This window comes from Curtobacterium sp. MCBD17_008, from assembly GCF_003234475.1.
Classification (GTDB): Bacteria; Actinomycetota; Actinomycetes; order Actinomycetales; family Microbacteriaceae; genus Curtobacterium.
This window is the reverse complement of sequence record NZ_QKTK01000003.1, coordinates 57,672-283,068: the sequence shown is the minus strand read 5'-3', so window position 1 is coordinate 283,068 and position 225,397 is coordinate 57,672. Positions and strand designations below refer to the sequence as shown.

Annotated in this window: 224 protein-coding genes (2 of these 224 only partly in view); 157 read left to right on the top strand and 67 right to left on the bottom strand. The window is 71.7% G+C overall.

What is annotated here, in order from left to right; translation table 11 throughout:
* The 6 genes from DEI95_RS04820 to DEI95_RS04795 all read right to left on the bottom strand — a co-directional run.
* Positions 1–2,453: the 5' portion of an ABC transporter permease gene (locus DEI95_RS04820; protein ID WP_111059533.1), read on the bottom strand. The gene continues 355 nt to the left of window position 1, outside the view; the window shows 2,453 of its 2,808 coding nt (coding positions 1–2,453); its start codon is at positions 2,451–2,453; the stop codon falls past the left edge of the window.
* Positions 2,450–3,181, bottom strand: coding sequence for an ABC transporter ATP-binding protein (locus tag DEI95_RS04815; RefSeq protein WP_110824375.1), 732 nt, complete (start codon positions 3,179–3,181; stop codon positions 2,450–2,452). Before DEI95_RS04815 ends, DEI95_RS04820 begins: the two co-directional genes overlap by 4 nt.
* Positions 3,178–3,768, bottom strand: coding sequence for a PadR family transcriptional regulator (locus tag DEI95_RS04810; RefSeq protein WP_111059532.1), 591 nt, complete (start codon positions 3,766–3,768; stop codon positions 3,178–3,180). Before DEI95_RS04810 ends, DEI95_RS04815 begins: the two co-directional genes overlap by 4 nt.
* A 171-nt stretch (positions 3,769–3,939) precedes the next feature.
* Positions 3,940–4,821, bottom strand: a complete 882-nt coding sequence (locus DEI95_RS04805; RefSeq protein ID WP_111059531.1) for an aldo/keto reductase — start codon at positions 4,819–4,821, stop codon at positions 3,940–3,942.
* A 10-nt stretch (positions 4,822–4,831) separates the two neighbouring features.
* Positions 4,832–5,446 (bottom strand): YdeI family protein, encoded by a 615-nt coding sequence (locus DEI95_RS04800; protein ID WP_220036618.1) that lies wholly within the window; start codon positions 5,444–5,446, stop codon positions 4,832–4,834.
* A 5-nt stretch (positions 5,447–5,451) separates the two neighbouring features.
* Entirely contained in the window at positions 5,452–5,997 is a 546-nt protein-coding gene (locus tag DEI95_RS04795; RefSeq protein WP_110900325.1) for a thioesterase family protein, read from the bottom strand.
* Between the two features lie 225 nt (positions 5,998–6,222).
* Between DEI95_RS04795 and DEI95_RS04790 the strand changes: the two genes are divergently transcribed.
* Positions 6,223–7,209 (top strand): aldo/keto reductase, encoded by a 987-nt coding sequence (locus DEI95_RS04790; RefSeq protein ID WP_111059529.1) that lies wholly within the window; start codon positions 6,223–6,225, stop codon positions 7,207–7,209.
* Positions 7,210–7,303: 94 nt separating this feature from the next.
* Here DEI95_RS04790 and DEI95_RS04785 read toward each other — a convergent pair whose 3' ends face one another.
* The 5 genes from DEI95_RS04785 to DEI95_RS04765 form a co-directional block, all read right to left on the bottom strand.
* Entirely contained in the window at positions 7,304–7,783 is a 480-nt protein-coding gene (locus tag DEI95_RS04785; protein WP_110900328.1) for an FBP domain-containing protein, read from the bottom strand.
* A gap of 166 nt (positions 7,784–7,949) precedes the next feature.
* Positions 7,950–8,723 (bottom strand): class I SAM-dependent methyltransferase, encoded by a 774-nt coding sequence (locus DEI95_RS04780; RefSeq protein WP_111059528.1) that lies wholly within the window; start codon positions 8,721–8,723, stop codon positions 7,950–7,952.
* Between the two features lie 52 nt (positions 8,724–8,775).
* A complete protein-coding gene (locus DEI95_RS04775; RefSeq protein ID WP_111059527.1) occupies positions 8,776–9,675 on the bottom strand; it encodes a helix-turn-helix transcriptional regulator in 900 nt (299 codons plus the stop codon).
* Between the two features lie 130 nt (positions 9,676–9,805).
* Positions 9,806–11,089 carry a hemolysin family protein gene (locus tag DEI95_RS04770; protein WP_111059526.1) on the bottom strand — a complete coding sequence of 428 codons (1,284 nt, stop codon included), beginning with the start codon at positions 11,087–11,089 and terminating at the stop codon, positions 9,806–9,808.
* Positions 11,090–11,260: 171 nt separating this feature from the next.
* Entirely contained in the window at positions 11,261–12,286 is a 1,026-nt protein-coding gene (locus DEI95_RS04765; protein ID WP_111059525.1) for a M23 family metallopeptidase, read from the bottom strand.
* A 195-nt stretch (positions 12,287–12,481) separates the two neighbouring features.
* Here DEI95_RS04765 and DEI95_RS04760 point away from each other — a divergent pair, with 195 nt between their 5' ends.
* Together DEI95_RS04760 and DEI95_RS04755 are read left to right on the top strand one after the other, a co-directional pair.
* On the top strand, positions 12,482–12,970 hold the full coding sequence (locus DEI95_RS04760) for a hypothetical protein (protein ID WP_110824365.1): 489 nt from the start codon (positions 12,482–12,484) through the stop codon (positions 12,968–12,970).
* Positions 12,971–13,130: 160 nt separating this feature from the next.
* Positions 13,131–15,341, top strand: a complete 2,211-nt coding sequence (locus DEI95_RS04755; protein ID WP_110824364.1) for an NADP-dependent isocitrate dehydrogenase — start codon at positions 13,131–13,133, stop codon at positions 15,339–15,341.
* A gap of 230 nt (positions 15,342–15,571) precedes the next feature.
* On the opposite strand, the gene DEI95_RS04750 is transcribed toward DEI95_RS04755, so the two are convergent.
* Positions 15,572–16,030, bottom strand: coding sequence for a DUF3817 domain-containing protein (locus DEI95_RS04750; RefSeq protein WP_110824363.1), 459 nt, complete (start codon positions 16,028–16,030; stop codon positions 15,572–15,574).
* An 80-nt stretch (positions 16,031–16,110) separates the two neighbouring features.
* Positions 16,111–17,550, bottom strand: coding sequence for a DUF4832 domain-containing protein (locus DEI95_RS04745; protein WP_111059524.1), 1,440 nt, complete (start codon positions 17,548–17,550; stop codon positions 16,111–16,113).
* Positions 17,551–17,702: 152 nt separating this feature from the next.
* Here DEI95_RS04745 and DEI95_RS04740 point away from each other — a divergent pair, with 152 nt between their 5' ends.
* From DEI95_RS04740 to DEI95_RS04730, 3 genes are read left to right on the top strand one after another with little or no spacing between them, the layout of a single operon-like run.
* A complete protein-coding gene (locus DEI95_RS04740) occupies positions 17,703–18,866 on the top strand; it encodes a Gfo/Idh/MocA family protein (protein ID WP_111059523.1) in 1,164 nt (387 codons plus the stop codon).
* Positions 18,863–19,666 (top strand): ThuA domain-containing protein, encoded by an 804-nt coding sequence (locus DEI95_RS04735; RefSeq protein WP_111059522.1) that lies wholly within the window; start codon positions 18,863–18,865, stop codon positions 19,664–19,666. Before DEI95_RS04740 ends, DEI95_RS04735 begins: the two co-directional genes overlap by 4 nt.
* On the top strand, positions 19,663–20,841 hold the full coding sequence (locus DEI95_RS04730) for a GAF domain-containing protein (protein WP_111059521.1): 1,179 nt from the start codon (positions 19,663–19,665) through the stop codon (positions 20,839–20,841). The genes DEI95_RS04735 and DEI95_RS04730 overlap by 4 nt, the downstream gene beginning before the upstream one ends.
* A gap of 65 nt (positions 20,842–20,906) precedes the next feature.
* Here DEI95_RS04730 and DEI95_RS04725 read toward each other — a convergent pair whose 3' ends face one another.
* Entirely contained in the window at positions 20,907–21,338 is a 432-nt protein-coding gene (locus DEI95_RS04725) for a hypothetical protein (protein ID WP_146232822.1), read from the bottom strand.
* A gap of 51 nt (positions 21,339–21,389) precedes the next feature.
* Between DEI95_RS04725 and DEI95_RS04720 the strand changes: the two genes are divergently transcribed.
* The 6 genes from DEI95_RS04720 (at position 21,390) to DEI95_RS04695 (ending at position 26,984) form a co-directional block, all read left to right on the top strand.
* Entirely contained in the window at positions 21,390–22,280 is an 891-nt protein-coding gene (locus tag DEI95_RS04720) for an aminoglycoside phosphotransferase family protein (RefSeq protein WP_111059520.1), read from the top strand.
* A gap of 92 nt (positions 22,281–22,372) precedes the next feature.
* Positions 22,373–23,035, top strand: a complete 663-nt coding sequence (locus tag DEI95_RS04715) for a hypothetical protein (RefSeq protein ID WP_146243590.1) — start codon at positions 22,373–22,375, stop codon at positions 23,033–23,035.
* A 206-nt stretch (positions 23,036–23,241) separates the two neighbouring features.
* On the top strand, positions 23,242–23,889 hold the full coding sequence (locus tag DEI95_RS04710) for an ABC transporter permease (protein WP_110824355.1): 648 nt from the start codon (positions 23,242–23,244) through the stop codon (positions 23,887–23,889).
* Positions 23,876–25,201: an ABC transporter ATP-binding protein gene (locus DEI95_RS04705; RefSeq protein ID WP_110889355.1), complete on the top strand. Its 1,326-nt coding sequence runs from the start codon at positions 23,876–23,878 to the stop codon at positions 25,199–25,201. The genes DEI95_RS04710 and DEI95_RS04705 overlap by 14 nt, the downstream gene beginning before the upstream one ends.
* Positions 25,198–25,962 carry an ABC transporter permease gene (locus tag DEI95_RS04700; protein ID WP_110824353.1) on the top strand — a complete coding sequence of 255 codons (765 nt, stop codon included), beginning with the start codon at positions 25,198–25,200 and terminating at the stop codon, positions 25,960–25,962. The genes DEI95_RS04705 and DEI95_RS04700 overlap by 4 nt, the downstream gene beginning before the upstream one ends.
* Entirely contained in the window at positions 25,959–26,984 is a 1,026-nt protein-coding gene (locus tag DEI95_RS04695; RefSeq protein ID WP_110889353.1) for a glycine betaine ABC transporter substrate-binding protein, read from the top strand. The genes DEI95_RS04700 and DEI95_RS04695 overlap by 4 nt, the downstream gene beginning before the upstream one ends.
* Before the next feature lie 63 nt (positions 26,985–27,047).
* Here DEI95_RS04695 and DEI95_RS04690 read toward each other — a convergent pair whose 3' ends face one another.
* Entirely contained in the window at positions 27,048–27,323 is a 276-nt protein-coding gene (locus DEI95_RS04690; RefSeq protein WP_111059518.1) for a hypothetical protein, read from the bottom strand.
* A 102-nt stretch (positions 27,324–27,425) separates the two neighbouring features.
* On the opposite strand from DEI95_RS04690, the gene DEI95_RS04685 reads away from it, so the two are divergent.
* From DEI95_RS04685 to DEI95_RS04675, 3 genes are read left to right on the top strand one after another with little or no spacing between them, the layout of a single operon-like run.
* Complete coding sequence (locus DEI95_RS04685; RefSeq protein WP_111059517.1) at positions 27,426–28,097, top strand: hypothetical protein; 672 nt, start codon at positions 27,426–27,428, stop codon at positions 28,095–28,097.
* Between the two features lie 47 nt (positions 28,098–28,144).
* On the top strand, positions 28,145–29,590 hold the full coding sequence (locus DEI95_RS04680) for an NAD(P)/FAD-dependent oxidoreductase (protein WP_111059516.1): 1,446 nt from the start codon (positions 28,145–28,147) through the stop codon (positions 29,588–29,590).
* Position 29,591: 1 nt separating this feature from the next.
* Positions 29,592–30,035, top strand: a complete 444-nt coding sequence (locus DEI95_RS04675) for an SRPBCC family protein (protein ID WP_110824348.1) — start codon at positions 29,592–29,594, stop codon at positions 30,033–30,035.
* Positions 30,036–30,156: 121 nt separating this feature from the next.
* Here DEI95_RS04675 and DEI95_RS04670 read toward each other — a convergent pair whose 3' ends face one another.
* A complete protein-coding gene (locus DEI95_RS04670; protein WP_111059515.1) occupies positions 30,157–30,975 on the bottom strand; it encodes a shikimate 5-dehydrogenase in 819 nt (272 codons plus the stop codon).
* A 90-nt stretch (positions 30,976–31,065) separates the two neighbouring features.
* Between DEI95_RS04670 and DEI95_RS04665 the strand changes: the two genes are divergently transcribed.
* The 4 genes from DEI95_RS04665 to DEI95_RS04650 all read left to right on the top strand — a co-directional run bounded on the left by DEI95_RS04665 (position 31,066) and on the right by DEI95_RS04650 (position 36,252).
* A complete protein-coding gene (locus tag DEI95_RS04665; RefSeq protein ID WP_110824346.1) occupies positions 31,066–32,004 on the top strand; it encodes an NADP-dependent oxidoreductase in 939 nt (312 codons plus the stop codon).
* 105 nt (positions 32,005–32,109) lie between these two features.
* Positions 32,110–32,304: a PspC domain-containing protein gene (locus DEI95_RS04660; RefSeq protein ID WP_110824345.1), complete on the top strand. Its 195-nt coding sequence runs from the start codon at positions 32,110–32,112 to the stop codon at positions 32,302–32,304.
* A 74-nt stretch (positions 32,305–32,378) separates the two neighbouring features.
* Positions 32,379–33,776 carry an L-serine ammonia-lyase gene (locus tag DEI95_RS04655; protein ID WP_111059514.1) on the top strand — a complete coding sequence of 466 codons (1,398 nt, stop codon included), beginning with the start codon at positions 32,379–32,381 and terminating at the stop codon, positions 33,774–33,776.
* A 130-nt stretch (positions 33,777–33,906) separates the two neighbouring features.
* The gene (locus DEI95_RS04650) at positions 33,907–36,252 is read left to right on the top strand and encodes a S8 family serine peptidase (protein WP_111059513.1); all 2,346 of its coding nucleotides are present in this window, start codon (positions 33,907–33,909) and stop codon (positions 36,250–36,252) included.
* A gap of 66 nt (positions 36,253–36,318) precedes the next feature.
* On the opposite strand, the gene DEI95_RS04645 is transcribed toward DEI95_RS04650, so the two are convergent.
* The 5 genes from DEI95_RS04645 to DEI95_RS04625 are packed head-to-tail and all read right to left on the bottom strand — an operon-like array spanning position 36,319 to position 41,105.
* Entirely contained in the window at positions 36,319–37,155 is an 837-nt protein-coding gene (locus tag DEI95_RS04645) for a class II fructose-bisphosphate aldolase (RefSeq protein ID WP_111059512.1), read from the bottom strand.
* Positions 37,152–38,132 (bottom strand): 1-phosphofructokinase family hexose kinase, encoded by a 981-nt coding sequence (locus tag DEI95_RS04640; protein WP_111059511.1) that lies wholly within the window; start codon positions 38,130–38,132, stop codon positions 37,152–37,154. Before DEI95_RS04640 ends, DEI95_RS04645 begins: the two co-directional genes overlap by 4 nt.
* A complete protein-coding gene (nagA, locus tag DEI95_RS04635) occupies positions 38,129–39,253 on the bottom strand; it encodes an N-acetylglucosamine-6-phosphate deacetylase (protein ID WP_111059510.1) in 1,125 nt (374 codons plus the stop codon). Before nagA ends, DEI95_RS04640 begins: the two co-directional genes overlap by 4 nt.
* Positions 39,250–40,227, bottom strand: a complete 978-nt coding sequence (locus DEI95_RS04630; RefSeq protein ID WP_110824339.1) for an ROK family protein — start codon at positions 40,225–40,227, stop codon at positions 39,250–39,252. The genes nagA and DEI95_RS04630 overlap by 4 nt, the downstream gene beginning before the upstream one ends.
* Entirely contained in the window at positions 40,227–41,105 is an 879-nt protein-coding gene (locus DEI95_RS04625) for an SIS domain-containing protein (protein ID WP_110889342.1), read from the bottom strand. Before DEI95_RS04625 ends, DEI95_RS04630 begins: the two co-directional genes overlap by 1 nt.
* A 131-nt stretch (positions 41,106–41,236) precedes the next feature.
* On the opposite strand from DEI95_RS04625, the gene DEI95_RS04620 reads away from it, so the two are divergent.
* The 12 genes from DEI95_RS04620 (at position 41,237) to DEI95_RS04565 (ending at position 52,571) form a co-directional block, all read left to right on the top strand.
* On the top strand, positions 41,237–42,025 hold the full coding sequence (locus tag DEI95_RS04620; RefSeq protein WP_110824337.1) for a DeoR/GlpR family DNA-binding transcription regulator: 789 nt from the start codon (positions 41,237–41,239) through the stop codon (positions 42,023–42,025).
* 155 nt (positions 42,026–42,180) lie between these two features.
* Positions 42,181–43,422, top strand: a complete 1,242-nt coding sequence (locus tag DEI95_RS04615) for a Gfo/Idh/MocA family protein (protein ID WP_110889341.1) — start codon at positions 42,181–42,183, stop codon at positions 43,420–43,422.
* Positions 43,419–44,735, top strand: coding sequence for a sugar ABC transporter substrate-binding protein (locus DEI95_RS04610; protein ID WP_111059509.1), 1,317 nt, complete (start codon positions 43,419–43,421; stop codon positions 44,733–44,735). The genes DEI95_RS04615 and DEI95_RS04610 overlap by 4 nt, the downstream gene beginning before the upstream one ends.
* A gap of 121 nt (positions 44,736–44,856) precedes the next feature.
* On the top strand, positions 44,857–45,816 hold the full coding sequence (locus DEI95_RS04605; protein WP_110824334.1) for a carbohydrate ABC transporter permease: 960 nt from the start codon (positions 44,857–44,859) through the stop codon (positions 45,814–45,816).
* Positions 45,813–46,721, top strand: a complete 909-nt coding sequence (locus DEI95_RS04600; protein WP_181436192.1) for a carbohydrate ABC transporter permease — start codon at positions 45,813–45,815, stop codon at positions 46,719–46,721. The genes DEI95_RS04605 and DEI95_RS04600 overlap by 4 nt, the downstream gene beginning before the upstream one ends.
* Positions 46,718–47,506, top strand: a complete 789-nt coding sequence (locus tag DEI95_RS04595) for a hypothetical protein (protein ID WP_111059508.1) — start codon at positions 46,718–46,720, stop codon at positions 47,504–47,506. Before DEI95_RS04600 ends, DEI95_RS04595 begins: the two co-directional genes overlap by 4 nt.
* Positions 47,503–47,697, top strand: coding sequence for a multidrug transporter (locus DEI95_RS04590; RefSeq protein WP_110824332.1), 195 nt, complete (start codon positions 47,503–47,505; stop codon positions 47,695–47,697). Before DEI95_RS04595 ends, DEI95_RS04590 begins: the two co-directional genes overlap by 4 nt.
* Before the next feature lie 49 nt (positions 47,698–47,746).
* Complete coding sequence (locus DEI95_RS04585; protein ID WP_111059507.1) at positions 47,747–49,429, top strand: bifunctional 3'-5' exonuclease/DNA polymerase; 1,683 nt, start codon at positions 47,747–47,749, stop codon at positions 49,427–49,429.
* Positions 49,430–49,478: 49 nt separating this feature from the next.
* A complete protein-coding gene (locus DEI95_RS04580) occupies positions 49,479–50,318 on the top strand; it encodes a phosphatase PAP2 family protein (protein WP_111059506.1) in 840 nt (279 codons plus the stop codon).
* A gap of 45 nt (positions 50,319–50,363) precedes the next feature.
* The gene (locus DEI95_RS04575; protein ID WP_111059505.1) at positions 50,364–51,986 is read left to right on the top strand and encodes a serine/threonine-protein kinase; all 1,623 of its coding nucleotides are present in this window, start codon (positions 50,364–50,366) and stop codon (positions 51,984–51,986) included.
* A gap of 54 nt (positions 51,987–52,040) precedes the next feature.
* Positions 52,041–52,325, top strand: a complete 285-nt coding sequence (locus tag DEI95_RS04570) for a hypothetical protein (RefSeq protein ID WP_111059504.1) — start codon at positions 52,041–52,043, stop codon at positions 52,323–52,325.
* A gap of 48 nt (positions 52,326–52,373) precedes the next feature.
* Positions 52,374–52,571, top strand: coding sequence for a hypothetical protein (locus DEI95_RS04565; RefSeq protein WP_110824327.1), 198 nt, complete (start codon positions 52,374–52,376; stop codon positions 52,569–52,571).
* A gap of 78 nt (positions 52,572–52,649) precedes the next feature.
* Here DEI95_RS04565 and DEI95_RS04560 read toward each other — a convergent pair whose 3' ends face one another.
* On the bottom strand, positions 52,650–53,588 hold the full coding sequence (locus DEI95_RS04560) for an aldo/keto reductase family oxidoreductase (RefSeq protein WP_110900356.1): 939 nt from the start codon (positions 53,586–53,588) through the stop codon (positions 52,650–52,652).
* Positions 53,589–53,647: 59 nt separating this feature from the next.
* Positions 53,648–54,262 (bottom strand): hypothetical protein, encoded by a 615-nt coding sequence (locus DEI95_RS04555; protein ID WP_111059503.1) that lies wholly within the window; start codon positions 54,260–54,262, stop codon positions 53,648–53,650.
* A gap of 36 nt (positions 54,263–54,298) precedes the next feature.
* Here DEI95_RS04555 and DEI95_RS04550 point away from each other — a divergent pair, with 36 nt between their 5' ends.
* On the top strand, positions 54,299–55,144 hold the full coding sequence (locus tag DEI95_RS04550) for a putative RNA methyltransferase (RefSeq protein WP_111059502.1): 846 nt from the start codon (positions 54,299–54,301) through the stop codon (positions 55,142–55,144).
* 40 nt (positions 55,145–55,184) lie between these two features.
* Here DEI95_RS04550 and DEI95_RS04545 read toward each other — a convergent pair whose 3' ends face one another.
* Positions 55,185–55,604 (bottom strand): VOC family protein, encoded by a 420-nt coding sequence (locus tag DEI95_RS04545; protein WP_111059501.1) that lies wholly within the window; start codon positions 55,602–55,604, stop codon positions 55,185–55,187.
* 102 nt (positions 55,605–55,706) lie between these two features.
* Between DEI95_RS04545 and DEI95_RS04540 the strand changes: the two genes are divergently transcribed.
* From DEI95_RS04540 to DEI95_RS04510, 7 genes are all read left to right on the top strand, one after another.
* Entirely contained in the window at positions 55,707–56,726 is a 1,020-nt protein-coding gene (locus DEI95_RS04540) for a YafY family protein (protein WP_111059500.1), read from the top strand.
* Positions 56,727–56,909: 183 nt separating this feature from the next.
* A complete protein-coding gene (locus DEI95_RS04535) occupies positions 56,910–56,999 on the top strand; it encodes a potassium-transporting ATPase subunit F (RefSeq protein WP_017887940.1) in 90 nt (29 codons plus the stop codon).
* Positions 56,999–58,681: a potassium-transporting ATPase subunit KdpA gene (gene kdpA / locus DEI95_RS04530; protein WP_111059499.1), complete on the top strand. Its 1,683-nt coding sequence runs from the start codon at positions 56,999–57,001 to the stop codon at positions 58,679–58,681. The genes DEI95_RS04535 and kdpA overlap by 1 nt, the downstream gene beginning before the upstream one ends.
* On the top strand, positions 58,681–60,828 hold the full coding sequence (gene kdpB, locus DEI95_RS04525; protein ID WP_111059498.1) for a potassium-transporting ATPase subunit KdpB: 2,148 nt from the start codon (positions 58,681–58,683) through the stop codon (positions 60,826–60,828). The genes kdpA and kdpB overlap by 1 nt, the downstream gene beginning before the upstream one ends.
* Positions 60,825–61,424 (top strand): potassium-transporting ATPase subunit KdpC, encoded by a 600-nt coding sequence (gene kdpC / locus DEI95_RS04520; protein WP_111059497.1) that lies wholly within the window; start codon positions 60,825–60,827, stop codon positions 61,422–61,424. Before kdpB ends, kdpC begins: the two co-directional genes overlap by 4 nt.
* A gap of 123 nt (positions 61,425–61,547) precedes the next feature.
* A complete protein-coding gene (locus tag DEI95_RS04515) occupies positions 61,548–64,040 on the top strand; it encodes an ATP-binding protein (protein ID WP_110900364.1) in 2,493 nt (830 codons plus the stop codon).
* Complete coding sequence (locus DEI95_RS04510) at positions 64,037–64,723, top strand: response regulator (protein ID WP_110889327.1); 687 nt, start codon at positions 64,037–64,039, stop codon at positions 64,721–64,723. The genes DEI95_RS04515 and DEI95_RS04510 overlap by 4 nt, the downstream gene beginning before the upstream one ends.
* Here the strand turns inward: DEI95_RS04510 and DEI95_RS04505 are convergent.
* From DEI95_RS04505 to DEI95_RS04500, 3 genes are all read right to left on the bottom strand, one after another.
* Positions 64,699–65,379, bottom strand: a complete 681-nt coding sequence (locus DEI95_RS04505) for a nucleotidyl transferase AbiEii/AbiGii toxin family protein (RefSeq protein ID WP_181436191.1) — start codon at positions 65,377–65,379, stop codon at positions 64,699–64,701. The two genes, DEI95_RS04510 and DEI95_RS04505, sit on opposite strands and share 25 nt — an antisense overlap.
* Positions 65,376–65,687 carry a transcriptional regulator gene (locus DEI95_RS16415; RefSeq protein ID WP_110900366.1) on the bottom strand — a complete coding sequence of 104 codons (312 nt, stop codon included), beginning with the start codon at positions 65,685–65,687 and terminating at the stop codon, positions 65,376–65,378. The genes DEI95_RS04505 and DEI95_RS16415 overlap by 4 nt, the downstream gene beginning before the upstream one ends.
* Before the next feature lie 88 nt (positions 65,688–65,775).
* A complete protein-coding gene (locus DEI95_RS04500) occupies positions 65,776–66,714 on the bottom strand; it encodes a LuxR C-terminal-related transcriptional regulator (protein ID WP_258367457.1) in 939 nt (312 codons plus the stop codon).
* A gap of 113 nt (positions 66,715–66,827) precedes the next feature.
* Between DEI95_RS04500 and hxlB the strand changes: the two genes are divergently transcribed.
* Positions 66,828–67,400: a 6-phospho-3-hexuloisomerase gene (gene hxlB / locus DEI95_RS04495; RefSeq protein ID WP_111059495.1), complete on the top strand. Its 573-nt coding sequence runs from the start codon at positions 66,828–66,830 to the stop codon at positions 67,398–67,400.
* Positions 67,401–67,426: 26 nt separating this feature from the next.
* The gene (gene hxlA / locus DEI95_RS04490; RefSeq protein ID WP_110824313.1) at positions 67,427–68,056 is read left to right on the top strand and encodes a 3-hexulose-6-phosphate synthase; all 630 of its coding nucleotides are present in this window, start codon (positions 67,427–67,429) and stop codon (positions 68,054–68,056) included.
* 201 nt (positions 68,057–68,257) lie between these two features.
* Here the strand turns inward: hxlA and DEI95_RS04485 are convergent, their stop codons facing one another.
* The gene (locus DEI95_RS04485; RefSeq protein ID WP_111059494.1) at positions 68,258–68,623 is read right to left on the bottom strand and encodes an SHOCT domain-containing protein; all 366 of its coding nucleotides are present in this window, start codon (positions 68,621–68,623) and stop codon (positions 68,258–68,260) included.
* A gap of 123 nt (positions 68,624–68,746) precedes the next feature.
* On the opposite strand from DEI95_RS04485, the gene DEI95_RS04480 reads away from it, so the two are divergent.
* From DEI95_RS04480 to DEI95_RS04465, 4 genes are all read left to right on the top strand, one after another.
* Complete coding sequence (locus DEI95_RS04480; RefSeq protein WP_110824311.1) at positions 68,747–69,424, top strand: response regulator transcription factor; 678 nt, start codon at positions 68,747–68,749, stop codon at positions 69,422–69,424.
* The gene (locus DEI95_RS04475; protein WP_258367456.1) at positions 69,417–70,748 is read left to right on the top strand and encodes a HAMP domain-containing sensor histidine kinase; all 1,332 of its coding nucleotides are present in this window, start codon (positions 69,417–69,419) and stop codon (positions 70,746–70,748) included. Before DEI95_RS04480 ends, DEI95_RS04475 begins: the two co-directional genes overlap by 8 nt.
* A gap of 87 nt (positions 70,749–70,835) precedes the next feature.
* Positions 70,836–71,480, top strand: a complete 645-nt coding sequence (locus tag DEI95_RS04470; protein ID WP_146243588.1) for a PepSY domain-containing protein — start codon at positions 70,836–70,838, stop codon at positions 71,478–71,480.
* Positions 71,481–71,557: 77 nt separating this feature from the next.
* Positions 71,558–72,328, top strand: coding sequence for an alpha/beta hydrolase (locus DEI95_RS04465; RefSeq protein WP_111059492.1), 771 nt, complete (start codon positions 71,558–71,560; stop codon positions 72,326–72,328).
* 99 nt (positions 72,329–72,427) lie between these two features.
* On the opposite strand, the gene DEI95_RS04460 is transcribed toward DEI95_RS04465, so the two are convergent.
* On the bottom strand, positions 72,428–73,780 hold the full coding sequence (locus tag DEI95_RS04460; RefSeq protein WP_110910555.1) for an APC family permease: 1,353 nt from the start codon (positions 73,778–73,780) through the stop codon (positions 72,428–72,430).
* Positions 73,781–73,949: 169 nt separating this feature from the next.
* Here DEI95_RS04460 and DEI95_RS04455 point away from each other — a divergent pair, with 169 nt between their 5' ends.
* From DEI95_RS04455 to DEI95_RS04445, 3 genes are all read left to right on the top strand, one after another.
* Positions 73,950–74,792: an HAD family phosphatase gene (locus tag DEI95_RS04455; RefSeq protein WP_111059599.1), complete on the top strand. Its 843-nt coding sequence runs from the start codon at positions 73,950–73,952 to the stop codon at positions 74,790–74,792.
* Positions 74,789–77,293 (top strand): glycoside hydrolase family 65 protein, encoded by a 2,505-nt coding sequence (locus DEI95_RS04450; RefSeq protein ID WP_111059491.1) that lies wholly within the window; start codon positions 74,789–74,791, stop codon positions 77,291–77,293. Before DEI95_RS04455 ends, DEI95_RS04450 begins: the two co-directional genes overlap by 4 nt.
* 147 nt (positions 77,294–77,440) lie before the next feature.
* A complete protein-coding gene (locus DEI95_RS04445) occupies positions 77,441–78,208 on the top strand; it encodes an SDR family NAD(P)-dependent oxidoreductase (RefSeq protein WP_111059490.1) in 768 nt (255 codons plus the stop codon).
* 7 nt (positions 78,209–78,215) lie between these two features.
* Here DEI95_RS04445 and DEI95_RS04440 read toward each other — a convergent pair whose 3' ends face one another.
* Together DEI95_RS04440 and DEI95_RS04435 are read right to left on the bottom strand one after the other, a co-directional pair.
* Complete coding sequence (locus tag DEI95_RS04440; RefSeq protein WP_111059598.1) at positions 78,216–78,734, bottom strand: DUF1697 domain-containing protein; 519 nt, start codon at positions 78,732–78,734, stop codon at positions 78,216–78,218.
* 38 nt (positions 78,735–78,772) lie between these two features.
* The gene (locus DEI95_RS04435) at positions 78,773–79,036 is read right to left on the bottom strand and encodes a hypothetical protein (protein ID WP_110824305.1); all 264 of its coding nucleotides are present in this window, start codon (positions 79,034–79,036) and stop codon (positions 78,773–78,775) included.
* 135 nt (positions 79,037–79,171) lie between these two features.
* Between DEI95_RS04435 and DEI95_RS04430 the strand changes: the two genes are divergently transcribed.
* On the top strand, positions 79,172–79,627 hold the full coding sequence (locus DEI95_RS04430; RefSeq protein ID WP_110824304.1) for a hypothetical protein: 456 nt from the start codon (positions 79,172–79,174) through the stop codon (positions 79,625–79,627).
* A gap of 144 nt (positions 79,628–79,771) precedes the next feature.
* Here DEI95_RS04430 and DEI95_RS04425 read toward each other — a convergent pair whose 3' ends face one another.
* Entirely contained in the window at positions 79,772–81,241 is a 1,470-nt protein-coding gene (locus DEI95_RS04425) for an NCS2 family permease (protein WP_110824303.1), read from the bottom strand.
* A gap of 156 nt (positions 81,242–81,397) precedes the next feature.
* On the opposite strand from DEI95_RS04425, the gene folE reads away from it, so the two are divergent.
* From folE to DEI95_RS04390, 7 genes are all read left to right on the top strand, one after another.
* The gene (gene folE / locus DEI95_RS04420) at positions 81,398–82,015 is read left to right on the top strand and encodes a GTP cyclohydrolase I FolE (RefSeq protein WP_110824449.1); all 618 of its coding nucleotides are present in this window, start codon (positions 81,398–81,400) and stop codon (positions 82,013–82,015) included.
* Positions 82,015–82,941 carry a dihydropteroate synthase gene (folP, locus tag DEI95_RS04415; protein ID WP_111059489.1) on the top strand — a complete coding sequence of 309 codons (927 nt, stop codon included), beginning with the start codon at positions 82,015–82,017 and terminating at the stop codon, positions 82,939–82,941. Before folE ends, folP begins: the two co-directional genes overlap by 1 nt.
* Entirely contained in the window at positions 82,938–83,684 is a 747-nt protein-coding gene (locus DEI95_RS04410; protein WP_111059488.1) for a pyrimidine reductase family protein, read from the top strand. The genes folP and DEI95_RS04410 overlap by 4 nt, the downstream gene beginning before the upstream one ends.
* Positions 83,685–83,751: 67 nt before the next feature.
* The gene (locus DEI95_RS04405; RefSeq protein ID WP_146243587.1) at positions 83,752–84,477 is read left to right on the top strand and encodes a hypothetical protein; all 726 of its coding nucleotides are present in this window, start codon (positions 83,752–83,754) and stop codon (positions 84,475–84,477) included.
* Complete coding sequence (locus DEI95_RS04400; RefSeq protein ID WP_110910547.1) at positions 84,474–84,674, top strand: hypothetical protein; 201 nt, start codon at positions 84,474–84,476, stop codon at positions 84,672–84,674. The genes DEI95_RS04405 and DEI95_RS04400 overlap by 4 nt, the downstream gene beginning before the upstream one ends.
* Positions 84,675–84,683: 9 nt before the next feature.
* Entirely contained in the window at positions 84,684–85,337 is a 654-nt protein-coding gene (locus DEI95_RS04395) for an HAD-IA family hydrolase (RefSeq protein WP_111059486.1), read from the top strand.
* A gap of 118 nt (positions 85,338–85,455) precedes the next feature.
* Positions 85,456–86,004, top strand: a complete 549-nt coding sequence (locus DEI95_RS04390) for a type 1 glutamine amidotransferase domain-containing protein (protein ID WP_110824298.1) — start codon at positions 85,456–85,458, stop codon at positions 86,002–86,004.
* A 91-nt stretch (positions 86,005–86,095) separates the two neighbouring features.
* On the opposite strand, the gene DEI95_RS04385 is transcribed toward DEI95_RS04390, so the two are convergent.
* Positions 86,096–86,662: a molybdenum cofactor biosysynthesis protein gene (locus tag DEI95_RS04385; RefSeq protein WP_111059485.1), complete on the bottom strand. Its 567-nt coding sequence runs from the start codon at positions 86,660–86,662 to the stop codon at positions 86,096–86,098.
* Between the two features lie 117 nt (positions 86,663–86,779).
* On the opposite strand from DEI95_RS04385, the gene DEI95_RS04380 reads away from it, so the two are divergent.
* The 5 genes from DEI95_RS04380 (at position 86,780) to DEI95_RS04360 (ending at position 92,486) form a co-directional block, all read left to right on the top strand.
* Positions 86,780–88,381: a DNA-3-methyladenine glycosylase 2 family protein gene (locus tag DEI95_RS04380; RefSeq protein ID WP_111059484.1), complete on the top strand. Its 1,602-nt coding sequence runs from the start codon at positions 86,780–86,782 to the stop codon at positions 88,379–88,381.
* Entirely contained in the window at positions 88,378–88,890 is a 513-nt protein-coding gene (locus tag DEI95_RS04375; RefSeq protein WP_111059483.1) for a methylated-DNA--[protein]-cysteine S-methyltransferase, read from the top strand. The genes DEI95_RS04380 and DEI95_RS04375 overlap by 4 nt, the downstream gene beginning before the upstream one ends.
* A 258-nt stretch (positions 88,891–89,148) precedes the next feature.
* A complete protein-coding gene (locus tag DEI95_RS04370; protein ID WP_110900382.1) occupies positions 89,149–89,991 on the top strand; it encodes an alpha/beta fold hydrolase in 843 nt (280 codons plus the stop codon).
* 76 nt (positions 89,992–90,067) lie between these two features.
* Positions 90,068–90,937, top strand: coding sequence for a hypothetical protein (locus DEI95_RS04365; protein ID WP_111059482.1), 870 nt, complete (start codon positions 90,068–90,070; stop codon positions 90,935–90,937).
* A 79-nt stretch (positions 90,938–91,016) separates the two neighbouring features.
* Positions 91,017–92,486, top strand: a complete 1,470-nt coding sequence (locus DEI95_RS04360; RefSeq protein ID WP_110910541.1) for an APC family permease — start codon at positions 91,017–91,019, stop codon at positions 92,484–92,486.
* 251 nt (positions 92,487–92,737) lie between these two features.
* On the opposite strand, the gene DEI95_RS04355 is transcribed toward DEI95_RS04360, so the two are convergent.
* Complete coding sequence (locus tag DEI95_RS04355; RefSeq protein ID WP_111059481.1) at positions 92,738–93,409, bottom strand: LysE/ArgO family amino acid transporter; 672 nt, start codon at positions 93,407–93,409, stop codon at positions 92,738–92,740.
* A 68-nt stretch (positions 93,410–93,477) separates the two neighbouring features.
* On the opposite strand from DEI95_RS04355, the gene DEI95_RS04350 reads away from it, so the two are divergent.
* The 5 genes from DEI95_RS04350 to DEI95_RS04330 all read left to right on the top strand — a co-directional run bounded on the left by DEI95_RS04350 (position 93,478) and on the right by DEI95_RS04330 (position 100,179).
* Positions 93,478–94,398 carry a LysR family transcriptional regulator ArgP gene (locus tag DEI95_RS04350; protein ID WP_220036617.1) on the top strand — a complete coding sequence of 307 codons (921 nt, stop codon included), beginning with the start codon at positions 93,478–93,480 and terminating at the stop codon, positions 94,396–94,398.
* 395 nt (positions 94,399–94,793) lie between these two features.
* The gene (locus DEI95_RS04345; RefSeq protein WP_258367454.1) at positions 94,794–96,752 is read left to right on the top strand and encodes a cellulose synthase catalytic subunit; all 1,959 of its coding nucleotides are present in this window, start codon (positions 94,794–94,796) and stop codon (positions 96,750–96,752) included.
* Positions 96,749–97,489, top strand: coding sequence for an HlyD family secretion protein (locus tag DEI95_RS04340; RefSeq protein ID WP_110900387.1), 741 nt, complete (start codon positions 96,749–96,751; stop codon positions 97,487–97,489). The genes DEI95_RS04345 and DEI95_RS04340 overlap by 4 nt, the downstream gene beginning before the upstream one ends.
* Positions 97,490–97,491: 2 nt before the next feature.
* Positions 97,492–99,576 (top strand): glycosyl hydrolase, encoded by a 2,085-nt coding sequence (locus DEI95_RS04335; protein WP_111059480.1) that lies wholly within the window; start codon positions 97,492–97,494, stop codon positions 99,574–99,576.
* Positions 99,577–99,654: 78 nt separating this feature from the next.
* Positions 99,655–100,179: a hypothetical protein gene (locus tag DEI95_RS04330; protein ID WP_111059479.1), complete on the top strand. Its 525-nt coding sequence runs from the start codon at positions 99,655–99,657 to the stop codon at positions 100,177–100,179.
* Position 100,180: 1 nt separating this feature from the next.
* Here the strand turns inward: DEI95_RS04330 and DEI95_RS04325 are convergent, their stop codons facing one another.
* Both DEI95_RS04325 and DEI95_RS04320 read right to left on the bottom strand, forming a co-directional pair.
* Positions 100,181–100,960 carry a DNA-formamidopyrimidine glycosylase family protein gene (locus DEI95_RS04325; RefSeq protein ID WP_111059478.1) on the bottom strand — a complete coding sequence of 260 codons (780 nt, stop codon included), beginning with the start codon at positions 100,958–100,960 and terminating at the stop codon, positions 100,181–100,183.
* Positions 100,961–100,968: 8 nt separating this feature from the next.
* A complete protein-coding gene (locus tag DEI95_RS04320) occupies positions 100,969–105,705 on the bottom strand; it encodes an ATP-dependent helicase (RefSeq protein WP_111059595.1) in 4,737 nt (1,578 codons plus the stop codon).
* A gap of 142 nt (positions 105,706–105,847) precedes the next feature.
* Here DEI95_RS04320 and DEI95_RS04315 point away from each other — a divergent pair, with 142 nt between their 5' ends.
* Positions 105,848–106,522 (top strand): PadR family transcriptional regulator, encoded by a 675-nt coding sequence (locus tag DEI95_RS04315; RefSeq protein ID WP_258367453.1) that lies wholly within the window; start codon positions 105,848–105,850, stop codon positions 106,520–106,522.
* Between the two features lie 14 nt (positions 106,523–106,536).
* On the opposite strand, the gene DEI95_RS04310 is transcribed toward DEI95_RS04315, so the two are convergent.
* Positions 106,537–107,154, bottom strand: a complete 618-nt coding sequence (locus DEI95_RS04310) for an alpha/beta hydrolase (protein ID WP_110889303.1) — start codon at positions 107,152–107,154, stop codon at positions 106,537–106,539.
* A gap of 74 nt (positions 107,155–107,228) precedes the next feature.
* Between DEI95_RS04310 and DEI95_RS04305 the strand changes: the two genes are divergently transcribed.
* Complete coding sequence (locus DEI95_RS04305; RefSeq protein ID WP_111059477.1) at positions 107,229–107,783, top strand: NUDIX hydrolase family protein; 555 nt, start codon at positions 107,229–107,231, stop codon at positions 107,781–107,783.
* Positions 107,784–107,862: 79 nt separating this feature from the next.
* Here DEI95_RS04305 and DEI95_RS04300 read toward each other — a convergent pair whose 3' ends face one another.
* Positions 107,863–108,063: a CsbD family protein gene (locus DEI95_RS04300; RefSeq protein WP_110824283.1), complete on the bottom strand. Its 201-nt coding sequence runs from the start codon at positions 108,061–108,063 to the stop codon at positions 107,863–107,865.
* 134 nt (positions 108,064–108,197) lie between these two features.
* Entirely contained in the window at positions 108,198–109,844 is a 1,647-nt protein-coding gene (locus tag DEI95_RS04295) for a DEAD/DEAH box helicase (protein WP_111059476.1), read from the bottom strand.
* A 361-nt stretch (positions 109,845–110,205) separates the two neighbouring features.
* On the opposite strand from DEI95_RS04295, the gene DEI95_RS04290 reads away from it, so the two are divergent.
* Entirely contained in the window at positions 110,206–111,078 is an 873-nt protein-coding gene (locus DEI95_RS04290) for an endo alpha-1,4 polygalactosaminidase (RefSeq protein WP_258367452.1), read from the top strand.
* Positions 111,079–111,175: 97 nt separating this feature from the next.
* Here DEI95_RS04290 and DEI95_RS04285 read toward each other — a convergent pair whose 3' ends face one another.
* The 4 genes from DEI95_RS04285 to DEI95_RS04270 form a co-directional block, all read right to left on the bottom strand.
* On the bottom strand, positions 111,176–111,535 hold the full coding sequence (locus tag DEI95_RS04285; protein ID WP_111059592.1) for a GntR family transcriptional regulator: 360 nt from the start codon (positions 111,533–111,535) through the stop codon (positions 111,176–111,178).
* Between the two features lie 10 nt (positions 111,536–111,545).
* Entirely contained in the window at positions 111,546–112,178 is a 633-nt protein-coding gene (locus tag DEI95_RS04280; protein ID WP_110824281.1) for a DUF1684 domain-containing protein, read from the bottom strand.
* 70 nt (positions 112,179–112,248) lie between these two features.
* Positions 112,249–112,722 carry a hypothetical protein gene (locus tag DEI95_RS04275; protein WP_111059475.1) on the bottom strand — a complete coding sequence of 158 codons (474 nt, stop codon included), beginning with the start codon at positions 112,720–112,722 and terminating at the stop codon, positions 112,249–112,251.
* A gap of 115 nt (positions 112,723–112,837) precedes the next feature.
* On the bottom strand, positions 112,838–113,470 hold the full coding sequence (locus DEI95_RS04270; protein ID WP_111059474.1) for a GNAT family N-acetyltransferase: 633 nt from the start codon (positions 113,468–113,470) through the stop codon (positions 112,838–112,840).
* 95 nt (positions 113,471–113,565) lie between these two features.
* Between DEI95_RS04270 and DEI95_RS04265 the strand changes: the two genes are divergently transcribed.
* Both DEI95_RS04265 and DEI95_RS04260 read left to right on the top strand, forming a co-directional pair.
* A complete protein-coding gene (locus DEI95_RS04265) occupies positions 113,566–114,210 on the top strand; it encodes a hypothetical protein (protein WP_110824278.1) in 645 nt (214 codons plus the stop codon).
* A gap of 49 nt (positions 114,211–114,259) precedes the next feature.
* Positions 114,260–114,559, top strand: coding sequence for a DUF427 domain-containing protein (locus DEI95_RS04260; protein ID WP_110889296.1), 300 nt, complete (start codon positions 114,260–114,262; stop codon positions 114,557–114,559).
* A 12-nt stretch (positions 114,560–114,571) separates the two neighbouring features.
* Here the strand turns inward: DEI95_RS04260 and DEI95_RS04255 are convergent, their stop codons facing one another.
* From DEI95_RS04255 to DEI95_RS04225, 7 genes are all read right to left on the bottom strand, one after another.
* Positions 114,572–115,822, bottom strand: coding sequence for an Nramp family divalent metal transporter (locus tag DEI95_RS04255; protein WP_111059473.1), 1,251 nt, complete (start codon positions 115,820–115,822; stop codon positions 114,572–114,574).
* A gap of 135 nt (positions 115,823–115,957) precedes the next feature.
* Positions 115,958–116,653: a CGNR zinc finger domain-containing protein gene (locus DEI95_RS04250; RefSeq protein ID WP_111059472.1), complete on the bottom strand. Its 696-nt coding sequence runs from the start codon at positions 116,651–116,653 to the stop codon at positions 115,958–115,960.
* Positions 116,654–116,662: 9 nt separating this feature from the next.
* Positions 116,663–117,181, bottom strand: a complete 519-nt coding sequence (locus tag DEI95_RS04245; RefSeq protein ID WP_258367450.1) for a SprT-like domain-containing protein — start codon at positions 117,179–117,181, stop codon at positions 116,663–116,665.
* Positions 117,178–118,011 (bottom strand): hypothetical protein, encoded by an 834-nt coding sequence (locus tag DEI95_RS04240; protein ID WP_111059471.1) that lies wholly within the window; start codon positions 118,009–118,011, stop codon positions 117,178–117,180. The genes DEI95_RS04245 and DEI95_RS04240 overlap by 4 nt, the downstream gene beginning before the upstream one ends.
* A gap of 112 nt (positions 118,012–118,123) precedes the next feature.
* Positions 118,124–118,834 carry a DUF4064 domain-containing protein gene (locus DEI95_RS04235; RefSeq protein WP_111059470.1) on the bottom strand — a complete coding sequence of 237 codons (711 nt, stop codon included), beginning with the start codon at positions 118,832–118,834 and terminating at the stop codon, positions 118,124–118,126.
* 96 nt (positions 118,835–118,930) lie between these two features.
* The gene (locus tag DEI95_RS04230; protein WP_111059469.1) at positions 118,931–119,773 is read right to left on the bottom strand and encodes a spermidine synthase; all 843 of its coding nucleotides are present in this window, start codon (positions 119,771–119,773) and stop codon (positions 118,931–118,933) included.
* Positions 119,766–120,140: a hypothetical protein gene (locus tag DEI95_RS04225; protein ID WP_110824271.1), complete on the bottom strand. Its 375-nt coding sequence runs from the start codon at positions 120,138–120,140 to the stop codon at positions 119,766–119,768. The genes DEI95_RS04230 and DEI95_RS04225 overlap by 8 nt, the downstream gene beginning before the upstream one ends.
* Before the next feature lie 366 nt (positions 120,141–120,506).
* Between DEI95_RS04225 and DEI95_RS04215 the strand changes: the two genes are divergently transcribed.
* The 3 genes from DEI95_RS04215 to DEI95_RS04205 all read left to right on the top strand — a co-directional run bounded on the left by DEI95_RS04215 (position 120,507) and on the right by DEI95_RS04205 (position 128,853).
* Positions 120,507–121,076 (top strand): hypothetical protein, encoded by a 570-nt coding sequence (locus DEI95_RS04215; RefSeq protein ID WP_111059467.1) that lies wholly within the window; start codon positions 120,507–120,509, stop codon positions 121,074–121,076.
* A gap of 359 nt (positions 121,077–121,435) precedes the next feature.
* Positions 121,436–124,924 (top strand): DNA-directed RNA polymerase subunit beta, encoded by a 3,489-nt coding sequence (gene rpoB, locus DEI95_RS04210; RefSeq protein WP_110824269.1) that lies wholly within the window; start codon positions 121,436–121,438, stop codon positions 124,922–124,924.
* A gap of 47 nt (positions 124,925–124,971) precedes the next feature.
* Complete coding sequence (locus tag DEI95_RS04205) at positions 124,972–128,853, top strand: DNA-directed RNA polymerase subunit beta' (RefSeq protein WP_110824268.1); 3,882 nt, start codon at positions 124,972–124,974, stop codon at positions 128,851–128,853.
* A 158-nt stretch (positions 128,854–129,011) separates the two neighbouring features.
* Here the strand turns inward: DEI95_RS04205 and DEI95_RS04200 are convergent, their stop codons facing one another.
* Entirely contained in the window at positions 129,012–129,410 is a 399-nt protein-coding gene (locus DEI95_RS04200; protein ID WP_111059466.1) for a VOC family protein, read from the bottom strand.
* 329 nt (positions 129,411–129,739) lie between these two features.
* Between DEI95_RS04200 and DEI95_RS04195 the strand changes: the two genes are divergently transcribed.
* The 20 genes from DEI95_RS04195 to DEI95_RS04100 all read left to right on the top strand — a co-directional run bounded on the left by DEI95_RS04195 (position 129,740) and on the right by DEI95_RS04100 (position 151,658).
* Positions 129,740–131,410, top strand: a complete 1,671-nt coding sequence (locus DEI95_RS04195; protein ID WP_111059465.1) for a GspE/PulE family protein — start codon at positions 129,740–129,742, stop codon at positions 131,408–131,410.
* Between the two features lie 17 nt (positions 131,411–131,427).
* Positions 131,428–133,041, top strand: coding sequence for a type IV pilus twitching motility protein PilT (locus DEI95_RS04190; RefSeq protein ID WP_309146520.1), 1,614 nt, complete (start codon positions 131,428–131,430; stop codon positions 133,039–133,041).
* A complete protein-coding gene (locus tag DEI95_RS04185) occupies positions 133,041–134,264 on the top strand; it encodes a type II secretion system F family protein (RefSeq protein ID WP_111059464.1) in 1,224 nt (407 codons plus the stop codon). Before DEI95_RS04190 ends, DEI95_RS04185 begins: the two co-directional genes overlap by 1 nt.
* A 186-nt stretch (positions 134,265–134,450) precedes the next feature.
* Positions 134,451–134,900 (top strand): prepilin-type N-terminal cleavage/methylation domain-containing protein, encoded by a 450-nt coding sequence (locus DEI95_RS17045; protein WP_309146519.1) that lies wholly within the window; start codon positions 134,451–134,453, stop codon positions 134,898–134,900.
* Positions 134,901–134,976: 76 nt separating this feature from the next.
* Complete coding sequence (locus DEI95_RS04175) at positions 134,977–136,341, top strand: prepilin-type N-terminal cleavage/methylation domain-containing protein (protein ID WP_111059463.1); 1,365 nt, start codon at positions 134,977–134,979, stop codon at positions 136,339–136,341.
* On the top strand, positions 136,338–137,027 hold the full coding sequence (locus tag DEI95_RS04170; protein WP_146243586.1) for a hypothetical protein: 690 nt from the start codon (positions 136,338–136,340) through the stop codon (positions 137,025–137,027). Before DEI95_RS04175 ends, DEI95_RS04170 begins: the two co-directional genes overlap by 4 nt.
* 13 nt (positions 137,028–137,040) lie before the next feature.
* On the top strand, positions 137,041–138,876 hold the full coding sequence (locus tag DEI95_RS04165; RefSeq protein WP_111059461.1) for a hypothetical protein: 1,836 nt from the start codon (positions 137,041–137,043) through the stop codon (positions 138,874–138,876).
* The gene (locus tag DEI95_RS04160; protein ID WP_258367449.1) at positions 138,873–139,730 is read left to right on the top strand and encodes an A24 family peptidase; all 858 of its coding nucleotides are present in this window, start codon (positions 138,873–138,875) and stop codon (positions 139,728–139,730) included. Before DEI95_RS04165 ends, DEI95_RS04160 begins: the two co-directional genes overlap by 4 nt.
* Positions 139,731–139,831: 101 nt before the next feature.
* Positions 139,832–140,884, top strand: coding sequence for a type IV pilus assembly protein PilM (pilM, locus tag DEI95_RS04155; RefSeq protein WP_110824260.1), 1,053 nt, complete (start codon positions 139,832–139,834; stop codon positions 140,882–140,884).
* Positions 140,881–141,660, top strand: coding sequence for a hypothetical protein (locus DEI95_RS04150; RefSeq protein ID WP_110824259.1), 780 nt, complete (start codon positions 140,881–140,883; stop codon positions 141,658–141,660). Before pilM ends, DEI95_RS04150 begins: the two co-directional genes overlap by 4 nt.
* Position 141,661: 1 nt before the next feature.
* Positions 141,662–142,393: a hypothetical protein gene (locus DEI95_RS04145; RefSeq protein ID WP_111059460.1), complete on the top strand. Its 732-nt coding sequence runs from the start codon at positions 141,662–141,664 to the stop codon at positions 142,391–142,393.
* A gap of 171 nt (positions 142,394–142,564) precedes the next feature.
* On the top strand, positions 142,565–143,272 hold the full coding sequence (locus tag DEI95_RS04140; protein ID WP_111059459.1) for a hypothetical protein: 708 nt from the start codon (positions 142,565–142,567) through the stop codon (positions 143,270–143,272).
* A 40-nt stretch (positions 143,273–143,312) separates the two neighbouring features.
* Positions 143,313–143,768, top strand: coding sequence for a DUF6121 family protein (locus DEI95_RS04135; RefSeq protein ID WP_110824256.1), 456 nt, complete (start codon positions 143,313–143,315; stop codon positions 143,766–143,768).
* A 75-nt stretch (positions 143,769–143,843) separates the two neighbouring features.
* Positions 143,844–145,004: a hypothetical protein gene (locus tag DEI95_RS04130; RefSeq protein WP_111059458.1), complete on the top strand. Its 1,161-nt coding sequence runs from the start codon at positions 143,844–143,846 to the stop codon at positions 145,002–145,004.
* Between the two features lie 263 nt (positions 145,005–145,267).
* Entirely contained in the window at positions 145,268–145,636 is a 369-nt protein-coding gene (gene rpsL / locus DEI95_RS04125; RefSeq protein ID WP_058728453.1) for a 30S ribosomal protein S12, read from the top strand.
* 5 nt (positions 145,637–145,641) lie between these two features.
* A complete protein-coding gene (rpsG, locus tag DEI95_RS04120) occupies positions 145,642–146,112 on the top strand; it encodes a 30S ribosomal protein S7 (RefSeq protein ID WP_110824254.1) in 471 nt (156 codons plus the stop codon).
* An 88-nt stretch (positions 146,113–146,200) separates the two neighbouring features.
* Positions 146,201–148,315 carry an elongation factor G gene (gene fusA, locus DEI95_RS04115; RefSeq protein ID WP_110824253.1) on the top strand — a complete coding sequence of 705 codons (2,115 nt, stop codon included), beginning with the start codon at positions 146,201–146,203 and terminating at the stop codon, positions 148,313–148,315.
* Between the two features lie 149 nt (positions 148,316–148,464).
* On the top strand, positions 148,465–149,652 hold the full coding sequence (gene tuf, locus DEI95_RS04110) for an elongation factor Tu (protein WP_110824252.1): 1,188 nt from the start codon (positions 148,465–148,467) through the stop codon (positions 149,650–149,652).
* 143 nt (positions 149,653–149,795) lie between these two features.
* Positions 149,796–150,773 carry a DNA topoisomerase IB gene (locus DEI95_RS04105; RefSeq protein WP_258367448.1) on the top strand — a complete coding sequence of 326 codons (978 nt, stop codon included), beginning with the start codon at positions 149,796–149,798 and terminating at the stop codon, positions 150,771–150,773.
* Between the two features lie 87 nt (positions 150,774–150,860).
* Positions 150,861–151,658, top strand: a complete 798-nt coding sequence (locus DEI95_RS04100) for a DarT ssDNA thymidine ADP-ribosyltransferase family protein (protein ID WP_110889276.1) — start codon at positions 150,861–150,863, stop codon at positions 151,656–151,658.
* Between the two features lie 78 nt (positions 151,659–151,736).
* Here the strand turns inward: DEI95_RS04100 and DEI95_RS04095 are convergent, their stop codons facing one another.
* Entirely contained in the window at positions 151,737–152,534 is a 798-nt protein-coding gene (locus DEI95_RS04095; RefSeq protein WP_110889275.1) for a TrmH family RNA methyltransferase, read from the bottom strand.
* Between the two features lie 549 nt (positions 152,535–153,083).
* Here DEI95_RS04095 and rpsJ point away from each other — a divergent pair.
* From rpsJ to map, 23 genes are all read left to right on the top strand, one after another.
* Complete coding sequence (gene rpsJ, locus DEI95_RS04090; RefSeq protein ID WP_110824248.1) at positions 153,084–153,392, top strand: 30S ribosomal protein S10; 309 nt, start codon at positions 153,084–153,086, stop codon at positions 153,390–153,392.
* A 14-nt stretch (positions 153,393–153,406) separates the two neighbouring features.
* Positions 153,407–154,060 carry a 50S ribosomal protein L3 gene (gene rplC, locus DEI95_RS04085; protein WP_110824247.1) on the top strand — a complete coding sequence of 218 codons (654 nt, stop codon included), beginning with the start codon at positions 153,407–153,409 and terminating at the stop codon, positions 154,058–154,060.
* Between the two features lie 2 nt (positions 154,061–154,062).
* Positions 154,063–154,722 carry a 50S ribosomal protein L4 gene (rplD, locus tag DEI95_RS04080; protein WP_110824246.1) on the top strand — a complete coding sequence of 220 codons (660 nt, stop codon included), beginning with the start codon at positions 154,063–154,065 and terminating at the stop codon, positions 154,720–154,722.
* Positions 154,719–155,018, top strand: coding sequence for a 50S ribosomal protein L23 (gene rplW / locus DEI95_RS04075; RefSeq protein WP_110824245.1), 300 nt, complete (start codon positions 154,719–154,721; stop codon positions 155,016–155,018). Before rplD ends, rplW begins: the two co-directional genes overlap by 4 nt.
* A gap of 18 nt (positions 155,019–155,036) precedes the next feature.
* A complete protein-coding gene (rplB, locus tag DEI95_RS04070; RefSeq protein ID WP_110824244.1) occupies positions 155,037–155,876 on the top strand; it encodes a 50S ribosomal protein L2 in 840 nt (279 codons plus the stop codon).
* A gap of 11 nt (positions 155,877–155,887) precedes the next feature.
* The gene (gene rpsS, locus DEI95_RS04065; RefSeq protein ID WP_017885529.1) at positions 155,888–156,169 is read left to right on the top strand and encodes a 30S ribosomal protein S19; all 282 of its coding nucleotides are present in this window, start codon (positions 155,888–155,890) and stop codon (positions 156,167–156,169) included.
* Between the two features lie 26 nt (positions 156,170–156,195).
* A complete protein-coding gene (gene rplV, locus DEI95_RS04060) occupies positions 156,196–156,588 on the top strand; it encodes a 50S ribosomal protein L22 (RefSeq protein ID WP_110824243.1) in 393 nt (130 codons plus the stop codon).
* Complete coding sequence (gene rpsC, locus DEI95_RS04055) at positions 156,588–157,394, top strand: 30S ribosomal protein S3 (RefSeq protein ID WP_110824242.1); 807 nt, start codon at positions 156,588–156,590, stop codon at positions 157,392–157,394. The genes rplV and rpsC overlap by 1 nt, the downstream gene beginning before the upstream one ends.
* A 2-nt stretch (positions 157,395–157,396) precedes the next feature.
* Positions 157,397–157,816: a 50S ribosomal protein L16 gene (rplP, locus tag DEI95_RS04050; RefSeq protein ID WP_110824241.1), complete on the top strand. Its 420-nt coding sequence runs from the start codon at positions 157,397–157,399 to the stop codon at positions 157,814–157,816.
* Positions 157,816–158,136, top strand: coding sequence for a 50S ribosomal protein L29 (gene rpmC, locus DEI95_RS04045; protein WP_110824240.1), 321 nt, complete (start codon positions 157,816–157,818; stop codon positions 158,134–158,136). The genes rplP and rpmC overlap by 1 nt, the downstream gene beginning before the upstream one ends.
* Positions 158,136–158,420, top strand: coding sequence for a 30S ribosomal protein S17 (gene rpsQ / locus DEI95_RS04040; protein ID WP_110824239.1), 285 nt, complete (start codon positions 158,136–158,138; stop codon positions 158,418–158,420). The genes rpmC and rpsQ overlap by 1 nt, the downstream gene beginning before the upstream one ends.
* A gap of 31 nt (positions 158,421–158,451) precedes the next feature.
* Positions 158,452–158,820, top strand: coding sequence for a 50S ribosomal protein L14 (gene rplN / locus DEI95_RS04035; RefSeq protein WP_110824238.1), 369 nt, complete (start codon positions 158,452–158,454; stop codon positions 158,818–158,820).
* A 3-nt stretch (positions 158,821–158,823) separates the two neighbouring features.
* Positions 158,824–159,177 carry a 50S ribosomal protein L24 gene (rplX, locus tag DEI95_RS04030; protein ID WP_110824237.1) on the top strand — a complete coding sequence of 118 codons (354 nt, stop codon included), beginning with the start codon at positions 158,824–158,826 and terminating at the stop codon, positions 159,175–159,177.
* Entirely contained in the window at positions 159,177–159,767 is a 591-nt protein-coding gene (gene rplE / locus DEI95_RS04025; RefSeq protein ID WP_110824236.1) for a 50S ribosomal protein L5, read from the top strand. Before rplX ends, rplE begins: the two co-directional genes overlap by 1 nt.
* A 155-nt stretch (positions 159,768–159,922) precedes the next feature.
* Positions 159,923–160,321 (top strand): 30S ribosomal protein S8, encoded by a 399-nt coding sequence (rpsH, locus tag DEI95_RS04020; protein ID WP_110824235.1) that lies wholly within the window; start codon positions 159,923–159,925, stop codon positions 160,319–160,321.
* Positions 160,322–160,327: 6 nt separating this feature from the next.
* Positions 160,328–160,864, top strand: a complete 537-nt coding sequence (gene rplF, locus DEI95_RS04015) for a 50S ribosomal protein L6 (protein ID WP_110824234.1) — start codon at positions 160,328–160,330, stop codon at positions 160,862–160,864.
* 2 nt (positions 160,865–160,866) lie between these two features.
* Positions 160,867–161,244 carry a 50S ribosomal protein L18 gene (gene rplR / locus DEI95_RS04010; RefSeq protein ID WP_110824233.1) on the top strand — a complete coding sequence of 126 codons (378 nt, stop codon included), beginning with the start codon at positions 160,867–160,869 and terminating at the stop codon, positions 161,242–161,244.
* Complete coding sequence (gene rpsE / locus DEI95_RS04005; protein ID WP_181419464.1) at positions 161,241–162,053, top strand: 30S ribosomal protein S5; 813 nt, start codon at positions 161,241–161,243, stop codon at positions 162,051–162,053. The genes rplR and rpsE overlap by 4 nt, the downstream gene beginning before the upstream one ends.
* Entirely contained in the window at positions 162,053–162,238 is a 186-nt protein-coding gene (rpmD, locus tag DEI95_RS04000) for a 50S ribosomal protein L30 (RefSeq protein WP_082517835.1), read from the top strand. Before rpsE ends, rpmD begins: the two co-directional genes overlap by 1 nt.
* Positions 162,235–162,699: a 50S ribosomal protein L15 gene (rplO, locus tag DEI95_RS03995; protein WP_110824232.1), complete on the top strand. Its 465-nt coding sequence runs from the start codon at positions 162,235–162,237 to the stop codon at positions 162,697–162,699. Before rpmD ends, rplO begins: the two co-directional genes overlap by 4 nt.
* Before the next feature lie 178 nt (positions 162,700–162,877).
* Positions 162,878–164,200: a preprotein translocase subunit SecY gene (gene secY / locus DEI95_RS03990; RefSeq protein WP_110824231.1), complete on the top strand. Its 1,323-nt coding sequence runs from the start codon at positions 162,878–162,880 to the stop codon at positions 164,198–164,200.
* Positions 164,197–164,787 carry an adenylate kinase gene (locus DEI95_RS03985; protein WP_110824230.1) on the top strand — a complete coding sequence of 197 codons (591 nt, stop codon included), beginning with the start codon at positions 164,197–164,199 and terminating at the stop codon, positions 164,785–164,787. Before secY ends, DEI95_RS03985 begins: the two co-directional genes overlap by 4 nt.
* 14 nt (positions 164,788–164,801) lie before the next feature.
* Positions 164,802–165,632, top strand: a complete 831-nt coding sequence (gene map / locus DEI95_RS03980) for a type I methionyl aminopeptidase (protein WP_258367447.1) — start codon at positions 164,802–164,804, stop codon at positions 165,630–165,632.
* A gap of 311 nt (positions 165,633–165,943) precedes the next feature.
* Here map and DEI95_RS03975 read toward each other — a convergent pair whose 3' ends face one another.
* Positions 165,944–167,224 carry an LCP family protein gene (locus DEI95_RS03975; protein ID WP_258367445.1) on the bottom strand — a complete coding sequence of 427 codons (1,281 nt, stop codon included), beginning with the start codon at positions 167,222–167,224 and terminating at the stop codon, positions 165,944–165,946.
* 287 nt (positions 167,225–167,511) lie between these two features.
* On the opposite strand from DEI95_RS03975, the gene infA reads away from it, so the two are divergent.
* The 7 genes from infA to DEI95_RS03940 all read left to right on the top strand — a co-directional run bounded on the left by infA (position 167,512) and on the right by DEI95_RS03940 (position 172,084).
* Positions 167,512–167,733: a translation initiation factor IF-1 gene (gene infA / locus DEI95_RS03970; RefSeq protein ID WP_017885509.1), complete on the top strand. Its 222-nt coding sequence runs from the start codon at positions 167,512–167,514 to the stop codon at positions 167,731–167,733.
* A 70-nt stretch (positions 167,734–167,803) separates the two neighbouring features.
* Complete coding sequence (rpmJ, locus tag DEI95_RS03965) at positions 167,804–167,920, top strand: 50S ribosomal protein L36 (RefSeq protein WP_022903266.1); 117 nt, start codon at positions 167,804–167,806, stop codon at positions 167,918–167,920.
* 206 nt (positions 167,921–168,126) lie between these two features.
* A complete protein-coding gene (gene rpsM, locus DEI95_RS03960) occupies positions 168,127–168,501 on the top strand; it encodes a 30S ribosomal protein S13 (RefSeq protein ID WP_110824228.1) in 375 nt (124 codons plus the stop codon).
* Between the two features lie 9 nt (positions 168,502–168,510).
* Positions 168,511–168,909, top strand: a complete 399-nt coding sequence (gene rpsK / locus DEI95_RS03955) for a 30S ribosomal protein S11 (RefSeq protein WP_110824227.1) — start codon at positions 168,511–168,513, stop codon at positions 168,907–168,909.
* Between the two features lie 188 nt (positions 168,910–169,097).
* The gene (locus tag DEI95_RS03950; RefSeq protein WP_110824226.1) at positions 169,098–170,093 is read left to right on the top strand and encodes a DNA-directed RNA polymerase subunit alpha; all 996 of its coding nucleotides are present in this window, start codon (positions 169,098–169,100) and stop codon (positions 170,091–170,093) included.
* Positions 170,094–170,157: 64 nt separating this feature from the next.
* Positions 170,158–170,739 carry a 50S ribosomal protein L17 gene (rplQ, locus tag DEI95_RS03945; protein ID WP_111059455.1) on the top strand — a complete coding sequence of 194 codons (582 nt, stop codon included), beginning with the start codon at positions 170,158–170,160 and terminating at the stop codon, positions 170,737–170,739.
* A 187-nt stretch (positions 170,740–170,926) separates the two neighbouring features.
* Positions 170,927–172,084 (top strand): aromatic acid exporter family protein, encoded by a 1,158-nt coding sequence (locus DEI95_RS03940; protein ID WP_111059454.1) that lies wholly within the window; start codon positions 170,927–170,929, stop codon positions 172,082–172,084.
* 10 nt (positions 172,085–172,094) lie between these two features.
* Here DEI95_RS03940 and DEI95_RS03935 read toward each other — a convergent pair whose 3' ends face one another.
* A complete protein-coding gene (locus DEI95_RS03935; protein WP_146243585.1) occupies positions 172,095–173,231 on the bottom strand; it encodes a hypothetical protein in 1,137 nt (378 codons plus the stop codon).
* Between the two features lie 95 nt (positions 173,232–173,326).
* Between DEI95_RS03935 and DEI95_RS03930 the strand changes: the two genes are divergently transcribed.
* On the top strand, positions 173,327–176,605 hold the full coding sequence (locus DEI95_RS03930; RefSeq protein WP_111059452.1) for a BTAD domain-containing putative transcriptional regulator: 3,279 nt from the start codon (positions 173,327–173,329) through the stop codon (positions 176,603–176,605).
* Here the strand turns inward: DEI95_RS03930 and DEI95_RS03925 are convergent.
* Complete coding sequence (locus tag DEI95_RS03925; protein ID WP_111059451.1) at positions 176,574–177,410, bottom strand: ABC transporter permease; 837 nt, start codon at positions 177,408–177,410, stop codon at positions 176,574–176,576. The genes DEI95_RS03930 and DEI95_RS03925 overlap by 32 nt on opposite strands.
* Positions 177,407–178,402, bottom strand: a complete 996-nt coding sequence (locus DEI95_RS03920) for an ATP-binding cassette domain-containing protein (RefSeq protein WP_111059450.1) — start codon at positions 178,400–178,402, stop codon at positions 177,407–177,409. Before DEI95_RS03920 ends, DEI95_RS03925 begins: the two co-directional genes overlap by 4 nt.
* 96 nt (positions 178,403–178,498) lie before the next feature.
* Here DEI95_RS03920 and DEI95_RS03915 point away from each other — a divergent pair, with 96 nt between their 5' ends.
* The 6 genes from DEI95_RS03915 to glmM all read left to right on the top strand — a co-directional run bounded on the left by DEI95_RS03915 (position 178,499) and on the right by glmM (position 185,886).
* The gene (locus tag DEI95_RS03915) at positions 178,499–179,416 is read left to right on the top strand and encodes a tRNA pseudouridine(38-40) synthase TruA (protein WP_258367444.1); all 918 of its coding nucleotides are present in this window, start codon (positions 178,499–178,501) and stop codon (positions 179,414–179,416) included.
* Between the two features lie 49 nt (positions 179,417–179,465).
* Positions 179,466–180,212, top strand: coding sequence for an MBL fold metallo-hydrolase (locus tag DEI95_RS03910; RefSeq protein WP_110900417.1), 747 nt, complete (start codon positions 179,466–179,468; stop codon positions 180,210–180,212).
* A 133-nt stretch (positions 180,213–180,345) separates the two neighbouring features.
* Positions 180,346–183,255: an ExeM/NucH family extracellular endonuclease gene (locus DEI95_RS03905; RefSeq protein WP_111059449.1), complete on the top strand. Its 2,910-nt coding sequence runs from the start codon at positions 180,346–180,348 to the stop codon at positions 183,253–183,255.
* A gap of 264 nt (positions 183,256–183,519) precedes the next feature.
* Positions 183,520–183,966: a 50S ribosomal protein L13 gene (rplM, locus tag DEI95_RS03900; RefSeq protein ID WP_110824221.1), complete on the top strand. Its 447-nt coding sequence runs from the start codon at positions 183,520–183,522 to the stop codon at positions 183,964–183,966.
* A gap of 38 nt (positions 183,967–184,004) precedes the next feature.
* Entirely contained in the window at positions 184,005–184,490 is a 486-nt protein-coding gene (gene rpsI, locus DEI95_RS03895; protein ID WP_110824220.1) for a 30S ribosomal protein S9, read from the top strand.
* Positions 184,491–184,512: 22 nt separating this feature from the next.
* Entirely contained in the window at positions 184,513–185,886 is a 1,374-nt protein-coding gene (glmM, locus tag DEI95_RS03890; RefSeq protein ID WP_111059448.1) for a phosphoglucosamine mutase, read from the top strand.
* Between the two features lie 214 nt (positions 185,887–186,100).
* Here the strand turns inward: glmM and coaA are convergent, their stop codons facing one another.
* Positions 186,101–187,045, bottom strand: coding sequence for a type I pantothenate kinase (coaA, locus tag DEI95_RS03885; RefSeq protein WP_110824218.1), 945 nt, complete (start codon positions 187,043–187,045; stop codon positions 186,101–186,103).
* Between the two features lie 86 nt (positions 187,046–187,131).
* Complete coding sequence (locus tag DEI95_RS03880) at positions 187,132–187,617, bottom strand: glutathione peroxidase (protein WP_111059447.1); 486 nt, start codon at positions 187,615–187,617, stop codon at positions 187,132–187,134.
* A 70-nt stretch (positions 187,618–187,687) separates the two neighbouring features.
* On the opposite strand from DEI95_RS03880, the gene glmS reads away from it, so the two are divergent.
* The 5 genes from glmS to tsaE are packed head-to-tail and all read left to right on the top strand — an operon-like array spanning position 187,688 to position 192,694.
* Positions 187,688–189,535: a glutamine--fructose-6-phosphate transaminase (isomerizing) gene (glmS, locus tag DEI95_RS03875; protein ID WP_110889265.1), complete on the top strand. Its 1,848-nt coding sequence runs from the start codon at positions 187,688–187,690 to the stop codon at positions 189,533–189,535.
* A gap of 6 nt (positions 189,536–189,541) precedes the next feature.
* Positions 189,542–189,940: a holo-ACP synthase gene (locus DEI95_RS03870; protein WP_111059446.1), complete on the top strand. Its 399-nt coding sequence runs from the start codon at positions 189,542–189,544 to the stop codon at positions 189,938–189,940.
* The gene (alr, locus tag DEI95_RS03865) at positions 189,937–191,040 is read left to right on the top strand and encodes an alanine racemase (protein ID WP_111059445.1); all 1,104 of its coding nucleotides are present in this window, start codon (positions 189,937–189,939) and stop codon (positions 191,038–191,040) included. The genes DEI95_RS03870 and alr (DEI95_RS03865) overlap by 4 nt, the downstream gene beginning before the upstream one ends.
* Positions 191,037–192,200 carry an alanine racemase gene (gene alr / locus DEI95_RS03860; protein WP_181420293.1) on the top strand — a complete coding sequence of 388 codons (1,164 nt, stop codon included), beginning with the start codon at positions 191,037–191,039 and terminating at the stop codon, positions 192,198–192,200. Before alr (DEI95_RS03865) ends, alr (DEI95_RS03860) begins: the two co-directional genes overlap by 4 nt.
* A 38-nt stretch (positions 192,201–192,238) precedes the next feature.
* Entirely contained in the window at positions 192,239–192,694 is a 456-nt protein-coding gene (tsaE, locus tag DEI95_RS03855) for a tRNA (adenosine(37)-N6)-threonylcarbamoyltransferase complex ATPase subunit type 1 TsaE (RefSeq protein WP_111059587.1), read from the top strand.
* A gap of 386 nt (positions 192,695–193,080) precedes the next feature.
* On the opposite strand, the gene DEI95_RS16595 is transcribed toward tsaE, so the two are convergent.
* The 3 genes from DEI95_RS16595 to DEI95_RS03845 all read right to left on the bottom strand — a co-directional run bounded on the left by DEI95_RS16595 (position 193,081) and on the right by DEI95_RS03845 (position 194,515).
* Positions 193,081–193,245, bottom strand: a complete 165-nt coding sequence (locus DEI95_RS16595; protein ID WP_181419461.1) for a hypothetical protein — start codon at positions 193,243–193,245, stop codon at positions 193,081–193,083.
* Entirely contained in the window at positions 193,242–193,841 is a 600-nt protein-coding gene (locus DEI95_RS03850) for a dihydrofolate reductase family protein (RefSeq protein ID WP_110824212.1), read from the bottom strand. The genes DEI95_RS16595 and DEI95_RS03850 overlap by 4 nt, the downstream gene beginning before the upstream one ends.
* Positions 193,842–193,906: 65 nt before the next feature.
* Complete coding sequence (locus tag DEI95_RS03845) at positions 193,907–194,515, bottom strand: hypothetical protein (RefSeq protein ID WP_111059443.1); 609 nt, start codon at positions 194,513–194,515, stop codon at positions 193,907–193,909.
* A 172-nt stretch (positions 194,516–194,687) separates the two neighbouring features.
* Between DEI95_RS03845 and DEI95_RS03840 the strand changes: the two genes are divergently transcribed.
* From DEI95_RS03840 to DEI95_RS03815, 6 genes are all read left to right on the top strand, one after another.
* On the top strand, positions 194,688–196,175 hold the full coding sequence (locus tag DEI95_RS03840) for a 3' terminal RNA ribose 2'-O-methyltransferase Hen1 (protein ID WP_111059442.1): 1,488 nt from the start codon (positions 194,688–194,690) through the stop codon (positions 196,173–196,175).
* The gene (locus DEI95_RS03835; protein ID WP_111059441.1) at positions 196,172–198,781 is read left to right on the top strand and encodes a polynucleotide kinase-phosphatase; all 2,610 of its coding nucleotides are present in this window, start codon (positions 196,172–196,174) and stop codon (positions 198,779–198,781) included. Before DEI95_RS03840 ends, DEI95_RS03835 begins: the two co-directional genes overlap by 4 nt.
* A gap of 111 nt (positions 198,782–198,892) precedes the next feature.
* A complete protein-coding gene (tsaB, locus tag DEI95_RS03830) occupies positions 198,893–199,513 on the top strand; it encodes a tRNA (adenosine(37)-N6)-threonylcarbamoyltransferase complex dimerization subunit type 1 TsaB (protein ID WP_111059440.1) in 621 nt (206 codons plus the stop codon).
* A complete protein-coding gene (gene rimI, locus DEI95_RS03825) occupies positions 199,510–200,049 on the top strand; it encodes a ribosomal protein S18-alanine N-acetyltransferase (RefSeq protein ID WP_258367442.1) in 540 nt (179 codons plus the stop codon). Before tsaB ends, rimI begins: the two co-directional genes overlap by 4 nt.
* Complete coding sequence (tsaD, locus tag DEI95_RS03820) at positions 200,036–201,091, top strand: tRNA (adenosine(37)-N6)-threonylcarbamoyltransferase complex transferase subunit TsaD (protein ID WP_110889258.1); 1,056 nt, start codon at positions 200,036–200,038, stop codon at positions 201,089–201,091. The genes rimI and tsaD overlap by 14 nt, the downstream gene beginning before the upstream one ends.
* Positions 201,092–201,189: 98 nt before the next feature.
* The gene (locus tag DEI95_RS03815) at positions 201,190–202,137 is read left to right on the top strand and encodes a DUF4190 domain-containing protein (protein ID WP_111059439.1); all 948 of its coding nucleotides are present in this window, start codon (positions 201,190–201,192) and stop codon (positions 202,135–202,137) included.
* A gap of 112 nt (positions 202,138–202,249) precedes the next feature.
* Here DEI95_RS03815 and DEI95_RS03810 read toward each other — a convergent pair whose 3' ends face one another.
* The gene (locus DEI95_RS03810) at positions 202,250–203,452 is read right to left on the bottom strand and encodes a class I SAM-dependent methyltransferase (RefSeq protein ID WP_110889256.1); all 1,203 of its coding nucleotides are present in this window, start codon (positions 203,450–203,452) and stop codon (positions 202,250–202,252) included.
* Positions 203,453–203,609: 157 nt separating this feature from the next.
* Here DEI95_RS03810 and groES point away from each other — a divergent pair, with 157 nt between their 5' ends.
* Positions 203,610–203,906, top strand: a complete 297-nt coding sequence (groES, locus tag DEI95_RS03805) for a co-chaperone GroES (protein ID WP_110824204.1) — start codon at positions 203,610–203,612, stop codon at positions 203,904–203,906.
* A 122-nt stretch (positions 203,907–204,028) separates the two neighbouring features.
* The gene (rarD, locus tag DEI95_RS03800) at positions 204,029–204,982 is read left to right on the top strand and encodes an EamA family transporter RarD (protein ID WP_111059438.1); all 954 of its coding nucleotides are present in this window, start codon (positions 204,029–204,031) and stop codon (positions 204,980–204,982) included.
* A 249-nt stretch (positions 204,983–205,231) separates the two neighbouring features.
* Here the strand turns inward: rarD and DEI95_RS03795 are convergent, their stop codons facing one another.
* Complete coding sequence (locus DEI95_RS03795; protein WP_110824202.1) at positions 205,232–206,569, bottom strand: ABC transporter substrate-binding protein; 1,338 nt, start codon at positions 206,567–206,569, stop codon at positions 205,232–205,234.
* Between the two features lie 249 nt (positions 206,570–206,818).
* On the opposite strand from DEI95_RS03795, the gene DEI95_RS03790 reads away from it, so the two are divergent.
* Positions 206,819–207,637, top strand: coding sequence for an SDR family oxidoreductase (locus DEI95_RS03790; protein WP_110824201.1), 819 nt, complete (start codon positions 206,819–206,821; stop codon positions 207,635–207,637).
* A 157-nt stretch (positions 207,638–207,794) separates the two neighbouring features.
* Here DEI95_RS03790 and DEI95_RS03785 read toward each other — a convergent pair whose 3' ends face one another.
* Positions 207,795–208,676 carry a hypothetical protein gene (locus tag DEI95_RS03785; RefSeq protein WP_111059437.1) on the bottom strand — a complete coding sequence of 294 codons (882 nt, stop codon included), beginning with the start codon at positions 208,674–208,676 and terminating at the stop codon, positions 207,795–207,797.
* A 194-nt stretch (positions 208,677–208,870) separates the two neighbouring features.
* Entirely contained in the window at positions 208,871–210,373 is a 1,503-nt protein-coding gene (gene guaB, locus DEI95_RS03780; RefSeq protein ID WP_110824200.1) for an IMP dehydrogenase, read from the bottom strand.
* A 363-nt stretch (positions 210,374–210,736) separates the two neighbouring features.
* On the opposite strand from guaB, the gene DEI95_RS03775 reads away from it, so the two are divergent.
* From DEI95_RS03775 to DEI95_RS03750, 7 genes are all read left to right on the top strand, one after another.
* A complete protein-coding gene (locus tag DEI95_RS03775) occupies positions 210,737–212,065 on the top strand; it encodes a branched-chain amino acid ABC transporter permease (RefSeq protein ID WP_110889252.1) in 1,329 nt (442 codons plus the stop codon).
* A gap of 12 nt (positions 212,066–212,077) precedes the next feature.
* A complete protein-coding gene (locus tag DEI95_RS03770; protein ID WP_110824198.1) occupies positions 212,078–213,064 on the top strand; it encodes a branched-chain amino acid ABC transporter permease in 987 nt (328 codons plus the stop codon).
* Positions 213,057–214,019 carry an ABC transporter ATP-binding protein gene (locus DEI95_RS03765; RefSeq protein WP_111059436.1) on the top strand — a complete coding sequence of 321 codons (963 nt, stop codon included), beginning with the start codon at positions 213,057–213,059 and terminating at the stop codon, positions 214,017–214,019. Before DEI95_RS03770 ends, DEI95_RS03765 begins: the two co-directional genes overlap by 8 nt.
* Positions 214,016–214,879, top strand: a complete 864-nt coding sequence (locus tag DEI95_RS03760; protein ID WP_110824196.1) for an ABC transporter ATP-binding protein — start codon at positions 214,016–214,018, stop codon at positions 214,877–214,879. The genes DEI95_RS03765 and DEI95_RS03760 overlap by 4 nt, the downstream gene beginning before the upstream one ends.
* Before the next feature lie 357 nt (positions 214,880–215,236).
* Positions 215,237–215,413: a hypothetical protein gene (locus DEI95_RS16590; RefSeq protein ID WP_181419459.1), complete on the top strand. Its 177-nt coding sequence runs from the start codon at positions 215,237–215,239 to the stop codon at positions 215,411–215,413.
* A gap of 54 nt (positions 215,414–215,467) precedes the next feature.
* Complete coding sequence (locus tag DEI95_RS03755) at positions 215,468–216,586, top strand: GuaB3 family IMP dehydrogenase-related protein (protein WP_110889250.1); 1,119 nt, start codon at positions 215,468–215,470, stop codon at positions 216,584–216,586.
* 63 nt (positions 216,587–216,649) lie between these two features.
* Positions 216,650–218,506: a glycerol-3-phosphate dehydrogenase/oxidase gene (locus DEI95_RS03750; RefSeq protein WP_110824434.1), complete on the top strand. Its 1,857-nt coding sequence runs from the start codon at positions 216,650–216,652 to the stop codon at positions 218,504–218,506.
* A 222-nt stretch (positions 218,507–218,728) separates the two neighbouring features.
* On the opposite strand, the gene DEI95_RS03745 is transcribed toward DEI95_RS03750, so the two are convergent.
* A complete protein-coding gene (locus DEI95_RS03745; protein ID WP_111059435.1) occupies positions 218,729–219,220 on the bottom strand; it encodes a hypothetical protein in 492 nt (163 codons plus the stop codon).
* A gap of 119 nt (positions 219,221–219,339) precedes the next feature.
* Here DEI95_RS03745 and DEI95_RS03740 point away from each other — a divergent pair, with 119 nt between their 5' ends.
* The 5 genes from DEI95_RS03740 to guaA are packed head-to-tail and all read left to right on the top strand — an operon-like array spanning position 219,340 to position 224,174.
* Entirely contained in the window at positions 219,340–219,870 is a 531-nt protein-coding gene (locus tag DEI95_RS03740) for a cation:proton antiporter regulatory subunit (protein ID WP_110824193.1), read from the top strand.
* A gap of 3 nt (positions 219,871–219,873) precedes the next feature.
* A complete protein-coding gene (locus DEI95_RS03735; RefSeq protein WP_110824192.1) occupies positions 219,874–221,301 on the top strand; it encodes a cation:proton antiporter in 1,428 nt (475 codons plus the stop codon).
* Between the two features lie 47 nt (positions 221,302–221,348).
* Entirely contained in the window at positions 221,349–222,140 is a 792-nt protein-coding gene (locus DEI95_RS03730) for an SURF1 family cytochrome oxidase biogenesis protein (RefSeq protein WP_181436190.1), read from the top strand.
* Positions 222,141–222,150: 10 nt separating this feature from the next.
* Positions 222,151–222,597 (top strand): DUF3817 domain-containing protein, encoded by a 447-nt coding sequence (locus tag DEI95_RS03725; RefSeq protein WP_110824190.1) that lies wholly within the window; start codon positions 222,151–222,153, stop codon positions 222,595–222,597.
* Complete coding sequence (guaA, locus tag DEI95_RS03720) at positions 222,594–224,174, top strand: glutamine-hydrolyzing GMP synthase (protein ID WP_111059433.1); 1,581 nt, start codon at positions 222,594–222,596, stop codon at positions 224,172–224,174. The genes DEI95_RS03725 and guaA overlap by 4 nt, the downstream gene beginning before the upstream one ends.
* A 399-nt stretch (positions 224,175–224,573) precedes the next feature.
* Here guaA and DEI95_RS03715 read toward each other — a convergent pair whose 3' ends face one another.
* A protein-coding gene (locus tag DEI95_RS03715; RefSeq protein WP_110910498.1) for a Bax inhibitor-1/YccA family protein crosses the window boundary here: on the bottom strand, positions 224,574–225,397 show its 3' portion. The gene runs 91 nt beyond the window's last position; 824 of the gene's 915 nt are visible here — the last part of the coding sequence; the start codon falls outside the window, past its right edge; the stop codon is at positions 224,574–224,576.

Below are 225,397 nucleotides of genomic sequence, written 5' to 3'. Positions count from 1 at the left end.
ACGATCCCGGCCAGGAGTGTGACGACGACCGCGATCGGTCGGAACGGGTCCTCGGGGCCGTTCTCCACCGAGAACCACGGGTACCAGAGGTCGGCGTCGGCACCCGCCGCGGTCTGCCAGGTCACCGCGAGGGTGTCCGTCTGCTCGTCGGTGATGCCGCCCGGGAAGGACCCGACCAGGAAGGAGCGCTCGGTCTCGAGCCCGTGCCGCTGGGCGCCCTGCGGCGTGAGGAACAGTCCGAGGTGGAGGGGTTGGTCGGTGTGCTCGACCACGGCCGGCAGGGTCGTCGAGTTCGTCGCCCGCGAGGTCGGCTGCTCGCCGTACGCGGTGAACTGCGAGAGGGGCCGGGTGTCGAGCCGGACCACGCCGTCGCGCACGTACTCGGGCCGCATGGAGACGGCGTCACCGCGTTCGAGTGCGGCGCGTGCGACCCGGGACGGCCGGTGGCCGAGGAGCTCGGCGAGGTCGTCGACGTCTCCGGTCAGGACGTGCGGGCTCGAGGCGTCCGGTGCGCTCAACCAGTCGGAGCACGCTCCGGTGCTGCTGTCGGCACAGTCCCGCTGGTGCACGTCGACGGGCAGGGTGACCGGGGCGTCGTCGGACCCGGTCTCGACGCCCGCGCCGAGGAGTCGGATGTCGGCCTCGGGCAGGACCTGGCGCACGACCCGGAGTGCCCGGTCGCGGAGCGCCGCGTCGATCCCGTCCCCGGTGATGGACGCGGTGCCCACGCCCTCCGCGGTGGAGAACTCGTACTGCGCGTCGGTCTGCGCCTGTCCCGCGGCCGCGAAGGTCAGCACGACGGTCGAGACGAACACGACGCTCATCACGCTCGCGAGCACGGGGACCGTCCGGACCGGGTTGCGGACGGCGTCGCGGACGGCGATCCGGGCGGGCAGACCGAGCCGCTCCCCGATCCGGGCGACCCCGGCGAGCAGCCGACGCGCGGCGAGGACGATGCCGAGCTGCGCCAGGCAGGGACCGACCGCCACGCCGACGCCGACCACGAGCGCGAGGTGGTCGTCCTGCACCGGACGGTCGTTGAGCATCAGCACGCCCACGCCGCAGGCCATCGTCATCAGCACGCCGACCCCGGCGAGCACGGGTCCCGCGACTGAGGCCCACCGACGCCGGGACGCGGGCGCGGGGCGGGTGGCGCCACGGAGGGCACTGTCCACGTCGACGCGGCTCGCGCTCCTGGCGGCGACGAGCGAGGCCGCCCACCCGGCCAGGACCCCGAGCGCCACGACGGCGAGCAGCACGAGCCACGGCAGGTGCACCCCGGGGTAGCGAGCGCGGTCCCCCGAGTCGAGCAGGTGGAAGGCCGCGACACCGCCGCCGATGCCGAGCACGGTGCCGCACACCGCTCCGACGGCACCGAGCACGAGGCCGGAGGACGACACGACGCTGAAGAGGAAGCGCCGGTCGCCGCCGACGCTCGCCAGCACCGCGTGCGAGCGGGTGTCCGCACGGGAGCTCACCAGGAACGCCGCAGCCGCGAGCAACCCGACCTCGAACAGGGCGAACGCCCCGGCGAGGCCGACGTACCCGTAACTGACGATCGGGTCGTACCCGCCGGAGCTCCTGCTGGCGAAGGGCGGGTCGAGCACGACGGCCCGGGACTCGACCACGATGCCGTGGTCGTTGTACCGCTGGACCTCGGGCCAGGTCACGCTGTGGTCGGGGAGGAACACCTGGGTGGCGTCGTCGTCGCCGAGCCCGAGGGACCCCCACGGGCCGAACACGGCGAGGGTGGACGACGGTCGACCGAGGTCGCGGAGTGTGCCGACGATCGTGACCTGCCGCTGCACCGGGTCCTCGAGCTCGAGTGTCTCGCCGACGGCGACGTGCAGGCGGTCGAGCGTGGCGGGTGTCACGAGCACCTGGCCTGCGGCGCGCGGGACGGCGCCGTCGATCCGGTCCCAGTGCCCGTGGAGGGCGCCGGCCCAGGTCTCGCCCTCGACCGCGGTGACCGTCACGGGGACCTCCGGCCCGGCGACGACCGCGGAGCCCTCCCGCACCGGGATGGACGCGGCTCCGTCCGGGACCGAGGTGAGCAGGTCCGCGGTCGGCGGGGCCGGGGTGTCGGCGTCGGTGCTGGTGGGGTCGTCCTGCCAACGCTGGAGCCGCGTGCCGGGCCGCGTCACGGCGGCGTAGCGGTCGACCGGGTCCTGCCGCATCCCGACCAGGTCCGGGCCGTTCGACTCGAGGAGCGCGGCGGACCGCCCGAGCTCGACGGTCAACTCGTCCTCGGTGCTCTGTGTCGTCGACGCGATGAGCACGCTGCCCGCCGCGAGTCCGGCGATCGGCAGCCCGATGAGCGACGCGACGAGCACCGCGCGACCGGTCCGGGCGAACGCCAGACGCCGGGCCAGCAGGAGCGCGGGCCGGAGGGCGAACGGGGAGCGGCTGCGGATCGTCGGACGGTGCGTGTCCCGACGGGGCCGCTCGCTCACGACCGGTCCTGCGCGTCCGACAGGGCCAGCTCCACGCCGGCGTAGGCGGTCTCGTCGACGATGCGGCCGTCGCGGAGGAACACGATCCGGTCCGCCCAGGCCGCGTGCCGGGCGTCGTGCGTGACGAGCAGCGCGCCGGCACCGGAGTCGACGTGTCGGCGGAGCATGCGCAACACGACCTCGCCGGTCTGCGAGTCGAGGGCACCGGTCGGCTCGTCGGCGAGGACGAGCTTCCGGTCGCCGACGACCCCGCGGGCGATCGCGACCCGCTGCCGCTGGCCGCCGGAGAGGTCGTCCGGCCAGGCGTCGAGGCGGTGCCCGAGCTCGACGCTCTCCAGCGCGAGCTGTGCGGCCTTCCGGGCACGCCCGGTGCGCCAGCCGTCGAGCTCGAGTGGGAGCGCCACGTTCTCGACCGCGGTCAACGAGGGGATGAGGTTGAAGTCCTGGAAGACGAAGCCGAGCACCCGCCGACGCAGGGCCGCGAGCTCCCGGGCCGGACGGTCGGACACCCATTCGCCGTCGATGCGGACCTCACCGCTCGTCGGCGGCATGAGCGTCCCGGACACGGACAACAGGGTCGACTTGCCCGATCCGGAGGTCCCCATCACGGCGACCATCTCGCCCGGACGGATCGTCAGGTCGACACCGGCCAGAGCGGTCACGGCCTGCGCACCGCTGCCGTACTGCACGGCCACGGCGTCGAGTTCGAGGAGCGGGGTCGAGGTCATCGGACGGCCTCGCCGGAGCGACGGCCGGTGGGCTCGCTGCCGTACGCGTCCTCGTCGTCGGGCTGGCCGAGGGTCCCGCGCGACGTCGGCTGGTACCGCGCGACGCTCGACTCCACGTGGTCGAGCCAGCGGACCTCGGACTCGGCCTGGGACACCATCGACTCGAGGACGAGCGACCATGCCAGGTCGGTCGCCGGGTCCGTGGTGCGCTTGAGGCGCGTCAGGTCCTGCAGCGCCCGGACCGCTGCCGTGCGCTGCACCTGCACGAGGCGTTGCACGTCGACGCCGGGGACGGTGACCGCGATCGCGAACTTGATCGCGAGTTCGTCCCGTCCGCGCTTGGCCGGGGCCGGCTCGCTGAACCACCGGTCGACCGCCTCGCGGCCCGCGTCGGTCGCCGTGTAGACGACGTGTCCGTCGTCGTCGGCGTCCCCGCGGGCCACGAGGCCGTCGCGCTCCAACCGGTCGAGCGTCGTGTAGACCTGGCCGACGTTCAGCGGCCAGCTGCCCCCGGTCCGGTGCTCGAACTCCCCCCGGAGCTGGTAGCCGTAGCCCGGCTCGGCCACCAGCAGTGCGAGTACGCCCATGCGGACACTCATCGTTCCCCCTCCGACCCGGCGGAGCGCTTCTCCGCGGGCATACCGAGTATGCACATACCCGGTATGCGGCGGCAAGCGGGTCGGGCGGAAGTCATCCTGCAGACGGACGGGAGGCCCGTGGCGATCCCGCCACGGGCCTCCCGGTCGGAGCGGGACAGCTCAGCTGTGCAGCTTCGACAGCTCCTGGAACTCCTCGTCGCTGAGCTCGATCATCGCGCCCTGGAGGTTGTCCTCGAGGTGGTCGACGCTCGACGTGCCGGGGATCGGCAGCATGACGGGCGAGCGCTTGAGCAGCCAGGCCAGTGCGACCTGCGCCGGGGTGGCGTCCTTCTGCTTCGCGAGTTCGGTGAGCGGGGAGTCCTCGCCGGTCAGGCCGCCGGTGGCGAGCGGGAACCACGGGATGAACCCGATGCCCTGCTCCTCCGACCAGTCGAGGAGCTCCTCGGCCGAACGGTCGGTGAGGTTGTAGAGGTTCTGCACGGAGACGATCGTGGCGATCTGCTGCGCGGCCTTCACGTCGTCGACGGAGACCTCGGACAGGCCGATGTGGCGGATCTTGCCCTCGTCCTGCAGCTTCTTCAGCTCCCCGATCTGGTCCTCGAGCGGGACCTTCGGGTCGATGCGGTGCAGCTGGAACAGGTCGATGCGCTCGAGACCGAGGCGGCGGAGGCTCATCTCGGCCTCCTGGCGCAGGTACTCCGGGCGGCCGACCGGCGGCCACTCGTTCGGGCCGGTGCGGGTCAGGCCGGCCTTCGTGGCGATGACGACGTCGTCGCCGTAGGGGTGGAGGGCCTCCTTGAGGAGCTCCTCGGCGACGTAGGGGCCGTACGAGTCGGCCGTGTCGAAGAAGTTCACGCCCAGCTCGACGGCGCGCTTCAGGACGCGGATCGCCTCGTCGTGGTCCTTCGGCGGTCCCCAGACGCCGGGGCCGGTGAGCTGCATGGTGCCGTAGCCGAGGCGGTTGACCTCGAGGTCCCCGCCGATGCGGAAGGTGCCGGAGGACGCGGCCGGACGGTTCGTGGTGTCAGTGCCAGTGGTCATGCATCCCGGTCTACGCCTCCGGGTCGACCACCCGTGGAGGCTGCGCACCGGGACGGGGGTACGGCGTCTCCCCACGCGTGAGGCCACCGACGAGCTTCGCGATGCGGTTCGCCCGCGCGGTCTCGCTCGGGGCGGTCACCACCCGGTGCACGACGGCGTACCGGTTCGTCGCGTCGAGCTCCGCGAACAGGGCGGCGGCCGTCGGTGCGGCGTCGAGCGCTGCCCGCAGGTCCTCGGGCACCTCGGCGGTCGCAGCCCCTGCGTACGCGCGGTCCCACCGACCGTCGTCCTTCGCGCGGTCGACCTCCGCCTGCCCGCGCGGCCGCATCCGTCCGGCCTCCACCAGCGCGGCGACGAGTCCGACGTTCCGCGCCGACCATAGCGACGCCTTCCGCCGCGGGGTGAACCGCTGCAGGAAGGTCGCGTCGTCGAGGCCGCGCTTCTGGCCGTCGATCCACCCGGAGCAGAGCGCCTCGTCCAGGGCTTGCGCGTACGTCAGGCTCGTCGGGCTGGTCGTGCCCTTCTTGGCGAGGACGAGCCAGACCCCGTCGGACGTGTCCTCGTGCCCGTCCAACCAGGCGCGCCAGGCGGCGGCGTCGGCGACGACGAACGGCTCGATCTCCATGCCGGTCATGGTCGCACGCGGTCGCCTCCCGAGCCACTGATGCGGACGGCGTCGGCCCACGCGGACACCCAGTCCGGCAGGGTCAGGTCACGGGGTGCGCCACCGGCGGCGGCGAGCAGCTCGTCGGGCCGGACCGTGCCTCCAGTCCGGCGGAGGAACCGGGCCTGCACGACCGCCCGGGCCACGACGTCCCCGTGCCGCGTGAACGTCTGCTCCATGTACACCGCCCGCTCGTCCACCCCGAGTACCCGCGAGCGCAGCTCGAAGCGCTGCCCGAGCGTCAGCGACCGTTTGTAGGTGATCGTCTGTGCGGCCACGACCGGGTACCAGCCGCGCGCGCCGACCACCTGCCAGAAGCCGGAGCGCAGCATGAGGTCGAGTCGGCCGAGGTCGAGCAGCGACAGGTACTTCCCGTTGTTGACGTGCCGCAGCGGGTCCAGGTCGGTGAGCGTCACGCGGAACGGCGTCCGCGACTCGTCCCACAGCGACAGCCGCCGCCGGGACAACCGGATGCGCAGGGTCAGCAGCAGGAGCCGGAAGGTCAGGTTCACGGGGTCGATCCGACCACCACCGGGGCCGCGGCGCGAGGAGGTTGGAGGTTCCCCACCACGACGGTGCCGTCGCCCGCCTCGACCTTGCCGTTTCCCGCTCCCCGCCGCCGCTTCCCGCTCCGCGGTGCATTCCCGGCAGACGGGCACGGTCAGGGCCTCCCTCCACGACGACCCGGGCGAGTACACCGGAACCTGCAGACAACGGACCTGATGAAAGGACCACGCATGCAGACACGCTCCCTCTCCGACCTCCAGGTCGGCGCGATCGGCCTCGGCACCATGGGTATGAGCGCCTTCTACTCCGGCGCCGGCTCCGACGACGCCGAGTCGATCCGGACCATCCAGCGCGCGATCGACCTCGGCGTCACGCTCTTCGACACCGCCGAGGCGTACGGCCCGTACACGAACGAGGAACTCCTCGCCGAAGCCCTCAAGGGCCGTCGCGACGACGTCGTCATCGCCACGAAGTTCGGGCTCTACCACCACGAGGCCGACGAGCAGACGCCGACCCAGACCCGGGCGATCTCCAGCGCCCCCGAGTCCGTCCGGGTCGCCCTCGAGGGGTCGCTCCGCCGCCTCGGCACCGACCACATCGACCTGTACTACCAGCACCGCGTCGACCCGGCCGTCCCGATCGAGGACGTCATCGGGCAGCTCGCCGGCTTCGTGCAGGAGGGCAAGATCCGCCACATCGGGCTGTCCGAGGCCTCTGCCGCGACGATCCGCAAGGCCCACGCCGTGCACCCGATCACCGCGCTGCAGAGCGAGTACTCGCTGTGGACGCGCGACCCCGAGGGCGACGTGCTCGACACCCTGCGCGAGCTCGCGATCGGCCTCGTGCCGTACTCGCCGCTCGGCCGCGGGTTCCTCACCGGCGCGATCACGAAGCCGTCCGACCTCGGCGAGGACGACTTCCGTTCGGCGAACCCGCGCTTCCAGGAGGAGGCCTTCGCGGCGAACATGCGGATCGTCGACGCGGTGAGGGGCATCGCGGACGAGGTCGGCGGCACCCCCGCCCAGGTCGCCCTCGCGTGGCTGCTCGCGCAGGGCGACGACATCGTCCCGATCCCGGGCACGAAGCGCGTCACCCGGCTCGAGGAGAACGTCGGCGCGGCCGACGTCACGCTGTCGGCCGACCAGGTCGAGCGCCTGTCGGCGCTGCCGCTGCCGACCGGGGACCGTTACCCCGACATGTCGAGCATCGGGCGCTGACCCTCCCGCAACCCGCACCGTGGGCGGCACCGTGCAATGCGTTCGCGCTGCACGCTGCCGCCCACGGTGCGTCCTGCGTGCCGCTGGACGCGCGTCAGACCTCGGCTGCGAAGGCCGCGACGCGCAGCTGCAGGTCCTCCATCCGCCGGAGGCGCGCGGCCTCGACGTCGTAGCCCTCGTACGCCGGCGGCGGGGTCGTCCGGACGTTGCGCGAGCACTGGAAGTCCTGGCAGACCAGGGTGCCGACCGTGTTGCCCTTCCGGCCGGACGACCCCGAGCGCTTCGCGGCGTAGAAGACGACGTCGTTCGGCAGCTTCACGTCCTGGCACCACGAGCACTGGGCCCGGGACCTGGGCGAGGCCTCGGCCTGCCGGAACAGGATGCCGACGAGGTCGCCGTCGAGCGTCGGGACGACGACGTAGGCGCGGCGGGCGGTCTTCGGGTCACGCCACCCGAGGAAGGTCAGGTCGTCCCACACGACGGCGTCGAGGTCGGGGACGGTCATGTCGGCGAGTTCGCGACGGGAGGCGTTGACGAAGGAGGCACGGACGGCCTCCGGGGTGATCGGGAGCATGGTGAGCCTGTCGTTCTGGCACCGGCGCAGTGTCGTGCGTCAGCGGTGCGGTCGTTCAGAGGGGTCGACGACGGCGCCGTGTCGGACGACACGGCGGGGGCGTCAGGCCCTGATGCCGGCGCTGGCGCCGACGACCTCCTCGGAACGGGTGCTCACGTCCTCCACCCTACGGTCGCGCGACGACGAGCACCAGCGACCCCTCGTAGGACGGCTGCACCCGGAGACGGCCGTGCCGGGCGTCCCACGAACCGTCCTCGATCGCGGTGCGGAGCGCGTTGACCGAGCGCGCCGCCGTCATCTCGTCGACGAACGCCCACGCCGAGTTCGCCTTGCGGGCGCCCGGGTCGAGGAGCCGTTCCGGTCGGCCGTAGTACGCCTCCGAGAACCCGTCGACGCACGTGAACGGGATCGGCAGGCGCGTGGTCGTGACGTCGCCGCCGAGGGCAGCGGTGATGCGGTCCAGGGACGGGTAGCGGCGGGCCTCGGTCGCCATCACCTCGGGGGCGTACTCGGCCAGCCAGAGGTCCTCGACGCGCGTGGGGTCGCAGGTGAGCAGGACGACCGGGCCCCGGGTGACGCGCCGCACCTCGGCGAGGCCGCGGTCGAGGTCGGACCACTGGTGCACGGAGAACGTCGCCATCGCCGCGTCGAAGGCGTCGTCGGCGAAGGGCAGGTCCTCGGCGGACGCGTCCACTGCCTCCGGCAGGTCACCCGGACGCTGCGCCCGCATGGTGGCGGATGGCTCGACGGCGGTGACCTCGCGGTCCCGCGGCTCGTACGACCCGGCACCCGCTCCGACGTTCAGCACGGTGCGGGCCTGCCCGAGTGCCGACCGGATCGCTCGTTCGAACGACGGTTCCGGCCGGCGGTACCGGGTGTACCCGTCGCCGATGGTGCCGTAGTCGGCGTCCCCGGCCGATCCGTCCGCAGTCCTCGTCACGCCGTCAGCCTACGGCGGCGGACCCGCGCCGCGACCGGTCGGAGGCGGAGCCTCAGTCGACCGACTCGGACGACCGTGACGCCGCCCGCTGCTCGGCGAGCTCGGTGGCCGCCCACGTGCCGAGCAGGGAGAGGGAGCGCTCGGACTCCGACCCGGGGTCGGCTCCGTAGGTGAACACCGTGAGCCCGGGGTCCGCGACGAGGTCGAGCGCCTCGAACGACAGCTCGAGGTCGCCGACGATCGGGTGGTGCAGGTGCTTCCGGCCGGAGCGGTGCACGTGCACGTCGTGCTCGGCCCACCACGTCCGGAACTCCTCGCTCTTCACCGACAGCTCGCCGACCAGGGTCATCAGGCCCGGCTCGCAGGGGTTCGAGGCCGCCGTCGTCCGCAGCACGGCGACGGCGTCGCGGGCGGTCTGTTCCCAGCGCGGGAAGAAGTCGCGGGCGGCCGGGTCGAGGAACGCGAACCGGGCGGTGTTGACCGGACGTCCGGTCCCGGCGAAGACGGGCGCGTAGAGCGCGCGGCCGAGGGTGTTCGTCGCGACGATGTCGAGCCGCTCGTTGCGGATCCAGGCGGGTGCCCCGGTGATCGCGTCGAGGAGTCGCTGCACCGCGGGGCGGACCGACGTGGGCACGGCGCGGTGGGTGCTCTTCACGCCCGCGTTCGCGAGGCGGGCGAGGTCGGCCAGGTGGGCGCGCTCGGCCTCGTCGAGCTGGAGCGCGGTGGCGAGACCGTCGAGCACGCCCTCCGAGACGCCCTTCAGGGTGCCGCGTTCGAGCCGCGTGTAGTAGTCGACGCTGACACCGGCGAGCATCGCGACCTCGTGACGACGGAGGCCCGGGACGCGGCGGGTGCCCCCGCCGAAGGACGGCATACCGGCCTGCTCGGGGGTGAGGCGCGCTCGCCGGCTGGAGAGGAAGTCGCGGATCTCGTTGCGGACGTCGATACCCATGACGCCAGGCTACGGGGCGGAGCCGGGACCGGTGCGGGTACCGCCGGTGCCGGCCACGGCGGCGCGACGCGGTGACCGCCGGACGGGAGGCCCGACTCCGGTCGGTGTCGAGCCTCCCGTCCGGCGCTGGTCACCGCGCGGCCTCGGCGGCCGCCGCGACGGGGACGGCGCTGATCCGCACGCGGGAGACGCGGTGACCGGCCATGGCGGTGACCTCGAGCCGGTGTCCGGCCACCTCGACCACGTCGCCGACGCGCGGGACACGGTCGAGGGCGACCTGCACCAGGCCGCCGACGGTCTCGTAGTCCCCGTCGGGCAGGGCGGGGCCGCCGTCGGCCGCGAGGTCCTCGAGGACGAGTGCCCCGTCGACCTCGTCGTGGCGGATCGGGGTGCGGTCGTCGTACTCGTCGCGGATGGTCCCCACCAGGTCCTCGAGCAGCGCCTCGAGCGTGACCATGCCGGCGCTGCCGCCGTACTCGTCGACGACGAGCGCGATCTGGTGGCCGTCGGCGCGCATGTCCGCGATCGCCCCGGTCAGCGACTTCGTCTCGGGCATCGCCAGCACCGGGCGGACCACGGTCGCGACGGCCGCGGCGGGGTCGGTCGGTCGCAGGAGGTCCCGGAGGTGCACGAACCCGACGACGTCGTCCCGGGACCCGCCGGTGACGAGGTACCGCGTGTGGCCGCGGTCGATCGCCTGGTCCGTCGCCCGGGCGAGCGGCAGGCCCGCGTCGAGGACGTCGACGTCGAACCAGGGCCGCATGGACTCGCGGAGGATGCGGTCCCCGGCGTCGAGGGCGCTGCGGGCGATCCGGCGACCCTGCGCGTCGATCGCGTCGTGGTCGGTCACGAGGCCGCGGAGTTCCTCGGTGCTCATCGACTCGCTGCGGGCGTCGGGGTCGCCGCCGAGGAGTCGGACGACGGCGTTCGTCGACGTCGACAGCACCCAGATCACGGGGCGCATGAGCACGGCGAACCGGTCGAGCGTCGGTGCGACGAGCATCGAGAACCCCTCGGCGCGCTGGAGGGCCAGCCGCTTCGGCACGAGTTCACCGAACACGAGCGAGAGGTAGGCGATGACGAGGGTCATCGCGACGAGGGCGACGGCCTCGGCAGCGCCCTGCTCGAGCCCGAGCCCGGTGAGGAGCGGGGCGACGTCGGGCGCGATCGACGCGGCACCGTAGGCGGCCGAGAAGAACCCGGCGACGGTGACGCCGATCTGGACCGCGGACAGGAAGCGGTTCGGGTCACGGCCGAGCGCGGCGACGCGTGCACCCCGGGACCCGCGGCGTTCGAGCTGCTGCAGCTGGGATTCGCGGAGCGAGACGAGGGCGATCTCGGCGGCGGCGAACACACCACCGACGAGCACGAAGAGGACGACGAGTGGGAAGGCGATCCAGGTGTCGGCGCCCATCAGCGGGGCTGCGCGGAGTGGGACGCCTGCGGCGACGTCGGGTGGGCGGGCGGTCTGTGGTGATCGTCCATCCTGTGATCATGCACAGGGAGACTGGGACGGTGCCGCGGGGCGGCTGTGCCGTCGCTGTCCGCCGTGGTCGTGGCAGCCCGACAGGGGACGGGACGGGATCTAGAGCGGCTGCCCGGTGTGCGCGGCGATCCACGCTGCCGGGTCGATGGGGAGCGTGCCGTCCATCAGGACCTCGAGGTGCAGGTGTGCCCCGGTCGAGACGCCGGAGGAGCCGACGCTGCCGATGAACTGGCCGGGCTCGACGCGGTCGCCGACCTGCAGCGGGGAGGAGCCGGGGATCATGTGCCCGTAGAGGGTCGAGACCTTCCGACCGTCCACGACGTGGTCGATGATGACGGTCTCGCCGTACGAGAAGTACACGCCCGAGACCCGGACCGTCCCGGCGGCAACCGCCCCGATCGGCGCACCCATGCCGGGGTTGAAGTCGAGGCCCTGGTGCAACGACGAGCACGCGCCACAGGGAGCCGTGCGGTACCCGAAGCCGGAGCTCATCCGCACGGGACCGGGGAACGGCGAGCGGACCGCGCCGCCGTACGTCACCGAGGCCCCGGGCTTCGCGTCGGCCGCGGCGACGCCACCACCGACCGTGAAACCGTCGCGGCTCGTGCTCGCCAGGGCGACCTGGGTGACGGCGAAGTCCTGGGTGGTCACGGTCGGCGCGAGCGTCGAGGTCGCGACGGAGGGACCGGTGCCGGCGTGCGCGGGCATGGCGGAGGCGCCGAACATGACGAGGGCGGCGACGGCGCTCGTCACCGTGAGGCTGCTCGCCCGGGCGGCGCGACGGGGGCTCCGGGGGGTCGGGGCGGCGACCGCGGCTGTCCGACGCGGCGCGAGTGCGACCTGCCGACGCGGAACCCGGCGGATGCGGGTGTCGGCGTGGTGCTCCGACGCGGGAGCGGCGACGTGCGGCCGCTCGGTCTGCGCAGCGCCCGTCGCCTGCTCGTCCGACACCGTCCGCTCGGCTGGCACGGTGCGCTCGACCTGCTCGACCTGCTCGACCTGCTCGACCTGCTCGACCTGCTCGGTCTGCCGGGCCCGCGCGGCCCGCTCGGCGGCGAGGGCAGCACGGCGGGTCAGGTGCACGACGGGCGTGCTGCTGGGGTGGTCTGCGTCAGGGGGAGTCATGGCCGCAGCCCATTCTGCACGAAGCTGTCCGCTTGTACAGCCCCTCTTCCGTCACCCTGCAGCGTCATCGGTGGTCCCCGGCGCGGTGGGGTGGCAGCCGGGCCCCGCTGGGAGTCGACCCGGCGGACACGGGCGATCCGGGCCTCCCGGCCGGTCCGTCAGTAGGGTCGGGGGAAGCGACGGAGAGGACCCCTCATGGCCCGATCGCCGCGGGAGCGGCACGAACCCATCGACCTGCGGTCGGCGGAGGTCGTGCTCGCCGGTACCCAGGACCTCCTCCCCGTCCTCCGGTCGGCGGCCGTCCGCGCCGGGGTGGACGCGGCGCGCATGCGGGTGGTCGGCGTCGACGACGTGCCGGACCTCGACGGCGAGGCGGACGCCGAGCTGGCGGTCATCGCGATCCGTCGCTCCGGTGACGACCCCGCGTTCCTCCGCGCGCAGGAGACCGCCGAACGGCTCGCCCCGTTGCTCCGACCCACTGCCGTGCGCATCGTCATCACCGTGTCGGGCCGGACCCGGCTGGTGCCGAAGCTCGAGCGCGCCCTCACGGCGGAGGTCCTGCACCAGCTCGGAGCGGCCACGGCGGTGTCCGGCTTCCGGCGGCCGTTCCGCAACCTGCGGACCCGGCTCGGGACCGCCGGGCTGCGCACCGCCGGGCTGCGGGTCTTCCGTCTGACGGTCTGACGACCGGGAGGCCCGTGGCGCCTCCGCCGGCACGGCCGCCGTCCACAGGCGGGCGCCTGGCCGACAGTTTCCCCAGCGTCGGTGTCTTGAAGTCGAGACATCTCGCGCCGCGAGTAGCGTGGGGGGCACGGACCGCGCGAACAAGGGAGTACCCGCCAGCATGGCCAAGATCATCTACACGCTCACCGACGAGGCCCCGTTCCTCGCGACCCACTCCTTCCTGCCCGTCATCGCGTCCTTCGCGAAGACCGCGGGTGTCGAGGTCGAGACCCGCGACATCTCGCTCTCGGGACGGATCATCGCCCAGTTCCCGGAGCGGCTCACCGACGAGCAGCGCCTGGACGACGCCCTGGCCGAGCTCGGAGAGCTGGCCGGGACGCCCGAGGCCAACATCATCAAGCTGCCGAACATCTCGGCGTCGATCCCGCAGCTCAAGGTCGCGATCGCGGAGCTCCAGGCGCAGGGCTACGACCTGCCGGACTACCCGGACGAGCCGACCACGGACGACGAGCGCGACGCCCGCGCCCGGTACGACCGCGTCAAGGGCAGCGCCGTGAACCCGGTGCTGCGCGAGGGGAACTCGGACCGCCGGGCCCCGCTGTCGGTCAAGAACTACGCCCGCAAGCACCCGCACCGCATGGGTGCGTGGCGTGCCGACTCGAAGACGAACGTCGTCACGATGGGCGTCGACGACTTCCGGTCGAACGAGAAGACCTGGGTCGCCCCGGCCGAGGACACCCTGACCATCACGTTCGTCGCACAGGACGGCACCGAGCAGACGCTCGGCCAGCCGATCCCGGTGCTCGCCGGAGAGGTCGTCGACGGCACCGTGCTGCACGTCGCCGCGCTCGAGGCGTTCCTGCGGAAGCAGATCCAGCGTGCCGCGGACGAGGACGTCCTGTTCTCGGTGCACCTCAAGGCCACGATGATGAAGGTCTCCGACCCGATCATCTTCGGGCACGTGATCCGCGCGTTCTTCCCCGACGTCTTCGCCCGCTACGGCGCAGACCTCGCCGCGGCCGGGCTCACCCCGAACGACGGCCTCGGCTCGATCCTCGCCGGGCTCGACGCCCTGCCGAACGGCGCCGAGATCAAGCAGGCGTTCCAGGACGGCATCGACGCCGGCCCCGACCTCGCCATGGTCGACTCGGACAAGGGCATCACGAACCTGCACGTCCCGAGCGACGTCATCGTGGACGCCTCCATGCCCGCGATGATCCGCACCTCCGGCCACATGTGGGGCCCGGACGGCGAGGAGCACGACACCGTCGCCGTCATCCCGGACTCGAGCTACGCCGGCATCTACCAGGCCGTGATCGAGGACTGCCGCGCGAACGGCGCGTTCGACCCCGCCACCATGGGCTCGGTGCCGAACGTCGGTCTCATGGCGCTCAAGGCGGAGGAGTACGGCTCCCACGACAAGACCTTCGAGCTCCCGGGCGCCGGTGTGGTCCGCGTCACGAACGCGGCCGGCGAAACCGTCCTCGAGCACGACGTCGAGCAGGGTGACATCTGGCGCGCCTGCCAGACCAAGGACGTCGCCGTGCGTGACTGGGTGAAGCTCGCGGTCACCCGTGCCCGCGCCACCGGCTCGCCCGCGGTGTTCTGGCTCGACGAGACCCGCGCGCACGACGCCGCGCTGATCGGCCTCGTCCGGACGTACCTGCAGGAGCACGACACCGACGGCCTGCAGATCGAGGTCCTGTCGCCCGAGGACGCGATGCGGTTCTCGCTCGAGCGCATCCGCCGCGGCGAGGACACGATCTCGGTCACGGGCAACGTGCTCCGCGACTACCTGACCGACCTGTTCCCGATCATGGAGCTCGGCACCTCGGCCAAGATGCTCTCGGTCGTCCCGCTCCTCGGCGGTGGCGGACTGTTCGAGACCGGTGCCGGCGGGTCCGCGCCGAAGCACGTGCAGCAGCTCGTGCAGCAGAACTACCTGCGCTGGGACAGCCTCGGGGAGTTCCTCGCGCTCGCCGTCAGCCTCGAGCACCTCGCCGGGGTGACCGGCAACGCCCGGGCGAAGGTCCTCGCGGACACGCTCGACCGCGCCACCGGGACGTTCCTCGACGAGGACAAGTCGCCCGGCCGCAAGCTCGGCTCGATCGACAACCGCGGCAGCCACTTCTACCTGGCGAAGTACTGGGCCGAGGAGCTCGCCGCGCAGACCGAGGACGCCGAGCTCGCTGCGGCGTTCCAGGGCCTCGCCACGACCCTCGCCGAGCAGGAGGACACGATCGTCCACGAACTCGTCGAGGTGCAGGGCCACCCGGCGGACATCGGCGGGTACTACCGGCCCGACGACGCCAAGACGAGTGCGGTCATGCGCCCGTCGGCGACGCTGAACGCGGCGCTCGCGAGCCTGTAGGCGCGGTTCCACGCGGACGGGAGGCCCGGTGCCGGCTGGCACCGGGCCTCCCGTCCGTCCGCGCTCGGCGGGTCCGCTGACCCGGTGCGGCCCGACGCGGACTCCGACGCGGAAGCGACAGTCCGCGGGGATCCTTCCGCGCACAACTGTCGCTTTCGTGACCCGGTCGCTTTCGCGACCCCGTCCCGCGTGCGACCGGTCCTGCGCGCGAGCCGGCCGGCGGGCTGCCGTCAGCGGGACGGCACCGGCGGACCGAGCACGAGCAGCACGCCGAACACGGCCGCGACGAGCACGACGCCGACCACGGCCGCGAGCACCGGGTGCCGCACCACGAGGAACAGCAGCCGGTCGAGCGGCCCCTGTCGTTCCCCGGCCGACGGCCCGCGACGCCACGCGCCGTCGAGCATGCCGCGCCGGGCGACCGCGACCTCGAACGGCAGCGTCGTGTACGGCACGACCGAGCTGAGCCACCCGAGGGCCGTGGCGCCGAACGACCAGCGCTGGTTGACGGCGACGACGGTCGTGGCGACGAGGTAGGCGAGGAACACGAAGCCGTGCACGCCGCCGCCGACGCGGACCGGCCAGTCCCCGGCGCCGAGGCCGTACTTCAGCAGCATGCCCACCAGGAGCATCGTCCAGGTCACGAGTTCCGCGATCGCGAGGCCGCGGAACAGGGATCGAGGCGTCATGCCGACCATCGTGGCGGACTCCGCTGAGGGACAGCACGACGCCCCGACCGTGGTCGGCCGGGGCGTCGTGTGGGTCCTGGTCAGCGTCGGACGGAGACGACCTGCTGGAGGTCGTTCACACCGGTGCCGGCCTTCCACGTGCCGACGTTGGCGGTCTGGATCGCGAAGTCCGGGTTCCGTGCGATCGACCGCTCCGGAGCGGGCAGTGCCAGTGCCACCCGCCAGGTACCGGACGGGACCCGCGCGAGCGAGGCGGTGACCGTCGCGGTCGTCCCGGGCTGCCAGGACGACGCATCCGCACGGACGGGGACGGTCACGCGGCGGTGGCCGTTCGTCAGCACGAGCTGCACCGGACGGGGGTTGTACGGCGCAGCCCAGCCGTCGTTGCGGACCGACACCGACACCGACGCGTGCTTCCCGGAGGTCACGGTGCTCGACGTCATCGTGAACCGGTAGCCGAGCTTCTTCGCGGCGTCCGTCATGCCCGCATCGCCCCACGACGCCAGGACGTCCTGGTTGTAGTCGAGGTTCAGGTAGCTGTAGTGGTACTTCGCCATCTCGGCCGAGGCGGACGGGTACTCCGACCGCGGGGCGTTCACCGCGCAGGTCTCGCCACCGACCGGGACGTACCGCGACTCAGCGGCCAGGTAGTCCTGGTCGAGCGACAGCGGATCGGTCAGGAACGTGCCGAAGTCGTCCGGCGAGGCGAGGAAGCAGTCGTTGTGGTGGCCGATGCGCGACGCCGCGGAACCGTCGTGCGCCTGGGCGGGAGTGAGCGCGCCGGCGGTGCCGGACGGCGTGCGGAGGGCGTCCTGCTTCATCTGCATGGTGCGCACCTGGATGGAGCGGCTCGACGGCAGTGCGGCGAGCTCGGCCTCCACGACCTGGCGCCTGGCGTCCTTGTCCGCCTCCGTCAGCACGCCGGGGTTCGCCGGATCACTGGCGAAGTGGTCCGTGTAGTAGCCCTCGCCCCAGAGGCCGATGAACCCCTCCTGCAGCGTGGGGATGACGTCCGCGTTCCGGCGGAGGGTCGGCGTGAGCTGCTCGATGTGCGCGAGCACGGTGGGCAGGTCGGCGTCACCGTACGGTGCCGAGTACGGGTAGTCGCCGCCCTGCACGTAGGCGAACCGGGTGATCACGCCCACGCCGGCCGCGCGGGCGGTGTCGTAGTCGCGCTGCACCAGGCGGAGCCAGGCCGGGCTGAGCCGTCGCTGGTCGGCGAACGCCTCCATGTAGAACACCCGGACGATCTGCGTGACGCCCTCCGACCGGTAGCCACGGAGCGTGGCGGCGTCGAGCGGGGTGTACCCGCTGCCGTCGGCGCGGTAGTGCGTCGCGGTGGTGTGGTCGAACCCGCGGGAGGGGTTCGGGATGACCGCGTCGCTCGCCGTGTACGTCACGGTCGAGCTGGTCGGTGCCGGATGATGGTGACCGCCGTGCGGCGATGCCCACGCGTTCGTCGGCACGGCGAGAGCGATGACGGCCGCGAGTGCGGCGGTGGTGATGGTGCGGTGCTGCATCGGACGAGCCCCTGTCCTCGGCGCGGACGCTGATCGGCACCCCCTGGTGTCGACGCCTGCGCGGATGTGATCAAAAAGTAGGCCAAACGGTCAGGAAAGACCAGCACGAGCTCGTCGTATCGATTCGACCGGAATCTCGGTAGCGTGGAGGCATGTCGCAGACGACTGATGCATCGAAGACGCTGCGCGTGGGGGTGGTCGGCCTCGGTTTCGCCGGGACCACGCACCTCGACGCCTTCACCGCACTCCCCGGCGTGGAGGTGATCGCCCTCGCCGGACAGGAACCCGAACGGCTCCGCGAACTCGCGACCAGCCGGGGCGTCCCGAACGCGTACGCCGACTGGCAGGACCTCGTGGCCCGCGACGACCTGGACATCGTCTCGATCGGCGTGCCGAACAGCCTCCACCACCCGATCGCGATCGCCGCGCTCGAGTCCGGCAAGCACGTGTTCTGCGAGAAGCCCCTCGCCACGACCGGTCAGCAGGCGCAGGAGATGGTCGACGCGGCCGTCCGCAACGACCGCGTCCTCGAGGTCGCCTACAACCACCGTCGCCGTGCCGACGTGCAGTTCCTCGCGACGCACCTGCGTGGCGGGCAGACCGCCGGTACCGCCGTCGACACCACCGACGACGGCGCCCTCGCCGAGCCGGGCACCGGCCCGATCGGGGACGTCTACCACGCCCGCGCGAGCTGGATGCGCCGCGCCGGCATCCCGGGCATCCGCAGCTGGTTCGTCAACAAGGAGACCGCGGGCGGTGGTCCGCTCATCGACCTCGGCTCGCACGTGCTCGACATCGCCCTGCACCTCATGGGCGAGCCCCGCGTGGTGACCGCCAGCGCCGTGACGTACAACGAGCTCGGCCGTGCCGGTCGGGGCGGGAGCGACCGCGACCCGGTGTCCGCGGCCACGGGCCGCCCGTTCGACGTCGAGGACTTCGCCAGCGCCCTGCTCCGCTTCGAGAACGGCGCCAGTCTGCTCCTGCAGGCGTCGTGGGCGAGCTACTCGAAGGACGTCGAGGACATCGAGGTCGAGCTGCTCGGCTCGACCGGCGGCGCGCGGCTGTTCGTCCGCGACTACGCCACCGAGGGCACCGTGACCCTGTACTCCGACGAGCAGGGCGTCCCGACGGTCACCCGCCCGGGCGTGCAGGTCCCCGCGGGTCACCACCAGCGCGTCATCGAGGAGTTCCTCGCCACCATCCGCTCCGGTCTGCACGACGGGCACCACGGCGAGTTCGCCCTGCACCGCAGCCGCGTGGTGGACGCGATCTACGCGTCGGCGCAGGCCGGGCACGAAGTGGAGGTCGTCCGGTGAACATCGTCGTCTGGAACGAGAACGTCCACGAGACCCGCGGCGACGAGACGGTCCGCGAGCACTACCCGGACGGCATCCACGCGGTCGTCGCCGCCGGCCTGGAGGCCCGACTCGCCCCCGGCGCGCACGGCGCCGACGGCTCGCACCCGGCCCACGGCCAGCACGCGTCGACGCACACCGTCACGACCGCCACGCTGCAGGAGCCGGAGCACGGCCTGTCCGAGGAGCGGCTGGCCGACACGGACGTCCTGTTCTGGTGGGGGCACATCGCCCACGACCAGGTCGCGGACGAGGTCGTCGAGCGCGTCGTCCGCCACGTGCACGCCGGCATGGGGCTCGTGGTGCTGCACTCCGGCCACTACTCGAAGCCGTTCACCCGGCTGATGGGCACGACGTGCTCGCTGAAGTGGCGGAACGACGGGGAGCGGGAACTCGTCTGGACGATCGCGCCCGACCACCCGATCGCCGCCGGGGTCCCGCACCCGATCGTCATCGACCGCCAGGAGATGTACGGCGAGTACTTCGACATCCCGCGCCCCGACGAGGAGGTCTTCCTGTCGACGTTCGCCGGCGGCGAGGTCTTCCGCTCGGGGGTCGCCTACCGCCGCGGCCTCGGCAAGGTGTTCTACTTCTCGCCCGGCGACCAGGAGTACCCGGTGTACCACCACCCGGACATCCAGCGGGTGCTGGCGAACGCCGCACAGTGGGCGGCACCGACCGGGCCACGTCGGCAGCTCACCGCCGACCCCCACCCGAGGGACTGGTTCACGGACGAGGGAGCGCGTAGACAGGGCGTGTGAGCACACCGCAGGACGCCGAGCACCGCACGGCACTGGTCGAGGCGCTCGGCGTCCTCGGTGCCGGGCCCGAGGAACGCTTCGACCGGATCACCCGGATGACGCACGAGGCGTTCGGCGTGCCGCTGACGTTCCTCAACCTCGTCCACCACGACCTCGTCACGACGCAGTCGACCTTCGGGTGGAACCAGGGGTCGAGCGTGCCCGCGAGTGAGCAGTTCTGCGCCACCACCGTGCTCACCCCGGCGCCGATGGTGATCCCGGACACGACCCTCGACGAGCGGTTCGCCCACACCGCTGCCGTGGCCGAGCACGGCATCCGGTTCTACGCGGGTGCGCCGCTGTCGATGGACGACGGGACCCGCGTCGGGACGCTCTGCATCATGGACGCGCAGCCGCGCGCGTTCTCCGACGAGGACCTCGCGCTGCTGCGCGATCTGGCGCACTGGGCGGAGCGTGAGCTCGGCCACGCACTCGAGCGCGACCGTCTCGGACGGGTCCGGACCGGCCTGGTGCCCGACCCGGTGGCGGTCCCCGGACTCGAGCTCGCGACGGTGACGGCACGACGTCCGGACGGCGGCGGTGACGTCGCCGACTGGCGGGTCGCGGCGGACGGGACCCTCGCGGTCACGGTCGGCACCGTCGCGACCGGCGGTGCGGCCTCCGCGCTGCTCGCGGCGACCGTCCGCGGGGCACTCGTCGCGCGGGTGGACGAACCGCTCGCGTCCGCACTGCCCGGCCTGGAGGCCCAGGTCGCCCCCGACCTGCGGGTCGCGGACGCGGTCGCCCGGCTCGTACACGCCCGGCTCGACCCGACGTCGGGCCACGTCGACCTGGTGGAGGCCGGGCTCGGGACCGCACTGCTCGTCCGGTCGGACGGAACGCACCGGGCGCTCCCGTCCGCGCTCCCGCTCGGGGTCGGCGGTGCGGCGGAGGAGCACCCGGTGGTGGCGCTGGACCTCGCCGTCGGTGACCGGCTCGTCGTGTCCTCGGACGGCCTGACGACGCTGCCCGGGTTCGCGACCCTCGACGAGGTCGCTGCGGCGGTCGCCGGTGCGGCGGACACGGCGGCCCTGGTCGACCGGGTCCGCGGACTGCTCGGGGACGAGGACCCACCGACGGACGTGACGCTCGTCGTCGTCACGCGCCGGGGGACCGCGGAGCAGCCGACCGCCTGACGGCACGCGATCCCGTGCGCCCGGAGCGACCCGTGCACACGGACCGGCCAGCGCGCCCGGATGCCTCAGCGGACGGTGCGGCGCGGCCCGTCGGTGAACGCGGCCACGAGCAGGGTCGCGAGCAGCCCGAAGCCGGTCAGGACGACGCCGAGGGCCGCGAGCTGCCAGTAGGCGCTCCCGACGTGCTGCGGCTGCGTCAGGACCTCCGGCCACCACGGGTCGAGGAACGGCACGGATCCCGGGAACGGGTCGAGCCCGAACATCGCCAGGCCACCGAGGAGCATGAGGACCCCGAGCGCCGCCATCGTGCCGCGCCGCCGTCCGAGCGCGCGGACGACGAGCGCCGCACCCATCCCGACCAGCCCCACGACGGCGATCGAGAACGCCACCACGAACACCACCTGCGGCACGAGGGCGAACCAGTCGAGCACGGCGATCGGCACCAGCAGCCACCGTCCGGTCCTGGCCCACCGCGCGGGCTCCCGCCAAGCATGCATGGCGGCACGGTACGACACGAACCCGGACGACCGCCGGGCTAGCATCGCGACGTGCCCACGCCCGAAGCCGAGGTCGACGTCGACGTCCCGCTCGTCCGGGCGCTGCTGGCCGACCAACACCCGGACCTCGCCGACCGACCACTCACCGTCGTCGCGAACGGCTGGGACAACGTCCTCCTCCGGCTCGGCCCCGACCTCGCCGTCCGGCTGCCCCGGCGGGCCGCCGCGGCCACGCTGGTCGAGCACGAGCAGCGGTGGCTCCCCGGGCTCGCCCGTCTCGTCGGCGGGGTCGTCCCCGTCCCGGTCCCCGTCCGCACCGGTCGACCCGGCTCCGGCTTCCCGTGGTCGTGGAGCGTCGTGCCGTGGTTCCCCGGCGTGCCCGTCGGCGCCCGGACCGGCAGCCCGTCCGTCGCCGGGACGCTCGCCGCGTTCGTCGCCGCGCTGCACGTCCCGGCGCCGGCGGACGCACCGGTCAACCCGGTGCGGGCCGTCCCGCTGCACACCAGGACCGAGGCGGTCGCCGCGCGGCTCGCGGCACACCCCGTCCCACGCGCGGTCGAGCTCGCGGCCGCCTGGCGGACCGCGGCGGACCTGCCCGAGCACGCCGGGCCTCCCGTCTGGGTGCACGGCGACCTGCACCCGTTCAACCTGCTCGTCGCGCCCGGCCCGACCGGCGACCGGCTGTCCGCCGTCGTCGACTTCGGCGACGTGACCGCGGGGGATCCGGCGGTCGACCTCGCCACCGCCTGGCTCACGTTCGACCGGGAGGCCCGTACCGAGTTCCGACGCCACGTCACCGCCCAGGACGGCAGCCTCGACCCGCACACCTGGGGCCGGGCGCGAGGCTGGGCGGTGTCGATCGCCTCGGCGCTCGCCGTGAGCGACGAGGCGACGTTCCGCGCGGTCGCACGGCGGGCCATCGACGCCGTGCTCGACGACTGACGGCACGGCCCTCCGGTTCGCGCACGACCGTCCGGTGGGGGCTACCGCCGCCGCGGGTGCAGGGTTACCGTCTCCCCACATCATCCGTGCACGTGAAGATCGGGAGGGGCCTCATGACCCTCGAGTTCCGCGTCCAGCACGACGTCGCCACCGACGCCGCTCCCTCCTCCCGAGCCGTCCCCGACCGGCGCGGCCGGTTGCGGCGGGTCCTCGACCACCTCGCCGCCCGACGGACCGCCGCACGACTGCGGCGGCTCGAGGCGGAGCAGGCCGAACTGGTGGACCTGCAGCGCGTGCTGTCGGACGCTCGGGCCGTCGTGGAGCGCGGCTGGGTCCAGCACGCGTGGTTCGCCTACCTCGACGACCGCGGACGCACCCGGACCGCCTCGAGCGCCGCCGCCATCGAGGTCGTCGGCCGACCGCTCGTCGGAGCCTGCCTGGTCGGTGCCGTCGTCGACGCGGCCGGCGGCCCCCACGCCGTGCACGCCCAGTCGGTGCAGCGTTCGCTCGACCTGGTGTGGCACGCGCTCGCCGTGCCCGAGGGGTCCCCGGTGACATGGTGTCCCGCTCCGGACGTCCGGATGGCCCGCGTGCGAGACCTCACCCGGTGGAACGACGGTGGTGACCGGACCGCCGAACAGGTCGCCGGCCTGCTCCTCACGGCCGAGCGCGTCGCCGTGCACGAACAGGCACGGGTGGCCCTGCGGTCGGTCGCGCTCCGGGCAGAGGCCGGCAGGCGCGGATCCGGCCTGTAGCCGACCGTCCCGCCCGATCGTTACCGTTCTCCCAGGGTCCCCGGTACAGCTGTGCCCTCATCAGGGGTTCTCCTCGCGCGATCCATGGGTGTCCACCCAGGAACGGTCGCCGGCCCGCCGGTTCGACGTCCACGACCTGCGTAGCTTGGGGCAGTCCGTACCCCGTTCCGTGGGGCGGACAGCCGACCGGAGGGAGCGGAGAACCGGTGTTCCAGTACATCGCCGAGCGATGGGACCAGATCTGGTTCTCGTCCTGGCAGCACTTCTCGCTGGTGGTCCAGTGCGTCGTGCTCGCGACCGTCATCGCCGTGGTCCTCGCGGCGCTCGTCTACCGGATCCCCGGTCTGCGGTCCGCCGCGAACGAGGTGTCCACGATCGGGCTGACCCTGCCCTCCTTCGCCGTCATCGGCCTGCTGCTCGTGCCGCTCGGGTTCGGCGTCGTGCCGTCCGTCGTCACCGTGACGTTCTTCGCCGCGCTGCCGATCCTCCGGAACGCGGTCGTCGGGCTCAACGAGATCCCGCCGGCCGTCGTCGAGTCGGCCCGCGGCATCGGGATGAGCCGCTTCCGCACCCTCGTGCAGGTCGAACTGCCGATGGCGTGGCCGATCATCCTCACCGGCGTGCGGGTCTCCGCGCAGATGGTGATGGGCGTCGCCGCCGTGGCCGCGTACGCGCTCGGCCCGGGACTCGGCAGCTTCATCTTCTCCGGGCTCTCCCGTCTCGGCGGCGCGAACTCCCTCAACTCCGTGATCGTCGGGACCGTGGGCGTCGTGCTGCTCGCCCTGGTCCTCGACCTCCTGCTCCTCGGCCTCGGCCGCCTGACCACCTCGAGAGGTATCCGTGTCCAGCACTGACTCCCCGACCACCGCGCCCGACACCGACGTCACCGGCCGGAGCATCCTGCTCGACCAGGTCACGAAGCGGTACCCGGGCCAGGCGAAGCCCGCGGTCGACGGCATCACGCTCGAGATCCCGGCCGGCAAGATCGTCATGCTCGTCGGCCCCTCCGGCTGCGGCAAGACGACCACGCTGAAGATGATCAACCGCCTCATCGAGCCGACCGAGGGCCGCATCGTCGTCGGCGACGACGACGTGACGAAGATCGACGGCGACGAGCTGCGCCGCCGGATGGGCTACGTCATCCAGGCCGGCGGGCTGTTCCCGCACATGACCGTCGCGGCGAACATCGCCGTCGTGCCGAAGATGCTCGGCTGGTCGAAGGAGAAGATCGCCGCCCGCGTCGACGAGCTCCTCGACCTCGTCTCGCTCGACCCGGACACCTACCGCGACCGCTACCCGCGGGAGCTCTCCGGCGGTCAGCAGCAGCGCGTCGGCGTCGCCCGTGCGCTCGCCGCGGACCCGCCCGTCCTGCTCATGGACGAGCCCTTCGGCGCCGTCGACCCGATCACCCGGCAGCGCCTGCAGGACGAGCTCATCCGCATCCAGGCCGAACTGCACAAGACGATCGTCATCGTCACGCACGACTTCGACGAGGCCGTGAAGCTCGGCGACTGGATCGTCGTGTTCTCCGAAGGCGCGCACATCGTGCAGTACGACTCCCCGGAGCGCATCCTCGCCGAGCCCGCGAACGAGTTCGTGGAGAACTTCATCGGGTCGGGTGCCGGGCTCAAGCAGCTCACGCTCACCCGTGTCCGCGAGGTCGGGCTGGCCGACGCCGTGACGTGCTCGCCGGGCGAGCAGGCCGAGGCCGTCCTGCAGCGCATGCGCGAGGCCGGCGGCCACGGGCACGCCGTGGTCGTCGACCGGCGGCAGCGGCCGATCGGGTGGCCGTCGCGCCGCCAGCTCGAGCGCCTCGACCGGATCCCGGAGGGCATCGAGGCGGACCTGCCCGTCGTCTCCGAGGCGTCCACCCTGAACGACGCGCTCGACACCATGCTCGTCTCGAGCGCCGGGGCCGCGCTCGTGACCGGTCGCCGGGACGCCTTCCAGGGCGTCATCACGGTCGAGACGGTCATGGACGCGATCACCCGTACCCGCGCCGCGGCCGCCGAGGACCAGGCGTACACCCCGGTCGGGACGAACACGAACCCCCTCCAGGCGATGCCGAGCAGCGCGGCCGCCGACCTCGGGGACGAGCCCGCCGGGTCCGCCGACGACTCGTTCGACGCGGACTCCGTCCCGTCCGACGGCCGGGACGACCGGTGAGCGACGTCGTCACCGCGTCCCCGGCGACCGGGGAGCGGACGAGCTGGCGCGGGCTGGTCATCCAGCCGGTCGTGATCCTCGTCGTCCTCGCCGCGTTCGCGGTCTGGCTCGCCAACGCGGACCTGACCGCGACCGAGCGCAGTACCCTCAACCCCTCCGGGCTGCTCGACCTGGCCTGGCAGCACGTCCTGCTGACCGTCGTGTCGACCGTCATCGTGCTCGTCGTCGCCATCCCGCTCGGCGTCGCGCTGACCCGCGGACCGCTGCGCAAGGCGAGCGGGGCGATCCTGGCGGTCGCGAACTTCGGTCAGGCCGCCCCCGCCGTCGGGCTCGTCGTGCTCCTGGCCTTCTGGCTCGGGTTCACGTTCTGGGCCGCCGTCGTCGCGCTCGTCCTCTACGCGATCCTGCCCGTGCTGCGGAACACGATCATCGGCATCGAGAGCGTCGACGCCCGACTCGTCGAGGCTGGCCGGGGCATGGGCATGAGCGCGGCTTCCGTCCTGCTCAAGGTCGAACTGCCGCTCGCCGTGCCCGTCATGCTCGCCGGCATCCGCACCGCGCTCGTGCTCCTGGTCGGCTCGGCCGCCCTCGCGACGTTCATCGGTGCCGGTGGCCTCGGGCTGCTCATCACCACGGGCGTGAACCTGTTCCTGCCGAAGGTGCTCGTCTCCGGCGCGCTCCTCATCGCCCTGCTCGCCCTGTCCATCGACTGGCTCGGCCGCATCGTCGAGACGTTCGCCCGACCGAAGGGACTCCGATGACCCGCACGGCACGCACCCGCAGCCCGCGACCCCGCCGCCTGCTGACCGCCGCCGCCCTGGCGGGCGTCACCACGAGCCTCCTGGCCGGCTGCGGACTGCAGCCCGCCGCGTCCTTCGTCCCGGCGGCGGCGCCGGGCACGATCGAGCGGATCGACAGCCTGCCCGAGGACGCCCCGCTCACGGTCACGTCGAAGAACTTCACCGAGCAGCTCGTCCTCGGGAAGATCGCGGTCCTCGCCGCCTCGGCAGCCGGCTTCGACGTCACCGACGAGACGAACGTGCCCGGGTCGGTCGCCGTCCGGCAGCTCATGACCTCGCACGACGCCGACATGACGTACGAGTACACCGGCACCGCGTGGCTGACCTTCATGGCCCACAAGGAGGGCATCCCGGACAAGACCGAGCAGTGGCAGGCGGTCAAGGACGAGGACGCCGGCAACGGCCTCACCTGGCTCGCCCCGGCGCCGATGAACAACACCTACGCGTTCGCGGTGCGGGAGGAAGCGGTCGAGGACCTCGGCGGCATCACGAAGCTGTCGCAGATCGCGGAGCTGCCCGCCGACGAGCGCACGTTCTGCGTCGAGTCCGAGTTCAACTCCCGCGCGGACGGCTTCAAGCCGATGCTCGAGAAGTACGGCCTCGATCTCGGTGGCTCCGGCGACAGCGCGGTGGCGAAGGACGCGGTCGACATCCTCGACACCGGAACCGTCTACACGGCGACCGACCGCGGCACGTGCAACTTCGGCGAGGTCTTCACCACCGACGGCCGCATCAAGTCCCTCGGGCTGAGCGTCCTCGAGGACGACCGCGGGTTCTTCCCGGCGTACAACGTCGCCCCGGTGCTGTCGACCTCGACGCTGGAGGAGTACCCGCAGCTCGAGGGCGTCTTCGACCAGATCTCGCCGGAGCTCACCGACGCGGTGCTCCAGGAACTCAACCGCCAGGTGGACGTCGAGGGACGTGAGCCCGCCGACGTCGCGTTCGAGTGGATGGTGAAGAAGGGCTTCATCACGGAGCCCTGAGGTCGCGAGGTCGCGATGACGGACGGGAGGCGCGGTGCCAGCAGGCACCGCGCCTCCCGTCCGTCACGACCCCTGGACGACCGACTGCCAGGTGGCGAGGACACCCAGCCCGAGCCCGAAGACGAACAGCAGGATCCAGAAGGCCAGCGCGACGAGGTTCAGCAGGATCCCCCACCCGGCACGGCCGCGGGCGGCGCGTTCCCGACCGCGGGACGCGATGCCGAGGCAGAGCCCGACGACGGGGGCGACGAACGTCCAGCCCGCGAGCAGTGAGCAGATGCCGAGCACCAGGCTCGCGGTGCCGAGGTCGGTGCGCTGGGAGTCGTCCGTGATGACCATGCCCTCGACGGTACGGGCGGGGCGGACCAGTGGCGTCCCTCCAGACGGTGATCCGTGTCCGTCTCCGGGCGGACCGTCGTCCGTCGCCGGTATCGTCGTCGCATGGCACTGTTCGGACGACGCAAGCCCGACGTGCGCGACCGACCCGTCAGCCAGGTCGAACTGAAGCGCGCCGTGGACGAGGGCTTCCTCATCGCGAAGGCCGCCGTCACCGTGGCCGTGGCGAACCGCATCATCACGAACGCCCTACGCGACCAGGGGTACTTCGACCACGCCCTCATCGCCGACGCCGCCCGCCAGGAACTGCACCGGATGGCCGAGGAGCAGCGTGCCGACGCCGAGCGGATGCGGACGATCCGGGTCCGGTCGAGCAAGCAGGGAGGCCGCTCGCAGCACCAGCACGACTACCGCCGCGGCGACGACCTGAAGCTCCGGACGCGCGAGGCCACCTACGAGGAACTCGCCGAGCGGCTCGACGCCCGGCGTGACGACCAGTACTTCGTCGACGGCATCGTGCTGGCCGCCCGGGCCCGGGCCTGGGACGACATCGGCACCACGGTCGTCGGACGACTCGGGTGGGCGCAGCGGCCGGCCGACGACTACGAGATCGGGCGGGAGGAGCGCGTGCAACAGCTCCTCGACGAGGACTTCGCGGCCCTGGTCGCCGAGCACCCGGTGGGCACGGGCCGGCCGGTGGGCGACGACGACCCGACGGACGTGGACGGGTCGGACGACGGCACGGACCCGGCCGAGGCGGACACCACCACGAGCTGACCGGGTGCCGGTACCACGTCCAGCCGCCGCTCCGTAGGCTCACCCGCATGGTTGATGCGGTGGTCGTCGGAGCCGGACCGAACGGGCTGGCCGCGGCGGTGACCCTCGCCCGCGCCGGGCTCAGCGTCGAGGTGGTCGAGCGGAACGACACCATCGGCGGTGGTGCCCGGACGAAGGAACTGACCCTCCCGGGCTACCTGCACGACGTCTGCTCGGCCGTGCACCCCATGGCGCTGCAGTCCGAGTTCTTCCGGGCCTTCGGCATGGAGCAGCGGATCGAGCTCCGCCTGCCCGAGGTGCAGTTCGGCCACCCCCTGGACGGTGGCCGGGCCGGCATCGCGTACCAGGACCTCGACCGGACCGCCGACGCCCTGGGCCTCGACGGCCGCGCCTACCGGCAGCTCATGGCCCCGCTCGTGCGGAACGCCGACCAGGTGTCCGACTTCGCCACCGACGCCCTGCTGCACGTGCCACGACACCCGGTGACCGTCGCCCGCTTCGGACTCCGTGCGCTCGAGCAGGGGACCCGCGCGTGGAACGCACGCTTCCGCGACGAGGTCGCCCCGGCGATGATCAGCGGCGTCGCGGCGCACTCCATCCAGCACATGCCGTCGCTCGCCACGGCCGCCGCGGCACTCTCGCTCGGCGTCTACGCCCACGCCCGCGGGTGGCCGGTGCCCATCGGCGGGAGCCAGGCGATCGTCGACGCGCTCGCCGCGGACCTCGTCGCGCACGGCGGCACGATCGAGACCGGTCGCGAAGTGCACGCGCTCGGGGACCTGACCCCGGCCAAGGCGGTGTTCTTCGACACGAGCGTCCCCACCATGCTCGCCATCGCCGGGGACCAGCTGCCGACACCGAAGCGCGGGGCCCTGCGTCGGTTCCGGTTCGGCAACGCAGCGGCCAAGGTCGACTTCGCACTGTCCGAGCCGGTGCCGTGGACGAACCGGGAGCTCCGACGCGCCGGCACCGTGCACATCGGCGGCACGCGTGCCGAGATCGCCGAGGCCGAGGCGCAGGTCGCCCGCGGGCAGGACCCCGATCGCCCGTACGTCCTCGGCTCCGAACCGACCGTCGTCGACCCGGGCCGGGCACCGGAGGGCGGTCACGTCTTCTGGGCGTACGCGCACGTCCCGGCCGGCTCGACCGTCGACCACCAGGAATCCGTCATCCGCCAGATCGAGCGCTTCGCCCCGGGCTTCCGGGACACCATCGTGGCGACGAACAGCCGGACCGCGGCGGACATGGCGCAGTACAACCCGAACTACGCCGGCGGCGACATCGCCTCCGGTGCCGCGAGCTTCTGGCAGCTGGTCAAGCGTCCCGTGCTCTCGAGCGACCCGTGGCGGATGGGCGGCGGCATGTACCTGGCCTCGCAGTCCGCGGCTCCCGGGCCCGGGGTGCACGGCATGGCAGGCTGGCACGCGGCGAAGAGCGCCCTCCGGCACACCTACGGGCTGCCGGCGGACGTCGACCTGGCACCGAGGAGCTGACATGGCGAAGAACGTCCGGATCATCCACTGCACCCCCGAAGAGGTCTTCGACGTCCTCCGCGACGGCTGGCTCTACCCGACGTGGGTGGTCGGCGCGTCCCGGATGCGCGGCGAGGACCCGGGGTGGCCCGCGGTCGGCACGGAGATCCACCACTCGTTCGGCGTCTGGCCGTTCGTCATCAACGACACGACGACCGTCCTCGAGTACGACGAGCCACGTCACATGGTGATCCAGGCGCGGGGCTGGCCGGTCGGTGAGGCGCGTGTCGAGGTCGACGTCGAGCCGCACCCGCGCGGCTGCCGTGTGACGATCCGCGAGAACCCGGTGAAGGGCCCCGGGTCGCTCGTCCCGGGCTTCATCGCGCAGCCCGGCATCTGGTTCCGGAACCACGAGACCGCCCGCCGACTCGGCTGGGTCGCCGCGGGGCGCGCGCGCAGCCACTGACGCTGCCGAGCACCGGGACGCCCCCGTCCGCGTGCGACGCCGCGGCCTGCGCGAGACGCCGCCGGATCCGGCGGCGTCTCGGCGAGGCGACGGCGTCTCGCGGCGACGGGGGCGCCTTGCGCTACTCCTCCCGCGAGAACGCGCTCGCGCGGGCGACCTGGTCGGCCGTCAGCGCGACGCCCGTGTACCGCTCGAACTGCCGGGCGGCCTGCAGCGCGATGACCTCGGCGCCCGTGATGACGTGTGCACCGGCCTCCCGACCGGCCCGGACGAGCGGCGTCTCGGCGGGGAACGCGACGACGTCGAAGACCGTGTGCGCGGCGGTGATGCGTTCCGGCGTGAACGACAGCGTCGCCTCGTCGTCGCCGCGCATGCCGAGCGGCGTGACGTTGACGAGCAGGTCGGCGTCGGCGGCGCCGTCCTCGTCCGCGACCCAGGCGTAGCCGTACTGGTCGGCGAGGGCACTGCCGGTCGCCTCGTTGCGGGCGACGACGGTCAGGCACTCGAACCCGGCACCACGGAACGCCGCGGTGACGGCCTTCGCCATCCCGCCCGAGCCGCGCAGCAGGACCCGTGCGGAACGGTCGACGCCGTGCGAGTCGAGCAACGACGCGACGGCCTCGTAGTCGGTGTTCGACGCGGTGAGGACGCCCCCGTCGTTGACGATCGTGTTGACGGAGCGGATGGCGCGGGCAGACTCCTCGAGTTCGTCGACGAGGGGGATCACGTCCTCCTTGAACGGCATCGACACCGAGCAGCCGCGGATGCCGAGCGCCCGGATCCCCGCGACGGCGCCGGGCAGGTCCGTCGTGGTGAACGCCTTGTAGACGAAGTCGAGGCCGAGCTCGTCGTAGAGGAAGTTGTGGAAGCGGGTGCCGATGTTGCTCGGACGGGCGGCGAGCGAGATGCACAGCTGCATGTCCTTGTGGAGGATGGGCATGGCGCCAGTGTCCCACGACACCGCCGATGGAGCGGTCCACGTGGTGTCGCTCCGGGCGCGGGACAGCGTGCTGGCGTACCGTGACGCGGGATGACTGCTCTCCCTGACACCATGCGCGCCGTCCGCTTCGACGAGTGGGGCGACCGTTCGGTCCTGCACGTGGCCGAGGTCCCCGTCCCCGAGGTCGCCCCCGGGCGGGTCCTCGTGAAGGTCCGTGCCGCCGGCGTCAACCCCGGCGAGACCGCGATCCGCCAGGGCCTCGTCGACGACCACGACCCCGAACGGCTGCCGTCCGGGCAGGGCACCGACCTCGCCGGCACCGTCGCCGCGATCGGCCTCGACGTCGACGGGTTCGAGGAGGGCGACGAGGTCCTCGGGTGGTCGTGGGAGCGTTCGAGCCAGGCGGAGTACGTCTCCGTCCCCGCCGGGCAGCTCGTCCCGAAGCCCCGCTTGCTCTCGTGGGAGGCAGCCGGTGGCCTCGACGTGATCGCCACCACCGCCGCGGCGGCCGTCCGCGCCGTCGACCCGCGGCCCGGCGAGACCGTCGTCGTTTCCGGTGCCGCCGGGGGCGTGGGCGGGTTCGTCACGCAGCTGCTCACCAACGAGGGCGTCGACGTCATCGCGATCGCCTCCGAGGCGAACCACGAGTGGCTGCGCGAGAAGAAGGCCCGCCCGGTCGCGTACGGCGACGGCCTCGAGGACCGGATCCGCGGACTCGCCACCAACGGCATCGACGCGCTCATCGACACGTTCGGCCCGGAGTACGTGCACCTCGGCATCACGCTCGGGATCCCCGCTGACCGCATCGAGACCGTCATCGCGTTCGACGCCGCGGCCGAGGTGGGCGCGAAGGCGTCCGGCAGCGCGGACACCGCCGACCCGGAGATCCTGTCGGCACTCGCGAACATGGTCGCCGACGGGTCGATCGAGGTCCCGATCGCCGCGACCTTCCCGCTCGACGCGGTGCAGGACGCCTACGCCCAGCTCGAGGAGCGGCACACCCGCGGCAAGATCGTCCTGCTCCCCTAGGGCGACGGCCGGGAGGCCCGTGCAGCGCGGGTGGGGTTGCCCCCACCCAGCAGCGGGGTGCCGGCCGGGTGCCGCCGTGCAGCGGGACACCGTAGCGTCGGGGACATGACGAACACACTCCACCGTCCCCGCTCCGGTCGCCTGCTCGCCGGGGTCTGCGCCGGCATCGCCGACCGCTTCGGCTGGTCCCGCACCGCCGTCCGCGTGCTCTGGGTCCTGCTGAGCCTGTTCCCCGGGCCGCTCTGGATCGCCTACGTGGTGCTCTGGATCGTGATGCCGACCGAGGGGAAGCGCCGCTGACCTCCCCGGGGTCGCCCGCACGGGGCCGGCTCCGGAGCCCGGCCGTCCCGTCCGGACGGCGTAGGCTCGTCGTCGTGCCGGTCTCCGTCTTCGAGCTGTTCAGCATCGGTGTCGGCCCGTCGAGCTCCCACACCGTGGGACCGATGCGCGCCGCCGCCGACTTCGCCGCGCGGACGGCGGACGGACCGGTCGAGTCCATCCGCGTCGACCTCTACGGCTCGCTCGCCTCGACCGGTCACGGACACGGCACGCTCGGCGCCGTCGCGGTCGGGCTCATGGGGCACCGCCCGGAGGACATCGACCCCGACGTGATGACGGCCGCGCTCGCCGCCCTCGAGTCCACCGGACGCCTGACGCTGGCGAGCGGGACCGTCGTGCCGTTCCGGCTCGCCGACGTCGTGCTGCACCCGCTGACGATGCTGCCGCGGCATCCGAACGCGATGCGCCTCCGGACGTTCGACGCGACCGGGACCGAGACCGCCGTCGAGACGTACTACTCGATCGGCGGTGGGTTCATCGCCCGCGACGGGGACGAGGAGCCGGGCGAGGACGTCGCCGGCACCGCGATCCCGGTCGAGACGGACGCGGTGCCGTACCCGTTCTCCAGCGGAGCCGAGCTGCTGTCCGCCTGCGCGACCACGGGCCTCCCGGTCAGCGGTGTGGCGCTCGCCAACGAGACGGCGCACCGCAGCGAGGACGATGTCCGTGCCGGGCTCCTGCGCATCCACGCCGTGATGGAGGACTGCGTCGAGCGCAGCGTCCGACGCACCGGCACGCTGCCCGGCGGGCTCGAGGTCCGCCGTCGTGCGGCCGACTGGTACGAGCAGCTCACGCGTGACGACCCGGACCACGACCCGCTCTTCGCGATGGAGTGGGTGAACCTCACGGCGATGGCGGTCAACGAGGAGAACGCCTCGGGCGGCCGCGTCGTCACCGCGCCGACGAACGGTGCCGCCGGGATCATCCCCGCGGTGCTCGCCTACGCCCTGACCTACGTCGGACCGGTCGCACGCGGGTCCCGGGCGGAACGCGACGACGCCGTCGTGCGGTTCCTGCTCACCGCCGGTGCGATCGGCTCGATCTACAAGGAGCGCGCCTCCATCTCCGGCGCCGAGGTCGGCTGCCAGGGCGAGGTCGGTTCCGCGGCGTCGATGGCGGCGGCCGGGCTCGCCGAGGTCCTGGGCGGGACCCCCGAGCAGGTGGAGAACGCGGCCGAGATCGCCATGGAGCACAACCTCGGGCTGACGTGCGACCCGATCGGCGGCCTCGTGCAAATCCCCTGCATCGAGCGCAACGCCATCGCCGCGAACAAGGCCGTGAACGCCGCCCGGATGGCGCTGCGCGGCGACGGGGTGCACCACGTCTCGCTCGACCAGGTCGTCGAGACGATGCGGCAGACCGGTGCCGACATGTCGACGAAGTACAAGGAGACCGCGATGGGTGGTCTCGCGGTGAACGTCCCGCTCTGCTGAACCGCGGCCGCAGCCCCCGGAACTGGGGCTGCGGCGGTCGTGCCGCCCCGCGTTAGCGTGCAGCGTCCGTCACCGCTCGGACCGACGGTCAGGGACGGCCGTCGTCGCCGACCTCCGGAAGCGATCGCTCATGTCACCCCGCACGCCGACCCTCCTCGCCACCGCCGTCGTGGTGGCGCTCGCCGTCACCGGCACGGGGCTCCCCGCGCAGGCGCTGCCCGCCGCCACCGCTCCTGCGGCCGCCACCGCGACCACCGCTCCTGCTGCCGGCACCGCTGTGCCCGCTCCCGCGACCGGTGGCGTGCCCGCCCCGGCCGACGCCACCGTCGGCGCGACACCCGGCGACACCGCGGTCGACCTGACGCTCGTGCTCCGGCCGGTCGACCCGGCCGCCCTCACCGCGCTCCCCGGGGCGACCACCGGGGACACCGCCGACCAGCGCGCGGACGCCGTGGCGGCGGTTGCACCGGTCGAGGACGCCCGGTCGCGCGCTCGGACCGTGCTGACCGACGCCGGTTTCACGGTGACCGACCCGGACACGTGGGAGGTCGAGGCGCACGGCACCGCAGCCCAGGCGGAGGCCCTGTTCGGCGTCGACCTGGTCGGCACCGGCGACGGCATGCACCCGACCGCCGAACCGACCCTGCCACAGTCCTTCGGCGGGAGCGTCGTCGCCGTGCTCGGGCTCGACGTGCGCCCGGCGCTGGCGCACGCGGCCGTCCCCGCCGGGTACGCCCCTGCCGACCTGGCGAGCGCGTACCGGTCCTCGGGGTCGGCCACGGCGGGCGCCGGCGCGACGGTCGCGACCGTGCAGTTCTCCGGCTGGGACCGCAACGACCTGAGCGCCTACGCCGCGGCGACCGGACGGAAGCTCCCCGCACTCGACCAGATCGCGGTCGACGGCGCCGACCCGCACCGGGGCGACGGGTACCAGGGCGAGACCGAGGTCGCGCTCGACCAGCAGGCGCTGCTCGCCGTCGCGCCGGGCGCCCGTCAGCGGGTGTACGTCACGCCGAACTCGTTCCAGGGCAGCTACGACGCCTACAGCCGCATCGCCGACGACGTCCGCACCGCCGGCATCACCGCGGTCAGCATCTCGTGGGGCAGCTGTGAGACACAGACCCCGGCCGGGGCACGGGCGGCGCTCGACGCGGCGCTGTCGCGGATCGTCGCAGCCGGCGCCACGGTCTTCGCCGCCACCGGTGACGACGGCGCCCGCTGCCCGACCGGCCCGAGGACGACCATCCGCGACGTCTCGTACCCGGCGTCCTCGCCGGCGGTCGTGGCCGTGGGCGGCACGTCGCTCAGCAGGACGAAGGCCGGGTGGACCGAGTCCGGGTGGTCGAACTCCCTCGGCGCGGGCGGCGGTGGCACGTCGTCGGCCTACGCCCGGCCCGCGTGGCAGACCGGCACCGGCATCACCGGCACGAAGCGCATGCTGCCCGACGTCGCCGCGCTCGCCGACCCGGCGAAGGGTCCGGCGGTGTACATGTCGACGGCGCACGGCTTCGTGCTCGGCGGCGGCACGAGCCTGGCGTCCCCGGTGCTGGCCGGACAGCTCGCCGTCGCGCTGACCGCACGTGGGTGTGCCGTCGGCGTGGGCGACGTGCACCAGGCGCTGTACGCGAACCCGACCGCGTTCCGCGACGTCGTCACCGGCAGCAACGGCACCGCGCCCGCTACCCGGGGCTGGGACGCGGCGACCGGGCTCGGCTCGCCGAAGTGGTCCGCCCTCGGACGGCTCCTCCCGACCGCGGCGGACTGCACGCGGCCGACCACCACCGCGGCCGCGGCGGGAGCGGGCGCCACGGCCGTGACCTCGGGGACCCGGACCATGCCGTCCGGGACGTCGATCCACTCGCCGAACGGCCAGTACTGGCTCGACGTGCAGGCGGACGGCTCGCTGGTCGAGTGGGGCAACGGCCGCCGGCTCTGGCAGAGCAGCGGGCGTGCCGCGGGTGCCGGTCTGCGGCTCGGCACCACCGGGCGGCTCGCCGTCGTGGCGCCGTCCGGTGCGGTCCTCTGGTCCACGTCCGCACGGACCACCTCCGGCGGCGCACGTCTGACGGTGACCGACGCCGGCGACGTCCGCGTGACCGCACGGGACGGTGCCGTGCTGTGGCACAACCGGGCCCCCGGTGCGGACCGGCTCGTCCCCGGGGCCACGCTCGTCCCGGGTCAGTCGCTGCGGGACGCCTCCGGCGGCCGGCGGCTCACCATGCGCTTCGACGGGGACCTGGTGATCGGCTCCGGCAACCGGGTGCTGTCCCGGCGGTCCGGCGGTGGCGCGGGGGCGTCCCTCCTGCTGCTGCCGAGCGGCGACCTGGTGCTCGCGAGTCCGTTCGGCCAGACGCGGTGGTCCACCGGCACGGCGGAGCGCGGGGGAGCCGGCATGGTCCTGCGGATGCAGTCGGACGGCAACCTGGTGCTCCGGAAGGGCACGACGGTGGTCTGGGCGAGCCGCACCCGGGGCTGAGCGGACCGGACCGCTCGACGTGCTCCGCGTGACCGACGGCGGGTCCGCCGGTGGTGCTCCTCCGGCTCAGCCGGCCAGGAGCGCGAGCAGCCGGGCGGTCTCGGCGGCGACGGCGTCCCGACCCGCGGCGACGTAGCGGCGCGGGTCGACGAGGTCCGGCCGGTCGTCGAGGACGTCCCGCAGCGCCCGGGTGAACAGGCCGTTCAGGTGCGTGGAGATGTTGATCTTCGTCATGCCCGCGTGGACGGCACCGCGGAGCTCGTCATCCGACAGGCCCGACGAACCGTGCAGGACGAGCGGCACCGGGACGGAGGCCCGCAGCCGGCCGACCAGGTCCCGGTCGACGGACGCTTCACGGGTCTGCATCGCGTGGGAGGTGCCGACGGCCACCGCCAGGGCGTCGACACCGGTCGCCGCGACGAACGCGGCGGCGTCGTCCGGGTCGGTGCGGACGCCGGGTGCGTGGACACCGTCCTTACCACCGACCTCGCCGAGTTCGGCCTCGATCGCGATCCCGGCGGTGTGGCACGCGTCGGCGAGCTCCCGGGTCGCGGCGAGGTTGGCGTCGTAGTCGAGGTGCGAGCCGTCGTACATGACCGAGTCGACGCCGAGGTCGATGCCGGCGTGGACGAGTGCGCGGTCCTCGACGTGGTCGAGGTGCACCAGGACCGCCACGTCGGCGGATCGTGCAATCGCCTGGGTCGCGGTGACGATCGGCGTCACCCCACCGTGGTAGCGGATGCAGTTCTCGCTGATCTGCAGGACGACCGGCAGTCCGGCCTGCTCGGCACCGGAAACGATGGCCTCGGCGTGCTCGAGGAGGACGACGTTGAAGGCGCCGACGCCCCGGCGGGCGGTGCGGGCGGTGTCGAGGAGGCCGGTGAGGGCGAGGGCGGTGGTCATGTGGTGCTCCCGGTTCGGTCGAGCTGGGTCAGGAATCGGTCGACGGCGTCGAGGTCGACCTCGCCCGCGACGGGACGCAGGACCGCGGCGGCGCCGTACGCCGCGGCGGAACGCAGGGCGTGGCGGACGACGTCGTGCCCGAGGGGGTCGTGCCCGAGGAGGTCCGAGCGCGGGGCGCCCGACGTGGTGCGGCTGCCGGAGGCGGTGAGGGCGAGGACGAGCCCCGCCGTCGCGGCGTCGCCCGCGCCGGTCGGGTTGCCGTGGACGTCGGGGACGGCCGGGACGGTGACGACTCCGGTGAGCGTGTGCGCACTGATGCCCGCGGCACCCGCGGAGACGACGACCATCCCGGCTCCGCGTGCGAGCAGGTCGAGGGCGCCGGTCCGTTCGTCCCGGGCGCCGGTGGCGTCGAGGAGCTCGTCGCGGTTCGGCTTGCAGATCGACGCCCCGGCGGACGCGGCCTCGAGCAGCGCCGGACCCGACAGGTCGGCCACGACGAGCACCCCGGCGTCGACCGCGTCGCGCACCCAGGCGCGCACCACGTCGGGGTCGGTGCCGCGCGGGAGGGACCCGGACACGACGAACGCGGACGCCGTGGCCCAGCTGCGGCGGAGTGCGACGCCCACCGCGGCCCATTCGTTCGCCGTGACCGCGGGTCCGGGTTCGCCGTACATCGTCGGGTGCACGAGGTCGTCGACGACCGTGACCGTGGTGCGCGTGTCCCCGGCGACCGGCACCGCGGTGACCGCGAGTCCGTCGCGCTGCAGGGCCGCGGCGGTCCAGGCGCCGGTGGTCCCGCCGAGCGGCAGGACCGATGTCGTCGCCACGCCGGCGGCGTCGAGCACCCGCGCCACGTTGACGCCCTTCCCGCCCGGTCGGCGGGCGACGTCGAGCACGCGCTGGGTGACGCCCACGGACTGTTCGGCGACGCGGTAGGTCACGTCGACCGCCGGGTTCGGGGTGAGGACGACGATCACGCGGGGACCTCCAGGACGACGGGACGGCCGGCGGGGTCGATGACGACCAGGTCGGCCGCAGCACCGACGGTGAGTGGTGGACGCAGGCCGAGCACGGCGGACGCCCGGACGGACGAGGCGACCACGGCCTCCCGGACGTGGCCGGGACGGTCGCTGTCGGGACGAGCGGCGAGGACCCGGGCGACGGCGTCGCCGACGGTGATGGTGCTGCCGGCCAGCGAGGACCGGTCGGCGAGCATCGCGACACCGCCCTCGACGACCACGTCGGACCCGGCGATCCGGTACGCCCCGTCCGCGCAGCCGGTGGCGGCCATCGCGTCCGAGACGAAGACCATGCGGTCACCGGCGGCGCGGCGGACCAGGTCGACGGCGACCGGGTCCAGGTGGTGGCCGTCGACGATGCACTCCACGGTCAGCCGCTCGTCCGCCAGGGCGACCCCGACCAGACCGGGCTCACGGTGGTGCAGCGGGGGCATGCCGTTGAAGAGGTGGGTGACCAGGGTCGCGCCGGCGTCGGCCGCTCGCTGCACCTGCTCCGTGTCGGCGTCGGTGTGCCCGATCGCGGCGACGACCCCGGCGTTGACCAGTCGGCGGATCGCGTCGATCGCGCCGGGGAGTTCGGGTGCGAGCGTGACGACCCGGAGGGCCGCGCCGCCGGCGTCGACCAGGAGGTCGACCTCGCCGGCGGTCGGCGCGTGCAGCAGGGACACCGCGTGCGCGCCGCGTCGAGCGGGCGACAGCCACGGCCCCTCCAGGTGCAGCCCGGCGAGGGTCCCGTCGGCGACGAGCGGTCGGAGGCGGCGGAGCGCGGCGACCGTGTCCGGGACGGTCCCGGTCGCGATCGAGGCGACGAGGTGCGCGGTCCCGAGTCCGGCGTGGTGCGCGGCGGCGGCGCGGGCCTCGTCGGCCGAGCACGAGGCGAAGTCGTGACCGAGGGCGCCGTGCGCATGGAGGTCGACGAACCCCGGGACGACGGTGCCGGGTGCCTCGAGCACGCGGTCGGACGTCGGCGCCGGGCCGCTCCCGACCGCGGTGACACGACCCCCCGTCACCGCGATCCAGCCGTCGACCAGGTCGGCCTCGGCGGTGACCACCCGTGGCGCGCGGACGAGCGTCGTCACGCCGACACCGCCGTGGGCCCGTCGTCGTGCTGCTGCGAGCGGTCGTCGTCCCGCCGGTGGCGGGTCGGCAGGTCTCGTTCCAGCAGCTCCTCGGCGAGGAGGCCCGCACCGATCGCGCCAGCTGCGTCGCCGTGCCGTGCACCGACGACGGCCGGGACCCTGACGCCCACCAACCGGTCCGTCAGCGCCGCGGTGAGCGGGTCGAGCAGGAGCGGGCCGGACTGCGCGAGTCCACCGCCGATGACCAGCGTGTGACAGCCCGCGACGGCCGTCAGCCAGGCCAGCGCGTCCGTGAGCACGTCGACGCAGTCGTCCCACACCTGCCGGGCACGGAGCTCGCCGTCGCGGACGCGGAGCATCGCCGCGTGCGCGGTCGGTACGCCGCACCGGCGGGCGACGGCACCGGCCGAGGCGACCTCCTCGACCCGGAGGCCGGCGAGCGGCCCGTGGGGGATGCGGACCTGGCCGATCTCGCCGGCCCAGCCGTCACCGCTGACGACCCGGCCGTCGACGACCAGGGCGCTCGCGAGCCCGGTGCCGACCGGGACGAACGCGACCGTGCCGCGGTCGAGTCCCCCGGCCCGCACCTCCGCGAGTGCCCCGGCGCGGACGTCGTGGCCGAACGCGAGCGGGACGTCGGTGCCCGACGCCCGGAGCGCCGCGGCCACCCGCTGGCGCACGGGCACGTCCTGCCAGCCGAGGTTCACCGACAGCACCGAGCGGCCGGCGGCCTCGTCGACCACTCCGGGGACGACCAGGCCGACGGCGCCGAGGCCCGTGCCGTGCTGTCGGGCGACCGAACCGGCGCGCACGGCGAGCTCGGCCACGACGACGGCGAGGGCATCGGCAGCGGGGTCGTCGCGGGGAGTCGGGACACGCTGCTCGTCGAGCACCAGTCCGTCGTCCGCGGTCAGTCGGGCCTTGATGCCCGTGCCGCCGACGTCGACTCCGAGCACCGCCCCGCGCGCGGTCATCAGGTGAGGATGACCGAACGGGTCAGCGATCGCGGGTGGTCCGGGTCGAGCCCGCGGCGCTCCGCGAGGGCGACGGCGAACCGGTGGACGACGACGAGTCCGGCGAGCGGGTCGAGGTCGTGGTGCACGAGGCGGGCACCGGTGGCGGCGACCTCGTCGGCGAGACCGTCCGGCACGGCGCCGAGGGACCAGACCAGGCGACCGGGCTGTGCGATCGCGATCGGGCCGTGGCGGTAGTCCATCGCCGGGTACGACTCGGCCCAGAACTGTGCGGCCTCACGCGTCTTCAGGGCAGCCTCGGACGTCAGGCCCACCGCGGCGCCACGGCCGACGAACGTCACCTGCTCGGCGTCGAGCAGGTCGTCGATCGGCAGGGTGAGCGCGGTCTCGGCCTGGTCGGCGAGGCCCTCGACGTCGTCGCCGAGGGAGGCGCGGAGCAGCGCGAGCGCCGTGGTCGCGAAGCGGGTCTGCACCACGGAGCGCTCGTCGGCGAACGGCAGCGCGACGACGGCGTCCGCGTCCGCCGCAGCGGGGCTGTCCGGTACGGCCGTGATCAGCACGGTGCGCTGCTCCGGCAGGGCACGGAGCAGGTCGATGATCTCGGTGGTCGTGCCCGAGCGCGAGATGGTGACGACGCGGTCGTACTGCCGGTCGACGGGGTACTCGGAGCCGGCGAACGCGTCGGTCTGTCCGAGGCCCGCTGATTCGCGGGCGACGGCGTAGCTCATCGCGATGAACCAGCTCGTGCCGCAGCCGATGACGGCGACGCGCTCACCCGGCTGGGGCAGGACGTCGATGAACGAGGGCAGCAGGGCCGCGGCGGAGCGCCAGGAGTCCGGCTGCGATGCCAGCTCGGCGCCCACGAAGGTGTCGGACATGGTGTCCTTCCGGTCGGACCGATCCGTGTGATCGGATACCGGCCAGCATGACGATCGATCGTGCTCGATGCAAGTGCAAAACGTCATTTCCGATCACGCGACCGGTGGAGACGCGCCCGTAGGATGACGCCATGACCCCGCAGCAGAGGCTCAACGCCCTCCTCGAGCTGGTGAGTGACCGTGGCAACGTCTCGATCACCGAGATCGGGGACGAGCTCGGGATCTCCGCCGCCACCGCCCGCCGCGACCTCGCCACGCTTGCCGACCAGCGCCTCGTCACCCGGACGCACGGGGGCGCCGCTGCCCTCGGCGCCGGGTACGAGCTCCCGCTGCAGTACAAGATCGCCCGCCAGGCCGAGGCGAAGACGGCGATCGCCCGGGCGACCGCAGCCCTCGTGGCCCCCGGCGACACGGTCGGGCTGAACGGCGGGACCACGACGACCGAGGTGGCGCGGGAACTGGGCAAGAGCGAGCGCTTCATCCGCGCCGACGGCGAGTACGGCATCACGATCGTCACCAACGCCCTGAACATCGGGTACGAGCTGTCGGTCCGCGCCAACGTCAAGATCGTCGTGACCGGTGGAGTCGCCCGTCGGCAGTCCTACGAGCTGATCGGGCCGCTGGTCCGGGACACGCTCGACGAGTTCGCGCTGGACGTGGTCGTGCTCGGCGTGGACGGGCTGACGGGGCAGTACGGCGCCACGACCATGCACGAGGGGGAGGCCGAGGTCAGCCGGCACTTCGCCTCGGTGGGTCGTCGGGTGATCGTGGTCGCCGACTCGACGAAGATCGAGCGGTCCACCTTCGCCCGCATCTGCCCGCTCGACCGCATCGACGTCCTGGTCACGGACCGTGGCGTCCCGGCGTCGTTCGCCACGGACCTGGCCGCCGCCGGCACGGAGCTCGTGGTCGCGGACTGACCCGCTGACCCGTCCCGCGCCTCCGGACGGAGGGCGGGAACGTTACCGGCGTGTAAAACCCCCGCATCGCGCTTCCGTGAGCGATCCATGAGCACATATTGTGCATTCATGATCGATTTGGCATCATGGCCGTCACAATCACGCAAGGGAGCGAGATGAGCACCACGAGCACCCGCACACTCCGAGTCGGCGTGGTCGGCATCGGCCAGCGGTCGTACATCGCGGACCACGTGGCCGCCGCCGGGCTCGACGCCGACGGGGTCGACGCCCGGATCGTGGCCGCCGCCGACGTCACCGAAGCCGGCCGGCAGCGCGCTGCCGAGGCCTGGCCGGACGCCACCGTCGTCGACGGACACCGCGCACTGATCGGGACCGACGGTGCCCCGAACGCCGTCGACGCCGCGATCGTCACCACCCCGGACTGGACCCACGCCGAGATCGCGATCGACCTGCTCCGGGCCGGCATCGCCGTCTACCTCGAGAAGCCCCTCGCCATCACGGTCGAGGACGCCGACGCCGTCCTCGACACCGCCGCCGAGACCGGCACCCCGCTCTACGTCGGCCACAACTTCCGGCACGCGGCCGTGGTGCGCCTGATGCTCGACGTGATCGCACGCGGTGAGATCGGCGAGGTCAAGGCCGTCTGGGTCCGCCACTTCGTCGGCAACGGCGGCGACTACTACTTCAAGGACTGGCACGCCGACCGCAGCCGGGTGAACTCGCTCCTGCTGCAGAAGGCCAGCCACGACCTCGACGTCGTGCACGCGCTCGCCGGCGCCTACACCAGCCGGGTCGTCGGCATGGGGTCACTCTCCGTCTACGGGGACGTCACCGACCGCCGGGACCGCAGCGGCGAACTCATGACCGACTGGTTCTCGTTCGACAACTGGCCGCCCGCCGAGCAGACCGGCCTGAACCCCGTCGTCGACGTCGAGGACGTGTCGATGGTCATGATGACGCTCGACAACGGCGTCCAGGCCAGCTACGAGCAGTGCCACTTCACGCCCGACTACTGGCGGAACTACACGGTCATCGGCACCCACGGGCGCCTCGAGAACATCGGCGACACCGGCGGCGGCGTGGTCAAGGTGTGGAACCACCGCCGGAACTGGGACGTGGCCGGGGACGTCGAGTACCCGATCGACGGCGTCGAGGACGGCCACGCCGACGCCGACCTGCTCACCGTGACCGAGTTCCTCCGTTCCCTGGCGTTCGGCGAGCCGACCACCCTGTCCCCGATCGCGGCGCGCGCCGCCGTCGCCGCCGGGGCACTCGCCACCCGCTCGCTCCGCAACGGCTCCGTCCCCATCGACGTGCCGCCCCTCCCCGACGCAACCCTCCGACACTTCGCGACCGCTCCCGACCGCGACGACGTCCCCGAAAGGACCACCCGATGACCGCTCCAACCGCCCGTCCGGGCCGCGGCCGCCGCCGCGCACTGCTCGGTCTCGCTGCCGCCGTCAGCGCCGTCGCGCTCCTCGCCGGATGCAGCAGCCAGTCCTCCGCCGGGTCCTCGGACTCCGGCTCCGGTGAGGTCGCGAAGGACACGAAGGCGAACCTGACGTACGCCGTCTGGGACCAGAACCAGGTGAAGGCCATCAAGGCGAACATCAAGGGGTTCAACGAGGAGTACCCCGACATCACGGTGAACGTCGACGTCACGCCGTACGCCAGCTACTTCACGAAGCTGCAGACGCAGGGCTCGAGCAACACGCTCCCCGACCTCTTCTGGATGAACGGCCCGAACTTCCAGCTGTACGCAGCGAACGGCAAGCTGGCCCCGATCACCGGCGAGGTGAAGTCCGGCGCGATCGACCCGGAGAACTACTCGCCAGCGCTCAACAAGCTCTACACGTACGACGGCACCCAGTACGGCGTCCCGAAGGACTTCGACACCATCGGCGTCTGGATGAACAAGGCCCTGTTCGAGAAGGCCGGCGTGGCCATGCCGTCGAAGGACTGGACCTGGGACGACTTCCAGGAGACCGGTGCCGAGCTCTCCGAGAAGCTGAAGTCGGACGGTGCGTACGGCGCCGCCGCGGGCATGGACGGGCAGACCACCTACTACGACACGATCTTCCAGGCCGGTGGCTCGGTCATCGACGGCGACGAGTCGGGGTACGACTCGAAGGCCACGCAGGAGGGCATCGGTTTCTGGACCGACCTGATCGCGTCCGGGGCCTCGCCCTCGATCAAGCAGCTGACCGACACCACGGCCGACCAGTGGTTCACCTCCGGCAAGGTCGCGATGTACCAGGGCGGCAGCTGGTTCCGCTCCGCGCTCATCGGATCCGACCTCGAGAAGGACGTCGTCGCCTACCCGCTGCCGAAGGGCAAGGAGCAGGCGACCGTCATCCACGGCGTCTCGAACGTCGTCGCGGAGGGCTCGAAGGAGAAGGCCGCCGCGCAGGCACTCCAGGCCTACCTGGCCAGCAAGCCCGCCCAGCAGCAGCAGGGCGACATGGGCGCCGTCATCCCCGCTTACACCGGCACGCAGGACGCCTTCACGAAGACCATGCCCGATGCCGACCTGCAGGTCTTCCTCGACGCGGTCGACTACGCCAAGCCGCTGCCGGTGTCGAAGAACACCGCCGCGTGGAACACCCTCGAGACGAACCTGCTGCCGAGTGCGTTCGACGGTTCCGAGCCCGTCGACCAGGTGACGAAGGAACTCGCCCAGCAGATGGACGCGGCACTCGCCGAGGAGTGACGACGAGCCGGTCGGTCGGGCCCCACGCCCGACCGGCCGGCACCCACACGTCCGCACCACCCGCAGCACCCAGCACCACCCGGACCACCCGATCCGACCGCCCTGGCCGAGGAGCGACCTGATGACGATCCACACCCAGCGACCCGATGCCGCGCAGGCGTCCCCGCCGCCCGAGACCCGCCCCGCCGACCCGTCGCGGCCGACGCGGGCCCCACGCAGCGACGGATTCTGGCCGTGGCTCTTCGTCCTGCCGCTGCTCATCGGCGTCGGCACCTTCTTCATCTGGCCGATCATCCAGACGTTCTACTACTCGTTCACGAGCTGGGGCGTGTTCGGCGGAGCGAGCTTCACCGGACTCGCGAACTACACGCGACTGCTGGCGGACCCGCAGCTCTACCAGTCGCTGGGCAACACGATCGTCTACACCGTGATCGTCCTGCTCGGCATCCCGATCGCGGTCTGGCTCGCGAGCCTGCTGAACACCCCCGGCCTGCGCTTCGCACAGTTCTACCGCGTGCTGTTCTTCCTGCCCTACGTCGCGATGCCGGCGGCGATCGCCCTGGTCTGGCGCATCATGTTCAACGGCGACTTCGGCATCGTGAACTCGTTCCTCGGCCTGTTCGGCATCGACGGCCCGTACTGGATCTCGACCCCGGGCTTCGCGCTCGTCGCCGTCTCGCTGGTCGGGCTGTGGTCGTCGCTCGGGTTCTCGATGATCATCCTGGGAGCCGGGCTCAAGGACATCCCGCCCGAGCTGTACGAAGCGGCCGAGCTCGACGGCGCCAGCCGGTGGCGGCAGTTCCGCTCGGTCACGGTGCCGCTCCTCAGCCCGAGCATCTTCTTCGTGCTCATCGTCACGACCATCTCGAGCTTCCAGCTGTTCGACCTGCTCTACGCGATCCTCGGCCCGCTGAACCCGGTGGTCCCGGAGACGATGTCCCTCGTCTTCTACTTCTACAACTCCGGGTTCGTCGACGGCGACAAGGGCTTCGCGGCGGCGATCGCGATGGTCATCTTCCTGCTCATCGGCATCATCACGGTCGTCCAGTTCCGTGTCCAGAAGAAGTGGGTGCAGTCATGACCGGCATCATCGAAGCGCACGGCAGCAAGCTCTCGGCGGCCGCCTCGGCCGCCAGCCGGAGCCGGGTCCGTGGCCAGGCAGGTCCCGGTCGCCGCGGCGGCAGCCACTGGTGGATCCACGTGGTGCTCGGGGTGGGTGGGTTCGTGATGGCGTTCCCGTTCCTCTGGCAGATCATCATGTCGCTGTCGACCAACGCGCAGGTGACCTCCCCGACGCCGGTGTTCTGGCCGGGTCAGCTGCAGTGGGACAACTTCGCGCAGGTGTTCGAGCGGCTGCCGTTCCTCAGCCAGCTCGGGACGTCGATCTGGGTGACGCTCATCCGGACCGTGGCGCAGATCGTCCTGTGCACGCTCGCCGGCTACGCCTTCGCGCGCATGCGGTTCCGGGGCCGTGGGCTGATCCTCGGGATCGTGCTGTCGATCCTGCTGGTGCCGTCGCAGGTCTACCTCATCTCGCAGTACCAGATCGTGCAGGGACTCGGCTGGCTCGACACCCTCGCCGGCATCGTCGCGCCGGGGCTGTTCAGCGCGTTCGGCACGTTCCTGATGCGGACCGCGTTCCTCAACATGCCCGCCGAGCTCGAGGAGGCTGCCCGGATGGACGGTGCGAACCCGTTCCAGACGTTCTGGCGCATCATGCTCCCCCTGGCGCGACCGTCCATGAGCGTGCTCGCGATCACCACCGTGCTCTGGTCGTGGAACGAACTGCTCTGGCCCCTCGTGGTGTCGACCCGTGCCGAGGCCATGCCCCTGGCCGCCGGGCTCGCGACGCTGTCGAGTGACCGGACCGTGAACTACCCGGTGCTGATGGCAGCGAGCCTGATGGCGATGGCGCCCGTGCTCATCATGTTCATCGTGCTGCAGCGCCGGGTGATCGACGGGCTCGCCTCCTCCGGTCTCAAGTGAGTCCGGCCGACGACGGACGGGAGGCCCGCCCCGACCCCGTCGCGCTCCTCACCGCCGCCGTCGGCTCGCCGGGGGAACCAGCGGGGCTGGCTCCGGCGCTCGAGGACGCCGTGGCCCACCTCGGCCCGACGCGCCGGGAGGCCGCCCTCCTCGGAGCCCTCCGTGCGGTGCTGCCGGTCACCGAGCAGTGGCTCGTCACCCACGGTTGCAGCCCGGAGGACGCCGCGGCGAGCGTCGCCGACGTCGACCGCAAGGTCGGCCGCTACGGGCTCGACGGCACGGGTCTCGACTGGCTCGTCCAGGTGGCGACCGGCCGCGTGGTGGCCGTGGGGCGCCTCCAGTTCGAGCGGACCGCCCGGCTGCCGGACGGGACGCCGGCGTGGGGGGTGCACGTGCCGGAGACGGGACCGCTCGACCCGGACGCATGCGACCGGTCGTTCGCGGCCGCGCCCACCGTGCTCCGGCGGCTCGACCCGGCGTCCACGGTCGACACGTTCGTGTGCTCGTCGTGGCTGCTCGACCCCGAGGTCGCTGCCGTCCTCGGCCCGTCGTCGAACACCGCGCGCTTCGCAGCCCGGTTCGCGCTGCTGCCGGGACCGGCCGATCCGCACGGGGCGGGTGACGTCTCCGTGGCGAAGTTCGTCTTCGGCACCGACCTGGCGTCCGCGCGTCGGGCGGTGCCCTCGGGTCGGCTCCAGCGTGCGGTCCAGGAGCGGTGGGCCGCTGGCGGGCACTGGTCCGAGCGCGCCGGGACCGCTCCGGTCGGCGTACCGTCGCCCGCATGAGCGCACCCGACCGAGACCACCTGGACGACGGCGTCGACATGACCTTCGAGGAGCGTCGGCACGACACGTTCCGCCGGATGTCCGGGTCCGACGAGCACGACGAGGCACCCCGCGTGGAGGTCGAGGAGACCGAGTCCGGCGACGTCCGCATCGACGTCGCCGACAGCGCTGCGGTCCGCCCGGGCGACTGAGCGCACCGCCCGGTGCGGGGCGGACGGTGGCGCACGGCAGAATCGACCCGTGCACCTCGTCCTCGCCGCCGCCGACGGCCGCGTCACCGCGACGCCGCTGACGGACGCGGGGCAGCCGGACGGCGAGCCGACACGGGTGGCCGAGTCGGACCTCCCGGCCTTCGTCGCCGCGACCGACGGACCGGGCGTCCGCTGGGTCTGGTCCGACACCGCGCGCTGGTACCCCGCGGTGCTCGCCGCCGGCGGGCGGGTCGCCCGCTGTGTCGACCTGCGTCTGGGACACCGGGTCCTCCGGACCGCCCTGGCGAGCCGCGGGTCCGCCCTCGCGCAGGCGCCGGAGAGCGGCTGGGACGCACCGGCCGTCGTGGAGGCCCGGCCAGCGCCGGCCACGCAGGCGTCGCTCTTCGACGACGACCTGTTCGCGCTCGCCCCGGCCGACGACCTCGACCCGGTCGCCGAGCTGCGGGCGCAGCTCGACGCCGTGGCCGGTTCGACCGAGCCGGGCGCGCTCCGACTGCTGCTGGCGGCCGAGTCCGCCGGCGCGCTCGTCGCGGCCGAGGTCAAGCACGCCGGCCTGCCCTGGCGGACGGACGTGCACGAGCGCCTGCTCGCCGACGCCCTCGGGCCACGGGTCCCGTACGGCGTCCGTCCGCGGAAGCTCGAGGACCTGACCGAGGTCCTGCGCGAGCGGCTCGACGACCCCGGCCTCAACCCGGACTCACCCGCGGACGTCCTGCGGTCCCTGCGGCGGGCCGGGCTCGTCGTGGAGAGCACCCGGAAGTGGGAGCTGCAGCACCTGGAGCACCCGGCGATCGAACCGCTGCTCGAGTACAAGCGGCTGTACCGGCTGCTCACCGCGAACGGCTGGACCTGGCTCGACGAGTGGGTGCGGGACGGCCGGTTCCACCCCGAGTACGTCGTCGGCGGGGTCGTCACCGGACGGTGGGCCGCGAACGGCGGCGGCGCCCTGCAGCTGCCGAAGCAGGTCCGGGCCGCCGTGGTCGCCGACCCCGGGTGGAAGCTCGTCGTCGCGGACGCAGCGCAGCTCGAACCGCGGGTCCTCGCCGCGATGTCCGGCGACACCGCCATGGCGGCCGCCGGCGACGGGCAGGACCTGTACGACGGGGTCGTGGCGTCCGGTGCCGTGCAGACCCGGCAGCAGGCCAAGATGGCGATGCTCGGGGCGATGTACGGCGCCACCCAGGGCGAGGGCGGCCGGTTCGTCCCGCGGCTCGCCCGGGCCTTCCCGCGTGCGCTCGACCTGGTCGAGCAGGCGGCCCGGGCCGGGGAACGCGGCGAGCCCGTGACGACGCGGCTCGGCAGGACCTCCCCGGTCCCCGACCCGTCCTGGTTCGAGGCGAGGAACCGCGCCTACTCGGTGGAGGGGTCGCCGGGCATGCAGCGGGCCGTCGAGTCGCGAGCCCGGAGCTGGGGCAGGTTCACCCGGAACTTCGTGGTGCAGGGGACGGCGGCGGAGTGGGCGCTCTCCTGGATGGGCGGCCTCCGCACCCGGCTCGCCACCAGGACGTCCGGGCCCGTCACCACCGGCGCACACATCGTGTTCTTCGTGCACGACGAGCTCGTCGTGCACGCTCCCGCCGCGGACGCCGAGTGGGTGGCCGAGCAGGTCCGCGCCGCCGCGGTCGACGCCGGGCGGATCATGTTCGGCGGGTTCCCGGTCACCTTCCCGCTGTCGGTGGCGGTCGTCGACGCCTACTCCGAGGCGAAGTAGCCGCACCGTCGGCCGGGCCTGCACAGCCACGGGAGTCCAGGCTGGTCGGATGGAACAGCACGACACCCCCTCCGGTCGGACCCCCGTGATCGGCGGCGCCGACCGCGAGCGCGCCGACCGGACCGTCGGCGACGTCGACCTCACCCGCTGGCGGACCCGCGCCGGCCGGTCGGTCGCGGACGGGTGGGCCGCCCTCGGTCGACGGTACGGCGCCCTCCCGTTGCTCGTGTTGACGCTGCTCGTCGGGATCGGCATCGCGACGACCGCGACCTGGGCCGCGTCCGAGGTCTACGACGCCGTGCGCGAGGCCGACGACGTCGCCGTGCTCGACCGCCCCGTGCTCGACTGGATGCTGACGCTCCGCTCGCCCGTGCTCGACCAGGGCGTCACGTGGTGGACCGACATCGCCGGGACCATCGGGATGCCGATCGTCGCCGTGTTCTTCCTGATCGGGTTCACGGTCCAGCGCCGCGCGTGGACGCCGCTCGTCCTGCTCGTCGCCGCCAGCGCCGGGTCGCTCGCGATGACCATCGCCGGCAAGGACCTGATCGGTCGCAGCCGTCCGCCCCTGTCCGACGCCGTCCCGCCGTACGAGCACTCGCCGTCGTTCCCGTCCGGGCACACCCTCAACTCCACCGTCATCGTCGGCACCATCGTGTACCTGCTGCTCCTCCGCCAGAGCCGCGTCGTGACCCGGGTCTGGACGATCGTCGCGGGCACGCTGTTCGTCCTGTCGGTCGGCGTCTCGCGGGTGTTCCTCGGGCACCACTGGACGACGGACGTCCTGGCGGCGTGGGCACTCGGCCTCGCCTGGCTCGCGGTGGTGATCACCGCGCACCGGCTGTACCTGACGGCGCTGCACCGGGGCGCGGAGCCCACCCCGTCCTGACCCGGCTGCGCGTGCTCGCCAGCTGAGCCCGGTAGGTTCCCCTGCATGGAAGAACGGCTGATCGGTGGCAGGTACCGGGTGACCGGGACCCTCGGACACGGCGGGATGGCGTCGGTGTACCGCGCCGTCGACGAGCAGCTCGGACGCGAGGTCGCGGTCAAGCTCTTCCGCATCGGCCCGGTGGACCACGGCGAGCGGGCTCGCGCGGAGGCCGAGATCCACGTGCTCGCCGGGCTCCGCAGCCCGAACCTCGTGACGCTGTTCGACGCGGCACTCGACACCGCCGACGGCGACTCGTTCCTCGTCATGGAGCTCGTCCCGGGCAGTGACCTCGCCACCCGGTTGCGCGAGGGACCGCTCGACACCGTCACGACCGCCCGCGTCGGGGCGCAGGTCGCGGAGGGCCTCGCCGCCGTGCACGCGCAGGGCATCGTGCACCGGGACGTCAAGCCCGCGAACGTCCTGCTCGAGCAGGACGGCGAGCACGTCAAGCTCGCCGACTTCGGCATCGCGCTCCTCCGCGACGCCGCCCGGGTCACGGGCACCGGCACCGTGATCGGCACGGCCGCCTACCTGGCCCCGGAGCAGGTCCTCGGTCAGCCGGTGACCGGCGAGGCCGACGTGTACGCGCTCGGGCTCATGCTCCTCGAGGCCCTGACCGGCAAGCAGGCCTTCCCCGGCAGCGCCGTCGAGGCAGCCACCGCCCGACTCGCGCGGGCTCCCGAGATCGACCAACACCTGCCGACGGCGTGGCGGACGCTCCTGCACGTCATGACCGCGCAGCACCCGGAGGACCGTCCGTCCGCCGCGGAAGCGGCGGCGCGGCTCCGGGCACTCGGCCGCGACGACGTCGCGCCCGCCACCCAGCTCCTGCCGGGAGGCCCGGGGGCGCTCACGAAGGCGGCTGCCGCTGGCGGGGCGGTCGGGGCGGCCGCCGCGGCCGGAGCGGGAGCCGCGTCGGCGGACGCCGCGACCCGTGCGATGCCGGTGAGCGGAGCCTCCGATGCGGACACGGCGACCCGCCGCCTGCCGACGCAGTCCGCACGCAGCGCTGACGACGACGTCGCGACCACGGTGCTCGGGACGCCGGCCGGTGCCGGTGCCGCCGGCGGTGCGGGTGGACGGACGGGTACCGCTGCCGTCCCGGCCGGCCCGTCGGGGAGTGCGCCCGAGGAGCGCGAGCGGAAGCGCTGGGTGCTGCCGGTGATCGTCCTCGCCGTGCTCCTGGTCGCCGGGGTGCTGGTCGCAGCGCTCGCCCTCGGCCGGGACGACGGGACGCCGGCTCCCACCCAGTCCAGCGAGCCCGCCGAACAGCAGCCCACCGAGGACCAGTCGAGCGAGCCGGCCGAGGAGCAGCCGAGCGAGCCCGCGGAGCAGCAGCCGAGCGAGCCCGCCGAGCAGCAGCCGAGCGAGCCGGCCGAGCAGCAGCCGAGCGAGCCCGCGGAGGAACAGCCGAGCGAGCCGGCCGAGGAACTGCCCTCGTCGGTCCCGGTCCCGGAGCCCAGCGTCGAGACGAGTCTGCCGGTCGAGGAGCCCCTGGACACGGGCGTCGACACGACCTCGCAGGAGGTCCCCGCGAACCCGGGCAAGGGCACCGGGAACGGTGGACCGGGTGGTGGCCCCGGCGGCGGACCCGGCAAGTCCGGCGACGCTCCCGGCCGGGGCTGACGCCCGACGGACAGTCCGGACGCGCTGTCCACCTGCGAGGAGCACACTCGACCCATGTCGATGAGCGCACCGTTCGATCCCATGCAGCAGGGCAGCGACGTCCCCGTGGACGGTTCCGACCAGGACGAACTCGAGGTCGAGGAAGCCCGCGGGGCCTCCGGCGGGCACGAGTCCTCCGGTTCCGAGCCCTCCGGCGCCGACGTCTCCGGGTCCGAGGCGACCGGGAACCCCGGTGACTCCCCGGTCCGGCACGACGACGAGGACGAGGCCGGCGGCGGGCCCGTCTTCCGCACGCCCCACCCCGGCGACCGCCTGCACCCCGAGGACCTCGGCTCCTAGCCAGCCGACGTTGCGGCGACTCCCGGGGACGCCGGGCATGCTCGTCGGATGTCGATGAGCAGCGCGTTCGACCCGTCGAAGGGTCGCGCCATCCCCGAGGACCAGGTCAGCGGCGACGGGCTCGAGCTCGACGAGGACCCGGCTGCGTTCGGGTTCCGGATCGAGGTCGTGTCCGGCGGGACGACCGACCCGACCGCGGCGCCGACGCTGCGGGACCACGACGAGGACCCCGACCCGACGCGCTGAGGCGACAGGTCGGGGCCCGGTGGGACGTGGCCCTCCCGGTGGGAGGAGGCCCGGAGGTCAGGCGTCAGGCCTCCTGCGTCAGGGGACGGTGTGGCCTGCCGCCGTCAGGACGCGGTACCACTCCTCGCGGCTGAGCTCGACGTCCGAGCCGGCTGCAGAATCGCGGACCCGCTGCGGGTTCGTCGTCCCGAGCACCACCTGGAAGTGCGCGGGGTGTCGGGTGATCCACGCCACCGCGATCCCGGTCGGGGTGACGCCGTGCGCCGAGGCGATCTCCTCGAGCACGTCGTTGAGCTCGGCGTGGTGCTCGCGGTCGCCCAGGAAGACGCCGTCGAAGAAGCCCTTCTGGAACGGCGACCAGGCCTGCAGCGTGACGTCGTTCAGGCGGGCGTGGTTGAGGATGTCGTTGTCCCGGTCGATCGACTGGTCGAGGCCGGCCATGTTCGCGACGAGGCCCTGGGTGATGACGTTCGCGTGCGTGATGCTCAGCTGCACCTGGTTGAACGCGAGCGGCTGCCGCACGGACTTCTTCAGCAACTCGGTCTGTCCGGGGGTGTGGTTCGAGACGCCGAAGTGGTGCACCTTGCCGGCGGCGTGCAACTCGTCGAACGCCTTCGCGACCTCGTCCGGCTCGACCAGCGCGTCCGGGCGGTGCAGGAGCAGCACGTCGATGAAGTCGGTGCGCAGGGCGGTCAGCGACTCCTCGACCGAGGACATGATGTGCTCGTACGAGAAGTCGAAGTACGCGCCGTTCGCGGTCGGCCGGATGCCGACCTTGGTCTGCAGCTGGATCTCGCTGCGCTCGGCCGCGGACAGCGTCACCGCGCCGCCGAAGCGCTCCTCGCAGCCGTGCCAGCCGCCGTACACGGCCGCGTGGTCGAACATCGTCACGCCCGCGTCGCGCGACGCGGCGTACAGCGAGCGGATGTCCTCGTCGCTCATGTCGTTGATCCGCATCAGTCCGACGACGACGTCGGAAGCGGTGAGGTCCGTCTGTGGCAACTCCAGTGTCTTCACCGGACCGATCCTGCCAGCCGGCACCCGTGCGTGCGAGGCCCTGGCCGTACCCGCCTCGGCTACGCGAGCAGGACGGCGACCACCGCGGAGCGGTCGACACCCCAGCCGGCGGTGAGCGTCGCTCCGGCCGGGATCGGTCCTCCGAGCACCCGGAGGACCGCGACGGCGCCGTGCCCGGTCGTGATCGTCGTGGTCGTCCCCTCGGTGTGCACCGTGACCTCGGTCACCGTGGGGGACTCCGCGTCGGCACCGCTGCCCGACGCCCGTCCCTCCTTCTCGACGGTGCCGTCTCCGGAGGCCCGCTGCAGGTCCGCCTCGTGGCCGCCGGTCGCGATCGCACGGCGCAGCACGTCGGCGTACACGGGGTCGCCCACGGCGTCGTACACCCAGCGGTGCCCGAGGACGGAGTGCTCCATCTCGGTGACCAGGAAGGGGTCGGCGCCGGCGAGCGGAGCACCGCGGTAGGTCAGCGGCACGTGCAGCACGGGCCCGTCCCCGGCGCGGACGAGGTACGTCTCCACCCCGACCTCACCGTCGGGGTCGTCGAACCGGAACCGGCCGACCTGCTCGACCGCGGTACGGGTGCCGACCCCGCTCCAGGGCTGTCCGGGCAGCCAGGCGCTGATCGCGTCGAGTTTGCCGGGGGTGAGGGTCGCTTCGTGGATGACGGCCATGCCGGCAACCTACCGCCCTCCCCGTACCCTGGACCGGTGCGCGACGACCTCCTCCCCGTGCTCGCGTGTCCCGTGTGCACCGAGCCGCTCGCGCGCACCGGGAGCGGACAGGCCGGGTGCGCGGACGGACACCGGTACGACGAGGCGAAGCAGGGACACCTGACGCTCCTGCCCGCCAAGCGCCGGACGCTGACCGCGGACACCCCGGAGATGGTGGACGCGCGTCTGCGGTTCCTCGGGCGCGGGCACTACGCGCCCGTGGAACGTGCGCTCGCCGCCGTCACCGTCAGCGCGACCGCTCCCGGCATCGTCCTCGACGTCGGGTCCGGCCCCGGCACCTACCTCGCGCACACGCTCGACGCCGCGCGACCGGCGGAGGAGGACGGACCGGCAGGACCGGACGGGAGGCTCGGGGTCGCCCTGGACCTGTCGGCCGTCGCGATCCGACGTGCGGCGCGCGTCCACGCGCGCGCCGGTGCCGTCGTCGGGGACGTGACCGAGCGCCTCCCGGTCGTCGACGACGCCGCGGCCGTCGTGCTGGACGTCTTCGCACCGCGCAACCAGCGGGAGTACGCCCGGGTGCTGCACCCCGCCGGGGTGTTGGCCGTCGTGACGCCACGGGCCGGGCACCTCGCGGAACTCGCCGAGGCGACGATCAGCGTCGACCCCGAGAAGGAGCGGCGCCTGCACGGGTCCCTCACGCCGGCGTTCGCGCTCCGGTCGAGCGAGGACCTGACGTGGACGATGGACCTGTCCGCCGAGGACGTGCACGACGTGGTGCACATGGGGCCGAGTCACCACCACGTCGCGGCCGACACGGTCTTCGCGCCGACGACCGTGACCGCCGCCGTGACCGTGAGCACCTGGGTGCCGGTCGGTTGACCGGGCCGGGCGCGCTCGTGGCACGCCCGGTCCAGGCGGGTCAGGACTGCTGCTGCGGCATGTCGAACGCCCACACGACCCCGAACTGGTCGCGGAGCTGCCCGGCCAGGGGCGACCACGCCGACGGGCCCAGCGGCTGCCGGACCTCGGCGCCCACGGCGAGCCCGTCCCACGCGGCGCGGAGCTCGGCCTCGTCCGTGGCGATCAGGTACACGTAGGACGCGTTCTGGCCCTGGTCGTAGGGCTGTCCCGGCCAGACGTCGAACGCCATGACCCGGGCGCCCCCGGGGAGCTCGACCTGACCGAAGACGACCCGGTCGGCCCACGCCGGGTCCTCCGATGCCCCCGTCTGCCCGTACGTGGCGACCGAGGCCTCGGTCCCGAAGACGGCCGCGTAGAACGCCAGGGCCTCCTGGGCCCGGCCGTCGAAGTTGAGGTGCGGGGTGGTGGTGAACGTCATGTCGACTCCTCGTGCTGGTGGCGACCGCTCCGGCCGCGCTGCTGACGAGCCTCCCCGGTGATGCGGTCAGATCGTGTCCGCATCCTCCGGCAGACTCGCACCATGTCCGGACCGTCGTCTCGCATGCTCACCCTGCTGTCGCTGCTGCAGGTCCGGCGCGACTGGGCCGGTGACGTGCTGGCCGAGCGGCTCGACGTCAGCCCGAGGACCGTGCGCCGCGACGTCGACCGCCTGCGGGAGCTCGGCTACCGGATCACGTCGCTCCGTGGCCCGACCGGTGGCTACCGGTTGGCGGCGGGCTCGGAGTTGCCACCGCTCCTGTTCGACGACGACCAGGCGGTCGCCGTCGCCCTGGCGCTCGCCGTCGCACCGGCGTCCGGCGCGGACATCGCCGATGCCGCAGCGCGGGCCCTCGCGACCGTGCGCCAGGTGATGCCGTCGCGGCTCCGCCACCGGATCGACGCGGTCGAGGTCGCGACCACGCCGGGGAGCACCGTCGTGGACCCCGCGGTCCTGGTCGCCGTGAGCGACGCCGTCCGCTCCGCCCACGTCCTCCGCTTCGGGTACACGTCCGCTTGGCCCGGCGTCGGTACGGACGACGGGCCGACCCGCCGCGTCGAGCCGCACGCCGTCGTCGCGCGGTCGGGTCGCTGGTACCTCCTCGCCTGGTCGCCCGATGCGGACGACTGGCGCACGTACCGCATCGACCGGATGCAGCCCGGGGCGCCGAGCGGTCTGGCGTTCACACCCCGGCCGGTGCCGGGCGGTGACGCGGCGGCGTTCGTCGCGGCCCGGTTCCGCGGGGCCGAGGGGACCGCTGATCTCCTCGGACGTGGCTGGCCGTGCACCGGCACCGCCGTCCTCCACGTCCCGGCGAGCCGAGTCGCACCGTACGTCGACGACGACGCCGTGCTCGAGGACCTCGACGACGGCACCTGTCGGCTGACGACGGGGTCGTGGTCGTGGCCGGCGCTCGCGGCCCGGTTCGCCGGGTTCACCGTGCCGTTCACGGTGGTCGGTCCGGAGCATCTCCGAACGGCGACGACGGCGCTCGCCGATCAGCTGCGCGCCTCTGTTAGTGGCGCGCATGCGTCGCACACGCATCCGTCAGGGAACCGTTAGGACGGACCGGGAGGCCCCACACCGGGCACAGCATCGGTACCGCACCACAACCGGTGCGGTCCACGGCACCTGCCGCGGGCACCTCGATCTCCAGGAGTCCCACGTGTTCGACGTCTTCGTCGTCGCCGGTGTCCTCGCCGTCTTCGGCGTCGTGACACTGATCGCCAAGGGGGTGGAGCGGCTGTGATCGGCATCACCATCGCCGCTGCCGTCCTCGGCATCGCCGCTGTCGTGTACCTCGTCTGGGCGCTCGTGCGCCCCGAGCGGTTCTGATGGGCACCGCGCAGACCTGGGCGGGCATCGCCCAGGTCGCCGTCCTCGTCCTGCTGCTCGTCCTCGTGCACCGTCCCGTCGGCGACTGGATGGCCCGCGTCTTCACGAGCCCCCGGCACGGCCGTGTCGAGCGACTCGTGTACCGCGTGATCGGCGTCGACCCCGACGCCGAGCAGTCCTGGCCCGCCTACCTCCGCGGCGTGCTGCTCTTCAGCGTCGTCGGGCTGTTGCTCGTCTACCTGCTCCAGCGCATCCAGGTGGTGTTGCCGGGCGACCTCGGCCTGCCCGCCGTGGGCCCCGCACTCGCGTTCAACACGGCGGCCTCGTTCGTCGCGAACACGAACTGGCAGTCGTACTCGCCCGAGGTCACCGTCGGGTACACCGTGCAGACGGCCGGCCTCGCGGTGCAGAACTTCCTGTCCGCCGCCGTCGGCCTGTCCGTCGCCGTCGCCCTCGTCCGCGGATTCGCCCGCCGCCGCCAGGGCACGATCGGCAACGTCTGGGTCGACGTCGTCCGCGGCACCGGCCGGCTGCTCCTGCCGCTGGCGTTCGTCTCCGCCCTCGTGCTCGTCGCCGGTGGTGTCATCCAGTCGTGGGGCCCCGGGGCCGACGTCCCGACGCTCACCGGCGGGACGCAGCACGTCCCGGACGGGTTCGTCGCCTCGCAGGAGGCGATCAAGATGCTCGGCACGAACGGTGGCGGCTACTTCAACGCGAACTCGGCGCACCCGTTCGAGAACCCGCAGGCGTGGACGAACCTGTTCGAGGTGTTCCTCATGCTCGTCATCCCGTTCTCGCTTCCGCGCGCCTTCGGGAGGATGGTCGGCGACACCCGTCAGGGCACCGCGATCGTCACCGTGATGGGTGCGATCTTCCTGGTGTCGCTCTCGGCGATGTCGATCGCGGAGCTCGCCGGTGGCGGTACCGCGACGCACGCCGCGGGTGCCGCGATGGAGGGCAAGGAGGTCCGCTTCGGCATCCTCGGCTCGACGCTCTTCGGGACGGCGACGACCTCGACGTCCACGGGCGCCGTGAACGCCATGCACGACAGCTTCACCCCGCTCGGCGGCATGATGGCGCTCGTCAACATGATGCTCGGCGAGGTCACCCCCGGCGGCGTCGGCTCCGGCCTGTACGGCATGCTCGTGCTCGCCGTGATCACGGTGTTCATCGGCGGCCTGCTCGTCGGCCGCACGCCGGAGTACCTCGGCAAGAAGATCCGCGCCAAGGAGATGACCTTCGCGGCGCTGTACATCCTGGTCACCCCGACCGTGGTGCTGCTCGGCACGGCGCTGTCGCTCGTCATCCCGGGCGTCCGGGAGCAGGTGCTCGGCACGAGCCTCTTCAACCCGGGCAACCACGGCCTGTCGGAGCTGCTCTACGCGTTCACCAGCGCCGGCAACAACAACGGCTCGGCCTTCGGCGGTCTCACCGCGAACACGACGTGGATGAACTCCGCGCTCGGTGTCGCGATGCTGCTCGGCCGCTTCGTGCCGATGGTGTTCGTCCTGGCGCTCGCCGGGTCGCTCGCCGCGCAGGACACGGTGCCCGCGACCGTCGGCACCCTGCCGACGCACCGGCCGCTGTTCATCGCGCTCCTCGGTGGCGTCGCCGTCATCGTCACCGCACTCACCTACTTCCCGGTGCTCGCACTGGGGCCGCTCGCAGAAGGACTGTCCTGATGACCACCCTGACTCCCGAGACGGAGCAGCACACGACCCCCGAACCGGGCCGACGCCCGTCGGCGTTCGGGCCCCGCCAATTGGTGGCGGGCCTCCCGGGCGCGTTCCGCAAGCTGGACCCCCGGCTCATGTGGAAGAACCCGGTCATGTTCCTCGTCGAGGTGGGCGCCGCCCTGACGACGGTCACCGCCGTCGTCGAGCCGTTCAGCCGGACGGGAGGCACGGCCGACTCCGGCGCGCCCGTCCCGTCCTCCTTCACCCTCGTCATCGCCGTCTGGCTGTGGCTGACCGTCCTGTTCGCCAACCTGGCGGAGTCGGTCGCCGAGGGCCGGGGCAAGGCCCAGGCCGACACCCTGCGGAAGACCCGCTCGACGACCACCGCCCGGCGCATCGTCGGGTACTCCCCGGCCGACCCGGCCGCACTGTCGGCGTCCACCGAGGACGTGGCGTCGGTCGACCTGGCGAAGGGCGACCTCGTCGTCGTGGTCGCCGGTGAGGTCATCCCCGGTGACGGCGACGTCGTCGACGGCATCGCCTCGGTCGACGAGTCCGCCGTGACGGGCGAGTCCGCCCCGGTGATCCGCGAGTCCGGTGGCGACCGCAGCGCCGTCACGGGCGGCACCCGCGTGCTGTCCGACCGGATCGTGGTGCGCATCACGTCCACCCCGGGCGAGACCTTCATCGACCGGATGATCCGGCTCGTCGAGGGTGCCGCCCGCCAGAAGACGCCGAACGAGATCGCGCTCAACATCCTGCTCGCGTCGCTGTCGATCGTGTTCGTCGTCGTCTGCCTCACGCTGCAGCCGATCGCCGGGCTCGTCGGCTCGACGGTCAGCATCACCGTGCTCATCGCCCTGCTCGTCTGCCTCATCCCGACCACCATCGGTGCGCTGCTCTCCGCGATCGGCATCGCCGGCATGGACCGGCTCGTGCAGCGCAACGTCCTCGCGATGTCGGGCCGCGCGGTCGAGGCAGCCGGTGACATCACCACGCTGCTCCTCGACAAGACCGGCACGATCACGTACGGCAACCGTCGGGCCTCCCGGTTCGTGCCGGTGCCCGGGGTGACCGAGGCCGACCTCACGGCCGCGGCCGCGCTGTCCAGCGCTGCCGACGGGACGCCCGAGGGCCGCTCGATCGTGGACCTGGCGCTGACCGCCGGGGCCGTGCAGGGCCTCCCGGCCGGTGCCGTCGAGGTGCCGTTCACCGCACAGACGCGCATGTCGGGCGTCGACCTGCCGGACGGCACCGAGGTCCGCAAGGGCGCCGCGGCAGCGGTGCTCGCGTGGGCGGACACGAGCGACCCCGCCGTCACGGCGTCCGTCGACGCCACCGTCGCCGAGGTCTCCGACCAGGGTGGGACCCCGCTCGTCGTCGCCCGGAAGGACCCGTCGGGCCGGGTCGCGGTGCTCGGTGTCGTGCACCTCAAGGACGTCGTCAAGGACGGCCTCGCCGAGCGCTTCACCGAACTCCGCAGCATGGGCATCCGCACCGTGATGATCACGGGCGACAACCCGCGCACCGCGAAGGCGATCGCCGCCGAGGCCGGCGTCGACGACTTCCTCGCCGAGGCCACGCCGGAGGACAAGCTCGCGCTCATCAAGCGGGAGCAGGAGGGCGGCAACCTCGTCGCGATGACCGGTGACGGCACGAACGACGCCCCGGCGCTGGCCCAGGCGGACGTCGGCGTCGCGATGAACACCGGAACGACCGCGGCGAAGGAGGCCGGCAACATGGTCGACCTCGACTCGGACCCGACCAAGCTCATCGACGTCGTCCGGATCGGCAAGCAGCTCCTCATCACCCGCGGTGCCCTGACCACGTTCTCCATCGCCAACGACATCGCGAAGTACTTCGCCATCATCCCGGCGATGTTCCAGGCGACGTTCCCGGGCCTCGGTGTCCTCAACGTCATGGGGCTGCACAGCCCCGCGTCGGCGATCCTGTCGGCGATCGTCTTCAACGCGCTCGTCATCGTCGCGCTCATCCCGCTGTCCCTGCGTGGCGTGAAGTACCGCGCAGCGTCGGCGTCGTCGATCCTCGGCCGCAACCTGCTCGTCTACGGGCTCGGCGGCGTGGTCGTCCCCTTCATCGGCATCAAGCTGATCGACCTCGTGGTCGGTCTCATCCCGGGGTTCTCGTCATGACTTCCACTCGTTCGTTCTCCCGCTCCGCCGGCGTTTCCGTCCGCCTCACCGTGCTCGCCACCGTCGTCCTCGGCGTCGCCTACCCGCTCGCGGTGTGGGGCGTCGGTCAGGCGGCCTTCCATGACCAGGCGAACGGGTCGATGGTCACCGACGCGTCCGGCGCGGTCGTCGGTTCCTCTCTCATCGGCCAGTCCTTCGCCGGGAAGGACGCGGACCGCTGGTTCCAGTCCCGCCCGTCCGCCGCCGGGGACGGCTACGATGCCGGCGCCTCGTCCGGGTCGAACCTCGGCCCGTCGAACCCCGACCTGACGAAGGCCGTCGAGGAGCGCCGGGCCGCGATCGCGGAGGCCGACGGCGTGCCCGCATCGCAGGTGCCCGCGGACGCCGTGACCGCGTCGGGCTCCGGCCTCGACCCGGACATCAGCCCGGCGTACGCGGACCAGCAGGTGTCCCGTGTCGCCGCCGCCCGCGGGCTGTCCGAGGCCCGGGTGCGTGCCCTGGTCGCCGAGCACACCGACGGCCGCCAGCTCGGCGTGCTCGGCGCCCCCGCGGTGAACGTCCTCGAGCTGAACCTGGCCCTGGCGCGGGCGCGCTGACCCCGGTGTGGACCGGACTCGTGCAACCGGGACCCGTCCGAACCGCGTGTGACTGCGGTTCGAGCTGGACGACGACGTGCAGATCCGGTCCGCGCCGGGCACCGAGCAGGAGAGGATGAGCACGTGAAGCGAGGCAAGCTGCGGGTGCTGCTCGGTGCGGCCCCCGGCGTCGGCAAGACCTACACGATGCTCGAGGAGGGGCGTCGGATGGCCGACCACGGGCGGGACGTGGTCGTCGCCGTCGTCGAGACCCACGGCCGCGCCGCCACCGCCGCGCTCGTCGACGGGCTCGAGGTCGTCCCGCGCCGGACGGTCGAGCACCGCGGGGTCGCGCTCGACGACATGGACCTCGACGCCGTGCTCGCCCGTCGCCCCGAGGTCGCCCTCGTCGACGAGCTCGCCCACACGAACGCCCCGGGCAGCCCGCACGAGAAGCGCTGGCAGGACGTCGAGGCGCTCCGGGCAGCGGGCATCGACGTCATCTCGACGGTGAACGTGCAGCACATGCAGTCCCTCGGCGACGTCGTCCGCGAGATCACCGGCACCGTGCAGCGCGAGACCGTCCCCGACGCCGTCGTCCGCGCCGCCGACCAGATCGAGGTCGTCGACCTCTCCCCGCAGGCCCTCCGCGACCGCCTGTCCGACGGGCTCGTGTACCCGGCCGCCCGCGTCGACGCCGCACTGTCGAACTACTTCCGGCTGGGCAACCTCACCGCCCTCCGCGAGATCGCGCTGCTCTGGCTCGCCGACGAGGTCGACGACGCCCTGAAGCGGTACCGCGCCGAACACGGCATCGCGAACCGGTGGGAGACGCGGGAGCGCGTCCTCGTCGCCCTGACTGGAGGCCCGGAGGGCGAGACCCTGCTCCGTCGCGGCGCCCGCATCGCGGCCCGGTCCGCCGGCGGCGAGCTCGCGGCCGTGCACGTCACGACGAACGACGGCCTCCGCGAGCGCCACCCCGGTGCGCTCGGCACGCAGCGCGCCCTGCTCGAACAGCTCGGCGGCACCTACCACCAGGTCGTCGGCGACGACGTGCCGACGACCCTCGTCCGGTTCGCCCGCTCGATCGACGCGACGCAGATCGTGATGGGCATCAGCCGTCGCAGCCGACTCGCCGCCGCACTCACCGGCCCGGGCATCGGCAGCACGGTCATCCGTGAGTCCGGCGACATCGACGTGCACGTCGTCACCCATGAGCGCGCCGGCGGCGGGTTCGCGCTGCCGAAGCTCGGCGGGAGCCTGTCCCGCAGCCGGGTGGTCGCCGCGTTCGTGCTCGCGCTGGTCGCCGGGCCGCTGCTGACCTGGCTGCTCAGCCTGACCGACGATCCCGACTCCATCACGGTCGACGTCCTGGCCTACCAGCTGCTCGTGCTCGTGGTGGCGCTCATCGGCGGCATGCTCCCCGCGGTGTTCGCCGCCGTGCTCTCCGGGTTGAGTCTCGACTTCTTCTTCGTGCAACCCCTGCACCAGGTCACCGTGCAACAGCCCTGGCACCTGGTCGCCCTCGTCATGTACGTCGTCAGCGCCGTGCTCGTCAGCTTCGTGGTCGACCGCTCCGCCCGACGCTCCCGCACCGCCCGCCGCGCGGCCGCCGAGTCCGGGCTCCTCGTCGGGATCGCCGGGAGCGTCCTCCGCGGCGACGACGCCCTCCAGGCCCTCGTCGACCGGACCCGCGAGGCGTTCGGCTTCGCCGGGGTCCGGGTCCGCCAGGGCGACGAGGTGCCGGCGACGTCGGGGACGTTCGGGGACGCACCGGACGCGACCACGAGCCTCCCGTCCGGCGCCGTCCTGGAGTTCGCCGGTGCGCCTGACGACCCCACCCAGCGCCGGCTGCTGCGGGTCGTCGAGCAGCAGCTCGACGCCGCCCTCGAGCACCGCGCGCTGACCCGCACCGCCGTCGACGCGGAGCGGATCACCGCGGTCGACCGGGTGCGGAGCGCGATCCTGGCGGCCGTCAGCCACGACGTGCGGCGACCGATCGCCGCCGCGTCCGCGGCCGTGCAGTCCCTCCGGGCGCGGGACGTGCGGTTGCGCGAAGCCGACCGGGAGGCCCTGCTCGCCACCGCCGACGAGAGCCTCCGTCAACTGGCGGTGCTGTTGGGCGACCTGCTCGACGTCAGCCGTGTGCAGGCCGGGGTACTGGCCGCGTCCCCGGTCCCGACCTCGCTCGACACGGTCGTCGCCCCCGCGCTCGACGAACTCGAGCTCGGGCCGGAGGACGTCGACCTCGACCTGCCCGCCGAGCTCCCGCCGGTGCTCGCCGACCCCGTGCTGCTGCAGCGCGTCGTCGTGAACCTGCTCGCCAACGCCGTCCGCTACTCACCCGACGGCGAGCGCGTCCGGATCGCGGCGAGCGCCTTCGCCGGCGGGGTCGAACTCCGGGTCGCCGACCGCGGTCCGGGCATCCCCGAGGACCGGCGCGAGGACGTGTTCCAGCCGTTCCAGCGCCTCGGCGACACCGACAACGAGACCGGGCTCGGACTCGGGCTGGCGCTCGCGCGCGGGTTCACCGAGGGCATGGGCGGCACGATCGAGGTCGACGACACCCCGGGCGGCGGGCTCACCGTCGTGGTGCGGTTGCCGATCGCCGGACACCTGGGAGTGGTGGGACGATGAAGGTGCTGATCGCGGACGACGACGCGCAGCTCGTGCGGGCGCTCGCCGTGACGCTCGGGGCCCGCGGGTACGAGGTCGTCACGGCCCGGGACGGTCGGGCGGCCATCGACGCCGTCATCACCGAGCGGCCGGACATCGTCATGCTCGACCTCGGCATGCCGCGGCTCGACGGCATCGGGGTGCTCGAGGGGATCCGCGGGTGGTCGCAGGTGCCCGTGCTCGTGCTGTCCGGGCGGACGGACTCGGGCGACAAGGTCGACGCGCTCGACGCCGGTGCCGACGACTACGTGACGAAGCCGTTCGAGATGGACGAGCTCCTCGCCAGGCTTCGGGCGCTCGGTCGGCGGCGGGCTCCCGCGGGCGGGGAGGCGGCCCCGACGATCCGGGTCGGCGACCTCGTGGTGGACCTCGTCGCGAAGCAGGTCACGGCGCCCGACGGTCCGGCGATCCGCCTCACCCCGACCGAGTGGCGGTTGCTCGAGGTCCTCGTGACGAACCCGGACCGGCTGCTGACGCGGGAGATGCTCCTCACCGAGGTGTGGGGGCCGACGCACGGCACCGACTCCGGGTACCTGCGGCTGTACATGGCGCAGCTGCGGCGGAAGCTCGAGCCGGAGCCGTCCCACCCGCGGTACCTGGTGACGGAGTCGGGGATGGGCTACCGGTTCGCGCCGGCGGGCTGACCCCCGGTCTCGTCCTCCAACTCACCAGCCCAGGCGAGCGCGCGCTGCCGGAGCGCGGCGACCTCGGGCGGAGCGACGCCGTACTCGGCGAACCGGTCGTCCGCGACGCGCGTCACGAGGCGGAGTTGCCGTGCGAAGACGACGGGGTCGTACCCGGCGTCCCGCTCAGCGACGAGACGCAGGAGATCGGCGTCCGTCCACCGCCCGGAGGCCCGGATCGCGTCGACGTCGATGAAGTCGCGCACCTCGAGGCGGCCGTAGAGCGCGTCGAGCTTGGAGGCGACGGCGTCGTCCGCGGCCAGCACCGGTCCGATCGGGAGATCCGCCGGAGCCTGGCCGCGCCAGTCGTACCCGAGGTCCATCTCCACACGGTCACCCTCCGCGGACGTCACCAGGAGCTGCGCGAACAGCTCGTCGTGCCGTCGGACGTCCACCCGGTACCCGTGTCCGGAGAGGACGCCGACCGCGTCCTCGACTGCGGTACGGAACAACTCGCGGTCGTACCGGTCGGGGAACAGGTCGATGTCGCGGGTCGGCCGGTCGACGAGGCCGTGCTCGCGGATCGCGCCGGAGCCAGCGAGCACGAAGCCCTGTCCGCCGACCGTCCTCAGGACGAGCGCGGTGACCTCCCGCTGCGCAGCGCGCAGGTCGGTCACGCCGTCAACTCCGGGAAGTGCGCCTCCCACGCTGCCCGGACGCGATCGGGCAGCAGGAGATCCGGCCATGTCCGGACGAGCAGGTCCCGGTCGAGCAGCGCCGCCTGGGCTCTGGCGTTGCCCTCGCGGAGGACCGCTTGGTACGCCTTGGCGACGTCCGAGGTGGATGCCAGGTCGACCAGCGGTTCCGGGCCCCAGTAGACCTCGAGCGGGAGCACGAGCGGACCGGTTGCCGGACCGCGGAGGTCGTCGAGGGAGGCGACGACGTCGACCGGCTTGACGTCCTGGAACAGCACACGCGGGTTCATCACACCTCCCTCGCTCCGATCGTGCCAGAGCCGTCGGTAGGACGCCACCGCGCCGTGGGTAGGACGCCACCGCCCGCGTGGTCCCGCTTCAGCCGGCGTGCACGTGCGCCGCGAGTTCCGCCCGGGTCCGCGCCCCGAGCTTCCGGAGCAGGTTCGCCACGTGGTACTTCGCCGTGTTGACGGAGATGCCGAGGCCGTCCGCGATCTCACGGTTGCCGACCCCCGTCGCGACGAGCCGCAGGACCTCGGCCTCGCGGGGCGTCAGGTCGGCTTCGTCCGGGCTCGGCACCGATCCGGGGGCGGGGTCGAGTGGGATCGTGATGTCGAGCACGGACCCCCAGCCCGGCGTCGAGTCGACGTGCATCCGTCCGTCGAGGACCCCGACGCGCTCGGCGATCGGCCGCATCGCGTCGTCCTGCACGTCGTGCGTCCCAGCTCCGTCGTCCCGTAACTGCATGAGCAGGTTTCGCCCGTCGCAGTCCCACTGGATGCGGACCCGGTTCGCGTTGCCCTCGTCGACGAGGGTGAGCACCGCGTTCCGGACGATCGCCCGGGCAGCGTGCGCGACGTCGCCGGGGAGCGCGCGGCCGGTCGCGGGCGGTTCGACGAACTGCACGTCGAGGTCACCGAACCGGACGAGCGGACGCAGATCGGCGCGCAGGCGCGAGAACGCCCCCGTCACCGGCTCGAGCAAGACCTCCCGCTGGCGGTCGCTCGACGTCCGCAGGTCGACGAGGGCTGCGGACGCGACCTCGACCGCCTCCGCACGGGCCGCGGCGTCGCCGACGCGGGGGGATCGCAGGACGGCGAGCACCGACTCGAGGGTGAGCGAGTGCCGGTCGGTCAGGTCCGCGACGACGCGGGCGTGCTCCGCGGCCTCCGCGCGGCTGGCGTGGGCGACGGCACCACCGGCGGGTGCGGGGAGCGCCGGGCGGGAGGCCCGACCCGGCCCCGCGACTGACGTCACCTGGTCGTCGGGAGCGGTGCGCGCCTCCCGGCCGGTCTCCGGGTCCGTCACGTCGTCCACGGGGCCGAACCTATCCGCCCTGCTCTGCGCGACGACCCCACCCACCCGTTCGGACGGGACACCCGCCGTGTCGGGTAGCGGCGCACCACTCCCGTCAGGCGCAGGCTCGGGACATGTCCGATCAGACCCTCACCGCTGCGCTCGACCTCGTCAGCCACGAACTCGACGACCTCGTCGACGCGGTCGGGGGGAGCGACCCGGAGCCCGCTGCACGCGCCCTCGACCTGCTCGACGGCGCCGAGCGCGTCTTCGTGCACGGTGCCGGACGGTCCGGGCTCGCGCTGCGCATGACCGCGATGCGCCTCATGCACCTCGGGCTCGACGTCCACGTCGTCGGCGAGGTGACGACCCCAGCGATCGAGTCGGGCGACGTCCTGCTCACCGCGAGCGGCTCGGGCACCACCGGCAGCATCGTGCAGGCCGCGCGGACCGCGGTGGACGTCGGCGCGCAGGTCGTCGCCGTGTCGACCACGGCCTCGTCGCCGCTCGCCGAGTTGGCCGAGGTCACCCTCGTCCTGCCGGCCGCGACGAAGACCGACCGCTCCGGCACCGCATCGGCGCAGTACGCGGGCAGCCTGTTCGAGCAGGGCGTCGTCCTGCTCGGCGACGCGCTGTTCCACGCGCTCTGGCAGCGCAGCGGACACTCCGCCGACGACCTCTGGCCGCGGCACGCCAACCTCGAATGACCCCCACGGAAGAAGGAAGCACCAGCATGCAGCTGCAGTTCGCCATCGACACCCTGTCCACCGAGACCGCGCTCGAGCTCGCCGCCCAGGCAGCCCCGCACGTCGACATCCTCGAGCTCGGCACCCCGCTCGTGAAGAGCGCCGGCGTCGCCGCGATCACCGCGATGAAGGAGGCGCACCCGGACAAGATCGTGTTCGCCGACCTCAAGACGATGGACGCCGGCGAGCTCGAGGCCGACATGGCGTTCCAGGCCGGGGCCGACCTCGTCACCGTGCTCGGCGTCGCCGGGGACAGCACGATCGTCGGTGCCGTCGCCGCGGCGGAGAAGCACGGCAAGGGCATCGTCGTCGACCTGATCGGTGTGCCTGACAAGGCCGCTCGTGCCCGCGAGGTGACCGCGCTCGGCGTCGAGTTCGTCGAGGTGCACGCCGGCCTCGACGAGCAGGCCGAGGAGGGCTTCACCTTCGACACGCTCCTCGACGAGGGCAAGGCCTCGGGTGTGCCGTTCTCGATCGCCGGTGGCGTGAAGGCGTCGTCCGTCGCGTCCGTCAAGGCCGCCGGCGCTCGCGTGGCCGTGGCCGGCAGCGCGATCTACAGCGCCTCGGACGTCGGCGCTGCCGCCGCCGAGATCCGCGCCGCGATCGACGCCGCGTAGTCCCCTCGCAACACGCCATGTGGGCGACACCGCACACCGGGATCCCGGTGCGCGGTGTCGCCCACGTCGCATTCCCCGAGACGCCGCTCCGCCTCTGAGACGCCGCTGGGCCGGCGAGACGGCGCGGTACCCGGCGGCGTCTCGAGGAGAACAGGGCGTCACGAGGACACGGGGGTGTCTCGAGCTGACCGGCGCAGGCCGCTACGTGCGGAGCGCGTCCGATCGCGCCGCGCGGTGCTCCTCGTCGGTGATGACCCCGCGCCGGTGCAGGTCGTCGAGTTCCGCCAGCCGCTGCTCGAGGGTCGTCATCGGAGCGAGCGCCCGGGACCGCATCGCGGAGTGTGCCAGGTCCTCCTCGATCGTGAACGGGTTCTGGCCGCGCTTCGCCATCCGGGTGCTGCGGTACACGGTGATGCCGATCGACACGAGGATGCCGATCACGACCAGCACCCCGACCACGGTGATGAGCGTGGAGGCCGTGGAGAAGGTCCGCGAGAAGTCGTCGACCGGCGAGGAGCCGTCACCGGTGGAGAACGCCGGGTCGAAGCCGGACGCGATGCTGGTCATGGAGAGCCCCCTCGTCGTGCCGAGAGTAGCGCCCGACGGGGACGACGAGCCGCACCCTGTCCGAGGGACCCCGGCGCGGCCCGGCTTCAGCGCCGGTTCAGGCCGCACCGCCATGCTCGGACGATGCGCGTGCTGGTGGTCGACGACGAGGTGCGGCTCGCCGACGGCATCCGGAAGGGCCTGCAGGCCGAGGGGTTCGCCGTCGACGTCGCCCACGACGGGGTCGACGGGCTCTGGTACGCCCGCGAGAACCCGTACGACGCCATCGTCCTCGACCTGATGATGCCGGGCATGAGCGGCTGGAAGGTCTGCGAGACCCTCCGGGCCGAGCAGGACTGGACCCCGGTGCTCATGCTGACCGCGAAGGACGGCGAGTGGGACCAGGTCGACGCCCTCGACGCCGGCGCCGACGACTACGTGACGAAGCCGTTCTCGTTCCCGGTGCTCGTCGCACGCCTCCGTGCGCTCGTCCGGCGCGGATCCCGGGAACGCCCCACGGTCCTCCAGGCCGGCGACCTGCGGCTCGACCCGGCGGAGCGTCGTGTCTGGCGCGGCGAGACGTTGCTCGACCTGACGAGCCGGGAGTTCACCGTCCTCGAGTACCTCATGCGCCACCCCGGGCAGGTGTTGTCGAAGCGGGACGTCATCGCGAACGTCTGGGACGACGACTTCACGGGGGACCCGAACATCGTCGAGGTCTACGTCGGGCACCTCCGCCGCACGGTCGACCGGCCCTTCGGCCGGTCGGCGATCGAGACCGTCCGCGGGGCCGGGTACCGTCTCGCCGCCGACGGTGGCTGACCGGTCGCGTCCGTCCCGTCGCCCTCGTTCCATCCGCGCGCGTGCGACGGGAGGCGCGGCCCTCGTCGTCCTCGTCGCCCTCGTCATCGGGGCGGTCGCGTTCGTCGGGGTCCTGCGGACCTCGCTGTCCGACGGCGTCCGGTCGTCGGCGGAGCAGACGCTCGACGGCCTCGCCACCCGGGTGGAGGCGGACGGAGCCGGAGCGGTGACGGCGGAGGACGACGACGTGCTCGCGCAGCTGCAGGACGACGACGGCCGCGTGCTGGCGCAGGCGGAGGACAGCCCCGGCCGGCCGCTCGCCACCGACGAGGAGTCCCGGTACCGGCACGACGGTGAACGGTGGCTGCTCGTCGCCGACGACGTCGACCTACCGGACGGCACCGGCGGCCTCCTCGTCGTCGGTGCCCCGCTCGAGGACGCCGACGCCGCCGTGCAGACGGTGACCGTGCTGCTGGTCGTCGCCGTCCCGGTCGTCGTGGCGCTCATGTCGCTCGTGACCTGGTTCGTCGTCGGCCGTGCGCTCCGTCCGGTCGACCGCATGCGCCGCGAGGTCGACGACGTCGAGGGGACGAACCTGCACGCCCGGGTCGACGAACCGGGCTCCGGGGACGAGGTCGACCGGCTCGCCGTGACCATGAACCGCATGCTCGGCCGGCTCGAGGCGTCCCAGCAGGCGCAGCGGCGGTTCGTCTCCGACGCCTCGCACGAACTCCGCTCCCCGCTCGCGACGATCCGCCAGCACGCCGAGGTCGCACGGGCGCACCCCCACGTCACCGACACCGCTGACCTGGCCGACGTCGTGCTCGACGAGGGAGCCCGTCTGCAGGAGCTCGTCGAGTCGCTGCTCCTGCTCACCCGCCTGGACGAACGCGGACGTGACCGGGACCGTGCCGTCGACCTCGACGACCTCGTGTTCGCGGAGGCGTCACGGCCGCGGGCGACCGTGCACGTCGACGTGTCCGGGGTCGCACCGGCCCGGGTCCGCGGCGACGACCGGCTGCTCGGACGGGTCGTGCGGAACCTCGTGGACAACGCCGTCCGGCACGCGGACCGGGCGGTGACCGTCGCGCTCGGGAGCGTCGCGGGCGATGCGGTGCTCACCGTGGACGACGACGGGCGCGGGATCCCCGAGGGCGACCGGACGCGCGTGTTCGAGCGGTTCGTGCGGCTCGACGAGGGCCGGGCGCGGGACGCCGGGGGCTCCGGGCTGGGACTCGCGATCGTCGACGCCGTGGTCCGCGGGCACGGCGGGTCCGTCGCGGTGTCGGCCGCTCCCGAGGGGGGAGCGCGGTTCACCGTGCGGCTGCCACTCCTGCGGGACTGAGTCGCGCCCGGTGCCCGGTCGCCGGATGGTGCGGCCGCCCCAGGCCGCTTCAGGTCTGCTTCAGTGCTCGCTCGGCAGGCTGACGCCATGCAGACCACGAAGAAGACCACCGCCCGCCGCATCGCCCTCGTCACCGCCCTCCCGCTCGTCGGAGCGCTGGCGCTCGCCGGGTGCGCCACCGACGACGACGACCGCGACGACGTCGCAGCCCCGGCGGCCTCCGCCCCGTCCGTCTCCGCCACCGAGGGCGCGACCGGCGACGACGACACGACCACCGACGCCGCCGCCGCGCCGGGGGAGGACGCCCTCGTCGCCGCGGCGGCCACGGCGCGCAAGGCCGTCGGCTCCGGGACCGTGACCTCGGTCGAGCAGGAGGCCGGCGGGACCTCGTGGGAGGTCATCATCGTCACCTCCGACGGTGCCGAGCAGGAGGTCCACGTCGACGCCGACGGTGAGCGCACCACCGCCGGTCCGACCGAGGAGACCGCCGATGCGGACGACGTCGCGGAGAACGAGCGGTTCGTCGGCGCCGCGGACCTGTCGGTCGCGCAGGCGGCGTCGACCCTGACGAAGACCGTCCGCGGCACGGTCACCGAGCTCGGCCTCGACGACCACGCCGGCACGGTGGTCTGGGAGGGCGACGTCCTCGACGGCTCCGGCACGACGCACAGCATCCGCATCGACGCCGGCAGCGGGAAGGTCGTCACGAACACCGTCGACACCGACGACTGACGCCCCGGGCACCCGGCGGTCCCCGCGCTGATCCGGCCCGGCAGCGGCAGCACGGGTGCCCTCGGTACGGTCGGGCCATGAGCACCGCTCCCCGCTCCGACCGCCGAGGTCCGACCCGGAGGCGACGGCTCCTCCGGATCGTCTCGTGGGTCCTCGCCGTCCTGCTCGTGCTCGTGCTGGTGTTCCTCGTCTGGGCGCACATCGTCCTGCAGGGCACCCGGTCGGCCGCCCTCACGGTCTGGCGGGACGACCGCGTCTCCGTGCGGGACGCGGGCGACGCCGTCGTGATGACCCCGACGGGCATCGCGGACGGCGTCGGGATCGTCTTCGTGCCCGGTGCGAAGGTCGACCCCTACGCCTACATGGCGACGTTCCGGCAGGTGGTCGCGGACGGCACGACGGTCGTCATCACGAAGCCGACGCTCAACCTCGCGTTCTTCGACAGGCGCCCGCTCGCCCGGTTCGAGGCACATGCGCCCGACGTCCGGACGTGGGCGGTCGGCGGGCATTCGCTCGGGGGCGTGCGGGCGTGCCAGCTCGCGGAGGACCGGGACGTCGCCGGCCTCCTCCTGCTCGGCAGCTACTGCGCGGACGACCGCTCGGACAGCGACCTCGACGTGCTCAGCGTCTCCGGCTCGCGGGACGGCCTGTCGACGCCCGAGGACGTGGCTGCCGCCCGCGACCTGCTCCCGGCCAGCGCGACGATGACCGAGGTCGCCGGCGCGGACCACGCCGCCTTCGGGGCCTACGGCGCCCAGCCCGGCGACCTCCCCGCGACGGTCTCCCGCCGCGAGTCCGGCCGTGCGATCACCGCCGCCGTCGAGAGCTGGGTCCGCGACCTCCGCTGACCGGCGGGTGCGCGACGTGATCACTGGACGGACCGCGGGGGCACGGCCGACGCGGGGCGGGCCTCCCGGCGGTCGGCCGGGAGGCTCGTCCCGGCTCCGTCAGCGGGCGTCCGTGCCCGAGGCGGTCCGGTCGCGGCCGCGGGTCGCGCGGGCGATGAAGTACAGCACCACGCCGACGGCCAGCAGGATCGCCGCGTACAGCCAGACCTGTCCGCTCTGCTGCGTGAGCAGCAGGATGCAGGACGCGACGCCGAGCACGGGGACGAAGGTCCACACCCGGAAGTGCTCGTGCTCCACCTTGTCCTTGCGGAGCACGAGGACCGCGACGTTCGTGCTGATGAAGACGAAGAGCAGCAGGAGCACGACGGTCTCGGCGAGCGTGCCGACGTCCCCGACGAGGGTGAGGAGCATCGCGACCACGGTGGTGGCGATGATCGCGGTCCACGGGGTCTTCCGCTTCGGGAGCACCTTGCCGAGCAGGCTGGGCAGCAGACGCTGTTCGGCCATGCCGTAGGTGACGCGGCTCGCCATGATCATGGTGAGCAGGGCGCCGTTCGCGACCGCCACCAGGGCGATGAGGCTGAACACCACGTCCGGGATGCCGACGCCGGTCGCGGCGACGACCGCCAGGAGCGGGCCGCTCGAGTCGGACAGCTCCGACGCGGGCAACGCGATCGAGCTGGCGAGCGCGACGAGCACGTAGACGACGCCGGCGGTGGCGAGGGAGCCGAACAGCGCACGGGGGTAGACCTTGGCCGGCTCGCGGACCTCCTCGGCGACGTTGGCGGAGGTCTCGAAGCCGACGAACGAGTAGTAGGCGACGATCGCGGCGCTGAGGGTCGCGAGAGCCGGGTTCGCCTCCGCCGGGAAGGCCCCGACGCGGGAGACGTCACCGCCGCCACCGCCCATCATCAGGGCGACCGACACGATGACGATGACCAGGCCGGAGAGCTCGATGATCGTCATGACGACGTTGCTGCGGAGTGAGTCCGAGATGCCGCGGGCGTTCAGGCAGGCGACGAGGGCGAGGAACACGATCGCGGCGGGCACGGGCGGGACGTCGATGAACGTGCCGAGGTAGTCACCGGCGAACGCGAGGGAGAGGCCGGCCGCGCTCGTCACACCGGCTGCGAGCATCGAGAACCCGACCAGGAACGACACCAGCGGCACCTTGTAGGCACGCTCGGCGAACACCGCGGCGCCACCGGCCTTCGGGTACTTCGTGACGAGCTCGGCGTACGAGCCCGCGGTGAGCAGGGCCAGGAGCAGTGCGAGCACGAGCGGGGCCCACAGCGCACCGCCGACGTCCTTCGAGAGCGTCCCCATGAGGGCGTAGATGCCCGCGCCGAGGACGTCGCCGAGGATGAACAGGAACAGCAGGGGACCGGTGATCGCCTGCTTCAGCTTCGAGCCGGTCCCGTCCTGCGGCCGTGCGGTGGTGTCGGATGTCATGAGCGCGAGCGTCTCTGCCAGTCGCTGGACGCGTCCACAGGTCCGCGTTGTGCGGACCGGACCGGTACCCGTGGGCATCGGCCACCGCTGGAGGACAGCGCCGCGTGCCGGTCCTAGAGTGGGACGCGCAGCACTCGTGTTCGACACCGCTCCCTGGAAGGTCTGCCCCATGACGTCGTCGGATCGGCGAACCCCTGCTCGCCTCGCGGACCAGCGGGCGCTCCTCTTCGACCTCGACGGTGTGCTCACGCCGACGGCCGAGGTGCACATGCGTGCCTGGAGTCGCCTCTTCACGCCGTACCTCGCCGCACACGGGGTCGCGCCGTACACGGAGCAGGACTACTTCGCGTTCATCGACGGCAAGCCGCGGTACGACGGGGTCCGCTCGCTCCTGCACGACCGCGGGATCGACCTGCCCGAGGGCACCCCGGCGGACGACCCCACCCTGGACACCGTCTGCGGGCTCGGCAACCGGAAGAACGCCGAGTTCACCGCGGAGCTCGAGGAGCACGGCGTGGCCGCGTACCCGGGGTCGGTGCGCTTCCTCACCGCAGCGATCGCCGCCGGCTACGAGGTCGCCGTGGTGTCGAGTTCCGCGAACGCGAAGCACGTGCTCCGCACCGCGGGCATCATCGACCGCTTCGACGTGGTCGTCGACGGCGCCGTCGCGCGCGCGGACGGGCTCGCCGGCAAGCCCGCCCCCGACACGTACCTCGACGCGGCGACCCGCTTCGGGCTGACCGCGGCCGAGTGCGTCGTGGTCGAGGACGCGACGAGCGGTGTCGAAGCCGGCCGGAACGGTGCCTTCGGCCTGGTGGTCGGGGTGGACCGCGGCGCCGGGGTCGACGCCCTCCGCGAGCACGGCGCCGACGTCGTCGTGTCCGACCTCGCCGACCTGCTGCCCGACCTGCGCGGTGCGGGCACCGACGCGCCCGCTGCCGACCTGCGCGGGGCGGGCACCGACGCGCCCGCTGCCGACCTGCCTCCCGTCGACCCCCGGAAGACCGCATGAACCCCATCACCGAAGACCCCCTCGACCGCGTCCGGTACCCGGTCGACGAGTGGGCCCTGATCGAGACCGAGTACGCCGACGAGCAGGGCGTCGACGAGACGAACTTCGCGGTCGGCAACGGGTACCTCGGCCTCCGCGGCAACTTCGACGAGGGCCGCGGCGGCGTCCAGTACGGCACGTACATCAACGGGTTCCACGAGACGTGGCCGATCCGGCACGCAGAGACCGCCTTCGGGTTCGCGAAGACCGGGCAGACGATCATCAACGTCCCCGACGCCAAGGTCATCCGCCTGTACGTCGACGACGAGCCACTCGTCCTGTCCGAGGCGGACATCCTCCGCCACAGCCGCCGGCTCGACTTCCGCGGCGGCTACCTGCTGCGCGAGACCGAGTGGTCGACGCCGTCCGGCAAGCGGGTCCTCATCCGCTCCCGGCGCCTCGTGTCCTTCGTCGAGCGGCACCTCGCCGTCATCGACTACGAGGTCACGATGCTCGACCACGACGCGTCGGTGCTGCTGTCGAGCCAGGTACTCAACCGTCAGGACGTCGCCGACGAGTACCACGCCGGCATGAAGGCCGCCGCCGCCGCGTTCGACCCGCGCAAGGCCGAGTCGTTCACGGACCGGGTGCTCCAGCCGCGGCTGAAGCGGAACGCGGGCTCCCGCGCTCTGCTCGGCTACCAGGCGTCGAGTTCCGGCATGACGATCTGCGTCGGCGTCGAGCACCGGCTCGAGACCGAGAACGCCTGGGACGAGACCTCGAGCATCGAGGACGACCTCGCCAAGCACGTCTACCGGGTGCAGGCGAAGGCCGGGCAGCCGATCCGTCTCGTCAAGAGCATCGTCTACCACACCTCCCGCGGCGTCCCGGCGCGTGAACTCGCGGACCGCTGCGACCGCACGCTCGACCGCGCGAAGTACGAGTCCGTCGAGCAGGTCTTCGGCGAGCAGCGGAAGTGGCTCGACGACTACTGGGCCCGCAGCGACGTCGAGGTCGCCGGCCAGCCGGAGATCCAGCAGGCCGTCCGCTGGAACCTGTTCCAGCTCGCGCAGGCGACGGCCCGCACCGACGGGCACGGCATCGCGGCGAAGGGCGTCACCGGCTCCGGCTACGGCGGGCACTACTTCTGGGACATGGAGATCTACGTCCTGCCGTTCCTGTCGTACACGGCGCCGATCGTCGCCCGGAACGCCCTCCGCTTCCGCTACAACATGCTCGACGCCGCCCGCTCCCGGGCCCGTGAGCTGAACCAACGGGGCGCGCTGTTCCCGTGGCGCACGATCAACGGCGAGGAGTCCAGCGCCTACTACGCGGCCGGCACCGCGCAGTACCACATCGACGCGGACATCGCCCACGCCCTCATGCAGTACGTGCGGGCCTCCGGGGACACCGACTTCCTGAAGCGCGGTGCGATCGACATCCTCGTCGAGACCGCCCGGCTGTGGGAGGACCTCGGGTTCTGGCGCTCGAACGGCGACCAGAAGTTCCACATCGACGGCGTCACCGGCCCGGACGAGTACACGACGGTCGTCGACGACAACATGTACACGAACGTCATGGCGCGGGCGAACCTGTGGTCCGCGGTGAACGCCTGCCGGCAGCTCGCGGTCGACGACCCGGACGAGTACGCCCGCATGGTCCGTCGCACCGGCCTCGACGCCGAGGAGATCGTCAACTGGGAGCACGCCGCCGAGTCGATGGAGATCCCCTTCGACCCGCACCGCGGCATCCACCCGCAGGACGCCCAGTTCCTCGACAAGGAGCTGTGGGACCTCGAGCGCACGCCCGAGTCGAAGCGCCCGCTGCTCCTGCACTACCACCCGCTGGTGATCTACCGGTTCCAGGTACTCAAGCAGGCCGACGTCGTGCTCGCGCTGTTCCTGCAGGGCCACGAGTTCACGCCCGCCGAGAAGCGCCGTGACTTCGACTACTACGACGCGCTCACGACGGGCGACTCGACCCTGTCCGCCGTCGTGCAGTCGATCATGGCCGCCGAGGTCGGCTACCACGAGCTCGCCGACCAGTACTTCCAGACCGCGCTCTACGTCGACCTCGCCGACCTGCACGGCAACACCACCGACGGCGTGCACATCGCGTCCACCGGCGGCATCTGGGGCGCGCTCGTCAACGGCTTCGGCGGCATGCGGGACCACGGTGGCCGGCTCACGTTCAACCCGCGGCTGCCGGCGGACTGGGAGCGCCTGACGTTCCGGATCACCGTGAACGGGTCACGGGTCCGTGTCGACCTGACACAGGACGCGCTCACGTTCACGGTCGAGACCGGTGGCGGATTCGACGCGTGGGTGCACAACGCCCCGATCGAGGTCCGTCCGGACGAGCCGACCGTCGTGCCGCTGCCGCACCAGGGGCCGCGGATGAGCGGACACGCGCCGACGACCAGCGACATCCAGGGCACGCTCCGTGCCGACGGATCGGTGATCACCGCCTCCATCCCGACGATCTCGCTGGAGCGCGACGAGGAGGACGACGTCACCTCCTGACCGGTCGGGAGGCCCGCCCTCCGTCCGCCCCGCTGCCCGCTTCCGCCTGGACCACCGTCCAGGCCGGGGCGGGCAGCGTGGTCTCCCGTGCCCCTCCGGGCCGATGACGTCCCACCCCGGGCACGACCGTCGCGAGAGGAGCACATCATGGGCAAGCGGTTCGAGGGCAAGGTCGCGATCGTCACGGGCGCGGGGTCCGGCATCGGAGAGGCCACGGCGCGGGCGTTCGTCGCCGAGGGCGCCGGCGTCGTCCTGGTGGACAGCGTCGAGGAGAAGGTCCGCGACGTCGCCGACTCCCTGCCGACCGAGCAGGCGCTCTGGCTGCAGGCGGACGTCGCCGACCCGGACGCATGGCCGACCGTCGTGGACGCGGCGATCGACCGCTGGGGTCGCGTCGACGTGCTCGTCAACAACGCCGGCACGTTCACGTCGGGCGACATCACCGAGATCGCGCCCGAGGAGTGGCGCCGGGTCGTCGAGACGGACCTGTCGAGCGTGTTCTACGGCACGCGGGCGGTCCTCCCGGCCCTGCGGGACACGAAGGGGTCCGTCGTGAACACCTCGTCGGTGTCCGGGTTGGCGGCCGACTGGCGGATGAGCCCGTACAACGCGGCGAAGGGCGGCGTGACGAACTTCACGAAGGCCGCAGCGCTCGACAACGGCCAGCACGGCGTGCGGGTGAACGCGGTGGCGCCGGGACTCATCTGGACGGACCTCACGACGTCCCAGGCGGAGGACGAGGAGCTCAAGGCCGCGTTCGCCGAGCGGATCGCCCTCGGTCGCGGGGGCCGGTCGGAGGAGGTCGCGGCCGCGGTGCTGTTCCTGGCGAGCGACGACGCGTCGTTCATCACCGGCGCGGTCCTGCCCGTGGACGGCGGCACGACGGCGAGCAACGGGCAGCCGCCGCAAGCCTGACCTTGCGTCAGAGGAGCTTGCGGAGCGTGTTCGTGTTCCGGGTCGTCGTGGTGTGCTTGAAGCGGGCGGCCCCGGCGCGCTTCGCGAAGGGCGTCGAGGTGCTCGACCCCTTCGGGCACGACCAGTAGACGACGCCGTCACCGCGCGCGACCTGCTCGACGCCGTCCGCCGTGACGCCGTCGAGCAGGTCGTCGAGCGCGGCGTCCTCGGATCCGAAGACGACGTAGTCGTGCCGGTCCGCTGCAGACGGGAACGGGAAGCCCGCGACGATCCCGGCCACCGCGGCGTGCGGGACGAGGACGATCCAGGCGTCGTACCCGAAGCGGTCGCGGAGTGCCTGCTCCACCGTCGCCCGGAGCGTGTCCGCGTCAGTGGCGTCGTCCGCGGTGAAGAGGACGTTCCCCGACGCGAGGACCGTCCGGACGTCGGTGTGCCCGAGGCCGCGGACGAGCTCGGCCAGCTCGGCGCTGCGGATGGTGATCCCGTTCACGTTCACCCCGCGCAGGAGCGCCACCCACCTCGTCATGTCGTGACGGTAGCGCGGGCCGGACGGGGCGTCCACGATCACGTCCACGTCCGGGCGACGCTCCACCCGTCGGCGTCCGGGACGATGTCGACCACCAGGGTCTCGCCGTCCTCGGCCGTCGCCTGGAAGCGCCACCCGGCGGTGCGTTCGGGTGCGTGGGTGATGGCGGTGGGCAGGTCCGTCGGCGTCGTGGTCAGCCGGGTCGGGACATCGGAGACGCGCCAGCGCCGGCCCAGCCACACCAGTCGGGCGGGTGCGCCGCCGGTCCACCACACGGTGGCAGCGGTGTCGACGATCATCATCAGGAGCCTCCTCGTTCGAACGTGTGTTCGAATGCTAGGTCGGCCCTCCGACAGCTGCAAGCGCCCCGGCGTGCCGCGTTCGTCCTCCGGAGCACGCCCAGGACGACGCGAGGAGCGGTCGTGTAGACGAGCAGCATGACGAACGACGACGGGCAGGGTCCCGACTCCGCACACCAGGTCCCCGAGGGGGTGTCCGAGGCGACCGTCGAGGCGCTCGGCAGCCTCTCCGCGGCGATCGAGGTCATCGAACACGCGCGCGGACTCCTCTACGGCTTCCACCGACTGACCGGCACCGCTGACCTGAACATCGGCGAGGCGGTCGAGCAGCTGCGGAAGGCCGGACACACCGAGCTCGCCGAGCGGATCGACACCGAACTCGTCGGGCGGAACGTCATCGCCGGGCGGTGGACGTTCCAGATCATGGAGGACTACGACGACGGGTACTACGCCACCGCGAAGGAGCTCGAGCGGACTGCGCGTGAGCAGCTCGTCGGCGGCAGACGCCACCTGTTCGAGGCGAGCATGAAGGAGGACCGGCGGACGCCGGGCCTGCCTCACCACGAGGCCACGCCGGCCGACCTGCCGGACTGATCCGCGCCTCCCGGCCGAGCGGCGTCAGGCGTCATCGGAGCGGCGCGGACCGACAGCGCACAACAGGAACCGGCCCACACCACGGACGTCCGTGGTGTGGGCCGGTTCCTGTCGTGCTGAGCCGATCGGCGCCGCGACCGGACCTCAGCCGACGCCGAGGAGCGACTCCAGCGGACCGCGTGCGAAGTAGAGCAGGAAGCCGGCGGCGACCACGTACAGCAGCCACGAGACCTGGCGGCCCTTGCCGGACAGCGCCTTGATGAGGACCCAGCTGATGAAGCCGGCACCGATGCCGTTCGCGATCGAGTAGGTCAGCGGCATGACGACGATCGTGAGGAACGCCGGCAGCGCCGACCCGAAGTCCGTCCAGTCGATGTCCGCGACCTGGGCGACCATGAGTGCACCGACGACGACGAGCCCGGCAGCGGCGACCTCGAGCGGGACGACCTGGGTCAGCGGCGTGAGGAACATCGACGCCAGGAACAGCAGGCCGGTGACGACCGACGCCATGCCGGTGCGGGCGCCCTCGCCGATGCCGGACGCGGAGTCGATGAACACCGTGTTCGACGACACCGAAGCACCACCGCCGGCGATCGCGCCGGCACCCTCGACGACGAGTGCGGCGCGGAGGCGCGGGAACGTCCCGTCCTGCTCCGCGACCCCCGCCGCCTTCGCCAGGCCGGTCATCGTGCCCATCGCGTCGAAGAAGTTCGTGAAGACGAGCGTGAAGACGAGCATCGACGCGGCGAGCGGGCCGATCCGGGCGAAGGCGCCGAAGTCGAACTGGCCGACGAGGGACAGGTCGGGCAGGGCGAACAGTGCGCTCGGCAGCCCCGGGGCGTTGAGGTTCCAGCCGGTCTTCGACTCGACGGACGTCGGCACCTGGAACACGGCCTGCAGGATGATGGCGATGACGGTCGTCGCGACGATGCCGATGAGCAGCGCGCCCTTGACGCGGCGGGCCATCAGCGTGCCGATGATGACCAGACCGATGAGGAACACGATGGTCGGCAGTGCCCCGACGGACCCGTCCTCGCCGAGCTGCAGCGGCGGCGACGCGAGCCCCGACGAGCGCACGAACCCGGAGTCGACGAGCCCGATGAACGCGATGAACAGGCCGATGCCGACGGTGATCGCGGCCTTGAGCTGTGCGGGCACGGCCGTGAAGATCAGCGTCCGGATCCCGGTCAGGGCCAGCAGCACGATGATGACGCCGTTGATGACGACGAGGCCCATCGCCTCGGCCCACGTCACCTGCTGCACGACGCTGACGGCCAGGAACGAGTTGATCCCGAGACCGGCCGCGATGCCGAACGGCAGGTTCGCGATGACGCCCATCGCGATGGTCATCAGGCCCGCGACGAGGCCGGTGGCCGCGGCCACCTGAGCGTTCTCGAGCCAACCGCCGCTCACGTCCTTGGCGGCCTGGTCGGCGCTGAAGCCGCCCAGGATGAGCGGGTTGAGGATGACGATGTAGGCCATCGTCACGAAGGACACGACGCCACCACGGACCTCGCGCGGGATGGTCGATCCGCGCTTGGTGATGGAGAAGAAGCGGTCGAGACCGGATGCGACGCTGTTCCGGGGCGGGCTGGATGTCTGCGGGGCGCTCACCGGTGGAGTTTAGAGGACGGCCGCACCGATGGGCACGTCGCGACGGGATGGTAGTCCTGCCGGGAGGCCCGTTCCTGGAGAACGGGGTACGTCACCGCGTTCTCCGGTCAGGACCGCACCGCGCGACCGGTGTTGGATGAGCGGGTGACGCAGCGCATGGACCGTGCCCGTGTCGAGGCCGCCGTGCGCGAGTTGCTGGCGGGCATCGGCGAGGACCCCGACCGACCAGGACTCGAACGCACCCCGCAGCGGGTCGCGGACGCCTACACGGAGTTCTTCCACGGGCTCGACCTCGACGCGACGCAGATCGCCCGGGACGGCACGGTGCCCGCCGACGACGGGGAGCGCGGCGACCTGGTGGTCGTGCGGGACATCCGGTTCCGGTCGGTGTGCGAACACCACCTGCTGCCGTTCCTCGGGACCGCGCACCTGGCGTACGCGCCGGGGGAGCGGCTCATCGGCCTCGGGACGCTCGCGCGGGTGGTGGAGGCCCTGGCCTCGCGTCCGCAGCTGCAGGAGCGCCTCGGCGAGCAGGTCGTCGCCGCCGTGCAGGACGGCCTCGAGGCGCGCGGCGTCCTCGTCGTCCTCGACGCCCAGCACCAGTGCGTGACGACCCGGGGCGAGCGGCAGACGGGCTCCACGACCGTGACGGTCGCGGCGAGCGGGATCCTGTCCGAGGCCGCCGGTCGTGCGGAGGCGATCGCGCTCATCGGTGCGGGGACCGGGAACGGGACGGCCGCTGCGGCCGACGCCGGCCACGGGACGGACGCCTGATGCGCCTCGGACCCGCGTCGGGCCTCCCGTCCGGACCCTCCGGATGGGTCGTCCCCGAGCTGCGCGCCCCGGTCCGCACCATCGGCCGCCGCACGATCGACTTCGACTCCCGCATCGCCGTCATGGCGATCGTGAACCGCACCCCGGACTCCTTCCACGACCAGGGCCGCACCTTCGCGCTCGACCGTGCCGTCGCGGCCGCCGTCACCGCGGGCGAGCAGGGTGCCGACTGGGTCGACATCGGCGGCGTGAAGTTCGCGCCCGGACCCGAACTGTCCGCGGCGGACGAGATCGACCGCGTCGTGCCCGTCGTCGCACAGGTCGCGCAGCAGTCCGACGTGACGATCAGCGTCGACACCTTCCGGCCGGAGGTCGCCGCCGCCGCGATCGCCGCCGGTGCCAGCGTCGTGAACGACACCACCGGGCTGGCGGACCCGCGGATGGCCGAGGTCGTCGCGGACTCGGACGCCACCGTCGTCATCACCCACTCGCTCGCCGCACCCCGGCAGGAGTACCCGAAGCCGCAGTACGCCGACGTCGCCGGTGAGGTCGCGGCGTTCCTCCGGCTCCGGGTCGACCGGGCGCTCGCCGCGGGCATCCCCGAGGAGCGGATCGTCATCGACCCCGGGCACGACCTCAACAAGACCACCGTGCACACCCTCGAGCTGACCCGGCGCCTGCCGGAGGTGGTCGCGCTCGGCTACCCCGTCCTCGCGGCGGTGTCGAACAAGGACTTCGTCGGGGAGACCCTCGGCAGACCGCGCGGTGAGCGGCTGTCCGGGTCCCTCGCCGCCGCGACCATGAGCGCGCTGCTCGGCGCGCGGATCGTCCGGATGCACGACGTCCCCGAGGCCGTCGACGCGATGCGCATGGTCGAGGCCGTCCTCGGCTGGCGGGAACCCCTGGAAGCGAGGCACAACACGTGACCCACCTGCCCGGCTCCGTCGACGACCTGTCCGACGACGACCTGCTCGCCGTCTACACGGACGGCACCGAGGGCACCGCGGACGGGGGCTGGCTCCGCGTCAACTTCGTGAGCTCGCTCGACGGCTCCGCCACGGCGGCGGGGAGGTCCGGCTCCCTCGGCGGCCCCGACGACCTGCGTGTGTTCGACCTGCTGCGGCGAGCGGCCGACGTCGTCCTGGTCGCCGCGGGCACCGTGCGCGACGAGGGCTACGGGCCGATGGTCTTGCACGACCCGGACGTGGCCTGGCGCCGGGCGCGCGGGACGGCAGACCACCCGGTGTTCGCGATCGTCACGGGGTCGCTCGGCCTCGACCCGGCGTCCCGCGTGTTCACCGAGGCCCCGGTCCGGCCGCTCGTGCTCACGTCGTCCGCTGCCGACCCCGAGCGCCGCCGGGCCCTCGAGGCCGTGGCCGACGTCGTGTCCTGCGGCGAGGACTCGGTCGACCCGGTGCTCGTCCGCGCTGCCCTCGTCGACCGCGGCCTCGCACGCATCCACTGCGAGGGCGGTCCGTCGTTCTTCGGGTCCCTCGTCGCGGCGGACCTGGTCGACGAGTTGTGCCTGTCGATCGACCCGTCGCTCGAGGGCGGGGCCGGCGGACGCATCGTCCACGGCTCGTCCCCGGAGCTGCGGCGGATGCGGTTGGCGCACGTGCTGCGCGGGGCGGGCGACGTGCTGCTCACGAGGTACGTCCGGGCGCGCTGACGGCTTGCGGCTGGACCGATCGCTTAGCATCGTTGTCTGACATGTATCATTTCAGTACGATCGGTGCATGCCACCGTTCAGTGTTCCGCCCCGTCTCATGCTCCTGACTGCCGCTTCCACGGTGCTCGCCGTCAGCGCCACACTCTCGGTCGGTACATCTCCGACGAGCGCCGCGGTCTCGACCGCGACCAACGCTCCGAGTGCGATGAGCGACGCACCGTCGGTGGAGCAGGACCTCCAGGACATCGTGCGGGAAGCCGAGACGTGGAAGCCGCTGTCGGAGGAGGCCACCTCGACTGCGGTCGGGACGTGGACGGAGCGATCGGGTCGATCTGCGAGCGGTCTGCAACTCGACGTCGAGGCCGCCAGGGCATTCCGTACCTCCGGGGGGACGGTACTCAGGATCCCGTTCGCGTCCTCAGCCGGGGTGCTCCCGCAGTCCAACCTGTCCGCCGTGGTCGAAGGGAACACGGTGCTCGGGTGGAGTGAGATGGTGCTCATCCCTCGGTCGGCAGACTCCGGACGCCTCCGAACGTGGGTCGATGGCACGCGCCGCATCGATCGGATCGTGGAGGCGACCGCGCCGGTGGTCCACTCGTCGTGGTGGAGTCGCTTCTCGTCGTGCCTCAATGGTGCCGGTGTTGCTGCATGGGCGATCACCGCGCTGTCGATCGCTTGTTCGGCCGCCTGTGTCGTGACTGCTGGTGTCGGCTGCATCGCCTGCTTGACCGCGGCGTCCGCAGTGACCAGTGGAACGATCTCGTTCTGTGCGGGGAAGGCGAGTCGGGGATGACCCGCACCACGAAGACGACACGACGGATGGTTCCACCGGTACTCGCGATCGCAGCGGCTCTGGTCATGCTCGCAGGCAGGCTCCTCCCGCCGCTCCGAGAGGCGCCGATCGTCGTCTGGAGTGCAGCGCTCACGCTCCTGCTGGCGGCGCTTGTCTTCGCCGTCGCCGTCCGGCCTCACGGGGACGGCCGGCGGTAGGGTCGGCACGTGATCGACGTCGTGGTGTCCGGGGTCCTGTTCGACATGGACGGGACGCTCGTCGACTCGACCGCGATCGTCGAGGGTGCCTGGGGACGGTTCGGCGCCGACCACGACCTGGACCCGCAGACGATCCTCGCCTTCTCGCACGGCCGTCAGACGATCGACACGGTCCGGCGGTTCCTGCCCGACCTGTCCCCGGACGAGCAGCGCCGGGTCGCGCTCGAACTCGTGAACGACGAGGTCGAGAACACCGACGGCATCGTCGAGGTCCCCGGTGCCGGCGCCTTCGTCCGACGGCTGCAGGACGCCGGTGTGCCGGTGGCGCTCGTCACCAGCGCTCCGCGGGACCTCGCCGTGAACCGGATGCGGGCCGCGGACGTGCCCGTCCCGGACGCGTTCGTCTCCGCCGCGGACGTCGAGCACGGCAAGCCGCACCCGGACGGCTACCTCCGCGGGGCCGCCCTGCTCGGGCTCGCCGCCACGGACTGCCTCGCCTTCGAGGACGCGCCCGCCGGCCTGGAGGCTGCGGTCGCCTCCGGCGCGACGACGGTCGCGGTCGGGGTGCTCGCCGCCGACGTGGCCCCCGACCTCCCGCGCATCACGGGGTACGACGGGATCTCGGTCACGCCGGAGGGCGACGGGTTCCGGATCCGCGGCTGAGCCGTCGGTCCGCGCACCCCTCGCCGGGCGTCGGCTGCGCACTGCGAGCGCGTCCAGCGCGGGGCGACGACCGTGGTGTGGGCGGCCCCGGAGACCCCGGTCCGCGGAAGGAGTGACCATGGCAGCCCTCGACGGCAAGAAGATCCTCGTCATCGCGACGAACTACGGCGTGGAGCAGGACGAGATCGTCGTCCCCACCGACCAGCTCCGTGAGCGTGGAGCCACCGTGACCGTGGCCGCGAAGGAGTCCGGCTCGATCGAGACCCTCGTCGGCGACAAGGACCCGGGCAAGAGCGTCGACACCGACACCACCTACGACGGAGTCTCCGCCGGCGACTACGACGCGCTCGTCGTCCCGGGCGGCACCATCAACGCCGACACCATCCGCCAGGACAGCACCGCGGTCGGGCTCGTGAAGGCCTTCGTCGACGCGGGCAAGCCGGTCGCGGCGATCTGCCACGGCCCGTGGACCCTGGTCGAGGCCGGTGTCCTGCCGGGTCGCACGATCACGTCGTTCCCGTCGCTGCAGACCGACGTGCGCAACGCCGGCGGCGAGTGGGTCGACCAGGAGGTCCAGGTCGACACGACGAACGGCACCGTGATCACCTCGCGCACGCCGGATGACCTGCCGGCCTTCGTCGACGCGATCGAGTCCGCGCTCGTCTGACCCCTCACACAACGCAACGTGGGCGGTGTTGCGCAGCGGAGTTCCGCTGCGTGGTGCCGCCCACGTTGCGTGTCGCGGCCGCCTCGTCGCGTCAGACGCCCGGGACGGGGTGGGCCGTGCGGAGCACCGCCGCGCCGAGGGTGAGTACGCCGTCGGACTCCGGGTCGCACCGCACGCCGCCGTGTCCCCGCATCGCGCGGAACGCCCCCGGTGCCACCTGCGTGTCCATCCACGCGCACGGGTTCGCCGGCCGGTACCCGCGGAAGCGCACGGGCCCGTCGCCGGTGTCGAGCGAGAACGGCTCGCCGCGCAGGGCCTCGACGTCGACGCCCCGCAGGAACACGTTCCGCCGGGTCGCCGCCAGGTCGATCGACGTGCCGAGCTCGCGGCCGACCTGCTCGAGTCCCTCGACGCCGATCACCGTCACGGTCGCTTGCACGTGCGCCCGGGCCGCGAAGTAGCGGTCGCCGACGATGCCCAGCCCGGCCCGCAGGTCGATCCGTTCCCGGAGCTCCCGTTCCCCCGGCTGCGGAGGAGTGGAACCGTCGGCCGGACGTCCCTCGTAGCGGTGCCGCCGGGAGGCGAGGAGCATCACGACCTCAACCTCGCGGGCATGCGGCAGCGCGTCGGACGCGACCGTGTCGGAACCGGGACCCATGCGCACGACGGTAGTCGTGCCTCCCGGCCGGCCGTCGCCCCGTCACCCCGGCCCCCGCCCGCTGCGATGTCCGATCTCCGCCAGTCCGCTGTCGTCGGCCCGTGTCAGGCTGACCGCATGACGACGACCGGAGCCGGAGCGCTGCACGACGAGCGGTACCGCATCGCGGCCTCGCGGGACGCCCGGTTCGACGGGCAGTTCGTCACCGCCGTGCACTCCACCGGCATCTACTGCCGACCCAGCTGTCCGGCCAGGACCCCGCGGTCGACCGGCGTGACCTTCTACCGGACGAGCGCCGCCGCGCACCTCGCCGGGTTCCGCGCCTGCCGCCGGTGCCTGCCGGAGGCGACCCCGGGCAGCCCCGAGTGGGACCTGCGCGAGGACGTCGCGGGTCGCGCGATGCGCCTCGTGGTCGACGGCGTCGTGGACCGGGAGGGCGTGCCCGGCCTCGCCCGCCGGGTCGGCTACTCCGAGCGGCAACTGAACCGCATCATGACCGAGGAGCTCGGCGCCGGCCCGAAGGCCCTGAGCCGCGCACACCGGGCGCAGACCGCCCGGACGCTGCTCACCGGGTCCGACCTGCCCGTCGCGGACGTCGCGTTCGCCGCCGGGTTCACGAGCATCCGCCAGTTCAACGACACCGTGCGCGAGGTCTTCGCGCTCACGCCGACCGAGCTCCGTGCCCACCGGCGCTCGGCACCCGGGTCCGACGGGGCGCTGCGGGTGCACCTTCCGGCCCGGCCGCCCTTCGACGTGCAGGGCCTGCTCGAGTGGCATGCACTGCACGCGCTCCCCGGCATGGAGCAGGTCGGGACCGGGGCGGACGGTCGGGTCACGTCCTACGGTCGGGTGCTGGACCTGCCGGGAGGCCCGGCCTGGTTCCGCGCGTCCGCGGCGGCAGCGGACGGGGCCGGGTCGCGATCCGGCCGTCGTCGTGGGACGGCACCGCGAGGCAGGGGTCGCGTCGGCCTCGACCTGCTCGTGCGCCTGACCGACCTGTCCGACCTGCCGACGCTCGTCGCCCGGGTGCGGGCGCTCTTCGACCTGGACGCGGACCCGGTGGCGGTGGACGACGCGCTCGCCGCGGTGCCCGGACTCGCACCGGTGGTCGACCGCGTCCCCGGCATGCGGTTGCCCGGGGCGGTGGACCCGCACGAGGTCGTGTTCCGCACCCTCATCGGGCAGCAGGTGTCCGTCGCGGCGGCGCGGACCGCACAGACCCGGCTCATCGCCGCGCTCGGGACGCCGGTGCCGGAGGGGCTCGTGCCGGGTGCGGCCGTCGCGCGGACGTTCCCGCGCGCCGCAGTGGTCGCCGAGCGTGGTCGTGTGGTCCTCCGTGGCCCCGCTGCCCGCGTCGACACGATCATGCGCGTCGCGGCGGCGCTCGCCGACGGGTCGCTCGTGGTCGACGGCGGCCAGTCCCTCGACGACCTGCGATCGGGGTTGCTCGCCGTGAAGGGGATCGGGCCGTGGACCGCCGACTACGTCGCACTGCGGGTGCGGCACCACCCCGATCTGTTCCTCCACAGTGACCTCGCCGTCCGGAACGGTGCACAGGAACTCGGGCTGCCCGGGACGGCGCGTGAGCTCTCCCTATGGTCGGAACGGGTGGCCCCCTGGCGGAGCTACCTGACGATGCACTGCTGGCGGCCGATCGTCGATCGCGCGATGGACCGGACCGCTGCGACCTCCACGACCTCCGGGAAGGACCCCCGATGACCGACGCTGTCCGCACCACCCTGACCACCCCCGACGGACCCTTCACCGTGCTCGAGGACGACCGCGGTCGGGTCCTCGCCTCGGGGTGGACCGCCGACGTCGAGCGGGTCCTCGCCCGGATCGCCGAGCGACACCGGCCTCCGCGGGTCCTCGAGGGACGGGTCGCCGCGGCCGACGCCGTCGACGCCTACTACGCGGGGGAGACCGACCACGCCATGCAGGTGCCCGTCCACCAGGTCGGGACCGACCTGTTCACGGAGGGGTGGCGGCGGCTGCGGGACATCCCGGCCGGGTCGACCCTGACGTACACCGCGTTCGCGAGCGCGATGGGTCGACCGGATGCCGTCCGGGCAGCGGCGAGCGTCTGCGCCCGGAACGCCCCGGCGCTGTTCGTCCCGTGTCACCGGGTCCTGCGCTCGGACGGCTCCCTCGGCGGCTTCGCCTGGGGACTCGACGTCAAGCGCGCCCTGCTCGAACGTGAGTCCGTGGGCGTCGACGCGCTGGTCTGACCGGCGTCCGACGGCACCGGTGTCCACAGGAGCCGTGCTGTCGTCCACAGGAAACGTGCCGCCGTCCACAGGGATCACAGAGCGCTCCCCCAGGACGCGGGTGGTGACTCTCGGGGCTCCGCCTGTCAGACTCGCGACGACGGCGTGGCCCACGACCAGCGGGGGCCGAGATCAGCGTCGCCCGAGTTGTGCGTGGCACCGACCAGTGCCATCCGCCCGGGGACGGACCACACGACGTCGGGGACGAACGAGGACGCCATGACGACCAGCACCGGACGATCGGTGACGTCTGCGGACGGCACGCAGATCGCGGTCTCGTCGAGCGGTTCGGGCCCCGTGCTCGTCCTCGTCGGCGGCGCCTTCGACCACCGGGGAACCCCGTACGTGGACGCCGTCGTCGCGGCGTTCTCCGACCGCTACCGGGTCGTCACGTACGACCGGCGCGGTCGGGGGCAGAGCGGCGACACCCGGCCGTGGTCCGTCGAGCGCGAGGTCGACGACCTCGCAGCGGTCGTGGCCGACGCCGACGGACCGGTCGACCTGCTCGGCATCTGCGTGGGGGCCGCCGTGGTCCTGCACGCCGTCGCCGCTGGCGTCCCGGTGGGTCGGGTCGTCCTCTACGAGCCGCCCTACCGCGCGAGTGCCGACGCCCGGGCGGACGACGTCCTGTTCGCCGACCGCCTGGACGAGATGATCGCCGGCGGCCGACGGGCTGCCGCGGTGCGTGCGTACCTGACCCGCGTCCTCGGGGTGCCGATGCTCCAGGTGTCCGCCGTGCCCCTCAAACCGAAGCTCTGGAAGGCGCTGCTCGCCGACGCCGGCGTCCTCGGTCGCGACGTCCGGGTCCTCGGCGGGCTCGTCGTGCCGGAGCGGGTGCTCGCCGCGATCGGCGTCCCCGTGCTCGTCGCGGCCGGCACCGCGGGCGCGGTGTGGGCCCGTGGGGCTGCCCGCGCGGTGGTGGAGAGCGTTCCCGGGTCCACGTCCGTGGTCCTCGAGGGGCAGGGGCACGTGCCGGACCCCGTCGTCCTGAAGGAAGCCGTGGACGCGTTCCTCCTCGGCGAACGCAGCCCGAGCAACACTGACCAGCCCGAGCACCACTGACCAGCCGGAGTCGCACCGGACGGTCGGAGCCGCACGGTCTGCGCAGCCCGGCGCGGTCCTGCGCCAGGATGGACGGGTGAACGCACCCCGCCTCGGACTCCTGCTCGACGTCGACGGCCCGATCGCCAGCCCGCTCTCGCGGACGATCGCGATCCCGAGCATCATCGAGGACCTCGTCGCGCTCGCCGCGGAGGGCATCCCGGTCGTGTTCAACACCGGCCGGAGCGACGCCTTCATCCGCGAGCAGGTCGTCGGACCGCTCCTCGCCGGAGGTCTCGCGGCCGGAGGTCGCGTGCACGCGATCTGCGAGAAGGGCGCCGTCTGGTGCTCGATCGGACCGCAGTTCCCGGACGGCATGGGTGAGCTCACCGTCGCCGAGGACCTGGCCCTGCCGCGCGACTTCGCCGACGAGATGCGCGACCTGGTCCGGGACGAGTACGCCGACCTCGTGTTCTTCGACGAGACGAAGCGCGCTATGGTCTCGATCGAGCAGCTCGTCGAGGTCGACAACGCCGCCTACCTCGCCCGGCAGCCGGCGTTCGACGCGCAGGCGATGGCAGCGCTCGAGCGGCGGGGACTCGGCGTCCGTCGACTCGACGACGTGCGACCGGACGAGCACGGTGCGGTGGACTGGCGCGTCGACCCCACGATCATCTCGACGGACATCGAGTCCGACCGGAGCGGCAAGGACCTGGGCGCCGAGCGTGCGCTCGAGCTCCTGGCCGAGGACGGGGCCCTGCCACTCGAGTGGCGGACGGTCGGCGACTCCCGGAGCGACTACGCGATGGCGGACTGGCTGCACGCGAACGGACACCGGGTCGCCCACGTCGACGTCCGGCCGGCCGACGGGGTCCCGGAGACGCCGTACCCCGTGCTCACCGCGCCGGAGAGCGTCATCCACGACGAGGCCGGCGCACGCTTCCTGCGGGAGTGGCGGACCGCCTGACCGGCGCCACCATTTGCGGACGCTCGTGGTACACCACTACCCTTCCGGGGTCCGCCTGCTCCGATGACGGGAACGTCCCATGGCCCTCCGCACCAAGTCCATCGAGGCGTCGCTCGCCGACGCCGACGAGAAGGGGCGCTCGCTCAAGCGCTCGCTGGGCACGTTCGACATCGCCGCGATGGGGATCGCCGTCGCGGTCGGTGCCGGCATCTTCTCGGTCGGCGCGAACGCCGCCGCCAACTTCGCCGGACCCGGCGTCATCATCTCGTTCATCCTCGCCGCGGTCACGTGTGGCCTCGCGATCATGTGCTACGCCGAGTTCGCCTCGACGATCCCCGTCGCCGGGTCCGCGTACACGTTCACCTACGCCACGATGGGCGAGCTGCTCGCCTGGATCGTCGGGTGGGACCTCATCCTCGAGACGCTGACGGCCAGTGCGGTGATCGCGAAGTACTGGGGCATCTACCTCAGCACCGCGTTCGACGTCTTCGGCATCACGCTGCCGAGCACGATCGCCCTCGGCCCGATCGGCTTCACGTGGGGGCCGGTGCTCATCGTCGGCGTCTTCACGGCGCTGCTGGCGTTCGGCACCCGCCTGTCGAGCCGGGTGTCCGCGGTGATCACGATCATCAAGGTCGCGATCGTCCTGTTCGTCATCGTGGTCGGCGCCTTCTTCGTCAAGGCCGCCAACTTCACGCCGTTCATCCCCGCGGCGGAGCCCGCGAAGGGCGCTGAGGGCAGTGTCTGGACCCAGTCGCTCGTGTCCTTCGCCACCGGGTCCGAGCCCGCGCAGTACGGCGTCTTCGGCCTGCTCGCCGCCGCCTCCCTGGTGTTCTTCGCGTTCATCGGCTTCGACGTCGTCGCGACGAGTGCCGAGGAGACGGAGAACCCGCAGAAGACCCTGCCGCGCGGCATCTTCATCGGCCTCGGCATCGTGACCCTGCTGTACGTCGGCGTCAGCATCGTCATCACCGGGATGGTGTCGTACAAGCAGCTCGCGCAGGAGGACGCGCCCTCCCTGGCGTCGGCGTTCGACCTCGTCGGGCTGCCCTGGGCGGCGGGCATCATCGCGATCGGGTCGCTCGTCGGCCTGACCACCGTCGTCATGGTGCTGCTGCTCGGCCTGTCCCGCATCGTCTTCTCGATGAGCCGTGACGGCCTGCTGCCGCGCTGGTTCTCGGTGACGAACCCGAAGACGCAGACCCCGGTCCGGGTGCAGGTCGTCGCGGGCATCATCGTCGCGTTCCTCGCCGGGTTCACGCCGGTCGAGAACCTCGAGGGCATGATCAACATCGGCACGCTCTCGGCCTTCGTGCTCGTGTCGGTCGGCATCATCGTGCTGCGGAGGTCGCGTCCGGACGCACCGCGCGCCTTCCGGGTGCCGTGGTCCCCGGTCATCCCGATCCTGTCCGCCGTGCTGTGCTTCTGGCTGATGCTCAACCTCGAGGTCGAGACCTGGCTGCGCTTCGTCGTCTGGCTCGTCATCGGCTTCGCGATCTACTTCGGCTACAGCCGTCGGCACAGCCGGGTCGGTCGCGGCGAGCACTGACCGCCGCCCGGTGCCCGCGCTCGGTCGTCGCTGTCCCAGCGCCGACTGGACCCGCACAACGAGAGCCGGATCGAACCACGGTGTTCCGTGGTTCGATCCGGCTCTCGTTGTGTCAGACCGGCCCGAACCGCGGCGCCCCTCGCCCAGACCGGCCCGAACCGCGGGCGTCGAACCGCGGCGGCCCTCGCCCAGACCGGCCCGAACCGCGGGCGTCGAACCGCGGCGCCGCGGCGGCCCTTGCCACGGCGGCGTCAGGCGCCGAGCAGCAGGGCCACGCCGAACGCGAGCATGACGACCGCGACGAGGGCGTCGAACACGCGCCACGTCACCGGCTTCGCGAACAGCGGTCGCAGCAGCCGTCCGCCGAACCCGAGCGCACCGAACCAGAGGCAGCTCGCCGCCACCGCGCCGACGGTCCACCACCACCGGTCGTCGACGCCCTGTCGGTTCGCCACCGACCCGAGGAACACGAGCGTGTCCAGGTACACGTGCGGGTTCGCCCACGTGAAGACGAGCATCGTCAGGACCGCGGCCCGCATGGTCGGCCCACCCGGACGGCCCGCGCCGAGCCGGGCGGGCGGCGTGCAGTCGTCTGCGGCACGGTCCTCGAGCCGGATCGCCTCGTCCGAGGGGCGCAGCGCCCGCCGGGCCGCGAGCACCCCGTAGGTGAGCAGGAACGCCGCCCCGACGAACCGGATGACGAGCAGCGCCACGGGCACCCGTTCGACCACCACGCCGACACCGAGCACCCCGGCGACGATGAGGGCGGCGTCCGACAGCGTGCACACGGCCACCGCGACCGCCACCACACCCGGACGCGCGCTGACCGCGAGCCGCAGCAGGTAGGTGTTCTGGACCCCGATCGCGACGATGAGGGCCAGGCCGGTGCCGAGGCCGGAGAGAGCGGGGAGGAGAGCGGTCACAGGGGAACCGTACGGTGCTGGGCTGGATCAGCACAGCTCCTGATCGTGGTGTGCCGTAAGCTGCGCTCATGGTGCAGTTCCAGCGCGACCACCTCGAGACACTGCTTGCCGCCGTCGACACGGGCACCTTCGACGCGGCCGCGCGGACCCTGTCGATCACGCCGTCGGCGGTCTCACAGCGGGTCAAGGCGATGGAGCAACTCGTCGGGCGGGTGCTGCTGCAGCGGTCCACCCCGATCACGCCCACGGCCGACGGCGAGGTCGTGCTCCGGCACGCGCGGCAGGTGCGGTTGCTCGACGAGGAGACCTCGCGTGCACTCGCCATGCCGGGCGCCGACGGGGCGGGACACACCCCTTCGATCCCCCTCGCCGTGAATGCGGACTCGCTCGCCACGTGGTTCCTCGACGCCCTCGCCCTGGTGCGGCACGACACCGAGGTGGTCTTCGACCTGCACCGTGAGGACCAGGACCGGACGGCCGAACTGCTGCGCTCCGGCACGGTCATGGCGGCGGTCACGGCGGAGGCGGCACCGGTCCAGGGCTGCTCCTCCGTCCCGCTCGGCGTCGATCGCTACCGGGCGGTCGCCGCGCCGTCCTTCGTCCGTCGGTACCTGGACGGCGCCGACACCGAGCGGCGCATGACGGCCAGACTCGACCGGGTACCGCTCGTCGACTACGACCGTGACGACGACCTGCAGCAGGGATTCCTCCGGCGGGTCCTCGGGCACGCGCCGCGCGGTCCACGGCACTACGTCCCGAACTCCGCCGACTTCGCGCGCGCGGTGCAGCTCGGGTTCGGATGGGGGCTCCTGCCTGAGGCGCAGTGCCTCGACGCGCTTCGTTCAGGTGCGCTCGTCGAGCTCACCCCGGGGCGGCGGGCCGACGTCGCGCTGTGGTGGCAGCGGTGGACGACGGCGTCACCACTGCTCGAACGCGTCACGGACGCCGTGCGGTCGGTCGCTGCGGAACGGCTCCATCGGCCGGCTTGACCTGCGGTGCGGGACCGGTGACGCGCCCAAGCGGACCGATGTCCGCGGAACGCACGAGCAGCGCCGCGCCGCGCCCGTGCCCCCTGACCTGGGGGTCTGTTCACACGATCGTCACATGGCGGTCGCGGGTCGTGTCGTACGATCGCACCACTGACGGCGCGGGCCGTCAGCAGCTCGACCCGAACCCACCGAACACGGTCCCGTCTCCCGAGGGCGGACCTTCCGGTGCACGCCGCACCCACGGCGAGCACCGTGCCCCGGACGAGGAACCCTGGCCTCCGTCCGTGCCGGACCACCGCGTCCGGATCCTGTCGCCGACGTCGCCGACACCCGTCGTCCGTCGTGCCCCGCGAGCACACGGATCGACATCTCCGACACCCGACAGGAGAACGCGCATGTCCGCACCCACGGACGTCCGGCGACCCCGGACGACCACTGCACCCCTGACTGAACCCGACGACCGCACCGTGATCGAGGTCCCGGCCGACGGGCAGCCCCGTCGCCGGACCGGTCGCCGGTCCTCCGGCGGCCTCGTCGCCGGCGGCGCCCGAGGCCCCGGAGGCGCCGACCGCCCGGCCGCACCGGTCGTCCACGTGACCGAGCAGGCCGCCGCCGCCCGCAACCGCGACACCCGGGCGCACAGCCCGGTCATGGTGCTCATCGTGCTGCTGGCGACGCTCGGCGTCGTCACCTACGCGGTGTTCCTGCTCAACCCCGCCAACCGCGGGGACTTCCTGCCCTACGGGCTCGTCATCATCGCGGAGAGCGTCCTCGTCGGGCAGTCCCTGCTGTCGATGTGGACGATCCTGTCCGGCGGTACCGACCCGCGTGACTTCGCGTTCCACAACACCCAGGACACGCTCTTCGACCCCGACGAGATCGCCCGTCACGGGCTCGCCGAGCGCAGCCACCGCTGGCCGATGCGCGTCCGCGGCAAGCGGGTCGTCGTCGACGTCTTCATCACCGTGTACGGCGAGGAGTTGACGAAGATCGCCGCGACCGTCGCCGCCGCGGTCGCGATACGCGGCGAGCACCGCACGTGGATCCTCGACGACGGCCGGAGCGACGACGTGCGCGCCCTCGCCGACCGCCTCGGCGCCCGGTACGTCCGTCGGCTGTCCTCGAACGGCGCGAAGGCGGGCAACATCAACCACGCCCTGACGCTCGCCAAGGGCGACTACTTCGCCGTCTTCGACGCGGACTTCGTGCCCGCGAAGGACTTCCTGTTCGAGACCGTCCCGTTCTTCGCGGACGAGTCGATCGCGTTCGTGCAGACCCCGCAGACGTACGGCAACCTGCACAACCTCGTCTCCCGCGGCGCCGGCTACATGCAGACGGTGTTCTACCGCTTCATCCAGCCCGGCCGGAACCGGTTCAACGCGGCCTTCTGCGTCGGGACGAACGTGATCTTCCGTCGTGCGGCGATCGACGACGTCGGCGGCATCCACACCGACTCGAAGTCCGAGGACGTCTGGACGAGCCTGCACCTGCACGAGCGCGGCTGGAAGTCGGTCTTCATCCCGATGACCCTGGCGGTCGGCGACGCCCCGGAGACGATCGAGGCGTACAGCAAGCAGCAGCTCCGCTGGGCCACCGGCGGGTTCGAGATCCTGCTCACGCACTTCCCGTTCAACCCGAAGCGCAAGCTCACGATGGACCAGCGCCTGCAGTACTTCGTCACCGCGAGCTTCTACCTGACCGGCATCGTCCCCGGCCTGTTGCTGCTCGTCCCGCCGCTCGAGATCTTCTTCGACCTCCGCCCGATGAACATGTCGATCGGGGTCGGCGAGTGGGTGCTGTTCTACCTCGGCTTCTACCTCATGCAGGTCGTCCTGGCGTTCTACGCCCTCGGGTCGTTCCGGTACGAGACCCTGCTCCTGGCCGCGGTGTCGTTCCCGATCTACGCCCGTGCGCTGTGGAACGTGCTCTGCGGGAAGGAGCAGGCCTGGCACGTGACGGGAGCCGGTCGGGGCCGGGCGCCGTCGCCGTTCAACTTCATCGTGCCGCAGGTGCTCGTCTTCGTGTTCCTGTCCCTGACGAGCGTCGTCGCGATCTGGCGTGACGTGTCGAACGGGCAGCTGACGCTCGCCACCGCGTGGAACATCACGAACTCGGTCATCTTCGGAGCCTTCATCGTCACGGCGTTCCGTGAGCAGTCGGTCAACCGGCGGGCCGCCCGGCAGGAGCGTGACGCGGACACCGCTCCGGTCTTCGTCCTCGCCACGGCCGGCCTCGAGCCCGCGCCCGCCCTCCGGACCCAGGTCGTCCGCCCCGACTCGCTGCAGAACGCACGCGACGTCATCACCGCCAGCGCCGCCTCCGGCACCCCGACGGCCGTGGAGGTCGCATCATGACCTGGACCAACCGACTCCGCCTGTACGGCGGCATCCTGGTCGTGCTCGTCGTCGTCGCGGCCTGCACGCTCGTCTTCAACCAGCGGCGGAGCGCCGTGACGAGTGCCTCGGCCGCCATCACCGCGCAGGAGTACGCCGTCGGCACCGACTACGGCGGAACGGTCACCGAGGAGTACGTCGAGGAGGGTGACACCGTCCGCGAGGGGCAGGAGCTCATGCAGGTCCAGAGCCTGCAACTCGCCCAGGACATCCGGAAGGGCGTTGTCGGCGCGGACACCACCACCAGCGCGTACGAGATCGAGCCCGACGGCCTGATCACCTTCAAGGCGGAGGTCTCCGGCACCGTCGCGAAGCTCGACGTGAAGGCCGGTGGGTACGTGCAGGCCGGCTCGGAGCTCGGCACGATCCACAAGGCGAAGAGCCTGTTCGTCACGTCCGAGTTCCTCGTCAGCCCGCGCGACTACGGCCGGATCACCGACGGTGCGACCGTCGACCTGCGCCTGCCGAACGACCGCTCGATCGAGGGGACCGTCAAGAACGTCAGCGTCGTGACCGACGCTGACGGCCAGGCGAAGACGACCGTGTCCGTGGAGAGCCCGGAGCTGTCGGCGTCGCCGTCGTCCGGGGTCACGAGCCCGGGCACCCCGGTGGACGCGACCCTGCACCTCCGCGACGACGGCCGGCTGGCCGGTGTCACCGACGCGTTCCGCGACTTCCTCCGTCAGATCGGGATCTGAGCGTGCGGCTCCGTGCCGCTGCCGTCGCCCTCGTGGCTGCGTCCGCGCTCGTCCTCACCGCCTGCACCGGGACCGGCGCCGAGACCGGGACGGGAGGCCCGGACCGCGCCACCGGGACCGGCTCACCGTCCGCGGACGGTCCGGACCGGGAACAGGCCCGCGACCAAGCCCGCGCCCTGGCCGCCCTCGGTGCCGTCCCGAAGACCACCGCGGGCACCATGCGCCTCGCCGACGGGCTCGTCCCGCCGACGAACCGGTGGTTCTCCGGCCTGGTCTACGGCGCCGCACCGCAGCCGGTCTTCCCGACCCCGATCTCGTGGCAGGTGAGCGACGACGGGTTCGCCGCCGGTCTGCCCGTGGTGAGCGCCACCGAGAAGACGATCGCCGGTGGTGCGGTGCAGCAGGTCGGGCTCGACCTCGGCGCCGACCGGACCCTCGTGTCCGCGTACGACCAGGTGTCCGTGACGGTCGAACACCGCGACGGCGACCGGGTCGTCGGGCACACCGTCCTCGCGCAGGGGTCCCCGCTCGTGTCCTACACGGCGAAGGCCGGACAGACCGTGCGCGCGACCTCGAGCATCACCGCGACCGGTGACGGCCCCGACGGCACGACGACGGGCACCATCGCCGCCGACGGTCGCACGTGGGGCGTCGTCACCAGCGGCGACGTCAGCGGCAGCGCGATCGAGCTCGGTCGCGGGGGCACCGTCGTCCTCTTCCCCGTGCCCGACGACGCGACCGGCAAGCAGGTGCGTGCCCTGTCCACCGCGGCGGCGTCCCCGTTGCAGCAGGTCACCCTCGCCCGCTCGTCGACCGGCACCGCGACCCACGGCGAGCAGCGGACCGCTCTCGGCTACCGCACCGCGGCACGGGGCGACACCGTCATCGTGCCGCAGCCCGGTCAGGGCGCGACGGGTCTGGACTGCACGGGTCTGCACTACGCGACCATCACCGGGGACGCCCCCGTCTGCACCGGTGACGTGCTCCGGTTCGCGGCCCCGAGCCTCCAGGCCGACGACCGGTTGGACCTGTCCCGGCTGTCCTCGTCCGAACGCGACGAGCTGACCGGTCAGGTCCGCGCGGACGCCGGCGCGGTCTCGGAGGCGTCCTTCGGCGCCGACAGCTACGGCGGCGGCAAGGACCTGTACCGGGTCGCGAACCTGTACCGGCTCGCCACGCAGCTCGACCTCGACGACGTCGCCGCGGGCCTGCGGGAGCAGGTGGTCACGCAGATCGACCAGTGGACCGATCCGGAGGGCTGCGGCGTCAGCGGCACGCGGTGCTTCCGGTACGACGACACCGTGAAGGGCCTGGTCGGCCAGGCGCCCTCCTACGGCTCGGACGAGTTCAACGACCACCACTTCCACTACGGCTACCTGCTGTCCGCAGCGGCGATCGTCGCGGACGGGTCGGACGAGCTCGTCGCGGCGTGGGCGCCCGTGCTCGACCTCGTCGCCGCGGACATCGCGTCCCCGGAGGCGACGGCGTCCTTCCCGGAGCTGCGCGTGTACGACCCGTACGCGCAGCACTCGTGGGCCTCCGGGTACTCGCCGTTCGCGGACGGGAACAACCAGGAGTCCTCGTCCGAGGCCGTGTCCGCCTGGAACGGGCTCGCCCGTTGGGGGACGGTCTCCGGCTCCCGGTCGACCGCGGAACTCGGCAGCTGGCTGCTCGCGAACGAGGCCGTGTCTGCCCAGCGTGACGTGCTCGACCCGGACCTGCGCGCGTTCCCCGGGTTCGAGCACACGATCGTCTCGCTGAACTGGGGCGGCAAACGGGACCACGCCACGTGGTTCAGCGCGGACCCGGCGGCACCGGCCGGCATCGAGCTCATCCCGATGCCAGCGGTCGCCGCGGAGTACGTCGCGGCCGGGGGGAAGCAGCAGATCGGTCGGGTCCTCGACGAGGCCGTGCCGGAGGGCGACTACGCGGTGCAGTTCGGGGACTACCTGCTCATGTACCGGGCGCTCGCCTCGGGCAGCCAGGCGACGGCCGCGTTGGCCGCCGCCCGGGACCTGCCTGCGGAAGACATCGACACCGGCAACACCCGCTCGTACCTGCTCGCCTGGATCATGGCGCGCGGGTAGCGGACACACGCCCGGGAGCGCGGTCGGGGGACGCGCTCCTGGGCTCCGGCACACCTCCGGCGGCCTACCGTCCAGAGCATGACCACCTTGCGCGCGAAGACCACCGCCACCCTCGTCGGCCTCGCCACCGTCGGCCTGCTGCTCGGCGGCTGCTCGAACGCCGGTGCCCAGAACGGCAACCCCGTCGGGAAGGTGCCGGGCTCGGAGGAGTCCGCGACCCGCTCCGACCCGGGTCAGCGCAACAGTGCGCCGTGCGCGGTCGCCTCGAGCGCCGCCGTCGACGCGATCGACGAGGCGGTCGGCCCGCACGACGGCACCGACGTCGTCAGCGTCACGGAGAGCGACGAGGGCTGGTACCTCGGCGTCTCGGTCGCCCCGAACACGAGCGACGACCCCAACGACGACGAGGTCGGCATCTGGGGTACGGAAGAGGACCCCACCGCCGAGGACTTCGACGGCCTGGTCTTCCCGGTGAACAAGGTCGCCGAGGACGTCGTCGCCGACGAGCAGGGCTCCGCGACCGCAGCACCGTCCGCGTTCTCCGAGACGTCGAAGGCCGCGAAGCAGGTCCAGAGCTGCATCGTCGAGGCCGTCGACCACTGAGTCAGGTCTGGCAGCGCGGGCACCAGTAGGTGTCCCGCAGCGTGAGCTCCGACTCGCCGAGGTCGCCCGACCGGACGCGCGTGCCACAGCGCAGGCAGGGCTTGCCGGCCCGGTTGTAGACCCAGAACCGCTGCCCCGGGCGGTCGACGCCCGTGGTCACGCGGTTGCTCCGGTCGCGGTTGGCGACGATGAGCCGGGAGGCCATGGTCACCATCCGCGCGGGGTCGCGCACCTCGCCGACGGGGCGCGTGGGCAGCACGCCCCGCAGGAAGCAGAGCTCGTTGCGGTAGACGTTCCCGAGGCCCGCCATCACCCGCTGGTCGAGGAGGGCGAGGCCGACCGGACGCTCCGGGTCCGCGGTGAGGTTCGCGAGGGCGAGGCCGGCGTCCCAGTCCGGGCCGAGCAGGTCCGGACCGAGGTGTCCGACGACGGTGGACTCCTGGTCGCGCGGGACGACCTCGAGGACCCCGAGCGTGAACCCGACGGTCGACACGTCCGCGGCGTCGAGCACCACGCGCGCCTGGAACGCGGGACGCCGCCAGCGCTCGCCGGGCCGGTAGAGGTCCCACCGGCCCTCCATCTTCAGGTGCGAGTGCACGGTGAGGTCGCCGATCCGGTGCAGCAGGTGCTTGCCCCGTGGCACGACCTCGTCCACCGTCCGCCCGACCAGGTCGAGCGTGGCGAACGCGGGCACACGGAAGTCGCTGCGGGTCAGGACCTTCCCGGCGAGTGCGGCGTGCAGCCGGGCCGCCGCGCGGAAGACGGTGTCGCCCTCAGGCACGATCCACCTCAGGCACGGAGTCGCAGTCCCTGCGGGGTGGCGGTGAAGCCCGCCCTGCGGAGCGCCGTGCCGAGCGCCGACTCGAGGACGAACTCCCCGTCGACCCGCTCCACCGACAGCTTGCCGAGCCCGGACCGCACGGTGGCCGCGATCGACGTCGCCGCCGCCGCGAGGTCGGCCGGGTCCTCGGTGAAGGTCAGCACGCTCTTGCCGCCGCGTTCGACGTAGACGGCGAGCTGGCCGTCGACGAGCACGACGAGCGCGCCCGCCTTGCGGCCGGGTCGGTGCCCCCGTCCGGTCTTGGTCGCCGGGGTGGTGGTCGCCGCGGACGTGCCCACGGCCTCCGTGCCGGTCGAGCCGTCGGCGTCCTCGTCAGCGACGTCGTGCGGCCACGGCAACGCCGCCCCGTAGGGGTTGGCCGGGTCGGTGGCGGCGAGGGTGAGCGCCTCCCGGACACGGTCCGGGTCGGCCCGCTCCTCGTCGTCCAGGTCCTTCGCGTACGTGCGGAGCCGGTCGACGGTCGGCCCGGTGGCGAACTGCGCCGCCCCGAGCCCCTCGACGAAGTACCCGCGTCGGGCGCGGCCGGACTCCTCGAACTTCGCGAGCACCCGGTAGACCCCGGCGAAGCCGCCCCGGACGCCCTCGACCTGCACGGCCCCGCGGGTGACGACGCCGTAGCGCTCGAGCAGGAGCTCGGCGGTCGCCGCGGCCCGGACGGTCGCGTCGGGTTCGGCGAGCGGCAGGAGCGACCAGCGGCCGCCGACGTTCGGCGGTCCGGACTGGGTCGGCAGCGTCGGCCGACGACGCCCGCGGTACGCCCGGGCCCGGGGCGCGGCGGACGTGCGCGCCGCGCCGCCGAGCATCGCCCGGAGCGGTGCGAAGGTGTCGTTCGTGATCTGTCCGGCCCAGACGAGGTCCCACAGCGCGGTCGTCAGCGCCTTGTCGTCGGTGCTCCCGACGGCCTGGCCGAGCTGGCGGAAGAAGTAGGCGCCACCGCCGGCGAGGGCGCCGAGCACGTCCCGCTGCAGCTCGGTCGTCTCGTCCCCGGCGGCCTCGGCCAGGGTCGTCGCCGCGGTGTCGGCGAGGTGCAGGCGCACCCAGCCGTCGTTGCCGGGCAGGGTCCCGCCGCCGGACCAGAGGACCTCGCCCGTGGCGGTCAGCTCGTCGAGCATGCTCGGGGCGTAGTCGGACACCCGGGCCGGCAGCACGAGGGACTCCCATGAACTGGCGGGCAGGGCGACACCGGAGAGTTGGTCGACGACCTGCAGCACGCCGTCGATCCCGCGCAGCCCACCGCGGGTGCCGGGGACGCGGACGTGCTGCCACGCCGGCATGAACCGGGCGAGCGTGTCCGGGGACACCGGCTCGACCTCGTGCCGGAGCGCCGCGAGCGACTTCGTGCGGATGCGTCGGAGCACCTCGGAGTCGCACCACTCGGCGCCCTGTCGGTCCGGTCGGAACTCGCCCTCGACCAGCCGTCGGTCGGCGACCAGGCGACGCAGCGTGTCCTGCACGACCGCGACACCGAGACCGAGCCGACCGGCTGCCTCCTGCAGACTGAAGGGTCCGTGGCTGCGGGCGTACCGACCGACGAGGTCCCCGAGCGGGTCCGCGACCGGTTCGACGAACGCGGTCGGGACACCGATCGGCAGCGGGACGCCCAGCGCATCGCGGAGCCGGGACGCGTCCTCGATGACGGCCCAGCGGGTGGCCCCGGCGTGCGAGAAGGCCAGGACCCGGCGGTCGCGCTCGAGCCCCTCGAGTGCCGTGCGCAGGGTGGTGCCCGCCTCGGTCCGGTCGGGGGCGTCCGCGAGCCAGCTGCGGTCGAGCAGTTCCTCGAGGTCGAGCGCGCCGACGAGCCGCAGGACGTCCACCATGCCCTCGACGTCCCGCGCCCGGCGGTCCGGGGAGAGCCGCTGCAGGTCGCGCTCGACGCCCTCGATGACCGCGGGGTCGAGGAGCTCGCGCAGCTCGGCCCGACCGAGCAACTCGCTGAGCAGCGTCGAGTCGAGCGACAGGGCGGCGGCCCGACGTTCGGCGAGCGGGGAGTCGCCCTCGTACATGAAGGCGGCGACGTAGCCGAACAGGAGCGTCCGGGCGAACGGCGACGGCTGCTCGGTCTCGCTCTCGACGAGTCGGATGCGCCGCCGGGCGATCTCGTCCGCGATCCCGAGCAGGGACGGGACGTCGTACACGTCCTGCAGGACCTCGCGGACGGTCTCGAGCAGGATCGGGAACGTCGGGTACTTCTGGGCGACCTCGAGCAGCTGGGACGCCCGCTGGCGCTGCTGCCAGAGCGGCGAGCGGCGGCCGGGGTCGCGGCGGGGGAGCAGGAGCGCCCGGGCGGCGCACTCGCGGAACCGGGCGGCGAACAGCGCGGACCCGCCGACCTCGTCGGTGACGATCGCCTCGAGGTCGTCGCGGTCGAAGACGAACAGGTCCGCTCCGGGAGGCTCGGCGTCGGTCTCCGGGATCCGCACCACGATGCCGTCGTCGGCGGCCATCGCCCCGCCGTCGATCCCGTGCCGCTCCCGCAGGCGGGCCGCGACGGCGAGGGCCCACGGCGCGTGCACGGTCATGCCGTACGGGGAGTGCAGGATGAGGCGCCAGTCGCCGAGTTCGTCGCGGAAGCGCTCGACGACGAGCGTCGTGTCGCTCGGCACGTGGCCGGTGGCGGCGCGCTGGTCGCGGAGGAAGGTGATGAGGTTCGTGACCGCGCGGTCGTCGAGTCCGACGCCCGCCACCCGCGCGCGGGCGTCCTCGTCCGAGGCGGACTCGACCTCGCGCACGAAGGCACCGGTCGCGCGGCCGAGCTCCGCCGGTCGGCCCAGGCCGTCGCCCTTCCAGAACGGCACGCGGCCGGGCTGCCCGAACGCCGGACTCACCAGGACGCGGTCGTGGGTGATCTCCTCGATCCGCCAGCTCGTGGCCCCGAGCGCGAAGACGTCGCCCACGCGGGACTCGTAGACCATCTCTTCGTCGAGCTCCCCGACGCGGGAGGCCCGCTCCCCGACCATGAAGACGCCGAACATCCCGCGGTCGGGGATGGTCCCGCCGCTCGTGACGGCGAGTCGCTGGGCCCCGGGACGACCGGTCAGGGTGCCGTGCACGCGGTCCCAGACCAGGCGCGGGCGCAGCTCGGCGAACTCGTCGCTCGGGTACCGCCCGGTGACCAGGTCGAGCGTCGCGTCGAAGGCCGAGCGGGGCAAGCCGCTGAACGGGGCGCTGCGCCGGACCAGGTCGAACCAGTGCTCGACGTCGACGGTGTCGACCGCCCCCGCGGCGACGGTGTGCTGCGCGAGGACGTCGAGCGGGTTCGCGGGGACCGAGATCGATTCGATCTGCCCGCTGACCATCCGTTCGACGGTGACGGCGCTGTTGACGAGGTCGGCCCGGTGCTTCGGGAAGAGCACACCGCGGGAGATCTCGCCGACCTGGTGCCCGGCGCGGCCGACGCGCTGCAGGCCGCTCGCGACCGACGGCGGTGCCTCGACCTGGATGACGAGGTCGACCTCGCCCATGTCGATGCCGAGTTCGAGCGAGCTGGTGGCGACCACGCAGCGCAGCCGCCCGGACTTCAGGTCGTCCTCGATGATCGCGCGCTGGTCCTTGGACACCGAGCCGTGGTGGGCACGGGCGAGCACCGGCACGCTCGGGTCCGAGCCGCCGCCTTCGGTCTGTCCGGATCCGCCGACGAGCTGGGCCGGCGGGCGCTTCGGCTGGGCCACCGGCGCGTGCGCGGACGCCCGCCCCGGGGACTGCGCGACCGCCACGGCGCCGACGCCGGCGGCCACGGGCTCGGCCACCTCGGTCGTCGCGAGCGCCCGTTCCTCGTGGATCTCGTTGAGCCGGGCGGTCAGGCGTTCGGCGAGTCGTCGGGAGTTGGCGAAGACGATCGTCGACCGGTGCTGCTCGATGAGGTCGACCACGGACTCCTCGACGTGCGGCCAGATCGATCCGTTCGTCGGGCTGGAGGTCGCGTCCGCCCCGACCGGTGGGGCGCCGAGCTCGGTCATGTCGTCGACGGGGACGACCACGCGCAGGTCGAAGGTCTTCTGCGCGGGCGGCGCGATGATCTGCACCGGCGCACGACCCCCGAGGAAGCGGGCGACCTCCTCCGCCGGACGCACGGTCGCGGACAGGCCGATGCGCTGTACGGGCTTCTCGAGCAGGTCGTCGAGGCGCTCGAGCGAGACGGCGAGGTGGGCGCCGCGCTTCGACGACGCGACCGCGTGCACCTCGTCGACGATGACGGTGTCGACGTTGACGAGCGTCTCGCGGGCCTTCGACGTGAGCATGAGGTACAGCGACTCGGGCGTCGTGATGAGGATGTCCGGCGGCAGCCGCAGGAGCTTCTGCCGGTCGGACGAGGGGGTGTCCCCGCTCCGGACCCCGACCGTGACGTCCGGGGGTTCCAGGCCCATCCGCTTGGCGGTCTGGGTGATGCCGACCAGCGGGCTCCGGAGGTTGCGCTCGACGTCGACTCCGAGGGCCTTCAGCGGGGACACGTAGAGCACCCGGGTCCGCTGCTTCGCCGGCGGGGTGTCGGTCGAGGCGATGAGCCGGTCGATCGACCAGAGGAACGAGGCCAGCGTCTTGCCGGAGCCGGTCGGGGCGATGACGAGCGCGTGCTGTCCGGTCGAGATGGCGTCCCACGCCCCGGCTTGCGCTGCCGTCGGTTCGCGGAAGGCACCCCGGAACCACTCGGCGGTGGCGGGGGAGAAGCGCTCGAAGACGTCCGTCATGGTCCGGTCCATCCTGCTCCTCACCACCGACAGCGTCCTGATGCGGGCACTGCTTGACAGAACGAACAGTACCGATCTATCGTTACAGCATCACGACCGGTCCGAACCTGGTCGTGGACCATCCTCCACGAAAGGAGTCGTCATGCACTCCATGGACGACCACACCAGCACCACGTCCCCCCGCGGCCCCTTCGGTCGCGGGCCCCACGGAACCCGCTTCGGCGGCGCCCGCCAGCACCACGGCTTCGGGTTCCCGGGCCGTGACCACGACCACGCCGGCCGTGGCGGTCGCGGCTCCGGCCCGGGCTTCGGCGGACCCGGCTTCGGCGGACCCGGGTTCGGCCCGGGCTTCGGCGGCGGCTTCGGCCCCGGTCGCGAGCGCCGCCGTCGCGGCGACGTCCGGCTCGCCGTCCTCGGCCTCCTCGGCGAGGGCCCGCAGAACGGGTACGCCGTCATCAAGACCATCGCCGAGCGCACCGGCGGCGCCTGGAAGCCGAGCCCCGGTTCGGTCTACCCGACGCTCCAGCAGCTCGTCGACGAAGAGCTCGTCGTCTCGACGGGCGACGGCCGCAAGACGCTCTTCGAACTCACCGACGCCGGACGCGCCGAGGTCGAGGCGAAGGCCGACGAGATCGCCGCCGCGTGGGAGTCCACGCCCGGCGTCCCCGACTCGCAGCGGGCGTTCGTCGAGTCCCTCCGCAGGGCGATGGGCGTGCTGCACATGTACCGGACCACCGCCACGGAGGCGCAGCTCACCGCCGCCACCGCGAAGGTCGACCAGCTGCGCCGGGACCTCCTCCAGATCCTCGCGGACTGACCGTCCGTCCCGGCTCAGTCGCCGATGAACGCCGCGACGTCCGCCAGCTCCGCCGCGGAGACCGCGTGCGGCAGACCCGGGTAGCTCCGGTCGGTCACCCGGGTGTGTGCGGCCGCCCACACGCTGGTCCTGGCGGTGGCCTCGGCGGGGATGACCGTGTCGGCGTCCCCGTGTCCGAGGAACACCCGTGGTCGGACGGCGGCCAGCCGGTCGTCACGACCGTCGTCGACACCGGGGACCACGAAGCCGGACAGCGAGACGGCGAACGCGAACGCCTCCGGTCGCGTGCGCAGGAGCTGCAGGGCCATCGACCCGCCCTGCGAGAAGCCGAGCAGACCGATCCGCGGGTGGTCGGCCGCGACGGCGTCGATCCAGTCGAGCACGGCGGTCGCGGACGCGTCGGCGGCGGCGGGGTCCGGTGACCCGGGCGTCCCGAGCGGGTACCAGCTGAAGCCGGGCCCCCACGGGTCCGGTGCCCGGAGCGCTGCCACCGTCCATGCCGCGGGCAGGGCCGGTGCAAGACCGAGCAGGTCGTGCTCGTGGGACCCGACCCCGTGCAGGGCGACGAGGAGCGGGGTCCCGACGCGGTCCGCTGCCGATCGGGTCCACTGCACGACGTCCGCATCCACCATGGGGACAACGGTATCCGTCCACCGCCGTGCTCCTCCGGCACCGGATTCGCCGCCTGGCCTGGTAGGAACGGTGCATGGCCTCGCTCCGCACCCCCGACCCCGACCCCGACTCCGGCTCCGGCTGGCTGTCGGACGAGGAACTCGCGACCGTCCGCCGTCGCATGCCCATCACCTACGTGGAGGCCGTCCCGGTGCGCACCGACGGCCTCGGAGTCGTCACGGAGGTCGGCGTGCTGCTGCGCGTGTCCCCGAGCGGATCGATCGCCCGGACGCTCGTCTCCGGTCGCGTGATGTACGGCGAGTCGATCCGCACCGCGCTGTTCCGTCACCTCGAGAAGGACCTCGGGCCGATGGCGTTCCCGCAGCTGCCGGCCAGCCCGAACCCCTTCACGGTCGCGGAGTACTTCCCGCTGCCCGGCGCCTCGGTGTTCACGGACGAGCGGCAGCACGCGATCTCGCTCGCCTACGTCGTGCCGGTCACCGGGACCTGCGAACCCCGGCAGGACGCCCTCGAACTGACCTGGATGAGTCCGATGGAGGCCGCGTCCGACGCCGTCGCAGACGAGATGGAGGGCGGTCGCGGTGCGCTGCTCCGTGCCGGTCTCGCCTCGGTGGGCGCCCTGCACTGACGGCGTCCCCCGCACACGACGAAGCCCCCGGATTCGATCGGATCCGGGGGCTTCGCAGCGCGGTACGGGACCGGCTTCGTTACTTGTCGTTCTTGAAGGAGTCGGCGACGCCGTGTGCAGCGTCCTTCACGTCGGTGACGCCCTGCTTGGCCGAGGCCTTGCCCTGGTCGGTCTGACCCTCGGCCTTCAGGCGGTCGTTGTCGGTGGCGTTGCCGAAGCCTTCCTTGGCCTTGCCGGCCGCCTTCTCAGCGGCGTTCTTGATGTCTTCGATCCCAGCCATACGTGCTCCTTCCGACGACGGACGATTCCCCGGTGGACGCTCGCGCATCCGCCGGTGACCAGTACCGTACGCGGCGACACCGGGCCGCTCGGAGGAGACGTTGAGGTTGGCGGACCGGGTCCGTCCGGACCGGGTCAGCGACCGCTGCCGGCCGGACGGGAGGCGCGGCGGGACCCACCACGACGGGCTGCGGGCGCAGCGTCGTCACGCGGGGACCGACCGGCGGCGTAGCCGCCGTCCGACGACCACACCGACGCGGAACCGCCGCGGGTGGTGTCGGAAGCGGCGCGGCGCGGTGCGCCACGGCGCTGGCCGGAGGCGGCACCGCCGGTCGACGCGCCACGGCGGTCGTCGCGACCGGCCGCGTCGGACCGACCACCACGACGGGAACCCGAACCAGCCGTGTCGGTGCCGGCAGCGGAGCGCCCGGCGGAGGACGAGCCTCCCGACCGGCCGCCGGTGCCACCGGCGGGGGCGCCACGACCACGCGAGCGGCCACGACCCTGGCCGGCGGCGTCACCGGAGGACTGGCGACGCGGCTGCTGCTGCTGGACCACGGGGGTGGTGTCCTCGCGGTACGGGGCGACCTCGCCGACGAGCTCGGTCACGGCCGGGGAGGTCGCGGTCACCTGCTGCGGGGTGACCTTGATCGCTGCGGCGCGCATCATCTGCGCGACGTCACGACGCTCGGCGGGCATCGCCACCGTGACGACGTCACCCGAAGAACCGGCACGGGCGGTGCGGCCGGAACGGTGCAGGTACGCCTTGTGCTCGGTCGGCGGGTCGACGTGCACGACGAGCTCGACGGCGTCGACGTGCACACCGCGGGCGGCGACGTCGGTGGCCACGAGGACGAGTGCGTCGCCGGAGGAGAACCGGGCGAGGTTCCGCTCACGGGCACCCTGCGACAGGTTGCCCTGCAGGTCGACGGCCGGGATGCCCTGGCTCGACAGCTGCTTGGCCAGGCGCTTGGCGTGGTGCTTCGTGCGCATGAAGAGGATGCGGCGGCCGGTGCCGGAGGCGAGGGCCTTGACGAGGTCCTTCTTCGCGTCGGCGTCGGCGACCTCGAACAGGTGGTGGGTCATCGCCTCGACCGGGCTGGTCTCGTCGTCGACGGAGTGCATCACCGGGTCGTGCAGGAACTTCTTGACGAGCTTGTCCACGCCGTTGTCGAGCGTGGCGGAGAACAGGAGGCGCTGGCCCTTGACCGGCGTCGCCTGCATGATCTTGGTCACACCGGGCAGGAAGCCCATGTCGGCCATGTGGTCGGCCTCGTCGAGGACGGTGACCTCGATGGCGTCCAGGTGCACGTGGCCCTGCTGCATCAGGTCGGCGAGGCGACCCGGGCAGGCCACGACGATGTCGACGCCGCGGTTGAGCGCCTCGACCTGACGGCCCTGGCCGACGCCACCGAAGATGGTCGTCGTGTTGAGGCCCATCGCCTTGGCGAGGGGGGCGAGCGTCGCGTCGATCTGGGTCGCGAGCTCACGGGTCGGGGCGAGCACGAGGGCGCGGGGTCGACCGGCGCGGCGCTGGCGGGGTGCGGCGGCGAGGCGGGCGGCGAGGGGGATCGCGAACGCGATCGTCTTGCCGGAGCCGGTGCGGCCACGGCCGAGCACGTCCTTGCCCGTGAGCGAGTCCGGGAGCGTGTCGACCTGGATCGGGAAGGCGTTCTCCTTGCCCTGGCCGACGAGGACGTCGACCATCGGGGCGGGGACACCGAGGTCGGCGAACCGGACGTCGGCGGTGTGGGGGTCCTGCGTGGTGTTCTGGGTGGTCATGGTGACCTCTCGGGCCGTTGCCGGCCGGGAAGGCGCGCGGTCGAGGCCGGCGCGGGCGGGAGCGCATCCGTGGGCGGTCCGTGTCCCGGAGGAGACGGCGCTGGTGGACGGGTGCTGTCGCCGCAGCAGAGAGCCTGGCACCGGTTCCGTCTTCCCGGACGGGTTCCGGGAGGAGGGGAGGTGCGCGATACATCGGTGTCGGTTCCGCGTGTGAGCCGCTGGGGCTCGGTGCGGGACACCGGGAGTTTCGGGGGCGTCCGTACGACGCACGAGGCGATCGGCGCCTCGAGTGGTCCCAGCATAGCGGGCCGGGGACCCGGAGCGGGAGGGGGCGTTCGCGATGAGCGTGCGAGGATGCCTCGTGCGCACCCGGATCCCCGTCGTCATGGCCGCCCTCGTGACCCTCGTCACCCTCGCCTCGGCGGGCTGTGCGGGCGCGGGCGGCGAGATCGCGCTGACGGATGGTGCCACCGCGCACGCCGACGGGTCCGCCGCTGCGGCTCCCCGGCCGCTCCCGACGACCGGCATCCCCGACTACCAGCTCGGCGGCGGGTACGCCCCGCCCACGGGCGTCACCGTCGTCGCACGGGACAGCACCGAGCGACCGGCCGCCGACACGTACGGCATCTGCTACGTCAACGGCTTCCAGACCCAGCCCGGTGACCGCGGGTCCTGGCTGTCCGACCACCCGGGAGCGGTCCTCCGGACGGCGGCCGGCACGCCCGTGCGCGATCCGGGGTGGCCGGACGAGATGCTGCTCGACACCCGGACGGCAGCGGCGCGCGCGACCATCACCGCGGTCCTCGGGCGGACGATCGCCCGGTGCGCGGACCGTGGGTTCGACGCCGTCGAGTTCGACAACCTCGACTCCTGGACCCGGTCCGGCGGCAGGCTCACCCGCTCCGGCAACCTCGCGCTCGCCGCCGCGCTCGTCCGGGCGGCGCACGACGAGGGGCTGGCCGCCGCGCAGAAGAACACCCCGCAGCTCGGCACGGTCGGGCAGCAGCGCACCGGGTTCGACTTCGCGGTGGCCGAGGAGTGCGTGCAGTACGACGAGTGCGCCGCCTACACGGACGTGTACGGCGACCGCGTCGTGGACGTCGAGTACGCGGACACGCTCGAGCAGGACTGGTCGGACGTGTGTGCGATGCCGGACCGCCCACGCATGACGATCCTCCGCGACCGGGACCTCGTGCCGGCCGGCGACGACGGGTACGTCTTCGAGCACTGCTGAGCGTCGCGCCGCGGGCACAGATCGCACTCGGCGACGGGACACGCGCCTCCCGGTACGAGCGGTGTCGCCCGGCGCGGAGTCGGCGCGCTCCGGACCGCTACGCCGGCCAGGCGTCCCGCAGCGCGGCGGCCGCCTGGTCCGCCGACAGGCCGGCCTCGCGCGCAGCGGCCACGAGCGCGGTCGCCGCGGCGGTGACGTTCTCCGGTACCTCGGCCGGTCGCACCACGCGTGTGCCGGCGCCCCGCGCGGTGTGCACGAGCCCGGCCTCCTCGAGCAGCTGGTAGGCCTTGGCGACCGTGCCGGCTGCGAGCCCGAGCTCGGCGGCGAGCCCGCGGACGCTCGGCAGCCGCTCGCCGTCCACGAGGTAGCCGGCGGTGATCTGTGCGGCGAGCTGCGACCGCACCTGTTCGAAGGGCGGCACGCGGCCGCCGGCGTCGATCGCGACGAATCCCGACATGCGGTCCACCCTAGGAGCCGTACCGCTCGCCGACCGGGATCGCCACGGGCACGGTGTTGCCGGGCGGCGCGAGCGGGCACGCCCACGCCGGGTCGTACGCGCACGACGGGTTGTACGCGAAGTTGAAGTCGAGCACGAGCTCCCCGTCGACGCCGCCGAGGTCCGCGCCCTTGATGGTGTCGAGCAGGTAGCGGCCGCCGCCGTAGGTCCCGCCGGGCTTCCCGGCACCGGCGTCCTTCACCGGGACGAACAGCCCACCCGCGTAGCCGCCGTGCGACCACACGTCGAGCGTGCCGACGCCGGGGACCTCCACGACGCCGAGGCGGTCGAAGTGCACGACGCCGTCGGTGCCGGTCTCGACGTCGAGCGCCTGCGGGGCCGCCTCCTCGATGCGGAGCCGGAAGCGCCAGGCGGGGTCGTAGTCGGGGACGGGGAGGGACGTGAACGCGGCTGCGTCCTCGGGGAGGAGCGGGCTCGCGGGGTGTCCGGCGAACATGGCGTCCCGGCCCTCGCGCCACAGTGCGTGTGCGGCCTCGGGGGTCGCGGCGGCCCGCGCCCGTCGGTACAGGTCGAAGGTCCGACGCCGCCAGTCGACGGTGGCGAGGGTGCTTCGGACGCGGTCGGCGGTCTCCGTCTGGGTCACGTCGCTGAGCGTACGCCCGGCCGGTGACGCCGCTCCGGGCCTGGAGGCGCGGCCGCGGGGTCCGCTCGGGTCACGCCCGCCAGGTGGGCGCGAGGGCCCGCATCCGGAACGCCCGCCACTGCCAGATGACCCACATGCCGGGCCAGAGCGCCACCCCGAGGAGCGCCGGCCGGGTCCGGTAGGTCAGCCGGTCGCGGAACAGCGTGCGCCCGCCCGGCAGCGCGGAGACGGCCATCCGGTGGCGCATGTCCATCCGGGCGAACAGCCCGCTCGTGCCGCCACCGCGGTCGACCTGTACGGGGACGCCCTCGGTCTCGTGCAGGTCGATGTCGACGTGGCTCGAGCCGCTCGGGAGGACACCGAACGTCGACGCGCTGATCGGGTGCGGGTCGTGCGGTGTCCAGTGCTCGGGGAACCCGTCGGGGTCGAGCGACCGGTAGACCAGGAACGGCTTCGTGACGGCGACCATGACGGACGGCCGGAGGAGGGCGCCCCGGACGGCGTCCACGGGTGCGTCCAGTTCGATGCGGAGTCCGACGTGCATGGGGCGGACGCTACCCGGGCGTGCTGGGGTGCCGTCGCGCGGGCGCGGGCGCGGGCACGGGCACGGGCGCGGGCACGGCACGGCGTCGGCGGCGGGAGGGCCACCGCCGGGACCGTCAGGCGTGCCGGGCGGAGCGGCGGCGCGACCCTTCCGCGCGGTCATGGCTGCGCAGACGTTCAGCGAGGGAGAGCCGGACGGTCGGCCACTCGGACTGGATGACCGAGAACACCACGGTGTCGCGGAGGCTGCCGTCGCGGCCGAGGGCGTGGTTCCGGAGCACCCCGTCCTGCTTCGCGCCGAGGCCCGCGATGGCGGCGCGGGACCGGGTGTTGTGCCAGTGCGTCCGGAACTCGACCGCGATGCACTGCCACACGTCGAAGGCGTGCGAGAGCATGAGCAGCTTCGCCTCGGTGTTGATGCCGGTGCGCTGGGCGGAGGCGCCGAGGAACGTCGCACCGATCTCGACCCGGCGGTTGTCCCGGTCGATGTCGAGGAACGTGGTGGCGCCGACGACCCGTCCGGTGGGGCGGTCCCGCACGGCGAACGGCACCATCCGACCGGCGGCCTGCTCGGCGAGTCGCCGGTCGATCTCCTCGTCGACCCCCGCCGGCGCGGGCACGCGGGTGTACCAGGCGCGCCAGAGGTCACCGTCCGCGACGGCCGCCCGCAGGTCGTCCGCGTGCTCGTGCGACAGGGGCTCGAGCGTGACGCGGTCGCCGGTGAGGGTGGGCGCGGGGTCGGTCTCCATGGCAGGGGATCGTACCGGGCACACCGGGCACGGCAGCTGCGCGGGACCGCTCGGAGCGTGCTCGGCCGAGGCCCCGCCGCGACTATCGTGTCGGCGTGCAGGAACGAGGACAGCAGCGGTACCAGGTGCGGTTCGGGTGGGGTGTCCCGGGAGCGGCGCGGGTCGCCGCCGACGCGCACCTGCTCGTGTGGGTGGACGTGCTCCCGGCGGCCGCCTTCCCCGACGACGTCCGCGCCGATGACGTCCGGCACGACGACGTCCGCCACCACGACGTCCACCGGGGTGTGCCGCTCGGGCAGCTGCCCGACGGGCCGGAGGTCGTGCTCGGTCACCTCGGCAACACCGCGGCGGTCGCCGGACGGGTGGCGCGCCTCCAGGCCGAGCGGGGCGACCGCTGCGTCGTCGCGGTGGTCGCGGCCGGCCACGTCGACGGACCCGTCGGCGGCGACGCGGCCGCCGAGGCGGGCGAGGCACCGGACGTCCGGACGGTCCCGGAGTTCGCCGTGGAGGACCTGCTCGGCGCCGGCGCGGTCGTCGACGCGCTCGTCGAGTCCGGCATCGACCACACGTCCCCGGAGGCCGCGGCGGCGTGCGCCGCCTGGACGGGCCTCCGCCGGGCGGCGAAGCACCTCGTCACGGCCTCCGAGGCGGCCGCCGTGCTCGGCGCCGAGCGGGTGCACGCGGCGCTCGCCGTGGGTCCCGACCTGGTCACGCTGCGACCGTCCACCGCACGGGCGTAGGGTCCCCGTCGGACGCCGTCGGACCGACGGCCGGAACGAGGAGGAAGTCATGCAGGCAGTGATCGGCGACACCGTCATCGCGGAGGCCCCGGAGGCGGACCTCATCCAGATCGAGGGCAACTGGTACTTCCCGCCGGCGAGCGTGAAGACCGAGCTGTTCAGCGAGAGCCCCACCCAGTACCACTGCCCGTGGAAGGGCGACACCCAGTACTGGACCGTGACGGTCGACGGGCAGGAGCACGTGGACAACGCCTGGTCCTACCCGGAGCCGATGCCGTCGTCGTTCGACCGCGTCGGCCAGGACTACAGCGGCTACGTGGCGTTCTGGAAGGACGTGCGGGTCTCCTAGCAGCCGCGCGGCTCAGCCCGTGACGGTGAGCACGATGAGCGCCACGTTGAGGGCGACGATCACCGTGGCGATGAGCCAGGCCACGACCCGGGTGCCGACGGCGTTGACGTCGGCACCCATCACGCTCCGCCGGGACGTGTAGGCGACGAGCGGGACGATCGCGAACGCGATGCCGAAGCTCAGCACGACCTGGCTGATGACGAGCAGCTGGGTGGCGTCGGCGTCGAGCGCGAGCAGGACGATCGCGGGGACGAGCGTGACGAGCCGCCGCACCACGAGCGGCACCCGGACGCGCAGCAGCCCGTGCATGATCTCCGCGCCGGCCATGCAGCCGACCGAGGTCGACGCCAGCCCGGACGCGAGCAGTCCGATCGCGAACAGCACCCCGACGACCGGACCGACGTTCTCGGCGATGGCCCGCTGGGCCCCGGGGATCGAGTCGGTGCCGTCGACGCCCTGCAGCGTGGCGGCGGCGAGGACGAGCATGCTGATGTTCACGCCGCCGGCCACGACCAGGGCCAGGCCGACGTCCCAGCGGGTGGCGACGAGGATCCGGTGCCGTTCGGGTCCGGCCGGGACGTCCCCGTGCCGGTCGCGGGCCAGGGCGGAGTGCAGGTACACGGCGTGCGGCATGACGGTCGCGCCGAGCATCGAGGCGGCGAGCAGCACGGACCCGGAGTCGGCGAACCGGGGTGCGATGCCGGCGACGAGCTCGCCGGGGGACACCTGCGCGAACAGCAGCCCGGCGCAGAACCCGATCGTGAGGACCGCGAGCATCGCCGTGACGACCGCCTCGAAGGTCCGGGCGCCCCGGCGGTTCTGCAGCAGGAGGATCGCCATCGAGACGACGCCGGTGATCAGCCCGCCCGCGACGAGGGGCACGCCGAAGAGCAGGTGCAGGGCGAGTGCGCCGCCGATGACCTCGGCCACGTCGGTCGCCGCCGCGACCACCTCGGCCTGCGCCCAGAACAGCAGGCGCGGCGTGCGGCGCATCTTCAGGCCGAGCAGTTCCGGCAGCGACTTCCCGGTGACGATGCCGAGCTTCGCCGACAGGTACTGCACCACGACCGCGCTCGCGTTGGCGGCCACGAGCACCCAGAGCAGCAGGTACCCGTACCGGGCGCCGGCGGTGAGGTTCGCGGCGACGTTGCCCGGGTCGACGTAGGCGATGGCGGCGACGAAGGCCGGTCCGAGCAGTCCGAGCCCGGCGGCACGTCGACCGGGCGGGCGCTTGCTCACGACCGGGGCGGCGGTGTCCGTCATGCGGTCAGCATGCCAGAGAGTTCGGTGCACCGAATCCAGGGTTTCGGTACCGCACCAGATCGGGCGGACCGCGGCCCGCTGCCGGACCCGCTGCCGGACCCGCTGCCGGACCCGCTGCTCGCAGCTCGGTGTCGGTCAGACGCCTGCGCGGCGGGCCCGGTGCGCACGCACCTTCGCCCGGTTCCCGCAGCGCTGCATGGAGCACCAGCGTCGGGTGCCGCCGCGCGAGGAGTCGTAGAACACCAGGCCGCAGTCCGGCGCAGAGCACCGGCTGAGCCGCGCGGACCGGCCCTCGGCCTCGAGGTCGTCGAAGCCGACCTCGGTGAGCAGGGCGACGGCGTCGCGGGCGACGCTCGAGAGCGCCTGCGCGAGCCGGACGCGGTTCGCCCCGGCGCGGCGTCGACCACCCGGGAGGCTCGGGGGCACGTCGGGCAGTGCGGCGAACAGGTTGACGGTGTCGATGTCGTCCGGCACCGGACGGGTCCGCCCGGTCCCGGCGCGGAGGCCCGCGGCGACGGCGGTGCGCTCGCCCGCGGAGCCGGCGGCGGCGGGTGCTGCGGCGACGGCGAGGCGGGCGATCGCGGCCCGGAGCGCACGGGCGTCCTGCAGTTCGCGCGCGGTGGCGCCGACGTCGATCGGTTCGGTGTGCAGGCCGAGCCACTCGTCCAGGTCGGCCGGGGTCGCGAGCAGTTCACCGAGGTGCCCGCGCGGACGGCGCCGGTCGGGGTCGTCGGTGAACCCGCCGGTGTGCGCGAAGTCGAGGGCGATGCGTCCCGCGTCGAAGAACCACGAGGACCCGGCATCGGTCCGGATGTCCTGCCCTGTTCGCATCCGCCCAGGCTAACGGGTGTGCGGCGCGCCTCCGACACGATCTGCCGGGGCTGGGCTAGTCGTCTCCGTCGTCCCGGGCATGCGTCGCCTCCATGTGATGACGTTCCGCTCGTCGAACCGGCGCGAGCACCGGGCGCAGGCCAGCGGGCGCGTGGGGGTCCGGTACCGGAAGTGCTCGTGTCCGGCCGGGCAGTGCCCCACCCACGGCGCCAGTTCGCTCGCGATCGGTCCGTCGTGCAGTCGCGACCCGGTGTACCCGAGGGCACGGGCCGTCCGCCGCCACGAGGGCCCGTGGCCGGCGCGTGGCCCGCTCAGGGCATGCGCGATCTCGTGCAGGAGGACCTGCTCGACGTCGTCGGGAGCGAACCGGACGGCGAGGTGCCGGCTCACGGTGATGCGGTGCCGGGCGAAGTCGCACTGGCCGGCTCGGGTCTTCGCGTTGTCGAACGCAAAGGTCCAGGAACCGTCGGGCAGGTGGGCGCCCATCAGCTCGGCAGCCCGGGACCGGACGTGGTCGAGTGCGGTCACTGCTCCCCGAGCGGACCCTGGCCCTCGTCGGACCGGTCCTTCCGGGCGGAGAGGCGGCCCCAGAGCGAGTCGCCCTCGGTCCGGGCGGCGTCGGGCGCACCGAGCACCCGGCGTCGGATCGGCGGGATCTGCTTCTCCGGCTCGGCCATGCGCGTCTGCGGTTCGCCCTCGGTGCGGACCGCGACCTCGCGGGCGGTCCGCGGTCGAGCGGCCTCCGGCTCGGCGGCGGGCTGCGCCATGGAGGCCCGGAGCGCGGCCTCGACGGCCGTGCGGAGCGCTTCGGTGCGCTCGGACGGTGCTCCGGCAGCGCGGAAGGCGTCGTACGCGCGGCTGAGGACGGCGCGCGCCTCCTCGAACCGGGAGAGCTCGTAGAGGGACCAGCCCTCGAGTTCGGCGGCGGCGCCCTCCAGCTCCGGCCACTCCTCGGTCGCGGCCGTGTCCCGCGCCATCGAGGCCTCGGTGGCGGCACGCTCGTAGCGCCCGAGGTCGTGCAGGACGTGGGCGCGGCGGATGCGTGCGCCGACCTTGTCCTGGCGTTCCCCGGTGAACATCGTCAGCCGGAACACCTCCTCGGCCACGGTGAGCGACTCGTCCAGGCGGCCGAGCAGACGGAGCAGTTCGGCGCGCTCGGCGAGGGCGTCGGTGCTCCGGCTCTGGCCGAGGTCGCGCAGGCGGTCCTGCACGACCTGGACGTCGACGGCCGGGCGGAGGCTGATCGGCGCGAAGGTGCTGCCCGGGCTGACCCCGGCGGTCACCGGGGCGGCATGACGGGGCTCCCGGGCCTGGTCGGTCCGGTCGTGGTCTCGGCGTTCGTCGGGCGGGAGGGACATCACGGTCGAGGGTATCCGCGCGATCCCCTGAGGTCCCCGTGCCACGCGCACGGAACGCGCACGGCCCGCCCCGGATGCACCGGGACGGGCCGTGTCGGTCGGCGTCGAGCGGTCAGCGAGCCCCGGCGACGGCGGCGGCGATCGAGGCGCCGTAGGCGACGAAGAACACGATGCCGGCGAGGACGGCGAGGACGATCGCCAGGACGCCCCACACCCGGCCGCGTCCCGTGGCGGTGGCGATGATGCCCTGCACGAGGGCCCAGAGCCCGATGACGAAGCCGATGCCCGCCACGACCAAGGCGCTGCCGACGGCGCCCATCACGGCGGGGTCCGACATGAGCTCCTGCGACATCTGCTGCTGGTCGACGGTGCCGGAGCCGCCGCTGCGCATGAGCTCCCGGAACGACTCGCTCGCCCCGATGCCGCTGCCGAACAACCAGCCGCCGACGGCACCGAGCACGAGGGCCACGACCCCCAGGCCGAACGCCACGACCCCCAGGGTGCGCTTCCGCTTCACCGAGCCGTCGTGCGCCTGCCAGGCGGGAGCGGCGCCGTGCTGCTGGTCCCACTGCTGCGGCTGCCCGTACTGCTGCTGCCCGTGCTGCTGGTGCCCGTACTGGTCGCCGTGCTGCTGCCTGTACTGCTGGTCGCCGTGCTGCTGCTGCTGGCCCCACTGCGGCGCGGACTGCTGGCCGTACTGCTGCGTCGGCTGGTCCTCGTACCGCGGTGCCGAACCGTGCTCGGGCGTGATGCGCTCGCCGTAGCGCGGCTGGTCCTGCTCGCCGTGGCCCTGCTGGGCTGGGGTGCGATCGTCGTTGGTCATCGGCGGCCTCCTCGTGGTGTGCGGTCGCGCGCTGGCGCGGCGTGCCCCCATCCTGGCAGCGTCCGCACCGCGAGGGACGCCGTCCGCAGCCGCTGCTCAGCCGCCGAAGACGGACCGGTTCGGCTCGGGCGACCCGACGGCCGTGGTGTCGGTGACGATGGGCGCCCCCGCGATGAAGGACCGCAGCTCGTCGCCGTGCACGACCTTGCTCGGCAGCGGGTCGGAGGAGTACCGCCGCGGCATCTCCGCGATCGGCAGGGCACCGCGGGACCCGAGCAGCACGATGTTGCCGAACCGCCGGCCCTTGAGCATCCCGGTGTCCGCGACCACCGTGACGGACGGCAGCACCGACTGCAGCGTCGCTGCCTGCCCACGGGCGAAGGCCAGGCCGGCACCGTCGGCGACGTTCACCGCGACCATGCCGGTCGGGGACAGGAAGGAGGCGACCGAGCGGTGGAACTCCACGCTCGTCACGTGCGCAGGGGTGCGTGCGCCGCTGAAGACGTCGACGACGGCCAGGTCCACGGTGCCGCGGAGACCGGCCGGCAGCTTCTCGAGCACCTCGCGGGCGTCGCCGTACCGCACGCGGATCGAGGCGCCGCGGGGGAACGGCAGGGCGTCCCGCACGTGGTCGACGAGGTCCCGCTCGAGCTCGATGACCTGCTGCCGCGAACCCGGTCGGGTGACCGCGACGTACCGCGGCAGGGTCAGCGCACCGGCGCCGAGGTGCAGCGCGGTGACCGGCCCCGGCGGCAGGAGGTCGATCGCGTGCCCGATCCGCCGGATGTACTCGAACGCCAGGTGTGTCGGGTCCTCGAGGTCGACGTGTGACTGCGGCGTGCCGTCGACCACCAGGGTGAACGAGCCCGGCCGGTGCTTGTCCGGCTCGACCACCGCGTACCCAGCACCGACCCGGAACCCGTCGAACGCATCAGCCATGGGTCGATGGAACACCATCGCGGCCCGCGACCTCGCGGAGGTGCTGCGCGGTCCGCTCCGTGAGGAACGCGCACAGCCGGCCGACCGCCAGGACCTCGGTGGCCAGGGTCATCACCTGCTCCGCGGAGACCTGCGCGTCGGTCTCGCGGGCCTCGAACGTCACGGTCCACTCCGGCGAGCCGCCGATCTCACGCTTCAGGTAGACCTCGGTCCCGGACGTGCCCAGCCGGGCCACGATGAGCGCGGTGTCGATGAGGGAACCGTCCCACGACACGTCGATCGCCCGTGGGTCGGCAGCGTCGCCGGCGTCGTGCGCACGGAACTCCGCGATCCAGCTGGAGAGCTCCTCGCTCGAGAGACTGGGCATGCGACCAGGATACGAACCGCACGCGCGCCGGCCGACCGGTCGTCCGATGGACGCTGGCCGCCGCTGATCCATGCCTCTGCATGGACAGTCAGGAGACGCCGAGGTGCAGGACGTACCGTCCCGGTGTCCTCGGGCGACGGAGGACGTGACCACCCCCACCCCCGGTCGTGTCCGTCGCCCCGGTCGGCCCGACGCCGTCGACGCCCGCCCCGGTCCACGCCGGAGCCCGTCCGCCGCCGTTCCCGACCGCTCCGGACGCAGCCCGACGACGAGCCCCGCCCTCGTCGCGGGCCTCCTCGCCGTGCCGCCGTCCGACCCGCACCGCCGCACCACGTCCGGGCGTCCCGCGCCCGAAGGAGCCCGACCATGTCCACCGACACCCTCTCGATCCCAGTCCGTACCGGACGTCCCGCGCGAGCGTCCGCTCGCACGACGGAGCCGGGACGGGCCTCCCGGCCGCTCGTCGAGGACCGCCAGAGCGCGCCGGTCTGGATGCGCGTCGTCGGCGGGGTCGTCCTGGCCGCCGGGCTCGCGCTGACGGCGGCGGTCCTCGCCTGGCCGGGGGACGCGCCCGAGTCGGCGCTCGTCGTCCCCGGGCTCGTCGCCGTCGTGGTCGGCGCACTCGCCCTCGCCGCCCGCGCCGGGTTCACCGTCACCGAGGACGCCGTCGTGCTGCACTTCTGGCCGCTCCCGCCCCGCCGGATCGCCAGACGGCGGATCACGAGGGTCCGGGTGACCGAGGCCGACGCCGCCACCTACGGCGGGGTCGGTCTCCGGATCGGGCGCCGCCGCCGGGCACTCGTGCTGACGCCGGGGCCCGGGGTGGAGATCACCGACGACGCGGGACGGACGACTTTTGTGCGGAGCGATCGACCGTGCGACGCGGTCCGTGCACTCGGCGAGGGGGCCGCCGGCGGTGACCGCGCGGAGGAATGAGACCGGCCCGGCGGGGCTTATACACGCCGGACTCGATCTCGGTCAAGCCAGGACTGGACAGCGCACTCGTCCCCGACCTATGATGATAGTTCGCGCTCCCTGGCATCCGTGTCGTCATATTGCGGTCGACCGAGTTCCTCGAAGACGCCTCTCAGCAGGTGCTTCGCAGAACACGCCTGGTGATGCCGGTCCCGTATATGGCGGCGGGGCCCGCTCACCGATCATCCCACAGGCGGCTCCGGACCCGGAGCCTCACCGTACTCGTGTCGTGATCATCGGGTTGCGCCGAGCGATCAATCCACTCACCTACACACTGCTCGTCAGTGTCGGCCCGACGGGGCCTACCGGAGGTCAAACCCTTGGCTGCTGCGCCCAACGCATCCACCAACCCCAAGAACGGTCGCAACCACTCGCGACTCTCGTTCGCCAAGATCACGGACACCCTCACGGTTCCTGATCTGCTCGCCCTCCAGACGGAGAGCTTCGACTGGCTCGTCGGCAACGACGCATGGAAGGCCCGCCTCGCCGAAGGGCAGGAGCAGGGTCGCACCGACCTCGCGCTGCACTCCGGCCTCGAGGAGATCTTCGAGGAGATCTCCCCGATCGAGGACCTCGGCGAGACCATGCAGCTCTCGTTCACGTCGCCGGAGCTCGAGGACCCGAAGTACTCGATCGACGACTGCAAGGAGCGCGGCAAGACCTACGCCGCTCCGCTGTACGTCAACGCCGAGTTCATGAACCACATGACGGGTGAGATCAAGACGCAGACGGTCTTCATGGGCGACTTCCCGCTCATGACCGAGCGCGGCACGTTCATCATCAACGGCACCGAGCGTGTCGTCGTCTCGCAGCTCGTCCGCTCGCCGGGCGTGTACTTCGAGCGTGCCCAGGAGAAGACGTCCGACAAGGACATCTACTCCGCTCGCATCATCCCCTCGCGCGGTGCGTGGCTCGAGTTCGAGATCGACAAGCGCGACCAGGTGGGCGTGCGCATCGACCGCAAGCGCAAGCAGTCCGTGACCGTCTTCCTCAAGGCCCTCGGCCTGACGAGCGAAGAGATCATGGAGGAGTTCCAGGGCTTCGCGTCCATGGAGTCGACCCTCGAGAAGGACGCCGTCCTCACGAAGGAAGAGGCGCTCAAGGACATCTACCGGAAGCTCCGTCCGGGCGAGCAGGTCGCTGCCGAGGCCGCGCGTGCGCTCCTCGACAACTTCTACTTCAACCCGAAGCGCTACGACCTGGCCAAGGTCGGTCGGTACAAGCTCGACCGCAAGCTCGGCATCGACGCCCCGCTGTCCGACTCGGTGCTGACCGTCAAGGACATCGTCGCGACGATCAAGTACCTCGTGTCGCTGCACGCCGAGCGCACCACGATGGACGGCATCCGTGACGGCGAGCCGGTCCAGCTCCGCCTCGACGTGGACGACATCGACCACTTCGGCAACCGTCGCATCCGCGCCGTCGGCGAGCTCATCCAGAACCAGGTCCGCACGGGTCTGTCCCGCATGGAGCGCGTCGTCCGCGAGCGCATGACCACGCAGGACATCGAGGCCATCACTCCGCAGACGCTCATCAACGTGCGTCCCGTCGTCGCCGCGATCAAGGAGTTCTTCGGGACCAGCCAGCTGTCGCAGTTCATGGACCAGAACAACCCGCTCGCGGGCCTGACGCACAAGCGGCGTCTGTCGGCCCTCGGCCCGGGTGGTCTCTCCCGTGAGCGTGCCGGCGTCGAGGTCCGCGACGTCCACCCGTCGCACTACGGCCGCATGTGCCCGATCGAGACCCCGGAAGGCCCGAACATCGGCCTGATCGGTTCGCTCGCGTCCTTCGGTCGGATCAACTCCTTCGGCTTCATCGAGACCCCGTACCGCCGGGTCGTGAACGGTCAGGTCACCACGACCATCGACTACCTCACGGCTTCGGAAGAGGACGACTTCGTCGTCGCGCAGGCCAACGCCCCGCTGACCGACGACTTCCACTTCCAGGACGACAAGGTGCTCGTCCGCAAGAAGGGCGGGGAGGTCGAGCTCGTCGGCAAGGACGAGGTCGACTACATGGACGTCTCGCCGCGCCAGATGGTGTCGGTCGCGACCTCGCTCATCCCGTTCCTCGAGCACGACGACGCGAACCGCGCCCTCATGGGTGCGAACATGCAGCGCCAGGCCGTGCCGCTCCTCCGCTCCGAGTCGCCGCTCGTCGGCACCGGCATGGAGGGCTACACCGCCATCGACGCCGGTGACGTCGTCACCGCCGACAAGGCGGGCGTCGTCTCCGAGGTCTCGGCCGACGCCGTGACCCTGCAGCTCGACGAGGGCGGCACGCAGACCTACTACCTGCGCAAGTTCGACCGCTCGAACCAGGGCACCAGCTACAACCACCGCGTGATCGTCAGCGCCGGTGAGCGTGTGGAGCAGGGCGAGGTCATCGCCGACGGCCCCGCGACGGAGAACGGCGAGCTCGCGCTCGGCAAGAACCTCCTCGTCGCGTTCATGCCGTGGGAGGGCTACAACTACGAGGACGCGATGATCCTGTCGCAGAACCTCGTGAAGGACGACACGCTCTCCTCGATCCACATCGAGGAGTACGAGGTCGACGCCCGCGACACGAAGCTCGGGAAAGAGGAGATCACCCGCGACCTCCCGAACGTCAGCCCGGACCTCCTGGCCGACCTCGACGAGCGCGGCATCATCCGGATCGGTGCCGAGGTCCGCCCCGGCGACATCCTGGTCGGCAAGGTCACGCCGAAGGGCGAGACCGAGCTGAGCGCCGAGGAGCGCCTGCTCCGTGCCATCTTCAACGAGAAGTCGCGCGAAGTCCGCGACACCTCGCTCAAGGTGCCCCACGGTGAAGAGGGCACGATCATCGGCGTCAAGGTGTTCGACTCGCAGGACGGCGACGACGAGCTCGGCTCGGGCGTCAACCAGCGCGTGGTCGTCTACATCGCCCAGAAGCGCAAGATCACCGCGGGTGACAAGCTCGCCGGCCGCCACGGCAACAAGGGCGTCATCTCGACGATCCTGCCCGTGGAGGACATGCCGTTCCTCGCGGACGGCACCCCGGTCGACATCGTCCTCAACCCGCTCGGCGTCCCCGGCCGCATGAACTTCGGCCAGGTCCTCGAGATCCACCTCGGGTGGCTCGCGAAGCAGGGCTGGAACGTCGAGGGCATCCAGGAGTGGGCCTCCGCCCTGCCCGAGGCCGCGCACAGCGCAGCCCCCGGCACGAAGGTCGCCACCCCGGTGTTCGACGGTGCGTACGAGCGCGAGATCGAGGGCCTCCTCGACTCCACGCTCCCGAACCGTGACGGCGAGCGCCTGATCGGTTCCTCGGGCAAGGCGCAGCTCTTCGACGGTCGCTCCGGCGAGCCGTTCCCGGAGCCCGTCTCGGTCGGCTACATGTACATCCTGAAGCTGCACCACCTGGTCGACGACAAGATCCACGCCCGTTCGACCGGCCCGTACTCGATGATCACGCAGCAGCCGCTGGGTGGGAAGGCGCAGTTCGGTGGACAGCGCTTCGGTGAGATGGAGGTGTGGGCGCTCGAGGCATACGGTGCCGCGTACGCCCTCCAGGAGCTCCTGACGATCAAGTCCGACGACATCCTCGGCCGCGTGAAGGTCTACGAGGCGATCGTCAAGGGCGAGAACATCCAGGAGCCCGGCATCCCGGAGTCGTTCAAGGTCCTCATGAAGGAGATGCAGTCGCTCTGCCTGAACGTCGAGGTCCTCTCGGCGGACGGCCAGGCGGTCAGCCTCCGCGACACGGACGACGAGGTCTTCCGTGCCGCTGAAGAGCTCGGCATCAACATCTCCTCGCGGTTCGAGTCGTCGTCCGTCGACGACATCTGATCCCTCCCGTACCGAACACGTTTCGAACTCAGCAAGAGAGAAGAACATTGCTCGAAGCAACTTCCTTTGATGCCATTCGGATCGGTCTCGCGACCGCCGAGGACATCCGCCAGTGGTCGTACGGCGAGGTCAAGAAGCCGGAGACCATCAACTACCGCACCCTGAAGCCCGAGAAGGACGGTCTGTTCGGCGAGCAGATCTTCGGTCCCTCCCGCGACTGGGAGTGCGCCTGTGGCAAGTACAAGCGTGTCCGCTTCAAGGGCATCGTCTGCGAGCGCTGCGGCGTCGAGGTCACCAAGTCCTCGGTCCGCCGTGAGCGCATGGGCCACATCGAGCTCGCCGCGCCCGTCACGCACATCTGGTACTTCAAGGGCGTCCCGTCGCGCCTGGGCTACCTGCTGGACATGGCGCCGAAGGACCTCGAGAAGGTCATCTACTTCGCCGCGTACATGATCATCAGCATCGACGAGGAGGGCCGTCACGCCGACATGCCCGGCCTCGAGAACGAGATGCGCCTCGAGATCAAGAACCTCGAGAACCAGCGCGACTCGATCATCGCCGACCGCCTCAAGAAGCTCGAGGACGACCTCGCAGCCCTTGAAGAGGAGGGCGCCAAGGCCGACGTGAAGCGCCGGACCAAGGACACCGCCGAGAAGGAGATGTCCCAGGTCCGCAAGTCCTTCGACGAGGACATCACCCGCCTCGAGCGCGTGTGGGAGGACTTCCGCAACCTCAAGGTGGGCGACCTCAAGCCCGAGGACGCCGTCTTCCACGAGCTCCAGGACCGCTTCGGGATCTACTTCGACGCCTACATGGGCGCCGAGGCGATCAAGCTGCGGCTCGAGGCCTTCGACCTGGCCGCCGAGGCCGAGGCGCTGCGTCTGCAGATCGCCGAGGGCAAGGGCCAGAAGAAGATCCGTGCGATCAAGCGCCTGCGCGTCGTCAGCTCCTTCCTCGCCACCGGCAACTCGCCGGCCGCGATGGTGCTCGACGTCGTGCCGGTCATCCCGCCGGAGCTCCGCCCGATGGTGCAGCTCGACGGTGGCCGCTTCGCCACGTCGGACCTCAACGACCTCTACCGTCGTGTGATCAACCGCAACAACCGTCTCCGCCGCCTGCTCGACCTCGGTGCCCCCGAGATCATCGTGAACAACGAGAAGCGCATGCTGCAGGAAGCGGTCGACGCGCTGTTCGACAACGGTCGTCGTGGCCGTCCGGTCACGGGTACCGGCAACCGCGCCCTGAAGTCCCTGAGCGACATGCTCAAGGGCAAGCAGGGTCGTTTCCGCCAGAACCTGCTCGGCAAGCGCGTCGACTACTCGGGCCGTTCGGTCATCATCGTCGGCCCGCAGCTCAAGCTCCACCAGTGCGGTCTGCCCAAGCAGATGGCGCTCGAGCTGTTCAAGCCGTTCGTCATCAAGCGCCTGATCGACCTGTCGCACGCGCAGAACATCAAGTCGGCCAAGCGCATGGTCGAGCGTTCGCGCGCCCAGGTGTGGGACGTGCTCGAGGAGATCATCCGCGAGCGCCCCGTGCTGCTGAACCGTGCGCCCACGCTGCACCGTCTCGGCATCCAGGCGTTCGAGCCGCAGCTCGTCGAGGGCAAGGCCATCCAGCTCCACCCGCTGGTCTGTGCTGCGTTCAACGCGGACTTCGACGGTGACCAGATGGCCGTGCACCTGCCGCTGTCGGTCGAGGCCCAGGCCGAGGCCCGCATCCTGATGCTCGCCTCGAACAACATCCTCAAGCCGTCCGACGGCCGTCCGGTGACCCTGCCCGCGCAGGACATGATCATCGGTCTGCACCACCTGACGACCGTCCGCGAGGGCGCCGTGGGTGAGGGCCGTGCGTTCTCCTCCGTCGCCGAGGCGATCCTCGCGAAGGACCAGAACACGCTGCACCTCAACGCGATGGTGAAGATCCGCATGACGGGTGTCCACTTCGCCGAGGGTGAGGCGCCGGAGGGCTACGAGGTCGGTCAGCCGATCCTCCTCGAGACCACCCTGGGCCGTGCGCTCTTCAACGAGACCCTGCCGGCGGACTACCCGTTCGTGCAGCGGGTCACCGACAAGGGCACGCTCTCCGCGATCGTCAACGACCTCGCCGAGCGCTACTCCAAGACCGAGACGGCCGCCGCGCTCGACCGGATCAAGGACGCCGGCTTCTACTGGGGCACCCGCTCCGGTGTGACCGTCGCCCTGTCGGACGTCGTGACGCCTCCTCGCAAGAAGGAGATCATCGCGGGCTACGAGGTCCAGGCCGCCAAGGTGCAGGGCGAGTTCGACAAGGGTCTGATCACCGACTCCGAGCGTCGCGCCGACCTGATCAAGATCTGGACCGAGGCCACGAACGAGATCGCGCAGGAGATGCGCGACAACTTCCCGGTCGACAACACCATCAACCGCATGGTGTCGTCCGGTGCTCGTGGTAACTGGCTGCAGGTGCGCAACATCGCCGGTATGCGTGGTCTGGTGAACAACCCGAAGGGCGAGATCATCGCCCGCCCGATCATCAACTCGTACCGCGAGGGCCTGACCGTGGCGGAGTACTTCATCGCCACGCACGGTGCTCGCAAGGGTCTGGCGGACACGGCGCTCCGTACCGCTGACTCGGGCTACCTGACCCGTCGTCTCGTGGACGTGTCGCAGGACGTCATCATCCGTGAGGACGACTGCGGGACGACCCGTGGCCTCGAGCTGCCGATCGCGACGGTCGGTGCGGACGGCGGGCTCGTCCGCGACCCGCGCGTCGAGAACACCGTCTACTCGCGCACCCTCGCGACCGAGGCCGTCGACGCCTCGGGCACCGTGGTGGCCGAGGCCGGCGAGGACGTCGGTGACGTCCTCCTCGACAAGCTGCTCGCTGCCGGTGTCGAGAGCATCAAGGTGCGCTCGGTCCTGACCTGCGAGTCGGCCGTCGGTGTCTGCGCGCAGTGCTACGGCCGGTCGCTCGCCACGGGCAACCTGGTCGACATCGGTGAGGCGGTCGGCATCATCGCCGCCCAGTCCATCGGTGAGCCCGGTACCCAGCTGACGATGCGTACCTTCCACACGGGTGGTTCGGCCTCGGCCGACGACATCACGCAGGGTCTGCCCCGCGTGACCGAGCTCTTCGAGGCCCGCACCCCGAAGGGCGCGTCCCCGATCGCCGAGGCCCCCGGCCGCGCCACGATCGAGGACACGGACAAGGGCCGTCGGATCATCCTCACGCCGGACAACGGCGACGAGCCGTTCATCTACCCGGTGCTCAAGCGTGCGACCCTCCTCATCGAGGACGGGCAGCACGTCGAGCTCGGCGAGCAGTTCATCGCCGGCACCGTCGACCCGAAGGAAGTCCTCCGGGTCAAGGGTGTCCGTGAGGTCCAGAAGCACCTGGTCAACGGTGTGCAGGACGTGTACGGCTCGCAGGGTGTGCCGATCCACGACAAGCACATCGAGGTCATCGTCCGCCAGATGCTCCGCAAGGTCACCGTCGTCGACCACGCCGACACCGACCTGCTGCCGGGCGAGCTCGTCGACCGGTCGCGCTACAACGCGATCAACCGGGCGGCGCTGCAGGAGGGTCGCAAGACTGCCTCGGCTCGCCAGGAGGTCATGGGCATCACGAAGGCGTCCCTCGCGACCGAGTCGTGGCTGTCCGCCGCGTCCTTCCAGGAGACCACCCGCGTCCTGACGCAGGCGGCCATGGAGGGCAAGCAGGACCAGCTCGTCGGCCTCAAGGAGAACGTCATCATCGGGAAGCTCATCCCCGCCGGGACGGGCCTCAGCCGGTACCGCGACGTGGACGTGAACGCGACGGAGGAAGCGAAGGCGGAGCGGTACCCGAACCGCATCTTCGCGGACGACTCGTCGTTCTCGGACGCCGACCTGAGCTTCGTCGACTTCGACAGCTTCTCGTCGGACGACTTCACGCCGGGTACGTACAACTGAACCGAGTGACCCCCAGGAAGGGCCCCGCATCCGTCAGGATGCGGGGCCCTTCCCCGTAGTGGGCCGGGTCCGTAGCGGGCGGAGCCCGTTGTGGGCGGAGCCGGACGGGAGGCCCGGGGCGGCCCCGTCACGGGCCTCCCGGCCTGCCGTCTGGATTCCTAGACGGGGCGGTCGGCGCCGCTGTCGCGGCCACCCGATCCACGCCCGCGCTCGTCGGCGAGCGAGTACAGGCTGAGGACGTTGCCGTCCGGGTCGCGGACGTCGAACCAGTCGACCGCACCGTCGACACACTCGACCGGACCCACGTCGATGCCGAGCGCGGCGATCCGGGCGTGCTGGGCGGCCACGTCGTCGACGCCGAAGCGGACGGTCGCCGGGTTCTCGTCGGCATCGGGGTCCTCGAGGAGCTGGATCCAGATCCCGCCGACCTCGTACTCGGCGACGCCCTCGGTCGGTTCGAGGTCCGGCTCGAGTCGTTCGAACACCGCGCCGTACCAGAGGCAGGACGCCTCGAGGTCGGTGACGGGCAGCCCCACGGTCACGCTCGTGATGTCCATGCCTCATCATGGTCCCTGCTCACCGGGTGCGTCGAGGGGTCGCGACCTCCCCGCCACAGTCGGTTCCGCGCGCCGACCGTCCACAGGAGGATCCGGTCGGGAACGCGACGCGATCGGTGGGGCTGATGCTGTCGGTCATGCGCGTTCGCCGTCACCTCGATACCCGCCGGTACCCCTGTTCTGGGTCCAGCAACAACTCCTCCGCCCCCTCCTTCTGGGACTGCTCCGGGAGCGTGCCCGGACGTACCGTGGACGAGCGTCGTACCCCTGGCGGCGCGCATCGAACCACGCCGCTTCGGCGCGCCCGGCAGCAAGGAGGTACAGGGCTCATGGCAACCCTGTCCGAGATCCTCATCCTCAACGGTGCGCTCCCGATCGAGTACCTCGACGCCATGACCGGCCACGAGGACGTCGACGAGCAGGCGATCCGCTCCCTGGTCGAACAGGGCGTGGTGAGCGAGGCGCAGTACATCACCGCGCGCGCCGCCTCGCACAACTCGAAGACCGTCCCGCTGACCGACTACCCGGTCGACGGCACCGCGGTCTCGGTGCTGCCCGCACCGCTCTGCCGCCGGCACTCGGTCCTCGGGATCGGGTTCGAGGGGGAGACCCTCGTGCTCGCCATGGTGAACCCGGCGAACGTCCTGGCGATCGACGACGCCCGCGCGGCCTCCGGTCGCCCGATCAAGCCCCTGCAGGTCGACGAGCGCGACCTGCTCGCCGCGTTCGACCGGTACCTCCGTGCCGACGACGAACTCAACGACCTCACCTCCTCGCTCGAGGAAGAGGCCTCGCGCTCGAACGAGCAGCAGGCGGACATCGGCGACGGCTCCCTGGACGACGTGCCGATCGTGCGCTTCGTGAACCTGCTCGTGTCCCAGGCGATCCAGGACCACGCGTCCGACATCCACATCGAGCCCGGCGAGCACGAGGTCCGGGTCCGCTACCGCATCGACGGCGTGCTGCACGAGATGACCCCGGCGCCGAAGAACATCCAGAACGGCGTCATCAGCCGGCTCAAGATCATGAGCGACATCGACATCGCCGAGCGGCGGAAGCCGCAGGACGGCCGTATGTCCGTGCGGCACGGTGGTCGGCAGATCGACCTGCGCGTGGCGACCCTGCCGACCGTGTGGGGCGAGAAGGTCGTCATGCGGATCCTCGACAACACGAACACGTCGTTGACCCTCAAGGACCTCAACCTGCTCGACCGCAACGCGGCGGCGTACCAGAAGTCCTACTCGAAGCCGTACGGCATGATCCTGGTCACCGGCCCGACCGGTTCCGGCAAGTCCACGACGCTGTACACGACGCTCAACGCCGTCGCGAAGCCGGAGATCAACGTCATCACGGTCGAGGACCCGGTCGAGTACCGGATGGCCGGCGTCAACCAGGTGCAGGTCAACCCGAAGGCCGGTCTGACGTTCGCGTCCGCACTCCGGAGCATCCTCCGGTCCGACCCGGACGTCGTGCTCCTCGGTGAGATCCGCGACCACGAGACCGCGCAGATCGCGATCGAGGCGTCCCTCACCGGCCACCTCGTGCTCTCCACCCTGCACACGAACGACGCTCCCTCGGCCGTCACGCGCCTCACGGAGATGGACATCGAACCGTTCCTCGTCGGATCGGCCCTCGACTGCGTCGTCGCCCAGCGCCTCGCACGCAAGCTGTGCGACCGCTGCAAGGTGCCCGCCGTGTACGAGGCCGAGCAGCTGCACGCCCTCGGGTTCCTCGACGCGGCCGACGCCGCCGTCCCGGACTTCTTCGCTCCCCTCGGCTGCGCCGTGTGCTCGAACACCGGGTACCGCGGGCGCATCGCACTGCACGAGGTGATGACCGTCACCGAGGAGATCGAGCGGCTCGCCGTCGCCCGTGCCTCGAGCGCGGAGATCGGCCGTGTCGCCCAGCAGCAGGGCATGCTCACCCTCCGGATGGACGGGTGGGAGAAGGTCAAGCTCGGACTCACGAGCGTCGACGAGATCCTGCGCGTGGTCGCGTAGCCCTGGAGGACGAGCAGATGACCGAGTCCGTCTACGACGTGACGCCCGCCAGCGACGAGCCGGTGGCCGGCTGGCACCCCGGGACGCCCGGCATGCCCGGGGTCGAGGTCGGCGGTCGCCGTGCCGCACGCCTCGCGCAGGCCGCGCAGGCGGCACCGACCTCGTACCCGCCCGCCGCGGCACCCGTGTCGTCGGCGGCCGTCTACGACCTCGGCGACGACCTGGCCGCGTGGTCCGCGCCGGTCGGGCAGCCCGTCGCCGTCCCCGTCGCGCAGCCGCAGGCCGTGCCAGCGACCCCGCCGGCCGCGGTCCCGCCGTCGACCGCCAGCTACGGGTACGACCCGTACCAGGTGACCGAGCGTTTGCCGGTGGCGCCCGCGGCCGCGACCACGAGCCTCCCGAGCGTCGCGCCGCACGCGCCGACCCAGGTGGTCACGCCGACCGGCAGCCCCGAGATCAACTTCACCCGCCACGCGCGCGAGGTGGCCGACTCCGACCTCATCACCGCCCTCGCGCAGGTCGTCTACCAGGGCGCATCGGACCTGCACGTGACCGCGGACGCCCCGCCGACCGTGCGGGTCGACGGGTCGCTTCGACCCGCCGTGCCGGGAGGCCCGTGGGCCCGCAACAAGGTCATCGCCGCGCTCAAGACACTCCTGTCCGGCGACCAGGCGGCGCAGTTCGACCAGGAGCAGGAACTCGACTTCGCGTACTCGCTGTCGCCGGAGTACCGCTTCCGCGTGAACTTCTACCAGCAGCGCGGCAACTGGGGAGCGGCCTTCCGCATCATCCCCACGAAGATCAAGACGCTCAAGCAGCTCGGCATCCCCGAGCACGTCGGGGAGTTCTCGAAGCTGTCCCGCGGACTCGTCCTGGTCACCGGGCCGACCGGCTCCGGCAAGTCGACGACCCTCGCCGCGCTCATCGACCTCGTCAACGAGACCCGTGCCGACCACATCGTCACGGTCGAGGACCCGATCGAGTTCATGCACGAGCACAAGAAGGCGATCATCAACCAGCGGGAGGTCGGGGCGGACACCCACTCCTTCGCCCGCGCGCTCAAGCACGTCCTCCGCCAGGACCCGGACGTCATCCTCATCGGCGAGCTCCGCGACCTCGAGACGATCTCGGTCGCGCTGACCGCCGCCGAGACCGGCCACCTCGTCTTCGCGACCCTGCACACGCAGAGCGCTCCCGGCACGATCGACCGCGTCATCGACGTCTTCCCGCCGCACCAGCAGGGGCAGATCCGCACGCAGCTCGCGGCGACGCTCGAAGGTGTCGTCTGCCAGACCCTCGTCCCGAAGGCGAACGGCACCGGGCGCATCGTGTCCACCGAGATCATGAAGACCACCCCCGCCATCGGCAACCTCATCCGCGAGGGCAAGACGTACCAGATCACCTCGGCCATGCAGGCCGGGCGGGACGCCGGCATGCACACCATGGACCAGGACCTGGCCGAACTGGTCAACGTGGGCACCATCACCCGCAAGGCGGCGCTCGAGAAGGTCCACGACCTCGAGGGCTTCGACCGGCTGGTGCAGCGCGTCGAATCGCCGTCCGACGCGTCCGCCGACGCGATCGCGGCGAGCGGGATCGACTTCGGCGACAAGTTCTCCGGAGGCTACTGATGTCCCTCGCGTTCGACTACCGCGGCCGCGACGGCTCCGGCAAGCTGGTCAAGGGTCGACTCGACGCCGCCTCCGAGGGTGCCGTCGTCCAGCGGCTCCGGGGGATGGGTGTCTCGCCGATCGCGATCACCGAGGCCAAGGCCGGCACGGGCCTGCAGACCGAGATCAAGATACCCGGCTTCGAGAAGGGCGTCGGGCTCAAGGACCTCGCGATCATGTCCCGGCAGGCGTCGACGATGCTGTCGTCGGGGCTGTCACTGCTCCGCGCGTTGACGATCCTGGCCGACCAGACCGAGAGCAAGAAGCTCAAGGACATCCTCGGCAAGGTGCGCGACGAGGTCGAGCAGGGGGTGTCGTTCTCGGACGCCGTGGGGAAGTACCCCGTCGACTTCCCGCCGATCATGATCAACATGATCCGCGCGGGGGAGACCGGCGGGTTCCTCGACCAGGCGATGGACTCGATCGCGACGAACTTCGAGAAGGAGCACAAGCTCCGGACCACGATCAAGTCCGCCATGACCTATCCGGTCGTCGTGCTCATCATGTCGCTCGCCGCGGTGGCGATCATGCTGATCTTCATCGTGCCGATCTTCCAGGACATGTTCTCGAGCCTCGGAGGCACGCTTCCGTTGCCGACGATGGTGCTGGTCTACGCGTCTCACGCGATGAAGTTCGTGCTGCCGGTGCTGATCCCGTTGATCGTCGTCGGATGGCTGTGGTGGCGGGCAAACAAGAACTCGCCGAAGGTCCGATCGGTCATCGACCCGATGAAACTCCGCCTGCCCGTGTTCGGAGCTTTGACGCGGAAGATCGTCATCGCACGTTTCTCGCGTAATCTTTCGAACATGATCGCGGCGGGAGTTCCGATCCTGCACGCATTGCAGATCGCGGGTCAGGTGTCCGGGAACATCGTCGTCGAGAATGCCGTGAGCCGTGTTGCGGAATCTGTCCGGAAAGGCACGACGATCGCCGAGCCGCTCATTCTCGAGACGATATTCCCGAGCATGGTCTCGCAAATGGTCGCGGTAGGTGAGGACGCTGGCTCGCTCGAAGTGATGCTGGAAAAGATCTCGGTGTTTTACGACGCCGAAGTTGAAGCAACCACCGAAGCGCTCACATCACTCATCGAGCCATTGCTCATCGCGTTCCTCGGCGTCGTCGTCGGCGGGATGATCGTCGCGCTCTACCTGCCGATCTTCCAGATCACGACCTTGGTCAAGTAGCCAACCACTGGCCCCTCCATGGGGGCAGAACGTCCACGCGCTGTCCCCGGTATTGGGGGCATTTCGTTCAGATCTGCCCCCCGTTCTCGGGATTATGCCGCGAGCGTGCCCGCATTATCTTTGACATCGCGGCGGAGCAGTCCCCGGCACCATTCCCCATTGCATTCCCACGAAACGGAAATCATCATGTACTTCGCTCTCATGGGCAAGCTCGACGCTCGCCGCAAGGGTCTCCTCCAGGACAAGGAGAAGGGCTTCACGCTCATCGAACTCCTGGTCGTCGTCATCATCATCGGCATCCTCGCCGCGATCGCCATCCCCGTGTACATCGGCGTGCAGAACAACGCCAAGGACTCCGCCGCGAAGTCGGACCTGACGAACGCCAAGACCGCGATGATCACGGCGTTCACGAACGACAACAGGTACCCCACTTCCCTCAAGACCTCCACGGGCTACATCAGCGGGTACACGCCGAGCAACTACGTCGCGAACACCGGCGTCGAGCCGGCCATCGTCGGTACGCCGAACAACTCGACGGGTGTGTTCTGCATCCAGGCGACGAGCAACGTGGGCGGTACCGACCACGTCTTCAAGGTGACGCAGGACGGAGGCGTCGTTTCCGGCGCCTGTTCCTGACCGACCTGAGGTGGACCGCGCACCCGTGCGCGGTCCACCTCTCTTCACCTGCGCGACCAGAACGGAGGAGACCGGCATGATGCGGATCGTCGAGCGTGTCCGCGCCGGTCTTGATGCAGAAGACGGCTTCACCATCATCGAGGTGATGGTCGCGATGACCGTGTTCGCGATGATCGCAGCAGGGGTCGCCGCGGGCATCGTCTCGAGCATCTACCTGACGCAGGACAACCGCTCGCGCGAGGCTGCGCTAAACCTCGCCACGCAGGAGATCGACCGGGTGCGGAGCGTCAAGGACGTCTTCACCGTGACCAACTCGTCGAGTCCGGCGCAGGTCGGTGGGCAGCAGTACACCGTCACCCGATCGGTGAACTGGATCACGTCCACGGGCTCCGACAACACATGCGGAGCGGGAGACGGTGTCCTCGCCTACAAGCGCGTCAACGTCCAGGTCGCGTGGTCGAACGGAACGTCGAGCAAGCAGCGGTCCGTCGACATCGACACGCTGGTTGCGCCACCGACATCGGTCGCGAGCAACACGAGTTCGACGATCGTCATCGCTGTCTCGACGGCGAACGGTGCGCCCAACACCGATGCGACGGTCACCGTCAGGCCGGTGGGAGGCGGTGCTGCGCTCCCGCCTGCGCAACCGGCTCCGACCGACGCGAACGGGTGCTCCTACGCCGTCGACGTGAAGCCGGGGACCTACGAGGTCTCGGTCTCGAAGAGCGGGAACACCGACGAGGACTTCGCTTCCACCGCGTCGAAGCAGGTCGCCACCGTCGCTGGCAGTGTGGCCAGCCAGTCGTTCGTGCTCGACCAGCCGGCATCGGTCACGCTGCAGTACGCGGCGAACGCCAGGGCCGGGAGCAACCCGAAACTGCCGAGCGGTCTTTCCGCGTCCTTCGTCCGCGGTCAGACGGTGACGACGGTGACGTCCTCGCAGACGAGGGTGTTCCCCTACGGCTACGACGTCTACGCGGGCAAGTACGACAAGAGGACGTGCGCCAACGTCAACCCCTTGGCGTGGTCGATCCCCACGACGTCGAACCTCATGGTGGACGCGGCGAGTGTCCCCACCGGGGTCGGCGGTGTCGCGGGTGACTCCAGCACGGTCAAGATCCCGATGGGCCTGATCGACGTGAAGCTCGTGGGCTCCGACACCGTCCTGGTCGCGACGCCGACTCCCGGGCCGGGCACCGCGAACGACCCCGGGTGCACGACCCAACCGGCAACCACCTACACCTTCACCGGGCTGGATTCGAGGACCGCGACGACCATCGCCCTGCCGTACGGGACCTTCCAGTTCAAGGAGGGGACGTCCGCGGCAGCGCTCGGGCCGAACACTCCCGTCTTCGCCGCTTCCGCCGGAGCGACGAACGTCAACGTGACGGTCTCCGGACGCACGGTGCTCTTCGATCCCCGGACGAAGGGTGCACCGTGACGCGGCGGTGGAGGGAGCTGCGTCGACGGTTGCTCGCCGAGGAGCGCGGCATCAGTCTCGTCGAACTCATCGTGGCCATGACCCTCAGCATCCTCATCCTGACGGTCGCAGGGTCCTTCCTCGTGTCGGCGCAACGCGCGTCGGTGACGGCTCGAGCGGTCAACGACAACACGCGTACGGCAGCAGCAGCGATGAACGAGATGACCCGGATCCTGCGATCGGCGACGAACAACGCGGTGTCGACGGGTGACGAACCGCAATACGCCTTCCAGTACGCGAGTGCGACCAGCGTCCGCTTCTTTTCCTACGTCAACACGGACTCGACGGCGTCGCGGCCCGTGCTGGTGCAGCTCACGCTGGATCCGGTCCGACGATCGATCACCGAGACGAAGTGGGCGGGCACCCAGGTGGGTGCGAGTGATTACTACACCTTCCCCCTGGCGTCGACGCCGTCCTTGAGTGCGACGCCCGTGTTGACCCGCACGCTGGCGACGTCGGTCGTGTCCACGAGGGCCTTCACGTTCACCAACGCGGCAGGCGCTCCGCTCGGTTCGATCGACGCCCCCCTCAGTGCAACCGACCTGACCAACGTCCGACGCGTTGCGATCACCATCACCGCGGGGACGGACGTGTCCGACCGCCGCGCAACGACGTTGACGAACAGCGTCAGCCTCGCGAACCTCTGATCGGAGCCTCATCGTGATCCGGATCCTCCATACGCTGCGTGCTCGCGACGACGAGCGCGGCGTCGCACTCGTCGCGGTCGTCGGCGTGGGCATGGTGGTCATGATGCTCGTCGCGACGCTCGTCGCGGTCTCGTCGAGCGGAGCGCGACTCACCACGAACGACCGGGACTGGGCACGTGCCGCAGCCGCGGCGTACGCGGGCATCGCGGACTACCAGGCCCGTCTCAACGCGGACAACTCGTACGGGACCCACGGCGAGGAGGCCGCTCCGTTCAGCAGGGACAGCGGGAGCAAGTTCTCCGACGGCCCCGGTGGCAATCCGGCCTTCGGGTACCGGCCCGAAGACCGTTGGGTGGACGTTCCCGGGCGCGACGGCACTCCGAGTGGTGGCTCCTACCGGTACGCGGTCGACAACTCGAAGCTCACGTCGCAGGGCGCCATCCGTGTGCAGTCGACGGGGCGGGCTGGTTCGACGACACGGACGTTCATCGCGAACGTCCGACCGGACGGCTTCTCGAACTACCTGTACTTCACGAACTACGAGTCGCAGGACCCCTCCGTGAGCAACGAGACGGTCAACTCCACCTGCGGCGGCCAGCAGTGCAAGGTCCCCTGCACCAGCGAGTACCGGCCGTTCGCCGTCGGGACCACCTGCCAGTACATCCAGTTCGCGGCACGGGACCTGCTCGAAGGCCCGGTGCGGTCGAACGACCAGTTCCGGATCTGCGGCGCGACCTTCCAGGGCACCGTGCAGAGCGTGTACGGCTGGACCAAGGCAGGGTGCACCGGTACGACGCCGACCTTCGCGAGCAACCCCACGACGAGTTCGACGCTCACGCCGCCGGCCACCATCGCGGATCTCCGCGACTACACGCGCGAGGACCTCCGGTCGACGACGGACACGCCCGAGGGCCCGGGCTGCCTCTACACCGGTCCCACGAAGATCACCTTCCTCGGCGGGGGGAAGGTCAACATCGTCTCGCCGATGACCGTGAAGACGTGGGTGAAGGGAGCAGCCGAACAAGCGGGCGGCTTCCTGACGGGAGGCAGCCAGCCAGCCCGTTGCGGGGACGTCGACCAGCTGCACACCCCCGCCGGCGCGACGATCGACATCCCGAAGAACAACCTCATCTACGTGCAGAACGAACCGGCCGTCCGGTCGCGCGGCGGCCAGGACCCCAATCTCTGGAGCAGCTCGGAGTACAAGCGGGAGTCCACCGCATGTGACGTCACGACGCGCGCCAGCACGGCCACGTCGCTGCCGTCGAACGGGGTGGGGTTCCCCGAAGTCGGCAGCACCAACGAAGCAGACCCGACAGCGGGCCTCGGCAACACCGTGACCGATCCGTACGGTTGCGACAACGGTGACGTCTTCGTGAAGGGCACGGTGGACAAAGCGGTGACCGTCGCTGCGGAGAACTACCTGTACGTCACCGGCGACATCACCTACCCCGCGACCCGGTCGGCGTCGACGGTCCTCGGGCTGATCGGACAGCGTGCGGTGTGGGTCTGGAACCCCGTCAACCAGGCCGGGCAGCCCTACAAGCCGGCCAACCGCCGGATCGACGCGGCGATCCTCGCGAACGACGGCACGTTCGCGGTGCAGAACTACACGCTCGGGTCCTCCCGGGGAACGCTGACCGTGAACGGATCGATCGCGCAGAACTTCCGTGGGGCGGTGGGGACCGGGAGCGGGGCGAGCGGGTACTTCAAGGACTACGCCTACGACCCGTCCCTCGCCACGTACACCCCACCGAAGTTCCCACAACCGACGATCACGACCTACCGCGTCGCGACGCAGCTCGAGTCCCGCACCGCCTACACCGCATCGGGGGCAGCGGTACCGTGACGATCTCGGCAGCCGCTCCTGTCCTGGTCGTGCTCGTCGGTGTCCTGGGCATCGTCGTGGGGTCGTTCCTGAACGTGGTCGTCCACCGCGTCCCCGCCGGACTCTCCGTCGTCCGGCCGGCCAGCGCGTGCCCGCGGTGTGGGCACGCGATCCGTCGTCGCGACAACGTGCCCGTCCTGTCGTGGCTTGCACTGCGGGGGCGTTGCCGGGACTGCGGCGTCCGTATCCCGAAGCGGTACCCACTGGTCGAGGCGGCGACGGGCGGGCTCTTCGTGGTCGTCACGCTCCTCTTCCTCACCGCGCCCTGGTCGCCTGCGACCGGTGTCGCAACGGGAGCGTCAGCGGACGTCCACGTGCTCGTCGTGCTCGTCGCGTACCTGTACCTGATGGCGATCAGCCTGGCGCTCGCGCTCATCGACCTCGACACCCACACATTGCCGAACCGGATCGTGCTGCCGGCCTCCGTGGTGATGCCGGTGCTGTTGCTCACGGCATCCGTCCTGTCCGGCGACTGGGCAGCGTTGGGGCGGGGCGCGGTCGGAGCGGTGGTCCTCGGCGGGGCCTACCTGGGACTCGCCGTGGCGGTGCCCGGCGGTATGGGGTTCGGGGACGTGAAACTCGCCGTCGTGCTCGGGCTCGCCCTGGCGTACCTCGGATGGGGACCCCTCGCAGTGGGTTCTTTCGGCGCGTTCCTCCTCGGCGGTATCTTCGCCATCGCCCTGGTCGCCGTGCGGCGAGCCGGACGGCGGAGCGGGATCCCGTTCGGCCCCTGGATGCTCGTCGGCGCCTGGCTCGGGATCGCGTTCGGTCCACCGCTCTGGGCGATGTACCTCGGGCTCCTCGGGCTCTCGTGATCAGCCCCCGATCGCGAACCCACCAAGTCCTCCCGGCGTCCCGCCCGGGCATGCACCATCCTCCGCAGAGCTCCTCCGCGGCGGCACGGAAGGAGGCCGTCATGGCCAAGAGCATCGTCGGCGTCGACATCGGCGCGGCTTCGATCCGCGCTGTCGAGGTGCAGGACGCAGACCGGGCGAAGCCGGTGATCCTCCGCTTCGCCGAGGTGCCGGTGCCCGAGGGATCCACGCGGCAGGGAGAGGTGGTCGAGCCCAACACGGTCGCGGCCGCACTCCGTCAGCTGTGGTCCGTCGGGAAGTTCCGGTCGCGCGACGTCGTCCTCGGGATGGGGAACCAGCGCGTGCTCTCCCGTGACCTGACCGTGCCGAAGGCTCCGCTGGCGCAGATCAGGGAATCGCTGCCGTTCCAGGTCCAGGACATGCTGCCGGTCCCGGTCGTGGACGCGATCCTCGACTTCTACCCGACCTCGGAAGGGACGAGCGAGAACGGTCCGACGGTCAGCGGTCTCCTGGTCGCCGCCGTGAAGGACGCGGTCCTCGCGAACGTGCGCGCGGTCCAGACCGCCGGCCTCAACCCGGTCGCAGTCGACCTCATCCCGTTCGCCCTCGCACGCGTCCTCTCGCCATCGCAGCGGAGCGGGACCACGGCCATCGTCGAATGCGGCGGCAACACCACCACGGTCGTGGTCGTCACCGACGGCGTGCCGAAGTTCGTGCGCATCATCCCCACCGGAGGCGAGGACGTGACCCGGCTCCTGGCCGGCCGTCTCGAGGTCCCCGCATCCGCGGCGGAGTCCGTGAAGCGTCACTTCGGCATGGACTCGACCCGTGCGCGGACCCGCGACGACGCCCTTGCGGTCGCCGCGGTCCGGGAGACGGTCGGAGAGCTGCTCGCGAGCCTCCGGAACACGATGAACTACTTCGTGAACACCCACCCGTCCGAGCCCGTCGGCGAGGTCCTGCTGGTCGGCGGTGCGGCTGAGCTGCCGGGCTTCGCGTCGGCGCTCGCGGAGGCCACCGGCTTGCCCGTCCGACGCGGCGAGCCGTTCACCCACGCCGGGCTCGCGAAGTCGATCCGCCCAGAGGACCTCCAGACGCACGGCTCGTCGATCACCGTGGCGTGGGGGCTCGCAGTCGGAGGGAAGGCAGCATGAGCGAGGCGAAGATGAAGCAGCCGCGGTTCGCCGGGGCCCGTGGGCGCTCGAGTGTGAGCCCGGAGCGCCGTGTCGTCGAGGAGACCGCGCAGCGGTCGAAGCGCCAGCCCCGACGAGGGGCCGGCAACGGTCCGGTCGTCGGTGCCCGTCCGCGTGCGGACCTCCTGCCGACCGAGGTGCTGGTCCACCGGCGTGAGCGGCGGGTCGTCGGTCGTCTGTGGGCGGGGGTCGTGGTCGTCGCGGTGGCGGTCGGCATCGGCATCGGAGGCGCTTCCCTCGTGGCGACCCGAGCGACGGACGACCTCGCGAACGCACAGGCGCAGACGCTCTCGCTGCTGCAGCAGCAGGCGCAGTACAAGGAAGTGCGGACGACCGAGTCCTCGACGTCGCTCCTGGAGTCCGCGCAGGCGGTCGGAGGGTCGACCGAGATCGCGTGGGGGCCGTACCTGCACGAGGTTCGGGCGTCCCTCCCCGAGGGCGTCGTGATCAACGGCGTCGGCGTGGACTCGGCTTCCCCGCTCGAGCCGTACGCGCAGACCGATGCGCCCCTGCAGGGCAGGCGGGTCGCCACGCTGACGCTCGACGCGATCAGCCAGACGTTGCCGACCGTGCCGGACTGGCTCGAGTCCGTCCGGTCGTTGGACGGCTTCGTCGACGCGAACGTCAACTCGGTGACGCTCGAGGAGACGAGCGGCCACTACACGGTCAACATGACCATCCACGTCGACGAGCGAGCATTCGACGGCAAGTACCTCCCGCAGAAGAAGGGGGAATGACATGACCCGGAACCGCCTCAACATGGTCCTGGCCGTGCTCGCCATGGTGGTGGTCGCGGCTGCGGGCTTCTTCCTCGGCGTGCAACCCCAGCTCAGCCGTGCGGCGACCGACGGTGCCCAGCAGGCGACCGTCGAGCACGAGAACGCGGTGAAGTCCGGCGAGCTCGCCCGCTTGCGGCAGCAGGCGAAGACCCTGCCCGAGATGCGGACGGCACTCGCCGAGTTGCAGGCCTCCGTGCCGTCGTCGGACCGCATGTCGGCGTTCTACGACGAGGTCGACCAGGCAGCGACGACGGCAGGTGTCACGGTCTCGACGATCACCACCTCGGACGCGACCGCCTACATCCCGCCGGTCACCGAGGCGGCGTCGACCGCGACCGACGGGGCCGAGCCGGCGGCGCCGTCCACTGCGACACCCACGCCGTCCGCATCGGCCACGCCCACGCCGCCGGGCGTCACGACCGACGCGCGGATCACCGGAGAGAACTTCTCCGTCATCCCCGTCACGGTGTCGGTGGACGGCTCGTTCGACCAGGCGATGGCCTTCGCGACCGAGGTGCAGGACCTGTCCCGGCTGTACCTCGTGACGTCGATCACGTCCTCCGCCTCCGAACCGTCGGCGGAGTCTACCGAGACGTCCTCCACGACCTGGAACTTCAGCGGCTACGTCTACGTCCTCGACGTCGACGCCGACGCGTCGGCGACGACCGCGGCGTCCGGCGACGCGGGCTGAAGCCGACCCCGCCGAACGCCCCCCGGAAGGGGTCCCGCCGCCACGCCGGACCCGCTTCCGCCGGGGCGTTCCGTGCCTCTACGATGCTGCTCGGGCCCGCGCTCGCGGCTGCCCATCTCCCTCTCGGACGTCCCTCGGAACGGGCGTCCCTCGTCGTGCCCGGAGTCGCTCGTGTTGGTCGGTGTCGTGGAGTTCCTCGGCTGGTTCGGGGCCGGAACGGTCCTCGTCGGGTACGTCCTCTTCTCGCTCGGGAAGATCGCGAACGGCCCGGTGTACCAGCTGTTCAACCTGGTCGGTGGCGTCGCGATCGCGGTGAACGTGGCCGCGCACCGCGCCGTCCCCTCGACGATCGTGAACAGCATCTGGGCGGCCGTGGCGGCAGTGGTCCTCGCGCGTATGGTCGTCCGCCGCCGACGGGGCACGTCGGCCGGCGTGCAGCCGGCTCCGGAGCTGCACGCGGAACCCCCCACCACGACGGCAGTCCTGCCGGTGGTCGGCCCGGCCCTCCGCGACCACCAGTCGGAGGCGGACCACCGCTCCGATGCGGACCACCGCTCCGAGGCGCACCAGCAGCCGGAGCCCGACCAGCCGGAGACCGGCCACCGGCCCGACGGGACCCTCGTCGAGGACGCGCCCACGGGCCTCCCGGCCGGCCGCACGACGGGTACGGACGGCACGGGCACGGACGCCACGGACACGGACGCCACGGGCACCGCCGCCACGGGCACCGACGCGCCCGCTCCGATGACGGAGACGGTGCCGGTCATCACGGCGACCATCGCCCTCGCGCTCGTCCAGGCGGCACACCAGCAGCACGCGGCCCAGCAGGAGGCCGCGCAGCAGCAGACCACGCAGCCGGAACCCGCCGACGCCCCGTAGCTGCCGGACCAGGACCGACGCGGAGCGCTACGATCGGCGCATGTCCCGGTGGTTGGTGGCGACGATGGCGTCGGTCCTCTTCATCGCGCTCGTCATCGCCGTGACGGGCTTCGAGGCCCTGCTCGCCGACGTCGAGGCGATCCGGCAGCCGGACGCCACCCCCTACCTCGGTCCGGCGATGGTCGTCGGCGCCGGTGTCGCCGTGTTCCTCGCGACCGCGATGGGCGCCCGCGAGGGGAACCCCGTCGTCACCGGACTCGTCGCCGCGGCGACGACGTACCTCGTCATGCTCGGCGTGGGCGCGGTCGGCTACGCCCTCGTCCGGTCCGACGCCGCGGAACTGCTCGTCTTCCCGGCGGGCTACGCCCTCAGTCCGTTCGTGGTCGGTGGGGTCGTCGTGGCGCTCGTCACGGTCGTCGGCGGCATCTCCGCGGTCCGGTGGCAGGGCCCCCGCCCACAGGGGCAGCAGTCGTCGCCGATCCGTCCACAGGACTGACGGGAGGCCCGGCCCGCGTCCGCCGGGTTCGGTACGATTCCGGGACGAGCTGAACGACGGCGCCTTGGGGGACTCATGACGGACGCACCTGACGACTCGCGGGGCTGGGAGTCGGTGCCGGGGGCGGACACCCTCCGCGGCGACCGCGCGCTGCCCGCGGTGATGACCGCCGGCCCGACAGCGTCTGCCCCGTGGTACGCGCCCGGTCGACCTCGCCGCGGACTCCGGAAGGGTGCGGTGATCGGCATCGTCGCCGGGGCCGCAGCGCTCGTGCTCCTCGTCGTCGCGGGCGGCATCGGGTGGTCGGTCGGCTCGGACAGCCACTCCGCGGACCGCCCCGTGCAGGCGTTCCTGCGCGACGTCGAGGGCGGTCGCCTCACGGACGCGCTCGACGCCGCCGGCATCGACCGCGACGACGACGACGTCCTCCTCACCGACGCCGCCTACGCGCAGGCGAACGACAAGATCACCGCCCACCGGATCACCTCGGTCGACCAGGGCGACGACCGCGCGACCGTGCATGCGCTGCTGACCCAGGCCGGCCGGAGCGTGCCGGCCACGTTCGAACTCGAGCGCACCGGGACGGACTGGGGTGTGTTCCCCGTCTGGGAACTGCAGCCGCCGTCCCTCGGCTCGGTCGAGGTCGTCGTGCAGGGACCGACCGACAGCACTGTCCGGGTCGCCGGAGCGGAGGCGACGACCGGTGACCTCGGCGCGGTCGCACTGCGGGCGTTCCCCGGCTCGTACGAGGTGTCGTCCCAGGGCGGCAAGTGGTTCGCCGCCGATGCCTCGACGGCCGCCGTGCGGGGGTTCGGGACGCCCGGGACCCCGGTCGTGCTCGCCACGACCCTGACGGACGCCGGCCAGCAGGCCGCGACGAAGGCCGTCGACTCCTGGGTGGACGGCTGCGTCGCGGCCCAGACGGCCACGCCGGACGGCTGCAGCTTCTACGCCTACGGTGAGAACCCGGCGAACACCTACACGAACCAGAAGTGGACACTCGACGCCAGGCCGTCGGTCGACGTCGGCGACTGGTCCTCGAGGGGATGGCTCGTCGAAACCCGCGCTCCGGGGTCGGCGACGTTCACCGCGGAGTTCACCGGGCCGAGCGGTCGTGGGACCGCGACGGCGGGGCCGATCGACGTCAACGCGTCCGGCTGGATCACCGGCTTCGGGGACGACGGCGCCACCTTCGTCCCGGCGGTCGCGAACGGCCAGACCGACTCCGGCTCCTGACCGCCCTCGTTCCGCGTCCCCGGGCGGTTCTCGCCGGGGGCGAACGGGCCGCCGTCGGGCCCACCGTGGATTGATTTCAGCGGGCGTGGCGGCTAGGCTCTCCCGGGTGTGCGCCTTCGGGCGCGCCCAGATCCTGCAGGCCTCCGGCCTCCTGATCACTCCATCCCCCATCTTCCTCCGCCGTCAGGCGGTGGTCCGCGTGGGATGAGGAAGCCGACGGACCGCGTCGGCCAGAGAGCACGAGCGAAGAACCAGGAGAACAGTTGCCTACCATCCAGCAGCTCGTTCGCAAGGGTCGTACGCCGAAGGTCGTCAAGACCAAGGCGCCCGCCCTGAAGGCGAACCCCCAGCAGCGTGGCGTGTGCACCCGCGTCTACACCACCACCCCGAAGAAGCCGAACTCGGCACTGCGCAAGGTCGCTCGTGTCAAGCTCTCGAACGGCACCGAGGTCACGGCCTACATCCCCGGTGAGGGCCACAACCTCCAGGAGCACTCGATGGTGCTCGTCCGCGGCGGTCGTGTGAAGGACCTCCCGGGTGTGCGCTACAAGATCATCCGTGGTGCCCTGGACACCCAGGCCGTCAAGAACCGTAAGCAGGCCCGCAGCCGCTACGGTGCGAAGAAGGGTTGAGTTAGATGCCTCGTAAGGGTCCCGCCCCGAAGCGCCCCGTCGTCGCCGATCCGGTCTACGGCGCCCCCGTCGTCAGCCAGCTCGTCAACAAGATCCTCCTCGACGGCAAGAAGGGCCTCGCCGAGCGCATCGTCTACGACGCACTCGAAGGGGTCTCCTCCAAGAACGGCCAGGACGCCGTCACGACGCTCAAGAAGGCGCTCGACAACGTCCGTCCGACCCTCGAGGTCCGCAGCCGCCGCGTCGGTGGCTCGACCTACCAGGTCCCGGTCGAGGTCAAGCCGCACCGTGCGAACACGCTCGCGCTGCGCTGGCTGACCTCGTACGCCAAGGCCCGTCGCGAGAAGACGATGACCGAGCGTCTCATGAACGAGATCCTCGACGCGTCGAACGGTCTCGGTGCCGCGGTCAAGCGCCGTGAGGACACCCACAAGATGGCCGAGTCGAACAAGGCCTTCGCGCACTACCGCTGGTAGTCATCCGGCACCGTCCGGGTGCCTCGGTCAACAGCCGCGGCACCCGGACGGCCGCCACCCTCTCCTACAACTCTCTCGGAGGAACCCTGTGGCACAGGACGTGCTCACCGACCTGAACAAGGTCCGCAACATCGGCATCATGGCGCACATCGACGCCGGCAAGACCACGACCACCGAGCGCATCCTGTTCTACACGGGCATCACGCACAAGATCGGTGAAGTCCACGACGGCGCAGCCACCATGGACTGGATGGCGCAGGAGCAGGAGCGCGGCATCACGATCACGTCGGCCGCGACGACGTGCTTCTGGGACAACAACCAGATCAACATCATCGACACCCCGGGTCACGTGGACTTCACGGTCGAGGTGGAGCGTTCGCTCCGCGTCCTCGACGGTGCGGTCGCCGTCTTCGACGGCAAGGAGGGCGTCGAGCCCCAGTCCGAGACCGTGTGGCGTCAGGCGGACAAGTACAACGTCCCGCGCATCTGCTTCGTCAACAAGATGGACAAGCTCGGTGCGGACTTCTACTTCACCGTCGACACGATCATCAACCGCCTCGGTGCGGAGCCGCTCGTGCTCCAGCTCCCGATCGGTGCCGAGAACGACTTCGTCGGCGTCATCGACCTGATCGAGATGCACGCCAAGGTCTGGCCGGGCGATGCCAAGGGTGACGTCACCATGGGCGCCCAGTACGAGGTCCAGGAGATCCCCGCGGACCTCAAGGACCGTGCCGAGGAGTACCGCGCGAAGCTCGTCGAGCGTGTCGCGGAGACCGACGACGCACTGCTCGAGAAGTACTTCGGCGGCGAAGAGCTCTCCAAGGACGAGATCAAGGCCGCGATCCGCAAGCTGACGATCAACTCCGAGGTGTACCCGATCCTCTGCGGCTCGGCGTTCAAGAACCGTGGCGTGCAGCCGATGCTCGATGCGGTCATCGACTACCTGCCGTCGCCCCTCGACGTCCCGCCGATGATCGGCCACGACGTCAAGGACGAAGAGGTCGAGATCATCCGCAAGCCGGAGGCCTCCGAGCCCTTCTCGGCGCTCGCGTTCAAGGTCGCGGTGCACCCGTTCTTCGGTCGCCTCACCTACGTCCGCGTGTACTCCGGTCACATCGACTCCGGTGCCCAGGTCATCAACTCGACCAAGGGCAAGAAGGAGCGCATCGGCAAGATCTTCCAGATGCACTCCAACAAGGAGAACCCGGTCGACTCGGTCACCGCCGGTCACATCTACGCGGTCATCGGCCTCAAGGACACGACCACGGGTGACACCCTGTGCGACCCGTCGAACCAGGTCGTCCTCGAGTCGATGACGTTCCCGGAGCCGGTCATCGAGGTCGCGATCGAGCCGAACACCAAGGCCGACCAGGAGAAGCTCTCCACCGCGATCCAGAAGCTCGCCGAAGAGGACCCGACGTTCCGCGTCGAGCTCAACGCCGAGACCGGTCAGACGACGATCAAGGGCATGGGCGAGCTCCACCTCGACATCCTCGTCGACCGCATGAAGCGCGAGTTCAAGGTCGAGGCGAACGTCGGCAAGCCGCAGGTGGCCTACCGCGAGACCCTGACCAAGGTCGTCGAGCGCTACGACTACACCCACAAGAAGCAGACCGGTGGTTCCGGTCAGTTCGCGAAGGTGCAGATCGCGCTCGAGCCGATGCCCGTCACCGCCGAGAAGGTGTACGAGTTCGAGAACGCCGTCACCGGTGGTCGCGTCCCGCGCGAGTACATCCCGTCGGTCGACGCCGGTATCCAGGACGCGATGCAGGTGGGCGTGCTCGCCGGCTTCCCGACCGTGGGTGTCAAGGCGATCCTCAAGGACGGCGCGGCGCACGACGTCGACTCGTCCGAGATGGCGTTCAAGATCGCCGGTTCGATCGCGTACAAGGAAGCGGCCCGCAAGGCCGGTCCGGTGCTGCTCGAGCCGATCATGGCCGTCGAGGTCCGTACGCCCGAGGAGTACATGGGCGACGTCATCGGCGACCTGAACTCGCGTCGCGGTCAGATCTCCGAGATGACCGATGCGTCGGGCGTCAAGGTGGTCCGCGCGAGCGTCCCGCTGTCCGAGATGTTCGGGTACGTGGGCGACCTGCGCTCCAAGACCTCTGGTCGTGCTGTCTTCTCCATGGTGTTCGAGACCTACAACGAGGTCCCGCGCAACGTGGCGGACGAGATCATCCAGAAGAGCACCGGGGCCTGACGCTCCCGCGTCATCCCCAGGCGAGGGTGCCCGGCGACGGGCCCCTCGTCACCAAGTAAAGTAGAGACACACACACCGCGCGCCAACAGCGCAGGGCCGACCAAGGTCCTGCCGGGGGCGACGCATCCGAGTCCTGAGGAGGACCCACAGTGGCCAAGGCCAAGTTCGAGCGGACCAAGCCGCACGTCAACATCGGAACCATCGGTCACGTCGACCACGGCAAGACCACGCTCACGGCGGCGATCACCAAGGTTCTGCACGACCAGTACCCGGACCTCAACGAGGCCCGTGACTTCGCGCAGATCGACAACGCTCCCGAAGAGCGCCAGCGCGGCATCACGATCAACATCTCGCACGTCGAGTACCAGACCGACAAGCGCCACTACGCGCACGTCGACGCTCCTGGTCACGCCGACTACGTGAAGAACATGATCACCGGTGCGGCCCAGATGGACGGCGCGATCCTCGTGGTCGCCGCCACCGACGGTCCGATGCCCCAGACGCGTGAGCACGTCCTGCTCGCCCGTCAGGTCGGCGTCCCCTACATCGTCGTCGCCCTCAACAAGGCCGACATGGTGGACGACGAGGAGATCCTGGAGCTCGTCGAGCTCGAGGTCCGCGAGCTCCTCGGCTCGCAGGAGTTCGACGAGGACGCCCCCGTCGTGCAGGTCTCGGCGCTCAAGGCGCTCGAGGGCGACGAGAAGTGGGTCAAGTCCGTCCAGGACCTGATGTCCGCCGTCGACGAGAACGTCCCGGACCCGGTGCGCGCCACCGACCAGCCGTTCCTCATGCCGATCGAGGACGTCTTCACGATCACCGGTCGTGGAACCGTCGTCACCGGTCGTGTCGAGCGCGGTGAGCTCGACATCAACTCCGAGGTCGAGATCGTCGGCATCAAGGCGACCCAGAAGACCACGGTCACGGGCATCGAGATGTTCCGCAAGCTGCTGGACAAGGCAGTCGCCGGTGACAACACCGGTCTGCTCATCCGTGGCCTCAAGCGCGAGGACGTCGAGCGCGGCCAGGTCGTCGTGAAGCCGGGTTCGGTCACGCCGCACACCGAGTTCACCGCGAACGCGTACATCCTGAACAAGGAAGAGGGCGGTCGTCACAACCCGTTCTACGCGAACTACCGTCCGCAGTTCTACTTCCGCACCACGGACGTCACCGGCGTCATCACGCTGCCCGAGGGCACCGAGATGGTCATGCCCGGTGACACCGTCGCCATGACCGTCGAGCTGATCCAGCCGATCGCCATGGAGGAGGGTCTCCGCTTCGCCATCCGTGAGGGTGGTCGTACGGTCGGCGCCGGTACGGTCGAGAAGATCATCAAGTAACTCCGGTTGCTCCACGAGAGCGGGGTCGGGCCTTCGGGTCCGGCCCCGCTCTTCGTGGTTTCCGCACCGGGCGAGGCGGCAGAGGGCGCCCGCGGGGTACGTTCCTGCAGCGTCCGGCAGCGCCGATGGTGTTGCATCGGGTCGTGACACGTCTGCGCCGCTCCTCGACCAAGGGTCGCGGGTACCACCGCGTCCGCAGCGGCAAGGGCTTCTCCTACCGCGACCCGTACGGCACCACGGTCTCCGACCCGGAGGTGCGTCAGCGGCTCGAGGACCTCGTCATCCCGCCGGCGTGGGACGACGTCTGGATCTCGCCGTACGAGAACGGCCACATCCTGGCCACCGGCATCGACGGTGCAGGTCGCCGGCAGTACATGTACCACCCGTCGTGGCGTGACCGGATGGACAAGATCAAGTACGACCGGGCCCTCGCGCTGGCCGAGTCGCTCCCGGCCGCCCGGCGGATGGTGACCCAGGACCTGCGCCGACCGGACCCGGACCGCCGTCGGGCGCTGGCCGCAGCCTTCCGGATGCTCGACCAGGGCTCGCTCCGCGTCGGGTCCGAGCGGTACGCCACGGAGCACGGCAGCCACGGCCTGTCGACACTCCTCTGCTCGCACGCCCACATCTCCGGGGACGACATCGAGCTCGGCTTCCCCGGCAAGAGCCACCAGGCGTGGTCCTCGACGATCCACGACGCCGACCTCGCCCGTGTCCTGGTGGGGATGAAGCGGCGGGGGGCGAACGCCCGGCTGCTGTCCTTCCGCGAGCGGCGGGGGGACGAGTGGCAACCGGTGACCGCGGAGGACATCAACGCCTACGTGAAGGAGCGTGCCGGGGATGAGTTCACGGCGAAGGACTTCCGCACGTTGCACGGCACGGTCGCGGCCGCGGTCGACCTGGCCCAGACCGGTGTCCTGTCGAGTCAGGCGAAGCGCAAGAAGGCGATCTCGCACGCGGTGAAGGCCGCGAGCGAGGTCCTCGGCAACACGCCGACCGTCGCCCGCCAGAGCTACATCGACCCCCGGTTGCTCGATGCGTACGAGCACGGCGAGACCATCGACCCGTCCCGGTTGCACGCCGCCGAGTCCGAGGTCCGGGCCCTGCTCTACCGGCAGTGACGTGATCGGTCGCCCGCGGTTCCCGGATGACGTAGCGTTGGTCGTCGTGCCCGCCCACCCCACGAGGCACGGAAGGACCCATCAGTCGTGACCGACGAGTGCATCCACGGTTTCCCCATCGAGCTCTGCGACATCTGCTCCCCACGGCAGCGTGACCCGGAGACCATCACCAAGACCCCGACGCCACGACGCACGCGTGTGACGACGTCGCTGCGGTCCGCCCCGACGAACGCCAACGGGAAGGCCGTCGAGCCGACGTTGCCCGCCACCCGCGACTTCGCGGCGCTGCGCGCGCACCACGTCACGCACGTCGACAACCTCGCCTCGATCGTCGCCGAGGGCGCGATCCTCGCCGCCGACCGCGCGACGCCCTCCGTCGACGTCAGCTCCGCCGCCACCCGGGAGGCCCGTGGCGCGGCGCTCGCACCCGACGGTTCCAGCGTGGCCGGGCACGTGCCCTTCACGCTCTCGCCGGACGCCCGCCGGTGGGACGAACTCCGCTCCGGTGCGGAGGAGGACCGCTGGTCGGACGCGGCCAGGCGCACGCGTGCGACGGAGTTCGTCGTCCTCGTCGTCCCGACCACCGCGTTCGGTGCGTCGGTGATCCTGGCGGACACGGACGCCGAGGACCCGGACGTCCGCTTCGCCGTCGGCCCGGAGGCGGCCACGAACCTCCTCCGTCGCACCGACATCACGGACCCGTCCATGCACGGGGTCGAGCTGCTCGCCGGCCCGCAGGTGCCGCTGTCGTCGGTCGCGCTCGTGGGCGTGCCGAACGACCGCGTCCGGCAGCAGGTGAAGGCCGTCTTCGCCGAGCAGGGCGGACCGTCGCCCCGTGTCGCGGTGTTCCCGCCGTGGTTCGTGCCGCCGCTCCCCGAGGACTGACGCCGCTCGCGACGCTCATGCCACGCAGGACGCCCCGGTTCCCCGAGTGGGAGCCGGGGCGTCCTGCGTGCCGTGGGGTCAGGGACGTCGACGGGAGCGGGCGTAGAGCACGATGCCGGCGACGACGGAGACGTTGAGCGACTCCACCCGGCTGTCGATCGGCACCGACACCGTCTGCGTCGCGAGGTCCTGCAGGACGTCCGATGCCCCGGTCTTCTCGGCGCCGAGCAGCAGGGCGACGTCCTCGTCGAGGTCCCCGAGCGACTCGGGGGAGAGGGAGCCGTCCATGTCGACGTCGACCACGCGGAGCCCGGACTCGCCGAGCCACCGGGCGACGCGCTCGCGGGTCTCGAGCAGGACCGGCACCGAGAACACGTGGCCGCGACTGGCGCGCACGACACGACGGTCGGCGATCGTGGGGAGGTCGCTGTCGACGAGCACGACGCCCCGTGCGCCGAGGCCGACGGCCGTCCGCACGATGGCACCGATGTTGCCGACGATCTTCACGCCGTCCAGGACGAGCACGTCCCCGGTGCCCTCGGCGAGGGCGGAGAAGCGGGCCGGTGCCGGGACGTTCGCGACGCCGAAGACCTTCGGACGCTTCTCGGAGCGGAACACCTTGGTCAGGACGGCCGGGTCGACGAGCCGTACCGGCACCCCGTGCTCGGTGCAGAGGGCGGCGAGGTCGGCGGGGAACTCCCGGCTCGAGTCGCCGTACACCTCGACGAAGCGGACGCCGGCGCGGAGGGCCTGCACGAGGGGCTCGAGGTCCTCGACGATCGCGGTGCGGACGGCGCCGCGCGCCGGCTTCGCGAGGTCGGCGAGACGCTGCACCGCGGGGTCGGACTGGTCGGTGAGCACTTCGGGTTCCGGCATGCGCGAAGGCTAGCAGCGGCGCGGGACGCCGCCCCGGGAGCGGCCGCCGACCGAGCGTCCGGCGCGCGTCGACCCGACCGCTGCGGGCGGGCCTCCAGGCCGTGCGTCGGGACGCTGAGGAGCCCGGGACGACGGACCCGGGAGGCCCGGAGGGCCGTGTCCGACACGCCGCTGTGATCGCGACACGCCCGGGTTGCACCGACGCGGGGCCTATGGGAGACTTGTCCGGTTCCGAAATTCCGCGGGCGTTCGCGCCCGCAGGGTCACTGCTCTGGCAGTGCACAACCCCCTTGTGAAGCAGGGCTGGGTTGGGCCGCAGGCAGCAGAACACGATCGTCATCCTCGTGCACCACGGCGCAGTTGGGCCGGGTGTGGGTGACGACATGTCCGCGCGGGTGGCCCAGGCCCTCGCGCGGTTGACAGGAGAACAGCGGTCATCCCCTCCGGGCGGAGCCGGTGGTTCACGTAAACAGCCGGGCACGCGACAGCGGAGTCCCGGCGGCGTCAGGCGGCCTGCGGGTGCGCGGCGCAGAGAGGACAGGAAAACACATGGCGGGACAGAAGATCCGCATCCGGCTCAAGTCGTACGACCACGAGGTCATCGACACGTCGGCCCGGAAGATCGTCGACACGGTGACCCGTGCCGGTGCGACCGTGGTCGGCCCGGTGCCGCTCCCCACCGAGAAGAACGTGATCCCCGTGATCCGTTCTCCCCACAAGTACAAGGACTCGCGCGAGCACTTCGAGAAGCGCACGCACAAGCGGGTCATCGACATCGTCGACCCGACGCCGAAGGCCGTCGACTCGCTCATGCGACTCGACCTCCCGGCGGACGTCAACATCGAGATCAAGCTGTAAGGGGGCTGGAACTCATGGCGAACTCAACCAAGACCGTCAAGGGCCTCCTCGGCAAGAAGCTCGGGATGACCCAGGTGTGGGACGAGAACAACAAGTTCATCCCCGTCACCGTGATCGAGGTCGGCCCGAACGTGGTCACCCAGATCCGCAACGTCGAGCGCGACGGCTACGAGGCGATCCAGATCGCCGCGGGCCAGATCGACCCCCGCAAGGTGAACAAGCCGGCCGCTGGCCACTTCGAGGCCGCCGGGGTCACCCCGCGCCGCACGCTCACCGAGATCCGGACGAACGACTCCGCCGAGTACTCGCTCGGCCAGGAGCTCACGGTCGACCTGTTCGAAGCGGGCCAGAAGGTCGACGTCGTCGGCACCAGCAAGGGCAAGGGCTTCGCCGGTGTCATGAAGCGTCACAACTTCGCCGGTGTCTCCGCCTCGCACGGTTCGCACCGCAACCACCGCAAGCCCGGTTCGATCGGCGCCTCCTCGACCCCGTCGCGTGTCTTCAAGGGCATGCGCATGGCCGGTCGGATGGGTGGCGACCGCGTGACCGTCCTCAACCTCACGGTCCACGCCGTCGACGCCGAGAAGGGTCTGCTGCTCGTCAAGGGCGCCGTCCCCGGTGCTCGTGGCCGTTCCGTCTTCGTCCGCACCGCCGTGAAGGGTAAGTGATCATGGCCACCACGACCGCAACCACGATCGACGTCCTCGACGTCACGGGTGAGAAGTCCGGCACCGTCGAGCTCCCCGCAGCGATCTTCGACGTCGAGACCAACGTCCCGCTGATCCACCAGGTGGTCACCGCGCAGCTCGCCGCCGCGCGCCAGGGCACCCACAAGACCAAGAACCGTGGCGAAGTCCGCGGTGCCGGTCGCAAGCCGTTCAAGCAGAAGGGCACCGGCCGCTCCCGTCAGGGTTCGGTCCGCGCTCCGGAGCACACCGGTGGTGGCGTCGTCCACGGACCGACCCCCCGCGACTACTCGCAGCGCACCCCGAAGAAGATGATCGCCGCAGCCCTGCTCGGCTCGCTCTCGGACCGCGCCCGCGGTGGCCGCATCTCCGCTGTGGAGGGCTTCATCGCGGCCGAGACGCCGTCGACGAAGGTCGCCCGCACGCTGCTCGAGAAGGTCGCGCCCGTCAAGAACGTGCTCGTCGTGCTCGAGTCGGGCGACGAGCTCACGCTCAAGTCGATCCGCAACCTGCCGAACGTCCACGCGCTCTCGTACGGCCAGCTCAACGCCTACGACGTGCTCAAGGCCGACGCGCTCGTCTTCAGCAAGAGCGCACTCGACGCCTTCATCGCGTCGAAGACCGCGAAGGAGATCACCGCATGAGCGGCTTCAACAAGGACCCGCGCGACATCATCATCTCGCCGGTCGTGTCGGAGAAGAGCTACGGCCTCATCGACCAGGGCAAGTACACGTTCCTCGTGGACCCCCGTGCGAACAAGACCGAGATCAAGCTCGCGATCGAGAAGATCTTCGACGTCAAGGTCGCCGGCATCAACACGCTGAACCGTCCGGGCAAGACCCGCCGGACCAAGTTCGGGATCGGCAAGCGCAAGGACACCAAGCGCGCCATCGTGACGCTCAAGTCCGGTTCGATCGACATCTTCACGGCTGTCGGCTGAGGACCAGAGGGATAAATCATGGCTATTCGTAACTACAAGCCCACGACTCCCGGTCGTCGCGGCTCCTCGGTCGCCGACTTCGCCGAGATCACCCGTTCGACCCCGGAGAAGTCCCTGCTCCGTCCGCTGCCGAAGACCGGTGGCCGGAACAGCTCGGGTCGCATCACGACGCGTCACATCGGTGGTGGCCACAAGCGCCAGTACCGCGTGATCGACTTCCGTCGTGCCGACAAGGACGGCGTCGACGCGAAGGTCGCGCACATCGAGTACGACCCGAACCGCACGGCGCGCATCGCGCTCCTGCACTTCGTGGACGGCACCAAGCGCTACATCATCGCTCCGAACAAGCTCAAGCAGGGCGACGTCGTCGAGACGGGCCCCGGCGCTGACATCAAGCCGGGCAACAACCTGCCGCTGCGCAACATCCCCGTCGGTACCGTGATCCACGCGATCGAGCTCCGTCCCGGTGGCGGCGCGAAGATGGCCCGGTCCGCCGGTGCCTCGGTGCGTCTCGTCGCCAAGGACGGCCCCTACGCGCAGCTCCGCCTGCCGTCGGGTGAGGTCCGCAACGTCGACGCGCGCTGCCGCGCCACCATCGGCGAGGTCGGCAACGCCGAGCAGTCGAACATCAACTGGGGCAAGGCCGGCCGCATGCGCTGGAAGGGCGTCCGCCCGACCGTGCGTGGTGTCGCGATGAACCCGGTCGACCACCCGCACGGTGGTGGTGAGGGCAAGACGTCCGGTGGTCGTCACCCGGTCAGCCCCTGGGGCCAGGCCGAGGGTCGCACGCGCAAGCCCAACAAGCCGAGCGACAAGCTCATCGTCCGTCGCCGTAACGCCGGCAAGAAGCGCAAGTAGGAGTTCCGAAGATGCCACGCAGTCTGAAGAAGGGCCCCTTCGTCGACGAGCACCTGCTCCGCAAGGTCGTCACGCAGAACGAGGCCAACACCAAGAACGTGATCCGTACCTGGTCGCGTCGGTCGATGATCGTCCCGAACATGCTCGGTCACACCATCGCGGTGCACGACGGCCGCAAGCACATCCCGGTGTTCGTCACCGAGTCGATGGTCGGTCACAAGCTCGGCGAGTTCGCGCCGACCCGCACCTTCCGCGGCCACGTGAAGGACGACAAGAAGGGCCGTCGCCGCTGAGGCGGCGACGAAAGAGGAGGAACGAAATGGTGGAGTCGATCGCACGCGTGCGACACATCCGCGTCACGCCTCAGAAGGCCCGTCGCGTCATCCAGCTGATCCGCGGCAAGCAGGCCCACGAGGCGCTCGCCATCTTGAAGTTCGCCCCCCAGGGCGCTTCGGAGCCCGTGTACAAGCTGGTCGCCTCGGCGATCGCCAACGCACGTGTCAAGGCGGACTCGACGAACAGCTTCCTCGACGAGCGCGACCTCTACGTGAGCAGCGTCTACGTCGACGAGGGCACGACCCTGAAGCGGTTCCAGCCGCGCGCCCAGGGCCGCGCCTTCCGCATCAACAAGCGCACCAGCCACATCACGGTCGTCCTCGCGACGCCGGATGAGGCCGAGGCCGCCGCGACGAGCAAGAAGGCGAGCAAGTAATGGGCCAGAAGGTCAACCCGTACGGCTTCCGTCTCGGGATCACGACGGACCACATCTCCCACTGGTTCGCCGACAGCACGAAGAAGGGTCAGCGCTACGCCGACTTCGTGGCCGAGGACGTCAAGATCCGTCAGTTCCTGACGAAGACCCTCGACCGCGCGGGCGTCGCCCGCATCGAGCTGGAGCGCACCCGTGACCGCGTCCGCGTGGACATCCACACGGCGCGCCCGGGCATCGTCATCGGTCGCCGCGGCGCCGAGGCGGAGCGCATCCGGAGCGAGCTCGAGAAGCTCACCAAGAAGCAGATCCAGCTCAACATCCTCGAGGTCAAGAACCCCGAGACCGAGGCCCAGCTCGTCGCGCAGGGCATCGCCGAGCAGCTCTCCGCTCGTGTCGCGTTCCGTCGCGCCATGCGCAAGGGCCTGCAGGGTGCACAGCGCGCCGGCGCCAAGGGTGTCCGCATCCAGGTGTCGGGCCGCCTCGGCGGCGCGGAGATGTCGCGTTCGGAGTTCTACCGCGAAGGCCGTGTGCCCCTGCACACCCTCCGCGCGAACATCGACTACGGCTTCTACGAGGCCCGGACCACGTTCGGCCGCATCGGCGTGAAGGTCTGGATCTACAAGGGCGACATCACGAACAAGGAGCTCGCTCGCGAGCAGGCGAACCAGCGTTCGTCCCGCCCCGAGCGTCGTGGCGGCGACCGTCGTGGCGGCGGCCCCCGTGGCGACCGCAACGAGCGCGGTGGCGACCGTCGCGAGCAGCAGGCCCCGCAGGACGCGCCGGCCGGCGCAGGAGTTGAGGCGTAACCATGCTTATCCCCCGTCGAGTCAAGCACCGCAAGCAGCACCACCCGAAGCGTTCGGGCCAGGCGACCGGTGGCACCAAGGTCTCCTTCGGTGACTACGGTATCCAGGCGCTCACCCCGGCCTACGTGACCAACCGTCAGATCGAGTCCGCTCGTATCGCGATGACGCGTCACATCAAGCGTGGCGGCAAGGTGTGGATCAACATCTACCCGGACCGTCCGCTCACCAAGAAGCCGGCTGAGACCCGAATGGGTTCCGGTAAGGGTTCCCCCGAGTGGTGGATCGCGAACGTCAAGCCGGGTCGTGTGCTCTTCGAGCTCTCCGGCGTGAGCGACGAGATCGCCCGCGAGGCACTGACCCGTGCAATCCACAAGCTGCCCCTCAAGGCACGCATCATCAAGCGCGAGGAGGGCGACGCATAATGGCGATCGGTTCCAAGGAGCTCCGTCCCACTGAGCTCGACACCTTCGAGAACGAGCGTCTCGCTGACGAGCTGAAGAAGGCCAAGGAGGAGCTGTTCAACCTCCGCTTCCAGTCGGCCACCGGCCAGCTGGAGAGCCACGGCCGTCTCCGTGCCGTCAAGCGCGACATCGCGCGCATCTACACCGTGCTCCGCGAGCGCGAGCTCGGCATCCGTGCCACGCCCGCCCCCGTCGAGACCGCCCCGAAGGCCAAGAAGTCGTCGAAGAAGGCCGAGAAGCCGGCTGAGTCGACCGAGGCCGAGACCGCCGAGGAGAACTGATGGCGACCGAAGAGAAGGACTCCGCAGCCCTCACCCGCGGCTACCGGAAGACCCGTCGCGGCTACGTGACGAGCGACAAGATGGACAAGACGATCGTCGTCGAGGTCGAGGACCGCGTGAAGCACCCCCTCTACGGCAAGGTCATCCGTCGCACGTCGAAGGTCAAGGCCCACGACGAGCTCGGGACCGCCGGCATCGGCGACCTGGTCGTCATCAGCGAGACCCGTCCCCTCAGCGCCACCAAGCGCTGGCGCCTGGTCGAGATCCTCGAGAAGGCCAAGTAGGCCTCGGCCCGCTTCGGAATAGGAGACAGCAGTGATTCAGCAGGAATCCCGCCTGAAGGTCGCCGACAACACGGGTGCCAAGGAGATCTTGACCATCCGCGTGCTCGGTGGCTCGGGTCGTCGCTACGCCGGCCTCGGTGACGTCATCGTCGCCACGGTGAAGGACGCCATCCCCGGCGGCAACGTGAAGAAGGGTGACGTCGTCAAGGCGGTCATCGTTCGCACCAAGAAGGAGACCCGTCGTCCCGACGGCTCCTACATCAAGTTCGACGAGAACGCGGCAGTGATCCTCAAGGCTGACGGCGACCCGCGCGGTACCCGCATCTTCGGGCCGATCGGTCGCGAGCTCCGTGACAAGAAGTTCATGAAGATCATCTCGCTCGCGCCGGAGGTGCTGTAAGCCATGGCGAACATCAAGAAGGGTGACCTGGTCCAGGTCATCACGGGCGCCACGCAGGAGCGTGGCGGCGACCGCGGCAAGCAGGGCAAGGTCATCGAGGTCCGCGGCGACCGTCTGGTCGTCGAGGGCATCAACTTCGTGACCAAGCACGTCCGCGTCGGTCAGACCCAGCGCGGTTCGAAGACCGGTGGCATCGAGCAGCACGAAGCCCCGATCCACGTGTCGAACGTCGCGATCGTCGACCCGAAGACCAAGAAGCCGACCCGCGTCGGTTTCCGCAACGAACAGGTGGAGAAGGACGGCGTCACCAAGACCGTCCGCGTCCGCTACGCCAAGAAGTCTGGTGAGAAGCTCTGATGACCGACACGACTGCCGCGACTGCTGAGAAAGTTCAGCCGCGCCTCAAGCAGAAGTACCGCAACGAGATCAAGGCGGCGCTGACCGAGCAGTTCGGTTACGCGAACGTCAACCAGGTCCCCGGCCTGGTCAAGGTCGTCGTCAACACCGGCGTCGGCGAGGCCGCGCGCGACTCGAAGATCATCGAGGGGGCCATCAAGGACCTCACGGCGATCACGGGTCAGAAGCCGCAGGTCACGCTTGCCCGCAAGTCCATCGCGCAGTTCAAGCTGCGTGAGGGCCAGGCCATCGGCGCGCACGTCACCCTCCGCGGTGACCGCGCGTGGGAGTTCCTGGACCGCCTGCTGTCGCTGGCGCTCCCGCGCATCCGCGACTTCCGCGGCCTGAGCGACCGCCAGTTCGACGGCAACGGCAACTACACCTTCGGTCTCTCGGAGCAGAGCGTGTTCCACGAGATCGACCAGGACCGCATCGACCGCGTGCGTGGGTTCGACATCACCGTCGTGACCACCGCGAAGACGGACGACGAAGGCCGCGCGCTGCTCCGCCAGCTCGGCTTCCCGTTCCGTTCTGCCGAGCAGACGGTCTAAGCTACTCCGGGCGGTGCGGGCCGGAGGAGTTTCTCCTCCGGCCCGCTCGCACGAAGTCACACCGATCCCGGGGAACCGCCCTGGGATCACATCGATCGTCGAGGTCGGCACTCGTGGAACGGGTGTCGAAACCGGACGAAGGACGGAAACGCATCATGACGATGACCGATCCGGTCGCAGACATGCTGACCAGATTGCGGAACGCGAACTCGGCGCACCACGACGCCGTCTCGCTTCCGAGCTCCAAGCTCAAGCAGACCATCGCTGACATCCTCAAGCGCGAGGGTTACATCAGCGAGTGGAAGGTCGAGGACGCCCGCGTGGGGCAGACCCTGACCATCGACCTCAAGTACGGCCCCGATCGCGAGCGTTCGATCGCCGGCATCAAGCGCGTCTCGAAGCCGGGCCTCCGCGTCTACGCGAAGTCGACCGAGATCCCCCGGGTCCTCGGTGGCCTCGGCGTGGCGATCCTGTCGACCTCCTCGGGGCTCCTGACCGACCGCGAAGCCGAGCAGAAGGGCGTGGGTGGGGAAGTCCTCGCCTACGTTTGGTGATCGATCATGTCTCGTATCGGACGTCTCCCCATCGACATCCCGGCCGGAGCGACCGTCTCGGTCGACGGCCAGAACGTCGCCGTCAAGGGCCCGAAGGGCGAGCTCTCGCTCGTCATCGCTGAGCCCATCCAGGCGAAGGTCGAGGACAACCAGGTCCTCGTCAGCCGCCCGGACGACGAGCGTTCCTCCCGCGCGCTGCACGGCCTGACCCGCTCGCTCATCGCGAACCAGATCATCGGCGTCACCCAGGGCTACTCCAAGGGCCTCGAGGTCGTCGGGACCGGTTACCGCGTGGCCGCCAAGGGCAGCGACCTCGAGTTCGCGCTCGGGTACTCCCACCCCATCACGGTCAACCCGCCGGCCGGCATCAGCTTCGCCGTCGAGGGCAACAACAAGGTCACCGTGAACGGCATCGACAAGCAGCTCGTCGGTGAGGTCGCGGCCAACATCCGCAAGCTGCGCAAGCCCGAGCCCTACAAGGGCAAGGGTGTCCGCTACGCCGGCGAGATCGTGCGCCGCAAGGCCGGAAAGTCAGGTAAGTGATCATGGCCATCGGAACTCGTACTCGAGGCAAGAGCAAGGCGGCTGCCAAGGCGCGTCGCCACAACCGTCTCCGGAAGAAGATCACCGGGACCGAGACCCGTCCCCGTCTCGCCGTCACCCGTTCGTCACGTCACGTGTTCGTCCAGGTCATCGACGACGCCAAGGGTCACACCCTCGCCAGCGCATCGACGATGGAGGCCGACCTCCGCTCGTTCGACGGCGACAAGACCGCCAAGGCCCGTCGCGTCGGCGAGCTCGTCGCCGAGCGCGCGAAGTCGGCTGGCGTCGAGGCCGTGGTCTTCGACCGCGGCGGTAGCAAGTACGCCGGTCGCGTCGCCGCGATCGCCGATGGTGCCCGTGAAGGAGGGCTGAACCTGTGAGCGACATCGCGAACACCAACGACGACGCCGAGGCCACGACCGAGGTCGAGACGACCGACGCCGAGACCACCGCGACCGAGGCGAAGGCCCCCGCGGCCAAGGAGCCCGACGTCCCGGTCGTCGAGCGTCCCGTCGAGACCGCTGCGGGTTCGGCATCGAACAACCGCGACTCCGTCGACAACCGTGGCCGTCGTGGTGGCGGCAGCGGTGGCGGGCGTGACCGTCAGCAGGGTGGCCGTGGCGGCAACGACCGCAACGGTCGCGGCGGCGACAGCCAGTTCCTCGAGCGCGTCGTCACCATCAACCGCGTCTCCAAGGTCGTCAAGGGTGGTCGTCGCTTCAGCTTCACCGCGCTCGTCGTCGTCGGTGACGGCAACGGTCTGGTGGGCGTCGGCTACGGCAAGGCCCGCGAGGTCCCGACCGCCATCTCGAAGGGCGTCGAGGAGGCGAAGAAGAACTTCTTCCGCGTCCCCCGCGTCGGCAACACGATCCCGCACCCGGTGCAGGGTGAGGCCGCCGCTGGCGTCGTCCTCCTGCGTCCGGCCGCTGCCGGTACCGGTGTCATCGCCGGTGGTCCGGTCCGCGCCGTGCTCGAGTGCGCCGGCATCCACGACGTCCTGAGCAAGTCGCTCGGTTCGTCGAACACCATCAACATCGTGCACGCGACCGTGACGGCGCTCAAGCAGCTCGAAGAGCCGCGTGCCGTCGCCAGCCGTCGTGGTCTGCCCGTCGACCACGTCGTCCCGGCCCGTCTGCTGCACGCCGAGGCGGCCGCTCGTACGGCTGCGAACGAGAAGGCAGGTGCGTGATGGCGATGCTGAAGATCACGCAGACGAAGTCCGTCATCAGCGAGAAGCAGTACCAGCGCGACACGCTCCGCAGCCTGGGTCTCAAGCGCATCGGCCGTACGGTCCTGCGTGAGGACAACTCCCAGAACCGCGGGTACATCGCGACGGTTGCGCACCTCGTGAAGGTCGAGGAGGTCGACGCATGAGCGACGAGAAGAACGAGCGCGTCCAGATCCTGAAGGTCCACCACCTTCGTCCGGCAGCGGGGTCCAAGAAGGACCGCACCCGCGTCGGCCGTGGTGAGGGCTCGAAGGGCAAGACCGCCGGCCGTGGCACCAAGGGCCAGAAGGCCCGGTACCAGGTCAAGGTCGGCTTCGAGGGTGGGCAGATGCCGCTGCACATGCGCACCCCGAAGCTCCGCGGGTTCAAGAACCCGTTCCGCGTCGAGTACCAGCCCGTGAACCTGGACAAGATAGCGGAGCTCTACCCGAACGGTGGCGACGTCACCGTCGCGGACCTGGTCGCCAAGGGCGCCGTCCGCAAGAACGAGAAGGTCAAGGTTCTCGGTCAGGGTGACATCAGCGTGGCGATCACCGTCACGGTCGACAAGGTCTCGGCATCCGCCGAGGAGAAGATCGTGGCGGCGGGCGGCACCGTCACCAAGTAGTCCCCGTCGGCGGCGGCCCGCGCATTGCGCGCGGGCCGCCGTTACGGTTTCCTTGATGGCAGGTCCGGAACACGGCGTCGTTCGACGTGCGTGCCGGACCACGGGGTCGGCGCTTCCGGCCACGGGCGACCTCGCCCGGCTCGACCGGTCAACCGGTCACAGAAGTTCGGAGTAACTCGTGTTCAGAGCGGTCGCGCGCATCATGCGCACCCCAGATCTTCGGAAGAAGATCGGTTTCACCCTCGCGATCATCGCGCTGTTCCGCCTCGGCTCGTACATCCCGGCACCGTTCGTGGACTACGCCAGCGTGCAGGCCTGCCTGGCGTCCGCGTCGTCCTCCGGCGGCCTGTACGACCTGATCAACCTGTTCTCCGGCGGCGCGCTCCTGAAGCTCTCGGTCTTCGCGCTCGGGATCATGCCGTACATCACGTCGTCGATCATCGTGCAGCTCCTGCGCGTGGTGATCCCGCACTTCGACTCCCTCTACAAGGAGGGTCAGTCCGGTCAGGCGAAGCTGACGCAGTACACGCGCTACCTCACCATCGCGCTGGGCGTGCTGCAGTCCACCACCCTGATCACCGTCGCCCGCTCGGGTGCCCTCTTCGGCACGAGCGCCTCGGCCTCCTGCACGTCGATCATCTCGAACGACAGCTGGTACGCGATCCTCCTGATGGTCATCACCCTGACCGCGGGCACCGGCCTGATCATGTGGATGGGCGAGCTCGTCACCGAGCGCGGCATCGGCAACGGCATGTCGCTGCTCATCTTCACCTCGATCGCCGCGCAGTTCCCGTCGGCGCTCTGGGCCATCGAGCAGTCGCAGTCGTTCGAGCTCTTCCTCTTCGTCATCCTGGTCGGCCTGGTCATCATGATGGCCGTCGTGTTCGTCGAGCAGTCGCAGCGGCGCATCCCGGTCCAGTACGCCAAGCGCATGGTCGGGCGTCGCACCTACGGCGGCAACAACACGTACATCCCGATCAAGGTGAACATGGCCGGCGTCGTGCCCGTCATCTTCGCGTCCTCGCTGCTGTACCTGCCGGCGCTGATCGCACAGTTCAACCAGCCCTCGGACGGCTCCGCGCCGGCCCCGTGGGTGACCTGGATCCAGAGCAACCTGACCTCGGGTGACAACTGGTTCTACATGGTCCTGTACTTCCTGCTCATCGTCGGGTTCACGTACTTCTACGTCGCGATCACCTTCAACCCCGAAGAGGTCGCCGACAACATGAAGAAGTACGGCGGGTTCATCCCGGGCATCCGAGCCGGACGTCCGACCGCCGAGTACCTCGACTACGTCCTCACCCGGGTGACGCTGCCCGGTGCGCTCTACCTCGGTCTCATCGCGCTCATCCCGCTCGCAGCACTGGCGCTGTTCGGGGCGAACCAGAACTTCCCGTTCGGCGGTGCCAGCATCCTGATCATCGTGGGTGTCGGCCTCGAGACCGTGAAGCAGATCGACTCGCAGCTGCAGCAACGTCACTACGAAGGGCTCCTCCGTTGAGCGCACGCCTCATCATCGTCGGACCTCCCGGAGCGGGCAAGGGCACCCAGGCCGGCCGCATCGCGTCGGCGCTCGGGATCCCCGCGATCTCCACGGGCGACATCTTCCGCAAGAACGTCGCCGACGGCACGCCCCTGGGGCAGCGCGCGAAGGCGCTCATGGACGCCGGTGAGTACGTGCCGGACGACCTGACCAACGCGCTGGTTCGGGACCGTCTCGCCGAGCCGGACGCCGAGCAGGGGTTCCTGCTCGACGGGTATCCGCGCACCACCGCACAGGTCGAGTACCTCGACGCGCTCCTCGCGGAGCAGGGTGCGGCGATCGACCTCGTCGTGCAGCTCGTCGCCGACCAGGACGCCCTCGTGGCGCGCCTGCTCAAGCGTGCGGGGGAGCAGGGTCGCGCTGACGACACCGAGGAGACGATCCGTCGTCGCCAGCAGGTGTACCAGGAGCAGACCGCGCCGATCGTCGCCGTCTACCAGGAGCGCGGACTCGTCGCCGACGTCGACGGTCTCGGCACCGTGGACGAGGTCGGGGACCGCATCGCGGAGGCCCTGACGACCCGCGGTCTCACGGCCGCCGTCTGACCGGGGTCGGTCCGGTGCGTCGGCGGAAGCCCTCCATCTACAAGTCGCCCGAGGAGCTGCGCGCCATGGTGCGCCCGGGTCTCCTCACCGCGCAGGCGTTGGACGCCGTCCGAGCAGCGATCCGTCCCGGGACGACCACGGCGGAGCTCGACGCGATCGCCGAGCGGACGATCCGCGACGGCGGGGGCATCCCGAACTTCCAGCTCGTGCCGGGCTACCGCCACACGCTCTGCGTCTCGGTGAACGACGAGATCGTGCACGGGATCCCCGGTGCACGGGTGCTGCAGGCCGGCGACATCGTGTCGGTCGACGCCGGGGCCGAGGTCGACGGCTGGAACGGTGACAGCGCCTTCACCGTGGTCGTGCCCGGCGGCGACCCCACCGTGGCGGCCGCCCGGCAGAAGCTGTCCGACACCACCGAGCGCGCGCTGTGGCACGGCATCGCAGCGCTCGCGCACGCACGGAACCTGCACGAGGTCGGCTCGGCCGTCGAGGACGCCATCGACGAGACCGGGGCGTGGGGCATCGTCGAGGACTTCACCGGCCACGGGATCGGCCGGTCGATGCACGAGGAGCCTCCGGTCTTCAACCACCGTGTCCGCGGTGTCGGCCCTGCCGTGCAGCCGGGCCTCGCGGTCGCCATCGAACCGATGGTCACCGCCGGCACGATCGACAGTTCGACCGACGACGACGAGTGGACCGTCCGGACACTCGACGGGTCCGACGCCGCCCACTGGGAGCACAGCGTCGCGGTGCACGCCGACGGCATCTGGGTGTTGACCGCCGCAGACGGTGGGGCCGCCGGGCTGGCACCCCTCGGCGTCACGCCGGTCCCGGTCCCGTAGCGCGCCTCCCGACCGCGCCTCCGGACCGCGTCTCCAGCTCCGGGCACGGAGGCCGTCCGGCCCGGCACCCGGTGCTGCCGTCCACGCTGCAGGACCCGGGTCGCGGGCCGACCCTGGTGACGCGGGACGGGCCTCCAGGCAGGACGTGGCCGGTGCGGTGCGGTGCGGCTGTGCCGCGCATCTCCCACCCGCCGCCGTCACGCGACGGGCTCCGTCGGCGTGCGGAGGCGACCCTGCCGACGGCGCCGACGGGTCGGGGCCGGACGGGAGGCCCGGCGTCCCCGACCCCGGACCGTCCGTCGCGCGGTCCCTCAGTTCCCGACGGAGCAGGTCTCCTCGGCAGCGCTCTGTCCGCTGATCGAGGAGGGCAGCGGCGTCGAGGAGGGGCTGCTCGTCGTGGTCGTCTGTCCGTCCGGCGTGGCCGACGCGCTCGGAGCGGCGGTCGCGGCGTCCGACGGCGCGGCATCGGACGGGCTCGCGGACGGAGCCGGGGTCTCTGTGTCGGACGACTCCTGCGACGCGCGACCGGTCGACGAGTCGCTGAGCGAGGTCCGCTCGTCCGTCTGCAGGGCGACGTTGAGCGTGTGGGCGGCGGCCTCGTCGACGACGACGCGCGCCGCGTCGGCGGGGTCGTCGACGACCGGGTACTGCACGAAGAGCATGCTCGAGGTGCTCATGCCGCGCAGGGTCGATGCGAGGCCGACGAGGGTCCGGGTCTGCGCGAGGCCGTCGGACAGCGTCATGTTGGACAGCGCTGCGCCGGCGAGCTTGTAGAGGGTGATCGGGTTCGACAGGGTGCCGTCCGCCGTCACCTGGCGGAGCAGTGCGGACAGGAAGACCTGCTGGGAGCTGATGCGGGCCAGGTCGCTGCCGTCGCCGACGCCGTGGCGCGAGCGGAGGAAGGCGAGCGCGTCCGAACCCTGCAGGGAGTGCGCGCCGGCGGTCAGGTGCAGCCCGGTGAAGGTGTCGTCGATGGGGGTCGCGACGCAGACGTCGACCCCGCCGAGGGCGTTCGACATCTCGATCACGCCGTCGAAGGTGATGAGCCCGGCGTAGGGCACGGTGAGGCCGGTGAGGTTCTCCACCGTGTCGACGACACAGGAGACACCGCCGTTGCCGAGCGCGGTGTTGAACTGCGCGGACTCCGCTGCGGGGTAGGTCGTCCCGGTCTCGGGGTTGGTGCAGGCCGGGATCGGCACCATCAGGTCCCGGGGGAAGCTGACCGCGGTGAGCTGCTGGTGGTCCTCGGACACGTGCACGAGCATCGTGACGTCGTTGCGGGCGCCCTCGACGTCCTCGTCGGAGTCGAACTGCCCGACGCGGGTGTCGCTCCCGATGAGCAGGATGTTCGCGCCACCCTCGATGGCGGTGACGTCGGCGGTCTCCGCGGTGCTCTGGTCGTCGGTGCTGAGCTGCACCGTCTGCGGCGCCGCGGCGAGCTGGGCGCCGGCGATCGCGGCGACGCTGGTGCCGCTGACGAGCAGGACCGCGGCCGCGGATGCGACGACGGACAGGAGGGTCGTCCAGGCGCGGCGGCGGGGGAGTCGGCCGTGGCGGGCGACGGGGCGCGCGCGGCCGGGGGCGTCGGGCACGGGGGTCCTCCTTCGGTGACTGCTCTCGTCACCGTACGGGGCTGGGCCCTGTTCCGGCATCGCTCCGGCTGTGGAGAACCTGTCGAACAGCGGATCTGCGGGCCGATCCGGGCGGCTCGTCCCCTGCACTGGGGTGCCCGCGCCGCTCCGACATGCAGGCGCACTTGGCAATCGGCGGTCTACCACATAAGATCGATCTTTGGTGTGCCATGCCCTCTGGCGTGGCGCCCGACCCGCAGACCGGCTCGGGGATCACACCGGTAATCCAACCAAGCGACAGTGAGGCTATGGCCAAGAAAGACGGCGTCATCGAGATCGAGGGCTCGGTGCTCGAAGCTCTGCCCAACGCGATGTTCCGCGTTGAGCTGACCAACGGACACAAGGTCCTCGCGCACATCTCCGGGAAGATGCGCCAGCACTACATCCGCATCCTCCCCGAGGACCGCGTGATCGTGGAGCTGAGCCCGTACGACCTGACCCGCGGCCGGATCGTCTACCGCTACAAGTGATCCGCGAGCTGGAAAGGAACGGCCCGGCGAACCCGCCGAGCACGAAGCCAGCGAGCACGAGGAACGAACAATGAAGGTCAACCCCAGCGTCAAGCCCATCTGCGAGCACTGCCGAGTGATCCGCCGGAAGGGCCGCGTCATGGTGATCTGCAAGAGCAACCCGCGTCACAAGCAGCGCCAGGGCTAGTCCCTGTGGGGCTCCTCCGGGAGCCTGCCGCGTGAGCGGGGTCGCCGGTCGTCAGACCGCCTGCGGCTCGAGCACGAACCACAACTGAAGATCGACAACGCAGTACCAGAACCCATCCGCCTCGGCGGGTGGGGGACACCTCGGGACGGAGGCCCGGGCACCGGTACTGCGCCACACCTCCATCGACAACAGGAGCAGCCAGCACAATGGCACGTCTAGCAGGCGTCGACATCCCGCGCGAGAAGCGCGTGGAGATCGCACTCACCTACATCTACGGGGTCGGCCGTACCCGCGCCGTCCAGACGCTCGCGGAGACCGGCATCTCCGGCGACATCCGCGTCAAGGACCTCACCGACGACCAGCTCGTCGCCCTCCGCGACTACATCGAGGGCACGTTCAAGGTGGAGGGTGACCTCCGCCGTGAGGTCGCCGCCGACATCCGCCGCAAGGTCGAGATCGGTAGCTACGAGGGTCTCCGCCACCGTCGTGGTCTCCCGGTGCGCGGTCAGCGCACCAAGACCAACGCTCGTACCCGCAAGGGCCCGAAGCGCACCGTGGCAGGCAAGAAGAAGGCTCGATAGGAGATCACGATGGCTACCCCCAAGACCGCCGCGCGCAAGCCGCGCCGCAAGGAGAAGAAGAACGTCGCCGTGGGCCAGGCCCACATCAAGAGCACGTTCAACAACACCATCGTCAGCATCACCGACCCGTCGGGTGCCGTCCTGAGCTGGGCGTCCTCGGGCGCCGTCGGCTTCAAGGGCTCGCGCAAGTCGACGCCGTTCGCGGCGCAGCTCGCCGCCGAATCGGCCGCCCGTCAGGCCGCCGAGCACGGCGTCAAGAAGGTCGACGTCTTCGTCAAGGGCCCGGGCTCGGGTCGCGAGACGGCGATCCGTTCCCTCCAGGCCGCTGGCCTCGAGGTCGGCTCGATCAACGACGTCACGCCGCAGGCGCACAACGGGTGCCGCCCGCCGAAGCGCCGCCGCGTCTGACGCGAGGAGCAACCGGCCGTTCCCCGCTCGTTCCCTGACCGGGACGAGCGGGGTCGGCCATTCCTGGTCGTTCGATCGCGCACTCCAGTGCGCGTGATCACAACTGAAACAGACCCGTCGGGGCCCGGCCGGCCCCGTCGTACCGCCAAGTGTCATATAGCGGACACTTCGCCGAAAGGAATTCCACAGTGCTCATTGCACAGCGCCCCACCCTGAACGAGGAGTCGATCTCCGAGTTCCGCTCGCGCTTCGTCATCGAACCGCTCGAGCCGGGCTTCGGCTACACCCTCGGCAACTCGCTGCGCCGCACGCTCCTCTCGTCCATCCCCGGTGCTGCCGTCACGAGCATCCGCATCGACGGTGTCCTCCACGAGTTCAGCACCGTTCCCGGTGTCAAGGAGGACGTCACCGAGATCATCCTGAACATCAAGAGCCTGGTCGTCTCCAGCGAGCACGACGAGCCGATCACCGCCTACCTGCGCAAGCAGGGTGCGGGCCAGGTCACCGCGGCGGACATCTCCGCCCCGGCCGGTGTCGAGATCCACAACCCGGACCTCGTCATCGCGACCCTGAACGACTCCGCGCGCTTCGAGCTGGAGCTGACGATCGAGCGTGGCCGCGGCTACGTCTCGGCGACCCAGAACCGCTCGGAGTTCAGCGAGGCCGGTCAGATCCCGATCGACTCGATCTACTCGCCCGTGCTCAAGGTCACCTACCGCGTCGAGGCGACGCGTGCCGGTGAGCGCACGGACTTCGACCGCCTGGTCGTCGACGTCGAGTCGAAGCCCGCGATCACGCCGCGCGACGCCATCGCGTCGGCCGGTCGCACGCTGGTCGAGCTGTTCGGTCTCGCCCGCGAGCTGAACACGGCGGCCGAGGGCATCGAGATCGGCCCCGCGCCGGTCGACGCCGTGCTCTCGAACGAGCTGCAGACCCCGATCGAGGACCTCGACCTGTCGGTGCGCAGCTACAACTGCCTCAAGCGGGAGGGCATCAACACGGTGTCCGAGCTCGTCGCCCTGTCGGAGACGCAGCTCATGAACATCCGCAACTTCGGTCAGAAGTCGGTGGACGAGGTCAAGGACAAGCTCACCGAGCTCGGCCTGTCCCTCAAGGACACCGTCCCCGGATTCGACGGTGCCCACTTCTACAGCGGGTACGACGAGGACGAGTCCAGCAACTGACCTCGCGCTGACGCGCACGCGCTCCTGACACGGGGCGCACCACCATCACCACTGGAGAACTGACATGCCGAAGCCCACCAAGGGCCCCCGCCTCGGTGGCGGTCCCGCCCACGAGCGCCTGCTCCTGAGCAACCTCGCCAACGCCCTCTTCACGCACGGTCGCATCACGACGACCGAGACGAAGGCCAAGCGCCTCCGTCCGGTCGCCGAGCGGCTCATCACGTTCGCGAAGCGCGGCGACCTGCACGCGCGTCGTCGCGTGATCGCGGCCCTGCGCGACAAGACCGTCGTGCACACGCTGTTCACGGAGATCGCGCCGCAGGTGGCCGACCGCCAGGGCGGCTACACCCGCATCACGAAGCTCGGCTTCCGCAAGGGCGACAACGCGCCGCTCGCCTCGATCGAGCTCGTCCTCGAGCCCGTCTCGAGCTCGCCGGCTCCCGTCACGCGCAACGCTGCCCCGGCCGCCGCTGCGCCGGTCGCCGAGGACACCACGTCCGAGGAGACCACGGCGGCCCCGGTCGAGGAGACCGAGACCACCGAGGAGTCGACCCCGGTCGCCGACGAGACCACGACCGACGCTGCTGCCGAGGTCGAGGCCGACGCCGCTGCGAAGTCGGACGACGCCGCGGGCGCGTCCAAGTAGTCGCACCGCACCACAGGAAGGCCCCTGCAGCGTCTGCTGCAGGGGCCTTCCTGTTCCACCGTGCAGGCTCCTGACCACGCGGTTCGGACCACCCGGCGGGCCCGGCAGACCCGGGAGGCCCGGGAGGCCCGGGAGGCCCGACCAGCGTCCGCCCCCACATCGTGCCGACCGAGAGACGAGGTACCCGATGCAGTTCCAGCACGTCGCCGGCGTCGGCACCCGACTGTGGCGGTGGAGCCGGGACTCCGGCACGCAGCCCCGGCTGCTGCACGCCGCGAAGGCGGCTGCGGCGGCCACCATCGCCTGGCTGGTCGCGCAGAACGTGCCCGGTGTGGCAGCGGAGTACCCCTACTACGCCCCGCTCGGTGCGGTCGTGGCGATGCAGACGACGGTGTTCGCCGGACTCCGGAGCGGGCTGCAGACCCTGGTCGGGATCGCGCTCGGCATCGCGGTCGCCGCCTTCACGATGTGGCTCGGCGACCCCGGGGTCCTGGCCGTGGCGATCACGGTCGGCGTCGGCGTCCTCGTCGGCGGGTTCCGGGTCCTCGGCGAGGGGAGCTCCTGGGTGTCGACGGCGGCGCTCTTCGTCCTGCTCGTCGGCGGTGCACACGCCGAGGGGTACTCGCTCGGGTACCTGGTGCAGATGGCCGTCGGCGTGGTGGTCGGGCTCCTCGTGAACTTCCTGGTGTTCCCGCCCCTGCACTTCTGGGACGCCGAGCGTCGCATCGACCAGGTGAACACCGTCCTCGCCACGCACCTGGACGGCCTGGCGGACGTGCTCGAACAGGGCGAGCGTGACGAGCGCGCGTGGGACCAGGCGCAGGACCGCCTCGACCGTGCCATCGCCGACGTCCGGGCTCGGGTGTCGATCGCCCAGGAGAGCCGCCGCATCAACCCCCGCGGTGCGCTCCGCGGCTCACGTGCCCGCCTGCAGCGCGACGGCGCCCGCTTCCGCGCGCTCGAGCGCGTCGCCTGGTACACGACCGACCTGACGGAGCTGGTGGCCCGTTCCGGTCCGGTGTCGGCGAACCTCGGACGTCCGGACGAGGCGTTCACGACGCCGCTCGTGTACGCCATCCGGCAGGTCGCGTCGATGGTCCGTGGCGACCACCCGCCGGACGAGGGCGACCGGGCGATCGCGGAGCTCGAGCAGGCGCTCGACGCCTCGCACGAGTTCCCGTCGGACGTCGCCGTGACCGCCACGGCGCTGGTGGCGCTCCGCGGCATCGTCGAGTCGGAGCGCCGGGCGACCCGGGACGCCGACACCGAGACCGGCCCTGCCGAGCCGACGAGCATCCGCGACCGGCTCGTGCGCCGACGCGGGCACGGCGGTCAGCGGGGCTGACGCCGACGCGTCACGAGCCGAACGACGACGCCGCCCACCGCTCGACCGCGGCGGCGGTGTCCGATGCCGCCTCGGTCGTCAGGAGGTACTGCGTCCAGGTGCGGTCGTGCACCACGTCGACCGTGCAGGCGAGCTCGTCACACGTGCGCCATGCGGCGTCGCGTGCGCCGAGCCCCGGCAGGTCGATCCGTCCGTCGCGGTCGACGGTGCCCGCCGCGAGCCGCTGCTCGACGACCCACCCGCTGTCCGGGACCGAGGCGTACACCGCGCCCGTGGCGTACTCCGGGCCGACGAAGCGGCACGTGCTGCCGCCGACCCGGCTCTGGGCGAACTCGTCGATGGTCGGCGGGGTGTCGGTCAGCGTCACCGAGTCGCGGAGGGTGGTGTCGGCGACGGCCGCGACCCCGTCCGTCGTGCAGTCGGTGAACGACCAGTCGTCCGAGTCGTCGCCGTCCACCGATGCAGCCGGGGACGCGGCGACGGTCTCCCGAACGTGCTCGAGGAGCGCTTCGTACTCGGGCTGCATCGCCTCGGGGGTGGCGTCCGAGGCGGTCTGCAGACGCACGACCGCGACGTCGACCCAGGCCGTCCCGGCGAGCACACCACCGTTGCAGTACACCCGTGCGGCATCACTCGCGGCGCAGCGCACCGTGGTCGCGCTCTCCGCCGGAGCGGTCGCGTCGGTGCCGGCGGTCCGGAACGCGGCAGCGGCGTCCGGGAGCACGGCGACTCGGACGCCCTCGTAGGCGGGCTCGTCGGCCGTGCGCGCGGCGCGGTCGTCCAGCGGGGAGCTGCCGTTGGACGCCCAGCATCCCGTCCCGCCGGTGAGCCTGGTGGCGTTCCACGTGGCGGCCGGGTGGGCCAGTTCGGTGATGGCGTCGACGGGCTCGGCATCGGGGACGAGCGCGCGGACGAGGTCGTCCGGCAGGAGGGCGTCGCACGCGGGCGCGTCGCCGGCGGAGGGCTCGGTGCCGAAGTCGGTCGTGGCGGGCGTGTGCTCCGGGGTCGGTGACGAGGAGGGGCTGGCGTCGGTCGGGGTGGGCCTCGGGTCGGCGCTCGTCGTGGGTGTGCAGGCGGTCATGCCGGTGCTCAGCGCAGCCAGGAGTGCGACGGCCACGACCCCCCTTGTGACGGTCTTCTTGTGCATGTGTTCAGTATGGAGACGCGCGACCGAGTCGGACGCGAGCGCACATCACGGTCCGGTACCGACCCGTGTCCGTCGCGCCGACCTAGACTCCTCCCGTGTCCGCGCCCCGCATCGCCGTCCTGGGCCCGGTCCTGGCGGAGACCCCGTCCGGTGCACTCGTCCCGGTCGCCGGTGCCCTCGCCCGGACGTTCCTGGTCGCCCTGGTCCTCGCACACGGACGGGCCGTCACCACGGAATCGCTCATCGACGACCTGTGGGGCGACGATCCTCCCCGCGGCGCGCGCGCCGCGCTCCAGACGCTCGTCTCGCGACTCCGTCGGGCCACCGTCGACGGCCTGGTCGTCTCGACGTCCGCCGGGTACGCACTCGGGATCGACCCGGACGCGACCGACCTCGGCGCCGCCGAGCGCGTCCTCCGTGGGGAGCCGGACGCCGTGGCCCTCCAGACGGCGTTGGACCGCTGGCGCGGCGAGCCCGGGGGCGACCTCGAGGGCGGCACGGCCGACACGCTCGCCGGTCGCGCAGCCGGCGTGCGCCGGGACCTCCGCCGACGGCTGGCCGTCGTCCTGCAGCGCTCGGGCGACCTCGATGCCGCCGCAGCCCTCTGGCGGGAGGAGACCGCCGCCGACCCGTTCGACGAGACCGCCGTCCTCGGACTCGTCCGGGCGCTCGCCGACGGTGGACACGCCCCGGAAGCACTCGCCGCGTTCGCCTCCCACCGCGACCGGCTGTCCGACGAGCTCGGCGCCGACCCGTCCGCGGCGCTGGTGCGCCTGAACGCCGAGGTGCTCCGCAGCGCCGGGTCCGTCTCCGGGACCGCCCGACGCGTCGGGCTCCGGGCCGCGCCGAACGCCCTCGTCGGCCGGGAGGCGGACCTCGCCACCGTCACGCGGCTCCTGGCCACCGAGCGGTTGGTCACGATCCTCGGTGCCGGTGGGCTCGGGAAGACCCGTCTCGCACAGGCCGCCGCGGCGACGGTCCCGCCGGCGTGCGGTGTCGTGGTCGTCGAACTCGCGCCGCTCACCACCGGCGAGGACGTCCTGCCCGCCCTCGGCTCCCTGCTCGGGATCGCCGAGGTCCGCGGGGCTCGCAGCCTCCGGGACGCGGTCACGGCCGACCTCCGTACCCGGGTGTCCCGCGCACTCGGCGAGGAACCGACCCTGCTCGTGCTCGACAACTGCGAGCACCTGCTCGAGCCGGTGGCCGCCCTCACCGCGGACCTGCTCGCCGAGCACCCGGACCTCCGCGTGCTCACGACGTCGCGGGCCCCGCTGGCTGTCGCCGGCGAGGTCGTCGCACCCCTGGCCCCGCTGCCCGTCGAGGCGGACGGTGCCGCGGTCCGGCTCTTCACCGACCGGGCACGGGCGGCCCGACCGGGCGCGGTGCTGCCGGTCGACGCAGTCCGACGGATCTGCACGCGGCTCGACGGTTCTCCGCTGGCGATCGAGCTCGCGGCGGCGCGCATCCGCGGCATGAGCGTCGACGACATCGAGCGCCGACTCGACGACCGCTTCGCCCTGCTCCGTGGCGGCGACCGTTCGGCTCCCGAGCGGCACCGCACCCTCCTCGCCGTGATCGAGTGGAGCTGGCGGCTGCTCGACGACGGTGCGCGCGACCTCCTCACCCGGCTGGCGCTCTTCCCGGACGGGCTGTCCGTGGGTGCGGTCGAAGCGGTCGCCGCGCCGGACCGCGCCGACGACGCCCTCGACGACCTGGCGGAGCTCGTGGAGCAGTCACTCGTCCAGCTCCTGGAGCGCGAGGGCGAACCGGTCCGCTACCGCCTGCTCGAGACCGTCCGCGAGTTCGGGGCCGCACGCCTCGACGCGTCGGGCGCGACCGCGGCCGTCCGGAGCGCGATGGTCCGATGGGGCAGCAGGCTCGCCGCCGTGAACGACCTGTTCACGGTCCGCACCGACGACCAGCTGCAGCGCTTCCGCGTCATCGAGCGTGAGGCCGACAACCTCGTCACCCTGCTCCGCTGGAGCCTGCGCGACGAGGACCCGGTCGCCGTCGCGCCGCTCTTCTCGGCGCTGGCCGGGTACTGGTCGTTCCGCGGCGCGCACGGCGAGGTCGCGACGCTCGCCGCGGACGTCGTCCCCGTGCTCCGCGCCGCACCGCCGGAGCCCGCGGTCCGGACGCCGGCGGTCCTCGGGCTCGTCATCGCCTGCGCCACCGCCGCGTTCACCGACCGCCGCACCTCGGCGCGCGCGCGGGCCGGCCTCCGCCGACTCGTCCGCGACGGACCGACCGGGGTCGGCATCGTCGACGCGCAGGCCGAGCTGCTCCTCACCCTCGGACGACGGGCGGTCGGCGACGCGCAGCTCGCCCGCTTCCGCGAGGACCCGGACGCCGGGGTCGCCTGCCTCGCGAACCTGCTCAGCGCACCGCTCGCCGAGAACGACGGCGAACTCGAGCGTGCCCTCGCGCACGCTACCCGCGCGCGCACCCTCGCCGAGCGCGTCGGCGACCTGTGGACGACCGGCTCCGCCGCCGTCTCCGTCGCACAGCTCTCCGCGCAGACCGGGCGGTACGCGCAGGCCCTCGCCGCGGCCGAGGTCGCGCGGGACCGGCTGGAGCAGTTCGGCGCCGAGGACGACCTGGTCGAGGTCGGGTGGAGCGTCGGCCTCAGCGCGGCGGCGACCGGTGACGCCGCGCGCGCCCGCCGGGTGGCATCCGAGCTCACGAGCCGTCCGAGCGACCCCCGCGGCGGTGGCAGCGCGGTCGGCGGACCCGGGGCGGTCGGTGACCGCGCCCAGATGACGGTCCTCGCGCACGCCATCTCCGCGGAGGTGGCGCGGAGCGCGGGAGACCCCGCCCTCGCCGCGGTAGAGTACCGCCGGGCGCTGGACGCGGTCGTGCCGCACCAGCGTGACGCCGGGCAGTGGACGATGGTGGTCGGTGCCGCCCTGCTCGCCGTGCAGGACGAGGCGGCGCAGCGCGACCCGACGCCGGAGCCGGACCGCCCCGCCGGGGCCGGACCGGGCCTCCAGGACGACGGCCGGGAGGCGCGTGCCGACGTCGCCCGACGGGTCCGGGTGAGCGCCTTGGTCGCGCTCCGCATGCCGTCGATGTGGAACGACCTGCCGGTGGCCGGCACCGCCCTGCTCGGGGCCGCCCTCGAGGCGGTCGGGCGGGACGTCGATCCCGAACTCGTCGCCGCGGCGTGGGGGAGTGCGGTGCGCCTCGGCGCTCGGCAGGACTTCGCGGTCCTCGGGCACGGTCGCACCCGGGCGGTCCTCGCGGCGACCGTCGGCGAGCAGCGCCTGGCGGACGCGGCGACGGCCTCGACCGGACAGAGCCGGGCCGAGGCCGTCGCCGCCGCGCGAGCGGTGCTGGAGGCGATCAGGCCTTCCGCATGTACGCACGCACCGTGAGCGGGGCGAACACCGCGACGACCACCGCTGCGCCGAGCAGGCTCAGCCACAGGTCACCGCCGACCGAGCCGGAGTTCACGAGGTCCCGGACGGCCGTGATGAGGTGCGAGATCGGGTTGACGTCGGAGAACCAGTGCAGCCAGTCCGGCAACGTGTCCGCGGGGACGAACGCGTTCGAGAGGAACGTCAGCGGGAAGAGCACGAGGTTCGAGATGCCCGAGACGCTCGACGCGGTGCGGGCGACGACACCGAAGTAGGCGAAGACCCAGCTGATCGCCCACGCGACCACCACGACGAGCAGTCCGGCGAGCACGACCGCACCGAAGCCGCCCGCCGGCCGCAGCCCCATGGCGAACCCGACCGTGAACGTGATGGTCGTCGCGATCGCGTACCGCACGGTGTCGGCGAGCAGTGCTCCGGCGAGCGGGGCGATGCGGGCGATGGGCAGCGAGCGGAACCGGTCGAACACGCCCTTGTCCATGTCCTCGCGGAGTTGGACGCCGGTGACGATCGACGACGTGATGTTCGTCTGCACGAGGATGCCGGGGATGATGATCGGCAGGTAGCTGCTGACGTCGCCGGCGATCGCGCCGCCGAAGATGTAGGTGAACATCACGGTGAACACGATCGGCATGAGTGTCACGTCGAACAGCTGCTCGGGCGTCCGGCGGACCTTCACGAGCCCGCGGTACGCCATGGTCAGTGACTGCCGTGCGGTCGCGGCGAGCCCGGAGCCGCCGATCCCCGGCCGGGGTGTGATCCGCGGTGCGGTGGTGCCCAGGTCGGGCGCGGTGGTCGTGGTCATGCGATGCTCCCTTCGAGCGCGCGGTCGGCCTCGGCCGCCGGGGTGGTCGGTGTGCCGGTGATCTGCAGGAAGACCTCGTCGAGCGTCGGCTTCTGCACGCTCATCTCGGCCAGGGAGAGCTCGGCGTCGCGGAACGCGACGAGCAGGTCGGTGACGCGGTCCGGGTCCGCCATCGGTGCGGTGAGGCGGGAGCCCTCGGGGCTCGCGAGCGCAGGGGTGCCGAGCACGCGGTGCACCAGCTCGGACGCCTCGGACATCCGTGCAGGCGTGGCATCGGCGATGCGGAGCTGCAGGGACGCCGTGCCGACCGATGCCTTCAGTTCGTCGCTCGTGCCCTCTGCGACCACCCTGCCGTGGTCGATCACGGCGATGCGGTCCGCGAGCTGGTCGGCCTCGTCCAGGTACTGCGTCGTGAGCAGCACCGTGGACCCCGTCGCGACGAGGTCTCGGACGGTGTCCCACATCTGCGCCCGGGTGCGCGGGTCGAGGCCCGTCGTCGGCTCGTCGAGGAAGATGAGCGGCGGCTGCGCGATGAGGCTCGCCGCGAGGTCGAGCCGTCGGCGCATGCCGCCGGAGAACCCGCGGAGCGGACGCCGAGCGGCCTCGCTGAGGCCGAACCGCTCGAGCAGTTCGGTGGTCTTGCGCTTCGCCTCCGCCCGGGACAGCCCGAGCAGCCGACCGAAGACGACGAGGTTCTCGGTCGCGCTCAGGGTCTCGTCGACGCTCGCGTACTGGCCGGTCACACCGATGAGCTGCCGGACGACGTGGGGCTCCCGGTGGACGTCGTGCCCGAACACCCGCGCCTCACCCCCGTCCAGGCGGAGCAGGGTCGCGAGCATGCTGATCGTGGTCGTCTTGCCGGCGCCGTTCGGACCGAGCACCCCGTAGACCGTGCCGGCCTCCACGCGGAGGTCGACACCGTCCACAGCCCGGTTGCTGCCGAACGTCTTCACGAGGCCAGTGGCCTCCACCGCGAGCGGTGTCGTGGTCATCGTCGTGTCCTTCCGTCGACGTCGTGTTCGGAGACGACCCTGCCGACCGGCACTCACACGGCACTGACGTCGCGCTGACGTCGGTACCGTGGAGGTGTGAGCGAGACCGGCCGGACCGAGGGCAAGGCCGGCGTGCGGCTGCGGCTCGACATCGCCTACGACGGAGCTGCGTTCTCCGGGTGGGCCCGACAGCCCGGACTCCGGACCGTGCAGGGCGCACTCGAGTCCGCCCTCGCCACCGTCTTCACCCGCTGGGGCACACCGCCGCAGCTCACGGTCGCCGGCCGCACCGACGCCGGTGTGCACGCCACCGGGCAGGTCGCGCACCTCGACCTCAGCGACGAGCAGTGGGCCGCGCTCTCCCGTCCCCGCCGTCCCGCCGCCGACGGCACCACGCGGGACCCCTTCGCCGGGCTGGTCCGCCGCCTGAACGGGCTCGCCGGGCCGGACGGGGACGTCGTCGTCACCCGGGCGTCGGTCGCCCCGCCGGGGTTCGACGCGCGGTTCTCACCGATCTGGCGGCGGTACCGGTACCGGGTCGCCGACCTCGATGCCGCCCGTGACCCGCTCCGTCGCGGACACACGACCTGGTACCCGGGGCGCCTGGACCGGGCGGTGATGGAGCGCGGTGCGCTCCGCCTGCTCGGGCTGCACGACTTCGCGGCGTTCTGCAAGCCGCGTGAGGGCGCGACCACCATCCGGACCCTGCAGGAGTTCCGCTGGGACCGCGAGCCGGACGGCGTGCTCGTGGCGAGCCTCCAGGCCGACGCCTTCTGCCACTCCATGGTGCGCGCCATGGTGGGCGGCTGCCTCGCCGTCGGCGAGGGCCGCCTGACGCCGGACCGGCTCGACGCGCTGCGGATCGCCGCCGAGCGCACGAGCGCCTTCACGGTCGCCCCGGCCCGTGGGCTCACCCTGACGGAGGTCGGGTACCCCGACGACGACGCCCTGGAGGCCCGTGCCGTGCAGACACGCGCCCGTCGCGACGCGGAGGGACACCGGCCCGGCGACTGAGCGGCAGGCACCCGCGTCGCGTCCCGGCGCAGGGCGCTACCGTCGGGGCATGGCTCCTCGTGCTCCGCGCTCCGTCGTCTCCGTCGCACCCGGCGTGGTGTTCGTCGAGGGGCCGGTGTCCAACTGGGTCGTCCTCGCCGAGGAGGACGGCGTCGCCCTCATCGACGCGGGGTACCCGGCCGACACCGACCTCGTCCTGGACAGCGTGCTGCTCGCCGGCCACGACCTCGACGAGCTCCGCCGCGTGTACGTCACCCACGGCCACGTGGACCACGTCGGCGGCCTGCCCGGGATCCTCGAGCGTCACCCGCACGTCGAGGTCCTCGCGCACGCCGACGAACTCGCCAACGTCCGTGGACCGGGGCGCCAGCAGGTCACCCCGGCCGAGATCGGCGGACGGCTCGCCGCTCCCCGGGTGCTGCGGTGGCTCGGGCGTGCGATCGCCTCGGACGCGCTCCGGCCGACCACCGTCCCGTCCGCGCGGGCGTTCACCGCGCGGGACTTCGACGGTCGCGCGATGACCCCGCTGCCCGCGCCCGGCCACACCGCCGGGTCCACCGCGTACCTGCTGCCGGCCGCCGATGCGATCGTCACGGGCGACGCCGTCGTCACCCACCACGACACCCAGCCGGCCTCGTGGGCACCACGGCCGCGCATGATCACGCCGTTCTTCACGGCCGACCAGGCGCTCGCCGTGGAGTCCGCGGGCGTGCTGCCGTACCCGGCGATCGTGTTGCCCGGACACGGTCCGGCGGTGCACCGGGTCGGGTCGGAGTGGGTGCCGATCGAGGCGTGACGACCGAGCGCACCGTCGCAGAACGGACGGTCGACCCTCGTCCGGGGGGAAGGTTCACCTGCTCGTAACCTGTGCGCCCGCGCAGGACCGTACCGTCGTCGGGATCCCTCTCGACCACGAACCAAAGGTCCTCATGCCCCGAACCGTCGGACGCACCCTGCTGTGCGCCACGGCTGCCGCGACCCTGCTCGCCGCACCGCTCGTCACCGTCACCGCCGCGACCGCGAACCCCGCGGGTACCGGACTCGTCATCGCCGAGGCGTACCTCAAGGGCGGCAGCGCGAACGCGTTCTTCAACCAGAAGTTCGTCGAGATCGCCAACCCGACGGCCAGCCCCGTCACCCTCGGCGGGTGGTCGCTCCAGTACCGGGCGGCGGCCAGCACCGGCGCGTTCAGCACGAGCGCCCTCGAGGGCACCGTCCCCGCGAACGGCACCTTCCTCGTGTCGATGGCGGGCAACGGGGACACGCCCGCCGGGGCCGACCTGCCCGCCGCCGACGACACGGCATCGTTCAACCCGTCCGGGACGACCGGCACGCTCGTCCTCGCCGACCGCACGGCAGCACTGACGCTGCCGGCGGGCCCGGTCACCACGGGCACCGCGGGCGTGGTCGACCTGCTCGGCTACGGGGCGTCGAACACGTTCGAGGGCACGGTCCGCACCGTGACGGGGGCGAACGCGGTGCCGAACGGCCTCGTCCGGGCGGGTACGGCCGACACCGACGTCAACGGCACGGACTTCACCGTCACGACGACGCTGACGCCGCGCAACGCGGCCGGACAGACCGCCGGCGGCGGGGCGACCCCCGCCCCGGGTGACGGCGGCACCACACCACCGGCCACCCCTGCGGTCGCCGCGACCATCCCCGAGATCCAGGGCACGACCGACACCTCGCCGTTCGTCGGCAGGACCGTCGTCACGAGCGGCGTGGTCACGGGCGTGTACGCGACCGGCGGCCTCAACGGCTACACGATCCAGACGCCCGGGACGGGAGGCCCGACCGACCCCGCCACGCGGACCGCGTCCGACGGGCTCTTCGTCTACTCCGCGGCCACCGTCGGTCAGGTCGCGATCGGGGACCACGTCGAGCTCACCGGCACGGTGTCCGAGTTCTCCGGGCTGACCGAGCTCACCGTCGCGAGCGCCGCCGGACTCCGGATGCTCAGCACGCCCGCCGTCGCGCCGCAGCCGGCCGCCGTGGTCTTCCCCCGCACGGACGCCGCGCGGGAGTCCCTCGAGAGCATGCTCGTCGCCCCGCAGGGCTCCTACACGGTCGCCGACAACTACACGACGAACCAGTACGGCGAGATCGCGCTCGCCACGGGGACGGGGCGACTCCTGCAGCCGACCGAGGTCGCCCGTCCGGGCAGCGTCGAGGCCGCCGCGGTCGCCGCCGACAACGCGGCGCGCAAGGTGACGCTCGACGACGGCGCGAGCACGAACTTCCTGCCGCGGGACGGCCAGGACCAGGCCGCCCGCGAGGTCCCGGTGCCGTGGTTGACGAACGCGGGACCGGTCACGGTCGGTGCGACCACGACGTTCACCGCCCCCGTGGTCCTCGACTACCGGAACAACGCCTGGAAGTTCCAGCCGACCACGCCGATCACGGGTGCGACCCCCGCGGCTGACCTGCCCGCCACGTTCTCGGACGTCCGGACCGCGACGCCCGAGGGCGTCGGCGGCGACCTGACGCTCGCTGGGTTCAACGTCCTGAACTACTTCCCGACGACCGGCGACGAGGTGGCCGGCTGCACGTACTACCGGGACCGCGCGGGTGACCCGATCACGGTGGACTCGGGCTGCGACGCCCGTGGTGCTGCCGAGCAGGAGGACCTCGACCGCCAGCAGGTGAAGATCGTGAAGGCGATCAACGCCCTCGACGCGGACGTGGTCTCGCTCGAGGAGATCGAGAACTCGGCCCGCTTCGGCCTGGACCGCGACGCGGCCGTGGCGACCCTCGTCGCCGCCCTCAACGCGGCGACCGGCACCGACACGTGGGCCTACGCGGAGTCGCCCTCCGTCGTGCCGGCCAGCGAGGACGTGATCCGCCTGGCGCTCATCTACAAGAAGGACCGCGTCGCCCCCACCGGCGAGTCGACGATCCTGCTCGACCCCGCCTTCACGAACGCCCGCCAGCCGGTCGCCGACGCCTTCCGTCCGGTCGGCGGCACCGCGGAGGACGACTTCCTCGTCATCGCGAACCACTTCAAGTCGAAGGGCTCCGGCACCGGCGAGAACGCCGACCAGGGCGACGGGCAGGGGGCGTCCAACGCCGACCGCGTGCGACAGGCGCGGGCGCTGGCGACCTTCTCGACCGCCATGCAGGAGCAGTACGGCACCGACAAGACGTTCCTGATCGGTGACTTCAACGCCTACAGCGAGGAGGACCCGATGGTGGTGCTCCGCGACGCCGGGTACACCGACCTCGCCCCGGCGCAGGACGCGTCGGAGTACTCCTACGTGTTCAGCGGCCTGAGCGGGTCCCTCGACCACGTGCTGGCCTCGCCCGCGGCGCTCGCGAGCGTGACCGGCGTGGACATCTGGAACATCAACTCGACCGAGTCGGTGGCCCTGGAGTACAGCCGGTACAACGTGAACGTGTCGGACCTGTACCGCGACGACGTGTACCGCGCCAGCGACCACGACCCGATCCTGGTCGGCTTCGACGTGACCGAGGCCGAGGTGCCGGGTGACCCGACACCGGAGCCCACCCCGACGCCGGAGCCCACCCCGACGCCGGACCCGGGCACAGACCCGACGCCGACCCCGACCCCGACGCCGACGCCGACGCCGGTCCCGGGCGCGGCCGACCCGACCCCGACCCCGGGTGCTGGTGACCCGACCGCGGGCCCCGTCGCCGGTGACGGGGGGACGACCCCGGGCGCGGGCGGGCTGACCGGGACGCCGAGCGCGGGTGACGGCCTGGCCTTCACCGGCGCGGAGATCGGGGGCGGCCTCGCGGCTGCGCTCGCCCTCCTGGCCGCCGGTGGCGGGCTCCTCGCCCTCCGTCGCCGCCGGACGACGGGTGGCGGCGCCGAGTGACGCCGCGCTGACCGCGACCACCGACGGGAGGCGCGAGCCGGGTCCCACCCGGGTCGCGCCTCCCGTCCGTCGTGTGCGGCGAGGCGGGCGCGGTTGACCGAGCGCTCCGACGTCCGCTAGACTCTCACCTTGGTCTGCGCGCTCTGTTGCGCCAGACAGTCAGATGGGCCCTCCACCGGGTCGTTCGCCGGGCGTCTGCCCGCGAGAACGCCCACCGGAGTGGGATTCACGGACTCCTCACCTCGACACGAAAGCAGCACTCCTGTGACTCGTACGTTCTCCCCGAAGCCGGCAGACGTCCAGCACGACTGGATCGTCATCGACGCGACCGACGTCGTGCTCGGCCGCCTCGCTTCGCACGTCGCCGCCCTCCTCCGCGGCAAGCACAAGGCCACCTTCGCCCAGCACATGGACATGGGTGACTACGTCATCATCGTGAACGCCGACAAGGTCGCCCTGACCGGGTCGAAGCTCGCCAAGAAGGTCTACTACCGCCACTCCGGTTACCCGGGCGGCCTCACGGCCACCACCTACCCGGAGATGCTCGAGAAGCACCCGACGCGCGCCGTCGAGAAGGCGATCCGCGGCATGCTGCCGAAGAACACCCTCGGTCGCGAGCAGCTCAAGAAGCTCAAGGTCTACGCAGGCGCTGAGCACCCCCACGCGGCGCAGCAGCCCAAGCCGTACACCTTCGACCAGGTCTCGCAGTAACAGCGGCCACGACGACTTCCAGGAACGAGAAAACACTCATGGCTCAGATCGCTGACTCCATCGACCAGACCCCGGAGACCTTCACCACCGAGAGCGCGCCCGTCGCGTCGGAGGCGGCTCCCCGTCAGATCCTCAACGTCTCGGGCGGTGCCGTCGGTCGCCGCAAGGAGGCCATCGCGCGCGTCCGCCTGGTCCCCGGCTCCGGCACCTTCTCGGTGAACGGCCGCACGCTCGAGGACTACTTCCCGAACAAGCTGCACCAGCAGCTCATCAACGACCCGTTCAAGGTGCTCGAGCTCCTCGGCGCCTACGACGTCACCGCCCGCATCACGGGTGGCGGCCCCTCGGGTCAGGCAGGCGCGCTCCGTCTCGCCATCGCCCGCACCCTGAACGAGATCGACCGCGAGAACAACCGCGCGACCCTCAAGAAGGCCGGCTTCCTCACCCGTGACGCCCGCGTCATCGAGCGCAAGAAGGCCGGTCTCAAGAAGGCCCGCAAGGCGTCGCAGTTCTCGAAGCGCTGATCGCCTGACGGCGGGAGATCGCATGCCGCGTCTGTTCGGTACCGACGGCGTTCGTGGCCTCGCCAACGGCGAGTTGACGGCCGCGCTCGCACTGGGTCTTGCCCAGGCGAGCGCGGCCGTGCTCACGCACGGACACCACGCGGACGCTCGTCGAGCGTCCGGTCGCACGCGCCCCCGGGCCGTGCTCGCGCGTGACCCGCGCGTCTCCGGCGAGTTCCTGGGTGCCGCCGTGGCAGCCGGGCTCGCCTCCGCCGGCGTCGACGTCCTCGACGCCGGGGTCATCCCCACCCCCGCAGCGGCGTACCTGGTCGCGGACGTCGACGCCGACTTCGGCGTGATGATCTCCGCCTCGCACAACCCCGCCCCGGACAACGGGATCAAGTTCTTCGCCGCTGGTGGTCGCAAGCTGCCGGACGAGGTCGAGGACCGCATCGAAGCGGCCATGCACGACCAGTCCGCACCGACCCCCACCGGTGCCGAGGTCGGGCGCATCACGCGCTTCGCCGACGCCGAGGACCGCTACGTGGTCCACCTGCTCGGCACGCTGCCGCACCGACTCGACGGGATCCACGTCGTGCTCGACTGCGCCAACGGTGCCGCCTCCGGGGTCTCGCCCGAGGTGTTCGTCAACGCGGGTGCGAAGGTCACGCTCATCGGTGCCGACCCGAACGGCATCAACATCAACGACGGCGTCGGCTCGACCCACATCGACAACCTCGCGCGCGCGGTCCTCGAGGCCGGCGCCGACGTGGGCATCGCGCACGACGGTGACGCCGACCGCTGCCTCGCCGTGGACGCCGACGGCAACGCGGTGGACGGCGACCAGATCATGGCGATCCTCGCGCTGTCCCTCAAGGAGCGCGGACGCCTGGTCGACGACACCCTCGTCGCCACGGTGATGTCGAACCTCGGGCTCAAGCGGGCCATGGCGGACGCGGGCATCACGGTCCTCGAGACCGGTGTCGGGGACCGGTACGTCCTCGAGAAGATGACCGAGGGCGGGTTCTCGCTCGGTGGCGAGCAGTCCGGCCACATCATCTTCAGCGACTACGCGACGACCGGCGACGGGGTCCTGACGGGCCTCCACCTCGTGGCGGAGATGGCGCGCACCGGCAAGACGCTCGGTGAGCTCGCCGCGTGCATGACGGTGTTCCCGCAGGTGCTCCTCAACGTGAAGGGCGTCGACCGCCACGGGCTCGACGACCAGGGCGTCCAGGACGCTATCACCGCCGCCACCGACGCACTCGGTGACTCCGGTCGCGTGCTGCTGCGTCCCTCCGGCACGGAGCCGGTCGTCCGCGTGATGGTCGAGGCGGCCTCGCAGGAGGACGCCCAGCGCGTCGCCGAGGAGCTCGCCGACGTCGTGCGTGCGCGCCTGACGCTCGACGCCGCGTAGCCGCGCGGGCTCGGGCCTGCGTCGGCCGCGCCGGCCGCGCCGGCCGCGCGCGCCCCGCTGGCGTGGATCGCATCCGCACAACAGAAGCCCGTCCGAACTGCGCACTCGCGTGGTTCGGACGGGCTTCTGTTGTGCGGGGACGGCAGACACCGCGGGACGGCAGGCACCGCGGGGACGGCAGGCACCGCGGGACGGCAGGCACCGCGGGACGCGGTCAGATCTTGCGGAGCAGGACGCTCGTCACCTTGTGGTCGGCGGCCTTCTTGAGCACGAGGGTCGCCCGGGAGCGGGTCGGCAGGACGTTCTCGAGCAGGTTCGGCTCGTTGATCGCCCGCCACACCTCGGTCGCGGTGCGGACGGCGTCCTCGCGGGACAGCTCGGCGAAGCGGTGGAAGAACGAGTCCGGGCTCGAGAACGCCTGCTCCTGCAACGCCAGGAACCGGTCGACGTACCAGGACTCGATGTCCTTCGTCTTCGCGTCGACGTAGATCGTGAAGTCGAACAGGTCGGACAGGGCCAGGCGTCCGTGCACCGGTGGCGCGAGCACGTTCAGCCCCTCGACGATGAGGATGTCCGGCTGCCGCACGACGATCTCCGCGTCGGGCACGATGTCGTAGACCAGGTGCGAGTAGTACGGCGCCCGGACCTCGGCGGCACCGCTCTTCACGTTGCTGACGAACCGGAGGAGCGAACGACGGTCGTACGACTCCGGGAAGCCCTTGCGGTCCATGATCCCGCGGCGCTCGAGTTCCGCGTTCGGGTACAGGAAGCCGTCGGTCGTCACGAGCTCGACGCGGGGGGTGTCCGGCCACCGCTTCGTCAGCTCGCGGAGGAGGCGCGCGACGGTGCTCTTGCCGACCGCGACCGACCCGGCGACGCCGATCACGAACGGGGTCCGGCTCGCACGCTCGCCGAGGAACCGGCTCGTCTCGGCGTGCAGGTCGCGTGCGCCGGCGGCGTACAGCGTCAGGAGCCGGGAGAGCGGCAGGTAGACGTCCTGCACCTCGGTGATGTCGAGGCGGTCGCCCAGGCCGCGCAGCTGCACGATCTCGGTCTCGGTGAGGGAGAGGTGCTCCTTCGGCGCGAGCTGCGACCACTCGTCCCGGGGGATCTCCACGAAGGGAGTGGGGTGCGCGACGGTCGTCTCCGGGATCGGCATGGGGTCGAGCGTACCCAGCCGGGAGGCCCGACAACCGCCCGCGACGACGGTCCGGTGGAGCGAGCCTCCCGTCCGGCACCCGCCCGTCAGGCGGGGAGTGCCGCTTCGATGGCGGCGACGACCTCGGGAGCGTCCGGCTTCGTCGTCGGCCGGAAGCGCGTGACCGTGCCGTCCGGCGCCACGAGGAACTTCTCGAAGTTCCACGCGACGCGACCGGCCTTGCCCGCAGCGTCCGGCGTCTGCTTCAGCTCCTTGTAGAGCGGGTGCGCGCTGCCGCCGTTCACCTTGACCTTCTCGGACATCGGGAAGGTCACGCCCCAGGTGGCGGAGCAGTACTCCTCGATGGCCTCCGACGAACCGAGTTCCTGGAGGAACTGGTTGCTCGGGAAGCCGAGGACGGTGAAGCCCCGCGGCCCGTAGGTCCGCTGGAGTTGCTCGAGCTGTTCGTACTGCGGGGCGAGGCCGCAGCGTGACGCGACGTTCACCACGAGCACGGCTTTGTCGGCATACGAGCCGAAGGTGGTCTGCTCGCCCTGCAGGGTGGTGATGGCGATGTCGTCGAAGCGTCCCATGGTCGGAAGCTACCCCCGCCTCCGGGGCGGCTCGCAGGGTGCTCCCGGCACTGCCCGTAGGATCGGTCCCATGTGTGGAATCGTCGGCTACGTCGGCAGCAACAGCAGCACGGACGTCCTCCTCGGGGGCCTCCGCCGTCTCGAGTACCGCGGCTACGACTCGGCGGGCATCGCCGTGATCGACCCCGCCGGTGACATGACCTCGGCGAAGAAGGCCGGCAAGCTCCAGATGCTCGTCGACGAGCTCGAGGCGAACCCCGTCCCCGACGGCGGCACCGGCATCGGCCACACCCGCTGGGCGACCCACGGCGGCCCGACCGACGGCAACGCGCACCCGCACCTGGCCGACGGCGGCAAGCTCGCCCTCATCCACAACGGCATCATCGAGAACTTCGCCCCGCTCAAGGACGAGCTGCTCGCCGAGGGTGTCACCTTCGAGAGCGAGACCGACTCCGAGGTCGCCGCGCACCTCGTCGCGCGCGAGTTCCGCGAGACGCACGACCTGACCGAGGCGATGCGACGCACGGTGGCCCGCCTCGAGGGCGCGTTCACCCTGCTCGTCGTGCACGCCGACCAGCCGGGCGTCGTCGTCGGCGCCCGTCGCAACTCGCCCCTCGTGGTGGGTCTCGGCGACGGCGAGAACTTCATGGGTTCGGACGTCGCCGCGTTCGTCGCGTACACGCAGCGGGCCCTGTCGATCGGTCAGGACGAGATCGCCACGATCCGTCCGGACGGCGTCGACGTCATCCACTTCGACGGCACCCCTGCCGAGCCGAGCGAGTTCGAGGTGAACTGGGACGCCTCCGCCGCCGACAAGGGCGGATGGTCCTCGTTCATGGCGAAGGAGATCAGCGAGGAGCCCGAGGCCGTGCGCAACACGATCCTCGGCCGCGTGCACGAGGGCGCGATCACGCTGACCGACCTCGACCCGATCGCCGAGCGGCTGCAGCAGGTGGACCGCGTCATCGTCATCGCCTGCGGGACCGCGGCCTACGCCGGCATGCTCGGCAAGTACGCGATCGAGCAGTGGGCACGCGTCCCCGTCGAGGTCGAGCTCGCGCACGAGTTCCGCTACCGCGACCCGGTGCTCGACGACCGCACCCTGGTCGTCTCCATCAGCCAGTCCGGCGAGACGATGGACACGCTCATGGCCGTCAAGTACGCCCGCGAACAGGGCGCGCAGGTCCTCTCGATCTGCAACACCCAGGGCGCCACGATCCCGCGCGAGTCCGACGCGGTGATCTACACGCACGCCGGACCGGAGGTCGCGGTCGCGTCGACGAAGGCGTTCCTGGCGCAGGGCGTCGCGCTGTACCTGCTCGGCCTGCACCTCGCCACGCTCCGCGGCACGCTGACCGCCGAGCAGATCGCCACCCAGGTCGCCGAACTGGAGGGACTGCCGGAGAAGCTCCAGCAGACCATCGAGGACGCCTCCGGTGTCGCCGAGCTGGCCAAGTGGATGGCGGACACCCGGAGCGTGCTGTTCCTCGGCCGCCACGTCGGGTACCCGATCGCCCTCGAGGGCGCCCTCAAGCTCAAGGAGCTCGCGTACATCCACGCCGAGGGCTTCGCCGCCGGTGAGCTCAAGCACGGTCCGATCGCGCTCATCGAGCCCGGCCAGATCGTCTTCGTCATCGTGCCGTCCCCGCGCGACGCCCGCTCGCTGCACCCGAAGGTCGTGTCGAACATCCAGGAGATCCGCGCCCGCGGCGCCCGGGTGATCGCCATCGCGGAGGAGGGCGACGCCGCCGTGCTGCCCTTCGCCGACGAGGTCCTCCGGATCCCGCTCGCGACGCCCCTGTTCGAGCCGCTGCTCGCCGTGGCACCGCTGCACATGTTCGGCATGGAGCTCGCCGCGGCCAAGGGCCTGGACGTCGACCAGCCGCGCAACCTCGCGAAGTCGGTCACCGTCGAGTAGTCGGACGTGATCATCGGCATCGGGGTCGACGTGGTCGACCTGGAACGGTTCGAGCGGGTGCTCGCACGGACGCCCGCGATGCGGACGCGGCTGTTCACCGACGCCGAGCAGCTGCGCGACGGTAAACCCCGTCCGATCGCGTCGCTCGCCGCCCGGTTCGCCGCGAAGGAGGCGCTCGTGAAGGCCTTCGGGTCGAGCGCCGGGCTGAGCTGGCGTGAGCTCGAGGTCGTCGCGGACGACCAGCGCAACCCGTCGCTCACGCTGCACGCCGGCGCCCAGCGGGTCGCGGACGACCGGGGCGTCTCGCACGTGCACCTCTCGCTGTCCCACGACGGCGGGATCGCGACGGCGTTCGTCGTCATCGAGGGCCGGGACCGGCCCGCAACGGAAGGAGCGGCCGCGTGAGCGCGTTCACGGGGGTGACCGTCGACCGGGAGGCTGTCATCGCCAACTACGCGACGGTCGCGGAACAGGTCGCTCCGGCGGGCGTCATCGGCGTGGTGAAGGCGGACGGGTACGGCCACGGTGCCGTCGAGGTCGCCCGCGCACTGGTCGACGCCGGCGCGGACTGGCTCGGCGTCGCCGACCTCGACGAGGCGGTGGCGCTCCGGCAGGCCGGGATCGACGAGGGCGTCCGCATCCTCGCGTGGCTGCACGCCCCCGACGAGGACTTCCGCCGCGCGGCCCGGTACGGGATCACCCCGGCGGTGTCGAGCGTCGAGCAGCTCTCGACCGCGGCCGACGCCGACGTCCCGGCCGTGCACCTCGTCCTGGACACCGGCCTGAGCCGCAACGGCGCCGTCGAGTCGGAGTGGCCCGAACTCTTCGCGACCGCGGCGGCACTGGCCCGCGGTGGGGACCGCACCCGGATCGAGGGGGTCATGTCCCACCTGTCGAACGCGTCGCGCGTGGACGACCTCGACCAGGACGCCGCACTGCAGCGGGCACTGGACGGTCTGGCGGCGGTCGGGATCCGGCCGGAGGTCGTGCACCTCGCCGCGAGCGCCGGCAGCCTGGCGCTCCCGGAGACCCGGCGCGACCTGGTCCGGGTCGGACTCGCGCTGTACGGGCTCAGCCCGTTCCCGGACCGCACCTCGGCCGACCTCGGACTCCGTCCCGCCATGCGGGTGACCGCCGCGGTCCTCCGGATCGTCCCCGTGCCCGCGGGTGACGGTGTCTCGTACGGGTACACGTGGCGTGCCGAGCACGACACCCGGCTCGCCGTGATCGGTCTCGGGTACGCGGACGGGTTCGACCGCGGTGCCGGAGGCGCCGTGTCCGTCCGCATCGGTGACCGTCGGTTCCCGGTCGTCGGCCGGATCGCGATGAACGCGATGCACATCGACATCGGGGACGCCGACGTCTCCGTCGGGGACGAGGCCGTGGTCTGGGGCGACCCCGCGAACGGCGACCCGGCGGTGGAGGAGTGGGCCGACGCGATCGGCACGATCAACTACGAGATGGTCGCCAGGGTCGGCCGCAGCGTGGAACGGAGGACGACGTGAGCGCACCACTCCGCCGCGCGGTCATCGACCTGGACGCCTACCGCGCCAACCTGGACCTCGTCCGCTCGTGGATGGACCCCGTCGAGCTGATGGCGGTCATGAAGGCCGACGCGTACGGCCACGGGCTCGAGGCCATCGCCCTGACCGCGGTCGACGCCGGCATCCGGTGGATCGGGGTCTTGACGGTCCCGGCTGCCCTGCGCCTCCGGTCGATCGGCGTCGGCGAGGACGTCCGGCTGTTCACGTGGCAGCACGACCCCGGCCTGGACTTCCGGGACGCGGTCGACTCCGGCGTCGACCTCGGCGTCTCGGACGTCGCCGAGTTGCAGCGCATCGTGGCCGCGGTCGACCACCGACCGGCCCGGGTGCACCTCGGCGTCGACAGCGGCCTGCACCGGGACGGCGCGACCGCCGACGCCTGGCCGGCGCTGGTGGAGGCCGCCCGGGACGCGCAGCGCGACGGGCGCATCGAGGTCGTCGCGGCGTACACGCACCTGGCCGAGTCGTCCGACGAGGACGACGCAGCTGCCGTGGCGCACTTCGACGCGATGGTGGAGCAGGCCGAGGACCTCGGGCTCGACATCCGCTGGGAGCACGTCGCCGCCTCGCTCGCCGGGCTCGAGCGCAAGGAGTTCCGGAAGGACATGGTCCGGATGGGGGCGAACCTGTTCGGCATCCCGGGCGCCGACGGGGTCACCGCCGCCGATCTCGGTCTGACACCGGTCATGACGGTCACGAGCTCCGTCGCGAAGACGAAGCGCGTCCCCGCCGGCACGGGCGTCTCCTACGACTACACGTACCGCACCGACGCCGAGACCACCCTGGCGCTCGTCCCGGTCGGCTACGCGGACGGCGTGGCGCGGGCGGCGCAGGGGCGCGTCGAGGTGGCGGTCAACGGCACGCGGTACCCGATCGCCGGCCGGGTCGCCATGGACCAGTTCCTGGTCGACGTCGGTGACGACGACGTCCGCGTCGGCGACCCGGTGACCCTGTTCGGCACCGGCGAGGACGGCGAGATGACCGTCCTGGAATGGGCGAGCGCGATCGACACGATCGGCGAGGAGGTCGTCTGCCGGATCGGGAGCCGGGTCCAGCGCGTCCACGAGGGGCACTCGGCCGAGGGACGTGTCGGCGCCTACCTGCGTGGGGAGCGGGCGTGACCGTCCTGCTCGACACCACGGTGGACACGACGGAGCAGATGGGCGCGCTCGGCGCACGGCTCGCGGCGGTCCTGCGCGCCGGTGACCTCGTCGTGCTGACCGGGCCGCTCGGCGCCGGCAAGACCACGATGACCCGCGGCCTCGGCGCAGCACTCGGGGCGCGGGGGCAGGTGTCGAGTCCGACGTTCGTGCTCGCGCGCACCCACCCGACGACGGCCGGACCGGACCTGGTGCACGTCGACGCGTACCGCCTGTCCGACCCGGTGGAACTCGACGACCTGGACCTCGACTGGGACGGCTCGATCGTCGTCGTCGAGTGGGGCCGGGGCATGGTCGACGGGGTCAGCGACAGCGTCCTCGACGTCGAGATCGTCCGCGCGACCGGCGGTGCCGCCGGGGCCGGGGACGACGTCGACCCCGACGACGTCCCGGACGAGCCGCGCCGCGTCGTCGTCACCGGCAGCGGCCCGCGTTGGCAGGGCATCACCCTCTGACCCGCGTCCCGTCCCCGGGACGGGTGTCCGCGGCGGGTCCCCGGCGTCCGCCGGACGGGAGGCCCGTGAACCGCACCGACGTCCGTGACGCCGGGCGGGCCTCCCGTCCGGGGCACGCGGAGATCGGCCAACTCGCTCGAAACGCTTGGGTATCGAGCGCAGACGGCGTAGCGTCGCCCGCGCTACACCGCGGACCCTGGCCGCGGATGCCCGATCCCTGTTCCCGGGCTGACCTCGTCGTGACCACGCGTCGTACCCGACGGCGTCGTAGCGCGAGGGCGCTCGTCGCGGAGACCCGAACCTGCCGCGAGCGCCCTCGACCCTCGCCCGACGGGTCCGACGGGTCCGACGGGTCCGACGTCCGGGTCGTGGGGGCGCAGGGCGCGTCAGCGGCGCTGGCGGCCGAGCAGCACGATGCCGAGCAGCACCAGTGCCGACACGACGAGGACCACGGTGACGAACAGCCCTGTCACGTCGGTCGCGCCACCGTCGTCGCACGGCACGGCATCGGACACACAGGACGCCGCGGCGTGCAGTACGGCCGTCGTCACGCGGACGCTCCCCGGACCGCGTACCGGTGCAGGGTGACCCCGTTGTCGAACGCGCGCTGTTCGAGGAGGTCGAGCAGCAGGGGCGCCGGGACCGGCTCGTCGAAGAGCGGTCGACCGCTGCCGAGGACCGCGGGGTGCGTGTACAGCAGGAGCTCGTCGACGAGCCCCGCGGCGAGCAGCTGCGTGGCGAGGGTCGCGCCGCCGACCGCGATGTCCCCCTCGGACTCCTGCCGCAGGGCCGCGAGCTGTGCGATCGCGTCGTCACCGCCGATGACCCGGGTGTGGTGGTCGGCCGTCGTCCTGGTCCGCGACACCAGGACCTTCGGGATGTCGGTCCAGATGTGCCCGAACTCGCGGAACCACTCCGGCAGCGAGTCGTCGTCGCGCGCGTCCGGCCAGAACGGGTCCATCATGTCGCGGACGACGCGGCCCTCGACGAACATCGTCATCGCGCGGGCACGGTCGTTGAACTCGCGGTGCAGGGGGCCGTCGATGTGGAGCCAGTCGGGCCCCTCGAGGCCGCTGTGGTCGCCGCGGTCCCGTTCGATGAGCAGGTCGAGCGAGACGTTCATCCAGTACACGAAGCGCGCGGGCATCGGGACTCCTCCGTCGATGGCGGAACGGTACCGCCGAGCACTGCGCTCGGCAAGAGACCGATCGGTCAGGGCCGACCGGGTCGGCTCCGCAGCCCGCAGCTGCGCCGCTCGAGGTCCGCGAGGGCCGCGATCGTCGCCGGGTCCCGCTCCCGCCACCGGTCGACGACACCGGGGCCGAGCGCGGTCACGGCATCGCGCCCGACGAGTGCCCGGAGTGCCAGGACCTCGGTCCCGTCCGGTCCACGGTCGACCTCGCGGGTGGCGGTCGCGGCACGGACGAACCGCCCACGGGTGCGCGTCCAGACGAGGAGCAGGACCACGACGAACACGACGGTGAGGCCGCCGCCGACGAGGTGCGCCAGGTGGACGGCGGTGTCGTGCTGCTGCGCTCCCGCGGCCGCCACGGCGCCGGCGTGCTCGCTCGCCCTCCGCAGGGGCGCACTCACGGCGTCGCCGGCGAGGGGGATGTCCGCGAGGGCCCGTGCGGTCGCCGACAGCTGCCGCTGGAACGCCGAGCCCTCGTCCTGCACCCGGGTGCCGATGGACGCGAGCCGTTCGATCGAGCCGGCGACCTCCCTGCCGACCACCACGGTGAGGACCAGACCGACGAGGACGAGGAGGTCGGCGACGACCTGGCGGACACGTCGGACCGGTCGGCTGTCGTACACGACCATCACGGGCCTCCTGTCCGGGTCGACCGGTGCCGGACGTGGCTGGTCGGTCGACGTCCCAGTCTGCTGGTGCCGCCTGTGCTCCCGGTCCGCCACGTCGTCGTACTAGGCTCGCTCTCCGGCCTCGACCCCGCCGGACGGCAGGACGCCGGACGACGACGATCGGAGGCCACGGATGCTCGTGACCATCACCACCCGGGGCGAGGCCGCGCCGGACCTCTCGCACCTGCTCCACAAGCACCCCGGGCGCGCGCAGTCGTTCGACCTCAGCGTGGGGACGGCGCACGTCTTCTACCCCGCGGACACGGCGACCACGTGCACCGCGGCCCTGCTCCTCGAGGTCGACGCGATCGCCCTCGCCCGGAGCAAGCGGTACGGCGCCGATGCGCAGGCCCTCTCGCGGTACGTGAACGACCGGCCCTACGCGTCGACGTCGATGCTCGCGCTCGCGATCGGGCAGGTGTTCCGGAGCGCCATGGGCGGTCGGAGCGCCTCCCGGCCGGAGCGCGCCGCGGCGCCGATGGACCTCGAACTCGCCCTCACCAGCGTGCCGAGCGAGGTCGACGAGCACGGGACGGGGCTCGCGACGCGGTTGTTCACGCCGCTCGGGTGGACCGTCGAGGAGGCCCGGCGTCCGCTCGACGAGACCAGGCCCGAGTGGGGCGACGCCGCCACGGTCGGGCTCCGCCTCCGCGGACAGGTCCGGCTCGCCGACGCGCTGCGGCAGCTGACCGTGCTGCTGCCGGTCCTCGACGACGCGAAGCACTACTGGGTCGGCGACGACGAGGTCGGCATGCTCCTCCGCCGCGGCGAGGGCTGGCTCGCGGCCCACCCGCTCCGCGAGCTCATCACAACCCGCTCGCTGGCGCACCAGCGCGGGCTCGTCGACGACGCGACCACGCGCCTCCTCGGCGTCGACGCGGACCTCGACGCCGGGGTCGCGGACGGCGGGAGGGGCGACGGTCCGGGAGGCACGGCAGCCGTCGACCCGGCACCTCCAGTCGACGACGTGGCCGCCGAGACGCCGTTGTACCGGCGTCGTGCGGACGCGGTGCTCACGGCACTCGCCGACGTCCGGGCCCGCACGGTCGCCGACGTCGGCTGCGGTGAGGGCGCCCTGCTCCGGCGCCTCTTCGCCGACCGGTCCTTCACGACGCTCATCGGCACCGACGTGGCGCCGCGGGAGCTCGCCCGCGCCGAGCGTCGGCTGCGGCTGGACGACGTCAGCGACGAGCAGCGCGCCCGCGTCCGGTTGCTGCAGTCCTCGGTGACGTACTCCGACGACCGGATCGCCGGGCTCGACGCGGTCGTCCTCATGGAGGTCGTCGAACACGTCGACCCCGAGCGGCTGCCGGCCCTCGAGGCCTCGGTGTTCCAGGCCGCACGGCCCGGTGCGGTCGTCGTCACGACACCGAACGCGGAGCACAACGTCCGCTACGAGCACCTGGCGGCCGGGCACTTCCGGCACCCCGACCACCGGTTCGAGTGGACCCGCGCCGAGTTCCGGGCCTGGGGGCAGGCCGTCGGCGACCGGCACGGGTACACCGTCGAGTTCCGACCCGTCGGCGACGACGACCCCGAGGTGGGCCCGCCCACGCAACTCGCCCTGTTCCGCCGTACGACGACGACCAGCACCAGCACCGCGACCGGAGGCACCGCATGACCGCCCTGCCGATCCCCACCATGTCCCTCGTGCTGCTCGTGGGGACGAGTGGCTCCGGCAAGTCCACGTTCGCCGCGCAGCACTTCGGCCGGTTCGAGACGCTGTCGAGTGACTTCTTCCGCGGGCTCGTGTCGAACGACGAGAACGACCAGGCCGCGACCCCCGCCGCGTTCGACGCGCTGAAGCACGTCGCTGCGCAGCGACTCCGCGCGGGGCTGCTGACCGTGGTCGACGCCACGAACGTGCAGCCGGAGTCCCGCCGCGACCTCGTCCGGCTCGCCCGTGAGCACGACGTCCTGCCCGTCGCGATCGTGCTCGACGTCCCGGAGGCCCTGTGCGTCGCCCGCAACGCGGCCCGCACCGACCGGGAGTTCGGCGCCGACGTGGTCCGCCGCCAGCAGGGGCAGCTCCGCCGCGGACTGAAGGGGCTCGGCAAGGAGGGCTTCCGCCGCGTGCACGTCCTGCACGGGGAGGACGAGATCGCCGCCGCGACGATCGTCCGCGAGCCGCTGCTCAACGACCGGACGGAGGAGCACGGTCCCTTCGACGTCATCGGCGACGTGCACGGCTGCCGGTCCGAGCTCGAGTCGCTGCTCGGACGCCTCGGCTGGTCGCTCGTGCGTGACGACGCCGGGCGGCCCGTCGACGCCGTCCACCCCGACGGCCGCCGAGCGGTGTTCCTCGGCGACCTCGTCGACCGCGGTCCGGACACCCCGGGCGTCCTCCGCCTCGTGATGGGCATGGTGCGGAACGGCCACGCCCTCGCCGTGCCGGGCAACCACGAGGACAAGCTCGTCCGCGCGCTCGACGGCCGCAAGGTGCAGACCGGTCACGGCCTCGCCGAGACGCTCGCGCAGCTCGCCGAGGAGCCGGAGGACTTCCGCACCGAGGTCCGCGAGTTCTGTCGAGCCCTCGTGGGGCACCTCGTGCTCGACGACGGCCAGCTGGTCGTGGCACACGCCGGCCTGAAGGAGCAGTACCAGGGCCGGGCCTCCGGGCGGGTCCGCTCCTTCGCGCTGTACGGCGACACAACCGGTGAGAGCGACGAGTACGGGCTGCCGGTGCGGCTGCCGTGGGCCGACGACTACCGCGGCCGGGCCATGGTCCTCTACGGTCACACGCCGACAGTCGACGCCGAGTGGATCAACGGCACGATGTGCCTCGACACCGGGTGTGTGTTCGGCGGGAAGCTCTCCGCGCTCCGCTACCCGGAGCGCGAGGTCGTCCAGGTGGACGCCGAGCGCGTGCACCACGAACCCGCCAAGCCGCTCGAGCCGTTGCGCACGTCGGCGACGGGGGCCGACGGGACGGACGGTGGACGTGCCTCCAGTCCGGCCGGGAGGCCCACCGTCGCCTCCGCCTCGCCCCGTCGCGTCCGCGGGCTGCTCCCGATCGAGGACGTCACCGGCAAGCAGGTCGTCGAGACCCGGCACCTCGGACGGGTCGGCATCCGCGCCGAGAACGCCGCCGGCGCGCTCGAGGTGATGAGCCGCTTCGCGGTCGACCCGCGGTGGCTGCCGTACCTGCCGCCGACGATGAGTCCGGTGGCGACGTCCGCACGCCCCGACCACCTCGAGCACCCGGACGAGGCGTACGCGTACTACCGGGGCCAGGGCGTCGACACGGTCCGGATGGAGGAGAAGCACATGGGCTCCCGGGCCACCGTGCTCCTCACCAGGGACCCGGCGCGCTTCGACGCCCCGGCGGGCTGGCGCGGAGTCGTGACCACGCGCACCGGCCGGGCGTTCTTCGACGAGACCGGCACCGAGACGTTCCTGTCCCGGGTCGACGCCGCGGTCGATGCGGCCGGGCTGTGGGCGGAGCTCGACTCCGACTGGGTGCTCCTCGACGGCGAGGTGCTGCCGTGGGCGGTCAAGGCCGAGGGCATGATCCGCGACTGGTACGCCGAGGTGGGTGCAGCAGCGGCCGGGGCGTTCCCCGCGACACTGACGGCGCTCGCCGCGGCCCGTGACGCCGGCGTGGACGTGACGGACCTGCTGGCCCGGACGGAGCAGCGAGCGGTCGACGCCGCCGCGTACACCGAGTCCTACCGGCGCTACGCGGCGCCCGCGACCGGGATCGACGACGTGCGGTTCGCGCCCTTCCAGGTCCTCGCGGCCGAGGGGCGGACGTTCGCGGACCGGCCGCACGGCTGGCACATGGAGGTGGCGGGACGCCTCGCCGCCGCCGCTCCCGGTGTCGTCCGTGCCACGCGGTCGCTGCTCGTGGACGTACACGACGACGTGTCCCGCGCCGCCGGGGTCGACTGGTGGCAGGAACTGACCGGTGCCGGGGGTGAGGGCGCCGTCGTGAAGCCGGAGTCGAACCTCACGCCCGGGCCGAAGGGGCTCGTGCAGCCGGGCGTGAAGGTCCGCGGCCGCGAGTACCTGCGGATCATCTACGGGCCGGAGTACACGGAACCGGCGAACCTGGCGCGCCTGAAGGACCGGGACCTCGGCCACAAGCGGTCGATGGCGCTGCGGGAGTACGCCCTCGGGCTCGAGTCACTCGCGCGCTTCGTCGATCGGGAGCCGCTGTGGCGGGTGCACCAGCCCGTGTTCGGGGTGCTGGCGATGGAGTCGGAGGCGGTGGACCCGCGGTTGTGACCGGGCCGGTCGGGCACGGTCCTCGCTGAGCGACAGTGTTCGCGGCCGCTGCCCCGCGGACCGTCGCTCAGCACGAACGACCCGTCACGGCACCGCGCCTACGATGGACGAGTGCTGCTCGCGATCGACACCTCCGCCGGGACCTCCGTCGCCGTCGTCGACCCGACGACCGGGCAGGTCCTCGCCGAGCGCGCGACCGACGACACCCGTCGGCACGCCGAGGTGATCGGCCCGTTCCTCGACGAGGTCCTGCGCGCCGCCGAGGTCACCCCGTCGGCCGTCACGGGCGTCGTCGCCGGCATGGGTCCCGGCCCCTTCACCGGCCTCCGCGTCGGGATCGCCGCCGCCCGCACCTTCGCAGCCGCACGCGCCGTCCCGTTCCTCCCGCTCGTCAGTCACGACGCGGTCGCGACGGGGGAGCCCGGGCCGCTCGTCGTCCTCACCGACGCCCGCCGCCGCGAGGTCGCCTGGAGCGCCTACGACGCCGACGGCACGCGCGTCGCAGGTCCGGGACTCGCGAAGCCGGCAGACCTGGACGACGTGCTGCGGGCCTCCCGTCCGGAGGCCGTCGACTGGCGGCGCGTGACGGCCGCGACCATCCCGGCCGGGAGGCTCGGGGTGCTGGCCGCGGACCGGCTCGCCTCCGGCGCACCCCTGGCCGCCGACACCCCGGTCTACCTGCGCGAACCCGACGTGACGATGCCGGGAGCGCCGAAGCGGGTGGCCCGGTGACCGCCGTGCTGCCCGACGGACTGCGGCTCCGTCGCGCGCACCCGCAGGACCTCGACGACGTCATGTGGCTCGAGCAGGTCTCGTTCCCGACCGATGCCTGGTCGGCCTCGCAGATGTCCGGTGAGTTGCACTCCCCGCACGGGTACTACGTCGTCATCGAGACCATCGAGGAGGGCACCGCACCGACGGTCGTCGGGTACGCCGGGCTGTCCTCGCTGCCTGGCAACCCGGTCGCGGACGTGCAGACCATCGCGGTCGCGGCCGAGCACCGCGGCAAGGGCCTCGGCCGGGTGCTGTTCACGGAACTCCTCGACGAGGCACGTCGCCGCGGGGTGCACGAGGTGTTCCTCGAGGTCCGCGCGGACAACCCCGTGGCGCAGGCGATGTACACGGCGGCCGGGTTCGAGCAGATCGCCGTCCGGCCGCGGTACTACCAGCCCGACGGCGTCGACGCGTGGGTGATGCGCGCCGAATCCGTGCCGGACGCCACCGGACCGGGACCGATCGGACAGGAGGCGCTCGATGACCGCGGCTGAACCACTGGTGCTCGGCATCGAGACCTCGTGCGACGAGACCGGCGTCGGCATCGTGCGCGGGACCACCCTGCTCGCGAACGTCATCGCGTCGAGCATGGACGAGCACGCCCGCTACGGCGGCGTCGTGCCCGAGGTCGCCGCACGGGCGCACCTCGAGGCGATGACGCCGACCCTGCACCAGGCGCTCGAGCAGGCCGGGGTCACCCTCGACGAGCTCGACGCCGTCGCCGTCACCGCCGGGCCGGGGCTCGCGGGCGCGCTCATGGTCGGTGTCGGCGCGGCGAAGGCGCTCGCCGTGGCGACCGGCAAGCCGCTGTACGGCGTGAACCACCTCGTCGGGCACGTCGGCGCGGACGTCCTGCGCACGGACGGCTCCGAGATCGAACTCCCGACCGTGGCGTTGCTCGTCTCGGGCGGCCACACCTCGCTCCTGCTCGTCCGGGACCTGGTCGGCGACGTGGAACTGCTCGGCGAGACGATCGACGACGCCGCGGGTGAGGCGTTCGACAAGGTCGCCCGGCTCCTCGGCCTGCCGTACCCCGGCGGACCCCAGATCGACCGCGCGGCAGCCGAGGGCGACCCGACGGCCATCCGGTTCCCCCGGGGTCTGACGCTGCCGAAGGACATGGCGGCACACCGCTACGACTTCTCGTTCTCCGGACTGAAGACCGCCGTCGCCCGGTGGGTCGAGCGCTGCCGAGACGAGGGTCGCGAGGTCCCCGTCGCCGACGTCGCCGCGAGCTTCCGCGAGGCCGTCGTCGACGTCCTGCTGACCAAGGCGCTCGCCGCCTGCCGGGACACCGGTGTCGAGCGGCTGCTGCTCGGCGGCGGGGTCGTCGCGAACGCGCGGCTGCGGCAGGTGGCGGAGGAGCGCTGCGCTGCAGCCGGGGTCGCACTGCGGATCCCGCCGTTCGACCTCTGCACCGACAACGGCGCGATGATCGCCGCCGTCGGTGCGCGGCTCGTGACCGAGGGGCACGCCCCGAGCGACCTCGGCATCGCGGCGGACTCGACCCTGCCGGTCACCACGGTCCAGGTCTGACGGGCGCCGGCCCGGGCCGCTCCAGCTCCTGAACGACGCAGGGAGCCGTGTGGGAGGATCGGTGCCGGTGGTCGACCGGCCACCGGGAGGGGTGACACGTGTCCGATCAGAACGACCGATCGAAGCCGGACGAGACGCCGGACCGCGCGTCGGGTCAGGAGTCGAACCAGCCTGCGGCGTCCGCGTCGACCGAGCCGGAGCGCGGGCACGACCCGGCGGCGCGGGACCCGTTCGCGTCCTCCGGCCAGGGGTCGGCAGCGCAGGGGGTCACGGACCCGGCGGGCGACCCGAGCGGACGTGCGGCCTCCTCCGGGCAGCCGACCAGCGGGCAGCAGAGCCCGTACGCGACGCCCGGTCAGTCCGGGTCGCACGCGGCGTACGGCTCGCAGGCGGGCCAGTACGGCTCCCACCAGGCTGGCCGGTACGGCTCGCAGAACCAGTACGGCGCGCAGCAGGCAGGCTCGAACCAGTACGGCTCGCAGCAGGCCGGGCAGGGCCAGTACGGCTCGCAGAACCCGTACGGCGCGTCGAACCCCTACGGCGGGCAGAACCCCTCGGGGTCCCAGGGCCAGTACGGCGGACAGAAGGCCTCGAGCCAGTCGCCCTACGGCCAGCAGCCCCACGGCCAGCAGCAGTACGGCCAGCAGTCGTACGGCGCCCAGCAAGGAACCGCGGCCGGCTACAACCCGTACGCGGCCTCGAGCCCGTACGCCTACGGGCAGCAGCAGAAGACGAGCGTGCTCGCGATCCTGTCGATCGTCTTCGCCTTCGGCGGACTCCTGTTCGGGCCGCTCACCATCCTGACCAGCCCCGCCGGCGCGATCATGGGGCACGTGGCCCTCGGACGCATCAAGCAGACCGGTGAGCAGGGGCGCGGCCTCGCCCTCGCCGGCATCATCGGCGGCTGGATCATCACCGCGCTGGCCGTGATCGGCGTCGTGGGGTTCATCCTGTTCGCGGTCTTCGCCTCCCAGAACCCGAACTACGGGGGCTACGACGACTACAACGGCTACGACACCAGCAGCACGGCTGCCGTCATCGCCTGACCTGCTCGACGTGCGGCTCCGCAGGACGACCGCACCGGACGACGACGGGGCACCGCCACCACGGCGGTGCCCCGTCGTCGTGTGTCGCGCAGCGCAGCAGCACCCGGACCGGTCAGCCGGCCACGTCGGTGAGGCGCTCGCACAGGACTGCGGTGTGGCGGCCCTCCAGTCTGGTGAGCACGAGCGTGACGCGACCCCGCCCGCGCAGTCGCAGGCGCTTGCGGAACTCGGCCGGGTCCACGTCCACCCCGCGCTTCTTGATCTCGACGGTCCCGATGTCGTCCGCCGCCAGTCGTGCCGCCAGCCGCTTGACGTCGAGCGGCATCGTGTCGAGCACGCGGAACGCCTGCGCGAACGGTGTCCCGACCGCCCGGTCACTCGTCACGTAGGCGATGCCCTCGGAGAGCATCCGGCCGTCGATCGACCGCGCCAGGTCCCCGATGAGCCGGGCGCGGATGACGGCGCCGTCGGGTTCGTAGAGGTACGCACCGAGAGGCCCGACCTCGACGTCCTCGGCGTCGGCGGCTCCCGTGAGTTCGGCGATGCCGTGCGGACCGATGACGGTCGCTGCCCGTCGGACTCCGGGACGGGCGAGCGGACCGAACCACAGGGCGAGTTCGACGACCTCGCGGTCGACGGACGTCCACTGCGCCTCGGCGGTGTCGGGGATCAGGTCGCGGTCGATGCCCGGGCCGAGCTTCACGCCGGTCGGGGTCGTCGTCGCGGCGGCGAACACGGTGTCGAGCGAGGGCGACCAGTCGTCCGGGTCGGCGAGTCGTCGGGTGTCCGAGTGCCCGCTCGTCCGCCGGGCCGGGTCCATCCAGACCCCGTCCACGGAGCTGACGTCGAACGTGGCGGCGTCCCCGAGCTCGACGCGGGCGTTCGGCCACGGTGCGAGGTTGTGCGTCGCGACGGCCGCGGTCACCTCGTCCCGGTCGACGGCGGTGACGTCGAGGTCGAGCGCCGCCATCGCGAGCGCGTCCCCGCCGATCCCGCAGCCGAGGTCCGCGACCCGCTGCAGGCCGGCGGCGGCGAAGCGCCCGGCGTGCTGCGCGGCCACCTGCAGCCGCGTGGCCTGTTCGAGCCCGGCCTCGGTGAAGAGCATGCGCGCCGCGAAGTCACCGAACTTGCCGCGGGCCTTCTGCCGGAGCTTCGCCTGGGTGAGGACCGCCGCGACGAGTGCGGGGTCGTGCCCCTCGGCCCGGAGGCGGGACACCACCCGGACGATCTCGCCGCCGTCCGAGACCGAGGGCGTACGGTCGAGCAGGTCCATCCCCGCCGGGGTCAGCAGCTGGGTCAGTTCGGCGGCGTCCATGCCCCGATCCTCCCAGGCGCGGGCAGAGCGGGCGCGCTGGCACTCGGATTGACCGAGTGCCAGTGACGTCCTACAGTTGGGGTTGGCACTCTCCCCAGGGAAGTGCCAACCCGGTTTTCGTCAGTACCGAACACGTACCGAGAAAGAAGAGGTCACCGTGGCCGTCAGCATCAAGCCGCTCGAAGATCGCATCGTCATCCGCCAGGTGGAGGCGGAGCAGACCACCGCTTCCGGTCTGGTCATCCCGGACACCGCGAAGGAGAAGCCCCAGGAGGGCGAGGTCGTCGCCGTGGGTCCGGGTCGCATCGACGACAACGGCAACCGCGTGCCGCTCGACGTCGCCGTCGGCGACAAGGTCATCTACTCGAAGTACGGCGGCACCGAGGTCAAGTACTCGGGTGAGGACCTCCTCGTCCTCTCCGCCCGCGACGTCCTCGCGGTCATCGAGAACTGACATCTGCTCCACGAACGCCCCGTCGGCCTGGCCGGCGGGGCGTTCGTCGTCCTGCGGACGCGGTGACCGCCGGGAGGCCCGGTGCGCCCGCGTCCGTCGGTCCGCCTTCCTAGGATGGTTCCGTGAGTGAACCGAGTCCCACGCATCCGGCGCGCAGCGAGGCATCCGTCGGCGTGGTGCAGGCCCTCGTCGCGTACGGGCTCTGGGGACTCATGCCCCTGCTCTTCGCGGCCATGGCCCCGGCGGGCGCGTTCGAGATCGTGTCGTGGCGGATCGTCTTCGGCCTGGTGTTCTGCGCCGTGGCCATCCTCGCGACCCGCTCGTGGCCGCGCACCCGGTCCCTGCTCGTGCAGCCGCGGGTGATGGGCATCATGGGCATCGCCGCCGGGCTCATCCTGGTGAACTGGACCGTGTACGTGCTCGCGACCACCACGGGGCACACCGTCGAGGCGGCGCTCGGCTACTTCATCAACCCGCTCGTCACGATCGCGCTCGGCGTGGTGGTCCTCCGCGAACGCCTCCGACCCCTGCAGTGGACCGCCGTCGGCGTCAGCGTCCTGGCCGTCGTCGTCATCGCGGTCGGGTACGGACGGATGCCGTGGATCTCGCTGGCGCTGGCGTTCTCGTTCGGGACGTACGGTCTCGTGAAGAAGCGCGTGGGCGGCACGGTCGATGCACTCAGCGGGCTGACGATCGAGACCGTGTGGTTGCTCCCGCTCGCGGTGGGGGCGCTCGTCGTGCTCGGCGTCACCGGGCTCGGCGGCGGGGTCACGTTCACGAGCGAGGGCTGGGTGCACACCCTCGTCGCGGTGCTGACCGGGCCGGCGACCGCGGTGCCGCTCCTGCTCTTCGCGTCCTCGGCCCGTCGGGTGAGCCTGTCGACCCTCGGGCTGACGCAGTACCTCGCACCCGTGATGCAGCTGCTGGTGGGGGTGCTCGTGCAGCACGAGCCGATGTCGGTCTCGCGGTGGATCGGCTTCGGGATCGTCTGGTTGGCGCTCGTGCTGCTCACCGTCGACTCGTTCACCGCTGCGCGGCGGGGTGCGCGACCCGACGCCGTACCCGAGCCGGCCTGAGCCGGCGGGGGCGGGGCGGGCCTCCCGGCCGGCGAGCGAGTCGCGCCTGCGGGACGCGCCTGTCTGTCCCTGACGCCGCTTCGATGTCGAGACGCCGCGTTGTTCCGCGTCGTCTCGACCGTTCGGCGGCGTGACGTGCTGACGCCGGTGTCTCCGCGCTCCCGCCCGCAGCCGAGCCGCCCGCATGCCCCGCGCACGCGAACGGCCCCCGGGAGCAGCTGCTCCCGGGGGCCGTCGGTCGGGCGGGTGTTACTTCGAGACCGAGCCCTGGATGGCGCTCTGGTACACGGGCTTGTTGTCGCCGTCGAACTTGTAGATGCCGATGTAGGCGCTCGACGGGTCGTTCTTGGAGTCGAACGGACCGATGCCGGACGGACCGGTGTAGTGGATGTCCTCACCGTCGTCGAGGAGGTCCTTGCAGTCCTTGAACGTCGAGCACTCGGTGCCGCCGTCGGCCCCGGAGACCGCAGCCATGTTGGCCTGGATCGTGCCGGAGTCGGTGCCCTTGCCCTTCACCGCGGCGAGGGCGGCGAGGGTGGTGGCGTCGTAGGACTCGGCCGCGTACGAGAAGTCGGCGAGGTCCTTGTTCGAGGACTTCTTGTAGAAGTCGACGAGGCGCTTCTTCAGGTCGTCCTTCGGGCTGGCACCGGGGATGGTGCCCTGCGCGCCCTCGAGGGTGCCCTTGTCGAAGTCCTTCGAGTAGTCCGCCGTGTTGCCGTCGGACATGTAGATCTTCGCCTTGTTCCCCTGCGAGACGAGCTCGGGGATGATCGACTTCGTCTCGTCGAAGGCCAGCACGACGATCGCGTCGGGCTCGGTCGCGAGTGCTGCGGTCACCTCGGACGAGAACGTGGTCTGTCCGGGCGGGAACTCCTGGCCCTTGCCCTTGGCGCCGTAGACGACCTGGCCACCGGCGGACTCGACGGCCTCCTGGACCGAGTTGCGGAGGCCGGTGCCGTACGTGTCGTTGAAGACGAGGAACGCGACCTTGGCGTTGCCGTCACCCGTGACGAGCTGGCCCAGCGCGGAACCCTGGACGGAGTCCGGCGGAGCGGTGCGGTAGTAGTGCGACGAGTAGCCGGACAGGTCGGTCGCCGTGTTCGCCGGCGAGATCTGCACCATGCAGTTGCTCGTGAGCTGGTCGATCACGTTGAGCGTGACCGAGGACGACTCGGCACCGATGACGACCGGGACCTTCGCGTCCACGAGCTTCGTCGCGGCGGAGCTCGACACGGTCATGTCGTTGCTGTCGCCGGAGTCGGTGGCGGGGTCGATGGTGACGTCCTCGTCGAGCACACCACCCGCGGCGTTGATGTCCTCGACGGCGAGGCCGACGCCGGACTCGGCCGGCGGGTTGAGGTAGGCCAGCGACCCGGTCAGCGGCAGGATCGTACCGATCTTCAGCGGGTCGGTGCTGGGCGACGAGGGGGCCTCGCAGCTCGCGGCCGGGTCCTTCTTCGCGCCGCCGGCCTTGGCCGACTCGGACGCGCCGTCACCGGCGTTGCTCGAGGTGGAGCAGCCGACGAGGAGCACCGCTGCCGCTCCCGCCAGTGCCAGCGCCGTGGTGGCGCGGGTGGTTCTGATCATCCGTGGAACCCTTTCTCTGCGCGGAGGCCCTACCGCATCGGGTCGAGCGCGGCGTCTCCGCGTGGGATTGAGGAGAAAACTAGGGTCGATGTGTTTCGCCCGTGTGACGGAAGTACACACCTGGGTGTTTCGTTACATACCCGTGACACTTCTGAGCGGCCTCACCGGAACCCCTGATCAGGAGTCCGTCTGGACGGTCTCCGTGGTCCCGGACGGTCGTCCTGGAGGCCCGGCGTACGTTCCGCAGACATGAGCGACACATCTTCCACCACCGTCTTCCGGCCCACGCGGGCCATCGTCACCGGCTCGGAGTCGGGCATCGGCAAGGCCACGGCCGTCGCGCTGGCGGCCGCAGGCATGGACGTCGGGATCACCTACCTGTCGGAGCCCGACCGGGCCGAGGAGACCGCGGCCGAGGTCCGCGCCGCCGGGCGACAGGCGTACGTGGCGCAGCTCGACGTGACCGACCTCGAGCGGGCGGGCGCGGTCATCGACGGCCTCGTGTCCCAACTCGGCGGGGTCGACGTCATCGTCGCCGACGCGGGCACGGGCGACAACGCTCCGTTCCTCGACCTGACGCTCGACCAGTGGCGGCACACCGTCGCGACCGACCTCGACGGGGCCTTCGTCACGATCCAGGCAGCCGCTCGTCGCATGGTCGCGCAGGGCACCGGCGGCCGGATCATCGGCATCACGAGCGTGCACGAGCACCAGCCGCGGTACGGCTCCAGCGCGTACGACGCCGCGAAGCACGGGCTCGGCGGCCTGCTCAAGACGATCGCGATCGAGCTGGCGTCGCACGGCATCACCGCGAACGCCGTCGCACCGGGGGAGATCGCGACCCGGATGACCGGCGCCGAGGACGAGGACCCGCACACGATCTCCCGTCCCGGGGTGCCGCTCGGCCGTCCGGGCAACGCGTGGGAGATCGCGGCCGCCGTGGCGTTCCTGGCCTCGCCCGCGTCGTCGTACATCACCGGCGTGTCGCTGCCCGTCGACGGCGGCATGCTCCAGATGGGCCCGCACGGCGGCAGCCACATCACGTCGGACGACTGGCGGAGCGCGTAGTCAGTCGCGTCAGACGCCCCCGTCTCCCCGAGACGCCGCCACGTCACCGAGACGCCGCTGAATTCGGCGGCGTCTCGAGCGGTCGGCGGTGTCCCGTGGTGACGGGGGCGTCTCGCGAGCAGGGCAGGGCGGGACGGGTGGGACGCGGCGCGGCGGTTCACGGCGCACGGCGCGCCCAACCCCGACCGAGCGGCAGGCCCGCGGCGACCAGGACCGCGCCGAGGCGGGCCAGGTGCTCGGCCTCGGCCATGCCCCAGCGCGCGAACCCGCGGACGCGGTGGGTGCGCCGCAGCGCGTCCTCCCGTCGTTTCTCAGACCAGAGCACGTCACGGTCGTCGTACTTCACCCGGCCGTCGAACTCGCCGACGACGCCGGACCCCGGCCACCAGAAGTCGACCCGGAACGTCCCGCCGTCCGTGGTGAACTCCTGCTGCAGGACGGGCGACGGAGCCCCGAGCCGTCGGACGGTGACGCGGCTGATCGACTCGCCAGGTGACTCCGCTGCGGCATCGGCGAACGCCAGGGCCGACATCGCTCGCCGCGACCCGCGCTGCCCCCGGCGACCGGTGAACGCCGATGCCAGGTCATCCCGGTCGAGATGGCCGGCGTGGAGCACGTGGTCGAGGACGACCACCGCGTGCTCGAAGGTCGACGTGTGGGCCAGGTCGACGACGGTCCGCAGGAGTGAGGTCGTCCGGAGACCGTCGAGCACCACGACGTCGTCGTCGGTGACGCGTCCGACGTGACGGACGACTCCTCTGCCACTGTGCGTCTTGGACACGTGGGTGTCGATGAGGTGGAGCCGCCAGTCCGGTCGCCCGTGGTCAGGCAACCCCCACAGTGCGGCAGCGGAACGGTGCGACACGACCCCGTCTGCGTAGAGGCGGGCGGCCCGGGCGCGCACGACGAGCTGCCGACGCTCGAGTGGGCCGAGCGCTGACCAGTCCCGACGCTCGACAGCGGTGCCGTGGAACAGTCGGACCGGGTCCGTCAGGGTCGACGGCAGCCCGGTGAGGACCGTCGACGGGTGGATCTCCATGAACGTGACGATCCAGCAAGCCGCTCGCGACCCCGAACCAGTCTGCCGGAGTTGTGGAGAGCCTCCAGTCCGGCCGTCAGTGTGCAGGACGAAGTTCGACGCCCCCGTCAACGCGAGACGCCGCCAGAAGCAGGAGACGCCGCCGGAATCGGCGGCGTCTCACGCACCTGGCGGCGTCTCGCGAGCGGGACGGGTCAGCCGCGGTAGTTCGGCGCCTCGACGACCATCTGGACGTCGTGCGGGTGCGACTCCTTCAGCCCGGCCGCGGTGATGCGGACGAACTTGCCGCGGGCCTTCAGCTCGGGGATCGTCCGGCCGCCGACGTAGAACATCGACTGCCGCAGCCCGCCGACGAGCTGGTAGACGACGTTGCCGACCGAGCCGCGGTAGGGCACCTGGCCCTCGATGCCCTCGGGGATGAGCTTCTCGTCCGACGGGACGTCCGCCTGGAAGTAGCGGTCCTTCGAGTACGACGTCTTCTTGCCGCGGGTCTGCAGCGCCCCGAGGGAGCCCATCCCGCGGTACGCCTTGAACTGCTTGCCGCCGACGAACACCAGGTCGCCCGGGGACTCGTCGGTGCCGGCGAGGAGCGAGCCGAGCATGACGGTGTCCGCGCCCGCGACGAGGGCCTTCGCGATGTCGCCCGAGTACTGCAGGCCGCCGTCGGCGATGATCGGGACGCCGGCCTCGCGTGCGGCGAGGGAGGCCTCGTACACGGCGGTCACCTGCGGCACGCCGACACCGGCGACCACGCGGGTGGTGCAGATCGAGCCCGGGCCGACGCCGACCTTGACGGCGTCGACACCGGCGTCGATGAGCGCCTGCGCACCGGCACGGGTCGCGACGTTGCCGCCGATGACGTCGATGCCGTCGAACGACGAGTCGGCCTTGATGCGGCGGACCATGTCGAGCACGCCTTCGCTCTCGCCGTTCGCGGTGTCGACGACGAGCACGTCGACCCCGGCGTCGCGGAGGGCCTCGGCGCGCTGCCAGGCATCGCCGAAGAAGCCGATGGCGGCACCGACGCGCAGTCGGCCCTCCTCGTCCTTCGTGGCGTCCGGGTACTTCTCGCTCTTGTCGAAGTCCTTGACGGTGATGAGCCCACGGAGCTTGCCGTCGGCGTCCACCAGCGGCAGCTTCTCGATCTTGTGCTGCGCGAAGATGGCGATCGCCTCTTCGGGGTCGATGCCCTCGAGCGCCGTGATGAGCGGGGCCTTCGTCATGACGTCACGCACGAGCGTGCTCGACATCTCGAACGGTGCGACGAAGCGCATGTCACGGTTCGTGATGATGCCCACGAGCGTGCCGTCGGCCTCGACGACCGGCAGGCCGGAGACGCGGAACTGCCCGCAGAGCGCGTCAACGTCGGCGACGGTGGCGTCCGGGCTGGTGGTCACCGGGTTGGTGATCATGCCCGACTCGGAGCGCTTCACCTTGTCCACGTAGGCGGCCTGGTCCTCGATGGACATGTTGCGGTGCAGGATCCCGATGCCGCCCTGGCGTGCCATGGCGATGGCCATGCGCGACTCGGTGACGGTGTCCATGGCCGCGGAGAGCAGCGGCACGTTGACCGAGATCCGCTTGGTGAGCCGGGACGTCGTGGACGCCTCGCTCGGGATGACGTCGGTGTGCCCCGGCAGGAGCATGACGTCGTCGTACGTGAGTCCGATGAATCCGAACGGATCCGGCTGGTCCATGGGTCCCCTTCGTGGGCGAGGTGAACGGGTGTCAGTACCGGGAACGCACCGGTGGGCTCTCGATGGGACATGGTAACGCGCGCGACGCAGGCGCCATTCCTGGGGGCGGGATCGGTCGCTGTACCGGCCGGACGGGAGGCTTCTCCGCGGGAACGCAAACCGACTCGCCTGTGCAAGGTCACGGTTGCGGCACGATTTGTGCAGGGAACGTGCCGGAAACACGGGGGACACAAAAAATCCCTAGGGTCCTCGACTATCCGAACGAGAGGCTCATCCGTGGGTTCCATCACTCCGCCGGGGTCAGCGCTGGCGCGCCGACTCCGCCGCGGGGCATCAGGCCGTCGTCGCCTGGTCCTCGCCGCCGTGCTCTTCCTCGCCTTCCTGGCCACCTTCGCCGTCGACGTGGTGCTCTCGCCCGTCGCCGGCGCAGCGACCAGCAGCCCCTCCGCCAGCAGCGCACCGGCGAGCACCGGGCCCTGCGTGGTCAGCACGACGAACGGCTGCATCCAGGGCACAATCCTCGACTCGGAGCGGGAGCCCGCCGCGGGAGTCGACGTCGACGTCACCGGCCCCGGCTCGTTCACGGGGTCCTCGACGACGAACGCCGACGGCCGCTGGTCGGTCAGCATCTCGGAGGCCGGGTCCTACACGGTCAAGGTCGACCAGGACTCGCTGCCGAAGGGGCAGTACCTCACCGACGCGAAGGACGCCGAGCGCACCGTGCAGGGCAACCTGAACGCCAACGCCGGCACGATCTTCCAGCTCTCCGACCAGGAGGGCGCGACCACCGACACCGGCGCCACGAGCGTCACCGCGGCACGGTTCTGGCAGCAGTTCGCCTCCGGCATCCGGCTCGGACTCCTCATCGCCCTCGCCTCGATCGGCCTGTCGCTCATCTACGGCACGACCGGCCTGTCCAGCTTCTCCCACGGTGAGCAGGTGACCCTCGGTGGTCTCCTCGCCTACGTCTTCGCGAACCAGCTCGGATGGAACATCTGGCTCGCCGGGCTGGTGACCGTGCTGCTCTGTGCCGCGACCGGGTACCTGCAGGACGCGGGCATCTGGAAGCCCCTGCGGAAGCGCCGGATCAGCCTCACGCAGCTCATGATCGTGACGATCGGTCTCTCGATCGCCGCCCAGTACGCCTTCCAGTACTTCTTCGGGGCCTCGACCGTCCGCATCCAGCAGGGCAACCCCGAGACGGTGACGTTCGCCGGCATCACGCTGACGGTGCAGTCGTACGTCGCGATGGGGATCGCGCTCGTCGTGCTCGTCGGCACGGGGCTGTTCCTCGGGAAGACGCGCTTCGGACGTGCCACCCGCGCGGTGTCCGACAACCCGGCGCTCGCCGCGGCCTCGGGCATCGATGTCGACCGCGTGATCCGCTTCGTGTGGACGCTCGCCGCCGGTCTCGCCGGTCTGTCCGGTGTGATGCTCGGCCTCGTGCTGAACGGCGTGAACTGGCAGACCGGTCTCCAGCTGCTGCTGCTCATGTTCGCCTCGGTGACCCTCGGCGGTCTCGGCACGGCCTACGGCGCGCTCGTCGGCTCGATGATCATCGGCATCGTCGTGGAGCTCACGAACCTGGTGCTGCCCGGTGACTTCAAGTACGCCACCGCCCTCGTCATCCTCATCCTCATCCTGCTGTTCCGGCCGCAGGGCATCTTCGGCCGTGCCGAGCGGATCGGCTAAGGGAGCACCCGCATGGACTACATCCTCACCCTGCTCACCTCGCTGACGCAGGAGGCCCTCGCGCCGACGACCGCGGCGTTCGCGCTCGCGGCGATCGGCCTCAACGTGCACTTCGGGCTCACCGGCCTGGTCAACATGGGCCAGGCGGCGTTCCTGCTGCTCGGTGCCTACGGGTTCGCGATCTCGATCTCGAACGGCCTGCCCGTCGGCCTCGCGGTGCTCATCGCCCTGGCCATCGCGATCGTCTTCGCGGTCATCCTCGGCATCCCGACCCTGCGGTTGCGCGGGGACTACCTGGCGATCGTGACGATCTCCGGTGCCGAGATCATCCGAATGGTCGGCCGATCGAGTCTGCTCACCGACACCACCGGTGGCTCGAACGGCATCACCGGCTCGAGCTACCGCGAGCCGTTCAACGCGCTGAGCTTCCTGCCCGACGGCACCACGACGATCCTGTGGTTCACGTACTCGAACAACGGCGTCAACGGCTGGTGGATCCGCATCGTCGGCTGGGGCCTGGTCGCCCTGTTCACCCTCGTGCTGTTCCTGCTCATGCGCAGCCCGTGGGGCCGTGTCGTGAAGGCCATCCGCGAGGACGAGGACGCGGTCCGCTCCCTCGGCAAGAACGTCTACTCGTACAAGATGCAGGCGCTCGTCTTCGGTGGCGCGCTCGGTGCCCTGGCCGGGGTCATCTACGTCCTGCCGAGTTCGGTGCAGCCGGACGCGATGGGCCGCTCGATGACCTTCTTCATCTGGACGGCGCTCATCCTCGGAGGCGCGGCGACGGTGTTCGGACCGGTGCTCGGCGCGATCCTGTTCTTCGTCGTCCGTCTCTTCATCCGCACGCTCGCGGGTGACTTCATCCCGAACTCGATCATGAGCGCCCAGCAGGCCGAGCAGTTCTCCTACGTGCTGGTCGGTGTCGCGCTCATGCTCCTCATCGTCTTCCGCCCACAGGGACTCCTGGGGAACAAGAAGGAGCTGACGTTCAGTGTCTGAACCCACCGGAACCACGCCCGGCGTCCCCACCGCCCTCACCGCGGTGCAGCACGCCCCCGGTTCGCCGAAGCCGGACGCCATCCTCACGGTCGACAACATCAGCCGCCGCTTCGGTGGCATGACCGCGGTCGACGTGAACCACCTCGAGGTGCAGCGCGGTGCCATCACCGCCCTCATCGGGCCGAACGGCGCCGGCAAGACCACCTTCTTCAACCTGCTCACCGGCTTCGACAAGCCGACGAGCGGCAAGGAGGCCCGCTGGCAGTTCAACGGGAAGACGCTCGGCAACACCGGGGCCGCGAAGGTCGCCCGCGCCGGCATGGTCCGCACGTTCCAACTGACGAAGGCGCTGTCGCGCCTCACCGTGATGCAGAACATGCTGCTCGGCGCGAAGGACCAGCCGGGCGAGAACTTCTTCGCCGCGCTGGTCAGCCCGCTGTGGCGGAAGCGTGAGCAGGAGATCACGGCGAAGGCCGAGGACCTCCTCGCCCGCTTCAAGCTCCTCGAGAAGAAGGACGACTACGCCGGATCGCTCTCGGGCGGCCAGCGGAAGCTCCTCGAGATGGCCCGCGCGCTCATGTCCGACCCGACGATGATCATGCTCGACGAGCCGATGGCCGGCGTGAACCCGGCGCTGACGCAGTCGCTGCTCGGGCACATCCAGTCCCTCCGCGACGACGGCATGACGGTGCTCTTCGTCGAGCACGACATGCACATGGTCCGGCACATCTCGGACTGGGTCGTCGTGATGGCCGAGGGCAAGGTCGTCGCCGAGGGCCCGGCCGCCACCGTCATGGACGACCAGGCCGTGATCGACGCCTACCTCGGCGCCCACCACGACACCGACCTCGGTGACGACTCGCTCCTCACCGAGGAGACCTACGAGGAACTCGCCGACGAGGTCGCAGAAGAGGACGCGGCGGACGCCGCCGACGAAGGGAAGGCGACCCGATGACGGACGCGACGAACGGCACCGGCGCGGACCGGGCCTCCAGTGCGGAGCCGGCAGCGGTGGCCGTCACCCCGGGCAGCACGACCCCGCGTGCCGCGACCGGCGGCGCCACCGCGGTGCAGGACCGCGAGCCGGTCATGCGTGCCGACAACCTCGTCGCCGGTTACCTGCCGGGTGTCAACATCCTCAACGGGTGCGACCTGGTCTGCTACCCGGGCGAGCTCATCGGCATCATCGGCCCGAACGGCGCCGGCAAGTCGACGCTCCTCAAGGCGCTGTTCGGCCTCGTGAACATCCGCGAGGGCTCGGTCACGCTGCAGGGCGAGGACATCACGAACCTCAAGGCGAACAAGCTCGTGCAGGCCGGGGTCGGCTTCGTCCCGCAGACGAACAACGTCTTCCCCTCGCTCTCCATCGAGGAGAACCTGCAGATGGGGCTGTACCTGCGCCCGAAGAAGTTCGCCGAGCGGCTCGAGGTCATCTACGACCTGTTCCCCGTGCTCGGACAGCGCAAGGGCCAGCGCGCCGGGTCGCTCTCCGGTGGTGAGCGGCAGTCGGTCGCGATGGCGCGGGCGCTCATGATGGACCCGAAGGTGCTGCTGCTCGACGAGCCCTCCGCCGGCCTCTCGCCGGTGCGGCAGGACGAGACGTTCATCCGTACCCGCCGCATCAACAAGGCCGGCGTGTCCGTGATCATGGTCGAGCAGAACGCCCGCCGGTGCCTGCAGATCTGCGACCGCGGCTACGTCCTCGACCAGGGGCGGAACGCGTACTCGGGCACCGGGAAGGAGCTCGCCGACGACCCGAAGGTCATCGAGCTCTACCTCGGGACGCTCGCCAAGGACGTCGACGCCACGAAGTAGGGTCGTCGACACCGCGGGTGCCGCTGTGGGGGCAGCATCCGCGACGGACGGGGCCGTGCTGGCTGCGCTTGCGCGCCGCACGGCCCCGCTCTCGTGCCGCGGGGCGGACGCCGGTGTCGGAACGGGACACCCGGTGTCTCTCGGAGACGCCGGTGTCGCATCGAGACGCCGGTGTCGTCAAGACGCCGGTGTCTCACCCGAGGCACCGCCGGAGCGGTGAGACGCCACCGGTTCCGGCGGCGTCCCGCGCACTCGGCGGCGTCTCGCGCAGACGGGCGTATCTGCGGGATCGGGCCCGTGCCTCCTGCCCGGCCGGGAGGCCCCTCCCGCCTCCGGCGCGTCGGGTACCGTTCCAGCGTGGAACGCTTCTCGGCCCGGGCGATGGACGCCCTCGTGTGGGTGGTGTTCGTCGTGCTCTTCGTGGGCGCGGCCCTGCTCGTGAAGGTCGCCGCCGCACTCCTCGTCGTGTTGATCGTGCTGGCGCTGCTGCTCGGGCTCACGCTCCGGGTGCTCCGCCGACGTCGCACGCGCTGACCCGCCGACCGTCCGGCCGTGCCACCCGGACACCCCGCCCGGTAGGGTTACCGGGTGAGCGAAGTCGAGATCGGTGCAGGCAAGCGCGGACGTCGGGCGTACGCGTTCGACGACATCGCGGTGGTCCCCTCGCGGCGGACGCGTGACCCGCGGGACGTCAACGTCCAGTGGTCGATCGACGCGTTCACCTTCGAGTCGCCGATCCTGTCCGCGCCGATGGACTCCGTCGCCTCGCCCGCGACCGTCATCGAGATGGGGCGTCTCGGCGTCCTCGGGGTCCTCGACCTCGAGGGCCTGTGGACCCGCTACGAGGACCCGGAGCCGTACCTCGCCGAGATCCGCACGCTGACCGACGGCAACGTCACGAAGCGCATGCAGGAGATCTACGCCGAGCCGGTCAAGGCCGAGCTGATCACCCGCCGTCTGGCCGAGATCCGCGCCGCCGGCGTCCCGGTCGCCGGCTCGCTCAGCCCGCAGCGCACGCAGGAGTTCTCGCAGACGGTCGTGGACGCCGGTGTCGACCTGTTCGTCATCCGCGGCACGACGGTCAGCGCCGAGCACGTGTCGCAGAACACCGAGCCGCTCAACCTCAAGAAGTTCATCTACGAGCTCGACGTCCCGGTGATCGTCGGCGGTGCCTCCACCTACACGGCGGCCCTGCACCTCATGCGCACCGGCGCCGCGGGCGTGCTCGTCGGCTTCGGCGGGGGCGCGGCGTCGACCACGCGTGCCGCGCTCGGCATCCACGCACCCATGGCCACCGCGGTCGCCGACGTCGCCGGTGCTCGCCGCGACTACATGGACGAGTCCGGCGGACGGTACGTGCACGTCATCGCGGACGGCGGTCTCGACACCGCCGGGGACGTCGTCAAGGCGATCGCGATGGGGGCGGACGCCGTCATGCTCGGCACCGCACTGGCCCGCGCGTCAGAGGCGCCGGGCGGCGGCTTCCACTGGGGTGCCGAAGCGCACCACCCCGAGCTGCCCCGCGGCCGTCGCGTCGAGGTCGGCACCATCGGCTCGCTCGAGAGCATCCTGAACGGCCCGACCCCGTCGTGGGACGGCCGCGCCAACCTGGTCGGCGCCCTGCGTCGGTCGATGGCGACGACCGGGTACTCCGACGTCAAGGAGTTCCAGCGAGTAGAAGTGGTCGTGGCGCCCTACCACCGCTGACGCGGTGCGCCCGTGGACGATCCGCGGGCGCTGCTCCGGCGCCGGACGGCGATGGAGGCGATCATGACAACGACGGTCACGAACGGTGCGTCGAGCACCGCGGGGTTCGACCCCGCGACGAAGCTCGGCCCGGACGAGCGCGAGGCCGCGATCGAGACCCTGAAGACCCGGGAGCTCGACGTCCTGGTCGTCGGCGGCGGGATCGTCGGCGGTGGTGCCGCACTCGACGCCGTCACCCGGGGCCTGTCGGTCGGGATCGTGGAGGCCCGCGACTGGGGCTCGGGCACGTCCAGCCGGTCGTCGAAGCTCGTGCACGGTGGCATCCGGTACCTCGAGCAGCTCAACTTCACGCTCGTCCGCGAGGCCCTCATCGAACGCGGCCTGCTGCTCCAGCGCATCGCCCCGCACCTGGTCAAGCCGGTCCGGTTCCTGTACCCGCTCAACCACCGGGTCTGGGAGCGCTTCTACATCGGCATCGGCATGGCGATGTACGACGTCTTCAGCTGGTCCGGCGGACGTCCGCCCGGCGTGCCGCACCACCGCCACCTCACCCGCACGCAGGTGCTCCGCTCGATGCCGTCCCTCAAGAAGGACGCGTTCGTCGGCGGCATGACCTACTACGACGCGCAGGTCGACGACGCCCGCTACGTGGCCGCACTCGTCCGCACGGCGGCCTCGTACGGCGCACACGCTGCCTCGCGGGTCCGGATCGAGGGCTTCATCAAGGTCGGGGAGCGGGTCGTCGGGGCGCACGCGCACGACATCCAGACCGGTGAGCACTTCGACATCCGGGCGAAGCAGGTCGTCAACGCGACGGGTGTCTGGACCGACGACACCCAGGCGATGGTCGGCACCCGCGGGCAGTTCAAGGTGCGTGCATCGAAGGGCGTGCACCTCGTCGTCCCGCGCGACCGGTTCCAGTCGAACTCGGGCATGATCCTCCGCACCGAGAAGAGCGTCCTGTTCGTCATCCCGTGGGGTCGCCACTGGCTGATCGGCACGACCGACACCGACTGGTACCTCGACAAGGCGCACCCGGCGGCGACCGCGGCGGACATCGACTACATCCTCGAACACGTCAACAAGGTGCTCGCCGTGCCGCTCACCCGCGAGGACGTCGAGGGCGTCTACGCAGGTCTCCGACCGCTCCTGGCGGGGGAGTCCGAGGCCACGTCGAAGCTCAGCCGTGAGCACGTCGTCGCACACACGGCCCCGGGCCTCGTGGTCGTCGCCGGTGGCAAGTGGACGACCTACCGCGTGATGGGCAAGGACGCCATCGACGAGGCCGCCGCAGCGATGGACGGCAGGATCCCGGAGTCGACGACGCAGGACATCCCGCTGCTCGGCGCCGAGGGCTACCCGGCCGCGTGGAACAAGCGGGCCCGCACCGCGAAGACGTTCGGCGTGCACAAGGTCCGGATCGAGCACCTGCTCAACCGGTACGGCACCCTGGCGACCGAGGTGCTGCAGCTCGTGCAGGAGGACCCCTCGCTCGCCGAGCCGCTGCCCGGTGCCGACGACTACATCGGGGCCGAGGTCGTGTACGCGGCCTCGCACGAGGGTGCCCTGCACCTGGAGGACGTCCTCGCCCGCCGCACCCGCATTTCCATCGAGGCCTGGGACCGCGGCGAGTCCGCGGCGCCGGTTGCCGCGCGGCTCATGGCGGACGTGCTCGGCTGGGACCAGGAGACCACCGAGAACGAGGTGTCGAACTACCTCAAGCGGGTGGCCGCCGAGCGGGAGTCGCAGCTGCAGCCCGACGACGAGTCCGCCGACCGCGTGCGGCTCGAGGCGCCGGACATCGCGTTCGGGTTCGAGGAGGACGACGTCGTCGTCGGCGGCGGCCGGAGCGACGGCGCCGAGGGGGCGACGGCGTCCGACGAGCAGGTCGTGGGCGAGAAGACGACCGAGCCCAGCTGACGCGGGCCGGACGGGAGGCTCCCCACCCTGGGCCGAGGACGTGCCGCTGGTGCGTCGGTCCGGGACCGGCCAGCGCGGGTCCGGGGACCAGCTGGGGGCGGGCCTCCCGTCCGCCCCCACGCACGGTCGGCGGCCGCGTTCTGCGCCGACGGGCTGCGGCTGCGCGTCGACGCAGTCGTCGCGCCGCCGCGGGTGGCTACGCGGCGGCGCGGGCGCGGGTGGCTACGCGGCGGCGCGGGCGCGGCGGAGGGTCTGCACCATCGTCAGGAACAGGACCGCCGGGATCGCGACGAGGGCCGCGAGGCTCGTGCCGTAGAGCACAGCGGCGCCCATGCCGTGCGCGCCGCCGGACACCCCGAAGGAGTCCGCGACGTCCATGCCGAGGAAGAAGCCCGACTGGAACGTCGCGAGCGCCCCGAGTGCGACGAGGCCGAGGTGCATGACAGCGATCACGTGCGTGGAGTACCGGTCGGACAGGCCGATGAAGGCACTGGCCACCGCGAGGGCGAAGCCGATCCCGGCGGTGACCAGCACACCGACGACGTCCTGCGCCACGGAGTTGCCCATCGCCTCGACGGTGGCGTAGATCTCCGACAGCGACTTCCCCGGCACCGCGGCGAGCGGGTCGAGCACGAGGGCGTTCACCGCCAGCAGCGCGGCGTAGGCGGTGACGACGAGCGCGCCGGACACGGCGACGACGGTCTTGGAGGTCATCCGGCCATCCTCGCCAGGCGGGGTGGACCGCCGCGTCCACCGCCGGGATGACCTGTGGAGAACGGAATGGCCGAGCCCTCCCGGTGGTTAGCATGGGTGTCCTGGGAAAGGGAGCCATCATGGTCGACGTCCATCGCGTCAAACTCCCCGGCGTCGGCGTGCTGCACAGCTTCTACACCGACGACGGTGGCAAGTGCGGTGTCATCACGCACCGGTCGGGTCACTCCGACCTCATCTCGTTCGCGGACGTCGCCGACGGCGCGGACAAGTCCGAGAAGGTCTCGCTCCGCCTGAGCGAGGACGAGGCGCACACCCTCGCCGAGCTGCTCGGCGGCACCCGGATCACGGAGGGCCTCGACAAGCTCGACGAGATCCCCGGCCTGTCGATCGACTGGTTCAGCGTCGACTACGACGACGCCATCGCCGGCAAGCCCCTCGGCGACCTGCACGACTCCGGGTTCATCGGCCTGACGGTCGTCGCGGTGGTCCGCGGCGACAGCGCCAACCCGGCGCCCTCGTCCGACTTCGTCGTGTTCCCCGGGGACACGATCGTGGTCGCCGGCGCGCCCGAGAAGGTCGCGAAGGCGTTCTCCTTCTACCGCAGCGGTCAGTTGGCAGCAGCCGCTGCCGAGGCGCCGCCCGGGAGTTAGTCGATGCACCTGGGTGGTGAGCTGCTGACCATCGGCGGCCTGTTCCTCATCGCCTACGTCCTCGGACGTCTCGGCAAGACCATCGGCCTGCCGGCGATCCCGGTCTACATGGTGGTCGGACTCATCGCGAGCCCGCACACCCCGTGGATCGGACTGAGCGTCGAGTCCCACACGATCGAGCTCATCGCCACGTTCGGGCTCATCCTGCTGCTGTTCAACCTGGGGTTGGAGTTCGACCAAGAGGAGTTCTACGGCAACGCCGGCAAGCTCCTCGTGTCGGGCGGCACCTACGTCGCGATCAACATGGGCGTCGGGTTCGCGTTCGGGTTCTCACTCGGATGGGGCACGCGCGAAGCCCTGATCATCGCGGGGATGACGGCGACGTCGTCGAGCGCCATCGTGACGAAGCTCCTCATCGAGCTCCGGCGCCTGGCGAACGACGAGACACCGATGATCCTCGGAGTCACCGTCATCGAGGACGTCTTCATCGCCGTCTACCTGGCGATCGTGTCCGTGGTGCTCTCCGGCGACACGAACGTCTGGGCGGTGATCGGGAAGCTCGCGCTCGCGTTCGGGTTCCTCATCGTCATGTTCAGCCTGGCGCGCTGGGGCGGCAAGCAGGTCTCGCGGATCTTCGCGACCCGCGACGACGAGCTGTTCACCGTGCTGTTCTTCGGCCTCGCGGTGATGTTCGGTGGCATCGGGGACCTGCTCGGCGTGACCGACGCCATCGGTGCGTTCGTCATCGGGCTGCTCTGTGGTGCCACGCGCTACCGGGACCGCATCGAACAGCTGGCGCTCCCGATGCGCGACGTCTTCGCGGCGTTCTTCTTCGTCAACTTCGGCCTCGGCCTGGACGTCTCGACCTTCGGCGAGGTGCTCTGGCCGGTCGTCGCCGCCATCGGCATGACCGTCGTGCTCAACGCCGTCGCGGGGCAGCTCGTCGCCCGGATGAACGGCTTCAGCGTCCAGCAGGGCATCAACACGGCGGTCATCCTCGTCAACCGCGGCGAGTTCGCGCTCATCCTCGCGACGCTGTCCGCGGCGGCCGGACTCGAGGAGCGCATCACCGCGTTCGCCGGGCTCTACGTCCTCATCATGGCGGTGCTCGGTCCGCTGCTCGCGGTCAACTCCGACCGCATCGGTCGGCTCGTGCTCCGGCCGGGTCGGGTGCGGAAGCTCCGCGGGCGCGAGCTGGCGGCAGCGCAGGCCGCCGCCGAGCGCAAGGCCGAGCGCGACCGTCGGTTCGCCGAGGAGATCGCTCTCGTGGAGGCCGCGGGCAGGGAAGAGCGCGAGAATGGGGAACCGGAGACGACGCCGTCGCGCGCACAGCCGGTCACACCGGAACCCGTGCGCGTGAGCACGTCGTCGATCGAGATCCCAGCCGAGCGTCCCGAACGCCCGGTCCGACCACGCGATCCGGAGTACTGACACGCATGTGGGCCGTTGCACGACGTCCGAGGTGGATCGCACTGCTCGTGTTGGCCATCGTGCTGGCGGGCGTGTTCGCCGCGCTCGGCAAGTGGCAGCTCGAGCGCAGCATCGAGAACGGCAAGCCGCTGCCCGCCGGGACGGAGACGCGGCGCGCTCTCGATGACGTCACGACCCCCGAGAAGCCCGTCGGCTCGACGCTCGCGGGGCAGAAGATCACCGTCTCCGGGCGCTTCGTCGCCGGGGACACCACCGTCCTCACCGGCCGCAGCGGGGGTGGGACGTACCAGGCCGTCGGACACCTGGTCGACGACGCGACGGGGGCGAGCCTCCCGGTCGTGATCGGGTGGTCCGACCAGCGGGCGGCCGCCGTCGCCGGGGGTGACCGTCTGACCGACGGCGCGACCGTGACGGTCGAGGGCCGGTACTACCCGGCCGAGTCGCCCGACCAGGACGCTTTCGAGCAGGGCGAGTACTCCGCCGTCGCCCCGGCCCGGTTCGTCAACACCTGGAAGGCGTTCGACGACCGGATGTACGGCGGCTACGTCGTCGCCGGAGCCGCCGTCGCGGACGCCGCGGACCTCGGCACCATCGCCGATCGGGCCCCCACGCGCGAGGTCCAGTTCGACTGGCTCAACCTGTTCTACGCGGTCGAGTGGGTCGTCTTCGCCGGGTTCGCCGTCTTCCTCTGGTACCGCTTCGTGAAGGACGCCTGGGAGCGCGAGCAGGACGAGGAGCGCGAGGCCGCCGAAGCGGCCGCCGGTGGCGCCGCTGATGACGAGGCGCCCGCCGACGAGGCCGCTGTGGACGACGCCCGGGCCGAGCCGGGTCGCCGGTAGGATCGACGGCATGGCTCTGACCGTCCGGACCCGCGACATCCCGAAGATCCCGGGGGCCGTGCGGTTCTACCGCATCTCCGCGTACATCACCGGTGTGCTGCTGCTGGCCCTGATCGTCGAGGTCGTCATCAAGTACACGCCGATCCAGCGCGAGATGCAGCTCGGCGGGGGAGCGTTCTTCGTCCCGAACGGCACCGCCGGCGAGGCGCCCGGCACGTTCAACCTGTCCGTCGCGATCCTCATCGCCCACGGCTGGCTGTACGTCGTCTACCTCTTCGCGGACTTCCGCCTCTGGAGCATCATGCGCTGGCGGCCGTCGCGCTTCCTGCTCATCGCCCTCGGCGGGATCATCCCGTTCATGTCCTTCGTGGTCGAGCACCGCATGCAGAAGGCCGCCATGACCACCCACCACGAGCTGACCGCGCAGCAGTCGCGGGAGAAGGAGAGCGCACGGTGAGCGAGACCGAACAGCGTCCCGTCCTCGTCGTCGACTTCGGCGCGCAGTACGCGCAGCTGATCGCACGGCGCGTCCGCGAGGCCAACGTCTACAGCGAGATCGTCCCGCACTCCGTCACGGCGAACGAGATCCGCGCGAAGGACCCCGCCGCGATCGTCCTGTCGGGAGGCCCGTCCTCCGTCTACGAGGACGGCGCTCCGGCCCTGGACAGCGAGATCCTCGACCTCGGCGTCCCGGTGCTCGGCATCTGCTACGGCTTCCAGGCCATGGCGAAGTCGCTCGGCGGCGAGGTCGCACACACCGGCCTGCGCGAGTACGGCGCGACCGACGTCACCGTCAGCGGGACCGACAGCGTCCTGCTCGGCGGGCAGCCCGCGTCGCAGACCACCTGGATGTCGCACGGCGACTCGGTGGCGAAGGCCCCGGAGGGCTTCGCGGTCCTCGCCTCCAGCGACTCGACGCCCGTGGCCGCCTTCGCCTCCGACGAGCGCAAGCTCTACGGCGTGCAGTGGCACCCGGAGGTCAAGCACTCGGCGTTCGGCCAGGCCGTGCTCGAGAACTTCCTGCACCGGGCTGCCGGGCTGCCGGGGGACTGGAACTCCGCGAACGTGATCGAGGAGCAGGTCGAGCGCATCCGTGCGCAGGTCGGCTCGTCCCGCGTGATCGCCGGGCTGTCCGGTGGCGTCGACTCCGCCGTCGCCGCGGCGCTCGTGCACAAGGCCGTCGGTGACCAGCTGACGTGCGTGTTCGTCGACCACGGGCTCCTCCGCGCCGACGAGCGCAAGCAGGTGGAGGAGGACTACGTCGCCTCCACCGGTGTCCGACTCGTCACGGTCGACGCCCGCGAGCAGTTCCTCGACGCGCTCGCCGGCGTCAGCGACCCGGAGCAGAAGCGCAAGATCATCGGGCGCGAGTTCATCCGCACGTTCGAGGCCGCGGCCGAGGCACTCGTGCTCGAAGCACGCGCGTCCGACGGTGACGCCGAGGTCAGGTTCCTCGTGCAGGGCACGCTGTACCCGGACGTCGTCGAGTCCGGCGGCGGTTCGGGCACCGCGAACATCAAGTCGCACCACAACGTGGGCGGGCTGCCCGACGACATGACGTTCCAGCTCGTCGAACCCCTCCGCACCCTGTTCAAGGACGAGGTCCGTGCGGTCGGCCGCGAGCTCGGACTCCCCGAGGTCATCGTCGGGCGTCAGCCGTTCCCCGGCCCGGGTCTCGGCATCCGCATCGTCGGCGAGGTCACCGCCGAGCGCCTCGAGATCCTGCGGGCCGCGGACGCGATCGCCCGCGCCGAGCTCACCGCAGCGGGCCTGGACGACGAGATCTGGCAGTGCCCGGTCGTGCTCCTCGCCGACGTCCGTTCGGTCGGTGTCCAGGGCGACGGTCGTACCTACGGGCATCCGATCGTGCTCCGTCCGGTCTCCTCCGAGGACGCCATGACCGCTGACTGGACGCGCCTGCCGTACGACGTGCTCGCGAAGATCTCGAACCGCATCACGAACGAGGTGCGCGACGTCAACCGGGTCGTGCTCGACGTCACGTCGAAGCCGCCGGGGACGATCGAGTGGGAGTGAGGCTCCCCTGACGCCCGAGGGCCCGGTACGCAGTGCGTACCGGGCCCTCGCTCGTTCCTGGTTGGTGGTGCCGACCTCGGGGTCGCACGACATGCCGTTCGCTGGTCGCCGAGGTCGCACGTCCTGTTGCCGGACGGACGGCCGGGCGGCAGCTCGTGCGACCTCGGCACGCGCGCACGGCGGGGTCGCAGGACATGCCGTGTGCTGGTCGCCGAGGTCGCACGTCCGGTCGTCAGGCAGCCGGCCCGGCGGCAGTTCGTGCGATTTCGCCGGACCGCGGGCGGCGTTTCGTGCGATCTCGGCACGCGGGCGGCGGGCTCGAAGGCCGGCGCCCGCACACCAGCGCGCGGGAACGACGGAGGGCCCCGGCGACTGCCGGGGCCCTCCGTGTGCTGCGAGCTAGTTGCGCGAGCTGCTGGCGATGATCGCCAGGATGCGCAGGATCTCGAGGTACAGCCAGACGAGCGTGACGATGAGGCCGAACGCCGCCGTCCAGGCGTAGATGCGGGGAGCGCCGCGCTCGACACCGGTCTTGATCTGGTCGAAGTCGAGGACGAGCGAGTACGCCGCCATGAGCACCACGAGGATGCCGATCACGACACCGAGCGGGATGCCGAACACCGTGACGCCGAGGAGCCCGAACGCCGACTGCGTCACGCCCAGGAGCATCAGCACGATGTTGACGAGCGAGAACGCCATGTAGCCGACCATCGCGACGAGGAAGAACCGCGTGGCCTTCGGGGTCGCGCGGACCTTGCCGGACGTGAAGAGCAGGAGCGTGACCGCGAAGACACCGAGCGTGCCGAACACCGCCTGCGTGACGATGCCGTCCCACATGGTGTTGTACATGCCCGAGATGCCACCGACGAAGAGGCCCTCGAAGAAGGAGTACGCCAGCACCAGGGCGGGCGACGGCTTCTTCTTGAAGGTGTTCACCAGCGCGAGGACGAACCCGACCAGCGCGCCGACGATCCAGACCACCGGCGGGAGGTTCCAGCCGGCGACGGCACCGACGATGAGCACGCCGAACGCCAGGAGCGTCTTGACGATGGTGTCCTCGTACGACATCCGGTCCGTGTCGACCTTGTTCGCCGAGGGGCGGTCGTACATGTCACGCAGCTGGTCGGGCGAGAACCCGGGCTGCTGCGGCGCCTGTCCCCAGCCGGTCTGGCCGTACGGCGCCTGCGGGTAGCCGCCCTGCTGCGGGTAGCCCTGCTGGGGGT

Excerpts from the sequence above, each read along its gene's own strand:
- DEI95_RS04815 (WP_110824375.1), bottom strand. The coding sequence starts at position 3,181 with ATGACCTCGACCCCGCTCCTCGAACTCGACGCCGTGGCCGTGCAGTAC.
- DEI95_RS04810 (WP_111059532.1), bottom strand. The coding sequence starts at position 3,768 with ATGGGCGTACTCGCACTGCTGGTGGCCGAGCCGGGCTACGGCTACCAG.
- DEI95_RS04805 (WP_111059531.1), bottom strand. The coding sequence starts at position 4,821 with ATGACCACTGGCACTGACACCACGAACCGTCCGGCCGCGTCCTCCGGC.
- DEI95_RS04800 (WP_220036618.1), bottom strand. The coding sequence starts at position 5,446 with ATGGAGATCGAGCCGTTCGTCGTCGCCGACGCCGCCGCCTGGCGCGCC.
- DEI95_RS04790 (WP_111059529.1), top strand. The coding sequence starts at position 6,223 with ATGCAGACACGCTCCCTCTCCGACCTCCAGGTCGGCGCGATCGGCCTC.
- DEI95_RS04785 (WP_110900328.1), bottom strand. The coding sequence starts at position 7,783 with ATGCTCCCGATCACCCCGGAGGCCGTCCGTGCCTCCTTCGTCAACGCC.
- DEI95_RS04775 (WP_111059527.1), bottom strand. The coding sequence starts at position 9,675 with ATGGGTATCGACGTCCGCAACGAGATCCGCGACTTCCTCTCCAGCCGG.
- DEI95_RS04770 (WP_111059526.1), bottom strand. The coding sequence starts at position 11,089 with ATGGGCGCCGACACCTGGATCGCCTTCCCACTCGTCGTCCTCTTCGTG.
- DEI95_RS04765 (WP_111059525.1), bottom strand. The coding sequence starts at position 12,286 with ATGACTCCCCCTGACGCAGACCACCCCAGCAGCACGCCCGTCGTGCAC.
- DEI95_RS04760 (WP_110824365.1), top strand. The coding sequence starts at position 12,482 with ATGGCCCGATCGCCGCGGGAGCGGCACGAACCCATCGACCTGCGGTCG.
- DEI95_RS04755 (WP_110824364.1), top strand. The coding sequence starts at position 13,131 with ATGGCCAAGATCATCTACACGCTCACCGACGAGGCCCCGTTCCTCGCG.
- DEI95_RS04750 (WP_110824363.1), bottom strand. The coding sequence starts at position 16,030 with ATGACGCCTCGATCCCTGTTCCGCGGCCTCGCGATCGCGGAACTCGTG.
- DEI95_RS04745 (WP_111059524.1), bottom strand. The coding sequence starts at position 17,550 with ATGCAGCACCGCACCATCACCACCGCCGCACTCGCGGCCGTCATCGCT.
- DEI95_RS04740 (WP_111059523.1), top strand. The coding sequence starts at position 17,703 with ATGTCGCAGACGACTGATGCATCGAAGACGCTGCGCGTGGGGGTGGTC.
- DEI95_RS04725 (WP_146232822.1), bottom strand. The coding sequence starts at position 21,338 with ATGCATGCTTGGCGGGAGCCCGCGCGGTGGGCCAGGACCGGACGGTGG.
- DEI95_RS04695 (WP_110889353.1), top strand. The coding sequence starts at position 25,959 with ATGACCCGCACGGCACGCACCCGCAGCCCGCGACCCCGCCGCCTGCTG.
- DEI95_RS04690 (WP_111059518.1), bottom strand. The coding sequence starts at position 27,323 with ATGGTCATCACGGACGACTCCCAGCGCACCGACCTCGGCACCGCGAGC.
- DEI95_RS04685 (WP_111059517.1), top strand. The coding sequence starts at position 27,426 with ATGGCACTGTTCGGACGACGCAAGCCCGACGTGCGCGACCGACCCGTC.
- DEI95_RS04680 (WP_111059516.1), top strand. The coding sequence starts at position 28,145 with ATGGTTGATGCGGTGGTCGTCGGAGCCGGACCGAACGGGCTGGCCGCG.
- DEI95_RS04675 (WP_110824348.1), top strand. The coding sequence starts at position 29,592 with ATGGCGAAGAACGTCCGGATCATCCACTGCACCCCCGAAGAGGTCTTC.
- DEI95_RS04670 (WP_111059515.1), bottom strand. The coding sequence starts at position 30,975 with ATGCCCATCCTCCACAAGGACATGCAGCTGTGCATCTCGCTCGCCGCC.
- DEI95_RS04665 (WP_110824346.1), top strand. The coding sequence starts at position 31,066 with ATGACTGCTCTCCCTGACACCATGCGCGCCGTCCGCTTCGACGAGTGG.
- DEI95_RS04660 (WP_110824345.1), top strand. The coding sequence starts at position 32,110 with ATGACGAACACACTCCACCGTCCCCGCTCCGGTCGCCTGCTCGCCGGG.
- DEI95_RS04650 (WP_111059513.1), top strand. The coding sequence starts at position 33,907 with ATGTCACCCCGCACGCCGACCCTCCTCGCCACCGCCGTCGTGGTGGCG.
- DEI95_RS04645 (WP_111059512.1), bottom strand. The coding sequence starts at position 37,155 with ATGACCACCGCCCTCGCCCTCACCGGCCTCCTCGACACCGCCCGCACC.
- DEI95_RS04630 (WP_110824339.1), bottom strand. The coding sequence starts at position 40,227 with ATGACCGCGCGCGGGGCGGTGCTCGGAGTCGACGTCGGCGGCACGGGC.
- DEI95_RS04625 (WP_110889342.1), bottom strand. The coding sequence starts at position 41,105 with ATGTCCGACACCTTCGTGGGCGCCGAGCTGGCATCGCAGCCGGACTCC.
- DEI95_RS04620 (WP_110824337.1), top strand. The coding sequence starts at position 41,237 with ATGACCCCGCAGCAGAGGCTCAACGCCCTCCTCGAGCTGGTGAGTGAC.
- DEI95_RS04615 (WP_110889341.1), top strand. The coding sequence starts at position 42,181 with ATGAGCACCACGAGCACCCGCACACTCCGAGTCGGCGTGGTCGGCATC.
- DEI95_RS04610 (WP_111059509.1), top strand. The coding sequence starts at position 43,419 with ATGACCGCTCCAACCGCCCGTCCGGGCCGCGGCCGCCGCCGCGCACTG.
- DEI95_RS04605 (WP_110824334.1), top strand. The coding sequence starts at position 44,857 with ATGACGATCCACACCCAGCGACCCGATGCCGCGCAGGCGTCCCCGCCG.
- DEI95_RS04600 (WP_181436192.1), top strand. The coding sequence starts at position 45,813 with ATGACCGGCATCATCGAAGCGCACGGCAGCAAGCTCTCGGCGGCCGCC.
- DEI95_RS04590 (WP_110824332.1), top strand. The coding sequence starts at position 47,503 with ATGAGCGCACCCGACCGAGACCACCTGGACGACGGCGTCGACATGACC.
- DEI95_RS04580 (WP_111059506.1), top strand. The coding sequence starts at position 49,479 with ATGGAACAGCACGACACCCCCTCCGGTCGGACCCCCGTGATCGGCGGC.
- DEI95_RS04575 (WP_111059505.1), top strand. The coding sequence starts at position 50,364 with ATGGAAGAACGGCTGATCGGTGGCAGGTACCGGGTGACCGGGACCCTC.
- DEI95_RS04570 (WP_111059504.1), top strand. The coding sequence starts at position 52,041 with ATGTCGATGAGCGCACCGTTCGATCCCATGCAGCAGGGCAGCGACGTC.
- DEI95_RS04565 (WP_110824327.1), top strand. The coding sequence starts at position 52,374 with ATGTCGATGAGCAGCGCGTTCGACCCGTCGAAGGGTCGCGCCATCCCC.
- DEI95_RS04555 (WP_111059503.1), bottom strand. The coding sequence starts at position 54,262 with ATGGCCGTCATCCACGAAGCGACCCTCACCCCCGGCAAACTCGACGCG.
- DEI95_RS04545 (WP_111059501.1), bottom strand. The coding sequence starts at position 55,604 with ATGACGTTCACCACCACCCCGCACCTCAACTTCGACGGCCGGGCCCAG.
- DEI95_RS04540 (WP_111059500.1), top strand. The coding sequence starts at position 55,707 with ATGTCCGGACCGTCGTCTCGCATGCTCACCCTGCTGTCGCTGCTGCAG.
- kdpA (WP_111059499.1), top strand. The coding sequence starts at position 56,999 with ATGGGCACCGCGCAGACCTGGGCGGGCATCGCCCAGGTCGCCGTCCTC.
- kdpB (WP_111059498.1), top strand. The coding sequence starts at position 58,681 with ATGACCACCCTGACTCCCGAGACGGAGCAGCACACGACCCCCGAACCG.
- kdpC (WP_111059497.1), top strand. The coding sequence starts at position 60,825 with ATGACTTCCACTCGTTCGTTCTCCCGCTCCGCCGGCGTTTCCGTCCGC.
- DEI95_RS04510 (WP_110889327.1), top strand. The coding sequence starts at position 64,037 with ATGAAGGTGCTGATCGCGGACGACGACGCGCAGCTCGTGCGGGCGCTC.
- DEI95_RS16415 (WP_110900366.1), bottom strand. The coding sequence starts at position 65,687 with ATGAACCCGCGTGTGCTGTTCCAGGACGTCAAGCCGGTCGACGTCGTC.
- hxlB (WP_111059495.1), top strand. The coding sequence starts at position 66,828 with ATGTCCGATCAGACCCTCACCGCTGCGCTCGACCTCGTCAGCCACGAA.
- hxlA (WP_110824313.1), top strand. The coding sequence starts at position 67,427 with ATGCAGCTGCAGTTCGCCATCGACACCCTGTCCACCGAGACCGCGCTC.
- DEI95_RS04485 (WP_111059494.1), bottom strand. The coding sequence starts at position 68,623 with ATGACCAGCATCGCGTCCGGCTTCGACCCGGCGTTCTCCACCGGTGAC.
- DEI95_RS04480 (WP_110824311.1), top strand. The coding sequence starts at position 68,747 with ATGCGCGTGCTGGTGGTCGACGACGAGGTGCGGCTCGCCGACGGCATC.
- DEI95_RS04470 (WP_146243588.1), top strand. The coding sequence starts at position 70,836 with ATGCAGACCACGAAGAAGACCACCGCCCGCCGCATCGCCCTCGTCACC.
- DEI95_RS04465 (WP_111059492.1), top strand. The coding sequence starts at position 71,558 with ATGAGCACCGCTCCCCGCTCCGACCGCCGAGGTCCGACCCGGAGGCGA.
- DEI95_RS04460 (WP_110910555.1), bottom strand. The coding sequence starts at position 73,780 with ATGACATCCGACACCACCGCACGGCCGCAGGACGGGACCGGCTCGAAG.
- DEI95_RS04455 (WP_111059599.1), top strand. The coding sequence starts at position 73,950 with ATGACGTCGTCGGATCGGCGAACCCCTGCTCGCCTCGCGGACCAGCGG.
- DEI95_RS04450 (WP_111059491.1), top strand. The coding sequence starts at position 74,789 with ATGAACCCCATCACCGAAGACCCCCTCGACCGCGTCCGGTACCCGGTC.
- DEI95_RS04445 (WP_111059490.1), top strand. The coding sequence starts at position 77,441 with ATGGGCAAGCGGTTCGAGGGCAAGGTCGCGATCGTCACGGGCGCGGGG.
- DEI95_RS04440 (WP_111059598.1), bottom strand. The coding sequence starts at position 78,734 with ATGACGAGGTGGGTGGCGCTCCTGCGCGGGGTGAACGTGAACGGGATC.
- DEI95_RS04435 (WP_110824305.1), bottom strand. The coding sequence starts at position 79,036 with ATGATGATCGTCGACACCGCTGCCACCGTGTGGTGGACCGGCGGCGCA.
- DEI95_RS04430 (WP_110824304.1), top strand. The coding sequence starts at position 79,172 with ATGACGAACGACGACGGGCAGGGTCCCGACTCCGCACACCAGGTCCCC.
- folE (WP_110824449.1), top strand. The coding sequence starts at position 81,398 with ATGGACCGTGCCCGTGTCGAGGCCGCCGTGCGCGAGTTGCTGGCGGGC.
- folP (WP_111059489.1), top strand. The coding sequence starts at position 82,015 with ATGCGCCTCGGACCCGCGTCGGGCCTCCCGTCCGGACCCTCCGGATGG.
- DEI95_RS04405 (WP_146243587.1), top strand. The coding sequence starts at position 83,752 with ATGCCACCGTTCAGTGTTCCGCCCCGTCTCATGCTCCTGACTGCCGCT.
- DEI95_RS04400 (WP_110910547.1), top strand. The coding sequence starts at position 84,474 with ATGACCCGCACCACGAAGACGACACGACGGATGGTTCCACCGGTACTC.
- DEI95_RS04390 (WP_110824298.1), top strand. The coding sequence starts at position 85,456 with ATGGCAGCCCTCGACGGCAAGAAGATCCTCGTCATCGCGACGAACTAC.
- DEI95_RS04385 (WP_111059485.1), bottom strand. The coding sequence starts at position 86,662 with ATGGGTCCCGGTTCCGACACGGTCGCGTCCGACGCGCTGCCGCATGCC.
- DEI95_RS04380 (WP_111059484.1), top strand. The coding sequence starts at position 86,780 with ATGACGACGACCGGAGCCGGAGCGCTGCACGACGAGCGGTACCGCATC.
- DEI95_RS04375 (WP_111059483.1), top strand. The coding sequence starts at position 88,378 with ATGACCGACGCTGTCCGCACCACCCTGACCACCCCCGACGGACCCTTC.
- DEI95_RS04370 (WP_110900382.1), top strand. The coding sequence starts at position 89,149 with ATGACGACCAGCACCGGACGATCGGTGACGTCTGCGGACGGCACGCAG.
- DEI95_RS04360 (WP_110910541.1), top strand. The coding sequence starts at position 91,017 with ATGGCCCTCCGCACCAAGTCCATCGAGGCGTCGCTCGCCGACGCCGAC.
- DEI95_RS04350 (WP_220036617.1), top strand. The coding sequence starts at position 93,478 with ATGGTGCAGTTCCAGCGCGACCACCTCGAGACACTGCTTGCCGCCGTC.
- DEI95_RS04345 (WP_258367454.1), top strand. The coding sequence starts at position 94,794 with ATGTCCGCACCCACGGACGTCCGGCGACCCCGGACGACCACTGCACCC.
- DEI95_RS04340 (WP_110900387.1), top strand. The coding sequence starts at position 96,749 with ATGACCTGGACCAACCGACTCCGCCTGTACGGCGGCATCCTGGTCGTG.
- DEI95_RS04330 (WP_111059479.1), top strand. The coding sequence starts at position 99,655 with ATGACCACCTTGCGCGCGAAGACCACCGCCACCCTCGTCGGCCTCGCC.
- DEI95_RS04320 (WP_111059595.1), bottom strand. The coding sequence starts at position 105,705 with ATGACGGACGTCTTCGAGCGCTTCTCCCCCGCCACCGCCGAGTGGTTC.
- DEI95_RS04315 (WP_258367453.1), top strand. The coding sequence starts at position 105,848 with ATGCACTCCATGGACGACCACACCAGCACCACGTCCCCCCGCGGCCCC.
- DEI95_RS04310 (WP_110889303.1), bottom strand. The coding sequence starts at position 107,154 with ATGGTGGATGCGGACGTCGTGCAGTGGACCCGATCGGCAGCGGACCGC.
- DEI95_RS04305 (WP_111059477.1), top strand. The coding sequence starts at position 107,229 with ATGGCCTCGCTCCGCACCCCCGACCCCGACCCCGACTCCGGCTCCGGC.
- DEI95_RS04300 (WP_110824283.1), bottom strand. The coding sequence starts at position 108,063 with ATGGCTGGGATCGAAGACATCAAGAACGCCGCTGAGAAGGCGGCCGGC.
- DEI95_RS04295 (WP_111059476.1), bottom strand. The coding sequence starts at position 109,844 with ATGACCACCCAGAACACCACGCAGGACCCCCACACCGCCGACGTCCGG.
- DEI95_RS04285 (WP_111059592.1), bottom strand. The coding sequence starts at position 111,535 with ATGTCGGGATTCGTCGCGATCGACGCCGGCGGCCGCGTGCCGCCCTTC.
- DEI95_RS04275 (WP_111059475.1), bottom strand. The coding sequence starts at position 112,722 with ATGCACGTCGGACTCCGCATCGAACTGGACGCACCCGTGGACGCCGTC.
- DEI95_RS04270 (WP_111059474.1), bottom strand. The coding sequence starts at position 113,470 with ATGGAGACCGACCCCGCGCCCACCCTCACCGGCGACCGCGTCACGCTC.
- DEI95_RS04260 (WP_110889296.1), top strand. The coding sequence starts at position 114,260 with ATGCAGGCAGTGATCGGCGACACCGTCATCGCGGAGGCCCCGGAGGCG.
- DEI95_RS04255 (WP_111059473.1), bottom strand. The coding sequence starts at position 115,822 with ATGACGGACACCGCCGCCCCGGTCGTGAGCAAGCGCCCGCCCGGTCGA.
- DEI95_RS04250 (WP_111059472.1), bottom strand. The coding sequence starts at position 116,653 with ATGCGAACAGGGCAGGACATCCGGACCGATGCCGGGTCCTCGTGGTTC.
- DEI95_RS04240 (WP_111059471.1), bottom strand. The coding sequence starts at position 118,011 with ATGTCCCTCCCGCCCGACGAACGCCGAGACCACGACCGGACCGACCAG.
- DEI95_RS04235 (WP_111059470.1), bottom strand. The coding sequence starts at position 118,834 with ATGACCAACGACGATCGCACCCCAGCCCAGCAGGGCCACGGCGAGCAG.
- DEI95_RS04230 (WP_111059469.1), bottom strand. The coding sequence starts at position 119,773 with ATGGCTGATGCGTTCGACGGGTTCCGGGTCGGTGCTGGGTACGCGGTG.
- DEI95_RS04225 (WP_110824271.1), bottom strand. The coding sequence starts at position 120,140 with ATGCCCAGTCTCTCGAGCGAGGAGCTCTCCAGCTGGATCGCGGAGTTC.
- DEI95_RS04215 (WP_111059467.1), top strand. The coding sequence starts at position 120,507 with ATGTCCACCGACACCCTCTCGATCCCAGTCCGTACCGGACGTCCCGCG.
- DEI95_RS04200 (WP_111059466.1), bottom strand. The coding sequence starts at position 129,410 with ATGGACATCACGAGCGTGACCGTGGGGCTGCCCGTCACCGACCTCGAG.
- DEI95_RS04195 (WP_111059465.1), top strand. The coding sequence starts at position 129,740 with ATGGCAACCCTGTCCGAGATCCTCATCCTCAACGGTGCGCTCCCGATC.
- DEI95_RS04190 (WP_309146520.1), top strand. The coding sequence starts at position 131,428 with ATGACCGAGTCCGTCTACGACGTGACGCCCGCCAGCGACGAGCCGGTG.
- DEI95_RS04185 (WP_111059464.1), top strand. The coding sequence starts at position 133,041 with ATGTCCCTCGCGTTCGACTACCGCGGCCGCGACGGCTCCGGCAAGCTG.
- DEI95_RS17045 (WP_309146519.1), top strand. The coding sequence starts at position 134,451 with ATGTACTTCGCTCTCATGGGCAAGCTCGACGCTCGCCGCAAGGGTCTC.
- DEI95_RS04175 (WP_111059463.1), top strand. The coding sequence starts at position 134,977 with ATGATGCGGATCGTCGAGCGTGTCCGCGCCGGTCTTGATGCAGAAGAC.
- pilM (WP_110824260.1), top strand. The coding sequence starts at position 139,832 with ATGGCCAAGAGCATCGTCGGCGTCGACATCGGCGCGGCTTCGATCCGC.
- DEI95_RS04150 (WP_110824259.1), top strand. The coding sequence starts at position 140,881 with ATGAGCGAGGCGAAGATGAAGCAGCCGCGGTTCGCCGGGGCCCGTGGG.
- DEI95_RS04145 (WP_111059460.1), top strand. The coding sequence starts at position 141,662 with ATGACCCGGAACCGCCTCAACATGGTCCTGGCCGTGCTCGCCATGGTG.
- DEI95_RS04135 (WP_110824256.1), top strand. The coding sequence starts at position 143,313 with ATGTCCCGGTGGTTGGTGGCGACGATGGCGTCGGTCCTCTTCATCGCG.
- DEI95_RS04130 (WP_111059458.1), top strand. The coding sequence starts at position 143,844 with ATGACGGACGCACCTGACGACTCGCGGGGCTGGGAGTCGGTGCCGGGG.
- rpsG (WP_110824254.1), top strand. The coding sequence starts at position 145,642 with ATGCCTCGTAAGGGTCCCGCCCCGAAGCGCCCCGTCGTCGCCGATCCG.
- DEI95_RS04095 (WP_110889275.1), bottom strand. The coding sequence starts at position 152,534 with ATGCCGGAACCCGAAGTGCTCACCGACCAGTCCGACCCCGCGGTGCAG.
- rpsJ (WP_110824248.1), top strand. The coding sequence starts at position 153,084 with ATGGCGGGACAGAAGATCCGCATCCGGCTCAAGTCGTACGACCACGAG.
- rplC (WP_110824247.1), top strand. The coding sequence starts at position 153,407 with ATGGCGAACTCAACCAAGACCGTCAAGGGCCTCCTCGGCAAGAAGCTC.
- rplD (WP_110824246.1), top strand. The coding sequence starts at position 154,063 with ATGGCCACCACGACCGCAACCACGATCGACGTCCTCGACGTCACGGGT.
- rplW (WP_110824245.1), top strand. The coding sequence starts at position 154,719 with ATGAGCGGCTTCAACAAGGACCCGCGCGACATCATCATCTCGCCGGTC.
- rplB (WP_110824244.1), top strand. The coding sequence starts at position 155,037 with ATGGCTATTCGTAACTACAAGCCCACGACTCCCGGTCGTCGCGGCTCC.
- rpsS (WP_017885529.1), top strand. The coding sequence starts at position 155,888 with ATGCCACGCAGTCTGAAGAAGGGCCCCTTCGTCGACGAGCACCTGCTC.
- rplV (WP_110824243.1), top strand. The coding sequence starts at position 156,196 with ATGGTGGAGTCGATCGCACGCGTGCGACACATCCGCGTCACGCCTCAG.
- rpsC (WP_110824242.1), top strand. The coding sequence starts at position 156,588 with ATGGGCCAGAAGGTCAACCCGTACGGCTTCCGTCTCGGGATCACGACG.
- rplP (WP_110824241.1), top strand. The coding sequence starts at position 157,397 with ATGCTTATCCCCCGTCGAGTCAAGCACCGCAAGCAGCACCACCCGAAG.
- rpmC (WP_110824240.1), top strand. The coding sequence starts at position 157,816 with ATGGCGATCGGTTCCAAGGAGCTCCGTCCCACTGAGCTCGACACCTTC.
- rpsQ (WP_110824239.1), top strand. The coding sequence starts at position 158,136 with ATGGCGACCGAAGAGAAGGACTCCGCAGCCCTCACCCGCGGCTACCGG.
- rplX (WP_110824237.1), top strand. The coding sequence starts at position 158,824 with ATGGCGAACATCAAGAAGGGTGACCTGGTCCAGGTCATCACGGGCGCC.
- rplE (WP_110824236.1), top strand. The coding sequence starts at position 159,177 with ATGACCGACACGACTGCCGCGACTGCTGAGAAAGTTCAGCCGCGCCTC.
- rpsH (WP_110824235.1), top strand. The coding sequence starts at position 159,923 with ATGACGATGACCGATCCGGTCGCAGACATGCTGACCAGATTGCGGAAC.
- rplF (WP_110824234.1), top strand. The coding sequence starts at position 160,328 with ATGTCTCGTATCGGACGTCTCCCCATCGACATCCCGGCCGGAGCGACC.
- rplR (WP_110824233.1), top strand. The coding sequence starts at position 160,867 with ATGGCCATCGGAACTCGTACTCGAGGCAAGAGCAAGGCGGCTGCCAAG.
- rpmD (WP_082517835.1), top strand. The coding sequence starts at position 162,053 with ATGGCGATGCTGAAGATCACGCAGACGAAGTCCGTCATCAGCGAGAAG.
- rplO (WP_110824232.1), top strand. The coding sequence starts at position 162,235 with ATGAGCGACGAGAAGAACGAGCGCGTCCAGATCCTGAAGGTCCACCAC.
- infA (WP_017885509.1), top strand. The coding sequence starts at position 167,512 with ATGGCCAAGAAAGACGGCGTCATCGAGATCGAGGGCTCGGTGCTCGAA.
- rpmJ (WP_022903266.1), top strand. The coding sequence starts at position 167,804 with ATGAAGGTCAACCCCAGCGTCAAGCCCATCTGCGAGCACTGCCGAGTG.
- rpsM (WP_110824228.1), top strand. The coding sequence starts at position 168,127 with ATGGCACGTCTAGCAGGCGTCGACATCCCGCGCGAGAAGCGCGTGGAG.
- rpsK (WP_110824227.1), top strand. The coding sequence starts at position 168,511 with ATGGCTACCCCCAAGACCGCCGCGCGCAAGCCGCGCCGCAAGGAGAAG.
- rplQ (WP_111059455.1), top strand. The coding sequence starts at position 170,158 with ATGCCGAAGCCCACCAAGGGCCCCCGCCTCGGTGGCGGTCCCGCCCAC.
- DEI95_RS03940 (WP_111059454.1), top strand. The coding sequence starts at position 170,927 with ATGCAGTTCCAGCACGTCGCCGGCGTCGGCACCCGACTGTGGCGGTGG.
- DEI95_RS03935 (WP_146243585.1), bottom strand. The coding sequence starts at position 173,231 with ATGCACAAGAAGACCGTCACAAGGGGGGTCGTGGCCGTCGCACTCCTG.
- DEI95_RS03925 (WP_111059451.1), bottom strand. The coding sequence starts at position 177,410 with ATGACCACGACCACCGCGCCCGACCTGGGCACCACCGCACCGCGGATC.
- DEI95_RS03920 (WP_111059450.1), bottom strand. The coding sequence starts at position 178,402 with ATGACCACGACACCGCTCGCGGTGGAGGCCACTGGCCTCGTGAAGACG.
- DEI95_RS03910 (WP_110900417.1), top strand. The coding sequence starts at position 179,466 with ATGGCTCCTCGTGCTCCGCGCTCCGTCGTCTCCGTCGCACCCGGCGTG.
- DEI95_RS03905 (WP_111059449.1), top strand. The coding sequence starts at position 180,346 with ATGCCCCGAACCGTCGGACGCACCCTGCTGTGCGCCACGGCTGCCGCG.
- rpsI (WP_110824220.1), top strand. The coding sequence starts at position 184,005 with ATGGCTCAGATCGCTGACTCCATCGACCAGACCCCGGAGACCTTCACC.
- glmM (WP_111059448.1), top strand. The coding sequence starts at position 184,513 with ATGCCGCGTCTGTTCGGTACCGACGGCGTTCGTGGCCTCGCCAACGGC.
- coaA (WP_110824218.1), bottom strand. The coding sequence starts at position 187,045 with ATGCCGATCCCGGAGACGACCGTCGCGCACCCCACTCCCTTCGTGGAG.
- DEI95_RS03880 (WP_111059447.1), bottom strand. The coding sequence starts at position 187,617 with ATGGGACGCTTCGACGACATCGCCATCACCACCCTGCAGGGCGAGCAG.
- glmS (WP_110889265.1), top strand. The coding sequence starts at position 187,688 with ATGTGTGGAATCGTCGGCTACGTCGGCAGCAACAGCAGCACGGACGTC.
- tsaE (WP_111059587.1), top strand. The coding sequence starts at position 192,239 with ATGGGCGCGCTCGGCGCACGGCTCGCGGCGGTCCTGCGCGCCGGTGAC.
- DEI95_RS03850 (WP_110824212.1), bottom strand. The coding sequence starts at position 193,841 with ATGCCCGCGCGCTTCGTGTACTGGATGAACGTCTCGCTCGACCTGCTC.
- DEI95_RS03845 (WP_111059443.1), bottom strand. The coding sequence starts at position 194,515 with ATGGTCGTGTACGACAGCCGACCGGTCCGACGTGTCCGCCAGGTCGTC.
- DEI95_RS03840 (WP_111059442.1), top strand. The coding sequence starts at position 194,688 with ATGCTCGTGACCATCACCACCCGGGGCGAGGCCGCGCCGGACCTCTCG.
- DEI95_RS03835 (WP_111059441.1), top strand. The coding sequence starts at position 196,172 with ATGACCGCCCTGCCGATCCCCACCATGTCCCTCGTGCTGCTCGTGGGG.
- tsaD (WP_110889258.1), top strand. The coding sequence starts at position 200,036 with ATGACCGCGGCTGAACCACTGGTGCTCGGCATCGAGACCTCGTGCGAC.
- DEI95_RS03810 (WP_110889256.1), bottom strand. The coding sequence starts at position 203,452 with ATGGACGCCGCCGAACTGACCCAGCTGCTGACCCCGGCGGGGATGGAC.
- DEI95_RS03795 (WP_110824202.1), bottom strand. The coding sequence starts at position 206,569 with ATGATCAGAACCACCCGCGCCACCACGGCGCTGGCACTGGCGGGAGCG.
- DEI95_RS03790 (WP_110824201.1), top strand. The coding sequence starts at position 206,819 with ATGAGCGACACATCTTCCACCACCGTCTTCCGGCCCACGCGGGCCATC.
- DEI95_RS03785 (WP_111059437.1), bottom strand. The coding sequence starts at position 208,676 with ATGGAGATCCACCCGTCGACGGTCCTCACCGGGCTGCCGTCGACCCTG.
- guaB (WP_110824200.1), bottom strand. The coding sequence starts at position 210,373 with ATGGACCAGCCGGATCCGTTCGGATTCATCGGACTCACGTACGACGAC.
- DEI95_RS03770 (WP_110824198.1), top strand. The coding sequence starts at position 212,078 with ATGGACTACATCCTCACCCTGCTCACCTCGCTGACGCAGGAGGCCCTC.
- DEI95_RS03760 (WP_110824196.1), top strand. The coding sequence starts at position 214,016 with ATGACGGACGCGACGAACGGCACCGGCGCGGACCGGGCCTCCAGTGCG.
- DEI95_RS03750 (WP_110824434.1), top strand. The coding sequence starts at position 216,650 with ATGACAACGACGGTCACGAACGGTGCGTCGAGCACCGCGGGGTTCGAC.
- DEI95_RS03745 (WP_111059435.1), bottom strand. The coding sequence starts at position 219,220 with ATGACCTCCAAGACCGTCGTCGCCGTGTCCGGCGCGCTCGTCGTCACC.
- DEI95_RS03740 (WP_110824193.1), top strand. The coding sequence starts at position 219,340 with ATGGTCGACGTCCATCGCGTCAAACTCCCCGGCGTCGGCGTGCTGCAC.
- DEI95_RS03735 (WP_110824192.1), top strand. The coding sequence starts at position 219,874 with ATGCACCTGGGTGGTGAGCTGCTGACCATCGGCGGCCTGTTCCTCATC.
- DEI95_RS03725 (WP_110824190.1), top strand. The coding sequence starts at position 222,151 with ATGGCTCTGACCGTCCGGACCCGCGACATCCCGAAGATCCCGGGGGCC.